Origin of the sequence: Janthinobacterium longum, assembly GCF_051380735.1 — a bacterium.
GTDB lineage: Bacteria > Pseudomonadota > Gammaproteobacteria > Burkholderiales > Burkholderiaceae_D > Janthinobacterium.
In genome coordinates, this window is the sequence record NZ_JBNYXQ010000001.1 from 1,604,116 (window position 1) to 1,804,543 (window position 200,428).

The 200,428-nt window shown below is 60.3% G+C and carries 186 protein-coding genes, 1 tRNA gene and 3 pseudogenes (1 of these 190 cut by a window edge); 75 read left to right on the top strand and 115 right to left on the bottom strand.

Annotated features, from left to right (window positions below):
• The 5 genes from ACQ4WM_RS07285 to ACQ4WM_RS07305 form a co-directional block, all read left to right on the top strand.
• Positions 1 to 763, top strand: partial view of a CerR family C-terminal domain-containing protein gene (locus ACQ4WM_RS07285; RefSeq protein ID WP_436545996.1) — the 3' portion only. It extends 8 nt beyond the left edge of the window; the window shows 763 of its 771 coding nt (coding positions 9–771); its start codon lies beyond the left edge, outside the window; the stop codon is at positions 761 to 763.
• Positions 760 to 2,169, top strand: a complete 1,410-nt coding sequence (locus ACQ4WM_RS07290; protein WP_436545997.1) for an efflux transporter outer membrane subunit — start codon at positions 760 to 762, stop codon at positions 2,167 to 2,169. The genes ACQ4WM_RS07285 and ACQ4WM_RS07290 overlap by 4 nt, the downstream gene beginning before the upstream one ends.
• A 30-nt stretch (positions 2,170 to 2,199) precedes the next feature.
• Entirely contained in the window at positions 2,200 to 3,351 is a 1,152-nt protein-coding gene (locus tag ACQ4WM_RS07295; protein ID WP_436545998.1) for an efflux RND transporter periplasmic adaptor subunit, read from the top strand.
• Between the two features lie 9 nt (positions 3,352 to 3,360).
• The gene (locus ACQ4WM_RS07300; RefSeq protein ID WP_436545999.1) at positions 3,361 to 6,477 is read left to right on the top strand and encodes an efflux RND transporter permease subunit; all 3,117 of its coding nucleotides are present in this window, start codon (positions 3,361 to 3,363) and stop codon (positions 6,475 to 6,477) included.
• Between the two features lie 111 nt (positions 6,478 to 6,588).
• Positions 6,589 to 7,560 carry a hypothetical protein gene (locus tag ACQ4WM_RS07305; RefSeq protein WP_436546000.1) on the top strand — a complete coding sequence of 324 codons (972 nt, stop codon included), beginning with the start codon at positions 6,589 to 6,591 and terminating at the stop codon, positions 7,558 to 7,560.
• Between the two features lies 1 nt (position 7,561).
• Here ACQ4WM_RS07305 and ACQ4WM_RS07310 read toward each other — a convergent pair whose 3' ends face one another.
• The 7 genes from ACQ4WM_RS07310 to ACQ4WM_RS07340 all read right to left on the bottom strand — a co-directional run bounded on the left by ACQ4WM_RS07310 (position 7,562) and on the right by ACQ4WM_RS07340 (position 16,477).
• The gene (locus ACQ4WM_RS07310) at positions 7,562 to 8,302 is read right to left on the bottom strand and encodes a tetratricopeptide repeat protein (RefSeq protein WP_436546001.1); all 741 of its coding nucleotides are present in this window, start codon (positions 8,300 to 8,302) and stop codon (positions 7,562 to 7,564) included.
• A gap of 74 nt (positions 8,303 to 8,376) precedes the next feature.
• The gene (locus tag ACQ4WM_RS07315) at positions 8,377 to 9,771 is read right to left on the bottom strand and encodes an efflux transporter outer membrane subunit (RefSeq protein WP_436546002.1); all 1,395 of its coding nucleotides are present in this window, start codon (positions 9,769 to 9,771) and stop codon (positions 8,377 to 8,379) included.
• Positions 9,768 to 10,946, bottom strand: coding sequence for an HlyD family secretion protein (locus ACQ4WM_RS07320; protein ID WP_436546003.1), 1,179 nt, complete (start codon positions 10,944 to 10,946; stop codon positions 9,768 to 9,770). The genes ACQ4WM_RS07315 and ACQ4WM_RS07320 overlap by 4 nt, the downstream gene beginning before the upstream one ends.
• Positions 10,933 to 12,663: an MFS transporter gene (locus tag ACQ4WM_RS07325; protein WP_436546004.1), complete on the bottom strand. Its 1,731-nt coding sequence runs from the start codon at positions 12,661 to 12,663 to the stop codon at positions 10,933 to 10,935. Before ACQ4WM_RS07325 ends, ACQ4WM_RS07320 begins: the two co-directional genes overlap by 14 nt.
• Before the next feature lie 191 nt (positions 12,664 to 12,854).
• On the bottom strand, positions 12,855 to 15,263 hold the full coding sequence (locus tag ACQ4WM_RS07330; RefSeq protein WP_436546005.1) for a catalase: 2,409 nt from the start codon (positions 15,261 to 15,263) through the stop codon (positions 12,855 to 12,857).
• Positions 15,264 to 15,461: 198 nt separating this feature from the next.
• Complete coding sequence (locus ACQ4WM_RS07335) at positions 15,462 to 15,821, bottom strand: hypothetical protein (RefSeq protein WP_436546006.1); 360 nt, start codon at positions 15,819 to 15,821, stop codon at positions 15,462 to 15,464.
• A 227-nt stretch (positions 15,822 to 16,048) separates the two neighbouring features.
• Complete coding sequence (locus ACQ4WM_RS07340; RefSeq protein WP_436546007.1) at positions 16,049 to 16,477, bottom strand: DoxX family protein; 429 nt, start codon at positions 16,475 to 16,477, stop codon at positions 16,049 to 16,051.
• Positions 16,478 to 16,671: 194 nt separating this feature from the next.
• On the opposite strand from ACQ4WM_RS07340, the gene ACQ4WM_RS07345 reads away from it, so the two are divergent.
• The 3 genes from ACQ4WM_RS07345 to ACQ4WM_RS07355 all read left to right on the top strand — a co-directional run bounded on the left by ACQ4WM_RS07345 (position 16,672) and on the right by ACQ4WM_RS07355 (position 19,347).
• Positions 16,672 to 17,643 (top strand): alpha/beta fold hydrolase, encoded by a 972-nt coding sequence (locus ACQ4WM_RS07345; RefSeq protein ID WP_436546008.1) that lies wholly within the window; start codon positions 16,672 to 16,674, stop codon positions 17,641 to 17,643.
• 227 nt (positions 17,644 to 17,870) lie between these two features.
• The gene (locus ACQ4WM_RS07350; RefSeq protein WP_436546009.1) at positions 17,871 to 18,632 is read left to right on the top strand and encodes a sensor histidine kinase; all 762 of its coding nucleotides are present in this window, start codon (positions 17,871 to 17,873) and stop codon (positions 18,630 to 18,632) included.
• A gap of 58 nt (positions 18,633 to 18,690) precedes the next feature.
• The gene (locus tag ACQ4WM_RS07355; protein WP_436546010.1) at positions 18,691 to 19,347 is read left to right on the top strand and encodes a response regulator; all 657 of its coding nucleotides are present in this window, start codon (positions 18,691 to 18,693) and stop codon (positions 19,345 to 19,347) included.
• Here the strand turns inward: ACQ4WM_RS07355 and ACQ4WM_RS07360 are convergent, their stop codons facing one another.
• Together ACQ4WM_RS07360 and ACQ4WM_RS07365 are read right to left on the bottom strand one after the other, a co-directional pair.
• A complete protein-coding gene (locus ACQ4WM_RS07360) occupies positions 19,348 to 19,626 on the bottom strand; it encodes a XapX domain-containing protein (protein ID WP_436546011.1) in 279 nt (92 codons plus the stop codon).
• A gap of 86 nt (positions 19,627 to 19,712) precedes the next feature.
• Complete coding sequence (locus ACQ4WM_RS07365) at positions 19,713 to 20,402, bottom strand: hydrolase (RefSeq protein WP_436546012.1); 690 nt, start codon at positions 20,400 to 20,402, stop codon at positions 19,713 to 19,715.
• 197 nt (positions 20,403 to 20,599) lie between these two features.
• On the opposite strand from ACQ4WM_RS07365, the gene ACQ4WM_RS07370 reads away from it, so the two are divergent.
• Positions 20,600 to 21,247 (top strand): response regulator transcription factor, encoded by a 648-nt coding sequence (locus ACQ4WM_RS07370; RefSeq protein ID WP_436546013.1) that lies wholly within the window; start codon positions 20,600 to 20,602, stop codon positions 21,245 to 21,247.
• 69 nt (positions 21,248 to 21,316) lie between these two features.
• On the opposite strand, the gene ACQ4WM_RS07375 is transcribed toward ACQ4WM_RS07370, so the two are convergent.
• A complete protein-coding gene (locus ACQ4WM_RS07375; protein WP_436546014.1) occupies positions 21,317 to 22,015 on the bottom strand; it encodes a YoaK family protein in 699 nt (232 codons plus the stop codon).
• Between the two features lie 236 nt (positions 22,016 to 22,251).
• Here ACQ4WM_RS07375 and ACQ4WM_RS07380 point away from each other — a divergent pair, with 236 nt between their 5' ends.
• Positions 22,252 to 24,147 carry an amidohydrolase gene (locus ACQ4WM_RS07380; RefSeq protein WP_436546015.1) on the top strand — a complete coding sequence of 632 codons (1,896 nt, stop codon included), beginning with the start codon at positions 22,252 to 22,254 and terminating at the stop codon, positions 24,145 to 24,147.
• Between the two features lie 20 nt (positions 24,148 to 24,167).
• Here the strand turns inward: ACQ4WM_RS07380 and ACQ4WM_RS07385 are convergent, their stop codons facing one another.
• From ACQ4WM_RS07385 to ACQ4WM_RS07395, 3 genes are all read right to left on the bottom strand, one after another.
• The gene (locus ACQ4WM_RS07385) at positions 24,168 to 24,596 is read right to left on the bottom strand and encodes a YfbO family protein (RefSeq protein ID WP_436546016.1); all 429 of its coding nucleotides are present in this window, start codon (positions 24,594 to 24,596) and stop codon (positions 24,168 to 24,170) included.
• 61 nt (positions 24,597 to 24,657) lie between these two features.
• Positions 24,658 to 25,248: a FecR family protein gene (locus ACQ4WM_RS07390; protein WP_436546017.1), complete on the bottom strand. Its 591-nt coding sequence runs from the start codon at positions 25,246 to 25,248 to the stop codon at positions 24,658 to 24,660.
• Positions 25,249 to 25,307: 59 nt separating this feature from the next.
• Positions 25,308 to 25,880: a type 1 glutamine amidotransferase domain-containing protein gene (locus ACQ4WM_RS07395; protein WP_436546018.1), complete on the bottom strand. Its 573-nt coding sequence runs from the start codon at positions 25,878 to 25,880 to the stop codon at positions 25,308 to 25,310.
• Positions 25,881 to 26,110: 230 nt separating this feature from the next.
• Here ACQ4WM_RS07395 and ACQ4WM_RS07400 point away from each other — a divergent pair, with 230 nt between their 5' ends.
• A complete protein-coding gene (locus ACQ4WM_RS07400) occupies positions 26,111 to 27,268 on the top strand; it encodes a hypothetical protein (protein ID WP_436546019.1) in 1,158 nt (385 codons plus the stop codon).
• Between the two features lie 10 nt (positions 27,269 to 27,278).
• Here ACQ4WM_RS07400 and ACQ4WM_RS07405 read toward each other — a convergent pair whose 3' ends face one another.
• The 4 genes from ACQ4WM_RS07405 to ACQ4WM_RS07420 all read right to left on the bottom strand — a co-directional run bounded on the left by ACQ4WM_RS07405 (position 27,279) and on the right by ACQ4WM_RS07420 (position 29,544).
• Positions 27,279 to 28,244 (bottom strand): diacylglycerol/lipid kinase family protein, encoded by a 966-nt coding sequence (locus tag ACQ4WM_RS07405; protein ID WP_436546020.1) that lies wholly within the window; start codon positions 28,242 to 28,244, stop codon positions 27,279 to 27,281.
• A gap of 498 nt (positions 28,245 to 28,742) precedes the next feature.
• The gene (locus ACQ4WM_RS07410; RefSeq protein WP_436546021.1) at positions 28,743 to 29,006 is read right to left on the bottom strand and encodes a hypothetical protein; all 264 of its coding nucleotides are present in this window, start codon (positions 29,004 to 29,006) and stop codon (positions 28,743 to 28,745) included.
• Positions 28,982 to 29,236 (bottom strand): hypothetical protein, encoded by a 255-nt coding sequence (locus ACQ4WM_RS07415; protein ID WP_436546022.1) that lies wholly within the window; start codon positions 29,234 to 29,236, stop codon positions 28,982 to 28,984. Before ACQ4WM_RS07415 ends, ACQ4WM_RS07410 begins: the two co-directional genes overlap by 25 nt.
• Positions 29,233 to 29,544 carry a hypothetical protein gene (locus ACQ4WM_RS07420; RefSeq protein WP_436546023.1) on the bottom strand — a complete coding sequence of 104 codons (312 nt, stop codon included), beginning with the start codon at positions 29,542 to 29,544 and terminating at the stop codon, positions 29,233 to 29,235. The genes ACQ4WM_RS07415 and ACQ4WM_RS07420 overlap by 4 nt, the downstream gene beginning before the upstream one ends.
• A gap of 623 nt (positions 29,545 to 30,167) precedes the next feature.
• On the opposite strand from ACQ4WM_RS07420, the gene ACQ4WM_RS07425 reads away from it, so the two are divergent.
• Complete coding sequence (locus ACQ4WM_RS07425) at positions 30,168 to 30,932, top strand: toll/interleukin-1 receptor domain-containing protein (RefSeq protein ID WP_436546024.1); 765 nt, start codon at positions 30,168 to 30,170, stop codon at positions 30,930 to 30,932.
• A 10-nt stretch (positions 30,933 to 30,942) separates the two neighbouring features.
• On the opposite strand, the gene ACQ4WM_RS07430 is transcribed toward ACQ4WM_RS07425, so the two are convergent.
• From ACQ4WM_RS07430 to ACQ4WM_RS07565, 28 genes are all read right to left on the bottom strand, one after another.
• A complete protein-coding gene (locus ACQ4WM_RS07430; protein WP_436546025.1) occupies positions 30,943 to 31,233 on the bottom strand; it encodes a hypothetical protein in 291 nt (96 codons plus the stop codon).
• Positions 31,230 to 31,625 (bottom strand): hypothetical protein, encoded by a 396-nt coding sequence (locus tag ACQ4WM_RS07435; RefSeq protein WP_436546026.1) that lies wholly within the window; start codon positions 31,623 to 31,625, stop codon positions 31,230 to 31,232. Before ACQ4WM_RS07435 ends, ACQ4WM_RS07430 begins: the two co-directional genes overlap by 4 nt.
• A complete protein-coding gene (locus ACQ4WM_RS07440; RefSeq protein ID WP_436546027.1) occupies positions 31,622 to 31,957 on the bottom strand; it encodes a ubiquitination-like system serine protease family protein in 336 nt (111 codons plus the stop codon). Before ACQ4WM_RS07440 ends, ACQ4WM_RS07435 begins: the two co-directional genes overlap by 4 nt.
• Positions 31,954 to 32,475, bottom strand: a complete 522-nt coding sequence (locus ACQ4WM_RS07445) for a glycoside hydrolase family 19 protein (RefSeq protein ID WP_436546028.1) — start codon at positions 32,473 to 32,475, stop codon at positions 31,954 to 31,956. Before ACQ4WM_RS07445 ends, ACQ4WM_RS07440 begins: the two co-directional genes overlap by 4 nt.
• Positions 32,466 to 32,726 carry a hypothetical protein gene (locus ACQ4WM_RS07450; protein WP_436546029.1) on the bottom strand — a complete coding sequence of 87 codons (261 nt, stop codon included), beginning with the start codon at positions 32,724 to 32,726 and terminating at the stop codon, positions 32,466 to 32,468. Before ACQ4WM_RS07450 ends, ACQ4WM_RS07445 begins: the two co-directional genes overlap by 10 nt.
• A complete protein-coding gene (locus ACQ4WM_RS07455; protein WP_436546030.1) occupies positions 32,723 to 33,088 on the bottom strand; it encodes a hypothetical protein in 366 nt (121 codons plus the stop codon). Before ACQ4WM_RS07455 ends, ACQ4WM_RS07450 begins: the two co-directional genes overlap by 4 nt.
• A 145-nt stretch (positions 33,089 to 33,233) precedes the next feature.
• Positions 33,234 to 34,439, bottom strand: a complete 1,206-nt coding sequence (locus tag ACQ4WM_RS07460) for a tail fiber domain-containing protein (RefSeq protein ID WP_436546031.1) — start codon at positions 34,437 to 34,439, stop codon at positions 33,234 to 33,236.
• A 2-nt stretch (positions 34,440 to 34,441) separates the two neighbouring features.
• Positions 34,442 to 35,296, bottom strand: a complete 855-nt coding sequence (locus tag ACQ4WM_RS07465) for a hypothetical protein (RefSeq protein WP_436546032.1) — start codon at positions 35,294 to 35,296, stop codon at positions 34,442 to 34,444.
• Between the two features lies 1 nt (position 35,297).
• Entirely contained in the window at positions 35,298 to 37,628 is a 2,331-nt protein-coding gene (locus ACQ4WM_RS07470; RefSeq protein ID WP_436546033.1) for a hypothetical protein, read from the bottom strand.
• Complete coding sequence (locus tag ACQ4WM_RS07475; RefSeq protein WP_436546034.1) at positions 37,625 to 39,094, bottom strand: hypothetical protein; 1,470 nt, start codon at positions 39,092 to 39,094, stop codon at positions 37,625 to 37,627. The genes ACQ4WM_RS07470 and ACQ4WM_RS07475 overlap by 4 nt, the downstream gene beginning before the upstream one ends.
• Positions 39,091 to 44,766 (bottom strand): tape measure protein, encoded by a 5,676-nt coding sequence (locus ACQ4WM_RS07480; protein ID WP_436546035.1) that lies wholly within the window; start codon positions 44,764 to 44,766, stop codon positions 39,091 to 39,093. Before ACQ4WM_RS07480 ends, ACQ4WM_RS07475 begins: the two co-directional genes overlap by 4 nt.
• Entirely contained in the window at positions 44,756 to 45,100 is a 345-nt protein-coding gene (locus ACQ4WM_RS07485) for a DUF1799 domain-containing protein (protein WP_436546036.1), read from the bottom strand. The genes ACQ4WM_RS07480 and ACQ4WM_RS07485 overlap by 11 nt, the downstream gene beginning before the upstream one ends.
• A gap of 17 nt (positions 45,101 to 45,117) precedes the next feature.
• On the bottom strand, positions 45,118 to 45,465 hold the full coding sequence (locus ACQ4WM_RS07490) for a hypothetical protein (protein ID WP_436546037.1): 348 nt from the start codon (positions 45,463 to 45,465) through the stop codon (positions 45,118 to 45,120).
• A gap of 40 nt (positions 45,466 to 45,505) precedes the next feature.
• Entirely contained in the window at positions 45,506 to 46,477 is a 972-nt protein-coding gene (locus ACQ4WM_RS07495) for a phage tail tube protein (protein ID WP_436546038.1), read from the bottom strand.
• 3 nt (positions 46,478 to 46,480) lie between these two features.
• Positions 46,481 to 46,645, bottom strand: coding sequence for a hypothetical protein (locus ACQ4WM_RS07500; RefSeq protein WP_436546039.1), 165 nt, complete (start codon positions 46,643 to 46,645; stop codon positions 46,481 to 46,483).
• Complete coding sequence (locus ACQ4WM_RS07505) at positions 46,642 to 47,085, bottom strand: hypothetical protein (RefSeq protein ID WP_436546040.1); 444 nt, start codon at positions 47,083 to 47,085, stop codon at positions 46,642 to 46,644. The genes ACQ4WM_RS07500 and ACQ4WM_RS07505 overlap by 4 nt, the downstream gene beginning before the upstream one ends.
• On the bottom strand, positions 47,082 to 47,399 hold the full coding sequence (locus tag ACQ4WM_RS07510) for a head-tail joining protein (RefSeq protein ID WP_436546041.1): 318 nt from the start codon (positions 47,397 to 47,399) through the stop codon (positions 47,082 to 47,084). The genes ACQ4WM_RS07505 and ACQ4WM_RS07510 overlap by 4 nt, the downstream gene beginning before the upstream one ends.
• Complete coding sequence (locus ACQ4WM_RS07515; RefSeq protein ID WP_436546042.1) at positions 47,399 to 47,728, bottom strand: DUF2190 family protein; 330 nt, start codon at positions 47,726 to 47,728, stop codon at positions 47,399 to 47,401. The genes ACQ4WM_RS07510 and ACQ4WM_RS07515 overlap by 1 nt, the downstream gene beginning before the upstream one ends.
• A 58-nt stretch (positions 47,729 to 47,786) precedes the next feature.
• The gene (locus tag ACQ4WM_RS07520; protein ID WP_436546043.1) at positions 47,787 to 49,856 is read right to left on the bottom strand and encodes a ClpP-like prohead protease/major capsid protein fusion protein; all 2,070 of its coding nucleotides are present in this window, start codon (positions 49,854 to 49,856) and stop codon (positions 47,787 to 47,789) included.
• Positions 49,857 to 49,935: 79 nt separating this feature from the next.
• Positions 49,936 to 51,468: a phage portal protein gene (locus ACQ4WM_RS07525; protein WP_436546044.1), complete on the bottom strand. Its 1,533-nt coding sequence runs from the start codon at positions 51,466 to 51,468 to the stop codon at positions 49,936 to 49,938.
• The gene (locus ACQ4WM_RS07530) at positions 51,468 to 51,701 is read right to left on the bottom strand and encodes a DUF6148 family protein (RefSeq protein ID WP_436546045.1); all 234 of its coding nucleotides are present in this window, start codon (positions 51,699 to 51,701) and stop codon (positions 51,468 to 51,470) included. The genes ACQ4WM_RS07525 and ACQ4WM_RS07530 overlap by 1 nt, the downstream gene beginning before the upstream one ends.
• Before the next feature lie 86 nt (positions 51,702 to 51,787).
• Positions 51,788 to 52,072, bottom strand: a complete 285-nt coding sequence (locus ACQ4WM_RS07535; protein WP_436546046.1) for a Mor transcription activator family protein — start codon at positions 52,070 to 52,072, stop codon at positions 51,788 to 51,790.
• Positions 52,069 to 54,138, bottom strand: coding sequence for a phage terminase large subunit family protein (locus ACQ4WM_RS07540; protein WP_436546047.1), 2,070 nt, complete (start codon positions 54,136 to 54,138; stop codon positions 52,069 to 52,071). Before ACQ4WM_RS07540 ends, ACQ4WM_RS07535 begins: the two co-directional genes overlap by 4 nt.
• On the bottom strand, positions 54,135 to 54,644 hold the full coding sequence (locus ACQ4WM_RS07545; protein ID WP_436546048.1) for a terminase small subunit: 510 nt from the start codon (positions 54,642 to 54,644) through the stop codon (positions 54,135 to 54,137). Before ACQ4WM_RS07545 ends, ACQ4WM_RS07540 begins: the two co-directional genes overlap by 4 nt.
• A gap of 213 nt (positions 54,645 to 54,857) precedes the next feature.
• A complete protein-coding gene (locus ACQ4WM_RS07550) occupies positions 54,858 to 55,610 on the bottom strand; it encodes a hypothetical protein (RefSeq protein ID WP_436546049.1) in 753 nt (250 codons plus the stop codon).
• Entirely contained in the window at positions 55,607 to 56,335 is a 729-nt protein-coding gene (locus ACQ4WM_RS07555; RefSeq protein WP_436546050.1) for a hypothetical protein, read from the bottom strand. Before ACQ4WM_RS07555 ends, ACQ4WM_RS07550 begins: the two co-directional genes overlap by 4 nt.
• The gene (locus ACQ4WM_RS07560) at positions 56,274 to 57,218 is read right to left on the bottom strand and encodes a YdaU family protein (protein WP_436546051.1); all 945 of its coding nucleotides are present in this window, start codon (positions 57,216 to 57,218) and stop codon (positions 56,274 to 56,276) included. The genes ACQ4WM_RS07555 and ACQ4WM_RS07560 overlap by 62 nt, the downstream gene beginning before the upstream one ends.
• Positions 57,219 to 57,226: 8 nt before the next feature.
• Positions 57,227 to 57,904 (bottom strand): hypothetical protein, encoded by a 678-nt coding sequence (locus ACQ4WM_RS07565; RefSeq protein ID WP_436546052.1) that lies wholly within the window; start codon positions 57,902 to 57,904, stop codon positions 57,227 to 57,229.
• Between the two features lie 34 nt (positions 57,905 to 57,938).
• Here ACQ4WM_RS07565 and ACQ4WM_RS07570 point away from each other — a divergent pair, with 34 nt between their 5' ends.
• The gene (locus tag ACQ4WM_RS07570; protein WP_436546053.1) at positions 57,939 to 58,430 is read left to right on the top strand and encodes a hypothetical protein; all 492 of its coding nucleotides are present in this window, start codon (positions 57,939 to 57,941) and stop codon (positions 58,428 to 58,430) included.
• A 98-nt stretch (positions 58,431 to 58,528) separates the two neighbouring features.
• On the opposite strand, the gene ACQ4WM_RS07575 is transcribed toward ACQ4WM_RS07570, so the two are convergent.
• Positions 58,529 to 59,137, bottom strand: a complete 609-nt coding sequence (locus tag ACQ4WM_RS07575; RefSeq protein WP_436546054.1) for a toxin YdaT family protein — start codon at positions 59,135 to 59,137, stop codon at positions 58,529 to 58,531.
• A gap of 340 nt (positions 59,138 to 59,477) precedes the next feature.
• On the opposite strand from ACQ4WM_RS07575, the gene ACQ4WM_RS07580 reads away from it, so the two are divergent.
• The 12 genes from ACQ4WM_RS07580 to ACQ4WM_RS07635 all read left to right on the top strand — a co-directional run bounded on the left by ACQ4WM_RS07580 (position 59,478) and on the right by ACQ4WM_RS07635 (position 66,913).
• Positions 59,478 to 60,242 carry an XRE family transcriptional regulator gene (locus ACQ4WM_RS07580; protein WP_436546055.1) on the top strand — a complete coding sequence of 255 codons (765 nt, stop codon included), beginning with the start codon at positions 59,478 to 59,480 and terminating at the stop codon, positions 60,240 to 60,242.
• The gene (locus tag ACQ4WM_RS07585) at positions 60,223 to 60,882 is read left to right on the top strand and encodes a hypothetical protein (RefSeq protein ID WP_436546056.1); all 660 of its coding nucleotides are present in this window, start codon (positions 60,223 to 60,225) and stop codon (positions 60,880 to 60,882) included. The genes ACQ4WM_RS07580 and ACQ4WM_RS07585 overlap by 20 nt, the downstream gene beginning before the upstream one ends.
• Positions 60,883 to 61,154: 272 nt before the next feature.
• On the top strand, positions 61,155 to 61,496 hold the full coding sequence (locus ACQ4WM_RS07590; RefSeq protein ID WP_436546057.1) for a hypothetical protein: 342 nt from the start codon (positions 61,155 to 61,157) through the stop codon (positions 61,494 to 61,496).
• Positions 61,493 to 61,843 carry a hypothetical protein gene (locus ACQ4WM_RS07595; RefSeq protein ID WP_436546058.1) on the top strand — a complete coding sequence of 117 codons (351 nt, stop codon included), beginning with the start codon at positions 61,493 to 61,495 and terminating at the stop codon, positions 61,841 to 61,843. The genes ACQ4WM_RS07590 and ACQ4WM_RS07595 overlap by 4 nt, the downstream gene beginning before the upstream one ends.
• A gap of 252 nt (positions 61,844 to 62,095) precedes the next feature.
• On the top strand, positions 62,096 to 62,284 hold the full coding sequence (locus tag ACQ4WM_RS07600) for a hypothetical protein (protein ID WP_436546059.1): 189 nt from the start codon (positions 62,096 to 62,098) through the stop codon (positions 62,282 to 62,284).
• Between the two features lie 43 nt (positions 62,285 to 62,327).
• Positions 62,328 to 62,882, top strand: coding sequence for a PRTRC system protein E (locus ACQ4WM_RS07605; protein WP_436546060.1), 555 nt, complete (start codon positions 62,328 to 62,330; stop codon positions 62,880 to 62,882).
• A gap of 13 nt (positions 62,883 to 62,895) precedes the next feature.
• A complete protein-coding gene (locus tag ACQ4WM_RS07610; protein WP_436546061.1) occupies positions 62,896 to 63,291 on the top strand; it encodes a PRTRC system protein C in 396 nt (131 codons plus the stop codon).
• A 2-nt stretch (positions 63,292 to 63,293) separates the two neighbouring features.
• On the top strand, positions 63,294 to 63,500 hold the full coding sequence (locus ACQ4WM_RS07615; RefSeq protein ID WP_436546062.1) for a hypothetical protein: 207 nt from the start codon (positions 63,294 to 63,296) through the stop codon (positions 63,498 to 63,500).
• A complete protein-coding gene (locus ACQ4WM_RS07620; protein ID WP_436546063.1) occupies positions 63,497 to 64,555 on the top strand; it encodes a PRTRC system protein F in 1,059 nt (352 codons plus the stop codon). The genes ACQ4WM_RS07615 and ACQ4WM_RS07620 overlap by 4 nt, the downstream gene beginning before the upstream one ends.
• Positions 64,552 to 65,301 (top strand): PRTRC system protein B, encoded by a 750-nt coding sequence (locus ACQ4WM_RS07625; RefSeq protein WP_436546064.1) that lies wholly within the window; start codon positions 64,552 to 64,554, stop codon positions 65,299 to 65,301. The genes ACQ4WM_RS07620 and ACQ4WM_RS07625 overlap by 4 nt, the downstream gene beginning before the upstream one ends.
• A gap of 14 nt (positions 65,302 to 65,315) precedes the next feature.
• The gene (locus ACQ4WM_RS07630; protein WP_436546065.1) at positions 65,316 to 66,107 is read left to right on the top strand and encodes a PRTRC system protein A; all 792 of its coding nucleotides are present in this window, start codon (positions 65,316 to 65,318) and stop codon (positions 66,105 to 66,107) included.
• 11 nt (positions 66,108 to 66,118) lie between these two features.
• Positions 66,119 to 66,913 carry a PRTRC system ThiF family protein gene (locus ACQ4WM_RS07635; protein WP_436546066.1) on the top strand — a complete coding sequence of 265 codons (795 nt, stop codon included), beginning with the start codon at positions 66,119 to 66,121 and terminating at the stop codon, positions 66,911 to 66,913.
• A 17-nt stretch (positions 66,914 to 66,930) separates the two neighbouring features.
• On the opposite strand, the gene ACQ4WM_RS07640 is transcribed toward ACQ4WM_RS07635, so the two are convergent.
• A complete protein-coding gene (locus ACQ4WM_RS07640) occupies positions 66,931 to 67,629 on the bottom strand; it encodes a hypothetical protein (protein ID WP_436546067.1) in 699 nt (232 codons plus the stop codon).
• Positions 67,630 to 67,820: 191 nt separating this feature from the next.
• On the opposite strand from ACQ4WM_RS07640, the gene ACQ4WM_RS07645 reads away from it, so the two are divergent.
• Genes ACQ4WM_RS07645 through ACQ4WM_RS07655 form a run of 3 tightly spaced genes read left to right on the top strand, consistent with a single transcriptional unit; the run spans position 67,821 to position 69,513 of the window.
• Entirely contained in the window at positions 67,821 to 69,008 is a 1,188-nt protein-coding gene (locus ACQ4WM_RS07645; protein WP_436546068.1) for a hypothetical protein, read from the top strand.
• On the top strand, positions 69,005 to 69,250 hold the full coding sequence (locus ACQ4WM_RS07650; RefSeq protein WP_436546069.1) for a hypothetical protein: 246 nt from the start codon (positions 69,005 to 69,007) through the stop codon (positions 69,248 to 69,250). Before ACQ4WM_RS07645 ends, ACQ4WM_RS07650 begins: the two co-directional genes overlap by 4 nt.
• A complete protein-coding gene (locus ACQ4WM_RS07655) occupies positions 69,250 to 69,513 on the top strand; it encodes a hypothetical protein (protein WP_436546070.1) in 264 nt (87 codons plus the stop codon). The genes ACQ4WM_RS07650 and ACQ4WM_RS07655 overlap by 1 nt, the downstream gene beginning before the upstream one ends.
• Before the next feature lie 42 nt (positions 69,514 to 69,555).
• Here ACQ4WM_RS07655 and ACQ4WM_RS07660 read toward each other — a convergent pair whose 3' ends face one another.
• The 4 genes from ACQ4WM_RS07660 to pepN all read right to left on the bottom strand — a co-directional run bounded on the left by ACQ4WM_RS07660 (position 69,556) and on the right by pepN (position 74,615).
• Positions 69,556 to 70,518: a tyrosine-type recombinase/integrase gene (locus tag ACQ4WM_RS07660; protein WP_436546071.1), complete on the bottom strand. Its 963-nt coding sequence runs from the start codon at positions 70,516 to 70,518 to the stop codon at positions 69,556 to 69,558.
• Between the two features lie 153 nt (positions 70,519 to 70,671).
• A tRNA-Thr gene (locus tag ACQ4WM_RS07665) sits at positions 70,672 to 70,747 on the bottom strand.
• 83 nt (positions 70,748 to 70,830) lie between these two features.
• Positions 70,831 to 71,832, bottom strand: coding sequence for a class 1 fructose-bisphosphatase (locus ACQ4WM_RS07670; protein WP_436546072.1), 1,002 nt, complete (start codon positions 71,830 to 71,832; stop codon positions 70,831 to 70,833).
• Between the two features lie 128 nt (positions 71,833 to 71,960).
• Positions 71,961 to 74,615 carry an aminopeptidase N gene (gene pepN / locus ACQ4WM_RS07675; protein WP_436546073.1) on the bottom strand — a complete coding sequence of 885 codons (2,655 nt, stop codon included), beginning with the start codon at positions 74,613 to 74,615 and terminating at the stop codon, positions 71,961 to 71,963.
• Between the two features lie 256 nt (positions 74,616 to 74,871).
• Between pepN and ACQ4WM_RS07680 the strand changes: the two genes are divergently transcribed.
• Positions 74,872 to 75,477, top strand: a complete 606-nt coding sequence (locus tag ACQ4WM_RS07680) for a DUF4136 domain-containing protein (RefSeq protein WP_436546074.1) — start codon at positions 74,872 to 74,874, stop codon at positions 75,475 to 75,477.
• A 177-nt stretch (positions 75,478 to 75,654) separates the two neighbouring features.
• Here the strand turns inward: ACQ4WM_RS07680 and ACQ4WM_RS07685 are convergent, their stop codons facing one another.
• From ACQ4WM_RS07685 to ACQ4WM_RS07700, 4 genes are all read right to left on the bottom strand, one after another.
• The gene (locus ACQ4WM_RS07685) at positions 75,655 to 76,644 is read right to left on the bottom strand and encodes a quinone oxidoreductase family protein (RefSeq protein ID WP_436546075.1); all 990 of its coding nucleotides are present in this window, start codon (positions 76,642 to 76,644) and stop codon (positions 75,655 to 75,657) included.
• A 20-nt stretch (positions 76,645 to 76,664) separates the two neighbouring features.
• A complete protein-coding gene (locus tag ACQ4WM_RS07690) occupies positions 76,665 to 77,060 on the bottom strand; it encodes a methylglyoxal synthase (protein ID WP_436546076.1) in 396 nt (131 codons plus the stop codon).
• Between the two features lie 28 nt (positions 77,061 to 77,088).
• A complete protein-coding gene (locus tag ACQ4WM_RS07695) occupies positions 77,089 to 77,997 on the bottom strand; it encodes a DMT family transporter (protein WP_436546077.1) in 909 nt (302 codons plus the stop codon).
• Positions 77,998 to 78,139: 142 nt separating this feature from the next.
• Entirely contained in the window at positions 78,140 to 80,623 is a 2,484-nt protein-coding gene (locus ACQ4WM_RS07700) for an alkaline phosphatase D family protein (protein ID WP_436546078.1), read from the bottom strand.
• Between the two features lie 143 nt (positions 80,624 to 80,766).
• On the opposite strand from ACQ4WM_RS07700, the gene ACQ4WM_RS07705 reads away from it, so the two are divergent.
• From ACQ4WM_RS07705 to ACQ4WM_RS07765, 13 genes are all read left to right on the top strand, one after another.
• A complete protein-coding gene (locus ACQ4WM_RS07705) occupies positions 80,767 to 81,492 on the top strand; it encodes a YebC/PmpR family DNA-binding transcriptional regulator (protein ID WP_426075793.1) in 726 nt (241 codons plus the stop codon).
• Between the two features lie 60 nt (positions 81,493 to 81,552).
• On the top strand, positions 81,553 to 82,821 hold the full coding sequence (gene purD / locus ACQ4WM_RS07710; protein ID WP_436546079.1) for a phosphoribosylamine--glycine ligase: 1,269 nt from the start codon (positions 81,553 to 81,555) through the stop codon (positions 82,819 to 82,821).
• Between the two features lie 26 nt (positions 82,822 to 82,847).
• Positions 82,848 to 83,594: a hypothetical protein gene (locus ACQ4WM_RS07715; RefSeq protein WP_436546080.1), complete on the top strand. Its 747-nt coding sequence runs from the start codon at positions 82,848 to 82,850 to the stop codon at positions 83,592 to 83,594.
• A gap of 58 nt (positions 83,595 to 83,652) precedes the next feature.
• Positions 83,653 to 84,933 carry a hypothetical protein gene (locus ACQ4WM_RS07720; protein ID WP_436546081.1) on the top strand — a complete coding sequence of 427 codons (1,281 nt, stop codon included), beginning with the start codon at positions 83,653 to 83,655 and terminating at the stop codon, positions 84,931 to 84,933.
• 3 nt (positions 84,934 to 84,936) lie between these two features.
• Entirely contained in the window at positions 84,937 to 85,578 is a 642-nt protein-coding gene (locus ACQ4WM_RS07725; protein WP_436546082.1) for a hypothetical protein, read from the top strand.
• Positions 85,578 to 86,366 (top strand): hypothetical protein, encoded by a 789-nt coding sequence (locus ACQ4WM_RS07730; RefSeq protein WP_436546083.1) that lies wholly within the window; start codon positions 85,578 to 85,580, stop codon positions 86,364 to 86,366. The genes ACQ4WM_RS07725 and ACQ4WM_RS07730 overlap by 1 nt, the downstream gene beginning before the upstream one ends.
• A 101-nt stretch (positions 86,367 to 86,467) precedes the next feature.
• On the top strand, positions 86,468 to 87,382 hold the full coding sequence (gene hemF / locus ACQ4WM_RS07735) for an oxygen-dependent coproporphyrinogen oxidase (protein ID WP_436546084.1): 915 nt from the start codon (positions 86,468 to 86,470) through the stop codon (positions 87,380 to 87,382).
• A gap of 20 nt (positions 87,383 to 87,402) precedes the next feature.
• Positions 87,403 to 88,050 carry a nicotinate-nucleotide adenylyltransferase gene (locus ACQ4WM_RS07740; RefSeq protein ID WP_436546085.1) on the top strand — a complete coding sequence of 216 codons (648 nt, stop codon included), beginning with the start codon at positions 87,403 to 87,405 and terminating at the stop codon, positions 88,048 to 88,050.
• Positions 88,051 to 88,740 carry a ribosome silencing factor gene (gene rsfS / locus ACQ4WM_RS07745; protein WP_436546086.1) on the top strand — a complete coding sequence of 230 codons (690 nt, stop codon included), beginning with the start codon at positions 88,051 to 88,053 and terminating at the stop codon, positions 88,738 to 88,740.
• A 6-nt stretch (positions 88,741 to 88,746) separates the two neighbouring features.
• Entirely contained in the window at positions 88,747 to 89,217 is a 471-nt protein-coding gene (rlmH, locus tag ACQ4WM_RS07750) for a 23S rRNA (pseudouridine(1915)-N(3))-methyltransferase RlmH (RefSeq protein ID WP_436546087.1), read from the top strand.
• A gap of 16 nt (positions 89,218 to 89,233) precedes the next feature.
• Entirely contained in the window at positions 89,234 to 89,854 is a 621-nt protein-coding gene (locus ACQ4WM_RS07755; RefSeq protein ID WP_436546088.1) for a Maf family protein, read from the top strand.
• 43 nt (positions 89,855 to 89,897) lie between these two features.
• Complete coding sequence (gene rng / locus ACQ4WM_RS07760) at positions 89,898 to 91,361, top strand: ribonuclease G (protein WP_436546089.1); 1,464 nt, start codon at positions 89,898 to 89,900, stop codon at positions 91,359 to 91,361.
• Positions 91,362 to 91,831: 470 nt separating this feature from the next.
• A complete protein-coding gene (locus tag ACQ4WM_RS07765) occupies positions 91,832 to 91,921 on the top strand; it encodes an IS66 family transposase (RefSeq protein ID WP_436546220.1) in 90 nt (29 codons plus the stop codon).
• 123 nt (positions 91,922 to 92,044) lie between these two features.
• On the opposite strand, the gene ACQ4WM_RS07770 is transcribed toward ACQ4WM_RS07765, so the two are convergent.
• Positions 92,045 to 92,347, bottom strand: a complete 303-nt coding sequence (locus tag ACQ4WM_RS07770; protein ID WP_436546090.1) for a hypothetical protein — start codon at positions 92,345 to 92,347, stop codon at positions 92,045 to 92,047.
• Between the two features lie 202 nt (positions 92,348 to 92,549).
• On the opposite strand from ACQ4WM_RS07770, the gene ACQ4WM_RS07775 reads away from it, so the two are divergent.
• From ACQ4WM_RS07775 to ACQ4WM_RS07790, 4 genes are all read left to right on the top strand, one after another.
• Entirely contained in the window at positions 92,550 to 92,921 is a 372-nt protein-coding gene (locus ACQ4WM_RS07775) for a hypothetical protein (protein ID WP_436546091.1), read from the top strand.
• A 68-nt stretch (positions 92,922 to 92,989) separates the two neighbouring features.
• Positions 92,990 to 93,979, top strand: a complete 990-nt coding sequence (locus ACQ4WM_RS07780; RefSeq protein WP_436546092.1) for a hypothetical protein — start codon at positions 92,990 to 92,992, stop codon at positions 93,977 to 93,979.
• Positions 93,976 to 96,114, top strand: coding sequence for a peptidase domain-containing ABC transporter (locus ACQ4WM_RS07785; RefSeq protein ID WP_436546093.1), 2,139 nt, complete (start codon positions 93,976 to 93,978; stop codon positions 96,112 to 96,114). The genes ACQ4WM_RS07780 and ACQ4WM_RS07785 overlap by 4 nt, the downstream gene beginning before the upstream one ends.
• An 11-nt stretch (positions 96,115 to 96,125) precedes the next feature.
• A complete protein-coding gene (locus ACQ4WM_RS07790) occupies positions 96,126 to 97,418 on the top strand; it encodes an HlyD family secretion protein (RefSeq protein WP_436546094.1) in 1,293 nt (430 codons plus the stop codon).
• A 65-nt stretch (positions 97,419 to 97,483) separates the two neighbouring features.
• Here ACQ4WM_RS07790 and ACQ4WM_RS07795 read toward each other — a convergent pair.
• The 3 genes and pseudogenes from ACQ4WM_RS07795 to ACQ4WM_RS07805 all read right to left on the bottom strand — a co-directional run.
• Positions 97,484 to 97,865: pseudogene (locus ACQ4WM_RS07795) on the bottom strand (IS5/IS1182 family transposase); the annotation flags it as partial.
• A gap of 164 nt (positions 97,866 to 98,029) precedes the next feature.
• Entirely contained in the window at positions 98,030 to 98,566 is a 537-nt protein-coding gene (locus tag ACQ4WM_RS07800) for a hypothetical protein (protein WP_436546095.1), read from the bottom strand.
• A gap of 65 nt (positions 98,567 to 98,631) precedes the next feature.
• A complete protein-coding gene (locus ACQ4WM_RS07805) occupies positions 98,632 to 99,657 on the bottom strand; it encodes a LacI family DNA-binding transcriptional regulator (protein WP_436546096.1) in 1,026 nt (341 codons plus the stop codon).
• Positions 99,658 to 99,862: 205 nt separating this feature from the next.
• On the opposite strand from ACQ4WM_RS07805, the pseudogene ACQ4WM_RS07810 reads away from it, so the two are divergent.
• From ACQ4WM_RS07810 to ACQ4WM_RS07820, 3 genes and pseudogenes are all read left to right on the top strand, one after another.
• Positions 99,863 to 101,101 (top strand): annotated as a pseudogene (locus ACQ4WM_RS07810) (malic enzyme-like NAD(P)-binding protein); the annotation flags it as partial.
• A gap of 258 nt (positions 101,102 to 101,359) precedes the next feature.
• Positions 101,360 to 102,571, top strand: a complete 1,212-nt coding sequence (locus ACQ4WM_RS07815; protein ID WP_436546097.1) for an O-antigen ligase family protein — start codon at positions 101,360 to 101,362, stop codon at positions 102,569 to 102,571.
• Between the two features lie 150 nt (positions 102,572 to 102,721).
• A complete protein-coding gene (locus ACQ4WM_RS07820; RefSeq protein WP_436546098.1) occupies positions 102,722 to 103,822 on the top strand; it encodes a glycosyltransferase family 9 protein in 1,101 nt (366 codons plus the stop codon).
• Positions 103,823 to 103,832: 10 nt separating this feature from the next.
• Here the strand turns inward: ACQ4WM_RS07820 and ACQ4WM_RS07825 are convergent, their stop codons facing one another.
• The 4 genes from ACQ4WM_RS07825 to ACQ4WM_RS07840 form a co-directional block, all read right to left on the bottom strand.
• The gene (locus tag ACQ4WM_RS07825) at positions 103,833 to 104,441 is read right to left on the bottom strand and encodes a response regulator transcription factor (RefSeq protein ID WP_436546099.1); all 609 of its coding nucleotides are present in this window, start codon (positions 104,439 to 104,441) and stop codon (positions 103,833 to 103,835) included.
• Positions 104,438 to 106,027, bottom strand: a complete 1,590-nt coding sequence (locus ACQ4WM_RS07830) for an ATP-binding protein (RefSeq protein WP_436546100.1) — start codon at positions 106,025 to 106,027, stop codon at positions 104,438 to 104,440. Before ACQ4WM_RS07830 ends, ACQ4WM_RS07825 begins: the two co-directional genes overlap by 4 nt.
• A gap of 96 nt (positions 106,028 to 106,123) precedes the next feature.
• The gene (locus tag ACQ4WM_RS07835; RefSeq protein WP_436546101.1) at positions 106,124 to 107,539 is read right to left on the bottom strand and encodes an ATP-binding protein; all 1,416 of its coding nucleotides are present in this window, start codon (positions 107,537 to 107,539) and stop codon (positions 106,124 to 106,126) included.
• Positions 107,536 to 108,201 (bottom strand): response regulator, encoded by a 666-nt coding sequence (locus ACQ4WM_RS07840; RefSeq protein ID WP_436546102.1) that lies wholly within the window; start codon positions 108,199 to 108,201, stop codon positions 107,536 to 107,538. The genes ACQ4WM_RS07835 and ACQ4WM_RS07840 overlap by 4 nt, the downstream gene beginning before the upstream one ends.
• A gap of 167 nt (positions 108,202 to 108,368) precedes the next feature.
• On the opposite strand from ACQ4WM_RS07840, the gene ACQ4WM_RS07845 reads away from it, so the two are divergent.
• The 4 genes from ACQ4WM_RS07845 to ACQ4WM_RS07860 all read left to right on the top strand — a co-directional run bounded on the left by ACQ4WM_RS07845 (position 108,369) and on the right by ACQ4WM_RS07860 (position 111,265).
• Positions 108,369 to 109,187 carry a MipA/OmpV family protein gene (locus tag ACQ4WM_RS07845; RefSeq protein WP_436546103.1) on the top strand — a complete coding sequence of 273 codons (819 nt, stop codon included), beginning with the start codon at positions 108,369 to 108,371 and terminating at the stop codon, positions 109,185 to 109,187.
• A 102-nt stretch (positions 109,188 to 109,289) separates the two neighbouring features.
• Positions 109,290 to 109,823, top strand: coding sequence for a universal stress protein (locus ACQ4WM_RS07850; RefSeq protein WP_436546104.1), 534 nt, complete (start codon positions 109,290 to 109,292; stop codon positions 109,821 to 109,823).
• 45 nt (positions 109,824 to 109,868) lie between these two features.
• A complete protein-coding gene (locus tag ACQ4WM_RS07855) occupies positions 109,869 to 110,855 on the top strand; it encodes a VirK/YbjX family protein (protein WP_436546105.1) in 987 nt (328 codons plus the stop codon).
• Positions 110,856 to 111,034: 179 nt separating this feature from the next.
• A complete protein-coding gene (locus ACQ4WM_RS07860) occupies positions 111,035 to 111,265 on the top strand; it encodes a DUF6139 family protein (protein WP_094441797.1) in 231 nt (76 codons plus the stop codon).
• Between the two features lie 64 nt (positions 111,266 to 111,329).
• Here ACQ4WM_RS07860 and dnaE read toward each other — a convergent pair whose 3' ends face one another.
• Positions 111,330 to 114,878: a DNA polymerase III subunit alpha gene (gene dnaE, locus ACQ4WM_RS07865; RefSeq protein ID WP_436546106.1), complete on the bottom strand. Its 3,549-nt coding sequence runs from the start codon at positions 114,876 to 114,878 to the stop codon at positions 111,330 to 111,332.
• Positions 114,879 to 115,003: 125 nt separating this feature from the next.
• On the opposite strand from dnaE, the gene ACQ4WM_RS07870 reads away from it, so the two are divergent.
• The gene (locus ACQ4WM_RS07870; RefSeq protein ID WP_436546107.1) at positions 115,004 to 115,894 is read left to right on the top strand and encodes a sulfurtransferase; all 891 of its coding nucleotides are present in this window, start codon (positions 115,004 to 115,006) and stop codon (positions 115,892 to 115,894) included.
• Positions 115,895 to 115,945: 51 nt separating this feature from the next.
• On the opposite strand, the gene ACQ4WM_RS07875 is transcribed toward ACQ4WM_RS07870, so the two are convergent.
• The 8 genes and pseudogenes from ACQ4WM_RS07875 to ACQ4WM_RS07910 all read right to left on the bottom strand — a co-directional run bounded on the left by ACQ4WM_RS07875 (position 115,946) and on the right by ACQ4WM_RS07910 (position 125,669).
• Positions 115,946 to 117,826: a glycosyltransferase family 2 protein gene (locus ACQ4WM_RS07875; protein ID WP_436546221.1), complete on the bottom strand. Its 1,881-nt coding sequence runs from the start codon at positions 117,824 to 117,826 to the stop codon at positions 115,946 to 115,948.
• Between the two features lie 663 nt (positions 117,827 to 118,489).
• Positions 118,490 to 118,906, bottom strand: a pseudogene (locus ACQ4WM_RS07880) (class I SAM-dependent methyltransferase); the annotation flags it as partial.
• Positions 118,899 to 120,257 carry an ABC transporter ATP-binding protein gene (locus ACQ4WM_RS07885; RefSeq protein WP_436546108.1) on the bottom strand — a complete coding sequence of 453 codons (1,359 nt, stop codon included), beginning with the start codon at positions 120,255 to 120,257 and terminating at the stop codon, positions 118,899 to 118,901. The gene ACQ4WM_RS07885 and the pseudogene ACQ4WM_RS07880, both read right to left, overlap by 8 nt.
• A complete protein-coding gene (locus tag ACQ4WM_RS07890; protein WP_436546109.1) occupies positions 120,247 to 121,086 on the bottom strand; it encodes an ABC transporter permease in 840 nt (279 codons plus the stop codon). Before ACQ4WM_RS07890 ends, ACQ4WM_RS07885 begins: the two co-directional genes overlap by 11 nt.
• A 127-nt stretch (positions 121,087 to 121,213) precedes the next feature.
• Positions 121,214 to 122,143: a dTDP-4-dehydrorhamnose reductase gene (rfbD, locus tag ACQ4WM_RS07895; protein ID WP_495542699.1), complete on the bottom strand. Its 930-nt coding sequence runs from the start codon at positions 122,141 to 122,143 to the stop codon at positions 121,214 to 121,216.
• A gap of 42 nt (positions 122,144 to 122,185) precedes the next feature.
• Positions 122,186 to 122,968 (bottom strand): glycosyltransferase, encoded by a 783-nt coding sequence (locus ACQ4WM_RS07900; RefSeq protein ID WP_436546111.1) that lies wholly within the window; start codon positions 122,966 to 122,968, stop codon positions 122,186 to 122,188.
• Positions 122,969 to 123,039: 71 nt separating this feature from the next.
• Positions 123,040 to 123,954, bottom strand: a complete 915-nt coding sequence (locus ACQ4WM_RS07905) for a glycosyltransferase family 2 protein (protein WP_436546112.1) — start codon at positions 123,952 to 123,954, stop codon at positions 123,040 to 123,042.
• A gap of 134 nt (positions 123,955 to 124,088) precedes the next feature.
• On the bottom strand, positions 124,089 to 125,669 hold the full coding sequence (locus tag ACQ4WM_RS07910) for a DEAD/DEAH box helicase (protein ID WP_436546113.1): 1,581 nt from the start codon (positions 125,667 to 125,669) through the stop codon (positions 124,089 to 124,091).
• A 348-nt stretch (positions 125,670 to 126,017) separates the two neighbouring features.
• Here ACQ4WM_RS07910 and ACQ4WM_RS07915 point away from each other — a divergent pair, with 348 nt between their 5' ends.
• The 6 genes from ACQ4WM_RS07915 to ACQ4WM_RS07940 all read left to right on the top strand — a co-directional run bounded on the left by ACQ4WM_RS07915 (position 126,018) and on the right by ACQ4WM_RS07940 (position 130,629).
• Entirely contained in the window at positions 126,018 to 126,215 is a 198-nt protein-coding gene (locus ACQ4WM_RS07915) for an oxidoreductase-like domain-containing protein (protein ID WP_436546114.1), read from the top strand.
• A 254-nt stretch (positions 126,216 to 126,469) separates the two neighbouring features.
• Positions 126,470 to 127,285 carry a Crp/Fnr family transcriptional regulator gene (locus ACQ4WM_RS07920; protein WP_436546115.1) on the top strand — a complete coding sequence of 272 codons (816 nt, stop codon included), beginning with the start codon at positions 126,470 to 126,472 and terminating at the stop codon, positions 127,283 to 127,285.
• A gap of 93 nt (positions 127,286 to 127,378) precedes the next feature.
• Positions 127,379 to 127,870, top strand: coding sequence for a DUF4265 domain-containing protein (locus ACQ4WM_RS07925; RefSeq protein WP_436546116.1), 492 nt, complete (start codon positions 127,379 to 127,381; stop codon positions 127,868 to 127,870).
• A gap of 52 nt (positions 127,871 to 127,922) precedes the next feature.
• Positions 127,923 to 128,624: a YjjG family noncanonical pyrimidine nucleotidase gene (locus ACQ4WM_RS07930; RefSeq protein ID WP_436546117.1), complete on the top strand. Its 702-nt coding sequence runs from the start codon at positions 127,923 to 127,925 to the stop codon at positions 128,622 to 128,624.
• Between the two features lie 145 nt (positions 128,625 to 128,769).
• A complete protein-coding gene (locus ACQ4WM_RS07935) occupies positions 128,770 to 130,212 on the top strand; it encodes an ATPase domain-containing protein (RefSeq protein ID WP_436546118.1) in 1,443 nt (480 codons plus the stop codon).
• A 9-nt stretch (positions 130,213 to 130,221) separates the two neighbouring features.
• Complete coding sequence (locus ACQ4WM_RS07940) at positions 130,222 to 130,629, top strand: response regulator (RefSeq protein WP_436546119.1); 408 nt, start codon at positions 130,222 to 130,224, stop codon at positions 130,627 to 130,629.
• 19 nt (positions 130,630 to 130,648) lie between these two features.
• On the opposite strand, the gene ACQ4WM_RS07945 is transcribed toward ACQ4WM_RS07940, so the two are convergent.
• From ACQ4WM_RS07945 to ACQ4WM_RS07970, 6 genes are all read right to left on the bottom strand, one after another.
• Positions 130,649 to 130,984, bottom strand: coding sequence for an FKBP-type peptidyl-prolyl cis-trans isomerase (locus ACQ4WM_RS07945; RefSeq protein ID WP_436546120.1), 336 nt, complete (start codon positions 130,982 to 130,984; stop codon positions 130,649 to 130,651).
• A gap of 176 nt (positions 130,985 to 131,160) precedes the next feature.
• On the bottom strand, positions 131,161 to 132,867 hold the full coding sequence (locus tag ACQ4WM_RS07950; protein ID WP_436546121.1) for a methyl-accepting chemotaxis protein: 1,707 nt from the start codon (positions 132,865 to 132,867) through the stop codon (positions 131,161 to 131,163).
• A gap of 946 nt (positions 132,868 to 133,813) precedes the next feature.
• Complete coding sequence (locus tag ACQ4WM_RS07955) at positions 133,814 to 135,514, bottom strand: hypothetical protein (RefSeq protein WP_436546122.1); 1,701 nt, start codon at positions 135,512 to 135,514, stop codon at positions 133,814 to 133,816.
• A gap of 17 nt (positions 135,515 to 135,531) precedes the next feature.
• Positions 135,532 to 136,998, bottom strand: a complete 1,467-nt coding sequence (locus tag ACQ4WM_RS07960) for a hypothetical protein (RefSeq protein ID WP_436546123.1) — start codon at positions 136,996 to 136,998, stop codon at positions 135,532 to 135,534.
• Positions 136,999 to 137,273: 275 nt separating this feature from the next.
• Complete coding sequence (locus ACQ4WM_RS07965; protein WP_436546124.1) at positions 137,274 to 138,530, bottom strand: reverse transcriptase domain-containing protein; 1,257 nt, start codon at positions 138,528 to 138,530, stop codon at positions 137,274 to 137,276.
• A 602-nt stretch (positions 138,531 to 139,132) separates the two neighbouring features.
• Positions 139,133 to 139,522, bottom strand: coding sequence for a helix-turn-helix domain-containing protein (locus tag ACQ4WM_RS07970; protein ID WP_436546125.1), 390 nt, complete (start codon positions 139,520 to 139,522; stop codon positions 139,133 to 139,135).
• Between the two features lie 414 nt (positions 139,523 to 139,936).
• On the opposite strand from ACQ4WM_RS07970, the gene ACQ4WM_RS07975 reads away from it, so the two are divergent.
• The 5 genes from ACQ4WM_RS07975 (at position 139,937) to ACQ4WM_RS07995 (ending at position 143,527) form a co-directional block, all read left to right on the top strand.
• A complete protein-coding gene (locus ACQ4WM_RS07975; RefSeq protein ID WP_436546126.1) occupies positions 139,937 to 140,107 on the top strand; it encodes a hypothetical protein in 171 nt (56 codons plus the stop codon).
• A 112-nt stretch (positions 140,108 to 140,219) separates the two neighbouring features.
• On the top strand, positions 140,220 to 140,807 hold the full coding sequence (locus ACQ4WM_RS07980) for a hypothetical protein (protein ID WP_436546127.1): 588 nt from the start codon (positions 140,220 to 140,222) through the stop codon (positions 140,805 to 140,807).
• Positions 140,808 to 140,841: 34 nt separating this feature from the next.
• The gene (locus tag ACQ4WM_RS07985; RefSeq protein WP_436546128.1) at positions 140,842 to 142,020 is read left to right on the top strand and encodes a hypothetical protein; all 1,179 of its coding nucleotides are present in this window, start codon (positions 140,842 to 140,844) and stop codon (positions 142,018 to 142,020) included.
• A 13-nt stretch (positions 142,021 to 142,033) separates the two neighbouring features.
• Positions 142,034 to 142,753, top strand: a complete 720-nt coding sequence (locus ACQ4WM_RS07990) for a hypothetical protein (RefSeq protein ID WP_436546129.1) — start codon at positions 142,034 to 142,036, stop codon at positions 142,751 to 142,753.
• Positions 142,754 to 143,239: 486 nt separating this feature from the next.
• Positions 143,240 to 143,527 (top strand): hypothetical protein, encoded by a 288-nt coding sequence (locus ACQ4WM_RS07995; RefSeq protein ID WP_436546130.1) that lies wholly within the window; start codon positions 143,240 to 143,242, stop codon positions 143,525 to 143,527.
• Positions 143,528 to 143,543: 16 nt separating this feature from the next.
• On the opposite strand, the gene ACQ4WM_RS08000 is transcribed toward ACQ4WM_RS07995, so the two are convergent.
• The 6 genes from ACQ4WM_RS08000 to ACQ4WM_RS08025 all read right to left on the bottom strand — a co-directional run bounded on the left by ACQ4WM_RS08000 (position 143,544) and on the right by ACQ4WM_RS08025 (position 150,886).
• Positions 143,544 to 146,513 (bottom strand): hypothetical protein, encoded by a 2,970-nt coding sequence (locus tag ACQ4WM_RS08000; protein ID WP_436546131.1) that lies wholly within the window; start codon positions 146,511 to 146,513, stop codon positions 143,544 to 143,546.
• A 168-nt stretch (positions 146,514 to 146,681) separates the two neighbouring features.
• Positions 146,682 to 146,951: a hypothetical protein gene (locus ACQ4WM_RS08005; RefSeq protein ID WP_436546132.1), complete on the bottom strand. Its 270-nt coding sequence runs from the start codon at positions 146,949 to 146,951 to the stop codon at positions 146,682 to 146,684.
• A gap of 124 nt (positions 146,952 to 147,075) precedes the next feature.
• Positions 147,076 to 148,041: a tyrosine-type recombinase/integrase gene (locus ACQ4WM_RS08010; RefSeq protein WP_436546133.1), complete on the bottom strand. Its 966-nt coding sequence runs from the start codon at positions 148,039 to 148,041 to the stop codon at positions 147,076 to 147,078.
• Between the two features lie 2 nt (positions 148,042 to 148,043).
• Complete coding sequence (locus ACQ4WM_RS08015; RefSeq protein WP_436546134.1) at positions 148,044 to 148,244, bottom strand: hypothetical protein; 201 nt, start codon at positions 148,242 to 148,244, stop codon at positions 148,044 to 148,046.
• Between the two features lie 160 nt (positions 148,245 to 148,404).
• A complete protein-coding gene (locus ACQ4WM_RS08020; protein WP_436546135.1) occupies positions 148,405 to 149,001 on the bottom strand; it encodes a hypothetical protein in 597 nt (198 codons plus the stop codon).
• A 625-nt stretch (positions 149,002 to 149,626) separates the two neighbouring features.
• The gene (locus ACQ4WM_RS08025; protein WP_436546136.1) at positions 149,627 to 150,886 is read right to left on the bottom strand and encodes a tyrosine-type recombinase/integrase; all 1,260 of its coding nucleotides are present in this window, start codon (positions 150,884 to 150,886) and stop codon (positions 149,627 to 149,629) included.
• A gap of 477 nt (positions 150,887 to 151,363) precedes the next feature.
• On the opposite strand from ACQ4WM_RS08025, the gene ACQ4WM_RS08030 reads away from it, so the two are divergent.
• Positions 151,364 to 155,008, top strand: coding sequence for a hypothetical protein (locus tag ACQ4WM_RS08030; RefSeq protein ID WP_436546137.1), 3,645 nt, complete (start codon positions 151,364 to 151,366; stop codon positions 155,006 to 155,008).
• Positions 155,009 to 155,735: 727 nt separating this feature from the next.
• On the opposite strand, the gene rpoD is transcribed toward ACQ4WM_RS08030, so the two are convergent.
• From rpoD to ybiB, 6 genes are all read right to left on the bottom strand, one after another.
• Positions 155,736 to 157,973: an RNA polymerase sigma factor RpoD gene (gene rpoD, locus ACQ4WM_RS08035; RefSeq protein ID WP_436546138.1), complete on the bottom strand. Its 2,238-nt coding sequence runs from the start codon at positions 157,971 to 157,973 to the stop codon at positions 155,736 to 155,738.
• Positions 157,974 to 158,288: 315 nt separating this feature from the next.
• On the bottom strand, positions 158,289 to 160,085 hold the full coding sequence (gene dnaG / locus ACQ4WM_RS08040) for a DNA primase (protein WP_436546139.1): 1,797 nt from the start codon (positions 160,083 to 160,085) through the stop codon (positions 158,289 to 158,291).
• A 126-nt stretch (positions 160,086 to 160,211) separates the two neighbouring features.
• Positions 160,212 to 160,664: a GatB/YqeY domain-containing protein gene (locus tag ACQ4WM_RS08045; protein ID WP_436546140.1), complete on the bottom strand. Its 453-nt coding sequence runs from the start codon at positions 160,662 to 160,664 to the stop codon at positions 160,212 to 160,214.
• 191 nt (positions 160,665 to 160,855) lie between these two features.
• On the bottom strand, positions 160,856 to 161,068 hold the full coding sequence (gene rpsU / locus ACQ4WM_RS08050; RefSeq protein WP_008451879.1) for a 30S ribosomal protein S21: 213 nt from the start codon (positions 161,066 to 161,068) through the stop codon (positions 160,856 to 160,858).
• Positions 161,069 to 161,249: 181 nt separating this feature from the next.
• Positions 161,250 to 162,464 carry a BaiN/RdsA family NAD(P)/FAD-dependent oxidoreductase gene (locus ACQ4WM_RS08055; protein WP_436546141.1) on the bottom strand — a complete coding sequence of 405 codons (1,215 nt, stop codon included), beginning with the start codon at positions 162,462 to 162,464 and terminating at the stop codon, positions 161,250 to 161,252.
• A 53-nt stretch (positions 162,465 to 162,517) separates the two neighbouring features.
• Positions 162,518 to 163,510 (bottom strand): DNA-binding protein YbiB, encoded by a 993-nt coding sequence (gene ybiB / locus ACQ4WM_RS08060; protein ID WP_436546142.1) that lies wholly within the window; start codon positions 163,508 to 163,510, stop codon positions 162,518 to 162,520.
• 149 nt (positions 163,511 to 163,659) lie between these two features.
• Between ybiB and ACQ4WM_RS08065 the strand changes: the two genes are divergently transcribed.
• Positions 163,660 to 164,721, top strand: a complete 1,062-nt coding sequence (locus ACQ4WM_RS08065; RefSeq protein WP_436546143.1) for a 3-deoxy-7-phosphoheptulonate synthase — start codon at positions 163,660 to 163,662, stop codon at positions 164,719 to 164,721.
• Between the two features lie 81 nt (positions 164,722 to 164,802).
• Here ACQ4WM_RS08065 and ACQ4WM_RS08070 read toward each other — a convergent pair whose 3' ends face one another.
• On the bottom strand, positions 164,803 to 165,210 hold the full coding sequence (locus ACQ4WM_RS08070; protein WP_436546144.1) for a nitrite reductase (NAD(P)H) small subunit: 408 nt from the start codon (positions 165,208 to 165,210) through the stop codon (positions 164,803 to 164,805).
• 210 nt (positions 165,211 to 165,420) lie between these two features.
• Between ACQ4WM_RS08070 and tsaD the strand changes: the two genes are divergently transcribed.
• Positions 165,421 to 166,461, top strand: a complete 1,041-nt coding sequence (gene tsaD, locus ACQ4WM_RS08075) for a tRNA (adenosine(37)-N6)-threonylcarbamoyltransferase complex transferase subunit TsaD (RefSeq protein WP_436546145.1) — start codon at positions 165,421 to 165,423, stop codon at positions 166,459 to 166,461.
• Positions 166,462 to 166,546: 85 nt separating this feature from the next.
• On the opposite strand, the gene eutC is transcribed toward tsaD, so the two are convergent.
• The gene (gene eutC, locus ACQ4WM_RS08080) at positions 166,547 to 167,350 is read right to left on the bottom strand and encodes an ethanolamine ammonia-lyase subunit EutC (protein WP_436546146.1); all 804 of its coding nucleotides are present in this window, start codon (positions 167,348 to 167,350) and stop codon (positions 166,547 to 166,549) included.
• Positions 167,351 to 167,413: 63 nt separating this feature from the next.
• On the opposite strand from eutC, the gene ACQ4WM_RS08085 reads away from it, so the two are divergent.
• A complete protein-coding gene (locus ACQ4WM_RS08085; RefSeq protein ID WP_436546147.1) occupies positions 167,414 to 168,346 on the top strand; it encodes a hypothetical protein in 933 nt (310 codons plus the stop codon).
• Here ACQ4WM_RS08085 and ACQ4WM_RS08090 read toward each other — a convergent pair.
• From ACQ4WM_RS08090 to ybaK, 22 genes are all read right to left on the bottom strand, one after another.
• Positions 168,343 to 169,575 (bottom strand): ATP-grasp domain-containing protein, encoded by a 1,233-nt coding sequence (locus ACQ4WM_RS08090; RefSeq protein ID WP_436546148.1) that lies wholly within the window; start codon positions 169,573 to 169,575, stop codon positions 168,343 to 168,345. The genes ACQ4WM_RS08085 and ACQ4WM_RS08090 overlap by 4 nt on opposite strands.
• Before the next feature lie 14 nt (positions 169,576 to 169,589).
• Complete coding sequence (locus ACQ4WM_RS08095) at positions 169,590 to 171,032, bottom strand: pyridoxal phosphate-dependent decarboxylase family protein (RefSeq protein WP_436546149.1); 1,443 nt, start codon at positions 171,030 to 171,032, stop codon at positions 169,590 to 169,592.
• 69 nt (positions 171,033 to 171,101) lie between these two features.
• On the bottom strand, positions 171,102 to 172,490 hold the full coding sequence (locus ACQ4WM_RS08100; RefSeq protein ID WP_436546150.1) for an ethanolamine ammonia-lyase subunit EutB: 1,389 nt from the start codon (positions 172,488 to 172,490) through the stop codon (positions 171,102 to 171,104).
• A 42-nt stretch (positions 172,491 to 172,532) separates the two neighbouring features.
• Positions 172,533 to 173,996, bottom strand: a complete 1,464-nt coding sequence (locus tag ACQ4WM_RS08105; RefSeq protein ID WP_436546151.1) for a TIGR01777 family oxidoreductase — start codon at positions 173,994 to 173,996, stop codon at positions 172,533 to 172,535.
• Positions 173,993 to 174,637, bottom strand: a complete 645-nt coding sequence (locus tag ACQ4WM_RS08110) for a DUF4166 domain-containing protein (protein ID WP_436546152.1) — start codon at positions 174,635 to 174,637, stop codon at positions 173,993 to 173,995. The genes ACQ4WM_RS08105 and ACQ4WM_RS08110 overlap by 4 nt, the downstream gene beginning before the upstream one ends.
• Positions 174,634 to 175,203 carry a GbsR/MarR family transcriptional regulator gene (locus ACQ4WM_RS08115; protein ID WP_436546153.1) on the bottom strand — a complete coding sequence of 190 codons (570 nt, stop codon included), beginning with the start codon at positions 175,201 to 175,203 and terminating at the stop codon, positions 174,634 to 174,636. Before ACQ4WM_RS08115 ends, ACQ4WM_RS08110 begins: the two co-directional genes overlap by 4 nt.
• Positions 175,204 to 175,283: 80 nt before the next feature.
• Entirely contained in the window at positions 175,284 to 176,396 is a 1,113-nt protein-coding gene (locus tag ACQ4WM_RS08120) for a fatty acid desaturase family protein (RefSeq protein WP_436546154.1), read from the bottom strand.
• Positions 176,393 to 177,511, bottom strand: a complete 1,119-nt coding sequence (locus ACQ4WM_RS08125; protein ID WP_436546155.1) for a sterol desaturase family protein — start codon at positions 177,509 to 177,511, stop codon at positions 176,393 to 176,395. The genes ACQ4WM_RS08120 and ACQ4WM_RS08125 overlap by 4 nt, the downstream gene beginning before the upstream one ends.
• Complete coding sequence (locus ACQ4WM_RS08130) at positions 177,508 to 178,131, bottom strand: phosphatase PAP2 family protein (protein WP_436546156.1); 624 nt, start codon at positions 178,129 to 178,131, stop codon at positions 177,508 to 177,510. Before ACQ4WM_RS08130 ends, ACQ4WM_RS08125 begins: the two co-directional genes overlap by 4 nt.
• Positions 178,128 to 179,423: a F390 synthetase-related protein gene (locus tag ACQ4WM_RS08135; protein ID WP_436546157.1), complete on the bottom strand. Its 1,296-nt coding sequence runs from the start codon at positions 179,421 to 179,423 to the stop codon at positions 178,128 to 178,130. Before ACQ4WM_RS08135 ends, ACQ4WM_RS08130 begins: the two co-directional genes overlap by 4 nt.
• On the bottom strand, positions 179,420 to 180,250 hold the full coding sequence (locus ACQ4WM_RS08140) for an MBL fold metallo-hydrolase (protein WP_436546158.1): 831 nt from the start codon (positions 180,248 to 180,250) through the stop codon (positions 179,420 to 179,422). Before ACQ4WM_RS08140 ends, ACQ4WM_RS08135 begins: the two co-directional genes overlap by 4 nt.
• Positions 180,243 to 181,280, bottom strand: a complete 1,038-nt coding sequence (locus ACQ4WM_RS08145; RefSeq protein WP_436546159.1) for an NAD-dependent epimerase/dehydratase family protein — start codon at positions 181,278 to 181,280, stop codon at positions 180,243 to 180,245. Before ACQ4WM_RS08145 ends, ACQ4WM_RS08140 begins: the two co-directional genes overlap by 8 nt.
• 36 nt (positions 181,281 to 181,316) lie before the next feature.
• Entirely contained in the window at positions 181,317 to 182,297 is a 981-nt protein-coding gene (locus ACQ4WM_RS08150; protein WP_436546160.1) for a 3-oxoacyl-[acyl-carrier-protein] synthase III C-terminal domain-containing protein, read from the bottom strand.
• A gap of 40 nt (positions 182,298 to 182,337) precedes the next feature.
• Complete coding sequence (locus tag ACQ4WM_RS08155) at positions 182,338 to 183,219, bottom strand: ion transporter (protein WP_436546161.1); 882 nt, start codon at positions 183,217 to 183,219, stop codon at positions 182,338 to 182,340.
• Positions 183,220 to 183,279: 60 nt separating this feature from the next.
• Entirely contained in the window at positions 183,280 to 185,025 is a 1,746-nt protein-coding gene (locus ACQ4WM_RS08160; RefSeq protein WP_436546162.1) for a cation:proton antiporter domain-containing protein, read from the bottom strand.
• A gap of 3 nt (positions 185,026 to 185,028) precedes the next feature.
• Positions 185,029 to 186,279, bottom strand: a complete 1,251-nt coding sequence (locus ACQ4WM_RS08165) for a metal-dependent hydrolase (protein WP_436546163.1) — start codon at positions 186,277 to 186,279, stop codon at positions 185,029 to 185,031.
• Positions 186,280 to 186,323: 44 nt separating this feature from the next.
• Complete coding sequence (locus ACQ4WM_RS08170; RefSeq protein ID WP_436546164.1) at positions 186,324 to 187,973, bottom strand: GDYXXLXY domain-containing protein; 1,650 nt, start codon at positions 187,971 to 187,973, stop codon at positions 186,324 to 186,326.
• Positions 187,970 to 188,932 (bottom strand): DUF2157 domain-containing protein, encoded by a 963-nt coding sequence (locus ACQ4WM_RS08175; protein ID WP_436546165.1) that lies wholly within the window; start codon positions 188,930 to 188,932, stop codon positions 187,970 to 187,972. Before ACQ4WM_RS08175 ends, ACQ4WM_RS08170 begins: the two co-directional genes overlap by 4 nt.
• A gap of 34 nt (positions 188,933 to 188,966) precedes the next feature.
• Positions 188,967 to 189,257, bottom strand: coding sequence for a DUF427 domain-containing protein (locus ACQ4WM_RS08180; protein WP_436546166.1), 291 nt, complete (start codon positions 189,255 to 189,257; stop codon positions 188,967 to 188,969).
• 77 nt (positions 189,258 to 189,334) lie between these two features.
• Complete coding sequence (locus tag ACQ4WM_RS08185) at positions 189,335 to 189,985, bottom strand: DsbA family oxidoreductase (RefSeq protein ID WP_436546167.1); 651 nt, start codon at positions 189,983 to 189,985, stop codon at positions 189,335 to 189,337.
• Between the two features lie 48 nt (positions 189,986 to 190,033).
• Positions 190,034 to 190,681 carry a glycerol-3-phosphate 1-O-acyltransferase PlsY gene (plsY, locus tag ACQ4WM_RS08190; protein WP_436546168.1) on the bottom strand — a complete coding sequence of 216 codons (648 nt, stop codon included), beginning with the start codon at positions 190,679 to 190,681 and terminating at the stop codon, positions 190,034 to 190,036.
• A 97-nt stretch (positions 190,682 to 190,778) separates the two neighbouring features.
• Positions 190,779 to 191,270, bottom strand: coding sequence for a Cys-tRNA(Pro) deacylase (gene ybaK / locus ACQ4WM_RS08195; protein ID WP_436546169.1), 492 nt, complete (start codon positions 191,268 to 191,270; stop codon positions 190,779 to 190,781).
• Between the two features lie 37 nt (positions 191,271 to 191,307).
• Between ybaK and ACQ4WM_RS08200 the strand changes: the two genes are divergently transcribed.
• Positions 191,308 to 192,300, top strand: coding sequence for an endonuclease/exonuclease/phosphatase family protein (locus tag ACQ4WM_RS08200; protein WP_436546170.1), 993 nt, complete (start codon positions 191,308 to 191,310; stop codon positions 192,298 to 192,300).
• Here ACQ4WM_RS08200 and tssK read toward each other — a convergent pair.
• The gene (gene tssK / locus ACQ4WM_RS08205; RefSeq protein WP_436546171.1) at positions 192,287 to 193,642 is read right to left on the bottom strand and encodes a type VI secretion system baseplate subunit TssK; all 1,356 of its coding nucleotides are present in this window, start codon (positions 193,640 to 193,642) and stop codon (positions 192,287 to 192,289) included. The genes ACQ4WM_RS08200 and tssK overlap by 14 nt on opposite strands.
• A 150-nt stretch (positions 193,643 to 193,792) precedes the next feature.
• On the opposite strand from tssK, the gene tssF reads away from it, so the two are divergent.
• The 5 genes from tssF to ACQ4WM_RS08230 all read left to right on the top strand — a co-directional run.
• Entirely contained in the window at positions 193,793 to 195,619 is a 1,827-nt protein-coding gene (gene tssF / locus ACQ4WM_RS08210) for a type VI secretion system baseplate subunit TssF (protein WP_436546172.1), read from the top strand.
• The gene (gene tssG, locus ACQ4WM_RS08215) at positions 195,583 to 196,644 is read left to right on the top strand and encodes a type VI secretion system baseplate subunit TssG (protein WP_436546173.1); all 1,062 of its coding nucleotides are present in this window, start codon (positions 195,583 to 195,585) and stop codon (positions 196,642 to 196,644) included. The genes tssF and tssG overlap by 37 nt, the downstream gene beginning before the upstream one ends.
• Entirely contained in the window at positions 196,641 to 199,304 is a 2,664-nt protein-coding gene (locus tag ACQ4WM_RS08220) for a type VI secretion system Vgr family protein (protein WP_436546174.1), read from the top strand. The genes tssG and ACQ4WM_RS08220 overlap by 4 nt, the downstream gene beginning before the upstream one ends.
• 1 nt (position 199,305) lies before the next feature.
• Positions 199,306 to 200,223, top strand: coding sequence for a 3D domain-containing protein (locus ACQ4WM_RS08225; RefSeq protein ID WP_436546175.1), 918 nt, complete (start codon positions 199,306 to 199,308; stop codon positions 200,221 to 200,223).
• Positions 200,224 to 200,287: 64 nt separating this feature from the next.
• Positions 200,288 to 200,428 (top strand): IS4/Tn5 family transposase DNA-binding protein (locus ACQ4WM_RS08230; RefSeq protein ID WP_436546222.1); only part of this gene is annotated, 141 nt, incomplete at its 3' end.

The following is a 200,428-nucleotide window of genomic DNA, read 5'->3' on the forward strand; positions in this document are numbered from 1 at the left end:
ACCTTCACCACCGCCAATATCTCCAGCGCCTGCCAGCGACGAGCAGGCATGCGCGCCGGGCTGGCGCAATCTGTTCGGCCACTGCGTGGCGCGCAAGCCGCGCTCCGATGGAGAACAATCGCGCGAACGTCTGCTGCGCAGCGCCATCCGCCTGTTCGCAGAACAGGGTTACGCCCGCACCTCGACGCGTGAACTGGCGCAGGCGGCCGGCACCAATATTGCGGCCATCAGCTATTACTTTGGCGACAAGGCCGGCCTGTACCGCGCCGCCTTTGCCGAGCAGTCAACCGACCCGGCCAGCAATATCGCCATGTTCGACCAGCCCCACTTCACCCTGCGCCAAAGCCTGCAGGGCTTTTACGCGCAGATGCTCGCACCGATGCAGCAGGGCGAACGGGCGCGCGACGCCATGCGTTTGTGGTGCCGCGAAATGCTCGAACCGACGGGCTTGTGGGCGCGCGAGATCGAGCAGAATATCCGTCCCGAACACGAGGCGTTTGCACGCGTGCTGGCGCGCCACCTGGGCGCCGATGCCGACAGCGACGACATGCACCGGCTGGCCTTTTCGATCGCCTCGCTGGCACTGCAGCATATGGTAGGCGCCGACGTCATCAAGGTGCTGCGCCCGCAACTGATGGGCACGCCGCAAGCGGCCGACACCTGGCTGGCGCGCATGGTCGACTACGCGCTGGCCATGGCCGAAGTCGAACGCGCCCGCCTGCACTCCATGACAACCATCGATACCGCAAAAGGACCAGCATGAGGAAGTCTGAATACGTCCTGGCCGCCAGCATGCTGCTGGCGCTGGCAGCTTGCACCGTGCAGGGGCCGCCCGCGTCGGTGGCGGCGAACGCCCCCGCCAACTGGCACGCGCCGCTGCCGCACAACGGCAAGCTGGGCGACCTGGCCAGCTGGTGGCAGCAGCAGGGCGACGCCCTGCTGGTCGAACTGATCACCGACGCCCAGCAGGTCAGCCCGACGATTGCTGCGGCCCGCACCCGCATCGTGCAGTCGCGCGCGGACCGCGTCGCCAGCGGCGCGGCACTCGGCCCGGTGCTGGACGCCACCGGCAGCGTGGTACGCACCAGCCAGCAATCAGCCCAGCCGGGCGGCACCACCTCGCAGGCAGCGCTGCAGGCCTCGTGGGAAATCGACGTGTTCGGCGCCAACCGCGCCACGCGCGACGCCGCCCAAGAGCGCCTGGACAGTGCGCAGGCCGGCTGGCATGACGCGCGCGTGTCGGTGGCAGCCGAAGTGGCGAACCAGTACTACAGCCTGCGCGCCTGTCGCGCACTGCAAAGCGTGGCCGAGCAGGACGCTGCCTCGCGCAGCGATACGGCGCGCCTGACACAACTGAGCAGCGACGCCGGCTTCCAGGCGCCGGCCAACGCCGCGCTGGCGCGCGCCAGCGCGGCCGAGGGCGCCAGCCGTGCCATCGAACAGCGGGCCGTCTGCGACGTGGGCGTGCAGGCGCTGGTGGCCCTGTCGGCCATGCCGGAAGAGATCTTGCGTGCCCGGCTGGCCGCAGCGCCGCTGGTCGCACCGGCACCGGTAGCCATCGCTGCCCTGCCGGCACAGACCCTGGCCCAGCGGCCCGACATTTTCAGCGCCGAGCGTGAAGTGGCGGCTGCCAGCTTTGAAGTCAGCGGCGCCAAAGCCCAGCGCTATCCGCGTCTGAGCCTGGCCGGCTCGATTGGCAAAGGCAATATCCGCGCCGGTGGCGAGAGCATTACCGCCAGCACCTGGAGCATCGGCCCGCTGGCCGTCAGCCTGCCGATCTTCGACGGCGGGCGCCGCCGCGCCGAGGTCGACGCGGCCGTGGCGCGCTACGACGAAGCCGTGATCAAGTACCGCGCCGGCGTGCGCCAGGCCGTGCGCGAAGTGGAAGAAGCGTTGCTGAACCTGCAAAGCACGGACGCGCGCAGCAGCCACGCGCAGACGGCACTCGAAGGCTATCGCGTCTCGTTTGTGGCGACCGAAGACCGCTACAAGAACGGCCTGGCCAGCCTGATCGAACTGGAAGACGCGCGCCGTACGCGCCTGGCCGCCGAAAACACCGTGGTCACTCTGCAGCGCGACCGCAGCAGCGCCTGGGTGGCGCTGTACCGCGCCGCCGGCGGCGGCTGGAACGCCAGCCAGTACGCCACGCAGAACACCACCGCACCCTGATATTGCGCCCTCCATTTGACGGACCAGAACATGAAAACACTGACATTCGCACCGATTACCATGGCCATCGCGGCCTGTTGCGTGCTGGCCGGCGCCGGCGTGGCACTGTACGCGCCCGCCTCCACCGCCGCCGATGAAAAAGATAAAAACGCCGTGCAAAAGCCGGCCCTGACGGTCACCACGGCCAGGCCGCAGACGGCGAAGCTGCCGATCAAATTGACTGCCAATGGCAACGTGGCCGCCTGGCAGGAAGCCATTATCGGCAGCGAATCGAACGGCCTGCGCCTGACCGATGTGCGCGTCAACGTCGGTGACGTGGTGCGCGCCGGCCAGGTGCTGGCCGTGTTCTCCAGCGATACCATCAACGCCGACGTGGCGCAGACCAAAGCGGCGCTACTGGAAGCGGAAGCGAATGCGGCCGAAGCGTCGGCCAACGCCGCGCGCGCCCGCTCGCTGCAAACCACGGGCGCCATCAGCGCGCAGCAGATCAGCCAGTACCTGACGGCCGAACAGACGGCCAACGCGCGCATTGCGTCCGCAAAGGCACAGCTGGCGGCGCAGCAGCTGCGCCTGAAATACACGCAGGTCGTCGCGCCCGACAGCGGCGTGATCTCGTCGCGCTCGGCCACCGTCGGCTCGGTGGTGGGCGCCGGCACGGAACTGTTCCGCATGATCCGCCAGGGCCGCCTGGAATGGCGCGCCGAAGTGACAGCGGCCGAACTGCTGAACCTGAAACCGGGTACGCTGGCCGAAGTGAAGGCCGCCAACGGCAGCGTATTGACCGGCAAGGTGCGCATGATCGCGCCGACGGTCGACCCGCAAACGCGCACGGCGCTGGTGTATGTCGACCTGCCTGCTGGCAGCCAGGGCAATGCCCCGTTCAAGGCCGGCATGTATGCCAGCGGCGCGTTCGAGCTGGGTACCTCGGGCGCCTTGACCGTGCCGCAGCAGGCGATCGCCGTGCGCGACGGCTTCAGCTATGTGTTCCGCCTGAACCGCGATCAGCGCGTCAGCCAGATCAAGATACAGCCCGGCCGCCGCCTGGCAGACAGCATCGAGATCGTCTCGGGCATCACGGCCGATACCACCATCGTCGTCAATGGCGCCGGCTTCCTGAACGATGGCGACCTTGTTCGCAATGTCGCCACCCCGGTCGCCGCCACCACGCCGGTGAAAAAATAAGGAGGGGCCATGAATTTCTCTTCCCTGTCGATCAAGAACCCGATTCCGGCCATCATGCTGTTCGCGCTGCTGACCCTGGCCGGGCTGCTGGCGTACAAGGCCAATCCGGTGCAGGACTTCCCGGACATCGAACTGCCCATCGTGACCGTCAGCGCATCGCTGCCGGGCGCCGCACCGGCCCAGCTGGAAACCGAGGTGGCGCGCAAGATCGAAGACTCGGTCGCCACCTTGCAAGGCGTGAAAAACATCTATACCAAGGTGCTCGACGGCGTGGCCACGGTGACCGTCGAATTCATCCTGGAAAAGCAGATCGCCGAAGCCGTCAACGATGTGCGCGATGCAGTGGCACGCGTCAAGGCCGACATGCCGGCCGAGTTGCGCGACCCTACCGTTACCAAAGCCTCCACGGCTGGCCGGGTGGTGCTGACCTTTATCGCCTCGCCCAAGGCCGGCGTCGACAATCCGCTCGACGCGCCCGACCTGTCCTGGTATGTCGACAACACGGTCGCCAAGCGACTGCTGACGGTGCCCGGCGTGGGCGCCGTCACGCGCCTGGGCGGCGTGTACCGCGAAATCCAGGTGGAACTCGACGACGCCCGCATGGCGGCCTTGAAAGTCTCCGCGCTGGATGTGTCGCGCCAGCTGCGCCTGGTGCAGCGCGAAGCGCCCGGTGGTCGCGGCGACGTCAGCGGCGCCGAGCAGTCGGTGCGCACCATCGCCACCGTGAAAACGGCAGAAGAACTGTCGCGCGTCGATATTCCGCTGACGGACGGACGCCATGTGCGCCTGGACCAGGTGGCCAACGTGCGCGACACGATAGCCGAACCGCGCGCGCTGGCCGAGCAGGATGGCAAACGGGTGGTGGCATTTGAAGTGTTCCGCACCAAGGGCGCCAGCGAAGTGGCTGTCGCCAGGGGCGCGCGCGCGGCCGTGGCCGACCTGCAGAAGGAAAACCCCAGCATCGTGATACAGCAGTCGATCGACAACGCCTTTCCGGTCGAGGAAAACTTCGACGGCTCGATGGAGCTGCTGTACGAAGGCGCGCTGCTGGCGGTGCTGGTGGTGTGGTGGTTTTTGCGCGACTGGCGCGCCACCCTGGTGGCTGCCGCCGCCCTGCCGCTGTCGGTGATGCCAGCCTTCCTTGGCATTTACTGGTTCGGCTATACGCTCAATACGGTAACCCTGCTGTCGCTGGCGCTGGTGGTCGGCGTGCTGGTCGACGACGCCATCGTCGAAATCGAAAATATCTCGCGCCATCTGCGCATGGGGAAATCCCCAATGGAGGCGGCGATGGAAGCGGCCGACGAGATCGGCATGGCGGTGATCGCCACCACCTTTGCGCTGGTGGCCGTGTTCCTGCCGACCGCCTTCATGAGCGGCATTCCCGGCCTGTTCTTCAAGCAGTTCGGCTGGACCGCCGTGCTGGCGGTGCTGGCCTCGCTGGTGGTGGCGCGGCTGCTGACGCCGATGATGGCGGCATATATCCTGAAGCCGCTGGCGCACAAGGAAGAACAGGACGGTTGGCTGATGACGCGCTACCTGGACACCATGCGCTGGTGCCTGAACCATCGCGGCATTACGGCGCTTGCCTCGCTGGTGTTTTTTGCCGGCTCGATCATGCTGGTCAATCTGCTGCCGACCGGCTTCGTGCCGGCCGCCGACCGGGCGCAAACGCAGATCAACCTGGAACTGCCGCCCGGCTCCACCCTGGCCGAAACCCAGGCCGTGGCGGCCCAGGCGCGCAACGCAGCCATGCAGGTGCCCGGCATCAAGGGCGTGTTCAGTTCCATCGGTGGCGGCTCCAGCGGCGACGCGTTTGCACCGGGCGCCGCCGCCGAAGCGCGCCGCGCCGTGCTGACCTTGACCACCGTGCACCGCACCGACCGCAAGGAATCGATGGCCGGGCTGGAGTCGCAGCTGCGCAGCAAGCTCGACAATATCCCCGGCGCGCGCTTTACGGTCGGCCCGCCCGACACCGGCGTCAAAATGCAGCTGGTGCTACGTTCCGAAGACCCGGTAGCCCTGATGGCGGCCGCGCAAAAGGTCGAGCGTGAACTGCGCGGCTTGAAAGGCATCGGCAACGTCAATTCCAGCGCCTCGCTGGTGCGCCCGGAAATCATCGTGCGGCCCGACTTTGCCAAGGCGGCCGACCTGGGCGTGACGGCCGCGTCGATTGGCGAAACCGTGCGCGTGGCCACGGCCGGCGACTACGACACCGACCTGACGAAAATGAACCTGCCCGAACGCCAGGTGCCGATCCGCGTCAAGCTGCCCAACAGCGTCCGGGCTGATTTGGCCGCCATCGAACGCCTGACGGTACCCGGTAAAAACGGCCCGGTACGCCTGGCGAACGTGGCCACCGTGACGATGGAAAGCGGCCCGGCGCAGATCGACCGCCTGAACCGCAGCCGCAACGTGACGCTGGACGTGGAACTCGGTTCGCGCACGCTCGGTGAACTGAACGTGGAAGCGCGCGCACTGCCGTCGATGAAGAACCTGCCCGCGTCGGTGAAAATCGCCGAACTGGGCGACGCGCAGGAAATGGCGTCCTTGTTCGCCAGCTTTGGCCTGGCCATGCTGATCGGCGTGCTGTGCATCTATTGCGTGCTGGTGCTGCTGTTCAAGGACTTCATGCAGCCGGTGACCATCCTGGCGGCGCTGCCGCTGTCGATCGGTGGCGCCTTTGTGGCCCTCTTGATCACCGGCAGCACGCTGTCGATGCCGTCGATGATCGGCCTGATCATGCTGATGGGGATCGTCACCAAGAACTCGATCCTGCTGGTCGACTATGCGATCCTGGCGCGCGAGGCCGGCATGGACCGCTTCGACGCCCTGGTCGACGCCTGCCACAAGCGCAGCCGGCCTATCCTGATGACGACGATCGCCATGGGCGCCGGCATGATGCCGCTAGCGCTGGGCTGGGGCGCCGACCCCAGTTTCCGCTCGCCGATGGCGATCACGGTGATCGGCGGCCTGATCACCTCGACGCTGTTGAGCCTGCTGGTGGTGCCGGCAGTATTCACCTATATCGACGACCTGGAACATCTGCTCAAGCGTACCAGGGACAAGCTGCGCCGCCACCCGGCGCCAGCGCTTGACAGCAAGGTGGCGCTCGACAAGCATTGATCGACACCACGCAAGTCAAGGAAAGCGATGGCCAGGCCCCGAGCCTGCGCCATCGCTTTTGTCTATCTGGCATACTGCGGCCATTGATCATTACGCACATCGGCATCATCCATGAATGTATCTACTCCGCTGTCCCTGCTGCTGGCCTGCTCGCTGCTGGGCGCCTGCTCCGATAAAACCGTCAGCGCGCCAGCGGCGCCGGCTCCGACGCCGATCCAGGCCCCTGTCGCCGCTGCCGCCACTCCGGCCGAAGCACCTGCCGCCGCAAAAAGCGACGAAATGAAAACGCCTGAAGCACGCGCGCGCGACAGCAAGCTGGAGGCGGCCATGATGCAGGCCATCTTCGGCAAGAACTACCGCCCAGACAGTGCCGACGCGCTGGCCGACCTGCCGGATCCGGACAGCAAGAACACCAAGGCGGACAAGCTCAGTTACGTGGTCAGCGCCGTCAGCCACAAGCTGCTGCCCGACGGCCGCGCGATTCTGGTCGCCAATGCGGAAACGGCCAATACGGAGGGCACGGCCGAATCCAGCCATGCCTCACCTGGCCTCCTCAATGTGTTCTACCTGGCGCCCAAGGGCAAGCCCGGTGACGAAACATGGCAGGTAGTGACGCGGCTGGAAAATATCGCTACCCTCGGTTCTTCCGGGCAGCTGGGCGAGGTGCATTGGGTGATGCTGGGCGCAGGCAAGCAGGGCATGGCGATCCGCAACGGCTACACGGGTCAGGGCTATACCATTACCCAGCTGGCGCTGTTCGAGCTTGGCGCCGACAAGGTCACCGAGCTCGATGGCGGCATCGACCTGCACTCCGACAACGAAGGCGCCTGCGGCCCCGAAACCCAGGATTGCTGGCTGGTTGACGGCAACTGGCATTTTGCCGCCGCCCGCGATGGCGGCGCCTATGACGACCTGCTGGTCGACTTCACGGGCGCGTCACGCAAAATCAAGCCCGGCGTACAAGTGAAAGAGGACCAGGAACCGCCGCGCCTGATCACGCAGATCAATGGGCGTGCGCGCTATGCGTTCGATGGCAAGAAGTACAAGCTGGTCGAAGGCAAGAATATCGTTCCCGGCGTATAGATTATTTGCGCGCCGCTGCAAGCCGCACCAGCAGCGGCGCGTACATCTCGCGCGTATGGCTGTTCCAGCGCTGCATGGCGCTGTCAATATCCTGGCACAGGCGTTCCGACAAAATCGTGTCACCCTGGCCCAGCGCCCAGATCGCGTATTCGGCGCGCGACTCAAAACTGCCGTGGCGCGTCAGGGCATCGTCAAATTGCGCTTTCGCTTCGGCCTGGCGTCCGCTTTGCGCCAGCGCGCGCGCCGTCAGCAATGACACGATCTCCGGGCGAAAATGGACATCGCTGCGGCGGATGAATTCCAGGTGCGTCAACGCTTCCGCACCGCGCTCGCACTCCAGGTAGGCGCGCGCGGCGCCCATGCGAATTTCCAGGTCCGACGCAAACGCGCCCTGCAGGCAAGCCTCGTAGGTGCTGGCCGCCGCCTGCGGGTCGCCCGCCTCCAGCTGCGCACTGGCCAGGCGCATCTGGTTTTGCGCGGTCGGCGTGTAGTCATAGGCGGCGCGCGCTTCGCGCAGTTCGCGGTTCGGGTCCAGCACCTGCACCGCCACGGACGCAACCTTGCGCGCCCCTTGCGGCAAGCGTGAATTGGGCAGGAAGATGGCGAAGAAATACACCAGGCTGCCCAGTAGCGGGAAAATAAACAGTATCAGCAGCCAGTACAGCGGCTGCCCGTTGCGCACCGCGTGCACCGCGAAAAACAGTGCGACCAGAATATGCAAGCCTACGCCAAAAATCTCCATGCCCTTGTTTCTCCATTCATGTTCATGATTGCCGATGTTACACCGGCCGGTAGCGTATCACCAGATGCGCAGACTTAAGGCACCGGCCGCCAGCCGCCGCCCATGGCGCGATATAAATCCACCGAGGCGACCAGGATACGCGTCTTCAGTTGCAGCAAGCCCACGTCGGCGCTGTACAAGCTGCGCTGGGCATCGAGTTCTTCCAGGTAAGAAGCATAGCCGTTGCGGTAGCGGTTGTGGGCGATGCGCAGCGTCTCGGCTGAGGTAGCACGGCGTGCGTCGTTTTCCACCGCCTGCTGGCGCAAGCGGTAAATGGCACCCAGGCTGTTTTCGGTTTCGGAAAAAGCATTCCTCACCACGTTTTCATAGGTGTAGACCAACTGGTCGCGCTGGGCGCCGACGATATCGGTCTGCGCCTGCACGCGGCCACCGTCGAACAGCGGGCCGCTGGCAAGCGCCGTCAAGCGCCACAGGGCCACGGGCGCATGCAAAAAATCGGTCAGCGCGGTGGCCTGGCCGCCGCCGGTGGCCGTCAGCTTGAACGAGGGCAGCAACTGGTCGCGCGTGGCGGCCAGGCTGGCGTTGGCGGCCGCCAGGTTATGCTCGGCGCGCGCGATGTCCGGGCGGCGGCGCAGCAGTTCCGACGGCAGGCCGGCCGGCACCGAAGGCGCCGTCAGCGCTTGCAGCGGCAGGCCGCGCGCGATGGGTCCGGGATTGCCGCCCACCAGCAGCGCCAGCGCGTTCTCCTGCTCAAAAATTTGCCGCTGCAACTGCGGCACCAGTTCGGCCGCCGCGTGGTATTCCGACTGCGCCTGCTGCCATTCCAGTTGCGAGCTGTAGCCCACTTCGAACTGCTTGCGGGCCAGCTCGCGCGACTGCACACGCAGCTCCAGGGTCGCTTGCGTCAGCGCCAGCTGGGCGTCCAGGCCCCGCAAATTCAGGTAGGCCGTGGCCACGCTGGCGGCAATCGACAGGGCTGCCGCGTCGAGGCTGGCCTGCTCGGCGCGAAAGCTTTCGCCGGCCGCGTCGCTCAGTTTGCCGAGCCGCCCCCACACATCGATTTCATAGCTGGCCTGCAGCTCGGCCTGGAACGCATTCGTCACGTAGGGGGTGCCGTTCGAGGCCAGCGTGCGGGTGCGCGTGGGCGAGCCATCGAACGACAGCGTGGGTGCATGGTTGGCGCCGGCCTGCGCCAGGCGCGCGCGGTATTCTTCCACGCGGGCGCGCGCCACGCGCAGGTCGCCATTGTGGGCCAGCGCGGTGGCCACCAGATTGCTCAGTACCGGGTCGCCAAACGCCTGCCACCACAACTGCTCGACCTGCACGGTCCCCGCCACCGGCGCACCGGCGGCCTGCGCGCGCCAGCCCGAGGGCAGCTGCAGGTTTGACGCCGGCTGCGGCGGCGCCGTGGCCGCGCAGCCGGCCAGCGCCAGGGCCAGCGCCACCGCAACAACAGACGGGCGCATCATTGTTTGACCTTCTTCGGCGGTGGTGGCGGCGCCGGGTTTTCCGCAGAATCATTTAGCACGGCCGACGTATCGACGCTGACCACCACCGACATGCCCGGCACCAGCCGGCGTGCATTGGCCTGTCCGGCATCGATGCGGATGCGCACGGGGATGCGCTGGGCGATTTTCAGATAATTGCCGGTGGCGTTATCGGCCGGCAGCACGGAAAACTCGGAACCGGTGGCTGGCGAAATGCGTTCGACCTGGCCGGTCAGCACAGCACCGTCCAGGGCGTCGACGTGGAAGGTGGCGCTCTGCCCTTCCTGCACACCGTTCATCTGGGTTTCCTTGAAGTTGGCGATCACCCACAGCTGGCGCGGCACCACGGCCATCAGCTGCGAGCCGGAGTTGACGAAAGCGCCCTGGCGCACCGTCACCTGGCCCAGCTGGCCGTCGGACGGCGCGATGATGCGCGTGTTGTCGAGGTCGATTTTCGCCGCCTTGACGGCCGCTTCGGCATTGGCCACTGCGGCGGCCAGCGCCTGTTTGTTGACCACCACCGACTGCACGCTTTGCTGCGCAATATCGACATTCGCTTTTGCCTGCGCCAGCGCGGCCGCCATCTGCGCCTGGGTGGCGCGCGACTGGTCGAATTCTCGCTGCGACAGCGAGCCGTCTGCCACCAGCTGCTCGACGCGATTGAGGTCGGCCGCCGATTTCCTTGCCTGCGCTTCGGCGTTCGCCAGCGCGGCGCGGCTGACGGCGATACTCGCTTCGGCACTGGCACGCTGCTGTGCCCAGTTCGACAGCGCCGCCTCCTGCGCCGCCAGTTGGGCCAGCGCCTGCTCGTAGCGCTGCTGGTAGATGCGGTCGTCGATGCGCACCAGCAGCTGGCCCGCCTTGACGTCCATGAAATCCTGCACATTCACTTCCACCACATAGCCCGACAACTGCGTGCCGATCACCGTCACCTGGCCGCGCACGGTAGCGTTTTCGGTGGTCACGATGGGGCTGGTAAATGGCGGCAGGCGCCAGGCGTACAGCACGATCAGCACGCCCACTACCGCCACAGCAGCAAAGGCGATGGTCGACAGCCACTGCAAACGGCGCTCCGGCGGCGGTGTCGAAACGGTGGGTGCAGCCGGTGCAGGCGTGGCGGCAGCGGTGGCGGGCGGCGGATTGTTATTTTCTGTCATTGCTCGGTTCCGAATTGGTAATGGGGACGATGGACATGGCGGTCTGCGCGTCGCGCACGGGGCCGACCAGGCGCCGCGCGCCGCTGGTGATGGTAGTCCAGCACTGGCTGATCAACATCCACAGCAAGGTGACGATGGCTACCATGGCGATCATCAAAAAGACATCGTTATAGGCCAGCACATTGGCTTCGCGCGTGGCGGCCGCGCCCAGGCGCGCCACGCCGGCAGCGCTGCGCAGCACCGGGTCGGTCACCACGCTGCCATAGGCGTTGGCGCCCGACTGCACGCGCGCGGCCACGTTAGGGTCGAGCATGGTCAGGTGCTCGACCAGATAGCTGGAATGGTATTTTTCACGCGCCGTCTGGATGGTGCCGACGATGGCTGCCCCCAGCAGGCCGCCCAGGTTCTGCGTCATGGTAAACATCACGGAAAAGCTGACCAGGTTGCGCGGCTCGGCGATCACGGCGCCCATGCCGGCCACCATGGTGGGGCCCAGGAAATACGTGCCGCCAAACGCCAGCAGGAACTGGCTCACATACATATTGGCGGGCCGCGTCTGGCTGGTGGCATGCGCGTCGATCAGGGCGCCGGCCGCAATCAGCAGCAGCGCGAACATCAGCGAGCGGTGGATGGTAGCCGGGTTGATGGTAATCGCGCTGACCAGCAAACCGGCCACGCTGCCCAACAGCACCACCACGAACAGGTTCTGCATCTGGTCGGTATTGAGGCCCAGCGCCTGCAAAAACCCCACCGCACCAGTCGACTCCGACAGCACGATGCGAAACAGCAGCACCGACAGGAACAGCTTGGCGATCTTGCCGGTGGAAAGCCAGCGTGTATTGAGCAGTGGTCGCGTGCGGTTATGCTCGATGGCCAGGGCAGTGACGATCAGCAGTATCGATGCAGCAAGGCACACGCCCACCCATTGCGAATCCATCCACCATGCCGTGCGGCCCTGGGCCAGCACCGCACACAGCAGGGCCACACCGGGCGCAAACAAAATGAAGGTGAGGAAATCGAGCGGCTCGAACGTCTGCATGCGGTCGCCCGGCGGCAGTTTCAGCGCCAGCACGCAGCCCAGCGCCAGCAGACACATGCCCAGTTCGAACAGATACAGGCCATGCCATTCACCCAGTTCCAGCAATCCCGAGGTGAAGATGCGCGCCAGCGGCAGCGCCAGCTGGGCAAAACCGAGACCCAGCACCACGCCTTTCAGGCGGTGCCTGGCGGGGAAAGCCTGCAAGGTGTAATACAGCCCCAGCACGCCCAGCGCGCCACCGACCATGCCATGCGCGGCGCGCACGGCGATCGCCGACGAAAGGGTGTTGGCGTACAGGTGGGCAAAGGTGACCAGCGCGTACAGGATCAGGAACGCTTCCGTAAACAGGCGCAGGCCGAACTGCTGGCGAAACTTCACCAGCAGCAAATTCATGGAAACAATCGTCATCACATAGGCAGCCGGCAGCCACTGCATCTGGTAGGCGTAGGCGCCCAGCGAACCTTGCAGATTGAGGATATTGGCCGTCACCAGGCCATTGCCCAGGCCACCGGTCAGCGCCACGATCAGGCCGACGACAAAATAAGCGACGCGCTTCGGCGTCGAGTGGTCGGGCGTCGATGGCGAACCGGGCAGGTTCGGGCGTTCGCCCGGCTTCCAGGTTCTTGGTGTGTACTTGTCCATGCGGCTGTGGTGATCGGGTTTGCTTGGGCAGTTCATGGCTATTTGCAGGCATGAACTGCTACAGGCAGCAGCATATCACCGCAGAGATGTTTTATTGTTTATGTTGCTAAATGAGGGGATACAACGGGATGCAGACAGGTACAGTCTGACTATGACGCAGCGGAAAACCAGGGTCAGACGGGGACGCCGAGTTACGGCGGGTCTGACCCTGGCTTTACGCTAACTAATTACACGCGCGGCGGATCCGTCTCACGCGCAAACTCACGGTGTGCCGCCAACGCGTTCTTGAACTTCGCCACCGCTTTTGCATCGCCAGCGGCGGCAATGATGATGGCCGGATCAGGGCTACCGTCAGGCAAGGTGGTCGGCACGCCTGCCTTGTCGAGCAGGGTCTTGCCGGCATTGACCACCAGGATAGGCTTGCAGTGACGGAACTGCAGGCGCACGAAGTCCAGCGCGTGGGCGTCCAGGCTCAGTTGCTGGACAGCCGCTTCGCCGTCCGCCACCACCACCGCGTCGAACAGCACCGACGGCGCCGCTTCCAGCGTCACTTCCACGGCCAGCGGCGTGCCGGCGGCAGTATCGACCCGGCCCAGCTGGCTGCCCACCAGGCGCGGTACGGCGCCATCGGCCAGCAGGGACGCGTAGATATTGCGCACCTGCGCCGCATCAGTGCCCGCACCGACCAGTATCGCCACGCGACGTGTGTGGATGCCGGTCTTGCCGGGACGGAAGGTCAGCGACAGCGATGGCGCCGGCGCGTAGTCGGGCACCGGCACGATGGCCATGCGTGGCATGGCTGGCGGCAGGGCCAGGCCCAGGCCATCGGCCAGGCGCTGTGCCAGCGTTTCATCGACATTGCGCAGCATCGAGACGATACGCACGCGAATTGCCACGGTCTGCACCTTGGTCAGCTCGAAGCGGAAAGCATTGACGATATGATCCTGCTCGACCGGCGTCTGGCTGAGGAAGAACTGGCGTGCCTGGCCGAAGTGCTCGGCAAATTTCTCGGCCTTGCCGCGCACCTTGTCGCCTTCGGACGGTTGCGGGAAGCTGTTGAAGCCGCGTTCGCCGGCCTGGAACGGCGCACCGCCGGCCAGCGAGTTCGGCTCGTACGCCACGCGACCACGGTTGATGGCCTGGCGATGGAAGCCGTCGCGCTGGTTGTTGTGCACCGGCGCCACCGACGAGTTGATCGGAATTTCATGGAAATTAGGACCACCCAAACGCGTCAGCTGTGTGTCGACATAAGAGTGAATACGCCCTTGCAGCAGCGGATCGTTGGTGAAGTCGATGCCGGGCACCAGATGGGCGGTACAGAACGCTACCTGTTCGGTTTCGGCAAAGAAGTTGTCCGGATTGCGGTTCAATACCATCTTGCCGACCGGAATCAACGGGATCACTTCTTCCGGGATCAGCTTGGTCGAATCAAGGACATCGAATTCGAACGCTTCGGCCTGCTCTTCGGTGAAGACCTGGAAGCCCAGTTCATACTCGGGATACTCGCCCGCTTCGATTGCTTCCCACAGGTCGCGGCGATGGAAGTCAGGATCGGCGCCGCTGATCTTGACGGCTTCATCCCATACCAGCGAATGGGTGCCGGCCAGCGGCGTCCAGTGGAATTTACAGAAGACGGATTGGCCTGCCGCATTGACCAGGCGGAAGGTATGCACGCCGAAGCCCTGCATGGTGCGATAGCTGCGCGGAATCGCGCGGTCCGACATCACCCACATCAGCATGTGCGTAATTTCCGGCATCAAGGACGCGAAATCCCAGAACGTGTCATGCGCGCTGGCGGCCTGCGGAATACCGTTGTTCGGTTCAGGCTTGACGGCGTGCACCAGGTCAGGGAACTTGATCGCATCCTGGATAAAGAACACGGGGATATTGTTGCCGACCAGGTCCCAGTTGCCTTCGTCCGTATAGAACTTGACGGCAAAGCCGCGCACGTCGCGCGCCGTATCGGTCGAACCGCGTTCGCCGGCCACGGTGGAAAAGCGCACGAACACGGGCGTACGCTTGCCGGCCTTGCCGAACAGCGAGGCGCGCGTCAGATCGCTTTGCTCCTGATAACATTCGAAATAACCGTGGGCAGCCGAGCCGCGCGCATGCACGACGCGCTCCGGAATGCGCTCATGGTCGAAATGCGTGATTTTTTCGCGCAATATAAAGTCTTCCAGCAGCGTGTGGCCGCGCAGGCCCGCTTTCAGCGAATTCTGGTTGTCGCCCACTGGCACGCCATGGTTGGTGGTCAGCACACAGCCGCTGTCGTCGGCACGTACGCGGTCGAGCGGCAGATTGTTGGCATTGGCGCCCAGCTGTGGCTTGCCGGCACCGAGCTTCGGCGATGCCACGGTTTCGCCGGTGGTACTTCCGGTAGCGGCCGGGTCGCTGGCGTCCACATGCACGCCTTCGAGCGGCGTACGGGCCGCATCGCCATACTGGCCAGCGACATTGGGATTGGCGGGCATGGCTTCGGACAAGGCCTGACTGGCGGCAACTTTGCGCAGCAGGGTATCGGCTGCCTCGTTGCTGCTGCCCAGGCTTTGCGGCGGCGTCGTTTCGGACGGGCCTGCCATGCTGCTCAAGACGGAACCTGCGCCATCGGTCGATGGTGCTTTTTTATTGGTAGCCATATATCTCCTGTGGGTGGGGAATGTTCAATTACTGCGTTTCAATGCCAGGCAAAAAAATGATCAAGGCCAACAGTTTCACGTAGATACAAATTGCTGGTGCATGACGCACATGGGCGCCAGACCAGTCAGCCAAAGGCAGACTGGGCCGGCGCCCATGACAGACTGGTGTCGGAACCGCGTCAGCGATAATGCACGCGCTTATTTGCGCGCGCCGAGCAGTTTCGACAGGCCATAACCGGCAGCCAGGGCCACCAGCAGCGACGTGGCAGGGCGTTCGCGCACATAGGTGCGGCCCGTTTCGCTGGCGCGCTGGGCAGCGGCGCTCCACTCCTTGCCGCGCTCCATCAGTTTTTCCGATGCCGAGCTGACGCTGTCGCTGACAGCGCTGATTTTTTCGCCGACCTGGTCCACGCCGTTATGCAGGCTGGTGGCGACCTTGTTGACCACTGGCTGAGCTTTGTCAGCCACTTTGTCGACGGCGTTATGGGCGTCTTTGCGCACGTCTTGTGCGGTGTTGTTGATGTCGTTGGCGGCTTTGTCGATTGCGTTTGCGTTCATGATGGTTTCCTTTTAGTGAACAATAAAATCCAACCATGCTCGATGCCTGACCGAATCATGATTTTCCTCGCCCCAGTCAAAAGAGGCGATTGAACGCTGCCGGGCTGATGCGTATCAACAACATCAGCAGCGAGCTGTTGTTGCTACATTAACGCCGTCCGGCATGACTAACCGTGCGCTGTCTCACCTAGTGGACAACAGGAGAATTCCTGCTGGCAAGTGCCCTGTCAGTCCTTCACGACGCCACGCCAGTGTGCATCGACCGAATACTTGCCTGCGCCGCTGATGGCGATGGTGCCGAACACGATGATCAGCAGCCAGCCGAACTGGCCGTCAGCGATGCTCCAGTCCGGATGCACCAGCAGCATCGACACCAGCAGCAGGAACAAGAAAGGCAAGGCGGCAAGGCGCGTCAGCAGGCCGGCTGCCACCAGCACCGGGCACACCAGCTCGGCGAACAGCGCGCAGTACAGGGTCAGCGCGCGGCCCAGGTGCAGCGGGTCGTCAATGTGCGCGAGTTCAGCGGAAAAGTGCAGCAGCTTGGGCAGGCCATGCACGTGCAGCACCAGCAGCGCGCCCGTCACGCGGGCAAACAGCAAGCCGGCGTCAGGAGTAAAAGGGCCGATCAGTTTTGCCAGCCAGCGGGATTGTTTCATCGTCTTGCTCCAGGAAAGGCGCGACGCGCCATGACCGTCCATCATAGGCAGCGCCAGCGCCTGCAGCCCCTGCCAAAAGGCCAGCGCGCAGCGTGAAAAACGCGTGGCGACTGGTCTTTTGACAGGAGCGCTTTGCCACGTGCATCACTACACTGGTTCATGTCGTCCCCCAACCTCACACTGAAGGAAACATCATGTCCAGGAAAATCGAAACCGAAGAAGTCACCTCGCGCCGCAAACTGCTGGTCGGCGTGGCTGGCGTTGCCGCCGGTGCAGGCCTGCTGGCCACTGCCGGTGCTGCCGCCGCTGCCAAACCGGCTGCCACCGCAGCCACCGGCAAGACCATCAACAGCATCACCGTCAAGGACGGCACCGTGATCCACTTCAAGGACTGGGGCACCGGCACACCTGTCGTGTTCAGCCATGGCTGGCCACTGCAAAGCGATGCCTGGGAAGACCAGATGATGTTCCTGGCCAGCCACGGCTACCGCGTGATTGCCCATGACCGCCGCGGCCACGGCCTGTCGAGCCAGCCTTGGCAGGGCAATAACATGGATACCTACGCCGACGACCTGGCCGCCGTGCTCGACGCGCTCGACATCAAGGGTGCGACCCTGGTCGGTCACTCGACCGGTGGTGGCGAAGTGGCCCACTACATCGGCCGCCATGGCGAAAAACGCGTGGCCAAGGCCGTGCTGGTGGGCGCCGTGCCACCACAAATGGTACAGTCGCCAACCAACCCGGGTGGCCTGCCGATGTCGGTCTTCGACGGCATCCGCGCCGGTGTACTGGCCGACCGTTCGCAGTTTTTCAAGGATCTGTCGGGCCCCTTCTATGGCGCCAACCGCCCCGGCTCGAAAGTCACGCAAGGCCAGCGCGACACCTTCTGGCTGCAGGGCATGCAGTGCGGCATCAAAAACGCTTATGACTGCATCAAGGAGTTCTCGGAAGTCGATTACACGGCCGACCTGAAGAAAATCACCGTGCCGACCCTGGTGGTGCACGGCAGCGACGACCAGATCGTGCCGATCGACGCGTCGGGCAAGGCTTCGGCCAAGATCATCAAGAACGCCAAGCTGATCATCTATGAAGGCGCGCCGCACGGCCTGCCAACCACCCACAAGGATCGCTTGAACGAAGACCTGCTGGCTTTTATCAAGTCCTGATCCCCGTTTGACGGCATCGCTGGCGGCCGCCGGCGATGTTTCCCGGCGGCCGCTGCGCCGCAAAAAAACTCCGCGTTCCCCCATTCGTATAACAGCGATGCCTGCAACAGCAGGCATACTCGGTGTGATCGCGGCATCGGCCGCAACGACCGACAGGACCTTCACGATGAACGCCCATTCAGTCTGCCGCAGCACCGCCACCAGCACTTGCAGCATTGCCTGACACCATGGCCAGCATCCTGTACCAGGCAACGCCCCGCTCCGCCAATGCCAGCGTGCTCCCGGCGCCGGCAGAGCAGTCGCGCACGGAGCGCATCAATGCCATGGGCCAGTTTGCCGCTTCGATCGCGCATGAGGTGAACCAGCCGCTGGCCGCCATCGCACTGAACGCCAGCGCCGCGCTGCGCTGGCTGGAGCAGGACCCGCCACGCCTGGACCATGTACGCGACGCGCTGGCCATCATCGCCAGCGCCGGCAACCATGCCAGCGCAATGATACGCAGCCTGCGCGGCCTGGCTTGCAACAATACCGGCACCCCCGCCACCTTTCCGGCGGACGACCCCGCCAGGGAAGTGCTGCTGTTGCTGCACACCGAGCTGCAACAGCAGGGTATCGCCATCGAAACCCGATTGACCCTGGGCCAGCAAGCCGTGCGCGCCGACCGCGTGCAACTGCAACAGGTGATCATGAACCTGGTGGCGAACGCGGTCGATGCCATGCGCGCGAATGGCGAACGGCCACGCATCCTGGTGCTGTCGTCGCGGCGCGATGGCGCCATGCTGCGCTTCAGCGTGGCCGACAGCGGCACTGGCGTTGCGCCCGAGGCGGCATCGCGCATCTACGAGGCCCTGTATTCAACCCGGCCTGAAGGCATGGGCCTGGGCCTGGCCATCTGCCGCGCCATCGTCGAAGCGCATGGCGGCCGCCTGTGGCACGAAGCGGCCAGAGCGCACGGCGCCATCTTCCACTTTACCGTGCCGTCGCCGTGACCCTCCTATACCGAACTGCACAGCGCCCGCAAGGGTGCCCCTGAAGGAAAGCACGACCATGCAGAACATTCACGACACGCAAGAACCGGCCGATACGCCGATTTCGATCCTGATCGCCGACGACCATCCGCTGATACTGGCGGGCCTGGCCTCGCTGATCAATTCCATGTCCGGCTTTCGCCTGCTGGGCCAGGCCTCCACCGGCCAGCAGGCGCTCGAGCTGTACCAGCACCTGCGCCCGGACGTGGTGCTGATGGACCTGAACATGCCGGAAATGAACGGCGTGCAGGCGATCGAACATATCTGCGCCTTCGACGTCAACGCCCGCATCGTCATTTTGACCACCTACCAGGGAGAAGAAAACGTGCACCGTGGCCTGCGTGCAGGCGCACGCGGCTACCTGCTCAAGGCTTCCGGCTTCAACCAGCTGACCGACTGCATCACCACGGTGGCGGCCGGCAAGCAATACCTGCCGGCCGAACTGGCGGCCCAGCTGGCCGAGCGCATCGACGCCAACCGCCTGTCCAAGCGCGAACTCGACATCCTGCAGCATTTATCGGCCGGCAAGAGCAACAAGATGATCGCGCGCAGCGCCGGCATCGAGGTGGGCACGGTGAAATTCCACGTGAACAATATCCTGTCGAAACTCAACGTTTCAAGCCGCACTGAAGCGGCGACAGTGGCGTCCCAGCGGGGCTTGCTGGGCGCCTTCTGATCACACTGCGGTATCTTTTTGCGGCGCTGGCACTTCCGCCAGCGTCGGTTTCGCCTCCACGCCACTGATCTTCGGCACGCACTCGCTGCGCAGCCATGACACGGTAATCTTCTCCCCATCCATCAACCGCTTGACGCTCGGCACGATCTGTTCGCCGATCAGCATGCCCAGCAAGCCGATCAGGGCGATTGCCGGTGGCGCCGGCGAGCGTACTTGCAACACGGCATAAATAATGCCGACCAGCAGGCCGACGGCCAGCGAAATCACATATAGTTTCATGATTCAATCCTCTTGGTAAAAAAAACCGCCGCGCACGGGATCGGGCGCGGCGGCAAAGACAGCAGGGGTTAGCGCTTGTTGCAGGCTTACTTGTTGGCAGGAACCGGCGCCAGGGTGGTGTGCTCGGTGGTGGTGCGCTGTGCTGCCTTGTGCACCATGGTGTAGGCGTAATCGACGCCCATGCCGTAGGCGCCCGAGTGTTCCTTGACGATCTTCATGACGGCGTCATAGGTTTCCTTGTGCGCCCAGTCGCGCTGCCATTCCAGCAGCACTTGCTGCCAGGTGACCGGCACCACGCCAGCCTGGATCATGCGCTGCATGGCGTAGTCGTGCGCTTCTTTCGAGGTGCCGCCCGAAGCATCGGCCACCATGTAGATTTCATAGTCGCCTTCCAGCATCGCGCACAGGGCGAAGCTGTTGTTGCACACTTCCGTCCACAGACCCGAAACAACGACTTTTTTCCTGCCGTTGGCGGCCAGTGCGTCGCGCACTTTCTGGTCATCCCACGAGTTCATCGAAGAGCGTTCAAGGATATCCTTGCCCGGGAACACGTCCAGCAGTTCCGGGTAGGTGTGGCCCGAGAAGCTTTCGGTTTCGACGGTGGTGATGATGGTCGGAATGTTGAATACCTTGGCGGCCTTGGCCAGGCCCACGGTATTGTTTTTCAGCGCCTGGCGGTCCATCGACTGCACGCCGAAGGCCATTTGCGGCTGCTGGTCGATAAAAATGATCTGGCAGTTGTCAGGGGTAAGGACTTCGAGTTTCGGGTTGGTCATGATGGCATCCATAATAAAAAAGTGGGGGTGGGTTACTGCTGCCCATCGTATGCCTGGCACGCCGTGCGCACCACTATCTAAATATATAGGCGGGCGATTTTCCCGCGCCGGGAACCCGGTGCTGCAGCGCGGCAAACCCTGATGTAAAATGCCTTTCACTCATCATCTATTGACGACTCTTGATCGATTTACCTTCCATGACCGCCAGCACGATGCACAGTGATCGTCCGGCGATACGCGTGTTGATCGCTGACGACCATCAATTGCTGCTCGACGGCATCGCCACCCTGCTGCAGTTATTCCCTGGCGTGCAACTGGTGGGCCAGGCCAGCAATGGCGAGCAGGCGGTGCAACAGTTCCTGGCACTGCAGCCAGACGTGACCCTGATGGACTTGCAGATGCCGGTGATGACTGGCATCGACGCGATCGCCGCCATCCGCGCACAGCATCCCGCAGCACGCATTATCGTGCTGACCACCTACAAGGGCGACACCCTGGTCGGGCGCGCCGTACAGGCCGGTGCCTGCGGTTATCTGCTGAAAAGTTCGCTGCGCCATGAATTGCTGGCGGCGATACAGGCGGTGCATGCGGGCCGGCGCCATATCGCGCCCGAAGCCGCAGCCGAGATGGCGCGCTATGCCTTCGCCGACGTGCTGTCGAACCGCGAACTGGAAGTGCTGCGCCTGGTCGCGCAGGGCAATTCCAACCGCGAAACGGGCGCCCTGCTCTCCATCAAGGAAGAAACCGTCAAGGCCCACATGAGCACCATCCTGTCCAAGTTGGGCGCCAAGGACCGCACGCATGCGGTCACCATCGCGCTACGGCGCGGCATCCTCGATACCTGATCAGCTTCGACGGCGCCAGCGCTGCACCCGGTTGCGCGGCACGCGCAAGCGCCAGTGCGCATGGCGTACTTACGCCGCCGGCAAGGCCGGCCGCACCGTGCGCTGCTGCACCAGGATCACGGCGCCCAGCACGGTCAGGGGCACGGCCAGCGCGATAAAGCCATATGCCAGGTAAGCAAACGCGGCAGCAATCGCGCCCACCGCAAACGCCGCCAGCGGCCACAGGGTCTTCACGCAGCGCGCGCTGGTAGTGGCATCGGCCGCGCCGCGCAGCACGTCGACCGTGTCGAGCACAATCTGCGTGACGTTACCGGTCATCATCGAGGTCGGCGCCAGGTGCGCCAGCAGCAAGCGGCTGGTGGCGCTGTGCACGCCCATCGCGGCCGTGCCCAGCAGGCCGGCGATCATCGCCATATCGCTGACATCCTTGCCGATCGGCTCGGCCAGGCAGCCGAAGGCCATGAAGGCGGCCAGCAGCACCCATTGCAATATCAGCGCCAGGGTCAAGGAAGGGCCGCCGCGGCGATCGATCGCCAGCACCATCAGGCGCGTGACGGCCACGCCGATCACAAAAGCGGGAAAAGCGAGGAATTTCAACAGGATCGACACGCGCGACGGGTCGGCCAGGGCCGCGCCAATCAGCACGAAGTTGCCCGTCACATGGGCAGTAAACAGGCCGAACAGGGCGATAAAGCCCAAGGTATCGACATAGCCGGCCAAAAAGCCCAGGCTGGCGCCGAACAGGCGGCTGTGTGGTGGTTGATCCATGGTGAACTCCTGCATTCCGAAATACTGAGAAAAGCGCCGAAGCGCGACATGCTTGCATGGTAAGGCAGGCAACGCGCCACCGCACCACCCATTAGTCCAGTAAGGAACCGCCCAACTGATCTTTTGGCCCGTGCCAAGCCTGCCCGCCACGACTACACTGAGGAACGAGACTATCGCCCTTGCGCCCGCGCCTCACGCTGGCGCCGGCCCTTCTTCACCTGCCACGGAGCTGCACCATGACCTCACACACCACCTCGTCCTCCACCAGCGCGCCGTCGAAAGAAGCGCCGCTGATCCTGTTCAACGGCTGCTTCCACACGGTCGACAAAAGCTGCCCGCAAGCGAGCGCCGTGGCGATTGCCGACGGCAAGTTCCTGGCCGTCGGCGATGTCGACGAAGTCATGCGCCACCGCAAGCCGGACAGCCGCGTGATCGACCTGAACGGGCGCACCGTGATTCCCGGCCTGAACGACTCGCACCTGCACCTGATACGCGGCGGCCTGAACTACAACCTGGAACTGCGCTGGGAAGGCGTGCCGTCGCTGGCCGACGCCCTGCGCATGCTGAAAGAACAGGCGCTGCGCACGCCGAACCCGCAATGGGTACGCGTAGTGGGGGGCTGGAACGAATTCCAATTCGTCGAAAAACGCATGCCGACGCTGGAAGAAATCAATGCGGCCGCACCGGACACCCCGGTGTTTATCCTGCACCTGTATGACCGCGCCCTGCTCAACCGCGCCGCCTTGCGCGTAGTCGGCTACGACAAGAATACGCCGAACCCGCCCGGTGGCGAAATCGTGCGCGACGCCTCGGGCAACCCGACCGGCATGCTGATCGCCCGCCCGAACGCGATGATTCTGTACGCCACCCTGGCCAAGGGACCGACCCTGCCGCGCGAGCTGCAAGTCAATTCCACGCGCCAGTTCATGCGTGAACTGAACCGCCTGGGCCTGACCAGTGCCATCGACGCCGGCGGCGGTTTCCAGAACTACCCTGAAGATTACGCCGTGGTCGACCAGCTGGCAAAAGATAATCAGTTGACCATCCGCATCGCCTACAACCTGTTCACGCAGAACAAGGGCGCTGAATTGCAGGACTTCCAGAAGTGGACCGAGATGGTCACGCCGGGCCAGGGTGATGACTACTATCGCCATAACGGCGCCGGCGAAATGCTGGTGTTTTCGGCCGCCGACTTCGAAGACTTCCTGGAGCCACGCCCGGACCTGGCGCCTGGCATGGACGACGAGCTGGAAAAGGTAGTGCGCCACCTGGTATCGAAACGCTGGCCGTTCCGCCTGCACGCCACTTATGACGAGTCGATAGAGCGCATGCTGACGGTGTTTGAAAAGGTCAACCGCGAGATTCCGTTCGACGGCCTGACCTGGATGTTCGACCACTGCGAAACCATCACGCCGAAGAATATCGACCGCGTCAAGGCGCTTGGTGGCGGCATCGCCATCCAGCACCGCATGGCCTTCCAGGGGGAGTATTTTGTTGACCGCTACGGCGCGGCAGCGGCCAAACTGACGCCGCCGATTGCCCGCATGCTGGAGTCCGGCGTGCCGGTCGGCGCCGGTACCGACGCCACCCGCGTGGCCAGCTACAACCCGTGGACGGCGCTATACTGGCTGGTCTCTGGCCGCACCGTGGGCGGCTTGCGCCTGTACGACGCGGGTTCGCGTTTGTCGCGCGACACGGCGCTGGAACTGTGGACCACGGGCAGCGCCTGGTTCTCGAACGAAAAGGGTAAAAAAGGTCGCATCCAGCAAGGCATGCTGGCAGACCTGGCCGTGCTGAGCGCGGATTTCTTCAGCATCGACGAAGAAGCGATCAAGTCGATCGAATCAGTGCTGACCATCGTTGGCGGCAAGATCGTCTACGGCCAGTCCGAATTCACGACCCTGGCGCCGCCACCGATTCCCGTGCTGCCGGACTGGTCACCGGTGAAAAACGTGGCTGGCCACTATCGCAACGCGCCGCCGCAAAAAACTGCCGTGATGCAGCAGCACCAGTGCCAGGGCGCTTGCGGCGTACACGCTCACGCGCACGACGTGGCGCGCAAGAGCGCGGTGCCAGTATCGAGCCATTCGGGTTTCTGGGGTGCCCTGGGCTGCAGCTGTTTCGCATTCTGACCACCCTCGACCCCGCGCCCTCAGTCCCAACACACGGAAAACACCGTGTAGCCAGCTGAGGGTTCGGGGGCATTGGCGGGTTTGCCGTAGGGCCAGCCCGCCACCACGCCATCGGCTTCCATACCTGTGATCCAGCCCTCCACTTCTTGCTGGCTGGCAGTGGTCAGAATATGGATGTTTTCGGCCGGCGGAAAAGCGCTGGCGTCGTCATGCTCACACCATTCCTGGTGCAAACCGACCAGCACTTTTTCCACGTCCGGCCTGGCGGCAATGCCACGAAACAGCTCATACAGCTTCGCAATCGGCGGACGGCCATAGCCCCACTGGTTGGGCGCGATCGAATCTTCATCGGTGTTACCGGCAAAGTAGAGATCAAGATCAACTACCGGGGGCGTATCGCCATCGCCGAGCTCGAGCGAGGCCAGGTAGCGGTGCAGTTGTTCGGGCATGGGTGGGGTTCCATTCGGATTGAGTGACAAGGCAATATTGTATCGAATGCATGCCGAGGCATCACAGCCATGGCGAAAGATCGGTGGCGCCCAGCGGCGACACAGCCGTCACGCCATGCACCGTGCCCCATACCTGCTGGCCGGCCGCAAGCTGCAGGGCATGGTCGGCAGACTTAGCCGTGACATTTTCCACCCTCGCCGAACCCCGTTCGACGGCGACGCGCACCTCGCCGTGACCCTCTGCCCCGGGCACATGGCGCACTGCAAAGCGCGCATCCTTCACGGTGGCGCGCAGCGTGCCCGCCTGTACCTGGAAAATACGATCATCGTCAGCCTGGACGTCAAACCGGACCTGCCCTTCGAACAGGGTCACTTCACGGCGACGCGGGTAATAGCGCACCTCAAGACGGGTGGCGCCATCGAGCAGCAGCCGGCTGCCGTCGGACAGTTGCACCTCGGCCTGCTCGCCAGGCGCAGTGCTGCAGGCCTTGACCATCAGCGGCTGCGCCAGCCAGTTGCTCCAGACCCGCGCACCCATCGTGCAGGCCAGCACGACGCCGGCCGCAATGGCCAGCGCCGGCAAAAAGCGGCGTCGGCGCAGGCCGTGAGGTGCTGCGTTGCCTGGGCCGTTCCGGCCGGGAAAAATGTTCATGGAATCGCTTGCATTGATAGAGCCGGAGACTGCTTGCCCATGCCGCGAGTGTTCCTGAACTAGCCAGCCCTGACCTGTGTCAGCACGGCCAGGAAGGCGTCATTGAAAGCAGGGATATCGTCCGGCTTGCGGCTGGTGACCAGATTACCATCGATTACGACTTTCTCGTCGCGCCACACGGCACCGGCGTTGCGCAAGTCAGCCTGCAGACTTGGCCAGCTGGTCATCTGTTTGCCCTGCACGGCCTGCGCGTCGATCAGCGTCCAGGGGCCGTGGCAGATCGCCGCAATCGGCTTGCCCGCATCGGCAAACGCCTTGACGAACGCCACCGACGCCGGGTCGATGCGCAGTTCATCGGGATTGGCTACGCCGCCCGGCAGCAGCAGCGCATCATAGTCGCGTGCCTGCGCTTCGGCCACCGTGACGTCGATATCAAACGAATCGCCCTCATCCTTGTGATGCATGCCCACTACCTGCTTGCCGCCAGTCTTCGGCGAGACAATAGTAATGACCGCGCCATGCTCCTGAAGGAAATCGCGCGGGCCGGTAAATTCCACTTGTTCAAAGCCGTCCGTCATCAGTACCGCAATGCGTTTTGCGTCGAGGGGCGTGCTGGGTTGGTTTGCTGCCATGGTGAGCTCCTTTGCTGGTTGGGCATGCGCGAAGTGGCATGCCGTAAGGGCTTACCTTAACCGGCGATGGCGCATGCGTATGTGAGCGCACGCACCGAGCCTGCGTTTTGGCAGCCAGAACTGTTCACGAAAACGATGATCGAACGCCTTGGGCAATGACTGATACTGAAACGCTTGTGTTAGGGTGGTGCATGGCCGTCGCCGCGCAATCGGGATGAAAGGATCCGGTAGTGAATTTAATATTGCACTCGCTTGTGGCAATGCTTATGCGCCCGGCCTTGCTGTTCTGCGCTGCGGCAGGCTTGAGCGCCTGCACACCGGACACGCGGGGTTCCTATGCCATTTACAACTATTCGGGCAAGCCAGTCATTTCGGCTACCGTGCTGGGCAGCAGCGGCAATCATGCCGTATCCAGAGAGCGCATTGCGGACCAGAAAATCGGCGTCTTCGGCAGCGTTGGATCATTCAAGAAGGAACGCTCCATCACACTCGAATGGATAGCCGGTGAAGGCCGCGCCACATGGTACCGCGTGACCTTGCCGGTGAAAGTGGAACAGGCCGGCGGAAAAATTGTTGAAATTTATTTGCGCCCTGATCACTACATCTGCGCCATCCTGATCGGCGATATACGACCAGGCAAGGACAGTGAGGAGCTGGCCCACGCTCATCAGGACCGCAGCGAGCTGTCTTGCGCACAGCCGGTCGCGCTGCCGCGACTGGCGCCAGGCATGGCGAACAGCCTCAAGCATAATATCGTGACCTACACCCAGAGACGCTACGAACACGACGGTACGGACACGATGACCTATCAAACCCTGCTCCACAAGAACAAGCATGTGGCGTTGCGGTTCGAGAGACGATATCTGAATGGCGACACTCCCCGATATATTGACGAATTCAGTGCGCTCGATTTGCTTGGAAATAAGGCCGGGTGGCTGGTCACTGCGGACCTGAAGGACAACCGTGTTGGCTGGTTTATCGTCAGTGGCGAGCATGCGGCCTGGACATCGCGTTTTGTGGGCGAAGTGCGCGGTGCGCAACAGCGCCTGTCGGATGACAGAATATTCCATGACGCAGATGTTGTCGTCGATACCGGAACAGCCGATGTCTTCATGCTGCCTGAACTGCGCGGCATCGACTACTGGGTCCTGGGACAAAGTCCCGATGGCCGCCATCTTGCCATCTACTGGCGACGCGACAACATGGTGCCGCATGAGCCAGGCTTGCCGGCTTTCAATATAGGGATGGTCGAGCTTGAAACAGGAAAAATGATGGATGCTGACATGGCGAACCTGCCGCCATTGCCTGCGCAGCAATATGAAATGATCTTTTATCGCGAATGGTATAAACAGCACTGCAGTTGGGCGCCGCTGTTGACGTGTCGATAAGCCCGGAGGCTCAAGCAGGCAATGGCTCAGGCGCCGGATCGGGTTTCAACAGCAGCAACTGCTCATCGAGCACGCGAAATTCGAGCGGATTGCTCATATGACTTACCTCGCCATCGGTCGCCACCTTGATCTTGCGACGTCGCGAAAGCGTTCGCACCTTGACTTCCATCCGCTTGAAGCTGAAGGTCGCCAGCTGCTCGGCGTGGTCCAGCCTGCCCATCTGGCCCATCGCGCCATGCAGCATCAGCCACAGCATGCCCAGCTTGCCCCTGGTGCGCGGCGCCATAGCGGCCAGGTGGCCGTCTTCGAGCGCGGCGCTCAGTGGCGCAATGCCAATCTGCTCCATCTGCAGGCGGTTATTGCCGACAAAAAACGTGGCCGTACGCATGCGCTGCAATTTGCCGTCGAGATTGAGTACCAGGCGCAGCCGGCGATGGGGACTGAGCAGGGTTTTCAGGGCCGACAGTGCCGCCACAAAACGGCTGCGGCCAAACTGTTTCTTGTCCACTTCGCGCTCTTCCAGCATCTTCGGATACAGGCCGATGCTGGCATTGACCAGGAACACGCGCTCGTTGACCATGCCCACCTGCACCGGATGCAGCCGCGAGGCCAGCAAGGCATGCACCGCCTCGTTCAAGTCTTCCGGGATGCCGTGCGTACGACCAAAATAATTGAAGGTGCCCTGCGGCAGCACCCCGAACGCACAGCCATGCGCAATCGCCTGCCGCGCCACGGCATTGATGGTGCCATCGCCCCCGGCCGCCACCAGCACCCCGCCCGCATCCACAGCCTGCTGCGCCAGCTTCGCGGCAATCTCGTCGAGCGTATCGGGCTGGTCGATCATCGTCAGGTGAAACTGTCGCCCGGCAGCGTTCAATACCGATTCAATGGTCGAGCGCCGCTCCTCGGTCTCGTCATGGCCGGAGCCGGCATTGAGCGCGATGAAAAACGGGGCGTCGGGTGCAACAGTGGTCATGGGCATGGCAGGATCGCTTGGTCGTCGTCACCGGGGTGGTGGGTGGCTGTATCGTAGCGTGAAGAGGGCCCGGAGCTATGCGCGCTAGCGTACGCAAGCGACAGATGACGGTTGAAAAACGATCATCATCAGGCAGATGGCGAAACGGTCAGAAACTATCGCACAGCGCCCATGCCATGGAAGACGGCCAAGGCAGGCGCTTACTTGCGTCACGTGCGACATGCATAACAAAAAACCCGCTTACCTTTGCAGATAAACGGGCTTTTTGATGAATCTCTGGTGCCGCTTGCCGGAAGCGCAATACCAATTAAATCAATAACCTAAACCCGTAAATGCCAATTTTCTGCCAAAAAATTTCATGCGGGAAAAATCGCGCGGTTCCGCGATCAGGAATCGAATTGTATGCTACCACCCATTCATCGTGCTGGTCGACCAGGCGCAGCGCATGGTCGGCTGGGCTAGCACTGGCCAGGCATGTCCGGTACGATAATCGAGCATCTATTCAGGTGACGACACCATTACGAGGCAGCCCTCGCCGTCTAGCTTCACTCGCAGCTCTGCACGGATCAACCCAGGCATGCCGACGTGCGGCCCCAGGCTTTGATCTAGTTCGTCTGCCGTTGCTGCAATCGAGCGCAAGCGGCGTATTTCCCACAGCAGCGCGAGCACGTCGGCCGAGTCGTTGCGGCCCTGAATTTCTTTCAGCTGCTCGATGCAGAGCGGCGCCCGAATCCTACTCATCGCACACATCGATCGTTCCATGCCAACTCTGCAATGGATGGCTCATCGTCAAGCTCGGCCCGCAAAACATCACGGATCGTCTCTACCACATCGTCAGTCGGCCCCAGGCTGCGCTCCAGCTGGTCCGCCTTTGATACGATTGCGCGCAAGCGCATGATCTCCTGCAGCACGGCGCGCATGTCCGGCGAATCGCTACGGAGCCGGATTTCCACCAGCTCGACTGTCGTCAGGGGCTTTCGAGAATTGCTCATGACCGCATCGGCCGGACGTTCCTGGTATCGATTGCCGGCTCCGGCAAAGCCATATCCAGCGCGCAAAGCCACGACTGGGCGAACTCTACAACCTTACCGTCCGCATTGGTTGCCCGTTCGAACCCGGCGAGCGTGAATTTTCCGTCGTTCGCCCAGACGATGTGAGGGTCGAGCAGTTCCATATAAGGGCCTGGCCTGCCGGGCTGCGTAAGTCGCGCCACCTTGACAGGGCGCCGTAGCCCCTGATCGGTCACGTCCATGATGACCAACAAGCCGTGGTGCTTTACGGTGTACCGGTCGTTCAGCATGCGACGCTCCACGGCCACCCCGGCTGAACGCATCTTAACCACTCTTATCTTCATGGCAAGCACCAAATTACTGTACATAAACACAGTATATCTGTAGTCGTTGAATCCCTGAACACGAGATTTGTAACTAGTAGGACGTGCGAACTTCAGTCGGCGCGCTCGACGCATGTGACTTCGGTGGGGCTACCTCGCTTATGACTCCATGCAAACGGTGTCTCTGCACGTTGTGATGCATCCGATCAACAGTCGTAGGTTTGAGCGTGAGCATCATCTTCTTCAGCTTGAGCCCCTTAAGATGCGAGTCAAGAAGGTTGCAATTCCCGCCTAGAAAGGCGAATATGATATGTTCATTCATAAAGGACGCAAAAATGCCGATCATTGGATCTACCGGAACGACGCTTTCTGTATATCAATTTAAGATTTATAGCATCATCGACGATAAATATATTCTGTCTCGTAGATACGCAGTTCCGTCAACCATAGAGCGCGTCAACGGTGTTCGCTCCGGTTTATCAATCGAAGTGCCGATGATAGACGTAGACTCCGACGGATTTACGGCAATCGATTACGTGCCAACTCTAAAAAGTAATTTGTAAATATATCTACCAATATTGGAGAAAAAATTGAGTAGCATATTTTTAAGTCATTCACACGTCGATAAGCCGTTCGCTAGAAAGCTTGGTAACGATTTAAGGAAGGCGGGCTTCGCAGTTTGGATTGATGAGGCAGAAATTAATATTGGGGATTCCCTTATTGAGAAAATTCGAGAGGGACTTGATGATGTAGATTATGTGGCTGCCATACTCTCAAATGCATCAATTGCAAGTAAATGGGTGACGCGCGAACTCGACATCGCGTCTAACAGGGAAATCGAAGAAAATAGAGTTGTTGTGCTCCCGTTGTTACTTGAAAAAGTCGAACTCCCAGGATTTTTAAAAGGTAAATTTTATGGAAACTTCATCGATTCCGAAAAATATGATGAGGTTTTCAGTCTATTACTAAGGGCATTAGGCGGTGCAAAACCCTTGACTGCAACACACGACGAGCTGGAGATTTTAAGGGCAGAAGTCGCTGCTGCGAAAGAAGTAGCCGCACATTACGCAGCGCAACTAGATGGACATAAAAAACTTGCTTTACGCGGGAAAAGCCCCGAATTAATAAAGCAAATCGAGGAAGCAAACAGGAAATTCCCAAGCCATGCAGTCATAAATACGACTCATGCTTTTCAAGCAGGTGGAGCGCCGGTAACCCTAGATTATTTACTCTGGGCAATCGCCAAATCACATCGAAAAGGTGCGCATCCACTGGAAGCATTGATCAGCATGAATCATAAATGGCCAGAGGTTGAAGCTATGCTAAATGCATTTGATGACTTACTAGGTAACTAACTTCCTATTCCTAGCCGGGGTGTTGCTTATCTACGCACCCCGATATTGTCGCCTGAAGTGTCTGCTCATATGTGCGTGAACGCGCCCAGTCCCGCGCCAGCGCCAGGACGATCTCGCCATCAGTCGCCGTCGATGGCAACTTGTCGAATTCGTAGACGGGCCGCTGCGGCACTTCGCCGATGCACGGCACCAACACCGGCACCTCTACACGAACTGGCGTCTGCGGCGCGCTGGCGCAGCCGGTCAGCAACACGATGGAAATAATTTTTGGAATAATATGTCGCGCCATTTGGGGCTTCATCGCACATCCTCCAGCATGCGCCGCACGGCCGGCATGGCCTCGTCGCAGGTTGTGGCGCGCACGCCGGCCAGCTGCGCTTGCGCAGCACTGTATTTCTTGCCCGCAGCAGCCGCAGCGACCTGCGCTGCCTCGCCACGCTGCTGGGCCAGCAGGGTAGCCCGGGCCATGCCGTCGACGGCCAGGTTCTGCTCGGTGATCGATGCGCGCAGGCCGGTGCTGACGCCCTGCTCTGCCTTCAAGTCCGCCAGCGCCAGATCGCGGTCGCCAGCGGCCAGCCACCAGCCGGTGCCGGTGGCGCCGGTCACCACCAGCAGCACGGCGGCCAGCGCGATGGCGGCCGCCTTCCAGATGCCGCTGACGGCGGCGCAGGCCAGCGCGGTGCCGGCACTCATGATTGCCGCCAATCTGGCATTTCAACAGTTTGTCCAGCCAGCACATGGTCGCAATCGCCGAGGAACTGGATCTGGCCATTGATGACGAATGAATGGCACACCTCCGGCGGATCACCTGCTTCTTTCACAAATGACGAATCGACCGCGCGGCCTGTCGTGACCAGCACGGATGGCGAGAACGTTGGTTTATCGCCATCGCCATTAAACGACCAAGTGGGGCCGGCCCAGCCTTGCCCAGCTTCGTGGACGACGTGCTCATAGCCCCAACCGGGGCAATGAAACATCAGGCCGCCCAGCTGGCTGCGCCACAACTTGCTGCCGAGCGCGCTCACGCCAGCACCTTCTGGGCGATCTTGAAATACGCCAGGCGCTCGGCCAGGCCATTCGTGCCGCCGTTGACGCGCCGCGTCACCGCAACCTGGTCGCCAGCATCAGCCAGTGCATTCAAGCAACGCGATTGCCAGAACCAGCCGGCCGAACGGCAGGCGTTGACGGTCTGTTCGAGCAGCGCCGGCTGCGCCAGCAGGTCCAGGCCCAGGGCTTTGCCGCAGGCGGCGTAGTTGCTGCGGCCGGTCACTTGGATCAGGCCGCGCCCACGGAAACGCGCACCATCGCCGGCCTGCACGTTGCCCAAATCCTTGCGCCCCTCGTAGGCCGCGCCGCTGGCCAACTCGCGTACGTACACGAGTTGCCCGGATTCGTGCGCCAGCTGGGCCAGGAACGATGCCTGGCGCGCCGGCGTGTTGATGCCGAACTCGGCCATGGCCGAATTGAGTGGATCAAGGAATGCCGCCGCGCGGGCTCGGGCGAGCGGCATGATCTTCAACAGTTGGGTGAGGGTCAGTTGCATGACGGCCCTTTCCAGAATGAAGCGCGCCGTTCGACGCAGACCAGCGCAGCGATACCGCAATGGAGCAGCACCTCGGGCCAGGCCGGCGCGACGCCGTACAGCAGCACCGCAGCGGCGCCACACACCAGCACGATCCAGGTGATGCGAATCCGGGTGCTTGTACCCGGGCACATGTCATTGATGGCGCCGAACAGGCCGCGCAGCAGCACGACGGCCGCCGCCGCCATGTCGATCGAATACAAAATATTCATGGCAGGTCCCCTTTCTTGCGCAGCCACGCGAATGCGGCCGGGATGATGACCTGCGCACACAGGCCCAGCCCTGCAGCGGCGGCAATGCGAATACCCGACTCGCCGGCCGCGCTGACGAATGGAAAATAATTACCGGCCGTGACGCTGGCCACCGGTGCGAACCAGCCGGCGATCAGCGAGGAGCCGGCGACACTGCTGGCAATCCGGGACCAGCGCATGGGCGGCAGGTAGGATAGCGACACGAGGCCGCCAGCCAGACCGGCCAGCAGCGCGTCGTACTGCACGCCCAAGATGCTGCCGGTCAGGGTGATGGTGCCGGCGGCGATGGCGATGCCGACGGTGGACGATGCGGGTTCAGCCATTTTCGGCCTTTCAGGTGATGGTGTGGGTGACGTTGCCGACATTACGGCGATGGCTGTCTCATTTCTAGGGAAAAGTGAGACAGTATTTTCAGATGGTGGAAATAAAAAACCCGCCGAAGCGGGTTGGGGTGGTGCGGGGAATTTGTTAAGCGGCCTCAAGCGCCGCCAGGCGCGCCTCTTGGCCGGCTGCAATGAACATGGCCAGCTCGTCGTAGCGGAATGCGTAGCGGTCGCCGGCTTCCAGCACTACCTCGGTGTAGGCGGCGCGCGCCTCGACGGCCGGATAGCCTGGCTGCGCTGGCACTGCCGGTACCAGCACGCTGCCGTCGTCATTAAGCACGGCTGGCACCTCGGCGCTGACTGGTACCGCCGGGCGCGCTTCAATGGCCGGGTGTTCGACGGTTTGCCGCTCCCAGGCGTCGTAGCAGATGAATCCATAATTGAACGGGTCCAGGCCGTGGCGTTGCATGATCTCGATTGCTGCCTGGACGGTCGGGCCGATGTGCTCGCGTGCGCCCTCGCCCTTTTCTTCGACCGCATCACGCCAGCGATAGATGCCGATGGCGCGGGCCAGGTCCCGTGCGGCGGCGATCTCGGCAGCAATCAAATTGCGGAAGCGACATTTGAAACGGACGTCGGAGGTGTTGATGGTGCCCGTGCGGGCGTAGATGGTGCGGTAGGCTACCGATGCCAGACCAATGTCATAGGCGTTATCCAGCGAAGGTCTGACGGCTTGCGTCCAGAGGGTTGCGACAAATGTCGCGTTATTTCGGTCGAGTGCCAGCACAGGCACTTCGTTCAAAAACGTGATGTGTTTCGAGAGCAAAACCTGCCCTGCGGGTGCTACACTGCCATACAACGCAAACGCAGGTGCAAAAGAAAACTGTCCGAATACCTCTGCGTCTCCCGAAAAAAACGCCCCCAAAAGTACGTAGATGTCGCCAGCGCTATCAATAATCGCACCCAATACCGCCGGAAAATCCGAACTTTCACTATAGTAAAATCCGCGCGTAACGCCGTCGTTTTCTTTGCGAAGATGGATTGTTGTTACACCCGCAGTGCTGGCGGCCACCCCAGACGCGCTATATCCATGCAAGCCGTTAATGACAATCCGACCCGCTGCGGAAATTTGCGCACTCAGCCGCCCCAGCTTGTACCAACCACCACTGCTCGACGTACCGGCAAAGGTGCCCTGGAGGGCATACACTGTTAACGATGGCGCCGTCAACGTCCCCGTCAACGCGCCCCCCGTCAACGGCAGCGCGTTATACGGCCCAGCTGCAAATGCCGCCCACATTTCGTTGAGCGCCTCGACCACGTTTTTCATGCCGGCGTAAAATTTTGATGCCATTTTTAAATCCCTTCGATTTGGAGTGGTGCGGAATAGGTTTCGTAGTACGGTGTGCTGACCGCGTCGAGGTTGGCCACGCGGCCGTACAGCATGTGATCCTGCTCCAGTAGCGAGTCCGGGTTTTCCGGGAACAGGCTAAACAGTAGCGGGCGCACCGGGCCGCACTCGCGCAGGATGCGCATCAGGCGCGCGCGATCAGGCGGTGTCAGGTGCTCCAGGTTGATGCTCAGTTTGTCGCTGGTCGTGCCGATGGCGGTCTTCGCGGTACCGGCGCTGGTGCGGTAGACCTCGCTGGTGTCCTGCGGCTGCAGGCTGGCGCCATAGGATGCGTTGCATTCTGGCGACCAGTAATTGCCCGCCACCAGGCGCGAGATTTCCAGGTAGCCGCCCGGTAAATCCGGGCAGGACACATCGATCACCAGGCGGCGCACGAAAACTGGCGGGAACCACGCCACGGCATCGCTGCCGCCGCCGCGCGCCCAGGTGTTCACGCCGCCCCATTTGTACGCATTCCAGCCCAGCGGCATTTCGCCGAACGGATAGCTGCCCAGCGGCGCCTCGGGGCACGGCATGATCGTGCCCGTGTCGAACGCTGGCACGGCATCGCCCGGCTGGCTGTAGCCGCGCACCCGCATGCGAGCGCCGCTGGTCATGTTGGTGAGAATGAGCGCGACGCAGGCGATGCACTCTTGGGTGGGCCAGGTGGCGGTGATGGATTGGGTCAAGCTGGTGGCGCGCAGCACGGCGCCCTTGCTGTCGCGCTGCAGGTTGGCCGGGCAGAGCGTGCCGGCCTGGCTCGATGCCGTTAGCACGGCGCGGTCGGCTGCGTTGTCGTGGATGATGCGGAGGTTTGGCATGTTATTCCGATGTAATGACCGTCAGGCGCTGCGTCGCAGCAGCAGGCTGAAACCCGGTACCGCCAGCACCAGGCTTGATCGCCGTGGATACCGCCTGAGACGTGATCGCTACCACGAGTCGATAGGTGCGCTCCACGGTGCTGGTGACGGGATCTGTAAATGTGAATGAGCCTGACGTGGCCCAGTCCGCCGTCGACGCCTCATCAGATGCATCCTGATTCGATATTCTGAGACTGCCGGGCACAGTGGCGGTATGCACCAAGGTCTCGGCCGATGTGCCGATTTTTCGATACAACTGCATTACGGCCTGCGTGGCGCCGGCGCCGGCGGTGAAATAATGATTCAGCGACGACCTGCGCGACTGCCAGTCGATACTGCCCACTACCGTGATCGTGCCGCCATTGCTGCCGAATGGGCCATCAACCACCTGAGCAGCAGGGTCGACCGTGGGATTGGTCACTGATGTACGCAATACGCCGCCAGTCAGGGCGCCGCCGAAGTAAGCCGAACGATCGCGCTTCAGAAAAAAAATAGCATTGGTGTCATTTTTTTCGCCACTGCCGGCCCACATCGCATATACCGGATCATCCGGTCCCATCTCAACCCGAAACCCGGGAGCCAGCCCTGTTACAACATTTCCGGAAAACGAGCCGGTTGCTCCTATCAATTGGCCATAAAACCGCGCCACGCCCTCAATAACTGTAAATCCAGGTGAATAAATATCTCCATTCGCGACGACTTGGAAATATCGGCCTGTTGGCTGACGGCCGAACAGTAGGCCCTCCGGTCCCAAATAAAACCCCCCACCTGACCCTGGCCACGCGTAGCTCGTGAATTCGCCACCCCGCATGGATGCGCCATGGATATCCCCCGCAGTTACCTGTCCGAGGTTGGACGACACTGCTGATAGCCGGTCAACCGACAGCGCAGCTGCGGCCACAGACCCACGCACCAGCAAACCGCCATCAATGATGGTGCTGACGACCACCCAGCTGCCATTGTCGTAATATTTCGTCATGGTGAATGTCGGCGCGGCGGCACTCGGGCCGAACAGAGTCACCACATCACGGTTGATCGGCGCACCGAAGCCGGCGGCGGCCAGCTCAGCTACTGCCGACGCGTCCGACCAAGTGGAATAGCCAGCAGCAGCGACCGTTTTTGTGCCGCGCTGACCCTGTGGGCCGGTCGTGCCGGGCACGCCCTGGTCGCCCTTGAATTTTGACCAGACATAGTCGGATTTATTAGTGCTCTCTGTCGACGTTGCCTTATTGACCGCCAGGCCGAGGTACAGCGTGTTGGCGGTTGGGATATCGTACAGGCCTGTGCCATCGGCAACGTCCGCGTATTTGATCCAGGTGTAGAGCGTAGCTCCGTCGGCGCCCTTGCCGCCTGGCTGGCCATCCGTGCCTTTGATTAGCGACCATTCATAGTCGCTGGGTGTCGTGCTCTCCGCCGCAGTGGGCTTGTTATATGCCAGGCCGATGTAAGCCTTTCCAGCCGGGCTATCCGACAGGCCGGCGCCGGACGCGCTATCGCCGTACTTCACCCATGTGTAGAGCGTGGGCGCCGCAGTGCCTGGCACGCCCTGGTCGCCCTTGAATTTCGACCAGACATAATCGGTCTTTACCGTGCTTTCAACAGGCGTGTTGCGGTTCGATGACAGGCCGAGATACATTGTGTTGGCGGTCGGCACATCGTACATGCCTGTGCCATCGGAAACATCCGCATATTTAATCCAGGTGTACAGCGTCTGGCCATCGGCGCCCGGCGCACCGGGTACGCCGTCGGTGCCCTTAATGAGCGACCAGGAATAATCAGAAGGATTCTCCCCCTCGACAGGAGTCGCTTTGTTGTAGGCCAATCCAATGAACGTCTTGCCTGCCGGGCTATCCGACAGGCCGGCGCCAGATACGCTATCGCCGTACTTCACCCATGTGTAGTAAGTCTCACCATTGGTACCGGGAGCACCATTTGCTCCATCAAACACCTTGCTCACCACAACCGACCGCAGAAATTCCACGCCGGACTCAGCGTCGAGCACCTTGGCCTGCACGAACGCCACATCGACGCCCATGTCGGCAAACTGCAGTGTGGCCACCTTGCCGCTGACGGACAGTGTCGCGCCTGGCGATACGGTGAATGTCACTTGCCCGGTAATGCTCACCAGCTCCGCAGTGATCGTGATCGCCGCCGGCGTTGCGGCGCCGGCACGACTGACGGCAAACACCGGCGTGCTGGCCTGCAGCAGCATTGCCTTCTCCACCACCGACACAAAATAGCGCGGCACCGTATTCATGATCAGACGGTCGCGCTCGCCCAACAGCGCGCTCAAACCATCACCCCGACAGTCACGCGGCCGGTCAGCCAGTAGCGCGACAGCAGCACCACCACGCCCGGGGCGCCATCCTGCGGGCCGTAGCGCGCATCCGTCAGGGTCACGGCCTGGCCCAGTTCCAGCATCATCATCTCGGGTTCTCCGTCAAATTCGTAGATCGTGCGCGGCACGCTGTTCAATGCCAGGCGGCGTGCCGCCTCGGCGTGCGCGTCGGCGCGGGTTTTCAGGCAGGTATCGATCTGCACCGGGTCGTCGCTCAGGCGGTACCGCGCACGCACCGCATCGTCGACAACCGTTTCGGTCAGCCACTCGGTGGCATACAGGTCGGCATGCTCTGGCGGGATGCTGGTCGTCAGGCTGGCCTGCACGGTGTAGTTCTGGTCGAAGCCAATTTTGACGGCAGCCACCACCGGCAGGCGCTGCACCGGGCGCAGGCTGCGCTCGAGCATGTGGTCAGGTCCGATGGCCACCGGCACGCCCAGGCCCGGCAGCGCGACCTGCACCAGGCGCAGCTGCCCGGTGCGTGACATGATCGCTTGCGCGCCCACGCTGGCCGCCAGCTGCTGGATGGCTTGCGCCTGGTTGGTCCGGTCCGCCACATACAGGCCCACCAGCTGCGGGTGGGCCGCGTCGAAGGCGGCCAGGTTGGCCAGGTCCAGATCGGCGGCCGTGAAACGATCAGCCGCCTTGCCGTAGCCGGTGACAATGCGCTGCACCAGCGGGGCGATGCGTGGCGCGTAGCCGGCCACGTTGTCGCCCTGGACGCTGACCGTGATCACCTGGGCCAGCGGATTGGTGACCGGCTTGAAACGGCCGGTGCCGTTGTCGATCGTGGCCGCCACCGGCTTTCCGTTCGCCCGCACCTCGGCGATCGACTCGACCGCGCCCAGAAAGCCATATTCCAGCGTGGCCGGGTTGGTGGCCAGCGGCGTGACGTTGTGGCATTCGCCGAACGGCACCGGCAGGACCGCGTCCTTGTTCTGCGTGGCCCCGCCCAGCTTGGCCTCGGTGATCGGCGTATTGAGGCGCTGCAGCTTGTCGCGCAGCGCCAGGTTGATCGATTCACGGCCCGACACGCCCACGTCGGCGATGATGCCGTCGAATACCAAGCGGAAATCGGCGCGCGGCCAGGCCGGGTCACCAGACCAGACGCGGACGGCACGATTCGACCACACCTCGGTGAGCCAGCCATCGAGCGCGCCGTCGGCGTTGTCCAGCTCGATATCGCCACCCGACAGCCCAGCCTCACCGGTCAAGCTGACCTGCTCTGTGAACGCGAGGCCGCCGGTGGCCAGCGGCAAGTACTCAACGTTGGCAGGCGTATCGGCCGGGCCGGTGGTGTACAGGCGCGAGGCGATATACCGCGTCACCTCGATGCCCGCCACGTTCACCTGAGCCTCGATCAGCACCATGCGCACGGCGGCGCTATCCTGCAGCCATGCCAAAAACTGTGCATCCGTCATTTTTCATACTCCACTGTTTGTCTCCAGGGCGATGTTTTGGCCGTTTTCTCAACGCCGGCCACCACCGTTTTAGCGGCGTTGGCATTCGATTCGACCGTGGCCTGGACGACGGCACCGGTCTGTTTGTTTTGGTCGGCGCGCAGGCCTTTGATTTGTTCGTTCGCCACATCGAGCTTTGTATTGAGCGAGCGGATCTCGGCCACCAGCGCATCGGAGCCAACATTGGAACCGGCCGAATAGCGCGCAGAATCGAACACCACCGGCACCGGCGTGCTGGTCATAGCGGCCTGCACGGCGACGGCCGGCTGGTTCGTGAATTCCACGCCCAGCCCGTTCGATACGCCCATTGCGACCTGCAGATTTGCGATCGCCTGCGCCACAGTTAGCACGCTGTCGTTAAGGGTGATCTGGCCCGACACTTGTTTCGTCAGCGCGTCCAGGCTGGCCTGCTGCACGTCGACCTGGGTGCTGGCCCAGCGCATGGCCTCATCGTTGGCCGCCATCACGCGGGCGTAATCCGCCACGTATTTGGCATCCGACGCATTGACCACCTGCGAGGCCGTCAGGAATGCCTGCTCAGCCGCCGACAGTCCGGATTGCGCCGTGCTGTCGCCAGCGTTCGCTGCGGCCAGGGTTTTCTCGAACTGCGCCCGGGCCTCGGCGTATTTCTGCTCCGGCGTCAGCGTGGACTGGGCGCCCAGGGCCAGACTGGCGTTCATACCAACCAGTGAGGCGCCAAACGCTTTCCACGTTCCCTGCAGCGTTTTGGCTGCCGCAGCTTCGGTTTCATACGCTTTGGCTACAGCATCCTTGGCCGATACCACTGCCTTGGCGGCCTGCACCTGGTCAAACAGTGCCTTGTTGACGTCGGCGATGCCGGCGCGCTGGATGGCCAGCAGTTCGGTGTCGGATTTCGTCAGCTCGTTGAGTTGCTGCTGCAGGTCGCGGTGCTCGTTAGCGATCTCGCTGGCAGTTTTGGCCACAGCGGCATAGTCGCCGGTGGCCGCCGCAAGTTGAGCCGTGTAGTCGGCCGCTGTTTTGAACGGCTCGGCCAGGCGCAGGAGTGCAGCATAAAGCTCAGCTGCACCCGCTTTTCCGACAGCGGCACCGTCGGCTGCTGACAAGACGGCGGCTTTGAAACCATCCATGGTCGTCACGTCGGCATAGCCCAACTTGCCCATGGCATCGTTCACCGATTTGGTAATCGGCGCCATGCGCTCTGCTTCGGTCAGAAAGTTCTGCACGAAGAAGCCAGTGCCGCTGGTCAGCTTGTCGAGGCCGCCGGCCGCGGCGATCAGGCCTTCGCTGAGCGCGACCGCGCCCAGGCCGGTGGTGTTGAACGATTTGCCCAGCACGGCCAGCACGTCCGACACCTGCATGTAGTCGTTGGTGACGCGCACCAGCGTTTCCAGATAGCCCTCGCCCACCGCCTGGTATTGCGCAAGGCCGGCAACGCCGAACTTGGCCATGTCGTCGCCCATCTTCGAAAATGCTGTTTCCAACGCCTTCTGCTGCTCTTCGCCCTTGAGATCCTTCAGGCTGATCTTGCCCAGGTCGACCACGAAGGTATTCAACTTGGCATTGAAGGCGGCGCCGCCCAAGCCCAGCACATCGGCCGCACTGCGGATGGTGTCACCCATGCTGCTGATGATCATGCTGAACTGGTCGTTCATTTCATCGGACAGCGCGGCGGTCTGCGTGCTGTTTTTGCTGCTGTACGAGATCCCGAGCGCTTTTTTCTTCGTGTTGATATCGGCGTAGGCCTGGGCGGTAAAGCCCAAGGCATCCACATCACCGAGCGACATGGCCGTGCCGGTGATGCCCTGATCTTTGATCGAGGTTGAAGTCTTGAACAATTTAGACACCGCAAAACCAATTGCCGCACCGATCGCCATGCCCAATGGCCCTGCGATCGCCCCCATCGTGGTCAGCGTGCCGCCGATGGTGCCCATTGTCAGTACGCTGCCAACTGCACCGCCCACCATCGCGCCGCCATAGGTAGCCGCACCGGACAGGGCCAGCTGGCCGCCCTTGCCCAGTGTCGACACCGATCCGGTCTGCACGCCAGCTGCCGCGCCACCGCCGGCGGCAGTCACGCCCGAGCGCGCCAGCAGGCTGCCCAGGTTACCGATGCCGGCCACCATCTGCTTGAGCGACGAATCCATCGAAATGGTGTGCGCCAGGCCCAGCCCGCTGTTTTTCTCCATGATGGCCAGCGAGTGCGCGATCGATTCCGATTTCGCCGACGAGTCGCCCAGCACCGAGCCAGTGCCGTTGGCGGCCTGGCGTTGTTCGGACAGGCTGACGCTGCTGCCGCCCATGCCGCCCATCAGTTTTGCGCCAATGGCCACTACGGCCGCCAGCGTCGCGGCGCCGGCCGCCAGGTTGAGCGGGAACGGCAGCGAGGCAAGGGCTTTCACCACGGCCGTGATGCCCCAGGCGCTGGCCTCGGTCGCGGCCAGGCCAGTCGATGCGGCTGTCGTCGCTGCCTCGCCGGTCAGCTTGGTAGCGTTTAGCGTCAGGTTGGCGGCTACCTCAGTTTCTTTGAAGAAGATCTTTTTGACCATCGACTCGACGGCCATGGCCATCTCGTAAGCACGGAAGGCTTTTTCCGTGGTCTGCATTACCTTGTAACCGGTGCTGTTTTCCTTGAAAAAACCTTTCGCCGCGCTGGCCATGTCTCCATACGATTTAACCTGGGCCTGCGCGCCCTGCCGGGCGGCGATCGCCTGAGCTTGGGCGATCTTGGTGGAGTCGCCCTTGGCATCGCCAATAGAGGCGGCCAGCTGCGCCGCAACGGCCTGCTGCTGCACGGCGTAGCCGGACAGCGCGGTGGTCAGGCCGCCAATGGCTTCGCCGACCGAGCCGAACGAGTCGGCCATGCCGCTGGCGGCCGAGCGCGCTGCGGCATCCATCGATTCCAGGATCTTCAGCACCTCGGTGGCGCGCGTCACGTCGATGTCGAGCACGACCTTGATCGACTGGTTCGAGTACCAGGTATTGAATTCGGTTTGCAGCAGCTTTTGCGCTTCCGTGCCGGCGCCGGCCAGGGCGATGCGCTCGCGCCAGATATCGGCGTCGATTTTCAGCAGCGCGTCGGCGCGCGCCTTTGGGTCGGCGATCGATTCGGCGGTGAATTTCGCGTTGTCGACCTTCAGCCCGGCGGCGTAATTCAGTGCGGCCGTCTGTGCCAGCGTGGCCTGCTCGACCAGCACACGGGCATCTTTCTCGGCCGTGAGTGCCTTGATCTGGTCGCCGGTGACGATCCGGCCCTTGATCTTGGCGTCGACCAGATATTTTTCCTGGTCGGCCTGGGCCTTGACCGCGATCATTTCGATGGCGCGGGCGTCGCTGGATTTGCCGTACATGGCATATTCGGCAGCAAGGGCTGCGGTAGAGGCGTACCGCGCTGTGGTGCTTTCGAGTAGCGTGTCCTGTGCGTCTTTCTCCTGCTCGCTTTTCTTTTTTGCTGCTTCGGAGGCTTCCAGTGCCGCCAAAGCATCCTTTGCCAAGGTTTGATGTGCGGCCGACAGCTTCAGCTTGCCAGCGATCATCGTCTCATCGAGCTTGATGCGCATCTTTTGGCTTTCCGACGCGTTCTGATCAGTTTTGGCCTCGAGATTGTTCTCAGCGGTCTTGGTGCGGATCGAGGCAATCAGGCTTTCATACGCGGATTGTTCTTTGTTCAGCGCCGCAGCAATTCCTTTATCTTCATACTTTGCCCGGACGATTTTTTCCATTTCGGGCGTCAACTCACCAAATTTCTTCTTGAGCTCGTCCAGTTCAGCAGCCATCTTTTGTGCTGCCGTACCGTTCTGGCCAAACCAGGTCTTGAGATCGGCGTCACGGGTAAATGCCTTGTTTTGCGCTTGCTCGGCATTCAGTTTTTCCATGCCCTCGTTGACGGTGTTCAGCCGACCGCCCCACACGCCCATCAGCGCCGTTTTGGTAGCAATATCAAGATCCGTGCGTTTACCAATTGAATTGATTTCTGCCAGAATTTTCTCGCGACTTTTTTCCCCTTCTGATACAGGGGCGGGAGCAGCGACCATCTTTTTTCCCACCAGTTCGTTGCGCTCCTTCAATTTATCAATCTGCTTGTTTAAGTTCTCCAAATATTCATCAATTTCTTCCGCCAGAGTGGCGGTCACTTCCTTTTCTGCCTCGCTGCCTTTGCTACCCCACAAAACCCACGCCGCCGCGCCCACACTGAGCAGCGTTGTGATAATGCCGATTGGTCCACCGAGAAAGCCGAGCGCTTTGGATGCAAGGCTGGCGGTGATGGCGGTGCGGCTAATGGCACCATTCAGGCCATTGGTTGCAGCGGTGCGCGCGGCGGTTGCCGCCGTATCTGCTGCGGTCGCAGCGGTGACAGAGGCCGTCGCCACGGCCAACTGGGCAGATATGCGACCCAAGGCAATACTCGATGCGCTCATCTCGGCCAACGCAACCGTCCGCGCCTGCTCGGCAACGGCCAAGTCCAACGTCGAAGTGCGCACAACGCGCAGCGCGAAACTCAACGCGCCGGCAGCCGAGGCGGCCGCAATTGCGGCCTCAGCGGAAGCAATGTTTGCTTTAGCCTGGTTGTACTGGGCAAATACCAACTCGCGCGCGGCCAGCAACGCCGTCTTTTGCGTTACCAGACCGGCAAGCGTGGCCTGGGTTTCGGTTAATTTCGCAGTAGTGGATGCAGCGACAGCAGTGGTGCTCGCCACAAGAGCCTCTGCCTTTGAAATCAACGCCGCTCGCTCAACCACCAGCAGTGCGGCAAGTTCAGCATTGGCGGCGAAATAGGCCTGCACGGACGCCACGCCAGCAAAGAAGTAGCCGGCCAGCTTCAGGGTCATCAAGCCGGCCGTGACCGAAAACAGCACATTAAGGTTATCAGAAAGTAATTTAATACTGCCCGTTAAAAGGCCGACCGTGCCATTTGCCTGTGCTTTGACGGCCGTGAATTCCATGAATTCGTTTTTCAGCACAGTCAGCGCGCCACCGATCGTGGCGATTTTTTTCCCTTCTTCGCGAAGTGAAGCAAGTGCATTCGGAAGCACTTCCGCCATGATCTTTGAGGTAATCAACCCTTCGCCGGCCATGCCTTTCAGGGCGCCAATTGGCAGACCCATGCCGTCGGCTAGGGCTTTCATCAGGCGTGGCGCGGCTTCGTTGACCGCGTTGAATTCTTCGCCTCGTAACGTGCCCGAGGCGAACGCCTGCGACAGCTGCAGCTGCGCCGATGCGGATTCGGTCGCAGTCGCGCCGCTGACCATCAGCGCCAGATTGACGGTTTCCGTGATCTCGGCGACCTGCTTTTGCGTGGTACCCAGCTCGCGCGTGCCGTTGGCAATGCGTGCGTACAGCGTGCCGGTCGCGGCCATAGCCTGCTGTGACGCATTGGCAATGCGCTTCACATCGGCATAGGCTGCGTTGTATTCATTCTGCGACACAGTCGCCAGTTTTAGCTGCGAGGTAAATTTGGCGTATTCGTCGCTCATACTGACAATGCCTGCCAAGCCAGTCGTCAGCCCAATTGCACCGAGGGCCGCGCCGACCTTGTCGCTATACGAAGCGATATCCTTGAGCGATGATGTCGACTGCGTCCGCAGGCGATTAAATTCCCTGATCGCCTGCGCCGAATCGGCGGTGATGATGACGCGTGATTCATTATTTGCCATCGGTTTTCTCCTTCCAAGCGCTCAAGGTCGCCCGCTCCATACATTGAATTTCATGAAAAACACGCTCTTCGTCACGGCGTTTGACGCGCGCCTTGCGCATGACCACTTCCACGCCCGGGTAAGAGAGGCCGGTGGCGCCTGCCATGCCCACCATCCACTGGGTGCTGACGGCCTGGAACAAGTTCCAGCTACGCACGTTGTCGGGCCACAAGTACAAGGGCTCGCAAACAACAGGCGCCCGCCGAAGCCGCAGTCCCATTACTGACGCCGCTTCTTCGGCCGATTCACGCCGTTGTTCTTCGTCTTCGTCCGATTCCACCAGGCCGAGCGCCACCAGGCGCGCGACCTGACTTAGTTTTTTGCCTTGGCGCCGGCTTCCTTCATGTAGGCGGTAAAGCACAGCATGCCCATGCCGTTGATATTGAGCAGGGCTTCCAGCGCGTCGGGGCAGAATTCCGCCGGCTTGTCGTCGTCTTCCAGCACCAGGCGCTGGTCGCGCCAGTCGGTCGCCACGTTCGTGACGAACTCGCTCACGGGCGTTTCTTTATCAGCCAATGCGTCTTTCAGCTCTGCCGCATCCAGGCGTTTGCAGATCAAGGTGAATTTGAAGGGGATCGCCTTGCCGCTCTCGTTGGTATGGGAACCGGCCACCAGCACTGCAACGGTATTGCCAACAACGATTTTGTATTTTTTGGTCATGATGTATTTCCTGATTGCGGGGGCACATTGGCCCCCTGGATTAAAAACTGGTGGTGATGCGGACGTCGTCGTTGCCGACAACAGGATTAATCAGCAGCTTGTAGCCGCACATGCGGGCACCGTTGAGCTCTTCCTTGGTCGGCTCGATGCGCTGCACGCCAGGCATGAACACGCAGACGCGGCTGCCCGCGACGGTGCCGTGGATCAGGCCGAGGCTGGTTTTGGTGGTTGCCAGCACGGCAGCCATGGCAGCCACTTCCTGCTCGGCCGTCAACTTCAGTTGCACGGCGCCGGTGACCTTGCGCTCGGTGATCGGCACCGACTCGCCACCCAGCAGCGACTCAAACGGAGTGGTCGCACCAAGGTCAATGGTCAGCCCCTGGCTGGGATAAAACTCGCCGCCTACCAGCGCCGGCGCGGTGGCCGTTGCATGGGTGGCGCCCCAGATCAGGTTGCCGGAATTGGCATCGATGACGATCTCAGGCACTTGCCACTCTTCCAGATCAACCGTTGGTGCTGCGGCGACAGCCATGCCACCGTGCAGACAGACGAATTTGCACGAAATCACCGGCTTTTCGCCGACAGTCAATTTGAGCGAGGCGGTGCCGCGCGTGCCCAGGCCTTTATGCAGTACGCCATCGTCGTACCAGTAAATGGTGGCCGATTCAAAACCGGTCGATACCGGCACGTAATCGACGCGCACGCCGGCGGTTACCACCTCGGCAAAGCCGCAGGCGCGCAGCAGCGGGCCCCAGGCCGGGGCGGCACCCAGGGTGCCGGCGCCGACCAGCTCGACGTCGAAACCCATTTCAACGTAGCGGCTGCCGACCAGCTGCTCGTCGCCGCCCAGATAGGGGCGAATATTATTGCGCTCGACGTTTTGCGCGTTCAGCGGGTTGATACTCAGATTGCTGACCAGCATGGCGTTGGCCGCGCCGGACGGCATGGCGTCGACGCCGTACACAGGTTCCGTTTTGGCGAGGATCGCCGTATTGCGAATGAGGCGAGACATGGATTACTCCTGGTGGGGTTGCGTGGCCGGCGCGGCGTTCTTGACGAGATCACCGGTTGCGGGGTTGCGGGTGTAGCTGCCGCCGGTTTTCGGCTCGGCCTGGCGGACCGGTGCCGGCGCCGGCGTAACCGGCGCGGCCGCGGCGGGCTTTGGTGTTACAACATTCATGTCAACGTCCTTCCGTTGGTTTGATGCATCACCACGAATTTGGCGGTGATGCAGGCTATTTTTGAATCGAGTTCGTCGACTTCCCATGACAGCGTGTCGCCGGGCAGCGGCTCGAACGACATGGCGGCGCCGTTCAGGGTTGGCGCCAGCGCCACACGGTCGAATACCTCCACCAGCAGCGCGTCGGCGACCGCATCGGGTTCGCTGCCGGTGGCGCGCGCATAGCTTTCGATGTTGACCAGCGTGGCCCAGGTGGTCGGGCCGCCGATGACCTGCGCCAGCGTGGAGGTGCTACGCTCGATGCGCACCACGATGGCGCTGGGTTGGTCGGTACCGATGGCGCGGGTGCGCGAGCGGTAAATACGCCCGCCCGCCAGCGCCGGCTCAACCCGCAGTTGCTCCAGGATGGCGCTGACCACGCCGAACTGCGCGCTGTTCATGGACGCTCCAGGAATACCAGCGTGATGCCAGCCTGCTGCTCACCATCAGGCCGGCGCTCGGCAACGCTCCAGGTCACAGGGGCGCTGGCGCCAATGGTGATCTGGATGGTGCTACCGGAGAAATCAGCCGGCACGTCACTGTTCATGATCTGCATTTGCGGCGCCGAGGCGCCCATGTGCGCGCCGCCGACCGTGGCCGCCGAATACTCGGCATCGAAAACCACCGGCACCGTTTTGGCGCCGATGGTCGCCAAGGCGTTGGCCAGCTTTTTATGCACGGTGCAGTTCATGCGTGCTTCGAGGAGGTCAAACATCAGGCGTTGATTTTGATGTTGACGAAGGCAACGCCGGCGCCAGCTGGCGCGGCTGCGAAGCCGGCCAGGGTATTGCCGTCAGCGGTGGCGGTCAGGCGATTGTTGGCGGCGTCCCAGTACAGCAGGTCGCCCTGGCCGATAACGTCGGTACCCAGCTTGGCGACTGCCCACACGCCGGTAACGGTGATGCTGCCTGCGCCCAGCGCCGGAATATCGGCCAGCGAAATACCGATGCGCTTGCCCATGAGCACGACGGCGCCCGAGACAATGGCGGTGGCGCCTGCGGTATACGGCAGGACATCGCCTTCCTGAATGTAATTCTTGGCCATGATGGCTCCTATGAAATTTGTGATGTGCCGCCGTAGCGGCACGTATCAGGGTGGCGGCTTATTGGCCGGGATTTTTGACCATCGTGCGGTAGTCCAACGCTTTCACGCCGGCGTCGATGCGCACCTTGAATTCGACGCCATCGACATGCCAGCCGTTTTGCTGTTCCAGCGTCGGCGCTTCGTTGCCGTCCAGGTAGCTCACCTCGACGGTGTCATGCAGCGCGGCGTTGGCGGTGCCGTACCATGCGGTGGACGAGTTGGCATCCAGGCGCGCCTCGGAGATGACGTCGAAGGTGTTGCGCACGGAGTTCGGCGTGGTGTTGTTCTTGCTGGCCGCGCCGACTTCATATTCGCTGTCGCGCACCACGCTGGCCGTACCTTCCAGCGCCAGTGGCACCAGCAGATGCGCCATGCGCAGGCCGAGCGTGGATTCACCTTGTTTTTGCAAGCCCATGCCGACTCGCATCGCATCGACACCGGCCGTGCTGATGCCGGCCGCCGCCAGCAGATTTTTATGGTCTGCGTGGAACAGCGGGATGCCGTCGGACATTGGCGGATTGCTGGTCAGGATCGCGTACACCAGGTCGCCGATGGTACGGATGGCGGCGCGGCCCATGCGCTGCGGGATCTTGGAAAACGCGTCGATGTCATCATTGATGATGCCCTGGCGCGTGATGCTGAACATCTTGCCGAAGGTGGCCAGTTGCACCGTTTCACCACGCTCACCGATGGTGGCATAGGTATATTCACCGCCATCCTGTACCTGGGCGAGCGCCGGGAACATGTTCAGGTCGACGCGCTTGCCGGGCTTGAAGTCGGTCAGCGTGCCTTTCGCGGTCCACAACTGGAACGTTTCTTCGGCTTCTTCATAGCCCTTCAGCATCGCCTTATTGGCGACATTGGCCAGCAACAGCGGGAAATCGCTGCCAGTATGGGTAAAGGCTGCAGCGATCAAGCCCATTTTGTCCATGCCGGTGGTTTTGACGCCCGCATGCACCAGGCTTTCACGGGCAATATCGAGCAGCGTGAAGCCGCGATAATTGTTGTTGGTCTCGTCCTTGGCCAGCTTGCCGCGCGCCATGATCGACGCTGCGGCACCGGCGCGGAACTTGTCGCGCGAATCTTCAACGGTGACAATGTGCGTGCCGGCCACAGGACCAGCGCCTTGCGCCAGGTGCGCCAGCAGCTTGATGCCGGCCTGTTCGGGGCTGCAGGCGTGGTCGTCGGCGCAGGCGGCCTGCAGCTCGGTGACACCAGCTACGTGGCCGAATTTCGCAAACGACGCACCAATATCGGTACGCCGCGCTTTGTCAGCCACAAGCGCAGCGGTTGCGATTTGGGCAGGCGTCAATACTGGGCCTGCGGCGATTGTTGCAGCAGCGTTCGGGTCGAGTGGTGGTGGCATGGCGGGTTGCTCCTTGGTGGTAATCGTTTGGGTAGGTGCGGCGGCAGCCGCTTGGGTTTGCGGTAAAACAAAAGAATCGAACCGTGCTTTGACTGACAGTGCCAGGCTGGCCGATGCGGCAATAGGCAACGCCGAAATGGTGGCGTCGACCAAGTTGGCGGCCAGCGCTTGCTCGGCGGTGTACCAGTGGTCTTTGCCGTCCGTCAGCAAGGCAAGGATTTCCGCACGGTCGCCGCCGGTCTTGCTGGCGTAGCTGGTAGCCATGGCCTCGGACCAAGTGTCGAGCATGTCGGCGTACTCACGCATGGCCACGCTGTTGCCTTCGGTCCAGCCCCATGGCGCATGGATCATCATGGCGGCGTTTTCCGCCATCTGCACGGTATCGCCGGCAACCGCAATCAGGCTGGCGATCGAGGCGGCGATGCTGTCAATAATCGTGGTGACATGCGCTTTGTGGCGTTTGATCGCGTTATGGATCGCAATGCCATCGGTGACCGAGCCGCCGTAGCTGTTGATACGCACTGTCAAGTGGTCGACATCAAGCGCGGCCACGTCACGCACAAAATTGGACGCCGTGATGGTGTCGCCATACCAGCTCTCGCCGATATCGCCGTAAATCAGAATTTCAGCCGAGGATGCCGATACCGCTGCACCGGCCCGAGCGCTGGGGCGGATGGTGTACCAGCTTGCGGCTTGGTTCGGTGCCGTGTTTGGAGGTGGCATGCTGTTTTCCTTGTTCAGAGCAGACAGTGTCTTTTTTACGGAGTCTCATTTCTAGGGAAAAATGAGACTGTTTTTGCACTTATTCCAAATTGGCGTCGGCCGGTACCGGCTGCGGGGTTTTCTGTTCATTGGCATAGTCCGACTTGAATACCAGGCCTTTATCCTTGGCGGCCTGGCGGTGTGCCGCGATCTGCTCCTGTACGTCGCGCGGATTGGCGCCGCGTTTGCGGATGACTTCCACTTCGCTGGCAAAGCCGTCCTGCACCAGCGCGTGCCAGGCCAATGCTTCCTTGAGCGGGTCGATCCAGGGCATGGACTGGCCCACGAACAGGGCATCGTCCACGGTGGCCGGGTCGACGTCCTTGGGGATACGCACCACGCCGGACAAGTGGGCCACGGCGACGAAGTCAATCCAAGTCGGCTGCAGGTATTGCCCGACAAATTCGTCTGTCAGCACGGCGTAATTGATCCATTGCTCGACCAGCTCCTGGCGCTGGCCGGAATAGGTGCCGGTGTAATCGCGCGCGACGCTGGAATAACTTGCCTGGATGCCAGCGGCGACGGCGCGCAGCTGGCCCTGGCGGAAGGTGATCAAGTTTGGATTCGGCCGGTTAGAGTCGATCATGCCGATCTCCTCGCCAGGCAGCAGGCTGTCGATGACCATGCCCGGCGCCATGCCAAGCTCGCGCGCCGCGCCTACGGCAGCTGCACTTCCATCATGTGGGTTGCCATATAGGCTGGCGTCGCCTTTTTTGACGTAGGCGGTCAGCGAGGCGGCTACTTTGGCAGCGATTCGTTCGCTTTCTTCGTAATCCTTGATGTCTTCCAAGCGCGTGATGACACTGGCAAAGACGGAGACGCCGCGCATTTGCCCGATGCGGTCGACCATGGCGATATGGTGCATGCGCGAGACGTCGATGCGCTTCATTTCGGTGGCGTGCTTGCTCCAGATGCCGCCGTTCGGAAATTCCTTGTATGTGTAATAGCCGGTGGGTCGGCCCCAGGCATTGCGTTCGATACCCTGCTGGATATTCTTGCCGATATCGTGGTAATCCATGGGGATGAGGTCGGCCTCGATCAGTTCGAGCGAGTACGGCACGCGCGTGCCATGATCCAGGCCGGAAACGGGACCGATCAGGCGCTGAGAAAAGCACTCGCCGTCGCGCAACCAGGTGCTGGCCACCAGCCGCTGTACCTTGCTGAAATGGTGGCGATGCGTGACCTCGGGAATAAGCTGCCAGTCCCGGTACGCTTCGCGCAGCGCCTTGGCATATTCTTCGTGGATAGTGCCATCCATGCGGCGCGGCTGTGGCTCGATGCCGATGCCGTTCGGGCCGATGACGTTGTTGACCAGCACGCCCAGCGCACCGCGCGCCAGGTCGTGGTTTTCGACCAGGTTGCGGGCCAGCGCGCGCAGGGTGGTGGCGCCGTGCTGCACCACCGCATTCGGCGACAGCGCATCCTTGGTCATTTTGCGCAGACGCGAGGGCTTGGCTGCCTCATACTGGCTCAGCACGCGGCGCGCCTGCATGCGGCGCAAGCCCGTCGCCGGTGAAATGTACGCGACGACACGATCGAAAAAATTAAATGGAATTTCTGTACGCGGGGCCATTAGTGTCGCCCCCGAAAGCTCGCAAGCGAATAAGTCAGGCCGCCGATGGTCGGCGCATTGGCTGCTGTCGCGTCTTCCTGCTGAACACGGCGCTCCCAATCCTTGCGGCCTGCCGTGATGCTGGAGAGGTCTTCCATACGAAGTTTGCGATCGCCGAGGGAAACTTCTTTCCCTTCCAGTACTGCCGCTTCAGCGGCAAGGTACTTGGCAAGCATGTCGGTAGCTGTGGTCATTGGGTTCCTTCAAATGAAGGCCCAACGGTAGCGGCGGGGGAGTCTCATTTCTAGGGAAAAATGAGACTGTATTTCACTAGCGCGTATCAACCGCCTTTCAGGATTTTGTAGAAATGGCCGCGGCTCAGGCCATATTCCTCCATCAACTCGCGGCGGTTACACATGTTGTATTGATCGCGGATCGCCTTGGCACGCTCGTCGGCGATATTGCCGGTTTTCTTGACGTACACATCCTGACCACCCCATTCGATGCGCAGCTTTGATTCGAGCGTGCGGTGCACGTCCGTCGTAATGACTGCGGCGCCGAGGACTTCGCGCAGCTCATGCAGCATGTGCGCGACGATATCTTTTCTGTGGTAATACGTTGTCATCTTTTAAATCCCCTATTGGACCAGCTATCTGAAGCAAAGCGGCTAGCGCCTCGCTGTTGTGTGGGCGCCGCCGGTTTCGCCGGCGCCGTAATTTTTTGTGTCTCGACCGCGCGGGTGGGCTCGGCCGGTTCGGTAATGCTCAAAGGCTCGGCGAATAAATCCGCCATCGATGGCTGCACTTCTTCCTCCAATTGGTCCCACCATTTCGCCGTTTTCTTCGCCAGCTCGAAATGCGTTTCCAGCCATACGGCATAGACGGTGCAATCCCAGGCCTCGACGCGTTTGCGGATCGCCGACCAGCGCGATTCCGTTCCACTGGCGGTAATTCGCTCAGCGCGGATCTCACCAGCCATCTGTTTGAAAAATTCATCGGGCAGCTCCTTCGAAAAATGGATATAGCCGGGCCCAGGCCTGGTGATCTGCAGGCGGCCGTAAATTAAATCCTTGGCCAGGTTGGTGCCCACCTGCCACAGCAGGGCACCGTGCTTGCGGATGCGGCCGCGCCAGTCGATGTCGACCTTGGTGGCGCCGTCCTTGATGTGCTTTTCCTTGCCGCTGCGGCCCTTGACGGCAAACACGCGGCGCGCGGCATTTGCGGCGCAAAACGCGTAGACGGCATGCGTGTTGTGGCCGCCGCTGTCGATCGCGGTGCCGTGGATTTTCAGTTCCTGGCCGCTGGCGTGGCGGAACTTGGTCTCGAACAGATATTCGGCGACGTCGGCCCACACTTCATCCTGATCAGGATTGCCGTAACAAATTCGGAAATCAATCAACCATTTCTCGCACCCGCGCCCGTAACCCCACACATAAATTTCGATACGGTTCGGCTGGGTGTCGGCGCCGGCCAGCAGGCGCACGCAGCCGTGTGGCACTGAACCCAGCTTGTAGGGCTCGGCGCGCTGCTTCAGCTGCTCGGAGTCGGTTTTCTCGACGTCGAGTTCCCAAGTGCGGCCCAGGGTGGTGTTGGTGAAGGTTTTCAGCGAGGTGATGTCGCCTTCCTGCGCCTTGTTGTGCGCATTGATAAATTCGCGCACCAGCGTGGCCCAGGTGACCAGCGGGCTGTAGGCGGTCCAGACGTGGAATGCGATATGGCGCAGCGCGCTGATGACGGCGCCACTGGCATTGCGGAACACGCCGGCGTGGTCGATCGTGACGCTGGCGTCTTCATTTTGCCAGCGGCCGGCCGGTGCTGCCGCAAGGTACTGGCCTTGGTCGATCATCGAACCGCAGTGCGGGCACAGGTGGCGCACGCTGTCCGGATCGTTGTCCAGCCATTTGAAACCGTGCGTCTCGTCCTTGCCGCCCCATGTCAGCGCATGAAAATCGCCACAGTCGGGGCACGGGATGGCGAACTGGAAGCGCGCGTCGGCCAGGATGAAGCGCGCCTCGATCAGCGAAAAGCCTTTCAGGCCCGGGGTGGAGCCGGCCACCAGCTTCGGAAACGTGGCGCCTTCGACGCGCTTGGCCGCCAGGGTAATCGGATCGCCTTCCTTTTCGATGTCGCTGTCGAAGGCGTCGAGCTCATCAAGCAGCGCGTTGTCGACCGAGATGCGGCGGTAGCTGCGCGCGGCCTTGCCGCCACGCGTGTGCAGCAGGCAGCCCAGGAATTTCTTTTGCAGCAGGGTGTTGTCCTTGTTGCGGGACATGTGCGACGGGAAGGCCTTGCGCATGACTTTCACGTCGCGCAGCATGGTCTCCAACTCAGTCTTCACGAATTCGTCGCTGTCGCCGTCGGTGGGCTGCCACAGTGCTTGGTTGCGGCGCTTGTGCTCAATGAAATAGGCGATCGCCGCCAGCAGCATCTTGGTGTAGCCGACGCGGGCCGACTTCATGAAATCGACTTCGCGGATATCGTTGTTGCTGATACACGCCATGATGGCGCGCTGGAAGGGCCACGCCTCCCAGGCCTGCTCGACGTAGGACGACTCTTTCGACAGGTAAAAGTGCTTGGCAGCCCATTCGTCCAGCGTCATTGGTTCGGGTACGCCGAACGTGCCCAGACCGCGCGTCAGGCAAGCGGACAGTTCAGGCGAGCGCCAGTTGAGGACTTCGGCCAGATCGCTCATTCGTCCTGGTCCTCGATCACCTGGTGCTCAGCGGCAGCACCGTCTTCCTCTTCGTCGTCGCGCAGGTCGGCCAGCGAGATGTTGGCCACGATGTTGCGCACCTTTGCGATCTCTTTTTCGATATTGCCGATCTCGTCAGACGACAGCGACGGCACGCGCCGCTTGACCGCGCCCGGGATAGCGTCGAACAGGCCGCCGATACGCGCGCCGGCTTTCGACAGCACTTCCTCGATCAGCACCACCGGCGCCAGCTCGCCGCGCGTGACGCCGTTTTGCATCTCGATGCGCTCGCGCTGCACCTTGGCCAGCATGGCGCGCTCGGCGACCAGGTCGAGATCGCCACCGGCCGACCGGCCGGCCGCTGTTTCGCGCAAATGCGAGCAGTAGGCGTGTAGCATCTGCTGGCCGGACATGCTCGAATCGAGAATGCCGCGCCCGACCAGATTGCCGACCGCCTGCTGGCTTACGCCCACCAGCGCGCCGAAGGCGGCTTGTGTCATCGTCATAGACAAATCAGACAACACAACCCCCTTGCAGATACCCCGTGACTAGCGAAAAACGGGGGTTCGAATTACCCTTGCGAGGGGAGGCTGGGGAGTACCTTTGAGAAATATTGCTCGATTGAAACATTTCTTCTATGGAATTATTACCTTCCGACAATACATGCATTAAATGCAATATTTCCACATAGCGATGTTGGTAAGTGATATTGATTCTCATTATCGTGCCGTCCTCATCGCCTCGGCGAAGGCGCGCTTGAACTGGCCGTCAAACTCCTTCTCGACCGTCTTCTCGACCACGTAGGTGAAGTCGAAGTTCTTGTGGTACAGCGCCCAGCGCACGAAGACCATCACGGGCTTCAGCGAACCCGGGCCGCCGCCACGCATGCTCTGGTACACGCCCAGCGGCGCGCGGTCGCCGGGCCGGCCAACGAAGTAGCGAAAGCCCGCGCGCTTCTTGTTGCCCAAAGCCAGCTTGGCACGGCCCTGGGCCGTCATGTTGGCCTTGTAGCCAGCCTCGGGGAACGAGCGGAAATAGGCCAGGATCTGCACGATCTGGCCCCGGTTCATGTTGCCGTAGCTGTCGAGCTTGGCGCCCGCGCCCGGCACGATGCGGTAGCCAGGCGGCAGCGCACCCACCGACTGCATGGCGCGCTCGAAGCGCTTCATCGGCCGCGTGCCGCCCTTGATCTGCGGCGCCAGGTAGGTGGCCGCTGGCGTCGCTTTGGCCGCAAAGTCTTTCAGTTTGACCTCAGCCTCCAGGCGCTTGGCAGTGGCCGGCCGCACGAACAGGCTGGACAGCGTGTACGGCGTTGGGCTGCGGAAGATGTCGCGCATCTCGTGCTTGAGGTTCGCGCTGGCCAGCTGGGCCGTGCGCGTCAGCGCCACGCGCGTGGCGAAGGTGATCTGCTTCTTGCCTGCGGCGGTGAACGCTGTCAGCTGCTGGATGGCCGGGCCCACGTTGACGGTCATGCGCGTACTCCCAGCGTGCGCTCGGCGCATTCGATCACGAAGATGCTGAAAATCGCGCCCGCCTTCTTGCGCTCCATGATGCGCCCTGCCCAGCGCTTGCCGTCGCCGTGGGCGGCGTCGCCCAGGCTCTTGAGCTTGAAGGCACCGATCATTTGCTGTGCCTTGCGGCTCGGCGTCACCGACGTGCCAGGCGCGGGCAATGCAACCGGGTCCTGTGCTGGGATAGGCTCGATCTCGTCTCGCTCCAGCTCGGCCGCAAGCGCTGCCTCCCAGCGTGGCCGCAACACGGCATAGGTGCTGCGTGCGCATTCGTAGGCGCCCAGCTTGCGCCAGGCCCAGAACACGGCCGGCGACGACCACACGTTTGGCTCACCCCTGGTGCGCAGTGCGCCTTGCTCAAGCGCTTCATGGAAGGCCACCGAGGGCTCGATGGGTGGCCTGCACAGCGCCAGGAATTCCGGCAACGTCGGTGGCCAGGCCCGGCTATCGAGCCGCTCGACACCACGCGTCAGCTCGGCTGTGGTCAGCACGAACAGCTTTTGCGCCCAGTGGCGCTTGATGCCTTCCGTATCGATTCCGCGCCACTGGTCGGCGAATTTAACGCCATAGCTGAACTTCATTTTATTGAACAATGCGATGATCCAGCGTTCCGGTATGGCGTTCTCAGGCCACGCCAGCGGCTGTTCGTCCAGGGGTGATGTCGATAATATTGTTTGCTCGTTCATGGGTTCGCTGTCCGATTCCTGTCAATCCATCAAGTGTTTCCTGCCGTGCCTGATCCCGTACTGCTGCTGGCCCGCCTGGTGCTGCCCGTGCTGGCGGCAACGCCCCGGCCACCTGGATGACCTTGGCCTCGCCTGCCCAGCGTTGCAGGATGCCCACCACGTAGCCGAGGCTGACGCCGCCATTCGGTTTCGATTTTTTCCCCTCGGCGCATGCCGCCAGCACCGTCTCGACGCTGACACCTTGCTCGGCCAGCGTCAGCAGCCGGGGGTCGGATGCCTGCGTCTGCACGCCTGCCTTGCGAAACGCGATGCTGAGATCGACCGCCGTTGCCCCGCCCGCGCGCTCTACGCTTAGTGTTGGCGTTGCTGGGGGTTGGTTCTGGTTTTGGTTTTGGTTTTGGTTTTGGTTTTGGTTTTGGTTAGCACCCTCGCGCACAGTGCCCGCGCTGTGCGCGCACTGTGCGGGCACAGCGCGCGCACTTTCGGCGTGCTGCTGTTCCACAAAATCCAATGTGCTTTGCGAGGCCGCCGCGAGTTCAGCGGCCAGCCGCGCCGCCTCTTCGCGCTTTTTCTTGGTCGCCTTCCCGCCGGCGCTGGCCGCCTCCAGGCTGTCGTAATAAGCCTGAATATCGGCGGCGCACGCGGCGTCTTCCCAGCCGGCGTCGGTCAGCACGAAGAAGTCATCCAGCACGGCGTTGGCCGCCTCGATCTCTTCAGGCGTGGTGATGCGCAGCAGGCGGAACAGCCGGCCCTTGTCGGCCAGCAGTGGCGCTTCCTTGTCAAAGTACAAATCGCGCATATCGCGGTAAATGCCGCGCTCCAGGCGCGACAGATGCAACGTGCGGGTGTTGAAGTCGCCGATATGGTGCGGGTAATAATTCATCGAGCGAGTCAGGCCTGTTCGACTGCTTTGGCTTGGTTGGCTTCGTCGGCTGCTTTGCCAATTTCTTCCACCACATCGGCCGTTTCACGCCAATCACGTTCAGCCAGCACCATCCGCAAAAGGTCGGTCTTCCAGCTGCCGCCGTTTCGGATAAACGAATCGACGGCGATACCTGTGGAACCCAGCGGGCGTGAAAAGAAATTGCTGATCATTCCTTCCTGACCTACTGGCTTGTAGCCGGGCGCATAGCTCATGGCGTCCCAGCTGTCGGTACCGAAGCGCAGCACCAGTGTGCAGCCGGCAATCGGATGCGAAGCACCGCTGTATTTGTGCATTTCCGCCTTCGGCAGGTCTTCGCCAGGCCTGATGCGCGGCGCGGAGACAGCAGTTGCGTTACGCTCCCGCAGCTGCGTCGTCAACAGGCCAATATCGGCTACTGGCAGCAATAACTCGGTGTTGGTGATGCAAGAAAACACCGATACCACGCCATCATGCGGGCCAGATATGCCCAGCCGTATCAGGTCGGTGATGGCGTCGTTCGTGACAGGCAATCCTTGGGTGATCGCGGCCTTGGTGCTGCTGACAGCACCACCCCTTACACGGGCCAGCTGGAGTTCACGCAGGCGTATCTCGGCACATCGCAAGTTATCTTTTGCCGCTTGTTCATCTTGTTCTTGCTGGTTCATAATCAAAATTCCTTTAAAAAAGAAAGAAACACACATGGAATTACCTTCGCTGAATGGCGCCATCGCGGCACTCAAGCTCGCGATGGATACCGCCAAGGGCGCGCTGGCGGCGCGTGACGACCGGCTAATTGACAAAGTCATCAGCGACATGAACGACCGCATGATTGACGTTCAAAGCCAGTGTCTCGCGCTCCAGGATCAGCAGTTTTCGTTGTCCCAGAGCGAACGTGATCTCAAAGAACGGCTGCGCGCACTTGAAAAAAAGATGAGCGACTTTGACCAGTACGAACTTCACCAGACGATTCGAGGTGGCATCACCATGCGCAGCAAGGCACCGGTGCAAGCCGGAAAAAATCCGATAGATATTTGCGCTAATTGCGCGGCCGGTGGCGTAAAAACGTTTTTGCAGGCGGATGGGAAAAACCCGTTGTACTGGCATTGCCATGTCCACGGCAGGATTGCGTCCGACACGGTCCGTGAAGCCAATGTTGCGCCCCGTCGCGTTGATATCGTTCCGCGCTGGTAGGCGTGCGAAAGATTCTTGCTCAGTCATAATCAATTTCTCATGAGTAACTATTTAGACGCAAAAATGCCGGCCTCTTGAGCCGGCGGCTGAAACTCGGTTTAGTTCTGGCGCGACGGGTGCAGCACCTTGTCGATCACCGCCCTGGTCCGGCTCAGGCCGCGCTTGGCACCTTCGAGCATGCGCACAATGCGCGCCTTGCGTTCGTGGGCGCGCGCGGTGCGGCTCAGGGCCAGGTCCAGGTTGGCCTGCGTCGGCTGGGCGATCGCGTTGGCGACGGCGGCCAGTGCATCCGCGTCAGCGCTGGCCATTGCGCATATGTCGGCCACGCCGAGGCCGGTTTCTTCGGCAGTTTCGAGGGAGCGCACGCACAGGCCAAACCGGTGCAGCAGCTCGTTCAGGCAATCCATGCGCTCGGCAGGTGGCAGGCCGGCCAGCACCGACAGCACGAAATTGGCCGGCAACAAGTTGTTTTCCTTCGACTCGTCATCGAGCCAGCGCAGCACGCGGTCGCCGTTGTTTTTGGTGCGCTGGTATTCGTCCGGATGCGGCTCGAAGCGGATGCCGGTGGCGGAAGGCCCGCCGACCTCGTCATGTGCCTGGACGATTACGCTGATCGCGCTGTAGCTCGACAGGCCGACGTCTTTGCGCCAGGCGCTTAGGTGCTCGCGTAGGATGCCGATCAGGGTTTTGTGCGAATCGTTCCGCATGACTTTTTCCTTTGGGTAATTTACTGTGGCGGCATGAACAATATTTCAATAAAGCTCAGGCATAACTTAGAAGACTCTGTTGACACTTGGAGCATCGACAGATGTGTAGCTGACAACATCACTAGGCTCATCAGTCGCCACCACACTGGGCTCAGTAGGTACGCCGCATTCCTTAGCTAGCCGCTCAAGCCCAGTAACAATTTTGTATGAGGGCCGCACAGTGCCAGCTTTTCCAGCATGCATGTCACTTACGGTCGGCTGACTGCATGGGATTCTTGCGGCAATCTGAGACTGGGTTAAGCCGATCCCTCGCAACCCGGAAAGAGTAAAAGGTATGTTCATGCCCTCGATTATAGGAACTCCGATTTTTAAAGTCAATCGGAATACCGATGCTAATGCGCGTCAAAATATAGGAATGTCTATAGGAAGCAGAATCCGAGAGGCCCGAAAAAACGCCGGGCTGACTCAAAAACAACTTTGTAGCAAAGTTGGCATGTCTCAAGGCGCCCTCTCAGAACTTGAGACAGGGGCGTCGATAGGCACAACCAACATTGCCACACTGGCGCATGCGTTGGGTGTAAGTGCATTGTGGCTTGAAACGGGGCGGGGTGATTCAAATCTAGCGAATTCACCTGCAGAATTACGCGGCACAATGCCCGTCTTCTTAGTCGAGGACAGACCATCCGATTTTTTCCAGATACCTCATGTGAAACTACGTTTACAGGCTGGAGTAACAGGGTTCCAAACTGAAATCAATTGGTCCGATAGTGGCTCAACTGGCGTCCCCCGAAAATGGATTCAACGCAAGGGGTACGACCCTGAAAAATTGATTTCAATACAAGTTCAGGGGGAAAGCATGGAGCCGACTTTCTACGAGGGTGACACCGTAGTAATTAATTTAGCCGACAAAAAACTAACTGATAATGGAGTCTTCGCAATTAATTACGATGGCGAGGCCGTTGTAAAGCGAGTCTCAAGAGATATCGGAGAGTGGTGGCTAATGTCAGATAATCCAGATCAGCGGAAATATTACAGAAGGATGTGCAAAGGCGCCGAATGCATTGTAGTGGGGCGCATTGTGCGCCGTGAAGGTGACCATTTCTAGTTCTCGCATTGCCCTAGGCGTAGCGCATAAGATTAAAGGCGAAGTAGCGACTTGGCACGCTTGGATGCCACAACAATTGCAATTAATGAAAAAAACACTAATAGCGATTTCGCTTATAGGGATTTCACTCCCTGCTTTCTCACAAAACAATTGCTCAACAATAAAGCAAGATAAACAGCGTCTAACATGTTACGATGCGAAGAATAAAACCGATCTTGTTAAATTAAAATATACTGAGAGCTTACCAGCAACTTCTGATGATAATTTAAATAATGAGATTGAGTTTAAAAAATCAGCTCTTCTTTTTATTCGAGATGCCCAATCAAACTTAGCTATTTCTGCCCTTCAATGGAAAAATTGGCTGGCCAACTCTCAAACCACCGATGTCTCGCAGGTTCTTACTAACAAGAATAAATTTCAAGTTGGCGTAAATGAATCGTTCTCTATCTTAATGTCGAGACCAGGCCACACTGATAAATTATCTGAAAAGATCAAAGATTTTTATTCCGCCTGGAGATTAGCAATGGCCTCGATAGCACCTATGCAATCAGACAGTGCTAGGTCAGCGAACGTTCGCATTGATGAAACCCTGAGAAATATGGATGCGGCAGCTGAGCGCATCAAGATGGACTTGCAATAGCTCAACCCTGGGAAGTGCCGAGCGGCCAGCTCGGCCATCGGCCTTTCCGTCCATCTTAGCGAATTACCCATCTATCTAGCCAATAAGGCTTTCCATATTGCAACTCTTCAGTTTTGACCCACGCCAAAAACTGATGCCTCGCATATTAATTTGACACTACTAGCAACACGAACCTCCGTTCGTTAAAAAATATCGGAATACCGATTGACTCAGTGTATCGGAATGCCTATACTTATTTCCATCGAACAGCAACATCCACCGATGGAGGCCACATGGCACAGCATACCGAAGCCGCACCCACCCCCGACAGCACCCACGTGCACATCCGTTTGTGGAACTGCGCCATTTGCCGCCGTGCGGCTGAGGCCAACGCCGAGCCGCAGCAGCCCGAAGACCAAGCCGCCCTGAAGAAGATCGCCGCCGATCTGTACCACGAACTGCTCGCGGCCCGCGCCGTCATTTCCGAAATGACGAACAACATGACCGCCCCGCAAAAGCGCGTCGCCAGCACCAACCTGTACGAAGCCGGCTTCATGGGCGCCAGTGGCGGCATGACGCGCGCCGCGGAATGCCACCAGGTGCTGCGCGCCGCTGAAGCGCTGGGACTCAAATGAAAACCGCCACCATCACCGCCGGCCGTGCCGCGAAAGCGATTGCCCATGTCGTTTCAACGCCCAGCACCCGCGCGCGCGGCGTGCGCCTGGTGCTGAGCAATTTCGCGCAGCGCCACGCCGTCGGCGACACCTACAGCCTGACCAACGATCAAGGTGAAAAAACCGCAGTGGTCACGATCGCCCAGCAGGGCCTGGGCTCGACGCGCCGCTCAGCGATGCGCATGGCGCTGTCCGGCGACCTGGTGGGCGCGCTGCGCGCAGCCAGCGCCGACTACGAACTGAGCGGCGCCGTGTCGCCCGACACCATGCACCGCATGCGCATGCTGCTCGGCGAGGTGGACGCATGATGCGCGCCTTCACCGTCACCGTGCAGCGTGGCACTAGGCCGCTGGTCACGTATCCAGCCCTTGGCACCGACTGCGCCGCCGTGATCATGGCCGCCATCGACCTCTTCGGCCCGTGTGTCATTACCGCGAAACCTCGCTGAAAGCCCGGCATGCGCACCATTTTCAACCTGTTCAATTTTTACCGCCGCCGCGGCGCCGGCATCTACGTCGCCGCACGCCGTGCCCTGCACGTCTATCGAAACGGATTCTGACATGACCAAGATCGAACCCGACCGCGCCGCGCTGGAAATTGCCTACGCCCGGCTGCGCACCACCAGGCCGCTCGACGAGCTGCTGAAGGTTCCCGGCCTGCGCGCAACGCTGTACGCGGTGGCGCGCCGCCACATGAAGCGCCGCGACCGGTTCGATCCGAAAAAAATGCAAGCGAACGACAACGATTAATTCGAGCAGTACCCACCTCTCCACCAACCACAGAAAGCACGCCATGTTTACAGCATTGCACGCGCTCGCCCAAAGCGCGACCCTGATGATCGTCGTCGCCGCCGAGGGCGACGATCTGCGCGTCAGCATCACCCCGACCCAGGCCGGCGACAAGACCAAGGCCCACAAGCTGCAGCCGCTGTCGCTGATCGCCAGCCCGGCCGAACTGGACGACGGTTTCGCCGCCGCGATCGCCAGTTGGCAGGCGCCGAAACTGACGCTGCAGCAGCAGGTCGAGGCCGCGAACGCCGCCGGCGCTGAAGGCGGCGCGCCCGCCAGCAGCAAAGCCGCGCCGAAGGAACCGCCCGCCAGGCGCGCAGGCCCGGGCCGGCCGAAAAAGAACGAAGGCGCAGCACCAGGTGGCGAAGGCTCGACGGGCGCCACCGACAAGGCCGGCCAGCAAGACAACACGCCGCCGGCCGGCAATGTCGCTGGTGCAGCCGCCGCGCCGCCAGCTGGTGGCGCCGATGCCGAAGAGCCCGAAGAAGTCACGCTGCCGCCTGCCGGCAACGCCGCCATCACCGCCGCCGTCGATACGGTAACCCTCGACCTGTTCTAAGAAAGCTACTGCCATGGCCTTGCAAATCGAAAAACTGATCCGCGAATTCCGCTACAACAGCGTGGTGCTGCCCGACCCGAACAGCACGTTCACCCTGGAGCAGGTGCGCGACTTCTACTCCACCGTGTACCCGGAAATCATCAGCGCCGACATCGAAGGCCCCGAGCAGCTGGGCGCCAAGTCGGTCTACGTCTTCCGCCGCGCTGTCGGCACCAAGGGCTGCGAACTGACCAGCCTGATCCGCGACGTCGGCGCGCTGCTGCACGCCAACTGGCTCGACAGCGAAGACGCCGAATTCATCAAGGAATTGCAGGCCGCCGTGGGCCGCAACGAAGTGACGTTCATCGACCACGATGCGCGCGTGCGCCTGGCCGAACTGCACGGCAAACACTGCAACGTGGCGGCCTGATCATGTTGACGCGCAAAACTGCAATCGAGCGCCTGCGCACGGTAGGCACGCTGCGTGACGGGCATGCGCCCGACAGCACTGTCAGCCTGGCCGACGCGACCGATCCGCTGGCGCGGCGCATTGCCACGGTGGTTATCAAGCGCTATCGCAATCCGGAACGCGTCCAGCGCATGCTGGCGCCGTCCACTGCCCATATGGTGCTGCCATGATTTCGGCCGGAACACTCGCGCTGCCGTCCATGCATGCCGCTATTCCGGCAGCGCTGACGCTGCGCCAGTCCAGCCGTATCGACCAGCCGCTGGCCATCGCACTGATTGAGGCCAACATCATCACCGACGCGATGCTGCAGCCTCGCCCGAATATGCCGCTGGTCGACGTGTTTCGCGGGCCGGACGAGCGGGCCTTGTGCATAGAGGGCCTGAGCACTTGGTGGAATTCGCTGCAATATCAATCAATTTCAAGCATTTTCCACTGGAACCTGCACATACAGGAACTGAATGACTGGGCTGGCACGCACCCGGAACTGGCAGGCCATCTGTGGTTTTGCCTGACGCGCGATCAGAAAACGGAGATCCCGCGTTTTGAGCTGCACCAGCGCATCACGCAACTGGAAAACACCTTGCCCGGCTTTGGCCAGACGGTGATGGCGCTGCTGCGCGATGCCATCTTCCACCTGCCCACAGCGTTCGATCTGTGGTTTACCGAAGATATCGCCCAGAATTGGCTTTGGCAGGATGCGACCTGTGACGAGGAACTACTGGAAAACGCGCGCGTCGAAGGCGGTTTCGAGACTATCCAAGAGGTTCTCGCCAGCGGGCATGTCACTACCATGGCCGAATTTTACCGCGACACCCCAGCTTGGGTGACCACGCCAGCGCGTGTTTTATCGCGCAAGAAAATCCGGCGCGCCGCGAAAAGCGACTTCGAGCTGGCCGTGGTTGCAGCATGCGATGCAATTTCAGCGGTCGCCAGCGCACCCGGCTTCACGGTGAAATCGCATCAGGTTGGCTCCCATCAGGCCGGTTGCGACAGCATCGATAGCTGCGCTGTCCTGCTGTGGCGCCAGGACAGCGAAGCCGTCCACGTTATTGATAATCACCTGGATGACATCGGCAATTCGGGGGAGTACACCGAATTTATCGACGCCGCACCTGTCGAGCCCAGCCACGCGGGCATTTTGGCCTACAAAACACGTACCGAAAACATCATGCGGCTGGCCCAGGCCACCGAACGCCTGCTCAATCTTGTAGGGGAACCATTTTGAAGACCGTTGATATCGTTTCCAGCGCCGATGCAACCCTGCACCTGACGCGCGCAATCCTGCTGTATCAGTCGTCGGGCGGCTACAACCACGTGTATGCCAGCACCCACCCGATCGATATCGACGCCAGCAATCCCACTCGTCGCGTCATTGGAGCCGGGGCACCGATGCAGCGCGCGGACCTGATCGACTTTGCCGCAGCCATCCACACCCAAACGGCGCACGCCGGGTTCGTTCCAGAGAACCTGCTTTATACCTCACCGAATTTAATGGCGTGGTGGGTCCCGGCTGCAATACGCATGACCTGGTTCAAAACGACATTGCCAGAAATCGGCAACGTCCACGGCTCGGCAGCGCACCCGGCCCTGATCTTTGTCGCTGGCCAGGGTGGCTGGCATGTGTTCGCGCTACGAGAATCTGCGCGGCCGACGGCTGATACCCCGCTGTATAACGCGCCTCACTTCAATGTCAACGACAGCGGCCGGATCTGCACGGGCAACGTTCAAATCCCCGACAACCTGGGCGCCGAGGCGATGGCAGGGTATGAAACGGCATTTTTTCGCAGCCACTTTACCCATACCAACCGCCAGAAACCCAGGGCCGTGCGCGGCAAGGGTGGCCTTACCGCACTTTGGGCCAGCCAGCTGGCCAACCCCGATGCCGCCGCCATGCAGCGCGCGCTGGCGCCGGCAAAAGAAACGCTGCGCACGGTAATCAAGCGCATCACCCATTCCCACAACGACGATTAATTAAAAGGAAACATATGAACGGCCAAGAAATCACCATGAAATTCGATGAACTGCTGGACATCACCAAGCAGTCGTTTGCCACCTTCCTCGCGCATACCGAGCAGGCGATCCGGGAAGAGCGCCCGCTGCTGCTGGCCGTGGACGAGGAGGCCGTCGATCCTGACAAGCTGGCACTGGACGTCGCCCTGGTGCGCGCCGCGCCGGTGGCCGTGGTACCGATGCATAGCGAATTTCAGCCGCTGGAGCAAAGTGGCCACCGTTTCCTGATGGCGCGCGACGGCATGTACCTGGAGGTGCGCCGGCCCTGGCTGCACGTGATCCACCAGTTGGCCGCTCAGACGTCGGTGTGCATGCCGTATGGCGCTATCGAGCCCAAGGTGGAATTCGGCTTCGGCAAGATCGGCAGTTCGATCGAGGAGCTGCGCGCCTTCGGCGAGATCGCGCGCCTCAAGTCTCCGATCGAGAGTGCGGCCAGCCTGATCTGGAACGATGAAACGGGCGAATGGGCCATCCGCTACCCGCTGCCAATCGGCGATCCGACCACCGGCCACATCCAGTTTCAGCAGGTGCTACTGGCCGAGCGCGAGCACCTGGCGATTGACCTGCACAGCCATGGCCAGGCGGCGGCATTCTTCAGCGACACCGACAACCAGGATGACGCCGGCGCCGTGAAAATCTCGGGCGTGTTCGGCAACCTGGACCAGCCGGTACCGACGGTGGCGTTCCGGCTGTGCCTGCTGGGCTTGTTTATTCCGATAACAGTTCCGGCCGCCAAGATTTTCGAAGCCGCACCCGCCACCGCTTAGGAGCCATCCACATGCCACATATCACCCCGGCCCGCTTCCTGGACCGAGTTGTCACCATCGCCCTGATCGGCTGTGGTGGCAACGGTTCCCAGATGCTTACAGGCCTGGCCCGCCTCAACCACGCGCTGTGCGCGCTGGGCCACCCCGGCCTGCAAGTGTGCGCCTTCGATCCGGACACCGTCAGCGAGGCCAACATGGGCCGCCAGATGTTCGGCGCCTTCGACGTCGGATCGAGCAAGGCGCACGTGCTGGTCAACCGCATCAATGCCTTCTTCGGCCTGGAATGGCAGGCGCATTTCGGCCGCTGGGATACAGCCAAGGTACAGCCCGATATCCTGATCTGCTGCGTCGACAGCGCCAAGTCGCGCCACGAAATCATGCGCAGCTACGGCGAAACCCGCGCCGCCTACATCATGGACATGGGCAACCGGGCGGCCGATGGCCAGGTGCTGTTCGGCGAGCCTTACGGCTTTGACCTGCGCGTGGTGGTGCCGCCCGGCAGCACGCGCCTGCCAGATCCGTACCGCGTGCTGCCCGAACTGGTCGACCTGACGGCCATCGAGGACGACACCCCCAGCTGCGGCCTGGCCCAGGCGCTGGAACGCCAGGAATTATTCATCAACCAGGCCGTTGTCACGCCGGCGCTGTCGATCCTGTGGGAATTCTTCCGCCACGGCCGCCTGACGTGGCACGGCGCGTTCGTCAACCTGCGCACCGGCAGCATGCGGCCGCTACTGGTGAAGGAGCCGGCGCCGGTACCGGAAGCGGCCGAGGCGGAAGAGCTGCGGGTGCGGGTGATGCCATAAGCGCGGACCACATAAATCTATCGGATTTTCCCTGTAATTATAAAAAGGAGTACCGGATGAATAGCACGCGGTAGCAGCCATAGATTTGCGCGTGCACGTGCATGAATTGCCTTGGTATTCGCTTCTGCAGCTTCCTTAATGAATTTTTCCATTGTAGAGATACGTTCACGAAGTAGCTGCTTTTCCTCATTGGCTAAGGGATCATTTTGTGCAAACGGCAAATTCAACGATGAAGCAGTCTGGTGGATAGCTCCTCGAGCACGAAATAAGCGTGTAATACGATCTTGGTTATTTTCTCGAATTTCAAGAGCATGAATCCGCTGCAGTAAGTCAGCGGTTTCAATATCTCTTCGGACATACTTCCTTGGCATGTCGCCAGTTTGTAAATAACCATTGAGATGGTTTTGAACTTCACTTAAAAGGTAAAAGGAGAGCAGAGCTAAGGAAGCATTGGCGTCCTGCGCATCCCTCCATCTATCTAAATTTTGGCCATGGCGCTGCCAGGCAGGAATAGCAATTGCAAGAAGAATAGCCGCAGTAGCGCCAAAGAACTGCGCCCAACCTGACAAGTTGGGATTGGCATCCATCCATTTTATTGAAGGCTTAATGTCGAAATGAAAATCATATGGCTCTAAAAAATTCAGAAAATAATAGCGTGCAACCAAAATAATAAAAATTACAAATAAAAGTCGAGCCAGTCTAATTAACCAGATCATTATTAAACTCCATGCTTGATTATGATGAAATAAATTGAAAGTAAAAAATACCGCTGCAATACGGCACCGAAAAAGTGCTGGGCTAAGCCTAAATGGTGAAGGCATCTTGAAGGAATTGCAATCTGCCATTGTTCTTTATAACTCATCAACAAGAAAACGACCATACATAACTTGAATTAAAGGATATACCTGTGATTATCTACCACGAATTTTGCCGCCTGCGTGACCTCCATGCTCCAGGCGCGAACGCACCAAAACACACCGAGGCCGCCGCCTTTTTTATGGCCGCCGCCCAGCTGGCCATGCCCAAAGGTTACAAGCTCGTGCCGCTTGAGCCGACACCGGAAATTATCGCAGGTGCCGCAGTGGCAATCTGGCCGACCGCCAGCCCGGCCGATATCGCACTGGCGCGCCTGGCCGCGCCGATCGTCCTGATGCAGATGGATATGGCCGCAGGCACAACAGTCGACGCGCTCGCCGGTATGCTGGCCACGATGGCGCCCGCATATCGGGCCATGCTGGCGGCGGCGCCGATTCTGTCAGCGCAGGCCGAGGCGGCGCCGGCGCCCACCGATTCATTCCAGGTCCGCGTACAACCTTGGTTGCTGGCCACCTTCGGCCCGGAAATTCCGGCTGACCGCGCCGAGCGCAATCACCGCTTCCTCGAAGAATCGCTGGAGCTGGTGCAATCATGCGGCTGCACGGCAAGAGAGGCGCACCAGCTGGTCGACTACGTCTTCGGCCGGCCTGTTGGCGAGCGCACGCAGGAAGTGGGCGGCGTCATGGTCACGCTGGCCGCGCTGTGCTTGGCCCAAGGCCTGGACATGCACGCCGCCGGCGAATTAGAACTGGCCAGGATCTGGACGAAGGTCGAGGCCATCCGCGCCAAGCAGGCGGCAAAGCCGAAGCATTCGCCGCTGCCCCAACTAGTAAAAGATGAGCGCGCGGCCCTGGAAGATGCGCGCAACGCGGCCTATCCCGTTCCCGACAGCCCGCATGCGTCAGTAAATCTACGTGCCATAGCTGAGCGCACTGGCTTTACTCGCGGCTGGAAAACCCACGCCGCCCTCGCAGCCGCCCCGGCGCAGCCCGTGGCCGCTCTGCCGAATGAAGAAAACACTTTGCGCTACCCCGCCACGATGACGACAGCGCTCGCCGACGTGCTGAGCCTGCCGAATTTCCGCACCGGCCCCATTGCCCATGTGTACCGCGCTGCAGGCGCCGAGATCCGCACAAAATGCGAGGACGAACAGGCTTTCGTGCTCGACCGCTTCCTGCGCCTGGCGCTCGAGCACGGTGACGACTGGCGCACGGCCGCCGAAGCCGATCTCAAGGCGGCGCATACGCTGGCCGAGGCGAATAAAGCGGTGCAATCATGAGCCGCTCTCCCGATATCTTCGCCCCCAAGCCCACGCCAAAAGCAATCAGTGCGGCGCGCTGGGTGCCACTGGCAAAAAAACACGGAATGGATATCGACTTTGAAACCAAATGCGTCGGTACGATCGGAATTACCGAATTCTGGGGCGGCCCCTGCTTCGAACCCGATGTCGGCGCTTGCGTGGTCAAGGTCGCGGCAATGATCGACGCCGGCAAAACCGATAGAACGAAAAGGACTGAATAATGAGCGCAGAACAAATACTGGAAAAAATATTGGAACGGCTGGCCACAGTGCCTGTACTGACGCCGACACAGCCGATCTCGATCGCCCTGTGGGACACCAAAGACATCGCGGCCTATCTGCACCGTTCGCAGGATCGCGTCTACAGCGACATCGTATGCCTGCCAACATTCCCAAAACCGATTCGCTTGCCAGTCAAGGGCCGCGCCCAGGCTCTGTACAAGGCGCGCGAGGTCATTGCCTGGACGGAGAAACACCAGTCATGAATACAATGCGAGTCGACCACCCTGTTTGCAAGCAGTGAGCGATTACAGGCGGGCCGCGATGTCGGCGGCCGTCTCATTGTAGTAAGTTTGCAGTTGCCGAATATCCGAATGCCCCACCATCCTGGCCAGGTCCAGCACGTGCAATTTTTTCGCCAGCCGGGTGATCGCCTCGTGCCGGGTATCGTGGAAGGTCATCCCCTCGATGCCGGCTTTCTCCTTCGCTTTTCGGAACATGGCGTCGAGCGTGGCCGACGTCACGCCAAAGCCTTCCGGCACCATCTCCCAAATTTCCAGAGCGCGAGCCGTTAGCGGAACGTCGCGTGGCAATCCATTTTTTGTCATGTGCAGCCTGGCCACCCGGCCAGTGACGTCGGCCGCCTGCAGCGAGCATATCTCGCCGGCACGCATTGCTGTCTCGATCGCGAACAGGAACGCCAAGGCGATCCGCTGCTGCTTCGTGGTGGGGGCTACGCCGACGATGTCGTGCCGCCAGCTAAGGGCTACACAAATTGCCTCAATTTCTTTTTGCGAGATTAGCCGGTTACGCGCCGGCGGCGATTTCGGCCTGGCCACGTCGGTGGTGGGGCTCTCGGTAATCCACTTCCATTCCTTGCGCGCCACGGAGAACACGTGCGAGAGCAGGTTCATCTCACGCGTCACCGACCCTGGCGCCACCTGGCGCAGGCGCTGATCTCGCCAAGCCGCAACGTGGGTGGTACTGACGTCGGCCATCTTCACCTTGCCGAGGTCGGTCTCGGCCATGGCGGCCAGGCGCAGCGCTTCCCACCGGTACCCGCGCTTGGTCTTCGACACCTCCAGCTCGTACTTTTCAAACGCGTCGGCGCAGGTCTTGGTCAGGCCGGCCTTGCCCTTAGGCGTGGTAACACGCTGCTCGGCTTCCCAGGCCAGCGCTGCCGCCTTGGTGTCGAACGTACCTGACACGCGCTTGCCGTCGACCTGAACCCGGTGAATCCACTTCGCGCCTAATTTTCTTGGTGCCGCCATTTATGCCATTTCCTATGCCATTTTCTGCCACATGGTAGCAGGATAATGCAGGAAAACGCCGGTGCTTGCAAAATCGACAGACATAAAAAAACCGCCTTCCCTCTATGAAAACAGGGTAAGGCGGTTTTTGCCGGAACATGCCGGGATGTATCTTGGTGCCGCTTGCCGGAATCGAACTGGCGACCTTTTCATTACGAATGAACTGCTCTACCAACTGAGCTAAAGCGGCGAAGACCCACATTCTACAAACAATGCACAAAATTTGCTAGTGTCAACACGAACTTTTTTGTGCAGTGTGGGGAAAGCGGCTGCTTACTCCTGGTGGTAGGCGGTCACGCGGGCGACTTCGTCTTTCGAGCCCAGGTAGACCGGTACGCGCTGGTGCAGCTTGTGCGGGACGATGTCCATGATGCGCTGCTGGCCGTCGGTGGCGGCGCCGCCGGCCTGTTCGACGATAAAGGCCATCGGGTTCGCTTCGTACATCAGGCGCAGCTTGCCGGGCATGGAGGTGTCGCGCAGGTCGGCCGGGTACATGAAGATGCCGCCGCGGTTCAGGATACGGTGCACGTCGGCGACCATCGAGGCGATCCAGCGCATATTGAAGTTGGTGCCGCGCGGGCCGGTGTCGCCGGCCAGCAGTTCGTTGACGTAGCGCTGCACCGGCGGATGCCAGTGGCGGGCGTTCGACATATTGATGGCGAACTCCTTGGTGGTCGGCGGGATCTGGATATTGCTTTGCGTCAGTACCCACGACCCCATTTCGCGGTCCAGGGTGAAGCAGTTCACGCCATTGCCGAAAGTCAGCACCAGCATGGTTTGCGGGCCGTACACGGCGTAGCCGGCGGCGACCTGTTTGGTGCCGGCCTGCATGAAGTCCTGCTCGGTAGGCTGGCCCATGCCTTCCGGCGCTTTCAGCACCGAGAAAATGGTGCCGATCGAGACGTTGACGTCGATGTTCGACGAGCCGTCCAGCGGGTCGAACAGCAGCATGTATTCGCCCATCGGATAGCGGTTCGGGATCGGGTGGATCGATTCCATTTCTTCCGACGCCATCGCCGCCAGGTGGCCGCCCCATTCGTTCGCTTCGAGCAGGATCTCGTTGGAGATGATGTCGAGTTTTTTCTGTACTTCGCCCTGCACGTTTTCCGTGTCGGCCGTACCCAGCACTTCGCCCAGCGCGCCCTTGCCGACGGCGTGGCTGATGGTCTTGCAGGCGCGCGCGACGACTTCGATCAACAGGCGCAGCTCGGCCGGGATGCTGTTGTTCGAGCGCTGTTCTTCAACCAGGTATTGCGTAAGACTGATGCGTTTCATAACTTCCCTTTTGTTTTGGTGTTTATTTTTTTCTGGCCCAACCCAACAGCAAAAAGCTGGGGTCAGTCGCTTCACGATCGTAATACGCCCCATTGGGACGTATTACCCCGGCGGGTCTGACCCCTGAATTAATTGGCCAATGCCTTGGAAACGACTTCCATCACGTCGTTCGACAGGCTGGCCTGCCCTGCCACCTGCTCCAGCGCGGCGCGCATATGGGTTTGCAGCGCCGGCAGGTAGCGGCGCCAGCGGTCCATCGAACGGGCCAGGCGGGCCGCCACTTGCGGGTTCAGGGCGTCGAGCGCGATCACCTGCTCGGCCCAGTAGGCGTAGCCGCTGCCGTCGGGTGCGTGGAACTGCGACGGGTTGCCGTTGGTGAAATTGAAGATCAGGCTGCGCGCGCGGTTCGGGTTCTTCAGGTTGAAGGCCGGATGCATCATCAACTGGCGCACGGCCGCCAGGTCGGTAGTCGGTGCGGCGGCCTGCATGGCGAACCATTTGTCGACCACCAGCGCCTCGCCCTGGAAGTCGGTGTAGAAACTTGCCAGGGCCGCTTGCGATGCTTGCTGCGTGCCGGAATGGATCAGCGCACCGAGCGCGGCAGCGCGGTCGGTCATGTTGCCGGCGCGGTCGAACTGCTGTTGCGCCAGCGCCAGCTCGTCCGCCTCCGGTGCGATCAAGAGGTAGGCGAGCGCCAGGTTTTTCAGCGCGCGCTTGCCGGCAGACAAAGCGTCGGGGCTGTAGTCGCCCGGCGTCTGGTTCGCATGGTATTGCGCCAGAAGTTCGGGTTTCAGCGCAGCGGCAATCGTGCGGCGCATGAACTGGCGCGCCTTGTGGATCGCTTGCGGATCGACCTGCACCATGCGCTCGGCGATAATGGTTTCCGATGGCAGGATCAGGGCCAGCTCGCGGAAGGCCGGGTCCAGCGTCTCGTCAGCCAGCAAGACGCGCTGCGCTTCGATAAAGGTGTCGTCCAGCGCCAGCTCTTCGCCAGCGGCCACCTGAGCAGTCAGTGTCAACAGGCGCGCCATGGCCAGGCGCTGGCCTGCTTCCCAGCGGTTGACAGGGTCGCTGTCGTGGCGGAACAGGTGCAGCAGTTCGGCGTCGGTGTAGGCGTATTCCAGCACCACCGGCGCGGAAAAGTCGCGCAGCAGCGAGGGCACGGGCAGCTCTTCCACATTGATGAAGCGGAAGGTCTGCCAGCCTTCGGTCAGTTCCAGCACGGCGCTGGTGCCGGTGATCACTTCACCGCCTTGCAGCTGCAAAGGCAGGTCGCGGCCATCGGCGCCCAACAGGCCCACAGTAACGGGAATATGGAACGGCAGTTTTTCGGCCTGGCCGGGCGTGGCCGGGCAGCTTTGGCGCAGGGTCAGCTCGAACGTTTTGCCGGCGGCGTCGTAGCGTGTTTCGGCATGCACGATGGGCGTGCCGGCCTGGCTGTACCAGCGCTCGAACTGGGTAAAGTCGCGGCCATTGGCGTCGGCCATGGCGGCGCGGAAGTCGTCGCACTGCACCGCCTGGCCATCGTGGCGTTCGAAATACAGGTCCATGCCCTTGCGAAAGCCCTCGCGGCCCACCAGGGTCTGGTACATGCGCACCACTTCGGCGCCTTTTTCGTAGATAGTGACGGTGTAGAAGTTATTGATTTCCACAAAAGAGTCGGGACGCACCGGGTGCGCCATCGGGCCCGCGTCTTCGGGGAACTGTGCCTGGCGCAGCGTGCGCACCTGGTCGATGCGGGTGACGGCGCGGCCCGTATCGGTGCCGATCATGTCGGCCGAGAATTCCTGGTCGCGGAACACGGTCAGGCCTTCTTTCAGCGACAGCTGGAACCAGTCGCGGCACGTGACGCGGTTGCCGGTCCAGTTGTGGAAGTATTCGTGGCCTACCACCGCTTCGATGCCGGCGTAATCGACGTCGGTGGCGACGCGCGAGTTGGCCAGCACATACTTGGTGTTGAAAATGTTCAGGCCCTTGTTTTCCATCGCGCCCATATTGAAGTCGCCGACGGCGACGATCATGAAGCGGTCCAGGTCCAGTTCCAGGCCGAAGCGCTCTTCGTCCCAGCGTATCGAGTTTTTCAGCGACTGCATGGCGTAGTCGGTTTTATCGAGATTGCCATCTTCGACCCATACCTGCAGCAGCACTTCGCGACCCGATTTGAGCGTGTAGCGCTCTTCCTGGCACACCAGGCGCGCGGCGACCAGTGCGAACAGGTAGGACGGCTTCTTGAACGGGTCTTCCCACTTGGCATAATGGCGGCCGTCACCCAGGTCGCCCTCTTCGATCAGGTTGCCATTCGACAGCAGCACCGGATACTCTTCCTTGTCGGCGCGCAGCATGACGGTGTATTTCGCCATCACGTCCGGGCGGTCCGGAAAAAAGGTAATGCGGCGGAAACCCTCGGCCTCGCACTGGGTGAAGAAATTATGGTTCGACACATACAGGCCGGACAGCGAGGTATTGTCCTGCGGCGCGAGGATGGTTTCGATATCGAGCTCGACCTCGTCGGGCGCCTTCGGTATCGTCAGCATGCCGGCCGTCAGCTGGTATTGCGACGGCTTGAGCACCTTGCCATTCAGGCGCACTTGTACCAGCTTGATATGCTCGCCGTGCAGTTCAATGCTGCGGCTGCTGCTGTCGGGGTTATGGCGCATGCGGATCCGGCTCGCCACTACGGTGCGGGCGGGATCGAGATCGAAACCCAGTTCCACGGTGTCGACCAGATAGCTGGGCGGCGTGTAGTCCTGGCGGTAAATCGTCTGAGGGCTGTCTGTGCGCATAGGGATGGAGTGGGAGCGGAGGCAAAAACCTATTTTACCAATACCAGCCTGTGGCGTGCCTGATTTGGCCTTGATTTGCACCATTTGCGCAAATGAATATCGGCAACTGCGAGCCAGCGAACACACAGGGTAACAATCTGTAATAATAATCAGCACTGGAATAACGTAGTCTTACACTGGAAAGCGATGCATTACGTCCGCCAGCTGGCGGATTGCATATTGAGGAGATTCGGCAATGAGATACCTGGCCATATTCATGACTGCGCTGACGGTGCTGCTGACCGGCTGCGCCACCACCATCCGCAGCGATGTCACGGTTTTCCACGACTGGCCGGCCCAGCAGAACGACAAATCGTATGTTTTCGTGGCGCCGCCGGCCGAGGAAGATACGCTGGAATACCGCAGCTACCAGAACCTGGTGCGCGCAGAACTGGCCAAGCATGGCTTCGGCGAAGCTTCGGGCCCGGACAGCGCCAAGCTGCGCGTGTCGATGCGCTTTGGCACCATGGACGTGCCCGAGCGCGTGCTGCAGGCAACTGATCCGTTCTGGTACGGCCCCGGCTACTGGCCTGGCCGTTACGGCTACCGCTACGGCGCCTGGCCCGGTTATGGCCGCTTCGGCTACAGCCCGTTCTGGGGTGGCCCGATGGAAGTGGAAGAAACCGTACGCCATAAATTCGAACGCGAACTGCGCGTGACGATCAATGAAAAGACCGGCAAGAAACTGTACGACGTGAGCGTGCATTCGACCAGCGGCAAGCGCGCCACGCCGCAAGTGATGCCGGCCATGGTGGCCAGTGCCTTTGCCGATTTCCCGGGCCGCAGCGGCGTGCCGCGCAAGGTGGAAATCCAGGTTCAATAAGCTCATCGGGCAAAAAAAAACCGGCTGGTGCGCGCAAGCACCAAGCCGGTTTTTTTACGTGCGCAGCTTACATGTAATACGCTTCAGTCGCAAACGTGATCGCCCCCACCAGCGCCACGGCCAGCAGCAGCACGATCAGCAGGCGGCCGAATTTCGGGTTGCCATCGTCGCTGTCGCTCATGGCACGATGATGGTGGAACCGGAGGTCTTGCGCCCTTCCAGGTCTCGGTGGGCCTGGACGATATCGGCCAGCTTGTAACGCTGGCGCACTTCAACCTGCACCTCGCCGCTGCCGACCACGCCGAACAGCGAAGCGGCCATCTCTTCGAGCCTGGTGCGATCCGAAGCATAGCTGAACAGCGACGGGCGCGTAATGAACAGCGAGCCGCGCGAACCAAGTTCGGTCAGCGAAAACGGCGGCACCGGGCCCGAGGCATTGCCGAAACTGACCATCATGCCCAGCGGCGCCAGGCAGTCGAGCGAACCGGTAAAGGTATCCTTGCCGATCGAGTCGTACACCACCGAGACGCCCTTGCCGCCGGTGAGTTCGCGCACGCGTTCGACAAAATTTTCGGTGTTGTAGTTGATGACATGGGCTGCGCCGTTGGCCAGCGCCAGCTGCGCCTTTTCGTCCGAGCCTACCGTGCCGATCAGATTGACACCCATTACTTTCGCCCACTGGCAGGCGATCAGGCCGACGCCGCCAGCGGCTGCGTGGAACAGAATCGTGTCGCCCGCCTTCAGCGCCACCGTGCGGTGCAGCAGGTATTGCACCGTCAGGCCCTGCAGCATCATGGCGGCGGCCGTATCGAAACCGATGCGCTCGGGCAGCGCCAGCAGCAGCGACGCAGGAATATTGCGCTGCTCGGCATAAGCGCCATTGATGCGCGCCGCATACGCGACACGGTCACCCACTTTGACATCGGTCACGCCCTCGCCCACCGCTTCGACCACGCCCGCGCCTTCCACGCCCAGGCCGGCCGGCAGCAGTTGCGGATACAGGCCGGTGCGGAAATACACGTCGATGAAATTGAGGCCGATCGCCTCGTGCCTGACGCGCGCTTCACCGGGGCCGGGCGGCGCCAGCTCCATGTCGACATACTCCATCACTTCGGGGCCGCCCGTGCGCTGCATGCGGATAGCCTTGGTGCTTATCATTTCCGTCATCGTCATCTCCTGAGGGTGATTCAGGCCGCAGCCGTGGCGTTGGCCTGGGTTTGCAGTCGCGACAGCACCAGATGGGCCGTCGACAGATTGGTGGCGCACGCTACATTGTGCACGTCGCAGGCGCGCACGAGGGCATTGATGTCCGGCTCGTGCGGCTGCGGCGTCATCGGGTCGCGCAGGAAGATCACGCAATCGATCAGGCCTTCGACCAGCAGCGCGCCGATCTGCAGGTCGCCGCCGAACGGGCCAGAATGCTTGCGCTCGACCGCCAGGCCCAGCTCGTTGATCAATCGCCCGCCCGTGGTGCCGGTGGCCGTCAGCTCGCAGGTGGCAAGAAAGTCCCGGTATTCGCCTGCCAGGGTGATCATGTCATCTTTTTTCTTGTCGTGCGCAATCAGGGCGATGCGTGTTTTCATGATGGTGCCGTCTCTTTGGTTGGAAGGATTATTTTTTCTTGGAAAGCAGGTAAATGCCGGTCAATACCAGGCCGGTGCCGGCCAGTTGCCAGCCCGTGATCGGCTCGCCCAGGATCATGGCGCCCAAAAACAGCGTCGAGACAGGGCCGATCATGCCGGCCTGCGAGGCGACCGGAGCGCCGATGCGCTCGACCGCAATCATGGTCATGAATACTGGCAGCACCGTGCAAAAAATGCCGTTGACGAGCGACCAGCCATACACAGGCGTGGGCTGTATCAGCATGCCGACCGGGCGCAGGATAAAGAACTGGGCGATGCAGGCAAAGCTAGCCACGCACATGGCATACGACACCAGCCGCATGGCGCCGATACGTTTCACCAGTTCGCCCGAACCCAGCAGATACACGGCATAGGAGCAGGCCGAGCCAAGCACCAGGGTCGAGCCCAGCACGATATTGCTGGCGCCCGATTGCAGGTCATGCACGAACACCAGCACGATGCCGCAGTAGGACGTCAACAACGCCAGCCACTGCAAACGGCTGATCGTGTGCTTGAGATAGACCGTGCTGATCAACAGCACAAAGGTGGGCGTGAGGAACAAAATCAGCCGTTCGAGGCCGACGGAAATATATTGCAGCCCCAGGAAATCGAAATAGCTGGACAAGTAATAGCCGACCAGGCCCAGGCCCACCAGTTGCCAGCGGTCGCGCCACGACAGCGGCGGCTCGGTGCGCATCTGCCAGCAGGCGATGATGGCAAACACGGGGAAGGAAAAGATCATGCGGAAAGCGATCACCGTGACCGCATCGACCGGGTATTGGTACAGCAGCTTGGCAACAATAGCCTTGGTGGAAAACAGCACCGCCCCGCCGACAGCGATGGCCAGGCCACCGAGGTAGGCGGAGCGCGGGAGGGGAGATGCGGGACTGGTGCTCATGACCAGATTGTAATGGCAAAAGCAGACGTTCGCTGCTTAAACCCAGGAGCAAATTCCGGGGTCAGACCCTCAAGGCCGCTAACTCAGAGGCTTGCGCTGTCGTCCGAGGGGGTCTGACCCCAGCCTTCGCTGTTGGTTTGAATTACGCCACTACCACCGCCACTATTCCTGCATTGACCGTCGCCGTCGTCACCCGCGCAATCACATTCGCTGGCGCACTGCTACCGACCAGTTTATTGACCTGCTTGAACTGCGCCACCAGCTTGCCGGGCGTGAGCGTGACCACCGTATACCCTTGTGCGTCGGTGTTCAAGTGCCTGAGCCATGGATTGTTGCCCAGGCTTGATAACTGCTGCGCCAGGCCCAGCAAGGTCACGCTGAAGTCGGTACTGGCCCGCAAGCCCGCCTGCACCGCCGTGACGGTGACGTCGAGCTGCGCTTCCGGTACACCCTTGGCCGCCAGCGCGCCGCGCAGTTGCACGCGCAGTTGCTCCAGCAGGCTGTCGATGGTTGGCGCCGCCTTGCCCATGGTGTAGTCGAGCAGGTTGATGGCCATGTTGACCGTGCCCACGCCTGGCACGGGTATCACCAGCGGATAGCTGACCAGCTTGCCGATGTCGCCCTGCGCAGCCGAATTCATGTAGCTGAAAAAGGAATCGGAACTGACACCGGCCGACACCAGGTCCACCATCACGGGCGTGCCGCCACCTGCCGCATCGAAATCGTCGTTCACCGTGCCGGCAAAAAACGAGTGGATGTCGCCGGTAATCGCCACCACATTGCCGATGGCATTGGTTTTGAGGTGCGACATCAACGCCTTGCGCTCGCTGTTATAGCCGTCCCACTGGTCGCAATTGAGCAGGAAACGGTTGAAGAACGGCGCCAGCGCGGCGGCCTGGCCCGAGCTTTTCACGAATGCCGATTCAGCCTGTTTCGCCTGCACGTCGGGCTTGATCCAGCCAAAGGCAATCACTTGCGCGGCGGCGGCCGGCGAGGCGCTGTTGAAAGCCGCCACCGTGATGCCGGCCTGCGCGGCGGACAGGCCCGCGCCAACGGCCGCCGCGACCTGCGCGGTGGCAGTCGCACCAGCACCAGCGCCGGCTATGGCCATCGCCGCCGCCTGCGCCATCGAACTGGTCGCACCGGCCGTCGATGCGGCCACGATGGCGTTCGCCAGCGGCACGCTGCCGCCGACCAGCGGCAAGGTACTGGCGATCGCCGCACCCACATTGCTCATCGAACCCAGTGCAATCAGCGTGGCGATCGCGTCGACGCCATTCAAGCCCATGCGCAGCAGCGACACTTCATTGCCCCACAGCTTCCAGGTCGAAGTGGCTGATTTCATTTTGCCTTTCCACCATTCGCGCTGGGTGGCGCCCAGCATGCCGACGGCGGCCAGCGGGTCCGCGCCAGCCTTGGTGGCGGCCGCCATTTTTTGTGCTTCCACGCTGTCGAACAGCTGCTGCGGCACCAGGTAGCGGCTGCCGATGCTGCCCAGCGCCTTGCCTGTGGCGGGGTTGATGGTCGCTTCCGGAATTGCGTGGTCGGCGCGGTACAGGCGTTCGTCGGTCATCACCAGCTGCATCAGTTTGCCGAACTGGAAATCGCGGTAGATCTGGATATTCAGGAAGGTGGTGGCGGCGGCATCGAACGTTACATCGGCCGGCATATATTCAAACCAGGCCTGGTTGGCGCTGCGCCGGCGCGTAGGCTGGTGCAAATCGCTGCCGTCCGCCGCCACAATGCCTTCGTAGGTGGACGCATCCTGCCAGGCGTCGTCGGTGAATTCATGGTCGTCCCAGATGGCGATAAAGGCAAAGCGCTCGTGCACGGCCTGCAGGCGCGCATCGGTGCGGTATTTCTTGTACAGGTAGCGGTAGTCGGCAGTGGTGGTGGCGTATTTGGCGCCGCTGCTGCCGTTTTTAAACGTGCCGTCCGGGAGTTTCAGCTGGTCGTGGCGGCTTTCCACCGCGCCGGTCTGGAACGCTTCGCCCACCGTTTCGTAGATGTAGTCGCCCAAGTGGACGATAAAGTCGAGGCTTTCGTTGGCGGCGATATGGCCCAGCGCGCCCCAGTGATTGATGCTCCAGTCCTGGCATGTCAGGTAGGCAAACTGCAGCTGGGCCACGTCGGCGGTGGCGGCCGGCGCGGTCTTGAAGCGGCCCACGTTCGAGCGCACGTCGCCGGCGATAAACTGGTAAAAATAGGTTTGCCCAGGCTGCAGGCCGGTGACCTTGTGGCGCAGGGTATTGTCGAAATCGCTTTTCAATGGCAGCTTGGCATCGACGATGGTGGTGCCTGTCAGGGCCTTGTTGCTGCCCAGCGAAGAGGAATTGTCGGCGGCGCTGACGATCAGGCGCACAGCCACTTCCGTGGCGGCGGCGGGAGCTGGCGCCACGGCGTCCAGGCTGGCCGGTACCACACGGGTCCACAGCATGGCGCTGTCCGGGCGCGGATCGCCGGAGGCCACGCTTTGCGGGAACTTCCAGTCGCTGCCCGAAGCCAGCGGCACGCCGGCGTCGCTGTAGTCACTGCTGCCGCAGGCGGTCAGCCCGGCGGTAGCGACGGAAACGGTAATGAAGCCGCCCAATTTCAGGAATTGACGCCGGTTGATCTGACTTGCCATGATTTTTACCCCAAAGTAACCCGAAAGCGCGTCACTTTAGCAACAGAATATGTCGGCTTCATGACCTGGGCAGGCGGCGGCGGAAGGTGCCACTATGCTAAAATGTCGGCCACAATTGAACACCCGTCTAAGGAAGATTCGACATGGCAGGACATAGCAAATGGGCCAACATCAAGCATAAAAAGGCTGCCACGGATGCCAAGCGCGGCAAAATCTGGACGCGCCTGATCAAGGAAATCACAGTGGCGGCCCGCATGGGCGGCCCCGACGCCATCACCAATCCGCGCTTGCGCCTGGCGGTCGACAAGGCGGCCGACGCCAATATGCCGAAAGATAACGTGCAGCGCGCGATCAACCGCGGCAGCGGCGGCGTCGATGGCGCCAACTACGAAGAAGTGCGCTACGAAGGCTATGGCGTCGGTGGCGCGGCGGTGATCGTCGAATGCATGACCGACAACAAAGTCCGCACGGTGGCCGAAGTACGCAACGCCTTCAACAAGAACGGCGGCAACATGGGCAACGAAGGCTCGGTTGCCTTTATGTTCCAGCACTGTGGCCAATTGCTGTTTGCGCCGGGCACTGACGAAGACAAGCTGATGGAAGCGGCGCTGGAAGCGGGCGCCGACGACGTGATCGCCGACGAAGAAGGCGGCTTCGAAGTAGTGACCCCGGTGCACGATTTCGCCGCCGTCAAGGAAGCGCTGGAAGCGGCTGGCTTCAAGGCCGAAGTGGCAGAAGTGATCATGAAACCGGCAACCGAAACCGTGTATGCGGGCGACGACGCGATCAAGATGCAAAAGCTGATCGACGCGCTGGAGCTGCTGGACGATGTGCAAGAGGTCTTCACCAACGCCCTGATCGAAAACTAAGCACTACACCTCAAGGGCGCCTGCGGCGCCCTGCAACCCCACACTGAACGAACGGTTCCTATGAAAATTCTGGTAGTCGGCTCTGGCGGCCGCGAACACGCCCTGGCCTGGAAACTGGCCCAGTCCGAACGCATACAGATGGTGTATGTCGCTCCGGGCAACGGCGGCACCGCGCGCGATGCGCGCCTGGTCAATCTCGACATCAGCGACCCGCAATTGCTGGCCGATTTCGTTCAGCAGGAACAAATCAGCCTGACCGTGGTCGGCCCGGAAGTGCCACTGGCGGCCGGCATCGTCAACCTGTTCCGCTCGCGCGGCCTGAAGATCTTCGGCCCGACCAGGGAAGCGGCGCAGCTGGAGTCGTCGAAAGACTTCGCCAAGGCTTTCATGCAGCGCCACGGCATTCCGACCGCCGCCTACCAGACGTTTTCGGAAGTGGCGCCGGCCCATGCCTATATCGATGCCATGGGCGCGCCCATCGTTATCAAGGCCGACGGCCTGGCCGCCGGCAAGGGCGTGGTGGTTGCCATGTCGCTCGAAGAAGCGCACCAGGCGGTCGACAATATGCTCGCTGACAACCAGTTCGGCGACGCCGGCGCACGCATCGTCATCGAAGAATTCCTGGCCGGCGAAGAAGCCAGCTTTATCGTCATGTGCGACGGCAGGAACATCCTGCCGCTGGCCACCAGCCAGGACCACAAGCGCCTGAAAGATCACGACCAGGGCCCGAACACGGGCGGCATGGGCGCATATTCGCCGGCGCCTATCGTCACGCCGGCCATGCATGCGCGCGTGATGCGCGAGATCATCGTACCGACAATTCAAGGCATGGCGAAGGACGGCATCACCTTCACCGGCTTTTTGTACGCCGGCCTGATGATCGACGACAAGGGTACGCCCAAGACGCTCGAATTCAACTGCCGCATGGGCGACCCGGAAACCCAGCCCATCATGGCGCGCCTGAAAACTGATCTGGTCACCGTGATGGAACACGCCGTCAACGGTACGCTCGACACGGTGGAACTGGAATGGGACCGCCGCACTGCCGTGGGCGTGGTGATGGCTGCCGCCGGCTACCCGGACGACCCCGTCAAAGGCACGCCTATCGGCGATATCCCGTTGGAGACCCATGACGCCGTCACCTTCCATGCGGGCACCTGCATCGAAGGCGAGCGCCTGGTGACCAACGGCGGCCGCGTGCTGTGCGTGGTAGGCCTGGGCGACAGCGTCAAGCTGGCGCAGAAGCAGGCGTATGAAACCGTGGAAAAAATCCATTTCGATGGTGCGCAATACCGCCGCGATATCGGCTGGCGCGGCTTGAAGCACTGAGCCTGCAATAGCGCTAGCCGCTTTCCATGAAGACACCGACCGGCCTGGCCGCACCCGGCAATGATGCGCCGCTGAGCCCTTTGGCCTGGCTGACGCTCGCTTTGCTGCTGGTGGCGGGCCTGGCCTGGTACTGGTTCAGCAGCTATGCAGTGCCGCGCTGTGACTCGAAACAAACCGTGGACTCGGTCACCGACGGCAAATACAGCCTGGACAACATCAAACAAGCCGGCTACTCCTGGTCGCAAAAAACCCGTGGCTGCCTGGCCACCGTCAGCCAGGACGGCCAGCCGCTGCAATTTGCCTGGACCATCACGCGTGTGGAAGGGCGCCGCAGAAGCCGCCTGGAGTATGACCACGCGCATCCGGGCATGGTGCAGGCGCGGTTTGGCCACCTTGCCTGGCATGGCGGCTTTGCGTCGCAGGGCCAGCCCATCGGGCGCGAGGCCTTGCTGACTGCAATGCTGGCCGGCATGGATGGCCTGCGCGGCAAGCCGCTCTTCCATATCAGGCTGGAGGCGATACTGTCGCCGCAGCATTATCGTGAAATTGGCGATATTGAAGCATTGGAGCCATGCAGGGAAGTCTCGCCCGGCGTGTTTTCCTGCCGCCTGCTGCTCACCCGTAATGACATTGCTTCGCCTGCCGGCAGCACGGTGCTGGCCACGTCGGTGCTGCAACAGGGCGATTTCACGTTCCAGCGCAATGCTGCCGGCAAGGGCTGGTCGGTGACACCCCAGTTCAAGGAAGAGCTGGACCAGGCACGCATTCAATAGTGCGCAGTGGAAATACCGTTTATTGTAAAGTTTGCCATCTTAAATAAAAACAATTCTGATGACAAACGATACCCACGCTTCACTCGCCGCACTGGACCGGCTCAAGCTGCTCACGCGCCGGCAGCGTGAGCAAGCACTTGCGCATCCCGATTTTCCGCAACTGGCATCGAGTTCACCGCTGCCCGACACCCTGATGTGGTTGTACCGACGCCAGATCATGCAGCCCGACGACGTCAACAGCCTGTTACTGAGCGCGGCGCGCAATTACAGCGGCAACGATCTGGCGCTGCGGTTGTCGATACTGGGCCAAGTGATAACGCCACTCAACCGGGAGTCACTCGACTTTCTGCGCGACGAAAACATCCTGACGCCCGAGCTGTACCGGCAGGCGCTGCCACATTTGCCCGATGACGTACTGCTGCCCACGCCTGGCGAGGCGCTGAACTGGATGGTGCACGCAGGGCTGCTGCCGCGCGCCCAGGTAAAGGCCATCACGCAGCAGGTGCAGGCCGGTGGCAGCGATCAGGCGAAACACGCGATCAAACACCTGGAAGCGCGTCAGGGCGAACATAAAAAAGCGGTGCGTGGCGTGATCCTCGATGGCCTGTTCCCGGGCTCGCGCCTGGTCTGGCTGCTCGTCGCGCCGCTGATGCTGGCCGGCGTGGTCTGGTATCTCGTCAGCGGCAATGCCGTACCAGGGTGTGACGGCCCCGATACGCAGTCGGCGGTAACGCGCATGCTCAACACATCGCTGCCGGAAGGTATGGCGAAAATCAGCCTGCACGATGTGAAAGAAGCGGGTTACGCTTCATCTCAAAAAATTCGCGGCTGCCTGGCCACGGTGGAACAGCACGGCGAAAAGATGGATTTCGCCTACACGGTCGCCCGTGACGACAGCGGCAGCAGCAGCCGGATTGTCTATACCGGTGCGCAGCCGCTGCTGGTCAAGACGCGTTTTGGCACGGTCAAGGATGGAGAGTTCGCGCAGCAGGCCGAGCCACTGGGTCGTGAAGCACTTGAAAAAGCGTTCCGTGCCGGCATGACCTCGGCGCGCACCGTGTCGCCGCCACGGCCAGCGTTTTCGCTGACGCAATCCTACGAAAGGCGGCGCGAAATCGCCGAAATCGAACCGCTGGCACCCTGCCGAAAACTGTCGGCCGGCGTGTACTCCTGCCGCCTGCTGATCGAACGCAATGACGTCGTGCTGAGCATGCTGACTGGCGGTTCTTCGGTAATGCAGGAAGGCGATTTCACATTCCAGCGCGATGCTGCCGGCAATGGCTGGTCGGTGACGCCGCAATTTGCCGGCGAACTGCGCCAGGCCAAGTTGAAAGAGTAAGCCATGCATACCGAACCCCCACACCCTTCGCTGAACCAGCTGCACCAGCTTGGCCTGATCACCGCCGAAGAACTGGAGCAGGCCAATGCGGAACGCGATGCCGCCGCACACGAACGCCTGCATCCGCCCGCAGACCCGGTCGATATGCCGCAACTGGCGCAGGACGCCGATCTGGTCGCCACCCTGGGCTGGCTGCTGCTGACCGATTTCCTGCCCAAGAACGATCTGGACAAGCGCATGGCCACGCTGCCGCCCAAACAGCAGGCGCTGGCGGCAGAAGGCGTGCGGCACTACAACCGGCGCGAGATCGACGACTTGTACGAACTCGACTTGCTCAACCAGTTCCAGCGCGACGCCGCCCACGCGGCAGCGCCAAGCGAGCGCATGTTCTATTCCCCATGGATCGCCATGCGCTGGCTGGTGGTCAATGGCGTGCTGTCGACGGCGCAGTTCGAGGCGCTGGAAGTGCGCGTGCGTGCCAACGGCAGCGAGCTGGCGCGCGAGATCATGGAAGCGTCCAGGCTGCGCCACGGCGAGGACCGTATTCCGTACAAACGGCCGCCGGCGTGGAAAGGTGCGCTGATCGTGCTGGGCATGATCATGGTGGGCTCGGTGATTTACGGCGTGATTACAGGGACTCTGTAATGAATGGCGATACACGCCTCAAGCCGATTGCCGAACTCCAGCGCCTGGGCCTGATCACGCTTGACGAACACGACGATGCGCTGGCCGAGCTGGAAATCATTGAACTGCAGCGCGCCGACAATGCCGCCGAAGGCATCGCCGTAGCGGAACTGGCGTTTGACGCCAACTTGCAACAAACCCTGGCCTGGCTGCTCGCCGAAGAACTGGTCGATACGCAGCGCTTCCTCGCCATGCTGCAGGCGCAGGGCGAACACCATCAGCTGGCCAGCGCTGCACTGCGGCAGGTCAACCAGCAAGCGATCAATACGCTGTATGACGAAAACCTGATCAACCAGTGGCAGCGCGACGCCGCCATCGAGCACCTGCCACCTGATCGTCTTGTCGCGTCGCCGGTGGCCGCCTTGCGCCAGATGCTGGCACAGGGCAGCATGTCACAGCAGGACTACCAGGCCTTGAAAACACGCACGCGCACGCAGGGTTCGGAACTGGCGCGCATGATCGTCGACGCCTCTGGCAAGCGCCAGCCGCAGCATGGCTGGCGGGCCTGGCGCCCGTCCACCTGGATGATCGTGGTGATCGTGCTGGTATTCATGGCCCTGGCAGTGCCCGGGTGGTTTAGCAACCCTGCACCAGCTACCGTGACGCCGCCGGTGGAAACGCTTGAACGCAGCGATTTGCAGCAGCGCGCCCAGTCAGCCGTGGACAGCGCGCGCCAGCCCGGCGCCGACGGCGTGCAATATGACGTCCAGGTAGTGCAGGAAAAAGTCAAGGACACGCCGCCCCGCTAAGGCATGGCCGGCAACAGCAGCGCCGGTTTTGCTATCACAAAAATCCGTTACGGGGTACAATCCGTCCTCACTTTTTTATTTCGGCCTCGTCGGCCCACGCGATGTCGTCCACTCCCTCCCCCTCGGCCGTCAAGGCTTATTTGCTTGATTTGCAAGTGCGTATCGTGCAGGCGCTCGAAGCGCAGGACGGCAAGCCCTTCCTGACCGACAGCTGGCAGCGGCCCGAAGGCGGCGGCGGCATTTCGCGCCTGATCGAGGAAGGCAATGTGTTCGAGCGCGGCGGCGTGAATTTTTCGCACGTCACCGGCGCCGCATTGCCACCATCAGCGGCTGCTGCGCGCCCTGAACTCGGTGGCAAGCCATGGGAAGCGATGGGCGTATCGCTGGTGCTCCATCCGCGCAATCCGTATGCGCCGACGGTGCACATGAACGTGCGTTTTTTCAGCACGGTGAACGCCGCCAATGAACCGGTGTGGTGGTTCGGCGGCGGCATGGACCTGACGCCGTATTACGGCAACGTCGACGATGCGAAGCACTTTCACCAGGTTTGCCACGATGCGCTGGCCCCGTTTGGCAGCGAGCTGCATCCGAAGTTCAAGGCCTGGTGCGACGAATATTTTTACCTGAAGCACCGCAAGGAGCCGCGCGGCGTGGGCGGCATCTTTTTCGATGACTTCAACGCGCTTGGTTTTGACGACAGCTTCGCCATGATGCGCAGCACCGGCGACAGCTTCATCAACGCCTATGTGCCGATACTGGCGCGCCGCAAGGACACGCCCTACGGCGAACGCGAACGCGACTTCCAGGCCTACCGGCGCGGCCGCTATGTCGAGTTCAACCTGGTGTTCGACCGCGGCACGCATTTCGGCCTGCAGTCGGGCGGACGCACCGAGGCGATCCTGATGTCGATGCCGCCCATCGTCAAATGGCGCTACGACTGGCATCCGGCGCCGGGCAGCGCTGAAGCGGCGCTGTACCTTGACTTCCTCGTCCATCGCGACTGGCTGCAGGCGTGACGGCAGCAGGCACGGCATGCGTGGCATTGTTGGGCGGCAGTTATGATCCTGTGCATACGGGTCATGTGGCGCTGGGGTCGTACTTCTCGCGCTTGCTGCAGGCCGACACACTACGCGTGATACCGGCCGGCGCACCGTGGCAGAAGGGTCGCCTGGGCGCCACGTGCGAACAGCGCGCCGAGATGGCCCGGCTGGCGTTTTCCAGCCTGCCGCTGCCGGTGACGATCGACCTGCAGGAAATCGAACGCAGCGAGCATGGCCAGCCCAGCTACACCATCGATACCCTGCGCCAGGTGCGCGCCGAACTGGGGCCGCAGGCATCCATCGTCTTCCTGATGGGCGCCGACCAGTTGCAGCGGCTCGATACCTGGCGCGCATGGCAGCAATTATTTGAATACGCCCATATCTGCGTCGCGGCCCGTCCCGGCTTCGCGTTGAATGGCACAGCAATGCCGCAGGCAGTGGCGCAGGAATTCACGCGCCGCCTGGGCACGCTCAGCAGCATCCGCAACACGCCGCACGGTCTGACTTATCTGGCACAGGACTTCGCGGTGGATATCTCCGCCACCGAAATACGTGCGGCATTACAACGGGGGTTTCCGGCAAACGAGCTTGTTTCCCCGCTAGTGCTAGACTATATTGAACAACATAATTTATACAAAAGCTAAATGGATATTAAAAAACTGCAAACCCTCGTCGTTGACGCTCTGGAAGACGTCAAAGGCCAAGACATCGCTGTGTTCGACACGGTTCACCTGACCAGCCTGTTCGACCGCATCGCGATCGTTTCCGGTACCTCGAACCGCCAGACCAAGGCGCTGGCCGCCTCGGTGCGCGACAAGGTCAAGGAAGCCGGCGGCGAAATCGTCGGCATGGAAGGTGAAGACACCGGCGAATGGGTATTGGTCGACCTGGGCGACATGATCGTCCACATCATGCAAGCGCCGATCCGCGCCTACTACCGCCTGGAAGAAATCTGGGGCGACAAGCCGGTCAAGCTGGGCGCCGCCAAGCGCGCACCTAAAAAGGCCACCGGCGACGAGCCGAAAAAGGTCAGCGGCCACCTGGCAGCGAGCAAGGCCAATGTTGAAGCCACGCCAGTGATCGAGAAAAAAGCGCCAGCCAAAAAAGCAGCTGCCACCACCGCTGCCAAGAAAGCGCCGGCCAAGAAAGCCGTCGCCTCGAAAGCCGTCGGCAAGACCGTAAAAGTTGCACCTACCAAGACCGAAGCGGCTGCCGTCAAGGCCCTGAAAGCGTTGCCGGAGAAAAAGGTCCGTGCACCGCGCGCGGCCAAACCGGCAGCTGATGCAGCACCGGCGAAAACCGTCATCAAGCGTATCAAAAAAGTCGAAGAGTAAGCATCGATGCAGCTTATCATCGCTGCGGTTGGCCATAAAATGCCGGCCTGGATCGAGACGGGCTTCGCCGAATACGCGAAGCGCATGCCGCCGGAATTGCGCATCGTGCTGAAGGAAATCAAGCCCGTCGAGCGTTCCGGCAGCAAGACCGCCACCACCGCGATGGCGCTGGAACGCGAACGCATCGAAGCCGCCCTGCCCAAGGGCGTGCGCATTATTGCCCTCGACGAACGCGGCAAGGACCTGACCAGCGTCGGCCTGTCGCAGCAGTTGATGGCGTGGCAGCAGGACGGCCGCGACACGGCTTTCCTGATCGGCGGCGCCGATGGCCTCGACCCTGCCCTGAAAGCGCGTGCCGAAGGCATGCTGCGCATTTCCAGCATGACCCTGCCGCACGGCGTGGTGCGCGTGATCCTCGCCGAACAGCTGTACCGCGCGTGGTCTATCACGCAAAACCATCCCTATCACCGCGTCTGATTTTTTTTCATCTCCCATGAAACTGGCTGACAACAAGATCTACCTGGCGTCCAAAAGCCCGCGCAGGCGCGAACTGCTGCGCCAGATCGGCATCGACTTCGAACTACTGCTGCTGCGCAGCGACGGTCCGCGCGGCGCCGACGTCACCGAAGAAGTGCTGCCCGGTGAATCGGCGCTTGATTACGTGGCGCGTGTCGCCAATGAAAAGGCGGCCTTTGCGCTGAACGTGGTGCGCCAGCGCCACCTGCCGCCGCGTCCGGTGCTGGCGGCCGACACCACCGTCACCATCGACGGCGTGATCCTTGGCAAGCCGGCCGACCGCAAGGAAGCGGTGGCCATGCTGGAACAATTATCGGGCCGCACGCACCAGGTACTGACCTCGATCGCCGTGCATGGCAAGGGCATTGCCGAACAGCGCACGCAGATCTCGCAAGTGCGCTTCGGCGTGTTATCAAGCGCCTCGATCGCCGCCTATTGCGCCACCCCGGAACCGTACGACAAGGCCGGCGGCTACGGCATCCAGGGCAGCGCCGCGCTGTTCGTCGAGCATATCGAAGGCAGCCATTCCGGCATCATGGGCCTGCCCCTGTACGAGACGGCGCAATTGCTGCGGCAAGCGGGTTTGCCCCTGCCCTGATAGGGGGTATGATGTCATTCGTTGCCTCCACTTTTGCGCCTCCATGAACGAAGACATCCTGATCAATATCACGCCGCAAGAAACCCGCGTCGCTCTCATCTTGCAAGGCGCGGTGCAGGAACTGCATATCGAGCGCACGCTCACGCGCGGCCTGGCCGGCAATGTGTATTCCGGCAAGGTGGTGCGGGTATTGCCAGGCATGCAGTCGGCCTTTATCGACATCGGCCTGGAACGCGCCGCCTTTTTGCACGTGGCCGATATCTGGGAAGCGCGCGGCCACGACGGCCAGAACACGACGCCGGCGCCGATAGAAAAAATCCTGTTCGACGGCCAGGTGCTGACGGTGCAGGTGATCAAGGACCCGATCGGCACCAAGGGCGCACGCCTGTCGACGCAGATCTCGATCGCCGGGCGCATGCTGGTCTACCTGCCGCAAGACAAGCATATCGGCATCTCTCAGAAAATTGAAAAAGAGTCCGAGCGCGAACTGCTGCGCACGCGCCTGCAAAGCCTGCTGCCTGCGGACGAAAAAGGCGGCTACATCGTGCGCACCATGGCCGAAGACGCCTCCGACGCCGACCTGAAGGCAGACGTCGATTATTTGGGCAAGACCTGGAGCACCATCGTCCACGGCGCCCGCACGCGCCCCGCCACCAGCCTGCTGCACCAGGATCTGAACCTGGCCCAGCGCGTGCTGCGCGACTTCGTCGGCGACGAAACGGCCACCATCCAGGTCGACTCGCGCGAAAATTACGTCAAGCTGCGCGAGTTCGCCGAAATTTACACCCCGAGCGAATTGACGCGCCTGCAGCACTACACGGGCGAGCGCCCGCTGTTCGATCTATATGGCGTGGAAGAAGAGATTCTGCGCGCCCTGGGACGCCGCGTGGACCTGAAATCGGGTGGCTACCTGATCGTCGACCAGACCGAAGCGATGACCACCATCGACGTCAATACGGGCGGCTTTGTCGGCGGGCGCAACTTTGCCGACACCATCTTCAAGACCAACCTGGAAGCGGCCCACGCCATCGCCCGCCAGCTGCGCCTGCGCAACCTGGGCGGCATTATCATCCTCGACTTTATCGACATGGACAACGCCGAGCACCGCAACGCTGTGCTGGCCGAACTCAAACGCACCCTGTCGCGCGACCGTACCAAAGTCTCGGTCAGCAATTTTTCGCCCTTGGGGCTGGTCGAAATGACACGCAAGCGCACGCGCGAATCGCTGGCCCATATCCTGTGCGAACCGTGCCCGGCCTGCGCCGGCAAAGGCCAGGTAAAAACCTCGCGCACCATCTGCTACGAAATCCTGCGCGAACTGCTGCGCGAAGCCAAACAATTCAACCCGCGCGAATTTCGCATCCTGGCCTCGCAGGAAGTGGTCGACTTATTCCTCGAAGAAGAATCGCAGCACCTGGCGATGCTGGGTGACTTTATCGGCAAAAAGATTTCATTGCAGGTGGAGAGTGCTTATCATCAGGAGCAGTATGACGTGATTCTGATGTAAGAAATTAGACAATTAAATCAATAGGTTATCTTAAATTTCCATAAAAACAGTACGTAGCTACGCAACTGACCACACAAATAGCCGCGACGCGGTTTATTTATTACTCCTCAGCAGATTCGCCGCTATCTTCCTCCATGGTGCCGCTTTTATCTTGAAGATGATCTAGTGGCACCAATTCGAGGCACCTGCCATTCATTAGGGAAGCGCTGATCAGTTCGGTTTTCTGACGAGGTTAGCGCGCCAAATTTTCGACAGGCGAGCCGCTCAAACCCGTTTTTCGTTCATTTGACGCAATGCTTCGCGTCTTTCTGCAATCAAGACGGATTACGGGATTCAGTGATCATAAAACGTCTACCGGCAAGTAACAATTGAACCCTCCCAAGCTCAAGCCAGACGGGAGAGCCGGTCGCTGCAAACAGTCCGACGCTCACAACTTGTCGCGCCGTTTCCGATTGCAAGCCGATGCCATCTTGCGCTTCATCGCCGATTCGATCGTCCCGTTCTCCAACAACATCGCCGAACGGGCTGTACGCATGCCCAAAATGAAACAGAAAATATAGGGCTGCTTCCGAACCACTGCCAGCGCCGACAATTTCTGCACCATCCGATCCTGCCTCGACGCGTTACGAAAACAGGGGGACAGCATGGGGAAGTGCTGCGCCGCGCATTTGCTGGCGATCCGATCAGGCCAGCTGCGTAGCACCCGAACAGTCAACGATCGCACTCATTACCATGACCGAAGCGAAGCGCAAACTTACCCCGCCCAGAAGTTGGAGAAGGCGAAGTTCATGACTATTTTCATCAACGGAAAGCAAAAGTGCATGCAGCGTCCTGTCCTGATCCACGGCCTGACTGCCGATGAATTCTACTTGCAAAATGCCGACCCGATCACGCTGCATCAGCAGTGGCGGTGGGAATGCATGGGGGACACCTAACAAGGTGACTGCGCTGTCACCGCTGAGAATGATGCGAATAGCTTTGGGCATTCAGACTGAACTCTTACCATAACTCTATTTTTATAAATCTATTGAATTGTAACAATTACGATATGGTAATTTTCTCTGATAAAAATTGATTTCTCATAAAAAAAATATCAAACTGGCTGAAGTAAAAATTCATTAATGAGGAAAATTTTAAGGGAATGTCGCCTCCCGACATAAAGTGGCGAATTTAAAAAAAAGGGAAGTAATGCGTACGTTAGAACTCCATGAATTGAAAGCAGTTTCCGGTGGCGAGATGGAATACGATTGCGATTATAGCGGTGAAGGCGGGGGTGAGGGCGGATATGGTGGTGACGGCGGTGAACCGTCACCATCCTATGTTGATGCGAAATCCGCGCAACCCGACAATCCATCGCAGTCGCTGAAACCAACTACCGATAAAAACGGAAATACGACCGATACTAATGCTTGCGTCACCGTCAACGCTGGCGTCGTTTCACAACAAACCTGCTTAAATACTGATAACACCACAACAGTACAAACTTGCGTCAACGCTGGCGTCGGCGTTAGCTTAAATTACTGCAGCACGGTGACATCAAAAACTAAGCAGAATCGTTAATTAATGCGCGGCGCGTACTTAAAAGTGTGTGCCGCTATATTTCGATCAATCCTGCAAGTAAAGAATTTATGTTCGAAAATTTGAAAAAAAAATTGGCTTTGGCTTCCATTTTATTTTGCTCAATATCTCACTCCCAATCTTTTGAACTACCTAAGGAACTGCAACGTCAGACACTCACTTTGTCGCGGCAAGGGGAAAAACCTACGTATGACAGTAAGCTGTGCATGAAAATCGCCCAAGGCACCAAGGAATGGCAGCCTAAAAATCCAGATGAAAAATCGGTCAAAAATATAATTCTTCATAAATCATCTGCGCAACTGAACGGGCTACTTTCATTTATTGGTGAGGATGTTATGTGGTGGGCTAGAATAGACAATGAGGTCAATATTGGCACACTACCCCGCGCCTTCCATGAATCAAACCACGTAATAGATTTGCAACTTACATCATGCAATGACGACAGAGCGACTTATTTTTTTAACGGCCAGGCCTACGTGACGGACCTGTTGCATGGTAGCATCCCGTCTTACACTATTGCCGCCGAAAAGATACCGGAAAAAATCAAGAGACAGCCGCTGGGCCGATATCCAACTTATTTTGAACGCGCCCGCCCCGCGCCGGGAAATGATTTAACTATTCTCGTCGATGAGTTGAACGCATACTTAACCGGTGCACAACTTGAAGTGGCGTTGGCCGATACCTATTTGTATGGCGAAGCTATCAAATCAGGAAAGTATCGAAGCTACGATGGAAATATAGCTGGTACAGCCGATTTCATGTTGTATCTTTTATCTTATCTAAAATCCGTCGAGGAAAAGTCGCCCGATTCATATTTAAAGATCAAAAACAGCCCATTATTCATTGCGCACGTTCAGCGATTGTGGACAGCCGCTGAGAGAGTTTTAATGGATGCGAAGCCCTATGCCACTGAAAACGGTGGAATTTATTATGTTGACCAGAATGTCCTTGATGTTATTTATTCTGGAAGCTATATCTCCGAGCTGGATAAATTGGGCCTGCCTCACGTCTCTGCTATTCAGATGAAGCTGGTCAAATGAAGACCATCCTGCAGTCCGAGGCCAGTGAATGTGCGCTGGTGTCACTGGCGATGATTTGCTCGGCCCACGGTCTACACGCGGATTTACCGGAATTACGCAGGCGTTTCCAAGTGTCCTTGAATGGCGCGACACTTGAACAACTGATCCGCTGGGCGACCAAGCTCGGCTTCTCAACCCGCGCCGTTCGCCTGGAAATAGACGAGCTTCCACACCTGCAGCTTCCGTGTATCTTGCACTGGAACTTGAACCACATGGTAGTGCTCAAGAGTGTGGGGGACGCGAAGGTAACGATCCTCGACCCGGCGATCGGCGAGCGTAAATTGGCGTTAAAGGAGGTTTCCGTTTACTTTACGGGTGTTGCCCTGGAGTTGACGCCGACGTCGGAGTTTGTCGCGAAAGACGAGCGCAAGCAGATTAGCCTGAAGACCATGACTGGCCGGGTCATCGGCCTCAAGCGTTCACTGCTGCAAATATTCGTCGTGTCGGTCGTGCTCCAGCTCTTCGCCGTTGCTGCTCCGTTATTGAACCAAGTGGTGGTTGACGAGGTGTTTGGCGCCAATGACAAAGATTTGCTGCCGGTTCTTATTTTTGGTTCAGTGATCGCGTTGCTGGTCCAGTCCTTTCTCAGTGTGACTCGAGGCTGGATGATCATGGTGTTAAGCCAAACTCTATCGCTTCAGTGGACCGGCAATGTATTTAATCACCTGATGAGATTGCCCATGGTGTATTTCGAACGGCGTCATCTTGGTGATTTGTTGTCCCGTTTTGGATCGATTTCATCAATACAAAATACATTGACGGTTCGAATTGTCACGGCAACTCTGGATTCGGTGATGGTCGTCGTCGCCCTTGGAATGATGTTGTTGTATTCGCCGTTGATGTCAATGGTAGCCATCGCTTCTTCGGTTTTATATGCTGGTATCCGCATACTTTCATACCACCCCTATCGCGACGCGGCAAAAGAAAGACTGATGCTGTCGGCCCGAAACAACAGCCATTTTCTGGAAACTATGCGCGCGATCCTGCCGATCAAGCTGTTTGGACGGGAAGAGAACAGGATCGCTCGTTGGAAAAATATGAGGGTCGACGTGCAAAATCGCGACGTGCGCACCTCGATCATGAATATCTGGTTTTCATCCGCGAATACCATCATTTCTGGTGCCCAGGATCTGGCGATGGTGGGCTTCGGTGCAATGCTGGTGATGAACAGCGGTGTCAATGGGAATCCAATATTTTCTATCGGTATGTTTTTCGCATTTTCCAGCTATAGCGGCCAATTCATTGGCAAGTCACTGTCGCTGATCGACTTTGCCATCGAGCTGAAGATGCTCAATTTACACTCGGAACGGTTGGCGGATATCGTATTGGAAAGCCCAGAACTCGATTCGGCCTCGGACAGCGACCTGAAGCATTTGGACGCGGTAGTGGAACTGAGGAATGTGAGTTTCCGTTATGGTGACGGGGAGCCTTGGGTGTTAAAAGACGTATCGCTAAAAATTATCAGCGGCGAGAACCTTGTTTTTGTGGGCCCCAGCGGCTGTGGAAAATCGACCCTGCTCAAGTTGATACTTGGTTTGCTTGAACCGAATGAGGGCGAAGTGCTATATGGCGGAATTAATATCAGGCAATTGGGATTGCGAAATTATCGTCAATTGATCGGTACGGTGATGCAGGAAGATTCGCTACTTGCAGGGAGTATCGCCGAAAATATCTCATTTTTCGATCCCCACATCAACATGGACAAGGTCGTTGAATGCGCGAGCTTCGCGGCACTGAGCGATGAAGTCAACAGGATGCCTATGGGCTTTCATACCTTGGTTGGTGATCTAGGTTCATCCCTAAGCGGAGGGCAAAAGCAGCGGGTGCTGCTGGCGCGGGCGATGTATAAAAGTCCGAAAATAATGGCACTTGACGAAGCAACCAGTCACATGGACATCAGAAATGAAAAAATCATTTCCCAGAAATTATCTGAGCTTAATGTGATACGCATCGTCGTCGCGCATCGGCCCGAAACCATTGCCTCTGCTAATCGCGTTGTGTGCTTGCAAAACGGCACAATTGTGGAAGAAGGTTCGGATTTTCATGCCCATGCCTTGATTCAGGTAAATGCCGGAACAGAGCTAGCCGTCTGTTGATTGGAATAGAAATGTCACTTTTCCGTGCTGAAGTTTACGAGCGTCGTACCAAGCAGTGGCTAGGCACTATCCAGCTCGCCAGGCCGATTTCTTTTGCCGTGGTCTGTTTTTTTTCGCTGGTCTTGCTTGTTTTAACTGTGATTTTTTTAATTAAGGGGGATTTCACAAGGAAGGCGCGGTTGGCCGGGATCTTGGTCCCGGTTGAAGGGACTGCGACCTTGACCGCGCCGGGCTCCGGTATCATCAAGGAAATACGAGCGCGCGAAGGCGACATCGTCGAGAGTGGCGGCGTGGTACTTGTGATCGATACGGAGCGACAAAGCATCGTTGATCGTCGCATCGGCTCGGATACCGCGCTTGCTGCGGTACAGATCGCGTCAAGGGAAAAGTCAGCCGAAGATGATCGCGCCAACCGAATTGCCATCACCAACCAGCGCGATCTGGCGAGATTGCAGCAAATCCGAAATGGCGAAGCTGAAATCGGCCAAATCGATGAAGAAATTCTGTTACAAGAGCGCCGTGTAAATCTAGTGACGAAAATGTTGGAGCGTTATCGCAAGTTGAAGGACGATGGTTTTTTCACAGAGGTACAGCTGCAGGCCAAGCAAGATGAAGAACTTGATCTGAACGCGCACTTGATTTCACTGGAGCGCAGTCGTATTGGCTTGGTCAAAAATCGCGAGGCAATGCAGGCCGAGCAGAAGACGTCGCAAATTGAGTTGATGTCTGAGCTTTCACAGTCGGATAGAACGTTGAGTAGCCTGCGGCAAGAGCGCATTGAGATGTTGTCGCGCAGGACAGCCGTCATCACTGCACCAGGCAACGGTAGAATTGCCGGACTCAGTGTTCAGGTGGGACAGTCCGTCCGTGAGGGACAATCGCTGGGCACGGTAATTCCGGTAGAGCACGGTATGACCACATTGCAGGCTCAACTGTATGCGCCCAGCAAGACTGTAGGATTTGTGCAGCTTGGTCAGCAAGTTCATCTAAGATACGCGGCGTATCCCTATAAAAAATTCGGTCTTTATCAAGGAACCGTAAAAGGCATTTCCACGACGCCTTTTGCCGTCAACGAATTACCAACCAACTTGTCTCAGCAAGTCGTCGCGCAATCGGGCAATAATGAAGCATTGTACCGGATAGATGTGACGTTAGAAAAACAGGAGATTACGGTATTCGACAGACGTATTGCACTCAAGCCAGGTCTAGCGCTGGAGGGCGATGTGCGGCAAGAGACGCGCAAATTGTGGGAGTTGCTGTTTGAGCCGTTACTGAGCGTAAAGGCCCAAGCTGAGGCGCGATGACACGTTTCACGGTAGATCGGCGGGGCTTTGCTGCATAAATGTCCGAGGCGCGCCTGAATCGCGGTTGCGGTGTGGACGTTATAGCCGACGATGCCTAAGCCCCTGGTCATCATGGAACGGGCATCCGGATCGGTCAGCGATATCTGCGTTTCGCCAGTCGCTTCGATTTCCTTGAGCGCAGCCATCTGCGGCTTCATCCAGGCGATTTTGTCGTTCAGCCGGGCGCTGCGCACCGCTTCGTCGCCGGCTCCCGCCTGTCAGCCGTGTCGAGTTCCGCCAGATAGCGACTGATGTTGCCTCGATCTCCGCCATCCTACGCTTAAGCTTTATCTGCGTGAAGTTACGGTCGCTGCTATTGACTGCCTTGAAATTGCTGCCGTCAATCGCTACCACTGCGTCCAAGAACAGGTCCAGTTGCTGGCACAGCAAGACGAATTGTCGGCACACAAGCAACAGTGCGATGGTAGCATATGGCACGTGGATGGTGTTCGCCGTGCTGGCGTCGGATATGGCAGCAGCGCCACCATGCGTCACCGCTTTGCGCGCGCGCTGCCGCTGCTGGAACGGCTGTCGGGCGTGATGCTGATCGTGCTGGCGGTGCTGCTACTGGTTCAGGCCGCCGGATCGAGGTAAAACACCGCGTACACTTTCAACGGCGATGTTTCGGTGGCTTTTTCGGAACGCACCACCGAGCAGTCGTCGGCGGCCAGGCTGCGCCAGTTCTGGATGCCGGCCTTGGCGAACATGGCATGGGCCGGGGCGTTGGCGGCCAGGTCCAGCACCAGGCAGGCGTTGCGCGGACCGGCGCCGTAGTTGACGGCGCGGATTTCGATGCCGAAGGTGGTCATCCATGGTTCCCACAGGCCTTTTTCCTTGCCGGCCGCGATGCGGTCCAGCATTTCGCCGAAGCTCAAGCCTTTCTTGACGGTATCGCGCAGGGCCTGCAGCGAAGGCGCCAGGCGCGGGTCGGGCTGTTTGTTGCCGGCACGGATTTCAGCGATCGCTTTCAGTTCCTTGATGATGGCTGCGTCGCGCTCGGTGTAGTCGCGCATGCGCGCATAGAAGTCGGCGTCCAGGAAGGGATTGACGGTCAGCTTGGCAACGCCCTCTTCGCGGCGTTTCGGGGAAGGCGTGTTGGTTTTGGTCATGGCGATGAGGGCTAGGAAAACAGGGAGGGCCGCCAGTGTACCACCTTGCGGCCCTGCCAACACCATCAGGAACGCGGTGGCGCGGTAGATTCGCGCACCACCAGCTCGGGTTTGAGGCGCACATCGACGACCGAGGAATCGGGCGCGTCGATGGTTTGCAGGATCAACCGCGCCGCTTCGGCGCCGATGCCGTGGTGGCGGATGCGAATGGTGGTCAAGGGCGGGCGTATCATGTCCATATAGGGCATGTCGTTGTGGCCGACCACGGAAATGTCTTTCGGGCAGTTCAGGCCCAGCTCGCGGATGGCGTCGTAGCAGCCGATGGCGACCAGGTCACTGCCGGTGACCACAGCGGTGGTTTGCGGCGACTGGCGCAGCAGTTCCAGCAAGGCCGCCTTGCCGCATTCGCGCGAATAGCCGCTGCTTTCAAACACAAAGGCCTGCGAAGCATCGAGTTCGCTGGCCTCGATGGCGGCCAGGAAACCCATGCGCCGCACATGGCCGGTGGACAGGTTTTCCGGGCCGGCGATATGCGCGATATGGCGGTGGCCCAGCGCCAGCAAGTGGCCGACGGCCAGGCGCATGCCGACCACGTCGTCGCTGACCACGCACGAGGCCACGCCGTTTTCATCGCTGCGGTTGACGGTAACCACCGGCACGTTCTGCGCCATGCACATCTTGATGACGGGGTCATCGCGCCGCGCAGTGGCCAGTATCAGGCCGTCGACCTGCTGGCCCAGCAGGCGGTTGATGACAAACAGTTGTTCTTCTTCGTCTGCACCAACATTGGCAACGATGGCCAGGTAGCCATGCTTGCGCAGGCCTTCCTCGATGCCCAGCAAAATCGGCGGAAACACGGCGTTGGTAATGTCTGGCAGCACCACACCAATAATGCGTGACTTCCTGGTCACCAGGGTCGAGGCGGCGCGATTCGGGCGGTAGCCCAGGCGGCTCGCTTCGGCCAGCACGCGCCTGGCGACTTCGGCGCTGACCTTTTGCCGCGTTTCCGGGTTCATCACGCGCGACACGGTGGAAAAGTGCACGCCGGTGGCCCGCGCAACGTCGCTTAAGGTGGGATTCTTGTTTGTCATGGGTTTTCCGGATGCAATAGCGTAATTTTATCGCACAAACGGCGTGCACCGTTGAAACCCGAGCAAGCGCTTGCATTAGTGCATGCCCCTTCTTCAAAGCGGTTTTCATGGGATTGTCACAAATAGAGCCTTGACAGCGTGCAAACGCTTGCATAACATGGCCCGGACTTACCACTCGGGCTATCGCGCCCCACCAGGAATTCTTATGTCTACTGCCCAAAGCAAGCACGCCGAGCAAACCGGCGAAGCATTCAACCTGAAAGAAGCCGCCCTCGCCTATCACGCCGAACCACGCGCAGGCAAGATTTCCGTCACGCCGACCAAACCGCTGGGCGACGCCCGCGCCCTGACCCTGGCGTATTCGCCGGGCGTGGCGTTTGCGTGCGAGGCCATCGTGGAAGACCCGCGTTCGGCCGGCATCTATACCTCGCGCAGCAACCTGGTGGCTGTGATCACCAATGGCACCGCCGTGCTGGGCCTGGGCGATATCGGCCCACTGGCCAGCAAACCGGTGATGGAAGGCAAGGCCTGCCTGTTCAAGCAGTTCGCCGACGTCGACGTGTTCGACATCGAACTGGCCGAGAACGACCCGGACCTGTTTATCGACACCGTGGTGCGCATGGAGCCGACTTTTGGCGGCATCAACCTGGAAGACATCAAGGCGCCGGACTGCTTCTATATCGAACAGCAACTGCGCAAGCGCATGAAGATTCCCGTCTTCCATGACGATCAGCACGGCACCGCCATCATCGTCGCGGCCGGCATCCTGAACGGCCTGGAACTGGTCGGCAAGGAGATCGGCAACGTCAAGGTCGCCGTCTCGGGCGCCGGCGCGGCCTCGATCGCCTGCCTGGACCTGCTGGTTTCGCTGGGCCTGAACAAGTCCTTGCTGAAAGTATGCGACAGCCAGGGCGTGATCTACCCAGGCCGCGACGCCAACATGGAAGAGAACAAGGCGCGCTACGCGAATGACACCAGCGACCGCGACCTGGCCGATGCCATGGTTGGCGCCGACATTTTCATCGGTGTCTCGAAAGGCGGCGTGGTCAGCGCGCAGATGGTCGAAGCTATGGCCGCCAAGCCGCTGATCTTCGCCCTGGCCAATCCGCATCCGGAAATCGCGCCGGAAAAAGTGCACGCCGTGCGCGACGACGCCATCGTCGCCACCGGCCGCTCGGATTACCCGAACCAGATCAACAACGTGCTGTGCTTCCCGTACATCTTCCGTGGCGCGCTCGACGTCGGCGCCACCACCATCAATGAAGAGATGAAGCTGGCCTGCGTGCGCGCCATTGCCGCGCTGGCCAAGGAGCCGCTGCCTGGCCACGAAACGAGCGCCTTGACCCCGCTGCAACTGATCCCGTCGCCATTCGACGAGCGCCTGCGCAGCTGGGTGGCGCCAGCCGTGTCGCAAGCAGCGATCGACAGCGGCGTGGCGACGCGCGCACCGGCAAAATAAGATCCTGTGGCATGGCCGGCTGCAAGCCTGCCATGACGGCCTGGCGACAAGTTACTATTGCTTACAAAAAAGAACCATGGTGCAAACCATGGTTTTTTGCGTTTCGCCCTATGGAAACGGCCAAGCTGCAAGGCTTTTGACACGCCTGGCATGCTCTTTTAACGCATGGGTTTCGTCTACAATGGCGCCTGCCGTGATGTTGCTACAGTAACCATTTTTTACCGGATTCTCCAGGAACCTGCAATGCTGCGTTTAACCTCTGTCTGCGTTTTTCTTTTTTCAGCCTTGTCCTTGTGCGTTGGCAGCGGCTATTCGCTGGGCGCCGTGGTGCTGTTACTGAGCAGCACCTGCCTGCTGTGGCAACGTCCCCGGCTGGGCCTGCAGCGCCAGGACTGGCTGTTGATCGCGGCGCTGCTGACGTACTGCCTGGTGTTTGTCGCCAATATGCTGTACCACGGCGATCCGGGGCGCGAATTCGACATGCCGCTGCGCGCCCTGCTGGTGGTGCCGGTGCTGCTGCTGCTGCTGGCCTATCCGCCGCGCCCGGGCGCCTGGTGGAGCGGCGTGGCCGTCGGCGCCATCGCCGGCGCCGCGCTGGCGCTGTGGCAATTCACGATGCAGGACATGCCGCGCCCGCAAGGGTCGACCAGCAATGCCATCCATTACGGCAATGTCAGCATGCTGCTGGGAATGTTGTCGCTGTCCGGTCTGGAGTGGGCCAGGGCGCAACGGCGGGTACTGGCCTGGCGCGTCTTGCTGCTGGCCGGCTGCCTGGCCGGCGTATTCGGTTCGGTGATCAGCGGCAGCCGCGGCGGCTGGGTGGCCTTGCCGGTATGCGTGCTGATCATCGCCATCCAGAATTCCCGTATCCATGGCTTGCGCTACGTCGCCATCACCTTGTCGGCGGTGGCGATGCTGGCAGCCATCGCCTGGTATTTGCCACACTCGCCGATCCGCGCGCGCACTGCCATTGCGGTGACGGAAGTGGAAAAGATGAACGAAGCGAGCAATGCCACCACCTCGATCGGACAGCGCTTCGAAATGTGGCACACGGCGCTGCTGCTGTCGTCCGAGCGGCCTTTGCTGGGCTTCGGGCGCAACGGCTATTTGCAGGAAAAGCAGGAACTGGCCGCCGAGGGCAAGATCGGCATCATGACGCGCGACAACACCAATGCGCACAATGACTATCTCGATGTGCTGGTCAAGCGCGGCGCGGTCGGCCTGCTGGCCCTGTTCGGCCTGTTCCTGCTACCCCTGTGCCTGTTTGCACGCGCCCTGCGCCACGGTGCGGCCAGCGGCCACCCGTTTGCGCTGGGCGGCGTGGTGCTGTGCGCCTGCTACATCATCTTCGGCCTGACCACCAGTTCGCTCACATTGAATATCGGCATCATCATGCTGGTGTTCCCGATGGCCATGCTATGGGCGCTGCTGCGCCATGCCCAGCGCGGCACCTGACTGACAGGGCTCACCGGTGATCCCCCATTGAGTGCGTGCACTGAGTCGTGGTATTGTCCCATCGGCAAATAATGCAAGCGCCAGCCACCGCCATCGCAGGACGCCGGCGGCCTGGCTTGCCCGACTCACTCCACCACACCGTATTGCACCATGACCCCTCTGATCCCCGCCGCACTGCTCGCCCAGTCGGACAAGATCCTCTTTGTCGCCCACCTGGCGCTGGGAGACTACACGTATATGCAAAACGGCTTTCGGGCCTTTGCCGCCGCCTATCCACATCTGAAGATCCACCTGTGGATCGATGAGGTACGGCGCACCGACGACGCGGCGCAATGGGAAAGCCTGCGCACCTATTCGCTGTATGACTGGGTCGAGCAATCGGGACTGTTCGCCAAGGTGTACCGCAAAACCTACAGCCCGGCGCTGTACGAGGAAAGCGTGCGCGAGGCGCAGGCCGAGCATTATCCGGTGGTGGTGTCGCTGGCGCATATCCGCCCTCAGCGCTACGCCCACCTGGCGCGCGCCATCAGCCCGGACGGCCTGGTGATCGGCATGCGCAAGCGCGTGACCATCCTGCGCCCGATGCACTACTTTGCCTACCGCAAGCTCGACGCCCTGCTGACGCCTTATGCGGGGCAGGATGCGGGCGAACACCATATCAGCGCCGTCTACGCCGACTGGTTCCGCCAGCTGACGGGGCTGGACATACCGCTGTCCGAGCGCTACCCCTACGTGCACCTGCCGGAAGAGGCCTTGCAGCAGGCCCGGCAGCAGCTGGCCAGCTGGGGGTTTGACCAGCGCCAGGGGCCGCTGGTGCTGCTCAATCCGTTTGCCAAATCGCACAAGCGCGGCTGGCCATTGGAACGCATCAGCGAACTGATACAACGCATGCAGCAGCAGCCCAAATGGGCCGGCGCCTGCTTCCTGATCAACGCCATGCCGCACGACCTGGCCAAGGTCAACGCCGCCGTGGCCGCTGCCGGCCTGGCGCGCACGCAGGCCTTCAGCGCCGTCGACAACTTCTTCCAGCTGCCGGCCATGCTGGCGCAGTGCGACCTGATCATTTCCGTGGAAACCTCGATCATGCACCTGGCCAATGCCGTGCACGTGCCGGTGGTGGCGCTGATGCGCAAGAAGAATCCGGAATGGGCGCCGTTCGACAGCGCCAACAGCACCGTGCTGACGGTAGCGAAACGCAACGACTGGGTCGATGCGATCAGCGTCGAGCAGGTGCTGCAGGCTATCCAGTAGTATCCGGGGGCTAGTCGGTCCCCAGCATGCTGATGCGCACCAGGTCGGCCACATTGTCGACCCGCAGCTTGTCCATCACGCGCGCCTTGTGTACTTCGACGGTACGCACGGAAATACCCAGCACGGGAGCGATATCGCGGTTATGGCGGCCAGTGACTACCAGCTGCATCACTTCGCGTTCGCGCGGTGTCAGGGTGCACAGCAAGTCCAGCCCTTTCTGCTGGCGCCGCAACTGGCTGCGCGTGGCCGCCTCGCGCGAAAACGCTTCGGCGATGGCCGTCAGCAGCTTGTCATGGTCGAATGGTTTTTCCAGGAAATCGCTGGCCTGGGCCTTGAAGGCCTGGCGCGCCAGGGTCACGTCGCCATGGCCGGTGACGATAATCACCGGCAGCAGGCAACCTAGCTCCAGCAACCGGCGCTGCAGCGACAGCCCATCCATGCCCGACATGCGGATATCGATCAGCACGCAGCCGGCCCATTCGCGCTGCCAGCCCAGCAAAAAATCCTCGGCGCAAGAAAACAGCGCGGTGCGGTAGCCGCGCACGCCCAGCAGCAAGCCCAGCGCATCGCGCACGGCGGGGTCGTCATCGACGATAAACACGGTCAGATTACTGGTCATTGCTGCTCTCCGGGCGATGCCGCAGTGGCGCGCGCCAGCGGCAGGATAAAGCGAAAAATACCGTGGCTGCCGACTTCGGCCCACAGTTGGCCGCCATGCGCCTCGACGATGCTGCGACTGAGCACCAGCCCCAGTCCCAGGCCACTGGCCTTGCTCGATACGAACGGCTCGAACAAGCGCGCCGCCAGGCTGCTGGAAATACCGGGGCCGCTGTCTTCCACCGACAAACGCAGGCGGCCGCCATCGAGCCGCTCGGCGACGAGGGTGATGCGGCGCCGGCTGCGCGGCTGGCCCAGCACCGCGTCCTGGGCATTGGCCAGCAGGTTGCGCAGCACCAGTTCCAGTTGCAACCGGTCGGCATTGATGGCCAGTGGCTGCGGTGGCGCCAACACCAGCTCGATGCCGTGTTCATGAAACTGCGGCATGAACTGGCGCGCGATGCCGGCGATCAGGGCGCTCGCCTCGACCACTTCGAGCTGCATCGCGCCGGTGCGGAAAAAATCGCGCAGGCGGCGTACCACCTCGGCAGCCCGCCCCGATTCGACGATCATGTGGCCGATGGCATTTTGCAGCAAGGCACCATTTTCACCGCGTTCGAGCAGGTACTCGCAGGCCTTGCCGTAGGTTGACAGGGCCGTCAGCGGCTGGTTCAACTCATGCGCCAGGGCGGCCGCCATTTCGCCGGCGGCGGCCAGGCGCATGGTGTGCTTGAGTTCATGCGACACCTGGCGCACTTCGTCAACCACGATGCCGATAAAAAAGCCCACCAGCGCCAGCATGGCGTCGAGCAGCTGCAACTCGTAAAACTGGATATGCACAGCATGCGACCATTTCACCAGCGTGATGATGCACAGTTGCAAGGCGAACACGGCCAGCACGGCGCCATACAGGCCCTGGCGCGAAGCAGCCCAGATCACCGGCAGGAACAGGAAATAGAAATGCTTGTATTCGCAGCGCAAAATGGAGCCGAACACGCTCCACAGCACGAAGCCGCCCAGCGCCATGTAGGCCAGGGTTTCCCAGCGCCAGATGGCGTTGCGCAAGCGTCCACGGCCTTGCTCGCTGACCAGTACCCAGATCAGCGGCATCGACACCAGCATGCCCACCATGTCGCCAACGCCGAAGCGCAGCAGCGCGATGCCCCATTCGCCAGGCGGGATACGCCCCGTCAGCGACAGCAGCGACATGTAACCGACGGCGTTGAACAGGGTGCCGGCCATCACGATGCCGGCCCAGGCCAGCAAACGGCGCCGGTTGTCGAACATATTGCTGCTGCTGAAACGGCGGCGCAGGGCCTCGCCTGTCATGCCGTAGCCCAGCACCAGCCAGGCCGAGCAGAGCACAGTCAACGGCAGGCCGGCCGGCATGCCACGCACCAGCACTTCGGCGCTGAGCAGCGCGACAAACCAGGGCAGCGCGGCCTTGCGGCCATGCATCAGCCAGAACACCAGGCCCAACGCAGGATCCGGATTCCAGGGCGTGATGTTCAGGCCATACATCGGATCGATGTAAGTGGCCCAGTCAAACAGCAGGTACAGGCCAAGAAACGCGGGGTACTGCAGATGGCGGGGCAGGGATGGGCGCATAACGGTGTTTTTTTAACGTCCCGCATTATGCATCGCGGCCGCCTGGAGCGCCATCATATGTTGCATTTCAAGCACAGACAATAATATTCATGCAAGTTATGGCATCACCACGGGCGCCAGCGGCAGGCGCACCTCCACCAGCAGCCCCTGGCCACCATCGGCCTGGTGTAGCGCAATGGCGCCGCCATGCCGCGCCACCACCGAGGCGACGATGGACAAGCCCAGGCCGCTACCGGGCTGGTCTTGCTGGGGCGCGCGAAAAAAACGGTCGAACACGCGCGCATGCAGGGCGGCCGGAATGCCGGGGCCCTGGTCGGCCACGTGCAGTACGGCATGATCACCCTGCGCATGCAGCGACACCGTCACGCTGGCGCCGCGCGGACTGTACTTGATCGCGTTTTCCACCAGATTGTCGATCAGCGACACCAGGCTCTCGCGCTGGCCCGGCACGCACAAGGGCACGGCAGCCTGCAATTCGAGCTCAATCCCGCCGGCCTGCGCCAGCCAGGAAAGGGCCGCCAGCCGGTCCTGCAGCAAGACGTCAAACGCCTGTGGCGCCGCCCGTTCCCCGGCTTCGGACGGCACTTCGCTGCGCGTAAGCCGCAGTAACTGCCCCACCAGCCGCGCCGCACGGCTGTTGCTGTTCAATATGCCATCGAGCAATTCCTGCTGGCGCGGATCGCGCGCCTGCCCCTGCAAGGCCTCGACATTGATGCGCATCGCCGCCAGCGGCGTGCGCAGTTCATGCGTGGCGTCGGCAATGAAACTGCGTTCGCGCGCGGCGCTGGTGTCGACCCGCTGCAGCAAGGCGTTGATGCTGTCGACCAGGGCGGCAAGTTCGCCATGCGACGGCTTGAAGGCCAGCGGACGCAGGTCGCGCGGGCCGCGCGCCGACACTTCCTGCGCTACCTTGTGCCACGGCCGCAAGGCCAGGCGGATCGACAGCCAGGCCGGCAACAGCAGGAATGGCAGGCTGATCAAGAGTGGCAACAGATAATAGCCGCGTGAATTGATGGTGATGAAAAACTGCCACGGCCCACCAGCTTCCAGGATGGTCACGCGGGTGGCGCCCTCGACCACGGTGTGCGTGCGCCACACCTGTCCCTTGATATCGAGCATTTCGGCATCGACCGGGCCGGCGCTGCGGATGCCTGCCGGCGCATCGACCGAGCGGTAAATCAACTGGCCGTTGCGCCACACCAGGGTGCGCGGCGCGAGCTCGGGCATGCCGCCCGAAGCAAAATCTTCGCGCAGCGCCTCGTCCATCGCGCGCAGGCTTTCATGCTGGCGCTGCGGCTGGTCGGCCAGGTTGTCGGCCACGTTGGCAATCGCGCGCAGCACGCCATGGCTGATGCTGCTGTCTTCGTCCGTACCTTCGATCAGCACGAAGGCCACCGCCAGGCTCCACACCACGCTCAACATCAGTACCTGCGCCAGCATCAGGCGGCGCACCAGGGTCGGCCGGCCCACCATCTGCCAGCAGCGCCGCAGCAGACCGCTCAGCGGCGTCATGGCGCCTCGCTGTGCTGGTCGATCACATAACCCACGCCGCGCACGGTGCGGATATAGCCCTCGCCTATCTTGCGGCGCAAATTTCCCATGTGCACATCGAGCGTATTGCTGGCATTGGCCAGGCCACCGGGCAAGATATGTTCTTCCAGCACGCGGCGCGTGATGACGCGGTTGGCGCGCATCAGCAAGGTTTTCAGCAAGGCATATTCGCTGGCCGTCAGTTCCACTGCGCGTCCCTGCACGCTGACCCGGCGCGTCGGCACCTGCAGCATCAGGCCGCGCAGCTCGATGGTATCGCCGTCAAAACCGTAGCTGCGGCGCGCCAGCGCCCGCACGCGCGACAACAGCTCGGCCAGCACGAACGGTTTCACCAGGTAATCGTCGGCGCCGCCGTCGAGGCCACGCAGGCGCTGCTCGACCGTATCACGGGCGCTGAGGATCAGTACCGGCAGGCGCGCCGCGCGCAGCCGCGCCAGCAAATCCAGGCCGTCGCCATCGGGCAGGCCCAGGTCGAGCAGCACCAGTTCGCAACTGTCGTGTTCGATGCTGCGCGCCGCGTCGTCCAGGGTGCGCACCCACACCACCTGCATGCCCTGGTCGCGCAAGGCAATCCGCACGCCGTTGCCCAGGTCCATATCGTCTTCGATCAGCAAGATTTTCATGAACGGTATTAAACCACCGCAAGCTGAAGAACAGGTAAAGAAAGGCGCTTCATGCAATCCTCATGCAATCCTCAGGAAAGGTTTAGCCTTACTTCAAGGCAACGTTGCATACTGCGCACTGTCAATCGAGCCATACGGGACTCGGTTCTCCACCTGAAGGAACCACCATGCAATCATCCACCCTGCTGGCCATGGCCGGCCTGCTGTGCTTTCCCCTGTCCGCGCTGGCGGTCGACGATAGTTCCGGCAACACCAGCGGCAACGTGCTCACTGTCGGCGCCGGCGTGGCAGCCGGCAGCCCCTATGCGGGCGATGACAGAACCCGTGTCATGCCCCTCATCGTGCTCGACTACAGCATGGCCAACGGCTTTTTTGCCAGCACCATGCGCGGCCTCGGCTATGGCAGCCAGGCCGGCGCCTTCAGCTACAGCGCCGCGCTGGGCTACCGCGGCGAGCGGGCCGACCACAAGCGCAGCGGCTTGCGCGGCCTGGCCGGCAGCGACTACCTGAAAGGCATGGGCAAGGTCGAAGGCAATGCCAGCGCCCTGCTGAGCCTGGGTTACTCGCCGCTGCCCGGCGTGCAGCTGAGCGTGGCCGGCGATATTCCACTCAACCACCGCGAAAATGGCGCCACCTTGCAGCTGGGCGCCAGCGGCCAGGTCTACAGCCGCAACGACAGCCGTGGCATGCCGCAAGACACGGTCAGCCTGGGCTTGCAAACGAGCTGGGGCGAAAAGAAATACCTGCAAACCATGTATGGCGTGACAGCAGCGCAAGCGGCCAGGACGGCATTTCGCCAGTACACGCCGAAGGGCGGTTTTTACGAAGCGCAGGCCAGCGTCAGCTGGGGACACCGCATCGATGCACGCTGGCGCGTCAACACCGTGCTGGGCGTGGAAAGGCGCCTGGGCGACGCAGCAAATAGCCCCGTCGTGCAGCGCAAGAGCGCGCCGATGGGCGCCGTGTATGTCACGTATAGCTACTAAAAACCGCTCGCCATAAGGGAAGCCCGTACGCCATTTCGCCAATTTACAGGGGCAATGGCGCTGGCTAAGATGGGGCCGTTTTCCTGACAACGGCACCCTTCCATGCAAGCTGCGCACCCTGTTCTGCCACCCCATGCACATGCCACCGAGCATGCTGCAAGTGCGACCGGCAGCGGTCAGGCAACGCTGCAATTGCTGCTGCCGGTCAAGCACGTCAGCGACATCGTCTACGGCGCGCGCTACGCCAGGCGGCTGCGCGAGTGGGGCATCAATGTCCATGTCAGCCTGCTGCATGTGACGCCGCCGCTGGCGCAACATGCCGACGGCACCGCCATCCACGGCCAGCACCAGGACGGCAGCGGCGCCGCCGCGCAATTGATGCGCGAAGCGGGGCTTTACCTGAGCCGCTCGCATCTTTCCTTCAGCACCCATATTTTTTCCGGCGAACGCCTGTTCACCATCCTCGATACCGCCGAACTGCTCGGCTGCCATGAAATCGTTTTGCCGGCGCTGAAAAGCAGCCCATGGCAGCGCCGCTTTGCCGACACATTGGCGCACAAACTGGCGCGCGCCACACGCAGCGCTACCGTGTTGCTGGCCGACGCCGACGGCTTCGGCGGCCCGCCTGCGGCCTGACTTTCCCTGAACTTCGCCCCTTATTTTCTTTCCCAAGGACTGTCCATGACACCAGCAATTACTTTGCATGCCGGCCTGACCAATATGCCGCCCGGCCTGGCGCGCCTGCGCGAGCTGCTCAAGCTGCAATTGCGCGCCCGTTTGCAGCAGCGCGAGACACGCGTCTGGCTGCAACTGCTCAATTCCCATCCCGTCTTCCACGACTTGCTGCAGGCCTATCCGCGCATGGTGCACAAGGTGTACCGGCATTACCTGAGCAAAAGCCTGTCGTGCCACCAGCGCGTGGCCTTGCTGGTCGACCACTACCGCTTCATCCTGCAACAGGGTTGGGGCAAGCTGATGGTGGATGCGGCCCACCAGCCGGTGCTGCTCGGTTCGGTCGCAGGCAAGTCTGGCGAGCTGTACCACCTGAATTTGACGTCGCTGTCGCGCATGGACCGCGAAGGCGAAATGGTGCTGCAACTGATGCACGGCGGCGAGATGCTGTATGCGGTGGTGTTTACCTTCTTCGGCTGCCGCACGCGCGCGCCGATGGAAGTGGGCGTGCGCGTCGGCTGCATCCAGGGTCCGAAGGGCCAGGACGGCCTGCGCCGTGTGCGCGAGGCAACGCGTGACCTGCACGGCCTGCGTCCCAAATTCCTGATGCTGCGCCTGGTGCGCCAGCTGGCCTGGGAGCATGGTTGCCGCACCATGATTTTGGTCGGCAACGACAATCGCGCAGTGCACCATTCGGCGAGGAAAAATGGCCGCCTGCTGGCCGACTACAATGGCGTATGGCAAGAACTGGGCGCCCAGGCGCGCCGCGATGGCGACTTTGAATTGCCGTGTGAAAACCTGCCGGCGCCGCTGCTCGCAGAAATCGCCTCGAAAAAGCGCTCGGAAGCGCGCAAGCGCCACGAACTGACGCTGGCCATGATAGCGACTTTACGTAGCGGCCTGGAGAACCATAGCGTCGCCGCTGCCCTGCCCGGCATCGCCCCTGCCGCCAACGACGACCGGCATCAGTTTGCACCGGCCGCTGCCGTCGCCTGACCTCCTGCCCCGGCAAGCCCGGCGCCCCGCCCCTGCGCCCAGCCAGCCACACCAGCATCTACCACGGTTTCATCCGCAGCACGCAGACAAAAAGCATGCTCTCCGCATTCCTGTTACGCTAACAAAATCGGTGGGCACGCAGGTGCACCGTTTTTCCCAACGCTTACAAGGAGGCAGTTATGCGCGTCGATATTTACCGTCGAGCCGAACACGATGGCATTTTTTCCTATCTGGCCGTGCCAGAAGGAAAGATCATTCCCGAAGAAGTCACGAGCACCGACTGGCAACTGGAAACCCAGGCCAGCGAAGTAGCCGACGATGCCCAGGCCTTGCCCGACTACCATATCGAACATCCGCTGCAGCAGATCGCGGCAAAAGGCTATGCGATCACCAGCCTCAAGGATATGTAAGGTTGTACTGTAAAAAAAGCCGGACCTTCACGGTCCGGCTTTTTTTCGTTATGGGCTTGACGCCTCAGTATTCCACTTCCACTTCCTTCGCCCCCAGTTGCTGCACCAGCGCCGTCTGCAATTCATCCGATGGCGCCACCTTCCACTCGTCGCCAAACTGCAGCACGCAACTGACGCCCTGCGGGCTGACCTTGGCCGCGATCGGCAAGCCATCCTGGGCACGGTAAGGCATCAATACGTCGCTGATGCGCTTCATGTCGAGCGTGGTCGGCAAGCTCAATCCCAGCTGGCGGCCATACTGCACGCGTGCCGAGATAATGTCGAAAGCACTCTCGGCCATGATGCGCAAGCCGCCCGAAAAACGGTCTTCCGAGACCTTGCCCACCACCGCCAGGAATTCGTCTTCCTTGAAGATCTTCTTGTTCTGCTCGAACAGTTCGCTGTACACCGTCACCTCTACCGTGGCGCTCTTGTCGTCCAGGGTGACGATGACGATCTTGCCGCGCTGCGTCATCTGCGTGCGCAGGCCCGTAATCACGCCGGCCATCATGCGCGGCTCGCGCGACGGCGACAGGTCCGACAGCTTGGTGCGGGCAAAGCGGCGCGCTTCGGGCGCGTACGAATCGAACAGGTGGCCGGACAAATAAAAGCCCAGCGCGATCTTTTCTTCCGTCAGGCGCTGCTTGTCGGTCCACGGCAGCGCCTTGACGTACTCGGGCGGCGCCACCATGTCGCTGTCGTCGCCACCGAACAGGCTGACCTGGTTGGCCGCCTTGGCGGCCTGGTCGGCGCACTCCATGGCAAACGCGACGGAAGCGAGCAAAATCGCGCGGTCGACCTTCAGGCAGTCGAAGGCGCCGCTGCGTATCAGGGACTCGATGGTGCGGCGGTTGATCTGTTTCTTGTCGACCCGCTTGCAGAAATCGAACAGGCTGGTAAACGGCCCGCCGGCTGTGCGCGCGGCGATAATGGCCTCGATCGCGTTCTGGCCGGATCCTTTCACGGCGCCCAGGCCATAGCGGATCTGCGTGACTTTCTTGCCGCTGACGGACGGCGCTTCGCCGCTCGGCGTAAAGCGGTAATCGGATTCGTTGATATCCGGCGGCAACAAGGTCAGCTTGCAGATTTCCAGCGCGTCTTCCACCAGGATCTTGATCTTGTCGGTGTCGTCCATCGCCAGCGACAAGTTGGCTGCCATGAAGGCGGCCGTGTGGTGCGCTTTCAGATAGGCCGTGTGGTACGACAGCAAGGCGTAGGCGGCGGCGTGCGATTTGTTGAAACCGTAGCCGGCGAACTTTTCCATCAAGTCGAAGATCTCGTCGGCTTTTTCAGCCGTCAGGCCGTCTTTGGCCGCACCGGCGCGGAAGATCTCGCGGTGCTCGGCCATCTCTTCGGCCTTCTTTTTACCCATCGCGCGGCGCAGCATGTCAGCGCCACCCAGCGAGTAGCCGCCGACGATCTGCGCCATCTGCATCACCTGCTCCTGGTACACCATGATGCCGTAGGTTTCGGACAGAATCGATTCGGTGCGCGGATCGGGGTAGTCAAAGCGCTCGCCGTGCTTGCGTTTGCAGAAGTCGGGGATCAGGTCCATCGGGCCCGGACGGTACAAGGCAACGAGCGCGATAATGTCTTCGAAGCGGTCGGGGCGCGCGTCTTTCAGCATGCCCTGCATACCGCGTGACTCAAGCTGGAACACGGCCACGGTCTTGGCCTTGGTCAGCAGCTCGTAGGACGCCTTGTCGTTCAGCGGCAAGGTTGCCAGGTCGAAATTGGCCTGGGCCGGGTCGAGCTGCTTGATATAGCGCACCGCGCGGTCAAGAATGGTCAGCGTGGTCAGCCCCAGAAAGTCGAACTTCACCAGGCCAACGGCTTCGACGTCATCCTTGTCATACTGCGACACCACGCCCGAATCGCCGCCCTGCGTGTAGAGCGGGCAAAAGTCCGTCAGTTTTCCTGGAGCAATCAGCACGCCCCCGGCGTGCATGCCGATATTGCGGGTGATGCCCTCGACCTGCTGCGCCAGGTCCAGCAGCTGCCTGACCTCTTCCTCGTTTTCCTGGCGCTCCTTGAGCAGCGGCTCTTCCTCGATGGCGTCGGCAATGCTGACCGGCTTGCCCGGCTTGAACGGAATCAGCTTGGAGATGCCATCGCAGAAGTTATAGCCGAAATCCATCACGCGGCCGACGTCGCGGATCGCGCCCTTGGCCGCCATGGTACCGAAGGTGGCGATCTGCGAGACCGCCTCCTTGCCGTACAAATCCTTGACGTGCTGGATGACGCGGTCGCGCCCTTCCTGGCAAAAGTCGATATCGAAGTCGGGCATCGAAACGCGTTCAGGGTTCAGGAAGCGCTCGAACAGCAGATTGTATTGCAGCGGGTCGAGGTCAGTAATGAGCAGCGAATACGCGACCAGCGAACCGGCGCCAGAACCCCGGCCCGGGCCCACCGGCACGCCGTTTTCCTTGGCCCATTGAATGAACTCGGCCACGATCAGGAAGTAGCCGGGGAACTTCATGTTGCAGATGGTATCGGTCTCGAATTTCAGCCGCGCCTCGTAGCGCGGGCGTTCCTTCTCGCGTTTTTCCGGATCAGGGTAGAGCTGCAGCAGCCGCTTTTCCAGGCCGGCCTGCGATTCGGCAACCAGGAATTCGTCGATTGTCATGCCCGGTGGCGTCGGGAAATTCGGCAGTTGCGGCTTGCCCAGGGTCAGGGTCAGGTTGCAGCGCTTGGCGATCTCGACCGAATTGGCCAGCGCCGCCGGCAGGTCGGCAAACAGTTCGGCCATTTCAGCCTGCGACATGAAGCGCTGGCTGTCGTTGAAACGTTTCACACGCTTGGCATTGGCCAGCATCTCGCCCTCGGCAATACAGGTACGCGCTTCGTGGGCAATAAATTCTTCGGGCGAAATGAACTGCACCGGATGCGTGGCCACCACCGGCAAGCCCAGCTTGGACGCCAGCGCCACCGCATGGCGCACCTGCGCCTCCTGGTTGGCCTGGCCGCCACGCTGGATTTCAATGTAAAAATGCCCGGGGAAAATCGAGGCCCAGCGCTGGGCGTTGCGTTCTGCCAGCGCCAGGTTGCCGTTTTCTATCGCGGTGCCGACGTCGCCAAAATGCGCGCCCGACAACACGATCAGGCCATTGGCCGCACTTTCACCGGGGTACAAATCATAGGTATTGGTGGCCAGCGCCTGCAGCCATTCGATGCGCACTTCGGCGCGGCCCTTGTACTGATTCGTCAGCCAGGCGGTCGACAGCAGTTCGCACAGCTGCAGATAGCCCATGCGGTTTTTTGCCAGCAGCAGCAGGCGCGACGGTTTTTCGCGGTTCTCATCGTTGGTGATCCAGACATCGACGCCGACCACGGGCTTGATGCCCTTGCCGCGCGCGGCCTTGTAGAACTTCACCATGCCGAACAGGTTCGACAGGTCGGTGACGGCCAGCGCCGCCTGTTTGTCTTTGGCAGCGGCGCCCACGATGTCGTCGATACGCACCAGGCCGTCGACGATCGAATACTCCGAGTGCACGCGCAAGTGGACAAATCCAGGGCCTTGCGTGGCGGACCGAAGCGTTGCCGGAGCGCCGGCTTGCTGCATTACCATTTCCATCTTTGTGTACCCATCGTGCAAAATTCAATGGGGTCTATTCTACCGCGTCGCGGCCATCGGCCGGGTATCGTGGCTGGCCCGGCGGGCTTATAATACCGGCTGTTCAGTCTAACCCGATCGCCATCATGCAAGCCACACCTTCCGCTACCGCCGCTGCCAGCACGCTGGCCGCCACACCACCTGTTACTTTTGTCAATATTGCAGCGTATAAATTCATCACGCTGGACAATACCGAAGCCATGCGCCCGCTGTACCAGGAGCAATGCCTGGCGTTGGCGCTGAAGGGCACCATCCTGCTGACACCGGAAGGCATCAATATGTTTTTGTCGGGCACGCGCGAGCATATCGACGCGTTTCTCGGCTGGGTGCGCAGCGACGAACGGCTGGCAGACCTGGAGTGGAAGGAAAGTTTGTCCAATGAGCAATCGCACAAGCGCATGCTGGTGAAACTGAAAAAAGAAATCATCACCATGCGCATGCCCTTGATCAAGCCGGAACTGGGCCGTGCGCCGTCAGTCGATGCGCACACGCTCAAGCGCTGGCTCGATGCCGGCGTCGACGACGCGGGCAAGCCGGTGGTCATGATGGAAACGCGCAACGCGTTTGAAGTCGATGTCGGCACTTTCAATAACACGCTCGACTACCGCATCGACAAATTCACCGAGTTCCCGGCTGTTGCCGCCGCGCACAAGGATGAACTGGCCGGCAAAACCGTGGTGACCTTCTGCACCGGCGGCATCCGCTGCGAAAAAGCCGCCATCCACATGAAGGAAATCGGCTACGACAGCGTGTACCAGCTAGATGGCGGCATTTTGAAGTATTTTGAAGAGGTCGGTGGCGACCATTACACCGGCGACTGCTTCGTGTTCGACTACCGCACCGCGCTGAACCCGAAGCTGGAACCGACCGAAACGGTGCAGTGCTTCGTGTGCCGCGCGGTGGTCACGCCGCGCCAGCAACTGGCGCCCGAGTATGTGTACGAGGTGTCTTGCCCGCATTGCTACGGCAAGAAGTAGTCAGCCTGAGGACGCCGCTCCTGCCGCTTTGGTGCAGGAGCGCAGCGCACTCTAATCCGGGCGGCGTGGTGGCCACGCCAGGCTGAAATCACCATGCTGCAGTGACAGGTTCGGGCTGTAGGCCGGATCGTGCTGCAACAAGGGCGCCCAACGCTGCATCATGTAGCGCACTTCGCGGCCAAAACGCGCACTCTTCTCGGCTGTATCGTCCAGCCCGCGTGTGGCCGACTCGTAGTGATACAGCTCGGCATACGGCGTCAGCACATTGGTATAGCCGAGCTCACGCACGCGCAGGCAGAAATCAACGTCGTTGAAAGCGACTTCCAGCTCGACTTCATTGAGCCCACCCACTTCCTCGTAAATGCTTTTGCGGATTACCAGGCAAGCCGCAGTGACCGCCGAAAAAGCACTGAGCAAGCAGGCACGGCCGAAATAACCGTAATGATGGCGCAGCATGCGGATGTGCGCATGACCGGCCACGCCACCCAAGCCGACGATAACACCGGCGTGCTGCAGCGTATTATCGGGATACCACAGCCGCGCGCCCACCGCGCCGATACCGGGCTGCAGTGCATGGCTGACCATCTCGTCGAGCCAATCGGGCGTAATCACTTCCAGGTCGTTGTTGAGCAGGCCCAGCACTTCGCCCCTGGCGTGGCGCACCGCGCCGTTATTGAGCGCCGAATAGTTGAACGGACGGTCATCGCGCAGCACGCGCACACGCTGGTCATGCTGCACGCCAGCCAACCATTCCAGCGTGGCCGGGTCGTCGGAACCATTGTCGACGATCAGTATCTCGTAATGCGGATATGTGGTGCGTGCAAGTATGCTCTGCACGCAGGTACGCAGCAGATCGAGGCCGTTGCGTGTCGGGATGATCAGGCTGACCAGCGGCAACTGGGCCGGCAGCGCATAGCGCACCCGGTAGCCACCTTGCACCAACTGCACACTGGCGTCCACGCCACGGCGCGAAAAATGGGCATTCAAGGCCCGCTCGCCGGCCAGTTGTGCGTAGGGCTTGGCGTCGCCCGACATGGCCGTGCTGTCACCATGGACACGCCAGTGATACAGCACGCGCGCAATGTGATGTATCTGATGGTCTTCGATCCGCTCTATGCAGCGCAGTGCCAGGTCATAATCCTGCGAGCCTTCCATCCCCAGCTGGAAACCGCCAACCTCGCGCACCAGGGCGGTGTGATACGCGCCCAGATGGGAAATCATATTCTGCGAATAAAACAGTGGGCGGTTCCAGTCAGGCTTGAAATAGGCGCCGAAACGCTGGCCATCGGCATCGATCTTGTCTTCGTCGGAATAGATCACGCGCACATCGGCCACTTCGTTGATCGCCTCGGCCACCCGGAACAGGGCCTGTTCACTGAGCACATCGTCGTGATCGAGCAGCGCGATCCAGTCGCCGGTGGCAAGGGCGAGGGCACTGTTCGACGCGGCCGAGATATGGCCGTTCTGCTCGCGGAACGCGACCTTGATACGGCTGTCCTCACGCTGGTAACGTTCAAGGATGGGGCGGATTGCCGCATCGGTGGAACAGTCGTCGGCAATGCACAATTCCCAATGCGGGTAAATCTGCTGGCGCACCGATTCGATCACCTCGACCAGCCAGGCCGGGTTGGGGTTGTACGTGGGCATCACCACACTGATCAGCGGCTGCGCCGCAAACAATTCCTGGCGCGCACGCAGCTGCGCGCGCTGCTCGTCATTCAGCAGATCGTAGCGGCGCACCCATTCGGCGTAATCATGGCGCTCGGCGGCGCCACCGGCTGCCGGCACGCCATTCGGGTTACCCGTCTGCGCCGCCCGGACCAGCGCCACGCCACGCTGCAACCCGGCAATGCCATTGCGGCGATAAGCGACAACGGCCTTGGCCAGCGTCGACTGCAAGCCGCCACCGAGGCGCACCGCCGAACGCACCAGCCGCCATGCGCGCCTGGCGCGCTTGACCTGGGTACCCGCATAACGCAAGCCGGCCGTGCTGCGCCAGCTGGTGGAAGCACGCAGCGCGGCAATCTCGGTATCGCGCTCAGTGAGCACCTGCTGCACATGCGCAACACGCTGATCACGCTGCGCCAGCTCGTGTTGCACTTGAGCAATAAGTTCCTCGCGCTGCGCCAGTTCGCTGGCGTGCAGCTGCTGCAATGCCGTCAACTGGGCTTCGACGCCCTGCAAGGCTTCGTCAGGCGCCTGTTGCCGCACGCTCCATGGATTGGCACGCTGGTCAAATGCAACGCCATGAACATATTCAGTATTGTGCAGCTGCAAAATGCCCGGCACGACCCGTTCCTCGCTGCCGGCAACGATGCGCCGTCCCAGCACGTTGTCCGCCGCCGCTGCCTTGCGCACAACGCACAGCGAATTGATAAACTCGACCGAATGGACGGTCGCGAGCACAGCTTCATCGATATCACAGCCGTAGTGCCCGAAAAAGCCTTGCAAAATCGCCTTGCGTTCACGCTCGATACCCCAGTGCTGATGGCTGATCACGTCGGACAGCCGCTTGAAAAACGACAGCGACGAATACGGGTCGTACAGCCCGCCCTGATACTGCTGCCAATAGCTGCAGTGCAGATCTTCGGCGACAAACACGCCGCCTTCGGCCAGATGCTGGAAATACAGCGTAAAAGTCTTGACGATATCGGCTGACGTGTGCGAACCGTCATCAATAATCAGGTCGAGCATGGGCGCGCGCTGCAGTATCTGCCGCACCACGGCTGGCTCATTGGCATCGCCGACAATAAAACTGATGGCCGGATTGTCATACACCAGGGCGGCGCAGTCAGGGTTGATATCGCAACCGATCAGCGTGCTGCCGGGCGCAAAGTATTCGGCCCAGACATCGAGCGAACCGCCATTCTGGATACCGATTTCCAGCAGGCGCACCGGTGCCGTCCGGTAGGCAGTAAACAGGCGGTCATATTCTCGCAAATACAGCTGCCACTTGTCGGACACTTTGCCCTGGTGACTGGTAAATACTTCAAACAAAGTGGGCTTACTCATGAATGACCTCAAGCTCCGCACGGGTGAACGGTAAACCGACCAGCCCGTAACGAATTTTACTGGATGAAATATTAATAATCAGCGCATCGTGCAACCAGTGATGCTGTACGTGGTTTTGCAGGTCACCGTCGGCGACCGACGCCATCACGGCGTATTGTCCATTGGGCAGCATCGGCAGGCGGAATTCAAACACACCCTCGAACAGGGCGCCGGCGTCAACCGAAGTCGGCCGCAATCCGGTGAAATGCAGGGTGTTTTCGCCGAACAAATCCTGCCCGAGCCGGTCGCGCACCAGAAAGCCGAGGATGGGCCGCTCAAGCGCCTGATGGGCGCGAGCCCTGACCGTCATGCGCACAGGCTCGTCGCCCTCGAACACCACGTCAGTCGCGCCCGAGAGCCGGGTCAGCTTGACTGAGACAATCTCGGCATGGCCAGTTTTCCAGCCATTGGCGTCGCTCAGATTGTCTTGCACCGCCGCCTGCGCGCCATAGCTGCTGGCCGTTTCCGGCGGCGCAATCGCGCCGTCCACCGCATCGGCCGTATCGGCACTGGCGCCGATCGAGGTCAGCTTCGATTCGGCGCCGTAAATTTCCTGCAGCGTATATTGCAGATAGGCTTCGGAAACGGCCTTGGCTGTGCCCTGCTGCTCCACCCGACCATGCTTGAGCCAGATACCCGAGCGGCACAAATTCTGCACGGACGCCGTGTCGTGGCTGACAAAAATCAGCGTCCCCCGTTCCTGGAACTTGCGGATGAAACGCATGCATTTCTGTGTAAACACGGCGTCGCCTACTGCCAGCGCTTCGTCGACGACGAGAATATCGGCGTCGACATGGGCGATGACGGCAAACGCCAGGCGCAGATACATGCCGCTGGAATAGGTTTTGACCGGCTGTTCGACAAACTGGCCGATATCGGCAAACGCGACGATGTCGTCGTACCTGGCGTCGATTTCTTCGATCGTCAGGCCCAGCACGGACGCATTCATATAAATGTTTTCACGGCCCGTGAACTCCGGATTGAAACCCGAGCCCAGTTCCAGCAGCGCCGCAATACGGCCACTGGTTTCAATGCTGCCCGAGGTGGGCGTCAGTGTGCCGCAGATCATTTGCAGCAAGGTCGACTTACCGCTGCCATTGCGGCCGATGACACCCACGGTTTCTCCGCGCCGTATCTCGAACGACACATCGTTCAAGGCCCAGAATTCGCGGAAATATTCGCGTGGTGCACGACCGGCAAAACGCTGTGCACGCGGCAGGATGAACTGTTTCAGGCGATCACGCGGGGCATCATAAATTTCATAACGCTTGCTCAGCTTGCTGACCCGGATGGCGATTTCATCAGAGGACATCAGCAAATCCTTTCCGGGTTTTCTGGAACCATGCGAAGCCGGCCCAGGCAAACAGCAGCGCCAGCAGCGTGTACAGGCCCAGGCCGGACCAGTCCGGCAAATGTCCCCACAGCAGTACGGCGCGCGACTGTTCGATGATGAAGGTCAGCGGGTTGGCCATGATAAATACCCGCGCCGCCGCCGGCACGGCGGAAACGGGATAGAAAATCGGCGACAGGAACGTCAGCACAGTAGTCAGGATAGTGACAAATTGCCCTACATCGCGCAGGAACACGCCGAATGAGGCGAGTATCCACGCCAGGCCCATGGTCAGTATCATCAAGGGCAGCAATACCAGCGGCAACAGCAAGGCGGTCCAGTGCAGATAGCCATTCAACAGCAGAAATGCACTGAGCAGTACGCCAAGGCTGATCAGCGCGTGAAACAGCGCCGCACCCATCACGATCAGCGGCAGTATCTCCAGTGGAAACACCACTTTCTTGACATAGTTGACATTCGCCTGCACCAGGCCGGGGGCGCGGTTGACGACTTCACTGAACAGGCCGAGCACGATCATGCCGACAAACAGCACGATCGCAAATTGGGTTTTGCTTTCCTCAAGGCCCACGCCACCCCAGCGCGATTTGAAGATCTCGGAAAACACAAAGGTGTACACCACCAGCATGAACACGGGATTGAAAAAAGACCAGGCCAGCCCCAGTGCAGAGCCCTTGTAACGGCCTACCACCTCGCGCTTGCTCATCTGCGCAATCAGGCTGCGGTGATGCCACAGGCTGCGTCCCAGCGCCAGCAGCGAAGTGGGCTGCGCTGCATGCGGATTGATTGCCATCACCTGCCGCCTCATGCAAATTTCTCCGCACCGGCCGGCAGCAGCTGCCCGCAAACGGTCTTGGCGACCGGATACCAAGGTTTACCGGACCCGCTGGAGAGAATGATGCTTGGACGTTGTGGCATGATTATTTTTCAAGAATTTCGCTGAGCATGCGTGCGACGCCCTGTTGCCAGGCAGGCAGGGTGAGCGCGAATGCAGATTGGAGTTTTGTTGTGTCCAGCCGAGAATTTTGCGGTCGCGTGGCAGGCGTCGGAAACGCCGCGCTAGCCACTGCAGCAATGGCCTCGTTGGCAACTTTGATCTGCACGCCAGCCTGGCGTGCAAGCCCGATGACATGGCTGGCATAGCCATGCCATGAGGTCGCGCCAGTTGCCGCCAGGTGATAGATACCGCACAACCCGGGCTGCGCACGCGCAGAACGGATGGCGTGCGCGGTGACATCGGCAATCAGGTCGGCGCCAGTCGGCGCACCGATCTGATCGGCGACTACCGACAAACGGTCACGCTCGCCGGCCAGGCGCAGCATGGTCCTGGCAAAATTGCCGCCGCGTGCTGCGTACACCCAACTGGTGCGAAAAATCAGATGGCGGCAGCCGCTATGCACTATCGCCTGCTCGCCTTCCAGCTTGGTGCTGCCATACACGTTCAATGGCCCGGTCGGCGCCGATTCATCACGCGGCGCTTCGCCACTGCCATCAAACACATAGTCGGTCGAATAATGGACCAGCAAGGCACCGGTTTCGGCTGCCACTGCGGCCAGCACGCCGGGCGCCAGGGCATTGACCGTGCGGCAGGCATCCACATCGGTCTCGGCCTTGTCGACCGCCGTGTAGGCGGCCGCATTGACGATCACATCGGGCGCAATGGCCCGCACCGTGGCTTCGATACCAGCCAGGTCGTGGAAATTGCCACACCACTGCACGCTGTCGCTACCCAGCGCAACCACCTCGCCCAAAGGCGCCAGGCTGCGCTGCAGCTCCCAGCCAACCTGGCCATTCTTACCCAACAATAAAATCTTCATTCCTTGCGCTCGCCATAGTTTTTTACCACCCAGTGCTGGTGCTCCAGGTACCCTTACCCGCTCCTTGCACGACGCTCATCGCTTCCCGAAGAAACGGCCAAACTGAATTTTCAAGTAGACGCTGGAAACGAAAAATTTCATGGCGCTGCCCAGGTGCCACATCAGGAACCGCAGCTTGCGGTGGCTGTCGCGCTGGGCCTCGTGTATCACCCGTATCTCCGTATGGACCAGAACATGAAAGCCGGCCAGGCGGGCACGGGCACAAAAATCGACATCCTCGAAATACAAAAAATAGCGTTCGCTGAATCCATGCAGTGCTGTATAAATATGCCGTGGCACCACTAAAAACATGCCTGCCGCCCAATCAGGAGCCAGCATGGCGCCCTGTTGCGGCACGATTTCCCGCGGCAGGCGCAAATTGAACAGGCGCCCGACCAGCTTGCGCACGAGAAGATACGGCGATGGGAAATTACGTGCGCTATCTTCGACCTCACCGGTGCCGCTGACGATCAATGGGGCGCAAATGCAATCGGGCGACTGTTCCACCATGGCCAGCAAAGCCGGGAAAGGATCCTCAAGCAGCCGTATGTCAGGATTCAGGACGACAAAATGATCACTATTAGACAACATGAAGGCAGCATTATGGTTGGCGGCAAAACCCTTCGGTGACGGATTTACAATCAGATACACTTTGAACGGCAGTGACTCGAGGTCGATCGCCAGGGCTTCGGCGATGTTGAGCGTCAGGATTACATCGAAGGCAACGCCCTCTATCGACGCCAGTTGCCGCAGCAAAGGCACGATGTAAGCCTGGTGGCCATGACTGACGATCGACAGCGAAAATTTCTGACTACGCATAGAGCAAAATCCATAGATGAAATCGGTGCAAAAAGTGCCCTGCCGCGCAAAGACCGGGCGATGCGCGCCGGTCAGGCAGCGCCGATACCGCGCAAGCCGTCGCGCACGCCGCGCAGGAAATGCTTCAGTTGCAGCTTCCTGTTTTTCTGCGTCAGCAGCAGTACGCCCTGATGCACGATGTTAATCAGCACTTCCCGCATCGCTAGCAGCATCGGCACATGCGGCATGCGCAGCAACCAGAAGCCATTTCTGATGCGATAGTAACGCCGCCATTCCGAATGAATCACCAGGCGCCACTTCAGGAACGGTATCGAACTGTCGCCGATCGAGTGGAGCATGCAGACGGCGGGAATGGCAAATAATGCATAGCCGGCATTCACCGCCCGCAAGCACCATTCGATATCCACGTAATCGATGAACAATTCGTTGCGCATGCCGCCGACCTGGTCCATTACCGCCATGCTGGTAAAAGTGCCCGATGAAATGGCGATGGAAACCGGGATCGGCGCTGTCTCGTCGCCAACAGGGATGATTTTTCGCCGCGTGCCATACCGGTTCAAGCAGATCAAGGGATAAAAAAAGCCATTTTTTTCATCCTTGAAAATGGGCGCGACCAAGGCCACTTTATGCGTTGCCGACAGGGAGACAAATGCCGCTTGCAATGGTTTTACAAACTCGTCGGTAATCACGCTGTCCTGGTCAAAATAGATCAGATAGCGCGCGCCTGCCTTGCGTGCATGCTCGATGCCAGCATTTTGCGCAAAGGCAATCCCCCTATTGCGCGCCAGTGCAATCAGCACGATACGCGGATCGTGTTCGACCAGCAGTCGCAGAGCGGCAAGATTGGCGCTGCCATTATCGACCACGATGATGGTATCGACCTGGCCAGCCAGGGACGAGGTCAGGCGCAGCAGATGGGCGGGCGTGGCGTGGTAGGTAACGATAATGGCAAACACACCCGTTTCACCAGAGACAAGCTGACTCATGAAGTAATCTCAAGCTGTATAGGCATCGGCAGCCAAGCGCAAGCTTCGCGCATGAGCGCCCGACGATGGCAGGACGGTTGCGGCAGGCAAGGCTGCCGCAGGGAGAAACCCGGCAACGGATGGCCGGGCAGATACTATTTGCTCAAACCGCCCAACAACGCGGCCAGCTTTTGTTTCGGCTTGCTGGCCGGGGTATTGACTGCCGCCACCGGCGCCGCTTTCGCTGGCTCGTACGGCTTGAGGAACCACGGATCGACCTTCTCGCGGCGCGCACCGGGGCCAAACGCCGGACGGCTGGAGCGTTCAGGCGGACGGCTCGACGAAGAACGTATCTCGCTCTCGCCGGTGGACGCGCGTGGCGGACGGGCATCGCCTTCGGTGCGGCGCGGTGGGCGGCGCTCGCGGTCGCTGTCGGCGGAACGTGACGGCGCTGGCGAGAAGCCGGCCAGGTCGCCACGCTTGACGGTTTGCTTGATCAGCCTTTCGATATCGGCCAGCAGGCGCTCGTCCTTGTCGGAATAGATCGAAATTGCGTCGCCCGAAGCGCCGGCGCGACCGGTGCGGCCGATGCGGTGCACATAGTCTTCCGCGTTATACGGCAAGTCGAAATTGATCACGCACGGCAAGTCGGAAATGTCGAGTCCGCGCGCGGCAACATCGGTAGCCACCAGCACGTCGATCTCGCCCTTCTTGAACGCTTCCAGTGCGGCCATGCGTTCCTGCTGGCTCTTGTCACCGTGAATCGCGGTGGCGCTCATGCCTTCCTGTTCCAGCACGCGCGCCAGGCGCGAGGCGCCGATTTTGGTGTTCGAAAACACGATCACCTGTTTCAAGTCGCGCTGGCGCAGCAAATATGCCACCAGGGCGTGCTTCTGGTCTTCCGGCACTTTATAGACCACTTGCGTGACCCTGTCGGCGGTCTGGTTGCTGCGTGCCACTTCGATCGTCAGCGGATCGTTGAGGAAGGTCGCGGCCAGTTTCTTGATTTCCGGCGAGAAGGTGGCCGAGAACATCAGGTTCTGGCGCTCCTTCGGCAGCAAGTTGATGATGCGCTGCAAGTCCGGCAGGAAGCCCATGTCGAGCATGCGGTCGGCTTCGTCCATCACCAGCATCTGCACCTGGCCCAGACTGATGTTTTTCTGCTCGATATGGTCGAGCAAGCGGCCCGGCGTGGCGATCACGATTTCCACGCCGCCACGCAATATCACCGTTTGCGGCTTCATGTCCATGCCGCCAAATACCACGGTCGAGCGCAGCGGCGTGTGCTTGGCGTAGGCCTTGACGTTTTCCGCCACCTGCACCGCCAGCTCGCGCGTGGGGGTCAGGATCAGCGCGCGCACCGGATGGCGGGCCGGCGACATGCTGCTGCTGGCGTTGGCCAACAACAACTGGATGATCGGCAGCGAGAAGCCAGCCGTCTTGCCGGTACCGGTCTGTGCGGCGCCCATCACGTCGCGCCCTTGCAGCACCACCGGAATGGCCTGTTCCTGGATCGGCGTCGGCTGGGTATAACCTTGCTCGGTCAGCGCGCGCAGGATCTCTGGCGCCAGGCCGAAATCGGTAAAGCTGAAGGCAGCAGCGGCGGGAGCAGGAGTGACGGCGGGGGTGACAAAGGAGGTGGCAGCGGTAACGGCAGGAGTTTCGATGACGGCCACAGGCGCCGCAGCTGGGGCAATCGCCGGATCGGGCGTAGGAGTCGTTTCGGTTTCAGACATAGTTTTCTGGTGTGCTTCCGCACTGCGGAAGCCATGCTTTCTCAATAAACAACATTTCAGGGCGCAGCAGCTACGTTTTGCAAGCCCGATGATTGTTCTTGCGGCACCTCTGTGCTCCGAGGCAGGCTGTGCGGCGAGTGCGGTAGCGTCAGGGAGGTGTGCGGGCAATGGCGGCGAAGATCGCGCCGGCGGGACATCGCGCGCAGAAGATACAATATCAGTGCTGTAAACGATACCCTAATTCAGTACAACTGTACACGGAAACCGTGATTTCCCGGGAAAAACCATTCCACCAAGCGTGCCTCGCCGTACAGTATGATGACAGCCATTACGTCTACGCTCACTATCATGTCCAGCCCTCCCATCGCGCACGATCCTGAACCAACAGCCCCAATCAGGCCCGGCGATGACGAGTGCTGCAGCAGCGGCTGCACGTATTGCGTCCTCGATATGTACCAGGAACAGCGCATCGCCTACGAAGAAAAGCTGCGCGCCTGGCAAGAGCGCCAGCCCACTCCGGCTGGGCAACAACAGCACCGCGCTTAACCATCCATTCCACATATAAGCCAGAGTTGCTCGCCATTACGGCATGCGGCGGCCTTGCCATGCCTGCAATTTGACGACGTAGGAATGGGATGACACGGGGCAATGTTCCTAACCTACATAAGCGCGTCGGATGATCCGATGCCGCCGGCGGCACTGCGGTCCTATAGTGGAGTCATTGCAGAACACAACGCAGCACCGAGTACAAAACAACAGCATCAACGCCATTCAACAAGATCAGAAGACGAGGCCATATCATGTACAAAGCTTATAGCAACCTGTCCCCAGCCGTGACCAGCACCACCGCCAACCGCGACTGGAGCGCAGCCCCCGCCAAAGCAGCTGCCTCGCCGATGATCAGCATTACTGGCGCCCAGCAGAACGAACTGCTGCGGGCCCTGTCGCGCACCGATCTGGAACGCCTGTTCTGCCAGTTGGAACTGGTGGCATTGCCAGCCGGCAAGCACCTGTTCGACTTCGGCGACAAGATCGAATTTACCTATTTCCCGACCAATGCCATCGTTTCCCTGTTGTATGTCATGGAAGACGGTGCCACCACCGAGATCGCCGTGGTCGGTCGTGAAGGCGTCGCTGGCGTAACGCTGTACGAAGCCGAACGCGCCACCTGCACGGCAGTCGTGCAAAGCGCCGGCTACGGCTACCGCCTGAAAACCGCTTTCCTGCGTGAAGTCTTCAACGAAGGCGGTGCCCTGGCTCAGTTGCTGATGCGCTACACCAGCGCCATGTTTGCCCAGATGGCCCAGAACGTTGTTGGTGGCCGCCATTGCAGCATCGAACAGAAACTGTGCCGCTGGTTGCTCGACCGCCTGGACCGTTCGCTGTCGAACGAATTGAAAGTTACGCAAGACACCATGGCCAACATGCTGGGCGTGCGTCGCGAAAGCATTACCGTCACCGCCCGCAAGCTGCAGGACGAAGGCTTGATCCAGTATCGCCGCGGCACCGTTGAAGTGCTGGACCGCGCCGGCCTGGAAGTGGCCGCCGGCAATTGCTACAAAGCTGCCCGCGCCGGTTTCGAACAATTTCGCAGCAGCATCAGTGCCTACAACTGATCATTGATCGCGGTTCAACGTACTCCTTTCAATGCACGCTGCGGCGTGCTTTTTTTCGCCTGTACAATCGTGGCCTTATTTACGAAAGGCACCATGGACGAATTCAACTGCGAGGACCTGCCGCATATCCGCGTTCTGGCCGGCGAGAACGAAAACGGCCCCGTCTACGAATCGCTGCCGGCGCGCCAGATCGACGACGACGTCTACGAATTGCTGGCCTCGCCTGGCCTGACCCTGAACCTGGCGCGCGGCGACGTCATCAGCATCAAGGACCCTTCCGCGCCGGCCGAAGTGCTGACACGCGGCGGCAATTTCTGCATCCAGATCTATGCCGACCAGGTGCCCGACGAAGCGGTGGCCAAGCTCGAACGCGAGGTGCAGCAACAGCTGGGCGGCACGCTCGATGGCCAGTTCGAGGGCAACCTGACTTTCAGCGTGCCGGGCCGCCACGGCATCTACAACGTCAACGGCCCGTTTGATGCCTTCCGCGAAGCAACTGGCGTGGAATGGTATTTCGCCAATATCTACGCCAACCTGAACGACGACGATGACGAGACCTTGCTGGACTGGTGGTTGACAGCCTGAACAGTAAAGCCGTCCATGCTAGGATGCGCGATTGATCTGGCCATGCACAACCATGAAACATACACTTTTCCTGTTCGACCTCGACGATACCCTGCTCGACTTCAAGGCATCCGAAAACCTGTCGTTTGTACGCACCATGCAAGCTTTGGGCGTGGCCGACGCCACCGAAGCGCTGTTTGGCCACTACCAACCGATCAATGTGGCGTTGTGGCGCGCGTTTGAGCAGGGCACCGTCACCCAGCACTTCCTCAAAGTCGAGCGTTTCCGCCAGACTTTTCTGGCCGCCGGCCTGGTGCTGGACCCTGAACTGGCCAGCCGGCTCTACCTCGAATCGCTGTCGGACACGGTGGTGCTGATCGATGGCGCAATCGAACTGTGCGCCAGCCTGGCGGCGATCGGCGAAGTGGGCATCATCACCAACGGTGTCGAAACCATCCAGAACCGCCGTATCGCCAGCTCGGGCTTGCAGCAACATATCTCGTTTGTGGCAACCTCGGAAGCGTACGGCCATGCCAAGCCCGATGTACGCTTTTTCGACTATGCCATGCGGATGGCGCGGCCCGTCAGCAAAGACCAGGCCATCATGATCGGCGACCGGCTCGACGCCGATATCCTGGGCGCCAACCGCTACGGCATCGACAGTTGCTGGTTCAATCCGCAACAAATGGCCAATACCTCGCTGGCGGTACCCACTTTTGAAGTTGCCAGCCTGCACCAGATTGCCACAACGTTAAAAAACCTGGCAATGGCCTGAGTCCGGCAAGGAAAACGGCGATGGTGCGGCACACGCCTTGCTATAATCGCGACGCCAGTTAACCCGCATTTTTAACGCTCTACCAGTTGACACTCGCTGCGAGCGAGACCGCTACAACCGGTCCGAAGTCCATGATGAGATTGACATGACTACCAGAACCAACCCGGCAATGCGCATACCCTTGTTGAATACCGGCGTGGCCGGCATGGACCACATCCTGGGCGGCGGCTTCCCGTCGCACAGCCTGTATCTGATCCAGGGCCTGGCCGGCAGCGGCAAGACCACCCTGGCCTGCCAGATCGGCTTTCACCACGCGCACCAGGGCAAAAAGGTGCTGATCCTGACCCTGATCGCCGAAACCCATGACAAGATGCTCAACCACCTGAGCAGCTTTTCTTTCTTCGATGAAACGCTAGTGGGCGAACGCATCCTGTTTATCGGCGCCTATCCCGACCTGCTCAAGGGCGGCCTGCGCGAGTTGCTCAAGTCGATCGCCGCAACCCTCGCCGAGCAGCGGCCCGACATCATGATCATCGACGGTTTTCGCACCGTACGCAGCGCCAGGCCGTCGGACGTTGCGCTGTCCGAATTCATGCTCTCTCTCAATTCCCTCGTCTCGACCATGCAGTGCACCACCTTCCTGCTGTCGCCGACCGAAGGCAATGTGGCCGACTCGGAAAACACCCTGGTTGACGGCTTGATCGAACTGAGCCAGTTCGAGCATGGCTTGCAATTGATCCGTGAGGTCAAGGTCTTCAAGCTGCGCGGCAGCAAGCACTTGCTTGGCCGCCATGTATTCGAAGTGGACGAAGACGGCCTGGTCATGTATCCGCGCCTCGAAGCCATCAGCTCGACCTCGGGCGCGGCACCCGGCATCTCGCGCCAGCGCCTGGGCTTCGGCATCGATGGCATCGATGAACTGACAATGGGTGGTATTGCCAAAGGCTCGACCACGGCACTGCTGGGCAATCCCGGCGTGGGCAAGACGCTGATGGGCCTGCACTTTATCCACGAGGGCTTGCGGCGCGGCGAACACTGCCTGATCGCCGGCTTTTATGAGTCGCCATCAAGGCTGATCGAAAAAGCCGCCAGCGTCGGCATCGACTTGCAGCCCTACCATGACAGCGGCACCTTGCAGGTTATCTGGCACCCGCCACTGGAAGTGCTGGTCGACCGCCTGGCCCAGCAAGTGCTGCGCAATATCAAGGAGCGTGCCGTCACTCGACTGGTCGTCGACGGAATCGACGGCCTGCGCGACATCATTGTCCACGACGGCCGCTCGCGCTCCTTCCTGGCCGCTTTTGTCAACGAACTGCGCTGCAGCAACGTCACCACTTTCTTTACGCAGGAACTGCCCTACTTCGGCCAGGATCAATTGCATGGCGACATGTCGGCCTCGATGCTGTTCGAAAATATCATTTTGCTGCGCTTTGTTGACGTCAACGGCCTCAACCGGCGCCAGATCGGGGTGCTCAAGCTGCGCGAAAACAGCTACGACGCGGCCAACCATATCCTGTCCATCAGCGACACCGGCATGACGGTGAGGGCGCCCGTGTCCGGTTCGGTCGTGCCGGACATGGCGCTATAGCGCGCGGCCATGAGCGATCACAGCGCGATGGTGGAAGCCCACCCGGAAGGCAAGCTGATCCTGCTCGTCGACGACGAGTTCGATATTCTGTCGACCTATACCATGCTGTTCGAATACAGCGGTTTTCGCGTGCGCGCCGCCGCCAACGGCCGCGAGGCGCTGGCCGCTGCGGCACTCGAGCAGCCGGCGATTGTCGTCTCCGATTTCATGATGCCGGTGATGGACGGCGCCGAATTGTGCCGCGCCTGGCGCGCCGATGCCCGCCTGCGCGCCATTCCCTTCATCCTGTGCAGCGCCGGCATCGTGCGCGACCATGACGAGATTGCTTATGACAGTTTTTTCAGGAAACCGGTGCCGATCGACAAGCTGATCAAGGAAGTCAAACGGCTGCTGGACAAGGGCCGCGCGCAGGAATGATGCGCCCGTTTATTAGAAACTAGTCGCGCGTCAACACTTCCAGCAATTCAATCTCGAACGTCAGATTCGCATGCGGTGGTATCAGTCCCACCTGCCGCTCGCCATACGCCAGATGCGCCGGCACCCACAACTTGCGCGTGCCGCCAACCTGCATGCCTTTCAGGCCCAGTATCCAGCCCTGTATCACCTTGTTATTGCTCAGCACACATTTGAATGCTGCACCGCGTTTGTGCGAGGAATCGAACTCGGTGCCGTCTTCGAGCCAGCCGGTGTAATGCGCCGTAATCAGCGCGCCGCGTTCGGCGGCTTTGCCGGTGCCGATGATGAGGTCGTCAATTTTCAGTTCGGTTGTCATATCGTGTTTTGTGTAGTCCTGCCTGCATGAACGACCGGCGATGCAGCACGCCGTAACGGCGTGCCAGATCGGCCAGGCGCTTGTCCACTTTAGTCCACAAGGTTGCTCCTGGCGTTATCAAGGCCGGCAGAAACTATCCTGGCTGTGATCGAATTTCGCTTCTATGCCGAAACCTCCTAGAACGTTTCCCATTCGCCGGAATCGCCGTCGCTGTCCTTCTTCGCAGGTTTGACCGGCGCTGACAGTTTGGTGGTGGCGAGTGCTTTCCGGAGCGGGGCGATCTTGCTGGCCGGTGTCGCGGCGACGCGCGGTTTGGCCAGGCCGGAAGCGGCTGTGTAGCTGCCCGGCGCCAGCTTGAAGAAAGCCACGGCTTGGACCATGTCTTCGGCCTGGCTCTTGAGGCTGTTGGCAGCCGAAGCCATTTCCTCCACCAGCGCGGCGTTCTGCTGGGTGGCATGGTCCATCTGCGTGACGGCTTCACCGACCTGTGCCACACCCGAGCTCTGCTCGCTGCTGGCAGAGCTGATTTCACCCATGATATCGGTCACACGCCGGATAGAGTCCACCACTTCCGCCATGGTGGCACCAGCCTTGCCGACCAGCACAGAGCCCTGTTCGACGCGTTCCACGCTGGCGGAAATCAGCGACTTGATTTCCTTGGCGGCATCCGCCGAACGTCCGGCCAGGCTGCGCACCTCGCTCGCCACCACGGCAAAGCCGCGGCCCTGTTCGCCGGCGCGAGCGGCTTCCACCGCCGCGTTCAACGCCAGGATGTTGGTCTGGAACGCAATGCCGTCGATGACGGCGATGATATCGGAGATCTTCCTCGAGCTCTCGTTGATGCCCTTCATGGTTTCAACCACCAGGCCGACGACTTCGCCGCCCTGGATCGCGACCGTGCTCGCACCTTGAGCCAGCTGGTTCGCTTGCCGCGCGTTGTCGGCGTTGTTTTTGACGGCGGAGCCGAGTTGCTCCATTGACGCGGCGGTTTCTTCCAGCGCCGAGGCCTGAGACTCGGTGCGGCCGGACAGGTCCTGGTTACCCTGCGCGATCTGCAAGCTGGCGGTGGACACGCCTTCGGCGTTGCTGCGCACGTTGGCGACGGTCTTGATGAGGCTCTGCTGCATGTTCTGCAGCGAGGTCAGCAACTGGCCGACTTCGTCGCTGGAGTCGACCACGATCGGCACGCTCAGCTCACCCTCGGCGACTCGGTCCGCCGCATCGACGGCCTGGCGCAGGGGCTTGGTGATGGAGCGAGTGATCAGGTAGCCACCAACCATGCTGGCGATGATCGCCAGAACCGCAAAAGCCAGTACGGTCATCACGCCATTCTGGTAGAAGGCCGTGGCCTGCGCACTCCCCTGCTTGATGCTTTCTTCCTGAAAGGTTGTCATGTTCTTCAACGCGGCGAGGTAGGCGGCCTGCGTGGCGTACTCGGGGCCGTACAAGAAAGTCCTCGCCTCGTCGTCCTTGTTGGCCATACCGAGCGCGACAACCTTGTCGGTGAAAGCCATGTAGGCCACCCCTGTTTCCTTGACGGCCTTTTGCAGCTCCCGCTCTTTGTCGGAATCGACCATTTTTCCGAGCAATTCGGTCAAGTTATTGATGACCTCCCGGTCCTTCTCCAGTGCTGCCCTGTTGCTGGCAACCTGCTTGTCGTCGTTGAGCAGGATCACATTACGCGTGATACGGGCGATATCCATCACCGTGTACGACAGGGTTGACGCCGCCTGCACATTGGGATAGAGGTTGTCGGTGATGTTGTGCGCACCGTCGTTCAGGTTCGACAGGCGCGTCAGGCTGAGCAGCGTGGTGACCAGAATGATGGCGATCAGAATGCCGAAGCCAAGAGCCAAGCGCACGCCGAGTTTGAGGTTTTTCATAAGCGAACACGCTTCCTTGAATTTGAGTTACGAAAGTGACCTCTTTTCCATGCAAATATGGGCATAGCTGTCAAAAACAGATGCTTCCGCACGGAACTGAGCGTTACTTGGAAAAGTACTTTGGCGTATGCGGTCGAGCCCATTTCAGGTGTGCCGCTGACATTCAAGTACCCGAGCCAGCGGAAAAAGCCACCGTCGGCAGAGCCCTGGCCGAGAGCCTCTTGCGAGTCGTCCAAGACGCTAACGCGCATGCGACTGCCCCCTTTTATGCCACCAGGCCGCATGGTAACGTGCAACACAACTTGCATAGATGCATCATGCATTGGCACTAAGCAATTTTACATCAAGTCAACAATAAATATGCACACGTCTTACTTGAAGTACTGAGTGCGTGTGGCTAACTGCTCAGGGACCGACTGAGACTGGATGGTGGAAATTCCCTGCCGTCGCTATTTAAAAAAAAAGCCAACCCAAAAGGGTTGGCTTTTTCATTGTCTGGTGGGCCTCCCGTGAGTCGAACACGGCACCAACGGATTATGAGTCCCTTAAACGACGGTACGGGCTGAGGACTAAGCTATTGATTTTACAAGGTTCGAGCCGAATTCCTCATGCAAAAATATTACTTTTTCAGGACCAGAAACGGACCAGATGAAAACAATTAGACCGGACACGGAACGGATAACATTCACAATAGGGCGGCTTTCACCGACGGGTGTGCAAGCCTATGCAACTAGAGGCTAGCGGACAAAGTCCATCACTCCATCGGTAACGAGAGCGTATGCGTGGGTAGTACAAGAGTACGACATCGCCCTCGGGTCTCAAGTGATTGCGTTTGGGGCGATGTGCCGGTTGTGTCTACGGATCCCGTCGTCCCAAATTGCGGACTGGGAGAGGCTATGCGGGATCATAAACACGCTCCATATATAGGATTAAAAATCAAATAGACTTAATCACCAGTCACAAAGTAGCCGTCCAACTTAGGAGTCGATTTTACGTCGCCAGCAGTAACAGCAGCTAATCCACCATGTTCAATGATTTTCTTTCTTGCACCGCCAAGCGAAACGGCGATTCGCGGATACATATCCTCTAATTCGGGATACTGTTCAGAAAGCCAACTTGGAAATCCCTTTGCTGCCACCTTGTTCAAAGTGATATTCTTGATTTCAATTTCGCCTTCACTTAACGAGCGCACCATCGGCAAGTCGGCACCTCCACCGGTGAATACGAGCGCTAGAGTATTATTTGGCGCTCCTTCAATGAAACTAAAATTCACTTTCTCCAAAATTTCGCGCATTGTGCCAGCAAGTGATTTTCCGAAATCTTCCACTTGCTTCAGTTTCAGAAATGCATCTAAATGTATCTCGACGACACGGCCATCAAAGAGCGAAACCGAAAGGCTTTGGTCACGAAACAATGACTCTTTTAGATCACGGAGATTGAGTTCTAAAGCGCCGTGAATGTTCAACCAATGACTGTGGGTCGAATTCACACCAGCCTCCCGCAAAATCAGCCCCTTCAACAGTTTGTCTAAGTAATTTCCTGCCTCAGTAATACAACGCGAAGAGCCAGCAACTTCTAACGCAATGCTCTTGTTTGACTCCGGGTTGAACGCTAGTCTGAACAAGCTGAAGTCGCTTGTTCCTGCTCCAACGTCAATCACCATAGCTAGCGTGTTCACGGGCATCTTCCAAGAAATTAGGCTTCCCGCAACACCGAGCGGCTCCGTGATTGATTCCGCGACGAGACTTGTCTTGTGTTTTTCGGCACGAACAGCTTTGACGCCCTGCATAAATAATTCCAGATTCAATCCAGAATTTATTTCCGCCGTAAAGGTGTCAGCTAGCAGCTGCGACTGTTCTAGCATGTCATGCATTTGCTCAACGATCTCGCGTGCTTTGCTACCTGTAAAACAAGGCATTGCAAATCGGCGACCAAGGTTTCGTGGAAAACCAAGTTCTTCGACGCATATCGTCACCGCCCAGGTTAGATACATGAGATACGCGAGGATCATGTCAGCATAGGTAATGTCGATGCCAGTAGGATTGAACTGCTGGCCCACACGGCTCGTAAGTCCCTCCTCGGATAGGTATCGCTTGATGTTATCGAGCCGCTGCCGCCCGCCATCCCCACCTTCAATTTGCGACTTTGCAACAGCCATTTGGCCAAACCACAGTAGTCCGGCATTGTCAATATAGACAGAAGACACGAGCATGAATTCATCGATTTCTTCTTGATCACCCGGCACGCCGAGCTTTAGGACATCAATTTCTTCAAATTCTCTCTCCGAGCTCTCGTCATGTACAAGGGTGACCTTTGACATAGCAGTGCCGAAGTCAAAGCAAAGCCGCACATCTGCTTTTGCGGCTGGAAGTAGGAGAACCGTGGTATCCAAGACGAATTCATCATCAAGTTCCACGCTATTTGGAACGACCACTGAAGAAATGACCTCAGGAATCAGCTGCGGCGTTCCAGACTGCACGTATATGTCTACTGCGGGTGTGCTCGGATCAAGAGCAGCAAGTGCAAATCTCAATGCTTCTAATTCATCCTCAGTGATGGTGCCCAGAATTTGTAGTCTACCGTCACCGGTGGGCTGGACGCGCTTTAGAAAATTCTTTAAGAGGATTCGAGCTTCGATTGATTCCATACTGTCTCCCATATCTTCTATTTATCTGAGGGCTCAACCCAAGGCTTGACCAAAGTCTTTATTCGTCCCGCAAAATCCTTTTGAATCCCTTCTCTCACAACCTTGATCTTCCGGACTCCAGATTGGTGCCCTCCTAGCATTTCGTGTTGAAGCGGATTGTATTCACTGATTAGTCCAAGTAAATCGGTTTGACTAAGCTTGCGCATCCGGGCAAGCTGGCGAGCAATCCGCGATATGTCCGAATAACTTGCCGCAGCTTTTGTAACCGTTGCTGCCAGCACGGGATCAGATATTTCGAGAAATGGAATTACCGCGCGTGCAAGTTTCTCCATCGTTAATTTGCTGGACTCAACCTCAATCAATAGTGCACCGATCTGTTGATCCTCTGAATTCCCTATCTGATGTTGTGTATCACGGTGGCTTTGGCTTACGTGCCCGGCTGTCTGCCACCATTCGCGAATCTCGGGATCCAATTCCGTAGCATTTTCAAAATGTCGCTTCAGCGCGACCGACATTTGGGCTTTTCCTCCGTAAATCGCACAAAGCACATCTACGAGTTCTTTGTCGGTCCTGTTTTGTCTCGCCAGAACCAAGGCAGCTTCGCGCATGCATGTTTGAACTGCAGAAACGACTCGGGATTCTCGGATATATTCGCCCCACACGTTGCGTCCCATCCTTGTGCGCACTCGATCGAGGACAACGTACGTTTCCGCTACCAATGCATGAGAAAAGCGCAACTCGATAATTCTCAATAGCATTTCTAGGGCATCGTCAGCTATTCCTTTTCGAACCTCCTCATCATTTCCTTGAATGTCTCCTTTCAATAAAATACCCACCCAATCCGCCAACGCCAACCCAGGATTGTTGCCCACTTCGCCAGACCACTCTTTGACAACTTCCAGCCAAGCGATCGATACGCGACGCTTGCGTGCGAAGCCTACAGTTGAGTTTTCTTTTTTTTCCTGCACGAACTGTCCGAGCAGTCTCCATCCGTCTACAAGGCTTTTCTGAGCACCCATCGCGGATTGCAGAAGTGTCTTTCGCGCGTCCTTGGCTTCACCTAACGATAGAGCTTCTTGAACGCAGTACGCCACAACCCACTGTTTTTTGGATTCGTGGATGATTATGGCCGCGTAGTTTTTTTCAGCGGGATCGTCCAAGCAATCTAAACTTGGCGGAGGCTCATCCAAAAATATTCGCGGAGCGGCGGAGAAAACGATGAGTTCACGACCACGGGCAACAGCTGCTAGCCGGCCTAATACGGCAGCTGCCATCACTCGATGTTCGTTGGTGGCCGTTCGAGTTAAACGCACAACTGCGTCCACGATAATCGAAAGATTTACGTCCTTGATTAGTGCGTGGATTTTTAGCTGTGCCATAGTTCTGGTCAGCATTTCATTCAGTTCACGCAAATCATCCGTTTGACGGAAAAAATCCAATTGAGCATCGAGATCAGCTGATGCTTGAATTTCAGTTTTACTCATAAAAGTCTCAAAAATGGCTATGGCGATGAATTAACACTTACGGATTAAAAATTTTCTTATTTATAATACTACATCACCGCTGAAATAGGTCAAGCTTATAAACTCGAAACTATTTTTCGATTGATCTGTTATTGTAACTTCAGATACGTCTGAATTTTTTTTTGGGGGGGGGGCTACGCGAGCTATTTTTGGTAGGTAGGCGCAGCTACCCCTGAAAAGCCACCGGACATATTACTGAGCCCTCCACACAAACTATGCACGAGTCGTTATAGCGGCTAGGGCTTACGAGATAAGCCTAGAAATGCTCGCGCATCCGCGCCGATTTCCGATAGCTTAATCCCCAACCCTGCGCCATAGATGGCGCGCAACGCCTTGTGTTCTGTCTTTCGTAGCTCTAACTGCAGATCCTCAATGTTCGCGCACATGTCATAAGCGCCAAGGTAGCCGTCCCGCTTGGCTGCGATAGTCTGCCCTAGTGTGCGAAGCGTGATGTTCCTACTGAGCAGCTGCTTGATGTTGCTAAAGCCAAGCAGCTCCTGCTTCAAGCGCAGTAACTGGGTATCTGCCAACCTCAACTCATAGCCAGCCACCGCTGGCGCTAGCTCTAGTCCAAGGAACTCAGCTGCATGATGAGGAGCATAAATCACCGATTTGGACCCTGGGGCGAGAGCAGGAACGTCTAAGCCGATTTTGTTGAACTCATTTTTGCAAAAAGCTGCGACCTGATGGCATTCGCTTTCGTCCCGACAAAGGAAGATCAAATCGTCTGCATACCGAACAGCAGTAGCGCCTGATTGCTCAACTTTTTGGTCAAAATCGACCAAGAGCAGATTCGAGAAGAATGGAGACAGGGGCATGCCTTGCCGTACCCCCAGTCCACGCTTAATTCCGAGTTTGGCGATCTCGGCAGCGACAGATCGACTGGGAGAATCAACTTCACATTCTAACGCGGCAAAGAGCAAGGGGTGCAACGACCGCTCCTTAATCAACTTCTTGATGGCATTTTGAAGATCAGCACGTGGGATTGAATCGAAGAATGCGGTAATGTCGGTTTTGTATACCCAAGATCTCTCACGGCGCAATGCGCAAGCGATGTCTGCCGCCATATGAACACTACGCCCTTTGATAAACCCGAAGCTGATGTTATTCGCCAGCTTCAAGGCATACTTGTCTCCAAGGTACCCGGCCAACGCACCTTGAACGATCCGATCCCGTACTGTCGGAACACAAATCAAGCGTTTTTTACCACTCGGTTTAGGGACTAAATAAGGCTTTAGAGGCGAAAATGAAAACTTGCGTTCACGAATGTCGCGAGCAAGACGAACGAGATTACCCTTGGCATCAAGATGGAAGTCATTGATCGACTGACCATCGATACCGGTGGTGTTACGGGAAAGGAGTTTTGTTTTCTTGTAGAGATGCTTCCACACAGCACTGAGCGTCGCGTGCGAAAGTACTTGGTCGTATGCGGTCGAGCCCATTTCAGGTGTGCCGCTGGCATTGAAGCCCCCCGAGCCAGCGGAAAAAGCCACCGTCGGCAGAGTCTTGGCTGAGAGCCTCTTGCGAGTCGTCCAAGCCGCTGACACCGCCGCTAACGCTCACGCGATTGCTCGCCTTGGCGCCATTTTGCCGCATGGTAACGTGCAGCGCAACCTGCATAGATGCATGAGGCACACCGTCCACCCAACCACCAGCCGCCGAAATACGAATCATACTCGTTTGCATTCTTATCACCCCCAGTTCGCTACAAAAATTGAACAAAAAGCACGCGGCAGATGCGATTAAAAGGCATCGTTTCCACCGAGACGGGGCAGAATACAAAACGCTCTCGCGTTTCGACGTTCGTGGCGCGCCCGCGCCTGTGCTCCTTGACTGCCCCACACGTTTCTTATTCGCCTTCCCAATTAAATCGGGAGTAGAAGACGAAACACCAGGACAGCCACCGTCGGCAGAGTCTTGGCTGAGAGCCTCTTGCGAGTCGTCCAAGCCGCTGACACCGCCGCTAACGCTCACGCGATTGCTCGCCTTGGCGCCATTAGGCCGCATGGTAACGTGCAGCGCAACCTGCATAGATGCATGAGGGCGCTACCACTCGTGAATTTTACATCAAGTCAACCATCACATGCGCGCCTTACTAGCGTTCAATGGTACGTACTGCAAGATAGTCACAGCATTGCTTCAGGAGCGCTTGAGCAAAAGCTTGGTCGTCAGGTCCAAGTGCTGCCATCCAAGAGGTAATAACCAGCGATTGATCGTCCGACTGGTTTGGCTTTTCAGCCAACAACTCGCCCACAGACGTTGCCAAAACAGCAGCCATCCGCTCAAGCGTAAGCAATGACGGCACGTGTTTGCCACGCTCGAAGCGAGATACGGTCTCAGTGTCCACTCCCAGCCTTTCAGCAACCTGCGCCTGAGTAAGACTGATTACTCGACGCCGTGCTGCAAGGTTCCGAGATAAACGTGTAGCCAGGTCGCCAGCCTGGGAAAGTGAATCGACTGGATCTGAAATTTTCTTAGCAACCATAATTGTTGGGTATTAAATCAACATTTATTGTTGATCCAAGGCAGTATTTATGACAGAATCCAATTCACCGAATCTCAAGCCAACGAATTACACCGATAACGAACCGATGTCCCCTCTCAGTTCCATATCATTATCATGAAGTACATAGCAGGTACCTTCACAAGGCGTTAGATGCGTTTTGTGATGGCGCCGTGAAATCGACTACGCACCCCGAGAAAAAGGAATAACCCGTGCAAATCCTCGTTGGACTGGTTCTCATCTTCGGCATGTTTTGGCCAGCCATTAAGTACATTTACAGTCTCGACTATGGATTTTTCATACTCATTATCGCAATTTTTGTTTGGCGGTCATGCCTGAAATAGTCCGTAAAAAATACTAGTACAGGTCACTCATCACTTCTGAAAAGCAATCAATATGAGCAACGACGACAAAGAAAAAACCAACCCCATTGCTGGAATATACGGCCTTGGTGTGATCGGCTTTACCGCCCTGCTGTACGCGCAAGAAGGGTTCTGGATGGCACTTGCCCAATCACTGATCTGGCCTTTTTACGCCGGGTTTTGGATTTGGGAAAAATTCAGGTAGACAGCGCCTACGCCCTCAAGCTCAACTAGCTTTTAACCTCAACAGCGATTTGCCCCCATGACAGAAATGTCATGGGGGCTTTTTATTTGATGATACCAATCAGGAATCCAACATGACCAAGCAATCCACCCCTGGCAAGACCACCGGCACACCCGACAATGCCACCACTCCCGACACACCCTCTGTTCAGACAACCACACCAGTCAACGCTCCACCCGCGATGTGGCGTTTAAAAACAGGCAAGGCGAGCAAGGTAAGCAAGTACGCCGAAGGCAGCGTCGAATATCAAATCACCGCCGACGTTGACCGAACCACGCTGTTTATCGCCATCACAGGAAACGAAGGCGGCGGTTACTTCAGCCGAGAGCGTGTGCCCTTTCCGAAAATCGAAGCATGTGCCAGCAAATGTGACGCCAGCACCCCCTTCCCGTCCAGGTCGTTCAGGGACGCCTTCATCGGCCGCAGCAGCAACAATGCCGGCTTCATTGTGGCGGCCCTGCGCGCGGAAGGTTTGCTGGCGCCTGCGGCGGACGCGGAAACGCAACACGTCATCACCGGCGACTGGTCGGTATGGAAGCAATCCATGCTCGCGGTGGCAGGCACGCTTATCGAAGCGGCGGACAGTGTCGCCAATACGGAGCCTTCGCCCGAAGCAGAACACAGGAAAGCACCAAAGCAGACCGCCACGAAGAAGCCCTAGCCCACCGCTTTAACCAAACATAAAGGATGGAAACATGAAACCTTCATATCAAAATTTCACGATCATCGTAAACTGGAAATCCAAGGGATTCGGCTGTGCCAAGACCTGCACCTACTGCAACTGGCGGGACTCGTCATTGCTTCCTCACGGCAGCCAAAGTACCGAGGCAATTTCTGCATTCATCAGCCAGTGTCGAAAATCGTTTATCACAATTAGCGGCGGCGCGGACCCGCTGTACAAATTCGAGGAGCATAGCGGCGAATTGCTGGCGATGATCCGCGTCATCCAAGCCCATGGCTTCAAGGTTCGGATCATCACGCGCGAAGTCCAACACGTGGCCAAGCTCAAGGATATTGCAGACTTCATCTCGATCTCGCTGGATGCGGACGTGCTGAATGAGATCAAGCGCCATCGGCACGATTGGGACGGCATGCAGATTGAATACTCGCTTGTGCTACCGCCCGTACCCACCAGCGACATCGCCGCCACCAAGGCCCAGTACGCGGCCTTGCGTAGCACCTTGGGCCAGCGGTTAGTTCTGCGTGAAAACTTGAACTCAGTCTTTCCGCTGGACCTGGAAGCGATGTCGTTCGGGCACAGCGGCATTGTTCTCGTGCCGAAGTCGTTGTGCTTGAACGCTCGCTACCTGTCCACCATCGACTGCACTGGCCACGAAATCGTGCAGGACAACGCAGCGCTGGCCAATCATCTGATGAGCAAGCAGGACGTCGTACTCTTTGGCGGCTTTGTGAAGCATCTCATCAGCCCTGTCCAGCACATGGACTACAGCGACATCGACGTCATCGCGTTATCCAGCAACGTGATCGATACGCTGGCAGCACGCTTCGCCTTTACATTTGAAGCCGTATCTCCTGCGGATAGTTACCCACGCTACTTCATCGGCAAGTCGGCGCGCGCCGGCAAGACCGTGCAAGTGGTGCTAATGCATTCGATGGAGGAGGCGAAGCGGTTTATTTTCAACGCGCAGTATGACGTTGATCGCGTCGGTTATAGCAACCACGCCTTCATCTTTGATCTCGGCATTGGAGAAACCACCATCCGCCATGCCATCGAAGCCAAACGGGCCAGCACTATCCAAAGCAGCCGCAGCCTGGCGCTTTTCAGTACCCACCGCCCACACATCGAGAAACGCCACAAGTTGAAGCTCGTTCGCAAGGGCTTTTCCATCATCGAACCCATACACGCCAACTGAAGGAATTCAGCCAATGCAAGCCACCATTTACATCTCAAGAGAGGCAATGGCGACCGCTATTGCCATCAAAGATTTGGATTACCACACGCGCGTTTCGCTTGCAGACGACGCAAGTACAGACCTGTCCAACCAGCCGGGGTATTACCTCAAGAACGCCGACAAGATCAAACTAGCTGAGCTGCCAACAACAGCGCATGTGGCACGGCGTCTGCATATTGCCGACCAGCTTCAGGCTACGTTTGAAATCAGCATGCCGACCAACCTGCGCGGCTGCATCTTTGAACGCGCGCCGAACCTGCCAGACCGCTATGCCGACATCATCACCTATTGGTCGGGCCAGCCATTGAACGCAGACGACTACCGTGCCGTTTTCTTCCAGAACCCGCAAAACGAATACCTCGTTGAATTGCGCGGCAAGATCGATGGCGAAGGTTATATCAGTGGTGATCGCCTACTGTCGGAAGGCATTGTCGCCAGTATCAAAGGTATAGCGGTCATGATTGAATCCCTCGGAGCGGAAGATTTCATTGAAGTTGAAATTCCAATCGATACTAGCGTGGTCAGACTTGAAAATGATGGTTTCCGCTCTTCCTCTCCATACGCCCCCAGCGAAACCGGCAGGTACCAGCACATATATCTCAAGGTTTCCGACATCCAACGATCACCCGATCCAGACCGCATCATGATCGACCTATTGCGGTATGAACTGCTGGACTACGGGTATTGGTACTGACACTGCCCGACCACCACGGCAGGAGCCTACGGATATCAACCGGAAGGCACAAGCCCATATTATTTTCCTGGTCAACGACCTCATTTACCTACCAAGCAAAAGCCTTGGTAGGTTCCTTCACATCAATCCTGAAAGGGCTTCAAAATGTTCCCCCTTATTCTCAATGCATTTCGCATCGCACTGCCAGCTGTTACCGGCCCTGTTGGCATCATCGTTCCAACGCTGTTGTACGTCATCGCGTGTCGGAAGGTCACACTCTCGATCCAATGAGCTGCGCAAAATCGGCATAAGAACTTCCGCAAACCATGAGTCGCCACTGACAACGGCGACACCATAACAAAAGACGCCAAGGGTAGAAATCCTTGGCGTCTTTATTTTTTGGACAGACGTGCGCCACTTGTATCGGCTGCGCACAACACCACCATCACCCCACGACGCCCTTGGTTTGAAAGCCAACGGTATCGCTTCTTTTCCGGAGAGCCTCTCATGAAAAATTCAACGCCAGTGCAGCGCTTCCCACTGGGTAGCATCGTTTCAACACCAGGTGCGTTGCACCTTTTAACCTCGCACAAAGTGTCCGCCTTCGCACTATTGGCATTGCACCAAAGCGGAGAATGGGGCGATGTACCACCCGACGACGCGCGCGCCAACGATCATGCCTTGTCTGTTGGCGCGCGCGTGTTGTCGGTACATATCGTCGGCGGAAATCGACTGTGGATCATCACCGAGGCCGACCGTTCTTCAACGACGCTGCTGCTGCCCGAGGAGTATTGACGCCGAAGAGCAACGTCTATTCGGCAGCGATGAGGAAGCGCTCAATCTCAAGGCCAGCGAAGCGCTCCTTCAGCATGTTCAAGAACACCATCACTTCAAGCGCACCCGGTACGACACGCTCCTCCGGCTGCTCGCCCGTACCATTCTTGACAGCCGACAGAGAAGTCTTGTAGCCGCACTCGGTGAGCCAGTCTGCCAGTGCTCGCTGGCTCATGTCAGCACCTTCCAGACCCCACAGGCGCTTCTGGTAGGCTGCAAGGAAGGTGCGCTTTGCGACGCCGACATAACCGTCCTTCATCAAGTTCTTGCGGCCGGTAGCGCTGCGTGTACCGGACGACGCAATATCGACGCCAGCATCGCCAGCCATTCGGCGCTTCCGTCCCTCCAAGTGGAATGCGCGAAAAGCCTCCCAGTTCCGGAAATCCTCGATGGTCTTGAAACAGTTGGTCTTACGCCAGTTATCGAAGATTAAACGGTCCAGCACAGCATCTTGAGCGAGCAGGTAGGGCTCTGTATCAAATGCCAGATGGCTTACACCTGCGCCATCAATCTCGACCATCCGTACACTCTCGGCGATGGGCCGGCGTTTGAAGTCGTACTCCAGATTCAGCGTCGTTTCTCGCCGCTCGGTTTGCAGGTCATAGCCCAGCGTGAGCTGATCGCGCATCGAAATGAAAGACTCATAGGCTTGCTTCTGTCCCGGCTCTCGATTGAGAATCAGATCCAACATATACGCATTTTCATCCTTGACCTCAGGCCCAGGCTTGACGCCTCCCTTGGCAGTCACTGAGGGGTGTTCGCCATCGACCTTGGTCGTGAACTGCAAGCGCGTCCGACCGGCAAAAAGCTGCATCACTTGATGCTTGTTTTCGAGCATGTGAGAACCTGGTGAAACGCGATCGACCAGGCTTTGGAAGCGCTGGCACATCGTGCCACTCAAATCCAGCTGTTCGATAGGACAGTCCACCAAGAAGCCGTCGGTGGTCGCAGAGACGGCAGTAACATCAGCAGGCAGCTTCCACAGGATTTCGCCGATCACGGCACGAATCAAGCCGCATACAAGGCTGGCCACGGCGGCTTCCGACACGCGGGATGGACCAACGACGACGCTATCCATCTCCTTGGGTCCAAAAGTGCGCTTCTGCTTGAATCCTTGACCTGTCTTTCCGTACAGACTGTTGCCAAGCAACTTGATAAACTCGAAAGGCAAAGTCTTCCGCGTAAAGAGTTGTCGCCGCTCGCGAATAAACGCTGCGAAGCTCTCGAACAGACGGTAGCCCTCCTCCTCATTCATACTCTTAGAAGAACCACCACCCTTAAAATTCGCATCGTCGAACTCTGTGGCATCGTCATCCGGCGACTGGCCCATAGAGCCACCGGCCTTCATTTTTTTCTTGGTACGTTTGCCAGCAGCCAAAGCACTTCGAGAAAACACATCCTCGCGTGCCATCCACGGAATGACCACGCCGTACTTGATAACGATCTCAGCGCCCATGTTCTGCGCAAGTTCGATTTCTGGAGCGGTACACAGGGATTCACCGGTCAAAGGAAACAACAGGCCGCGCTCTTCGACCGCCACCGGCAAGCATGGGAAGCGAGTGCCGGTCGGGAATTTGAATGAAACAAGCGCATATCCAGCCACAGGGCCGATGAAGTCTTTGACTTCCTTCGTCATGAAAGCTTCGTCGTAATCCAACACCAAGAGATAGGCCAACGCCGTCAGGTACGCACCAGATAGATCGGGGTCAAAGAAACGCTTGATAACCGTAGGGCCAAACATGTAGCATTCATTGCGCCCGCCGACGTAGGCGTCGGCCAAGAAAGCCTCAAGCCATCCACGGATACGTTTCGGCACACGCTTCTTCTGCACTCGCGCCCTGTGGGTCTTATTGTCCCAGCGAGTCACTTGCTTTTCCTCGAAGTTCAAAGCAACGTTGAGCTCCACGCCATCGCTTCGAATGCATGCTTCGGCGACGCGAACAGCAAGGCCACTAGCGGTGGCAGGAAGACGATCCATGTTCAGGCCGAGATAGCGTGTTGAAAACCATACCACCCATAGCACATACGTCACGGCGATCTCAGCATCACGAAGTCCATAGGCCTCGAATTTCTTTTTTTCCTCGCGCTGGAAGGAAGCCATGTCACTTTTGTCGAAACCCGCAGGCAGATCGATCTTCGGCAGCCCGAGCACATTGCCGAGATAAGCCAGTGACTTACCAGGCGGTGCCAAGCGGCTGGAATCAACCAAGCGGATGCTCAACAGTTTCGGATCAATCATCGAATCGACGACATACTGGTAATGGCTCTTGAGCTGCTGCTGTCGCTTCTCCGACATGGGAAGTTCAATAGCAACAGCGCCACCCACGGTGACAAGGGTGCCACCCACACCACTGAGTTCATGACGGAACTTCTTGAAATCGGAAAAGACAGTGATGTCGGCCCGAGTAAAGAAACCGCAGAGCACAACTTCGATAGGCCAGTCATCAATGATGCCATCGTCCACGGCTTCATCCAGCAGCTCATAGATGGCTTGTGAGAGGCTGGGCCGCTCCGTGTCATGGTTATCCAGATGAATAACCTTGTACATGATCTCGCCGCTGGGTCCGATCAGGCAAAACTGGACGCTCAAAATTCGATTACGCCCTTTTCGCAAGAACTGCCACTCGGCATCAAAGCCGATGAAGACACGAGGCCCCACACCCAAAGCAAGCCTCGTTTTTTCACACTTGCCTTGCTGAATACGAGGACTTGGCACACATCCAGCACGATCACGAACTTGACGGTAACGAGCGAGCGCCTGCTCTTCCTCACTGAATGTTGAAGCGGGTGCGGCATCGACCGGTGGATTAACAAGTGACGAATGCATTAGCTTACCAAAACGCCTGTCGCAGAAGGCCATCAAAGCCTCGTCGCCAGTCGTGGACTTAGCGACTATAGGCAGTACCGAAGGCAATATTGGTGCAACCTTATCGGTTTCATTTTTCATGCTATATAACCCCCATACTAGAATTGAAACCAGCACCGCCGAAAAAAAAAGCCGCCTGTTGGCGGCTTTACAGCACTGGGGTGGATCGAGCCAAGAAGCCCATAGACGTCGGCAGCGCGCTTTTTCAACAAATCCGTCGAAGCGCGCTGCCGATCGTCAAAGCGACACTTAGGACGCCTCTGCTTGCAAGAAGGTCCAATCAGGTTGCGTAGCATTGCGGGGCGTATTGATCAGCATGCTGAAGATTTCCAACACCTTTTGAAACTTGACCTCGCGGCTCGCATCGTCGGAATCGGAAATTGCAACCCAACCAATCATGCGATTGCGCTCATTCAAGATGCCGACACCATCTGTATATGGAACAGCTTGGGCAATCAGCGTAATGAGGACGGACCCACCGTCGGGGAGCATTACTGCGCGAATACTTTTTGTAGCCATGTCGCTCTTTCTTAAAAAATAAGGGGGTCGCTGCCAGGAGAGACAAGCACCCCTGCTGGCAGCCCAATGTGAAGCACCATCAGGACAAGGGGGCGCACGAGCTCTGTTCATCAGCTACTCCCTTTCACAATGTTTTTCCAGAAATCAAGGGCGCAAGCTGTCGGCCGATGGAATCAGCTGCGTCATGGAGGCGCAGATCAGTCGCCACCAAGTAACGCTCGGTCACAGCAGTACTCGAATGCCCGAGAATCGCACTCACAGCATGCGTAGGCAGAATCTCGGCAATACGGGTGGCATAATGTCTCCGCAGATCGTGAGGCCAGAAGCCCTCCATACCGGCAGCAGCGAGCATGGCCTTGATCTGACGGCTTGGACGGGACATCGGACCGTCACCTCGTCCAGGAAACAGGAATACGTTGGTACGCATGGCACGAAGCTGCTCACAGATTGAGCATGCTTCTGCCGAAAGTGGGACCACTCGGGGCCGTCCACTCTTGGTATCCGGCAACCGGATTGTGCGATTGGCGAGATCGACATAGTCCCATCGCGTAGAGAGGGCTTCGCCGATTCGCATGCCGGTCAGGAGCAGCAACGAGATCAACAAACGCGTTTTAATAGGTGCATCCCCCAACGCGGTAAAGAAGCGCGCCTGCTCTTCATCGCGCAGGATGCGTGTGCGCTGATTACGCTCCGGGATTTTTTGCAGGTCCTTGGCAATGTTTTCTTCAATAAGCCCCAACTCGTACAGCTTTCTGAAGATGAACTTCAATTCATCGACCACACGATTGCGTGTGCTGGGCTTCAAATTGACGATCGCACGGCGACACTTACGTGACGGGCACAGTTGGTCGATCAGTGCAATCAATACAGCACGTGAGATTTGGGATAGTGGGCGATTACCAATGGCTGAACGGATATGCGCATCAAAACGGCTTGCGTGAGTCTTGCTGCTACTGGCGCGCTGAACAGAGGGCAGGACAATGCCGTCATATGCCTGGGCGAGCGACATGGTCAGGTGCTCGGGGCGCAGGCCCTTGTCCAACCGCTCTTGTAACCGGCAAACCATCTTGATAGCGTCGATCGACTTCACGACTAGTCCGCCATACCGAGGGTGAGGCAGGTCTTGCGACCGGTGACGGGATCACGGAAGCGGTAGATGTAGGTGCGGCGACCGGACGGGTAGATAGCTAGGCGCAGGCCGGGAACGCCTGGGACTGCGCGCTCGATTTGGCGGCGGCTGGCGCTTTCAGCAATTTCTGCAGAGGCCGCATTGGGGACTAGATTTTGTGACATTCTTGGCTCCGTTTGTTGCGTAAGTAACGGAGCCATCCTAGATCCTGAAAATCAGAGATCGGACAGATATTTCTGGGTATTTACCTTGTGTAGGCCATTAAGGGCATAGACTTAGGAGTGACGAATATCGGACATATTTTTCTCACGTAATGGCTCACTACTACACATTTCTCAAGCCATCCTTAGCAGTAAACTGCTTACGGCTTCGCCAAAAGAATTCGATCATTTCGCATGTGCGCCACTCTCGATGCCTAGCTATCTTCCGTGCGTCCTTGAGAGCTCCTGTAATGAATTTCCGTAGCTTGCGATCGCGGTCGATGGCAAGGCCATCAGCATCTAACAGCCATGACGTTAATCCGTATGCGTCAGTCGTGGTAGCCTTCATACTAAGCAAAGCCTTTAGCAGTGAGGGATTAACCCATCCATACAGTTCAAACACAAGCAGGCAAACTGCATAGGAGAACTGACGGACAATAATAGTATTGCCGCCGTCATGGAACGGATTTTCTACGTCGCGGCGTTCAAAGGGTAAACTGGCAAGCTGAATTTGCAATTGATTTGCATTTTCAGAAAGCTGCCGTATTGCGGAAACTACCTCTTCCCGGTACATCAACTCCGCAGTAATGTGAAAAAGCAATGAGTCGGCTTGTTCAACAAATCCTGCCGCTGCTTGACGTAGAGCTTCACGATTCAGGCTTTCACTTTTAGTATCAAGAAAGTAAGGTCCATCACGGAAATAGTTAAAAATTCTCCCCATCCCGCCTAGAAATTTGAAATGTCTCTCTTCCTCACACTCGGCAGCCCACCGGAAGGCTTCACTTCGGCATTCGGATTGCGGTCCCCCCCCGCATCTTGTCAACAACCTTGTTAAGGCCATCTTCAAGATCAAGAGTGATGAGAGTTAAATCTTGGTCTTTTACCAACTTATGGCCAAACTCGGTCTCACTCAAGCGTTCGATAGCCACGGCACATATAGAGTTGACTATCTGATTCCTTTTTCGAGGTATCAGGGCCTGTTTTTCGATATCGGCAATTTCCCGCAACCAGTGGTTGAACTCAATCTTAAACTTGCTGTATAACTTTTCTCTATGTTCCATCGTCAATATCAGACACTATGCGGTCGTTGAGAACCCTCGGACGCGCGCAGAGAGCAGGGGGGATTCGGAATACCAGCAAGTATAACGGCAATGGGCAACGCCCCCATCATCCAGTAGGCGACGACAAAAAGTCGGTTTCAAATTGGCGGCTATATACCCCCATGAACGGAATGAAACCGGAAGGAAAATGACGCATCATTACCCCCCAAGTCAAAAAAACATACAAGAACGCCAACGGCAAAAGCCGTTGGCGCGCTAGTATCCAAGATCATCATCCTGCTATCGTTAAGTCCCAGCCTTGGTGACATCGATCACCGCAGGGGTAGCAAGATCGGTATCTGACACAACTTCATCGCCCGCAGTATCGCCCCCAATCGCGATCCTGACGACGTTGCCGACGACATTGGTAGCATCTCGAAGAGCGGTATCGCACAGGTGTGCGTAACGCATGGTCATCATTGGCGAGCTATGCCCCAGTGCCGACTGAATCACAAACAGCGACACGCCATTCTGCGCCATGACGGACGCGTAGGTATGTCGCAAGTCGTGCACGCGCATACGGTCGATTCCAGCCTTTTCCAGCAATCGCTGCAAGCACTTGTCAATGTTGTACACGGGTCGGTCATCAGCAAGGTTCTTCCCTGGAAAAATCCACTGACTGTGCCCGTGACTCGGCAGCCCCTCCAAAAGCATGCGGGCCTGGGCACTGAGCACAATGTGGCGGGATTTCCCCGACTTGGTTTGCGGCAGATGCATCAACCCACGCCCCAGATCGACCTGCTCCCACTTTGCGCGTAAAGCCTCATTACGGCGCAAGCCAGTCAGCAGCAAGAACTTGATCCCAGCGATACCATAGATGTGACTGTCTCCCTCCATCGCCTGAAACAACCGCGAGATTTCATCGCTCGTCAGAAACCGTTCGCGTGCCCGTTGCTCCCGAAATTTGGCGATACCATAACAAGGGTTCTTTTCGATGATGCCCCAGATGGTGGCCAGCTTGAGCATGCGCGCGATCAGCGACAGGATGCGGTTGGCTGTGGCCGGCGTACGTGAATTTGCAATCTCGCCGATAAAGGCTTGGATTTCACGTGTCGAAATTTCCGACAATTTCTTATGGCCGAAGCGGGGGAGCAAATGGTTTTTCAAGCGGTGTGCATCGTCCTTGTGCGAGCGCTTGGTCTGCATCGCCATCGGCATATATTCGCGTTCAGCGAACTCGGCAAAGCTCGGCATGGCCTTGAGCTCGTCCTTCTCCTCCTGGGCGTCTTTACCCATGTCGAGCATTGAACGCATTTCACCTGCCCGTTTGCGCGCGGCGGCAAGATCGGTGGCCGGATACTCGCCGATTCGGGCGGCACGCTTGCGCCCGTCGAACGTGTACCGCCAGAACCAGAATTTCCTGCCACCCTTGGTAACAGATAAGCGCAGTCCGGTCACTTCGGTATCGCTGACCTCGTATGCCTTGGACACTGCATCCTGCGGACAAGGGGGCAAGCGATCCAGATCGCGCTGGGTGAAACGAAATTTTCGAGCAAGTGTAGCCATTGTAGGCCTCCATATTGATGACAAAAGAAAGCCCGCATTCGGCATAACCGAATGCGGGCAAGAAGTTGATAAGCTGAGGTGGTGGGTGCGCGTTTTCAGAGTCCGTAATCATTGCTCCAACGTACCCTATCACCAGCGTTACAAACCTTAAGCGCTAAGCGGGAATACAAGGAATGTGACAAGGGCCAGCAGGTGCAGTAGAACCATCCGGTTCATTTCCGTCTTTTCGAACAGAACACATACAGCGAAGGGTAACGAACGCTAAGTCCTAGCATTGGAAGACCTGCTCATTCAGAGATCGACCAAATTAACAAGTACCTTTAGAATCATATCGATGTGAAGTACCCCCCTAGTCAAACCAGCCCAGGTATTTATCCAAATCCATTTTCAATTCATACTAGATCTGCTGTTGACCAATCGCAGAGACAGCAGAAGAGAATATTTTTAACAATCAGCATTCCAAATGTGTTGGGCACAATGATTACAGATACCGATACTGTACGACTACTTGCAGAAATGAACGACGTAGCAGCTTTCGAACGAGTTGCAACGGCTGTGCTGCGCGCGGAGAATGCTCAGCTCTACGCGAACCTGTCTCATCCAGGTGTACAACCGGGAGGCAAAACTGTAAGAGCACCTTTTGATAACGTTGGGTGGGTGCAGTCGGCCGATGGAGCGCGATTTGTATGTGCGGCGCATACAACGGAGCAAAAAGACCTAAGGGGAAAATGGCTACACGATCCAGCAACAGTCAAACCCAGGAAGCCCGGTGGGAAGCCAACAAAACCTGCAGGTGACCTCATCAAGGGCATAGCGGAAATCCAGAAGCTGCGCGAAACCCATCCACAACTGGCAGTGAGCTTAGCTCTGACGACCAATCGCGAGACATCACTAGAACTTCGAGTTGCGGTGGAAGCAATGGCACACTCCGCTGGAATCGACCTCCACATTTGGCCCGTTTCCAGGATTGCTCATTTTCTTGATACCGATCCAACAGGCCAGATCATCAGGAAAAACACTTTAGGTATAGCTGTGAGGCTCATGTCACGAGATCTTCTGCTTGAGCTAGGCAGGCGTAGCATCCAAGATCATCTGCAACTTGCAGCTACCAAGGACAATATCCTCCGTGACGGTTTTACCTTAGACCGTAGTGACACGTTAGTCATAGGGGCTTCAGGAATGGGCAAAACGACGGCCTGCGCGATAGAACTCAATAGTTTTATTAAGAAGGGACAACCGGCGATCATCCTCAAAACGGAGTATCTGACTACCGCGACAACTATGGAGGCAGCTATAGAAAGTGAGCTGCGACGCACGGAACCCGATCTTGAATCGGGAGCCGGCAAAAAGGCACTTTTGCTTTGTATCGGCGAAGATCCACTAATGGTACTGGTAGAAGATATAAACCGTGCTGTTAACCCCGGACCGTTGCTAAACAAAGTCCTTTCGTGGATACGTACTTCTGCGAAGGCCAATGACGACGAACGACTGTGGCGCGTTGTCTGTCCTATCTGGCCACAGTACCTCGACTCGATAGAAGATCAAAAGCGCGTGCTAGCAGCGATGACGTTGCTTCGTGTCGACAGATATACCTCAGCGGAAGCGATCCGCGCTGTACATAAGCGAGCGGGAATTCTAGGAATCCAGATGGATGAGGACCGTGCTGTACTCATTTCTGTTCAACTAGGAAGGGATCCCTTACTAATTGGTCTCCACGACCTTAACTCAGAAGAGACTGCCTCCGGTGTCATTCAAACCTACGTAGAAGAACGTCTTAACATTGTTGCAACCCACATACATAGCCTTAAGTCTGAAGTAATCCAGGCTATGTCGGAACTACTACGCAAGATGTTGCAGCACCGCAACTTGCGCCCCCAATGGACTGAGGTCAAGTCATGGATTGCGGACCAAGATATGATCGAACTACTGAGACATATTGCACGCGAAGGAAATGTGATGCGGATACCAAGCGCTAGAGTAGAAGAAACGCTTGAATTCAGACATGACCGAGTATTACATCACCTGCTTAGTGGCGCGCTTGCGGAAGTATTCAAGTTAGATATGCTGCCCGATTATGCCACTGACCCGTTCTATGCGGAGGTGGCAGCACGTGCAGCAGTATGGACTGAACTCCCGCTGCAGCAACTAGAGAGGTGGATGGATGAGAGTCCAGAGACAGCGGCCTATGCCTTACAGATATCCTCTGAGTTTGGTAGCAGTTATACAACCATCGCGGCACAGGCACTGAGTCAATGGCTGCAACGGGAGGATGTGAAGGGAGATTCTTGGGTCAGTCAGCGGTATGCTGTCGCGCAAGTCCTCGCTGAAACGACCGCCCCAGACATACGGTACCTCATCACACAATTCCCTAGCAGCGATTATCCATGGCATCCGCTTTTCTCCGCTGCTTTTAGAAATGGAGACCTTATTGCAGGACTACGACTCTTGTCGCTGCGTGAGATCGGAGTGACAGTCGCTGGAAAGCAAAACCTTCTCGCATTCGTCAAGCGATTGTATAGCAACAAACTTAGCGCTGCCGTGGATGCAACCCTACAGCGCACAGATCTAAATCACCTCCTAAACTCTGGCATGAGGGCGGGGGCCTTGCGATTAGCTGGATATATAGGCGACAGTTCGTTAGCGCAAGCAGTTCGAATATGTTGGAATCAAGACGACGATAGAGGCAGTAGACTACGATCGTACCTATTCGCGGCGGCGCGATGCTGCGGTAGCACTCCCGATGCGATTCTAGGTCCTGTATGCGATGCATGGGAGGCTCTACCGGAAGATTCTGACTCCGATGTAGGTCAACCTGCCGAGCGCTTAGCTGCGGAGTATGTGGCATGGGAGTTCAGATCTTACCCAATAGGGAACGCAGTAGGCTATTTTGTCGAGCGGGCAAACACTTCCAAAAAGCTGGAATGGCCGATCACATATATGCTTCGTACCGTGGATCACCCCGACGCATTGGAGCAAGTTGCACGCTACGCAGCGAAGGCTGGCTTCATGTCGGCAAGTTCGTTGAAGTCCGATTGGGAGCCGCATTCGCGGAATTCTGGTAGACGCATGTCATTGGATTCAAAGAATCGACTCTTGAGAATTTTTAGCGATGAAACAGAGTCAGACAATGTACGAAAACAAATGTTCGATTTTTGGGCTTTAGCTGCCGATGTTGCTGACCTCGATATTTTGCGCCAGATCCCTGAAGGAAGCCTTTTGCATGAGCGTTCTTTATGGGCGCGCGCACGCCGAAAAGACAGGTCTGTTATTCCACAGGTGCTCCGGAAATTCCCTGAGAATCCTGAACACTGGCTGCATATCGCAAGCTATCAGTGGTCAAATACTTTGACTGAGGCACTAGATCCGATACTTGATCAGGTCGCAGAGGAACAGGAAGAATATTCTAATCTAGAGTATGCCGTTGCCAAAGCGCTGGAACATGTTAAACCAAAGCAAGTAGTTAGCATGCTGCGGCAACGTTGGGCGAGATTGATGACAAAGCCCTTGATGGTTCAGACGGCTCTCCTCTCCACAGAACATGATGCTACTATTTTAGTGCATGAAGCCTTTACATCATCTCAGAACCCACGTGCTCTGTTAAAACACTTTGTAAGCCATGCAACTATCAGTTCGAATGGAAATTTCGGGTTGGTCGCTCCTACACAATTACATAATCTAATTCCTTACTTGGATCTCTTTCCAGAGGATGAGATTGAGTTGCTATGGGAAACCTGCACAAACAAAGGTTGGCTCGATTTTCGTATTAAGCATCTCGAATCACGAATGCGAAACATATCGAATCGCCACATGAGTCTGCCAAGCGATCCCGTAAATACTGAGGACTTGGATCTAGCATTAAGTGGTACGATTGTTTATCTATCCATTTGGTTTGATCAACAAGTACAACGCGGTTTAGGACGTCAAAAGGTTTTCGCTGCGATATTAGACTGGCTTAGCCATCATGATGAACAAAAGGCAATAAAAATTGTTGGTGAAATTGTGAGCCAAGTGGCTACTCGCAGAGAATTTCAAATGTTCGAGACAACACTCGGACAGCGTTGCAGCACTGTACCAAATATGCGGGCCATACGTTTTAACGTCCATAGAAGAAGCTTGGTTTGACCTAGCTTCGATAGTTCACTCGATTTCTATAGGGAAGGATATAGCTGCTAAATTTTTTCGCCGAGTCAAATGAAAAAAAGCCAACCCCACAGGGTTGGCTTTTTCATTATGTGGTGGGCCTCCCGTGAGTCGAACACGGCACCAACGGATTCTGGTTTGTGTGACTTTCGCCACTCCCTGGACTATGCCTTCACCATAGCTTGCGCCGTAGGTGGGTGCCGTCTAGTCTCTACACCTTCAACAGCACTTTCGCACTGAAGCTTGGCTCGGCATTGCCTTACGCATCGCTGCGCTTAGGTTTCACCGAATTTGACACCATCCCTTACGCGGTTTCCCATCGCAAGGCACATTTACATATGAGTCCGCTGCTCTAACCAAGCATGAGCTAGAGGCCCGAAACCTGTACTACCTTTACCACCTCACCGACAAGTCGAGGCCCTGGAACCCTGCAGTCCGGTGCGCGCTGGACCAGAAATGGACCAGACAGTGTTTTGCACAACTCAAAACCAGCAAGAAACCAACCGTAAGTCTTTGAATCTAAAAAACTTCCCTTTATGTACCTTTTTGATACACAAGGTTTATGAGTCCGCTGCTCTAACCAAGCATGAGCTAGAGGCCCTGGGTAATGCCGACGTGGCGGGCGTGGTGCCCTGCCTCGCGTGGCCGTTGTGAAACGGACACGGGAGCATAGGGGCAACCGCCGCCTACGTCAAGCCCTGACGGGCCTTTAATTGCCTTCCAAGAAGCTTTTCAGCTTGTCGGAGCGCGATGGGTGGCGCAGCTTGCGCAGCGCCTTGGCTTCAATTTGACGGATGCGCTCGCGCGTGACGTCGAATTGCTTGCCGACTTCTTCCAGCGTGTGGTCGGTGGACATTTCGATGCCGAAACGCATGCGCAGCACTTTTGCTTCGCGCGGCGTCAGGGAATCGAGCACGTCCTTGACCACGCCGCGCATCGAGGCGTGCAGCGCTGCGTCGGCGGGGGCCAGGGTGTTGTTGTCCTCGATAAAGTCGCCCAGGTGGGAATCGTCGTCGTCGCCGATCGGCGTTTCCATCGAGATCGGTTCCTTGGCGATCTTCATGATCTTGCGGATCTTGTCCTCGGGCATTTCCATCTTGATCGCCAGGGTAGCCGGATCGGGTTCGGCACCTGTTTCCTGCAGGATCTGGCGCGAGATGCGGTTCATCTTGTTGATCGTCTCGATCATGTGCACGGGAATACGAATCGTGCGTGCCTGGTCGGCGATCGAGCGGGTAATCGCCTGGCGTATCCACCAGGTGGCGTAGGTCGAGAACTTGTAGCCGCGACGGTATTCGAACTTGTCGACGGCCTTCATCAGGCCGATATTGCCTTCCTGGATCAAGTCGAGGAATTGCAGGCCGCGATTCGTGTATTTCTTGGCGATCGAAATAACCAGGCGCAAGTTGGCCTCCGTCATTTCACGCTTGGCCTTGCGCGCCTTCATTTCACCGGCCGCCATCTGGCGGTTGATATTGCGCAGGTCCGGCAATGGCAGCACGACGCGCGCCTGCAGGTCGATCAGGCGCTGCTGCAGTTCCTTGACGGTCGGAATGTTGCGACCCAGGATGGCGCTGTAGGCGTGGCCCGCGTTGACTTCGCCGTCGACCCAGTCGAGATTGGTTTCATTGCCCGGAAACACCTTGATAAAGTGAGCGCGCGGCATGCCGCAGCGGTTCACGGCCACGTCGAGGATCTGCTTCTCGATATGGCGCACTTCATCTACCTGGCCACGCAGGGTGTCGCACAGTTTTTCCACCACCTTGGCGGTGAAGCGAATGCCCAGCAACTCGTGCGAAATCGCTTCCTGCGCCTTGGCGTAAGGCTTGGAGTTGTAGCCTTCTTTTTCAAAGGCGCGGCGCATCTTGTCGAATTGCTGGGAAATCACGGCGAATTTTTCCAGCGCCGTGCGTTTCAGGGTTTCCAGCTGCTCGGCCGAGAAACCGGCGGCTCCGGATGCGCTCGCTTCCTCTTCTTCGCCCTCTTCCTCTTCTTCCTCTTCGCCCTCTTCCTCGTCTTCTTCGACGGGTGCGACGACCACCGGCGCGACCACCGGCTCGTTGTCATCGACCAGGCCGTCGACGATTTCATCGATCTTGGTCTCGTCGTTGGCGATGCGGTCGGCGGCGGCGATAATCTCGGCGATCGTCACGGGACAGGCGGAAATCGCCTGTATCATGTCTTTCAGGCCGTCTTCGATGCGCTTGGCGATCTCGATCTCGCCTTCGCGCGTCAAGAGTTCGACCGAACCCATTTCGCGCATATACATGCGCACGGGGTCGGTGGTGCGGCCAAAATCGGAGTCGACCGTCGACAGTGCAGCCTCGGCTGCCGCTTCGGCTTCGTCGTCGCTGGTGACAACGGCAACGTTATCGGTCAGCAACAGGCTTTCCGCATCGGGCGCGTGCTCGTAGACGGCGATGCCCATGTCATTGAAGGTGCCGATAATGCCTTCGATGGCTTCCGGATCGACAATGTTTTCGGGCAGGTGATCGTTGATCTCGGCGTAGGTCAGGAAACCGCGTTCCTTGCCGAACTTGATCAAGGTCTTGAGTTTCTGGCGCCGGCGCTCGAGTTCTTCCTCGGACGCTTCGGTGTCGGACGAGAACGCGTCTTTCAGCAGCGCACGCTCTTTCGCCTTGCGATCCTTGGCCTTGGCCTTGTCGACAGCCTTCAGTTCGGCCCGTTCGACGGCATTGAGCGCGGCGACCTCGTCATTTTCTGGCTGGAATTCTTTTGGCTTGCGGCCCCGGCGGCCTGGCACTTTTACCGAGGGCAAGACATAGCCCGAGGTATCGATGGCTGCCAGGGTAGCCGCATCGGTGGTCTGGCTCACCACGGGTGCGCTGATGACCCGGGTTTCGGGCCGGTCCAGCGCCTTTTCGGCTTTCGTGGTAACTTTAGTGGGCTTAACAGCCGCTTTGGATTCGGGTTTCTTGATTGGCACAGGCGCTTTCGATTACACAACGACTTGCTTTACGGTGGATTAGGATAAAGTTTGCTGCCAGCTCCCGCGTCTCGACGGAAGCCACCATCTTCGAACCTGGCGACAACCCAGGCCCGACACTGTTACGTTACTTACACCTCATCGGCCACGATCCGCGGGAAATGCAAAACTTCCTGCGCCGATCAAGAGCCTAACTTACTGAAAACAAACACTATTTACGATCAGAATTAGCTTGCCAAAGCACACAATACTTAGCATTTGATTATAGCACGCGAAAAATGTTTTTCCAGTCCACACAATATCCAGAGAGCAACATTACCGATTGAGCAATTCCGCATCGCGCTGGCGCTCCAGCTCACCCTGCTCCTGCGTGATTTCGCGGTAGCGTACACCAATTTTCTCCGATGGCAAACCCGACGCAAACAATTGCTGCAATTCCGCCTTCAGGGCGTTCAGCTTGATTTCACGGATGGTACTGACCAGCCACGCTTGCTCGCTGTCGTAATCGGATTCGCTGCCGGCGGCGATCTCGCCGATGATCTCGTCGTACTCGCTGCCCAGCTCCTTCAATTGCTGGGCCAGCGCGGCAAAACTTCCGTGCTCGCCCAGCGCCTGGCCGACAGCCACCAGCTGCCCCAGGCTGTGCGCCGCATCGGGCCCCAGGTGCTGGAAAGCGGTCAGCGCCGCTTCGTCGATCTGCAAGGTCAATGGCGGATGGGCCACCAGCATGCGCATGATCTTCAGTTCCAGCCCCACCGGCACCGGGCGGCCCGATTTCGGCGGCGCGCGGCGCGCAACGGCAACCGGCTTGGCCAGCTCGAACAGCGCTTCGATCTCGGCCGGCGTCGACTGCGTCAGTTGCGCCAGGCCACGCACGATCTGCAGGCGCAAGGACGACGGCGCCATCAGTTGCAACAGCGGCTTGGCGTCGAACTGGACACGCGCGCGCCCTTCCGGCTCCGACAGATCATGCTCGCCCGAGACTTCCTTGAGCAAAAACTGTGACAGCGGCATCGCTTCATGCACCTGCTGCTCGAAGCCCTCGGCGCCAAATTCACGGATATAGCTGTCCGGATCGTGTTCGGCTGGCAGGAACAGAAACTTGATGGTCTTGTTGTCCGACACATGCGGCAAGCTCGCTTCGAGCGCGCGGCGTGCGGCGCGGCGACCGGCCTTGTCGCCGTCGAAGCTGAAAATCACGTTATCGGTCTGGCGCAGCAATTTTTGCACATGGGTCGGCGTGCACGCCGTGCCCAGCGTGGCCACCGCTTGCGGAAAGCCCATCTGCGCCAGCGCGACCACGTCCATATAGCCTTCCGTCACCAGCACATAGCCGGCGTCGCGGATCGCCTGGCGCGCCTCGAACAGCCCATATAGTTCGAATCCCTTGGAAAACAAGGGAGTCTCGGGGGAATTAAGGTATTTCGGTTCGCCATGGTCCAGCACCCGGCCGCCAAAGGCGATTACCTGGCCCTTCGTATTGCGAATCGGGAACATGATGCGCTCGCGGAAACGGTCATAGCGCTTGCGGTTATTGCCCTCTTCGTCGACCTTGTCGATCACCAGGCCCGCTTCGACCAGCGCCGTCACTTCATAGTCGGCAAACACGGAACGCAGGTTATCCCAGCCGCCCGGCGCGTACCCCATGCCGAAGCGAGCGGCTACTTCGCCGGTCAGGCCACGATTCTTGAGGTAGGCAATGGCGTCCGGTGCATGGCGCAACTGGCCGCGGTAGTAGTCGCAGGCTTGCGTCATGGCGTCGGACAGGGCCAGGCTTTGCGCCTGTATCTGCGCACGCTGGGCCGGGGGAATTTTATCGTCCGCCTCCGGCACCACCATGCCGACGTTTTGCGCCAGGTCCTTGACGGCGTCGACAAAGCCCATGCCCGAATACTCGATCAGAAAGCCGATCGAGGTGCCATGCGCGCCGCAGCCGAAGCAGTGATAGAACTGCTTGGTGGGACTGACGGTAAAGCTCGGCGATTTTTCACTGTGGAACGGGCACAAGCCCATGAAATTGGCGCCACCTTTTTTCAGCTGCACGTAGCGCCCGACGACATCGACGATATCGACGCGGTTGAGCAAATCGGAAATGAAAGATTGTGGTATCACTGGCGAGGGCGGTCTTGTTGTAGGTCAGACTATACTACCGCACGGCCCTGATGTTGATCCAGGTCAACGTGTGGCGCTGCGGCTGCCAGCGCAATCGCCGGCAGCCGTTGATACTGAAGATAGTGCTTACGCGGCTGGCGACAAGGCCTTCTTGACCATCGCCGACACCACGGTCATGTCGGCACGGCCGGCCAGCTTCGGCTTGACGATGGCCATTACCTTGCCCATGTCCTGTGGACCAGCGGCGCCCGAGGCGGCCACGGCGGCGGCAACTTCAGCGGCCACTTCTTCTTCCGACAAGCCGGCAGGCATGTAAGCGACCAAATGCACCAGTTCGGCTTTTTCAATGTCGGCCAGGTCGGCGCGGCCACCGGCTTCGAATTGGGTGATCGAATCCTTGCGCTGCTTGATCATCTTTTCAACGATGGCCGTCACGTGAGCGTCCGTCAGTTCGATGCGCTCGTCGACTTCCTTGCGCTTGATTTCAGCGAGCAGCAGACGTATCGTGCCCAGCTTGCCAGTTTCCTTGGCGCGCATGGCATTTTTCATGTCTTCGGTAATTTGTTCTTTCAAGCTCATGGCTATCCTCGTGATTGATGTTATTGGCAACGCGTGTTGCTGGCAAAGCGGCCGGCCACAAAAGCGAAAACCCGCTGCGGCGAACCGGAGCGGGTATGCGACTCATCTGAAGCAGCGCCCCAGGCGAATCAAAACAAAACCCGTGGCGAACAATGCGCCGTGCTACCCGGGTTGGTTCTGACTGAACAGTCTTAGAATAATTTTTTCGGCAGTTGTTGGCTGCGGATGCGTTTGTAATGACGCTTGACAGCAGCTGCCAGCTTGCGCTTGCGCTCAGCTGTTGGCTTTTCATAGAATTCGCGGGCGCGCAATTCGGTCAGCAGACCCGTTTTTTCGATGGTGCGTTTGAAGCGACGCATTGCGACTTCGAACGGCTCGTTTTCTTTAAGGCGAATAGTGGTCATGTAAAATTCAAACCGTTGAGGTGATGTATAGGAAGAGGTAGATAGTAGCAGCTTTTATCGGAAAAAGAAAGCCCTTCCCTGCTTGCGCCTGGATTGCAGCCTGACAAGACCGTGCGGCTGTGGCGTAAACCACGCAATCACGGGACGCCCTGTGGCGTCCGCCCATTTTACCGCAAGTGCTTTACTGCAGCGCGACGCCGGCCGCCACGCCCGAAGCCCAGGCCCACTGAAAGTTGTAGCCGCCCAGCCAGCCCGTCACATCGACCGATTCGCCAATGAAATACAGGCCCGGCACCTTGTTGGCCATCATGGTCTGCTGCGCCAGTTCTCGCGTGTCGATGCCGCCGCGCGTCACTTCGGCCTTGCGATAGCCTTCCGAACCGTTCGGCACGATGGACCAGGCATTGATGGCCTGGCCCAGCTTGCGCAGTTGCGCGTCCGGCATGTCGGCAATGCGCGCATCCTGCGCCAGGCCATTGACGGCCAGCAGGCAGTCGGCCAGGCGCTGCGGCAACCATTGCGCGACGATATTGCCCAGCTGCTTTTTCAAGCTGCCCTTGCCTTCGATCAGGGTTTGCGCCACGTCCACTTCCGGCAGCAGGTTGATAACGATGGGCGTGCCCGGTTGCCAGAAACTGGAAATTTGCAAAATGGCTGGGCCGGACAGGCCGCGATGGGTGAACAGCAAGTCTTCACGGAAACGCGCGCCGGTCGGCGTGCGCCCTTTCAGGCTGCCCGTTTCCACATCCACCTCCAACGCAATGCCCGACAATTCGGCAAACGGCGCCCAGCTGGCAGGATCAAAAGTCAGTGGCACCAGCGCCGGGCGCGGCTCGACCATCTTCAGATCAAACTGGCTGGCGATGCGGTAGGCGAAGTCGGTCGCGCCGATTTTCGGGATCGACAGGCCGCCCGTGGCGATCACCAGATTGGCCGCCTCGATCTCGCCACTGTCGGTCTGCAGCAGAAAACTGCCGTCGTCCTGGCGCGCAACGCTGTCGATCTTGCACGGCATGCGCCAGTGCACGTCGCCAGCAGCGCACTCGTCCTTGAGCATTTCGATGATCTGCTCGGCCGATTCATTGCAGAACTGCTGGCCCTTGTGCTTCTCGTGGTAGCCGATACGGTGTTTTTTCACCAGCGCCAGGAAGTCTTGTGGCGTGTAGCGCGACAGCGCGCTCTTGCAGAAATGCGGGTTGTCCGACAAAAAGTGCTGCGGACCGGCGTGGATATTGGTGAAATTGCAGCGCCCCCCGCCCGAGATGCGGATTTTTTCGGCCAGCCTGGCCGCGTGATCGATCAATACCACGCGCTTGCCCTGCTGGGCGGCCACGGCCGCACACATCATGCCGGCCGCGCCTGCGCCGATCACTGCCACATCAAATTGTTTTGCCATAAAATTCCGCTCACCGCTGATTACAAAAGCGCCATTGTAAACGGCGCAGGCCATCAGGCGGCGGCGCCTGCGATCCTGGCAGACGCCATCAGGCATTGCTCCACCTGCTGCGCGATCGATGGCGGCACGGGAATGGCGCCGGCCAGTACCTGTTTGATCCAGGCGGCGGTGGTGGCCGCGTCGCGTTCCACCGGCAAATGCGGCAGTTGCTCGACGAGCAACTGTTTCTCCACCAGCACGGTACGCTCGACGCCGTGGAACCAGTCGATCTGCTGGGCCTTGTTGGCGTTGGCCACCGTTTCGCCTTCCGTGCCGCGCATCAGAAAGGCGTCGCCGCGCCCGACCGGTGCGGCAGTGATGAAATATTCACCGAGCATTTCCAGGTATTCCGGGTGCGTGTACGACACCAGGCGCAGCGCCGGCCCCGCAAACGGCTGCATGATTTTCACCAGGGTGTGGGTGGAATTGCGCACGCCCAGCACGCGGCGCAAGGACAGCAGCCAGGCCAGCTTCGGCGCCAGCGTGGCAATCGGCATGAACGCGACCTCGCCGCGCGCCATCACGTCTTGCGCTTGTTGATGGCTGTCGCAGGCGTGCACGTCCAGCGCGGCCAGTACTTCGGCGGTACTCACGCGGCCCACGTCCAGCGTGACGCCATGCACCAGCACCGGTGCGCCGGCGCGCGCCAGCAGCAGCGCCAGCAAGGCCGTCAGGTTGGCCATCTTGCGCGCGCCGTTGTAGCTGGGTATGACGACAGGCGCGTACGGTCCGGCTGGCGCCTGCAGCGGTGCAAACGACGCTTCGGCCGCGTCGAGGAAACCGGCGATCTCGTCCACCGATTCACCCTTGATGCGCATCGACAGCAAAATGCCGCCCAGCTCCAACTCGGACACGCGGCCATCGAGCATGGCGCGATACAGGGCGCAGGCGTCATCACGCGTCATGCTGCGCGCGCCGTTCTTGCCGCGGCCGATTTCCTTGATAAAGCGGGCGGCGGGAAATGGCTCTCCGGCCACGTCGGTATGGGGAATGGATACGGTAGTCATGGCGCCAGCTTACACGGATTTGGCATCTGTATGGCTACATGAAGAAATCATGTAGCCTGGCGTTTTTAACCAACAATCTTCCGCCAGGGCGCATTTCCGCTACACTATTGCCTCTTAAAGCATGCAATAGCGAAAGCCCAGCCAGACTCATGAATACGCCAGACATCGAAAATATCAACGTCATTTCCTTCGCGCCTATGCCCACGCCGGCCGAACTGCACGCCAGACTGCCGCTGTCGGCCAGCGCCTTTGACACCGTCAACCGCGGCCGCGAAGCGCTGCGCGACATCATCGACCGCAAGGACCAGCGCCTGTTCGTGGTGGTCGGCCCGTGCTCGATCCATGATCCGGTGGCCGGCCTCGATTACGCGCGCCGACTGAAAGCGCTGCAAGACGAAGTCAAGGACACGATGCTGCTGGTGATGCGGGTGTATTTCGAAAAACCGCGCACCACCACCGGCTGGAAAGGCTATATCAACGACCCGTACATGGACGATACGTTCAAGGTCAACGAAGGCATGGAAAAGGCGCGCCGGTTCCTGCTCGACGTGTGCGAACTGGGCCTGCCCACCGCCACCGAAGCGCTGGACCCGATCTCGCCGCAATACCTGGGTGACCTGATCGCCTGGACGGCGATTGGCGCGCGCACCACCGAATCGCAGACCCACCGCGAAATGTCGTCGGGCCTGTCGACGCCGGTCGGTTTCAAGAACGGCACCGATGGCGACATCAGCATCGCCGTCAACGCCATCCTGTCGTCGGCGCACCCGCACTCCTTCCTGGGCATCAACGGCGAAGGCAATGTGTCCATCGTACGCACGCGCGGCAACGCCTATGGCCACGTGGTGCTGCGCGGCGGCGACGGCCGCCCGAACTATGATTCGGTGTCGATCGCGATCGCCGAACAGGCGCTGGCCAAGGCCAAGCTGCCGGCCAACCTGGTGGTCGACTGCTCGCATGCAAACAGCTACAAGAAGCCGGAACTGCAGCCGCTGGTGATGGCCGACGTGATCCACCAGATCGTGCAGGGCAACCGCTCGCTGGTGGGCGTGATGATTGAATCGAATATTGTCAAGGGCAACCAGAAAATTCCGCAAGACCTGTCGCAGCTGACCTATGGCTGCTCGGTGACCGACGGCTGCATAGACTGGGATACTACCGCCACCATGCTGCGCGAAGCGCATGCGCATTTGCTCAAGCGGCCACGGTAAGCAGCAAACTGCGGGGGTCAGACCCTCAATGCCGCAAACTCGGAGGCCTGCGCTAACGGTGGCGGGGGTCTGACCCCAGAATCACGCCATTTGTACATGCGGCAGCAGCGCAAACGAGCCGGCCAGCGCCTGCTCGGCCTTGCTGGCCGGGACGTTGAGTTCTTTCAGGTCCAGGTAGATGCGCCCGTCCAGGATACGCACCGCATACATGCGCGCCACACCCTGCACGGGCGCGACCAGCCGGCCCGAATCGAGTTCGATGATCCAGCTATTCTTCGGCCCGATCAGGTTTTTCTCCATCAGCACGCCATGCGCCAGCGGGCCACCCAGGCAAGGCACGCTGTCGAGCAGTGCGTAGACCGTGTCGTCGGCCGCGCGAAACAGCGCCACGCCAGGCAAATCCTGCCAGGCCAGCCCGCGCTGCACCATGCGCGCGCCCGCCAAAGGCATGTCCTTCAGGCGGCATATCATTTTCCATTGTTCCGGCATCACAAGCTCCCGTGAGAAAAGCACAGCTGTTCCATAAGCAAGAGCGGTGCCAGTGCTGAAACACCGCCGACAAGGGGACACCAAGCGCCAGAGTGCGCGCCAGCGCACTGCGCAAGTGCACACTGCCGCCGAAATGGTGCGCCGGCGGCCAGGCTGGCGTGGCCGCTTTCCTTTACAATGACGGATTACTCCCCCTACTTTGCACCCTTCATGATTGTTCTTGGCGTCGAATCCTCCTGTGACGAAACCGGCCTGGCCCTGTACGACACCGACCGCGGCCTGCTGTCGCATGCCCTTTATTCGCAAGTCGCCATGCACGAACAGTATGGCGGCGTGGTGCCGGAACTGGCCTCGCGCGACCATATCCGCCGCGCCATCCCGCTGCTGACCGAAGCGCTGGACAAGGCCGGCATCACACTGCCGCAGATCGACGCCATCGCCTATACGCAAGGCCCGGGCCTGGCCGGCGCGCTGCTGGTCGGCTCGTCGGTGGCCTGCAGCCTGGGCCTGGCAATCGACAAGCCGGTGCTGGGCATCCACCACCTGGAAGGCCATCTGCTGTCGCCGCTGCTTGCTTCAGAGCCGCCCGAGTTCCCGTTTATCGCCCTCTTGGTATCGGGCGGCCACACGCAGCTGATGCGCGTGGACGGTGTGGGCCAGTACACCCTGCTCGGTGAAACGCTGGACGACGCGGCCGGCGAAGCGTTCGACAAATCGGCCAAGCTGCTGGGCCTGGGCTACCCGGGCGGCCCGGCGATTTCGCGCCTGGCCGAATTCGGCGACCCGCTGGCCTACAAGCTGCCGCGCCCGATGATGCATTCAAAAGACTTCAATTTCAGCTTTTCGGGCCTGAAAACGGCGGTGCTGACGGTGGTGAAAAACCACGAAGAAAAAGTGATCGCCAATATCTGCGAGCAGGACAAGGCGAATATCGCGCGCGGCTTTGTCGACGCCATCGTCGAGGTGCTGACAGCCAAATGCGTGTCGGCCCTCAAGCACACGGGCTTGAAACGGCTGGTGATCGCTGGCGGCGTGGGCGCCAACGCCCAGCTGCGCGCCTCGCTCAACGCGGCGGCGGCAAAAAAACGCTTCAAGGTGTATTACCCCGAGCTGGAGTTCTGTACCGATAACGGCGCCATGATCGCCTTTGCCGGCGCCATGCGCTTGCAGATCAACCCTGCTGCGGCCAAGCGCGATTATGCGTTCAATGTGCGGCCGCGCTGGCCGCTCGATGAAATCCGCGAAGTTTGATCGAAGCCGGGGTCGGACCCGTCGGGTCTGACCCCAGCCTTCCGCCGCGCCGCCAGCGACGTTTAAATATCGATCCGTCGAATCATCAGGAATCTGGGATCAGACCCAGCGGGTCTGACCCCAATAAAAAATTCCGCCCTAGTCCCAAGCCTTCCTCCGCCACCGTCTCATCCTTCAGCCCCACCCCCGACAACTGTCGCGCAAACGCCTGCGACAACAGGTAATGCAGCCGGTACGCAGCCTGTCCATACGCCATGCCTTCCGGGCGCACGTTGGAGATGCAGTTGCGGCTGTCGTCCCGCAGGCCCACCTTCGGCGCCCACGTCAGATACAAGCCCATGCTGTCCGGGGAAGAGAGGCCTGGCCGCTCGCCGATCAGCACCAGCACGGCGCGCGCCTGCAGCAATTCGCCCACTTCGTCACCGGCCGCCACCCGCCCCTGTTGCACGATGATTAACGGCGACACCGTCCATGACTCCAGCGCCAGCCTTGCACGCAGGGCCGCCAGGAACGGCGCCGCATGGCGTTCGATCGCCAGCGCGGACAAACCATCGCAAGCCACCAGCGCCAGATCCACTCCCCGGGAACAGGCCGCTAGGTGCTGGCGCGAAGCGTCGTCGAGACGCCGCCCCAGGTCGGGCCGCTGCAGATAGATGGCACGCGTGGCGGCCGCGCTGTGCAAGGCGATGCTGCCCGGCTCGCGTGCCGCCAGCGCTTGCGTATCGAGTTCCAGGTGCACCGCATCGCGCGCCTGCGCATGGGCCAGCTGGAAAGCCAGTTGTTTTGATGTCGGCAGGCTGACGCCGCTGCGGCCCAGCGCGATGCGCGCACGGGTATGGCGGCGCAAGGCTTGCCAGGGATTGTCGGTCACTACGGTGTCGCTGGCCATGGCATGCTCCCGGGGTGGTGGAATCTTGCTACACTGCGCACCAGCATATCACCAGGGAGCACCATGATCGTCGCCGCCGATGCCGTGCTGTGGGACCAGCTATACGATGCTGCGCTGCTCGAGCGCCTCGGTCCCGCGCAGCCGGAAATCATAGACCATGTCACGCAGGTCAATCTCGCCATGGACGTGGCCGAGCAGCCGTCGTCAACGCAAGTGGACGCTGCCTTCGAGGCCGACGTGCGCGCGGCGATCGCCGGCATGCCGGCGTCCGTGCAGGCGCTGCTCGACGGCGTGCTGCTGGGCGTGCGCTATGCGCGCCAGCTGGGCTCGTCCGCCATCAGCGATATCGTCGTCAGCAGCGAAGGCGTGATCCTCGGCGTGGTGGTGGCGCTCGACGTCGACGCGTTCGAATCGCGCACAGCCAATGCCTGGGCCACCTGGAAGGAAAATACACCGTTCTCGACTGAAGACGGCTATCGCCTGAGCGCGCAGATTGCACTGCCCGAGGACGACAACCGCCAGGGCGCGCTGCAATACCTGCTGCTGCATGAATTCGGCCATGTGCTGTCGGCTGGCCGCAATCTGCTGCACGACTGGTGGCTGGACGCGCAGTCGCTGCGCGGCGCGCACCAGTATCACTATCTGCCGCTGGCCTGGCAGATCGACGCACGCAGCCAGGTGGTTCCACTGCCGGAGAACGACTTTGCGCTGCGTAGCGACATTGTCTACTACCACGGCGCGCGCATGCAGGGCTGCCAGATGGTGGATGCTTACCGCCAGCTGCAGGGTGCGAACTTTGCCACCCTGTATGCGGCCACCAGCGTGCATGAAGACTTTGCAGAATCGTTCGCCAGCTATGTGCACACCGTCATGCTGGGCAAGCCACAGCTTGTCCGCATCGAACACGATGGCGCGCTGCTGCTGCAGTTCGACGGCTACTGGGATGCACCGCGCAGCGCGGCCAAGCGCGCGCTGCTGGCGCAGTTGCTGGGCTAGGCCGTGCTTGCCGCGCGCGCCAGCATGGCGCGAAACGCCGCAAACACCTTCTGCATGGCCGGCCGTTTATACGGGTACATTTCCTCGGCATCCATCGCGTGCACGATCATGGCGTTGTCGGCCTCGAACACCAGCAGTTCACCGTCGCGCGTCTCGGCGCAGTCGATGCCAAGATAGGGCATGCCCATGCGCGCATTGATCGCTTTGAAAGCGCCAGCATGGCGGCGCGCAAACTGCTCGTCGAAGTGCGCCATGATCTGCGCCTCTTCCTCGCGTTTGAGCGCGCTTTCATCCATGCCCGCGTTCAGGTAATGGATCATCCAGTGCGACGACACGGCAAAGTGGCAGATATACGGCAGGCCGTCGATCAGCGCGATGCGGTATTTGCGGAACTGGCCATCAATGTTGCTGTAGTCGACAAAGCGGGCAATGTAAAAGCGTTCGGCGTCGACTTTTTGCAGATAGCCCTGCAGGTCGGCGGCGCTGGCGATCCTTTCCAGGTCGTGGCCCGCGTGCGAGCCGAGCGGGCGCACGATCAGCGGAAAATCGTCGCCTGGCAGCAGCGCATCGACTTGCAGCGCGCCACTGGCCAGTGCTTCGGCCTGCACCCGCACCAGGCGCACCGTGCGCGGCATGGCCACGCCTGGCACGCCGTGCAAGCGGGCGCACAGGCCATCGCGCGAGGTATGGGCTATATGCTGCGGCAGGTTGACCACCGGGCGCGGCCAGTCGGAAACAAATGCGGCGAGACGTTCCAGCAAGGGTTGATTCGCATCCGATTCAGCCACCGCCACCAGCAGCACATCGTGCTCGGGCACTTCTTCGGGAAACACGCTGTCAGTCGTCAGGTACAGCAAATCCATCGCCACGTCGGACTGCTCGAGCAAAAATTCAATCGGCGTATTCGACATCAAATCGCCCGGGCCCATCACCACCAGCAGCTTGAGCCCGGGGCCGGACTGCGGCGCCTGTGCGGGCAGGCTGTACCACTGCTGCAGTTCGATCGCCTGCGCCTGCACCGCCAGCGCCAGCTCGCGCTGGCCTTTCAGTTGCAGCACGGTGGAAAAATCGAGGCAGGCGTGGGCGTCGTCCGGGTGGGCCTGGGCGCGCGCCAGCAGCGCTTCGCCCAGCGGCGCCAGGTCCTGCTGTAAAAAGGCCAGGCGCATCAGGGGCGCCAGGCCAATCAGCGGCGCATACGCGGTGGCGGCCTGCCGCATCAAATCAGTCATGGTGTTCCCAAAAATCAAGAGAGGCGAGCGGCGCCGAAGCGCAGCACGGCATCGACCAGCGCGTCGATATCCTGCGCGCGCGTACGGTGGTTGACGATGGCGGCGCGGATCGCCAGCTGGCCGCCGATGGTGGTGGTCGACGGTGCGGCGATGCCCGATTCATGCAAGTCAGCCACCAGTGCGCCATTGAAGGAATCGCTGTCTGCGCCCACCACGCCACGATGGCGAAAGCAGACGATATTGAGCGTGACGGGCGCCAGCAATTCCAGCTCCGGCGTTGCCTGCACGCGCTGGGCCAGGTAGCGTGCCAGCGCGCAGGTGTGGGCGATTGCCGCACCCATGCGCGCGGCGCCATGCACCTTGAATGTGAACCAGGTTTTCAGGGCGCGAAAGCCGCGCGACAGGTCTGGGCCGAAGTCGCACGGCCACGGCGAGCCGCCGGCCAGGCCGCGCGCTTCACGGCGCAGATAGGCGGCCGGCGCTGCAAACGCCGCCATATGGCGGGCGCCGTCGCGCACCAGCAGAAAGCCCGCGTCATATGGCACCTGGCCCCATTTGTGAAAATCGAAGGCCAGCGAATCGGCCAGCTCGATGCCGGCCAATAGCGGCGCCACCTCGGGCGACAGCATGCCCAGCGCACCATACGCGCCGTCGACGTGGAACCACAATTTTTCGCGTGCCGCCAGCGCCGCCAGGGCGGACAGATCATCAATGGCACCCGTGTCCACCGTGCCAGCCGTGCCAACGATAAAGAACGGTTGCAGGCCAGCCGCACGGTCTTGCGCGATCGCCTGCGCCAGCGCGGTGACGTCAAACTGCTGCCGCTGATTGACGGCGATGCGGCGCAAGGAGCTTGTGCCCAGGCCCGACAGATCCATCGCCTGGGCGATGCAGCCATGGGCGGCGGCCGAGGTGTAGGCCACCAGCGGCGCGGCCCTGATGCCATCCTGGCGCGCCGCCACGCCCAGCGCTTCGGTACGCGCCACCAGCAAACCCATCAGATTGGCCATCGAGGTGCCGGTAACGAATACGCCGCTGGCCGTATCAGGAAAGCCGAACAGTTCGCGCATCCAGCGGCCGATCTGGCGCTCCACTTCCACCGGCATCTGGCTGCGTCCGCCCACATTCGCGTTCAGGCCGGCCGCCAGCATCTCGGCCAGCATGCCGACAGGCGTGCCGCCGCCATGCACCCAGCCCATGAAGCCTGGGTGAGCATTACCCACCGCATAGGGCAGCACGTCGTGCATGAAGGTGGCGTGGGCATCGGCCAGCTCGCCAGGCGCCTGCGGCAGCGGCTCGGCAAAGCTGGCGCGCGCCGTGGCGGGCGCGGGCTGCCAGACGGGGCGCTGGCGTATCTGCTGCGCATAGTCGAGCATGTCGTCGAGCATGCGGTGGCTTTGTGCGCGGAAGGCGTCCCAGTCTTCGGGGTCCAGTGATTCAGGGTCGGGTGGCAGCATGATGGCGTCGCGTTGATGGATGGTTGATTATCGCACCGGCATGGCTGGCCAGGGTGCCATTTACATGTGTTACCTGGCCAGCCGCCCCAACGCGGCCTGGAATGCCGGCGCCAGTTGCGTCGAGAGTTGACCGTCGCCCCAGGTAATGCGCATGCGCGCCAGCCAGGCCTCGAACTCGGGCGCCGCGCCCAGGCCCAGCACACGGCGCGCATACAGGGCGTCGTGGAAAGACGTGCTCTGATAGCCCAGCATGATGTCGTCGGAGCCCGGCACGCCCATGAAAAAATTGCAGCCGGCCGCGCCCAGCATGGTCAAGAGCACGTCCATGTCGTCCTGGTCCGCTTCGGCATGGTTGGTGTAGCAGACATCGCAGCCCATGGGCAGGCCCAGCAGCTTGGCGCAGAAATGGTCTTCCAGCCCCGCGCGGATGATCTGCTTGCCGTCGTACAGGTATTCGGGGCCGATAAAACCGACCACCGAATTGACCAGCAGCGGCTCGAACGCGCGTGCCACCGCATAGGCGCGCGCCTCGCAGGTCTGCTGGTCCATGCCGTGATGCGCACCGGCCGACAGCGCGCTGCCCTGCCCCGTTTCGAAATACATGACGTGCTTGCCGACAGTCCCGCGCCCCAGCGACAGCGCCGCCGCCCGGCCTTCGGCCAGCAGCGCCAGGTCGATACCGAAACTGCGGTTGGCCGCCTCGGTGCCGGCCACCGACTGGAACACCAGGTCGACCGGGGCGCCGCGCCGTATCGCCTCGATGGTATTGGTCACATGCGTGAGCACGCAGGACTGGGTGGGAATCTGGTACTGGCCAATCACGCCATCAAGCAGTTGCAGCAGGGCTACTACCTGCGCCACATTGTCGGTGGCCGGATTGATGCCGATCACGGCGTCGCCGCTGCCATACATCAGGCCATCGACGATGGAGGCCGCGATACCGGTAGCGTCGTCGGTCGGGTGATTCGGCTGCAAGCGCGTCGCCAGCCGGCGCTCCAGGCCCAGGGTATTGCGAAAGGCAGTCACCACGCGGCATTTGCGCGCTACCAGCACCAGGTCTTGCAGCCGCATCAGTTTCGACACGGCCGCCGCCATTTCGGGCGTGATGCCGCGCGCTACCGCCGCCAGCGCGGCGCTGTCGGCCGCATCGCACAGCAGCCAGTCGCGCAGCTCGCCCACGCACAGGTGCGCGATCGGCGCAAACGCGGCGCGGTCGTGCGTGTCGATGATCAGCCGCGTGACTTCATCGCTTTCGTACGGCACCAGAGATTCGTTCAGAAATACGCTCAAAGACAGGTCGGCCAGCGCCAGTTGCGCGGCCACTCTCTCTTGCGCGCTGCCAGCGGCCACGCCGGCCAGCACATCGCCCGAGCGCAGCGGAGTTGCCTTGGCCAGCAGGTCTTTCAGGTCGCGGAAGCGGTAGACCATGCTTCCCAGCGTATGCGTATATTCCGTCATCAGGCTATCCTCCCGTGGCAACCATTCTACGCCTGCACGAAGTTATTCCAGGCTGCGCAGCGCCTCTTCCACCGCCGGGTGGCGAAACACGAAGCCGTCGGCCAGCAAACGGCGCGGCGCCACGCGCTGGCCTTCGACCAGCAGGTCGGCCTGCTCGCCGAGCAGTGTGCGCATGGCAAAAGCGGGCGTGGGCATGAACGATGGGCGGTGCAGCACTTTTCCGGCAACCCGCGCAAATTCACCCTGGCGCAGAGCCTGCGGTGCGCAAAAATTCCAGGCACCATCCACGCCACCGTTTTCGCTGCGGCGTGCCAGGTGGGCAATGCCACGGATGACATCGTCCACATGTACCCACGACAGCCACTGGCGGCCGCTGCCCAGCGGGCCACCGGCGCCCAGGCGTATCGGCAGCAGCATCGGCGGCAAGGAGCCCTGGTGGCCGAACACCAGGCCAAAGCGCATGCAGCCCACTTGCACGCCATATTGTTCGGCGCCGCGCGCAGCCGCCTCCCATTCGCTGCACAGCTGCGACATGAAGATAGGCTGCGGCGCGCTATCCTCGCCAAGCTCGGTGTCGTCACCCTGCGGCTGCACGCCGTAGTAGCCGATGGCCGACGCCGACAGCAGCACGCGCGGCTTGTGGCTGGCGCGCGCGATCCAGGCAATCACCTCCTGCGTCAAGCCGATGCGGCTGCGGCGCAAGGCAGCCTTGCGGGCATCGGTCCAGCGCGCGCCGACGATGCGCGCGCCGGCCAGGTTGACCACCATGTCGATATGGGCAGTGTCGGCCAGATCGTTCATGCTGGTGACACAGCGCACCTTGCCGTCAAACGTCCACGCTGCCTGTTTGGCCTGGCGCGTCAGCACCGTCACGGCATGGCCATCGGCCAGCAAGGCGGCAACCAGCTGCTGGCCGATAAAGCCGGTGGCGCCGGTGACCAGCACTTGCTGCGGCGCGCTGGCGAAGGACGGTTGTTCTGTCTCCCTTTCCTCCTTTTCTACCCGTTTTCCCAGCTGCCATGCCGCATAGCCGTCGCGCAGGCCCGACAAGCCCACGCCCACGCCGCACAGGGCCAGGAACACGCTGAGCCAGCCATAAGGCTGCCAGGCCAGCGCGGTTGGCAAGCCGACCCAGTCGACACTGTTCAGGGCCAGCAGCGCAATAAATGCGCCGGCATTGATCGCCAGCACCGTATGGGTGACCCGCTCGGTGGCCGGCAGCAGGCGGGTGCGGTCTTCGACCACGAAGTCCCACAGCGTCAGCACGATCTCCACGCTGAAGACGATTACCAGCACCCAGGCCCAGGCGCCATGCCATTCCCAGGACGACAGGCCCGCAAACAGCAGGCTGTAGATCAGCGCGCGGATCGAGTGGATGGTCAATTCGAGGCGCGCCGACTTTTTTTTCGGCAGCGCTTCGGTGATTTCATGGTGGTAGATGGTGTCAAAGGCGCCCAGGCAGCCCTGGAAAGCCATCAGTTGCAGGGCCAGCAGATGCGTATTCATGGTGAGTCCTTGTGAGTGTCGGGGGCAGCCGCTTCGCGAAATACGCCAACCTGGGTAAAAGTGGTGCCGAACAGGGCGTGGCGGATCTCGATGCGGATATTGAATTGCTGCGGGTTGTCGTTGCGGTGGCACAGATAGGTCTTGCCGGGCGTGAGCAGGCCGGGCAGCGGCATGCGCCAGCCGAACAGGTCGAGGAAATAGCCGTCGCTGGTAAAGTACAGATTGCCTTCGCGAATATCGAGCACCAGCTTCATGCCCAGGCCCATGCCCACATATTCCAGCACCTCGCCTTTTTCGCTCTCCGCCATGTAGGATGTAAAACGGATCGGCTTGCGGCCATGCAGGCGATAAGTGCGCTGCTTGAAAATGTGCGGGCAGCCGGGCCGCGAATAGACCTCGATATCGACCGGGAAATGGTAGTCGTCATGCGGTATCAGCGCGCCGTTGATGAACGGCCGCGTGATCCAGCCCAGCAGCTTGCCCAGCCGCGAGCTGCTCAATTCACTGAGTTCGCCGCGGTAATACAAGGGCTGGCCCGGTGCGGGATTTTTTTCAAAGCGGCGGCGAATATCGGGGTGCAGGTTCAGCCAGGCGTCGCCCATCACCTTTTTGAACAACTCTCCTTCGGACGGTCCGTTCATGGTTTGGCTTTCTTCGCTTTGGCGGATTTTTCAGGTTTGTCTTCGGGGCTGAGGAACTTGGCCACCTTGCCGCCCATCGCCAGCATGCGCTGCAAGGTGGCTGGCGGCAGGTTCTTGTAGTCGCTGTAGGTGGCGGTCAGCATCTCAAGAAAGGCCAGCACTTCGCCCATGCGCGCCAGCGTGGCCGGTGGAATCGCCGCATCGTGCTCGCCTTCGATTGCACACTCGCGCAAGACGGTGAGGGTCGGGTCGATCTCGCGCCGCTTGCGCTCTTCCATGATGACGCGGAAGATCTCCCACACATCCTGCAGCGCCACGAAATGGTCGCGCCGGTCCTTCAGCATGTGGGTCACGCGCACCAGGCCCCAGCTTTGCAATTCCTTCAGGCTGTTGCTGACATTCGAACGCGCCACGTTCAGGCTGGCGGCAATCTCTTCCGCCGTCAGCGGCTCATTGGCCAGGAACAGCAGCGCGTGAATCTGTGCCACGGTGCGGTTGACGCCCCAGCGGGTGCCCATTTCGCCCCAGTGCAAAATGTACTTTTGTGTGGTTGGACTCAGCTCCATGATCTCGGCTCCATCTTTTCTCTTATTTCTGTCGTTGCAGAAATGTAATGCGATAAAGAAACTGAGTCAAGCACGATTCCTTACAAGGCAGGCGGCTGGCCCATGGCTTTGAGGAACTGCTGCTGCGAGGCGTGCAGCTGCAGGTAGCCGATCTCGCGGTAGGTCAAGCCATGGCGTGGCGCCAGTTCGGCGATGATGCGCGCCAGCGCCGGGTAGTGGCGATGGTTCCAGGTCGGGAACAGATGGTGGGTCAGGTGCAGGTTCAGGCCGCCGAGCCAGTAGCCCAGCCAGCGCAAGGCGCGCGGCTTCGGTGTCCAGTCACAGGTGGTGTAGAACGTGTGCTGGTACCAGTCATGCGGCAAGGTGCCGTCTTCGCCGGGCTGGAAGAAATCGACTTCGGCCCAATGGGTGCCGAGGATCAGCGCCACCAGCACGCACGAGGCGATCATCTGCCCCAGCAGATAGGCGCCCAGCACCGTGGCCCAGCCGATGCCGTGGCCTTGCACCACCCAGATCGGCAGCGCCAGCACCAGCGCCACATGGCCCAGCTTCCAGCCCAGGAACATCGCCCAGCCACGCCAGCCCTGCAGCTGGCTGTGGGCCGCCACCGGCGTCTTGCCGAAGCGGTCCAGCCAGTCGCCATACCAGTTCAGGTAGGGCAGCGACAGCGCAGCGATCATGGGCCAGTACAGGTATTGATAGCGGTACTGCGGCGACCAGCGCTGGTATGGCGTCTGGCGCAAGAACGGGTTCGGCTCCGTATCGAGGTCATAGCCTTCGACATTGGCATAGGTGTGGTGGAACTGCACATGGCGGATGGTCCAGAAATCCATGTCCACGCCCACCGGCAAGCTGACCAGGCGCGTCAGGAGGCGATTCAGCGGTCCGCGCCGGAACATGGCGCTGTGCGCGCCGTCGTGCAGGCTGTTCATGGCCAGCACCATCGCCGTCACCACGCAGGCCACATAGCTGGCGACAAAGCCGAAAGTGGTCCCGGCGCGCAGCGCCAGCACATACAGCACGACCGCCAGGCCCGTCAGGGCAACCGCCTTGAGATGGATGCGCCAGTCGGCAAAGCGGTGCGTGGATGCCGCCGCCAGGTAGGCGTCGGCCCGCTCGCGCAGCTCGCGCCGGAAGGCCGAATCGCGCGCCGGCCGAAAACGTAGCGGCGGCAGCTGGGAAGACGCCGTCATGCGCGCGTGCCCTCTTGCGCCGGCCACCATAACCGGCGCGCGCCATCGAGGCCATGCACCAGCAGCAGCCCCATGAAGATCACGCCCCAGGCATCGCGTGCACCTTGCCAGAACAGGAACAGCAGCGGCAGCACCAGACAGATGGATATCCACGCCAGCGCCCCCCAGCGGCGCGCATCCGACAGGCCGCCCAGCGCCAGGGTGCCGGCAAAGATCAGGGCAAACAGCGCCCCCTGCTGCGCGGCGGTCCATGCCGCCTCGTGGTTGACGTAATAGATCACCAGGCCAAACAGGATCACGCCGCCGACGCCGATATACAGTTCGGGCACGTGGAACACGCCGCGCGACTGCCAGTCGGGAAAGCGCGCGCGCAGCCATTTGAACAGTTTGCCGTTGCTGGCCAATAGCGGATTGTGGGTAGGCGTCGTGCCCTTCACGCCATAGCGCATTTCCACGCCATCGAGCTCCGGCTGGAAGCTGCCGAACAATTTATCCCACAACAGCAGGGTGCCGCCGAAATTGCGGTTGATATAGCGCTTGTCGGTGCCGTGGTGTACCCGGTGGTGCGACGGCGTGACCATGATTTTATCGAGGATGCCGGACTTGTTGACCAGCGCATTGTGGTTGTAGAACTGCACCGAGTAATGCAGCGACGAGATGACGACAAAGATTTCCAGCGGCAGCCCCAGCACGGCCAGGATGGCGATAAACGGAAAATTGGTCAGCGACGAATACCAGGAATTGCGCACGCCCAGCGACAGGTTGAAATGTTCGCCCTGGTGGTGCACCACGTGCACCGCCCACAGCAGCGGAATTTTATGGTGCAGGCGGTGCATCCAGTAAAAGCACAGATCCCAGGCCACAAACGCGAACAGCCATTGGGCCGCCAGCGGCCACTGGTCGACAATATGCAGGTTGGCATGGCGCAGCAGCAGCGCAAATGCGGCCACTTCCACACCGCGAAACACCCACATCAGGATATGGCCGGAATTGAGATTGAAGATTACGTCTTTCCATGGCACCGGCGTCTTGCGTACCCATTTGAGTATCAGGAGTTCGGCCAGCACGAAGGCCAGCATGATCACGAAAGTGAGGGCAAAGGGATTGAGGTTCATGGTGCAATTTCCGCAGAAATGTTGCGACGATCTGCCGAGGATACGCGCATTTTCGCCAGCGCGCCGCCCGCCAGGCCCACCAGCAGGCCGGCGCCCAGGTCGATGCTGACATGCCGGCGCAGCGCTATGATGGCGTAGCAGATGCCCAGCGTCAGCAGCACCGCCAGTACCGAGCGCAGCGGACGCCCGCGTTCCAGCAGCGCCCAGGCGCACAGCAGGGTCAAGGCGCCGTGCAGCGAAGGCAGGCAGTTCTGCGTGGAATCCATCGTCTGCAGCATGCGCAATACCTGCGTGCTCCAGCCGGTGCCATCACCTACCGGCGGATACGCCAGGGTGGTCGGATACAGCAGGAACACCACGCCGCAGATTAGCGCCGACACCGCCATGGCGCGCGCCAGCCAGCGCACGCGGACAGGGCTGACCACCAGGTAGGTGTGAGGGATCAGGATAAAAAAGGACAGGTACAGCCAGATCGCCGCGTCGCTATACGCAATCGCCCGGTCGATAAAGGTCTCGGGCAGTATCATTCCCTGCCCTTGCAGCAAATCACTGGAAAAATACACCAGGCCCACGCTGCCCCAGCCGGCCAGCAGATACAGCAAACGTCGGGAAAAATTCATGGCAAGGCTAGGCGTCGGATACGGCGCCGTTTCATGGTGGGATCAAAGGCCGGCAAATCACGGCTGACGGTCCAGTCCAGCCGTTCGACCGCCACGCCCAGCCCTTGCAGCACGCCTTCCAGGTGGGCTTGCAACGCGGCCAGGCCCGCATCATCCTGCTCCGCATGCAGCTGCAAGGTGCTCGCTCCCTGCTGCACCAGGCGATAGTCGCAATCGGCAGGCAAGGCCTGCGCAAACGCGCGCGTCAGCACATCGGCAAAGACAGCCACAGTCTGGCCGTCGAAGGGCGCAGGCAGCACCAGCATATCGTCGCAGCGCCCTTCGATGCCTTCAATGGCACGCGTGGCGCGCCCGCAGGGGCAAGGCGTGGCGCGCGCCAGCAAGATATCGTCGAGCCGGTAGCGCACGATGGGTTGCGTAATGCGCGTAAAGTCGGTAATCACGGGCACGAAGCGCCGCTGTTGTGGGTCCAGCCACTGCGGCTCGACATGCACGTATTCCTCGTTCAGGTGCAGCACACCGTGTTCGCAGGTGCTGGCCAGAAAACCTTCGGTGGCCTGGTAGATTTCATGCACGGCGCCAAACGCCTGCACGATCAGCGCGCGGTCCTGCGCTTCGAGCACTTCGGCCACCGAGATAACTTTTTTCGGCGCCAGGGTCAGGCGCCCCGCAATCACGCCCAGCGCAAGCTGGCGCAGCACCTGGGCCGGCGCCACGATCACGGACGGCCGGTACGCCACCAGTTCGGCGCACAGCGCGTCGAACGGCTGGAACAGGTCGTAAAAGGCAAAGGTCAGCCACGGCGAGCGCACGGCCGTGTACAGATTGCTGTTCGCGCGCAGGAACAAGGCCACTCTTTCGCCGGAAAACAGGCCGTCGGGCAGCGCCTTGGCCAGCATCACGCCGGCCCACTGGGCTTTTTCACGCGGGCTGACGGTAAATACGGCGCGCTGCGACGAGGTGCCCGACGACAGGCCCACCGTGATCTCGCCCACCGCAGGCGTGAAGTCGCGGCTGCGCTCGGCCGCCATGGCCGCCGCCATCGCAGGCGCCAGCTTGACGCCTGCCGTGTTCATGGCGTCGAAATGCTCGATCATCAGCGCCTTGTTCATGCTGGGCCACCGGGCCAGAGGCAGCTCGCGGAACGGCGCGAAGTACCTGCTGCGCGCGCATAGCTTGTCCATAAAGCTTGCCAGCTGGCGCTCTTGATACGCATCGAGCTGCGCGCGGCCGGCAAAGCGCAGGCGCCGCGTGCGCCAGTAGGCCAGCAGCAGCCAGAAAATGCGCTTCAAGGTCGGCCCGCCACAGGCAAGTAATCATCGGTGTCTTCATGCGTGATGCGGATCCGTGCATTGCCGCCCTGGTGCAGCTGGTGCAGGCGGTGCAGGGTCTCGTAATAAGGCGCGCGCTTGTGCTGGATAATGAACGACAGCTCGGACGGGCCGCGCAGTTGCTGGAAGCTTTCCGGCACCCAGGCTGCATCCGACGCCAGCAAGGTCCAGCCGCTGTCTTGCAGCACGAACGCACCGAGGTGGCCGATGGCGTGGCCGGGCAGCTCGACGATATAGATCTCGCCGGTGCCGCTGACATCGCGCCCCGTCTTGAACGGGTGCAGCTCGGCCGGCAAAGCGGTTTCGGGCACGCTTTCCACAAACGCCAGGCGATCCGCTATATCAGCGGGCAGCAGCTCGGGCACAAAGGCCTTGCGCACGGCAGGGATACCGGTCAGGCCACGTACGGCGTCCCAGCCGGTCTTCGACGCCATCAGCCGCGCCTGCGGAAAGTCGCGCATGCCCGCAATATGGTCGGCATGGAAATGCGACAGCAGCAGGGTGTGGATATCGCCGGGCGATATGCCATGCGCGCGCAACTGGCCCTGCAGCGACTCGTTTTCGTCAAAAAAGATCGGCGTAACCCAAGCGTACATGCGGTACACGCCCCTGGACGTGGCAGTGCGGAAGTGTTCGGCGTAGCCGGTGTCCCACAGGTACAGGCCCGCGCGGGTCTCGATCAGGTAGGCGCGCGAAGGAAAGCAGCGGCTGGCCAGGCCACTGCCTTTGAGCACCATGCAGGACGGATGGGTGCAGTGACCGACGCGAAAAGCGGTAATGCTAGCCATTGCGCTCCTTTGCCACCTGGTGCGCGGCCGCCTCCTGGCGCATCCACTGCGCCGTGCGGGCGATGCCGTCCTGCAGGCTGACGACGGGACGGTAGCCCAGCACCTTGCGCGCCTTGGCGTTGTCGAGCGTCATGTCGAAACTGAGCGCGCCGATGCTGTAAGGCGTCAGCGACGGCTCGCGGCGCGTGAAACGGGCGCCGAACTGCATCAGCCGGGCGACGGTTGCCAGTACCCGGTAAGGCATGCTGACGATCTCGAACGGCTGGCGCAGATGGTCGCCAAACAGGCTGCGCAAGATGTCGCACAGGCGCGCCGGTTCGCAGTTGGTGATATTGAAGGCGCTGCCCGACGCCAGCGTCTTGTGCAGGGTGGCCAGCCACATGGCGTGTACCACATTGTCAACATAGGTGATGTCGATGGTGGCTGCGCCGCCATTGGGCAGCGGCAGCTTGCCGCCGCGTTCCTGCAGCACGCGCGCCAGGCGCGGTATCAGCACCTGGTCGTGCGGGCCGAAGATGGCGCGCGGGCGCAAGATCACGCACAACATCTGGCGGTGCTTGTCGGCCGCTTCCTGCACCAGTTTTTCCGCCATCGCCTTGGTGCGCGCGTAGGCGTTCACATAGACGTCGGGGCGGAAGGTTTCCGGCACTTCGTGGCGGTTGCGGTAGTCGAAATACAGGGCCGGCGTGGAGATGTGCACAAAGCGCGCCACATGCGAGGCCCCGGCCGCGCGCAGCAGCTGGCCAGTGGCGGTGACATTGGCGGCAATGAAATCGCGTTCCAGCCCCCACGGCGAGGACAGCGCGGCGCAGTGCCAGACAGCGTCCATGCCGCGTACCAGCTGATCGACCTGCTGCGGTGCGGCTTGCGCCAGGTCGAGCGGCACGAACTGGGCGCCCAGGCGTTCGAGCTCGCGGCCCACGGCCAGGTTGCGGCCGCTGGCGCGCACGTCCACGCCCTGCGACAGCAGGAAGTGCACGGCATTGCGCCCCAGGCCGCCAGTCGCCCCCGTGACCAGTATCCGCTTCATTACCTCATCCTCATATCGCGCATCATGGATCAAGCATCACAGATCGATTATCATGCCGCCGATGGTCAGCCCGGCGGCCGTGCCCATCATCAGCAGGCGCTGGCCCGGCACTGCCCGGCCCGTCATCACGGCCTCGTGCAACGCGGTGGGCAGCGAGGCCGCCACCTGGTTGCCATGGGTCTCGAAGATCTTGATGATTTTAGCATCGGGCACATCGAGGATGCGCGCAGCATGCGCCAGGCCCAGCGGACTGGCCTGGTGCGGCACCACCACGTCGATGCGATCGAGGCCGGCACCGGATTCGGCCACCAGCTGGTCGAGAAAAGCCGGCATGACCTTGACGGCCAGGCGGAACACGGCCTTGCCGTCCATGCGAAACAGGTAGTCTCCCGGTTCGCTGCCATTGCGCGGATTGCGCTCGGTGCCGCCACCGCGAATTTCGCAGTAGCGCCGCCCTTCCGGATACGTCGCCATCTTGTACGCGACAATGCCGGCCGTGCCGTCGCCGCGCTCGACGATGACGGCGGCGGCGCCGTCGCCGAAGATCATCGATGCTTCCGGTTCGCTCCAGTCGACCCCACGCGAGGCGAGATCGGACGAGACAATCGCAATGTGCTTGTAGCCACCGTCGGCCAGCATCGAGGCGGCCACGCGCAAGGCCGCCATGAAACTGAGGCAACTGGCGTTGATGTCGAAGGCGGGCGTGCCGGCTGGCAGGCCCGCGTGCAGGGCGATAAAACAGGCCGTGTTCGGCAAGGCTTGTTCGGGCACGCCGCAGGCGCCAATCAACAGATCAACGTCACCCGGCTGCAGGCCGGCGTTCTTCAGCGCGTCAAGCAGGGCGGCCGCGCCCAGCTGGCTTTGCGATTCGTCGGGTGCGGCCACGAAGCGCGACAACACGCCGCTTTTTTGCAAGGTGTAGCCGGGCGGATGGCCAAGTTTTCGGTCCAGGCTGTCGGACGTCACGCTATGCGACGGCACGGCCTTGCCTGTCGCGATCAGGCGTACTGGAATCATGGGAGCCTTCCTTATTGTTATGTTGGTGAGGCGTCGTGCTTCATGGTATGGGCAGGGAATCGCCGCAGTGCTTGCAGAAATTGGCGTCGTCATCGATATCGCGCTCGCCACAGCCCGGACAGCGGCGGCCAGCCTGCTGGCGGCCGCCGCGCTGCACCGTCATTTCCGCGCTGATGATGCCGGTCGGCACGGCCAGTATGCCCCAGCCGAGCAGCATCATCATCGAGGCGATGGTGCGCCCGATATCGGTCTTCGGCGTGATATCGCCAAAGCCCACCGTGGTCATGGTGCTGATGGCCCAGTAGATCGAGGTGGGGATGCTGCTGAAACCGTTGTGCGGCCCTTCCACCACATACATCACGGTGCCCAGCAAAAACACCACCATCATCACGACCGACAGAAAAATCAGGATCTTGCGCCGGCTGGCCAGCAAGGCCCGGCCCAGCATCGTGTATTCATGCACATACGACGTCAGCTTGAGGATGCGGAACATGCGCAGCAGGCGCAGGATGCGCACATCGATCAGCACATGGGCGCCCGGCAGCAGCAGGCCGATATAGGTCGGCACGATGGCCAGCAAATCGATGATGCCGAAAAAACTGCGCGCGTAGCGCACCGGATGCTGCAGGCACGACAGGCGCGCCAGGTATTCAATCGTGAACAGAAAGGTGAAAAACCATTCCAGCCCCACCAGCCACTGGCCGTAGCGGGCCGCCACCGAGGCGACACTGCTCAGCACCACCACCGTCACGCTGATCAGAATAGCAACGATCAGCACCAGGTCGAAGGCGCGCCCGGCCTGCGTTTCTGCCTCGAAAATAACGCCATACATGCGCGCGCGCCAGCCCGCCTCGGGCTTGCCGTATCGTTTCTGCGCTTCCTGCGCGGAGCGCTGCTGCGGTGTCAGGGGTGCCGCCTTCATGCTGGTATTGTGCTCATATGCTAATGATTGTATAGATTATCGCGCCAAAATGGCGACACGCTATGGCTGCTGGTCCAGCAGCACGGCGTTGCGGCGATCCCTTTCCGCCTGCACGATGTCAAACGCGCGCGCCTCGCTCACGCCGATGGTCTGCAGCACGGTGGCCGTCAGTTGCAGCGCAGCTTCCAGCGCCTCGGGTACGACCAGGGTGGCGCCGGCCTGCACCAGCGCCAGCGCGTGCGCTTCGTCGCGGGCGCGCGCATACACGGGCAGTTGCGGGTAGGCGCGCCGTATCGAGCGCACCGCGTGCAGCACCGAGGCCGGATGGTCCATCGTCAGCACCACCGCGCCGGCACGGTCGGCATGGACTTTCTGCAGCAGCTCGGCGCGCGAGGCGTCGCCAAAATAGACGGCAAAGCCGCGCGGATGCAGGCTAGTGACCAGGCGCGCATCGTTCTCGATCGCCACGTAGCTGATGTCCTGCTCGGTCAGCACCCTGGCCAGCAACTGGCCCACCCTGCCGAAGCCGGCGATAATGACACTGCCCGCCGGCGGCGCGGCGCCGGCATCGAGGTCGGCCAGCTGGTGATGGTGGCGCTTGTCCCACCAGTCGCCCAGGCCGCGCGCCGCTTTCGCCAGCGCCGGCGTGGCGAACAGGCTCAGGCCCACCACCAGCATCACGAACTGCGCCGCTTCGGGCGCGACCAGCCGCTTGCCCAACGCATAGGCGACAACGATAAAGGCGAACTCACCGCCCTGCCCCAGCAGCACGCCCGAGGCCACCGCACGGCCCCAGGGAAAGCGGCCGAGGCGGAAGATCACGGCGATCACCAGGGTCTTGACGGCAAACAGGCACAGCACGGCCAGCGGTATCCAGATGGGCGAGCGGATGATTTCGCGCACATCGATCTGCATGCCGACCGACATGAAAAACAGCCCCATCAGCAGGCCCTTGAACGGCTCGATAATCACCTCCACTTCATGGCGAAACTCAGTCTCTGCCAGCAGCAGGCCAGCCAGCAAGGCGCCGAGCGCCATCGACAAACCGGCCAGGTAGGTCAGCCCGGCAATGCCGAGGGTGCTGAGCAAGGTCAGTGCCATGAACACGTCGGGCTGGCGCTTGCCGACAAAAAACTGGAACAACGGGCGGATCACGCGCCGCCCCAGCAGATAGATCAGCAAAATGGCGCCGATCGACTTCAGGGCAGCGAAGCCGAGCAGAGCAGCCAGGTCGTCGCTGCGCCCGCTGGCGAATACATCGATCAGGATAAACAGCGGCACCACCATCAGGTCCTGGAACATCAGGATGGAAAAGCCGGCCTGGCCGCTTGGAGTCTGCAGCGCACGCTGCTCGGTCAGCAACTGCATCACGACGGCGGTCGACGACAGCGACAGCACCAGTCCCAGCACGATGGCCGCTTCCAGCGACAGGCCAAAATAATACGCCACCGCGCCGATCAGGCAGGCGCTCACGGCCACCTGCCCCACGCCGGCGCCAAACACCCAGCGCCGCAGCGCCCACAGCCGTTCGGTGGACAGTTCCAGGCCGATCATGAACATCAGAAACATCACGCCCAGCTCGGCCAGGCCGCTGACCTGCTCGGCACGCACAAAGGAAAAATATTTGAGCCAGGTGAAGTCAGCGGCCCACAAACCGAAGCCGAACGGCCCGAACAGCGCGCCAACGGCGAGAAATCCCAGTACCTGATTGACTTTCAGGCGCTGCAATAGCGGAATGAAGATGCCGGCCAGGGCGAGAAACAGCAGCGTTTCGCGCAAATACGGCAGGGCGTGCTGTTCTTCCACGAGTTATTTTCCTTCTGGCAAACCCAGCATGTCGGCGCGCGGCCGCTCCCAGCCCGGCACATGGCCTGGACAAGGCTGGCCGCTGAATTGTTCCAGCTGCACCGTGGTGAAATTGTCCTGCATGTCCGGGTTGAAGCGCACATCGGTGAGGCTGCTCCCGCTCAGTTTGGGCATGCGGCCAAAGCGCAGCCAGGCGTCGGCGTGGCAATTGGTCGATTGCAGCGCGCGCAGGGCCGCCAGGCTACCGGTGGCTTGCGCCGAGACGGCAATGCCTGGCGCCAGCTTACCACCGCCATCACCGGGTTCGGCCAGGCCGGCCGGACAGGCTGCCGGCGCCAGGCTGACCGGCAGCAGGCTCATGGTGCCGCGCCGTAGCGTATAGGCGTCCGCCTTGGCATCGGTCTTGCTGTCGAGCGAAACATAGGTCCAGCACAGCGGGTGGCTGGGGAAAGCCGTCATGGCCACGTCCCACACGCGGGTGCCCGGATCGATGTGCTGCAAGGCGGCCTCGACCCTGGCGCGGCCCAGCGCGGAGGCCGTGCCCTGCATGCCGATAAAGGTGGCAGACAGCGCAAAGCCCAGCAGCAAAGCACCTTTTCCCCGCACGCCGGCGCGCCCTTGCACGACTGCCATCATCGCGCCCAGCGCCAGCAGCACGCCCAGCGCCAGCGGCGCCAGGTAATTTTTATAGGCAAAGAAACACAGGGCCGCCGCCAGGCCAGCCAGCAGCAAGCCTTTCAGCGCTCTGCTGCGCAGGGACATCATCACGGGCACGCCCAGCAGCACCCAGAACATCGGCTCGACGATAAATACCATGTCGCCATACAGCCAGCGGTTGTCGAACGGGTAAAACGGATGCAGGCCGTAAGAATTCAGGAAATCCATGCCCATGTGCAAGCCCAAGCCCAGCAGCAAGCACAGCGCCAGGCCGATGCGTGCCGGCTGGCTGGTTTTCAGCAGCCGGCGCGCAGCGGGCCATAGCAGCCACAGCAGGGCCAGCACCAGCAAGGCTTGCGGTATCGCCAGCAGCAGGGTATGGGTATGGCCACGGTGCTGCAGCATGTAGCCGAAGGGGCGGGGCATCAGCCGGGTCAGGAACAGGTCCAGGTCTGGTGCATTGCTGGCGAACCAAGCGGCAAACAGAAACAGGGCGCGCCGCGTGCGCTGGGGGGCTTCCTGCGGCTCGGGCGGCAAGCTGCGGTGCAGCAGCTCACCGACGCCCAGGCCGATCACCGAATGTGTAATATTATCCATCGGGCAATTTTACAGTACGGCCGAGCCTGCCTCCATGCTTTTCGCTACAGCGGCGCGAGGTTTTCGTCGCGCATGCCGACCAGCAAGGCGCGCCCGTCCGGCATCACGCGGAACTCGCCGTAGCGTGCCTTGCCGAAATGTTCGCCCTCGCCTTCCTTGAAAAACCAGGCGTCGCTCACCAGGGTCCAGCGGCCAGCCTTGCGCGTCAGTTGCATCCGGTATTCACCGGGCGCCAGCGGCGTGCCGTCATCGACGCGCTTGACGCTGGCCACGCCGCGCTCATCGCGCGTCAGCACCACATGGGGACGTTTGCCGGACTCGTCGAAGCCTGACAGCTCATTAAGGGCACTGATGCTCAGGAAATTGAGAGTCATGTAGTCGCCCTGCATCAGCGACCGGGGGTCTACCGGTTCCAGCGCAACCAGTACCGGCGCGCCGTTGGCGATCAGCTGCTCTTTTTGCCAGATGGCGCCATTGCCTACCACCAGCACCAGCAGCAGCCCCGCCAGCATGCCGAGCTGCGCCTTGCGGCCAGGCTTGCTTGGCTGCGTGCCGAGATCACCAGTGGCGGGCAAGATGGCGCCGCGCGCTGCCAGCACCGACATCAGGCCCAGCACCAGGCCCGCGGCTGCCAGCACCAGCGCCTTGCTGGCCAGTGGCCAGGCCAGCAGATAATAGAAACTGCCGATAATCCAGGCCGCTGCCACGCCGGCGGCGACGGCCACGCGCAGGCGGGCGCTGCTGACGCAAAACGCCAGTATCAGCATTACCGGACCCAGCCCTGGCAGGAACCATGCCAATCCCGTCAGCACCAGTGCCACGCCGGCCGCCGGCAACTGGCGCAGCGACGGCCAGCAACGCAGCATCCAGGCGGCCGCCGCCACGGCAAGCAGCACCGACAGGAAAGGCAGCCATTGCGCATACCAGCTGCTGCCATGGCGGTTCAGCGCATTGGCCATGTCGTCGCCCAGGCCGTCGCCCACGCTGGCGCTGAGCAGGAAAGTTTTGCCCGACCAGCTGGCCAGGCCCAGCAGGATGGCCAGCACCCATCCGGTAGAGACCGATTCGATGTAGCCGGCAACTGCGGCGCCCTTGCCGTCATCAAAGGTGCTTTTCTGCAACCAGTGCGCGCCCAGCCACACACCGAGCGCCAGCAGCCACGCCAGGTAGAGGGTGGCCGCATCGCTGTCGTAGGACCACAGGTACTGGCTGCCGACGCTGCCCACCGCCAGCAAGCCGCAGGCGACCAGGCCCAGCAGTACACGCAGCCAGTCGCGCGGCAAGATGGCGGCAAACGCCAGGCAGACAGCGCCCAGCGCCACCGCAGCGAGCTGATTGTCCATGTCGCGGAACAGGGCATAGCCCAGCAGGCCCCCGCCGACCAGCAGGCAGGGCACGCCGATTTGCTCGACAAACAGCGACACGCCGCGTGGACGGATCAGCATGACGGCCAGGCCCAGCGCCAGAAGCGCCACGACATAAGTACCACCGCCTTTTTCCAGGAAACTGCCCAGCATGAAACCGAGCGCCAGTACCAGCGGCAAGGCCGCCAGCCAGGCGCCCAGCGCCGTCATCAGCACCACCGGCCAGGGCCGCACATCCTGTACAGGCAGCGCAACATTGGCAGGCAGTACGCCCGCCTGGACGGCGTCGCGGACCAGGTCGCCCAGTGGCGTGACTTTCACGGTGCTCATGGCGCCTCCCGGCGCGAACGCCACAAAATACCCTGCACCGTCAGGGCCAGCAGCGCGGCCGCCACCAGGCCTATCATCAGCAGGATGCCGATCTCGTTGCCCTTCATGTCGTCGACCATGCGCGACACCATGCCGGAAATAAGCAGGGTATTGATGCCCAGCGCCACGGCACTGAGGCCAAACACATCAAAAAACTGCGGCAGCAGCAACAGCGCTGCCGCCACCAGCAGCAGGGCCAGGCCGGCCCAGTAAGGCGAGGCTATGGTGCTGTTGAACAACGCCGCCATGCCCGAACCGGTGACCATGATCACGGTCAGCAGCAGGCCCAGGCGCAGCGGCCACGCTTTTGCACCCGTCCAGCGCGCCAGCAGCGGCGAGACGAAGGCACAGGCCAGCAGCAGCGCCAGCCAGCCGGTGAAATAAATGCCCAGGTCTCCGGGTTCAATGCGCCAGCTGCGCTGCGCATGGGCCTGTATCCACAAGGTGACGCCGGTGGCCAGCACCAGCATCCACGGCGTCCACAGCACATCGCTGCGCGCCACCAGGCACAGCGGCAGCGCCAGCGCGGCCCAGACGGCAAACAACTGCCACGGGTCCGCGCCGGTCTGGTAGGTCTGGCCAAAATAGGCGAACAGGCCGCCGATGGCCAGCATGGCAATCAGCAGCAGCGGCGCGCGTGCGGCCGGCGCCACAAAAGCACCCAGGCAGGAGGCAATGAAAATCCCCTGGATCAGGGCGAAGCGGCCAGTGCGGCCAAAATCTGCCCAGTTGGCGGCGATCCAGAAGATCAGTCCCAGGCCCAGCAAGGCAGCGCCCAGTACGGCCACGCCACGCGGCAGCCACCAGGACAGTCCTTTGGGCTCGTGCCCGAAGCCGGCCAGTTCCTGCAGTTGCCGGGTTTGCGCGGCATCGAGCTGATTGGCCGAGGCGAGTTGATACACGGCGAGGCGTAGATCCATCGTCTGCTTTCGAAGTAAAAAGAAGGATTGCTGGTCAGCGCTCGACTACCACGCCGCGCCAGAAGGCGACATGGCCGGCGATCTGCCGGGCTTCCGCCTTGGGTTCGGGGTAATACCAGGCCGCGTTCTCGTTCACCTTGCCATCGACGACCAGGTCGTAATAGCTGGCGATGCCCTTCCAGGGGCAAGTCGTCTGGTGGCCGCTGGCACGCAGGTAATCCTGGCTGACGGCAGACAGAGGGAAATACACATTGTTTTCAACGATCTGTACCTGATCGCTGCTCGCTTGCGCAATAACGGCGCCATTCCAGCTTGCTGTAGGCATTCGGCTATCCTCCGGTGAAATGGAAGTGTAGCCTGAATATCAAGGAACGGCGCGCGCCATTGGTGCACTGGTGCAACTTACTCTTGCGTGATGATCTGGCGCAAGGCCTGTTCGAACACTTCCGGTGGCTGGCCACCGGAGATCAGGTGGCGTTCGTTGATGATAATGGCAGGCACCGAGCTGATGCCGTTTTGCTGGTAGAACTTTTCACGCGCACGCACCTCGTCGGCATACTTGCCGGTCGTCAGTATCTCCAGTGCCGTGTCCGGATCGAGGCCTGCATCGTCGGCGGCCTTGACCAGCACCTCGTGCGAGGATGGGTCCTGGCCCTGCGTGAAATAGGCGTCGAACAGGGCCATTTTCAATTCGCGCTGGCGCCCGGCCAGTTCGGCCCAGTGCAGCAGACGGTGCGCGTCAAAGGTGTTGTAGATGCGGCCGCGCTTGTCCATCGAAAAGGTAAAGCCGAGCGACTCGCCACGCGCGCGTATCGCTTCGCGCGATTGCGCCATCTGTTCCGGCGTGGAACCATATTTTTCGGCGATATGTTCGCCGATGTCCTGGCCTTCGGGGCCCATGTTGACGTTCAGTTCGAACGGCTGAAAATGGATTTCGGCAGCCACCGTGTCTTGCAGGGTGGACAGCGCCTGCTCCAGGGATTTGAGGCCGATCACGCACCAGGGGCAGGAGACATCGGAGACGAAGTCGATACGGATGGGGGTAACGGACATGGTGAACCCTTTGCAAGTGAGTGGTAAGTCAGTGGAAGTCCCCTGATTTTACTTTTTCTTGCTGCCCGCCGCTTTTGCCGCGTCTTTTTTCGCGCCTATCCGGCTTTCCTTGCCCGCAAGCAAGTTGGCGATGTTCTGGCTGTGGCGGTAGGCCAACAACACGCTCATGATCACCACCGAGAGCAAAATCGCATCGACGCCAAACAGCAGGCCGTAGTAGAACGGCGCGAACAGGGCCGCCACCAGCGCCGCCAGCGAGGAGTAGCGAAAGGCAAAGGCGATAATCAGCCAGGTGGCCAATGTCGCCAGGCCCAGCCAGGGATTAATGCCCAGCAGCACGCCCAGCGCCGTGGCGACGCCCTTGCCGCCGATAAAGCGGAAGAATACAGGCCACAGATGGCCTAAAAATACCGCGATGGCGACCAGCGCCACGGCGGTGTCGCCCACGCCCAGGTCAGCCGCAAACCGGTCGGCCAGGAACACCGCCAGCCAGCCCTTGGCGCCGTCACCCAGCAAGGTCATGATGGCGGCGCCCTTGTTGCCACTGCGCAGCACGTTGGTGGCGCCCGGATTCTTCGAGCCATAGGTACGCGGATCGGCAATGCCATACACCTTGCTCATCACCACGGCGAACGAGATCGAGCCGAGCAAGTAAGCGGCCACTGTCATCGCCAAGGTTGTGATTACTGGATTCATTTCTTCCCTTTGTTATGTGATTGCTACCGGCCTCCAGGCTGGCGCAGCAGAATATACACGAGCGCCTGGAGCATGCACAGGGCGCTCGTGGATTTCCTTAATCGTGCAAGGCGCAATGCACCGCCTTGGCCTTGAGTACGTCGAGCAGCACCTGTGGCGCCAGCGCGACGAGAAAACCGCGCCGCCCGCCATTGATATAGATGCGCGGCAAGGCCAGGATGCTTTCTTCCACGTAGACGGGCATGGCTTTTTTGGTGCCGAACGGCGAAGTGCCGCCTATCATGTAGCCGGAATGGCGCTGCGCCACTTCGGGCTTGCAAGGCTCTACCGACTTGCAGCCGATGGCGCGCGCCAGGTTCTTGGTCGATACCTTGCAGTCGCCATGCATCAGCACGATCAGCGGCTTGGCCGCCTCGTCCTGCATCACCAGGGTCTTGATCACCTCGTGTTCTGGCACGCCAAGTTCGCGCGCCGAGACGCTGGTGCCGCCGTGTTCTTCATACGGATACGGACATTCGTCAAAGGCGACCTGGTGCTTGCGCAGCAGCTGCGTCGCCTGGGTTTCTGAAATATGCTCTTTTTTAGCCATGCGTGATACGCTGATCATTCAGTGAGGAGTGCTAATTATGCAGCAAGAAATACGCTTTGCCACCTTCAATGTCTGCAATCTTGCTCCGCCGGGCGCCAGGCTGTATGACAACCTGGCCCCGTTAAGCCTTGAAGAATACGACGCCAAGGCGGAATGGACGGCGCGCCAGATCGATCTGCTGGACGCCGACGTGATCGGTTTCCAGGAAGTGTTCTCGCAGGCCGCCCTGCGCGACGTGCTCTCGCGCACGCGCCACTACCGCGACGCCGTGCAAGCCGGCTACGACTCGCCGGACGGCCCGCAACGCCTGCTGCCGACCGTGGCGCTGGTATCGCGCCTGCCGCTGGCCGGCCCCAGCGTGGCGTATGCCGACTTTCCCGCCGGCGTGGCGATGCCGGCCGAAGGCCACCCGGAAGACGCCACCCTGTCGCGCTTTGCCCGCCCGCCGCTGCATGCGCAGGTGATCTTGCCATGCGGGCAGATCACCGACGTGCTGGTGGTGCATCTGAAGTCGCGCCGGCCCGACTACCGCCATGGCGAGGGCGCCGATGCGCGCAGCTATGCGCTGGCCAATTTGCGCTCGCTGCAGCGGCGCGGCGCCGAAGCGGTGGCGCTGCGCGTGCTGGTCAGCGACCTGGGCACCAGCGGCCGGCCCTGTATCGTGCTGGGCGACTTCAACGATATCGCCAGCGCCGTCACCACCTCCATCGTGATGGGCGCCGGCGCACCGTGCGAGCCGGGCGCCGACCTGCCGGAAATGCGCGAGCGCCTGTACGACTGCAACGCCATCCAGCTGCGCCAGGACTATCTGCGCCATGTGGGCTATACCAATGTACATGACAGCATGTACATGACGATCGACCATATCCTCGTCTCCGAACACTTCCACCCCGCCTCGCCACGCGCCATCGGCGCCGTGCAGGACGTGCTGTATGTGAACGACCACTTGCTGCAGGCGCTGCCGCAGGCGTCGGACCATGGGCAGGTGGTGGCGCGCATCAAGCTGCTGAACATCGTCAATGATGCATGATGGCGAATAGTTCAAGGCGCAGGTCGGTGAAGGTGCTGGGCGCATAGATGGCGATCGCCTGCGACTTCATCATGGCTTCGTACAGTTCGCCACGGCTGTCAATCGAGAAATAATAGGCGTTCGGACGAACCGGCACCTCCATCGGTACCTGCGCCATGTGCACCAGTTGCAATCCGGGCAAGGCGCTGCGGATCAAGGCCTCGATATCATGCGGCGAGGCGATCTTCAACTGGCGCGGCACTTCCGCGACCAGGTTGAGCGCGGGCATATGGGCGGAAACGGCCAGGTAAAGGCCCGCCTTGCGTTCCGTCAGCGTGGCGGCGATTTTGCCCTGGTAGTACGGACCACGTTCCTTGTCGAAGTCCAGGGGAATGACGACGTAGCGTGACGACACCACTGTATCGAGCAACTCACCGATAATGGTGTTCAAGGCGTCGAAGCCGGGCGCCGGATGCTCATGGTGGTAGACAGGCAGCTGCGCTACCGCATATTGCCGTGAAAAAGCCATCAGCTCGCCAGCGAGCGCCGTCATTTTCTCGAACAGCTGCTGCGGATGGCAGTGGCCTGACCTGGCGCAGTGCGCCAGCGAGGCATGCGCGGCGCTGACGGTGCCGAGCATCCAGAACGAGGTCACGTCGCCGCTGTGCGCCTCGATGGCGTTTCCCCGTGGCTGGCGTTGCAAACGATACAGCGCCTCGGCTTTCGCGCTCAGCTTGCCGAGCAGGCTGCGCAACATGTCGCGCATGGCAGGATCAACCTCGACCGACAGGCTGGGCGCCATGAAGGTCGGGTCGATTTCAAACCGGCCGTCGTCCTTGCGGCGCAGCTTGACGACCGGGATGCAGTCATGGGCATCGCGCACATCGAGATGCGACAGCAGCCGCAGTTTTTTCCGCAGGTAGGAAACGTTGCTGCTCAGCGCATCGGTGTAGAGGTCCTGCGTTTGCGCGTCGAAGGGCACGTAGCGGCTGGTATCACAGCTCACTGCATCAGTGGCCAGATTGCCACCGTGTGCCTTGAACGCGGGCAGCGCCGCATAAAACACAAAGCTGTGCTCGTCCGCAGGCAACTGGCCCAGGTCGACCGCCAGCGGCAGTTCATCGGCCAGCGGCGCCTGACAGACTTCCCCGTCCCTGAAAATCAGCGTCAGCGCCTGCGCCTGCAAGGTGTTGCTGGTCACGCAATCGAGATCCCAGCGGGCGAACTGCACGCCCCAGGCGCAGGGATTGATGGCGGCGGCGATATGGCGCAAATGCGCCTCGTGATACAGGTCCAGTTGCTGGAAATGCTGTGCATCGAGCGTCAGACCTTCAGCCCACAAGACTTTCAAGGCAATGCTCATGTTTTCTCCATAAAAATACATTGATGGTCGAGGGAGTGTGACGCTGCGCCCGGCCACTAATGTTGCGTAATCGCAATATATTTGCCATTGCAAGGCCGATACTGGCTCATCTGCGCACGGCGGTTGTCCGTGGCGCGCAAGGAGAGGCCGATGGACGATCTGCTGCCGTATTTCGAGCGTGAACTGGTGGCCTTGCGCCGTCTCGGCCGCGAATTTCATGAGCGCTATCCCAGGGTCGGCGGCGCCTTGCAGCTCGGTGACGATACCTGCCCGGACCCGCATGTCGAACAACTGATACAGTCGGTCGCGTTGCTGTCGGCGCGCGTGGCCAAGCGGCTTGACGACAGCTACCCGGAACTGACCGAAGCGCTGCTGGAAACCCTGTTTCCGCACTACTTGCGGCCCTTCCCTTCCTGTTCCATCGCTCGCGCCACTTACCCTGCCGTCAGGTCGGCGGGCGAGGCGCCGCTGCTGACCATCGCGCGCGGCACCGAGATGGATAGTGGCACTGTCAACGGCGTACGCTGCTGTTTCAGGACCGCCTACGACATTACGCTCGCGCCGGTCAGCTTGTCCGCCGCCCGTTTTGATGCTGTGCTGCGCGCTCCCTCCGGCGTCGCCCTGCCTCCTTCCGCCAGCGCTGGCGTGAGCATCGTTATCGACGGCGCCATGCCGGCCAGCCTGCCTAGCCTGCGCGTGTTCATCGATGGCGAACCCTCGTTTTGCGCGGCCCTGCGCGACGTCCTGTTCATGCGCGCCGTGTGCGCCCATGTGGAAGCCGAGCCGGGACGCTGGGTGGCGTTGCCAGGCTTGCCATTGCTGCCGGTTGGTTTTGCCGAAGACGAAGCCTTGATTCCGTTTGACGCGCGTTCGCCTGTGGCTTACCGGGTGCTCAGCGAGTATTTCGTTTTCCCCGAAAAATTCAATTTTTTCGATATCGACCTGGCGCCCGTGCGTGCGCTGCTGCCGCCAGGATGCCGCCGCTTCACGCTGCATGTGGCCCTGGACGGAATGCGGCCCGACTCGTCCCGCGCGCGCATGCTGGCCAGCCTGTCGGTGGCCAATTTGCTGCTCGGTTGCAGCCCGGTGGTCAACCTGTGCCAAAGGCCGGGCCAGCCCATCTCTGTCACGCAGTTCGCCGCCGACTATGCGGTGGTGGCCGATGCCGCGCACGCCTCCTCGTTCGAGATCTACTCGATCGACTCGGTCAGGATGGTGCGCCGGCGCGGACAGAACGAAGTGGTGACCGAATTGCGGCCGTTTTATTCGCTGCGCCATGGCGAGGCGACCGGCGAGAAAAAGGGGCAATACTGGGTGCTGCGCGATGACGCCTGCCTGGCCGCCCTCAGCCCCGGCCATGAAAAACGCATCACCGTGATCGATGGCGATTTCAATCCCATGGTGGTGGAAAAAACCAGCCTGTCGATTGCCCTGACCTGCACCAACCGCGACTTGCCGCATGCGCTGAAATACGGCCAGGCTGGCGGCGACCTTACGCCGCTGCGCGACGCCGACAGCTATTTGGTGCACCTGCTGCGCCGGCCGAGCCGCAGTTGCCGTTTTACCAAAGGCAGCGGGCAATGGCGTTTGATTTCCCACCTGACGGTGAATCACTGCGCACTGTCGCAAGGCGGACTGCCGGCCTTGCGTGAAATGCTGGCTCTGCACGACCTGCAGCAGTCACCGATTTCGCGGCGCCAGATCGACGGTATCACCGGCTTGCAGCCGGCGGACACGGTGGCCTGGATGCGGCACCGGCATGGCACCGCGCTGGTGCACGGCACCGAAATGCGCATCACGCTCGACGAAGACGCTTTTGTGGGCAGCGGCTTGCTGCTGTTCGTGCAGGTCATCGACCAGTTCCTGGGCCTGTACGTACAGGTCAACAGCTTTATCGAACTGGTCGTGCTGTCCCGACAATCCGGCAAGGAGCTTATCCGATGCAAACCCAGAAGCGGCTACCAGACGTTAGCGTGATCCAGGGCCTGCTGGACGCGCCGCAGCGCTACCAGTTCGTGCAGGCCGTGCGCATCCTGGTGCGCTGGCTGCGCACGGCCGGTCTTGCGCCGGATGACAAACATGCGCTGTTCCAGATGCTGCGCTTCCGGAACAGCCTGTCGCTGGGTTTTTCGGCCAGCCAGATCGAGGCGCTGTCGGCCTGCCCTGCCGATAACGCCATGCGCGACGCGCCGGACGCGGCACTATCCATCACGCCAGCGTTTTTGGGCCTGTCGGGCGTGTACGGTGGCCTCCCTTTGCATCGCACGGAACGGATCGCCGACGCGCAGCGCCGCGATGGTGACGACAGCGCGCGCGCATTTATCGACCTGCTGTCGCAGCGCCTGGTGGCCATGTTTTTCCAGGCCTGGGGGAAATACCGTTTGGAGCACGGCATCGACATGGGTGGCGACGACCGGCAGTTGCCTCTGCTGATGGCGCTGGCAGGGCTGAGCCGCGACACGCTGCCCGGCGGCGCGAGCGACTCCGCCTGCAATATGGCGGGCTTCCACGCCGCCACCTTGCGTAGCCGGCCGGTGGCGGGAAGTTCGGTGTCACGCGTGCTGACACATCACTTCGGCGTGCCGGTCGCGCTCGAACCGTTCGTCGAAGCCTGGGATCCCATTCCGGCAAGCCAGCGCAGCAAGCTCGGTGGCGCCGTTGCCCGGCTCGGTGCCGGCGCGTCGCTGGGCGGCAGGCTGCGGCGCAGGGACCTGCGCGTGCGGCTCAATATCGGCCCGCTCGACCAGCTTGATGCCGAACGCTTTATGCCTCGCGCAAGTACCGCCACCGCGCTGGCGCACAGGGTGGCGATGTTCGGCCTGCGGCATCTGCAATTCGAGGTGCGCGTCCTGTTCCGGCCTTCGTGCGTGCGGCGCCTGGTATTGACCAGCAAACCCGGCGCGGCGCGGCGCCTGAACTGGGACGCCTTTATGCCGCGTCGCGATGGCACAGTCGCCAGGGACTCGGCCGGCTATTTATTAAAGTTGAAGGAGGCCGCATGACCAGCAATATTATCGACGCCGCCAAGGCCGCGCTGTCCGCCTTCAGCCAGCAATCACAGGCCAGGCGGCTGATGCGCATGGACTTTCCGCAGCAGGACGGCCCGGCCAATACCGTCATGCTGGTCAACAGAATCACGATGCGCGAAGAGCTGTCGCGCGACTTTCGCATCGAGGCCGAAGTGCTGTCGGACGATGCCCGCATCCCCCTCAAAAGCATGATGGGCAAAATGGTCACGATTGCGCTGGTGCGCGAAAACGGCACCCTGCGCCACATGAACGGCTATGTCGGCAGCTTCCGTTTTGTCCGTACCGATGGCGGCTTCGCATACTATCGAATGGTGCTGTCGCCGTGGCTGGCCTTTGCCAGGCTGCGCCAGGACAACGCCTCGTTCCACCATCGCAGCGTGATCGAACTGACCGAGACCACCTTCGCCCACTACCGCCAGCGCGACTGGCAGACCCGCCTGAGTCCCGCTTGCGACGACAAAAAAATTACTTGCGCCAACCAGTATAACGAGAGCGACTACAACCATCTGCACCGGCGCTGGGAAGACGCCAGCCTGTACTACCATTACGAGCATCGCTTTGATGGTCATACCCTGATACTCGCCGACGACTCCACCCTGGCCGAACCGATTGACGACGCCCATGCCAGCGCGCCGGGGGACGTGATGCCCTTTCGGGCCCAGGCCGGCTCGCAAGAAGCCGATGGCCTGCATGCGTGGCAGGCGGTGCGCCAACTCGGTTCCGGCAAGCTCACACTGGCCAGTTTCAACTATAAAAGCCCGCGTCCGCAGCTGGTCAGCGGCAGTTCGCTGAACCGGCAGGGCGAGGTAGACGCGCATGAACTTTATGAAAACACGGGCGCCTACGGCTACCCGGATCTGCGCGCCGGCGAGCTGCTGGCGCAGCGCCGCATGGAAGAACGCGACCGGCACACCCAGTATTTCGAGGCCAGCGGCAACGACCGCGCCGCGCAGCCGGGCCGCAGTTTCAAACTGGGCGGCCACTTCAGCGGCGACGCCAAAGCGCCGGCGCGCGGCCAGGACATCAAGCCGGCCATCGCCGGGCGCGATTATCTGATCGTCTCAGTCGAGCATGCCGCCAGCAACAACTACCCGGCCGGCCCGCACGCCAAATCCGAATACAGCAATAGCATGGTGTGCGTCCGCCGCGATCTGCGCTGGCGACCGGGGCGCCACCACAACAGCGCGCCATGCCCCCATCCCGGCGTACAGACGGCGCTCGTGGTCGGCCCACCCGGCGAGGATATTTATACCGACGAACTGGCGCGTATCAAACTGCAATTTCACTGGGATCGGCTCGGTACCTTCGACCAGGCCAGTTCGCCCTGGATAAGGGTCATGATGCCGATGGCCGGCCAGTACTTCGGTCAAATGTGTTTGCTGCGGGTGGGCCAGGAGGTGGTGGTGCAGTTCCTCGACGGCAACATCGACCGGCCCATCGTCGTGGGCGTCGTCTACAACCGCGAGCAGATGCCACCCTGGCATTTGCCGGCGCAGCGCGCGCTGGCGGGCATGCGCAGCCGCGAACTGGGCGCCGGCGGCGACGGCGGCAGCAACCACCTGGTGCTCGACGACACCAAAGGCGCGCTGCAGGCCCAGCTCAAAAGCGACCATCAACACAGCCAGCTCTCTCTGGGCAGCATCACCCGCATTGAAACGTCAGAAGGGCGCATGGACGCGCGCGGCGAAGGCTGGGAGCTGGCGACCAACGCCTGGGGCGTGGCGCGCGCCAACAAAGGCATGCTGATCACTACCGAAGCGCGGCCCAACGGTGCCTCGCACAGCAAGGACATGGGCGAGACCCAGCTGCGCCTGAACACCGCCCATGCGCAGCAGGATGCGCTGGCGCAACTGGCCAAGCAAGCCGGCACGCAGGACGGCGAAGATCAGGCCAACGTGCTCACCGCCATCAAGGCGCAGAATGACAGCATCAAGGGTGGCGCTGGCGGCAAAGGCGGCTTTCCTCAACTGGCCGCGCCGCACCTGGTGCTGGCCAGTCCGGCCGGCATCGCCGCCACCACGCGCGGCAGCACCCATCTGGCCAGCGAACAGCATGCGGCCATTACCACCGGCCAGGACCTGTCGATTGCCAGCGGCGCCAGTCTGTTTGCCAGCGTGCGCCAGGCATTGCGCCTTTTCGTGCAGCAGGCCGGCATGCGCCTGGTGGCGGCCGCCGGCGATATCGACGTACGCGCCCTGACGGACAGCGTCAACATCCTTGCCAAGCTCAACATCACACAAACGGCCAACCGCATCACCATCAGCGCCAAAGAGGAAGTGGTGATCAACGGCGGCGGCAGCTATGCCCGGTTTGGCGCCAAGGGCATCGAACTGGGCACGACCGGCACTTTCGTTGCACATGCAATAAGCCACAGCTTGCCGGGTCCCGATAGCATGGATGCGCCATCACTGGACCCTCATTTAAGGAATTCAACTTCCTTGGGATCATTTGATGAGCAATTTCGTCTGGTGGCAAAAGATTGCAAGACTCCGATTGCCAACAAGCGATATCGCATTACCGCTGCTGACGGAACCTGCTGGGAAGGCATAAGCGATGAAGAAGGGATGACCGAAAGGGTTTATACGTCTTCGCCGACCGAGCTTTCCTTGACATTACTGGCTGATGAGGTGTGACATGAGTGAGACAATTATCGCCACCGCCAAGACCAACTCAGTAACGGGCTCAGAAGTCAAAGTCACCGTGGATGACATAGTTTGCTCTATTTCAATTAAAAAAAACAAATTCTCAGATTTCTTGCCAATTATTCCTTCAAATGCAAGAGTCAGAGACGGAAAAATATTATATCGCCTGAAATTCAAAGCTTGCCTGACCATGCATTCCAACGGAGCCAAAGTAAGCAATCATTCCCTCAGTGTGAAAACCAATAGGCCAGCAGATAGCGTTATTATCCATGAAAAATCAGACTCCGGTGGAGAATTGATTTTTACACTTGAAACTCGCGACTCTGGGACCATCGAACTGAATGTGACCACCTCAGGTGTAACATCTCCCACTTTCAATATCACGCTTAAAGATGCGTGGTATGAAGATTTATTTTTAATTACTGGCTACAACGTTTGTGACGAAAACGATTTTTCTGGACCTCTGGTTACAGCCAATGGATTAAAAGAAAAACACAAAGAAGATTTTTTGTACAGCGCCAGAGGGGTGCCAATGCAAGGTACCGGGAAAGATACTGACGGACGTTATATTGCGTTGACCCAGTTAATTGGTGGATGGCATCGGAATGCAAGAGGTGCTCCTGACCGCGTCGCATCGCAAACCGGCACCTCATTCAGATATGTTCAAAGCGTTGAAGGAAAGTACGGAACAGTGAGGGAAAATCATTCCATGGCAGTTGATATCAGTGTCATTCCGGCGCACGCAAAAGTCGATATCGACGGTGTGGGAACTCGCTACGCAGATGACAAAGGTAGTGCGATCCGCGCCTACCATATTGACAACTTTCTTGGCGCAGGTGCCGCTGTGGTAAAAGCCACCTCGTTATACACAAGTCCAGACCGCCGCCTAGCCGGTGCGAAAATGCGTTGACATTCAATGACTTAACGCGCCCCTTGTAAACTCGCCGCGATTCAGGTTTACTCTCGCCTTTTGCGTGGACGAATTGGCGACAGCACCGGCACCTTGGACCGAGACGGAATTTGGCCAACTTGACCTGGGCGACGCGCGCCTGAACAAACGAGCGAGGATCTTGATGGAACGATTTGCGGCTGACCCTACGGCGAGCGTGCCGAAG

Coding starts and splice junctions, on each gene's coding strand:
- ACQ4WM_RS07290 (WP_436545997.1), top strand. CDS start 760: ATGAGGAAGTCTGAATACGTCCTGGCCGCCAGCATGCTGCTGGCGCTG.
- ACQ4WM_RS07295 (WP_436545998.1), top strand. CDS start 2,200: ATGAAAACACTGACATTCGCACCGATTACCATGGCCATCGCGGCCTGT.
- ACQ4WM_RS07300 (WP_436545999.1), top strand. CDS start 3,361: ATGAATTTCTCTTCCCTGTCGATCAAGAACCCGATTCCGGCCATCATG.
- ACQ4WM_RS07305 (WP_436546000.1), top strand. CDS start 6,589: ATGAATGTATCTACTCCGCTGTCCCTGCTGCTGGCCTGCTCGCTGCTG.
- ACQ4WM_RS07310 (WP_436546001.1), bottom strand. CDS start 8,302: ATGGAGATTTTTGGCGTAGGCTTGCATATTCTGGTCGCACTGTTTTTC.
- ACQ4WM_RS07315 (WP_436546002.1), bottom strand. CDS start 9,771: ATGATGCGCCCGTCTGTTGTTGCGGTGGCGCTGGCCCTGGCGCTGGCC.
- ACQ4WM_RS07320 (WP_436546003.1), bottom strand. CDS start 10,946: ATGACAGAAAATAACAATCCGCCGCCCGCCACCGCTGCCGCCACGCCT.
- ACQ4WM_RS07325 (WP_436546004.1), bottom strand. CDS start 12,663: ATGAACTGCCCAAGCAAACCCGATCACCACAGCCGCATGGACAAGTAC.
- ACQ4WM_RS07330 (WP_436546005.1), bottom strand. CDS start 15,263: ATGGCTACCAATAAAAAAGCACCATCGACCGATGGCGCAGGTTCCGTC.
- ACQ4WM_RS07335 (WP_436546006.1), bottom strand. CDS start 15,821: ATGAACGCAAACGCAATCGACAAAGCCGCCAACGACATCAACAACACC.
- ACQ4WM_RS07340 (WP_436546007.1), bottom strand. CDS start 16,477: ATGAAACAATCCCGCTGGCTGGCAAAACTGATCGGCCCTTTTACTCCT.
- ACQ4WM_RS07345 (WP_436546008.1), top strand. CDS start 16,672: ATGTCCAGGAAAATCGAAACCGAAGAAGTCACCTCGCGCCGCAAACTG.
- ACQ4WM_RS07350 (WP_436546009.1), top strand. CDS start 17,871: ATGGCCAGCATCCTGTACCAGGCAACGCCCCGCTCCGCCAATGCCAGC.
- ACQ4WM_RS07355 (WP_436546010.1), top strand. CDS start 18,691: ATGCAGAACATTCACGACACGCAAGAACCGGCCGATACGCCGATTTCG.
- ACQ4WM_RS07360 (WP_436546011.1), bottom strand. CDS start 19,626: ATGAAACTATATGTGATTTCGCTGGCCGTCGGCCTGCTGGTCGGCATT.
- ACQ4WM_RS07365 (WP_436546012.1), bottom strand. CDS start 20,402: ATGACCAACCCGAAACTCGAAGTCCTTACCCCTGACAACTGCCAGATC.
- ACQ4WM_RS07370 (WP_436546013.1), top strand. CDS start 20,600: ATGACCGCCAGCACGATGCACAGTGATCGTCCGGCGATACGCGTGTTG.
- ACQ4WM_RS07375 (WP_436546014.1), bottom strand. CDS start 22,015: ATGGATCAACCACCACACAGCCGCCTGTTCGGCGCCAGCCTGGGCTTT.
- ACQ4WM_RS07380 (WP_436546015.1), top strand. CDS start 22,252: ATGACCTCACACACCACCTCGTCCTCCACCAGCGCGCCGTCGAAAGAA.
- ACQ4WM_RS07385 (WP_436546016.1), bottom strand. CDS start 24,596: ATGCCCGAACAACTGCACCGCTACCTGGCCTCGCTCGAGCTCGGCGAT.
- ACQ4WM_RS07390 (WP_436546017.1), bottom strand. CDS start 25,248: ATGAACATTTTTCCCGGCCGGAACGGCCCAGGCAACGCAGCACCTCAC.
- ACQ4WM_RS07395 (WP_436546018.1), bottom strand. CDS start 25,880: ATGGCAGCAAACCAACCCAGCACGCCCCTCGACGCAAAACGCATTGCG.
- ACQ4WM_RS07405 (WP_436546020.1), bottom strand. CDS start 28,244: ATGACCACTGTTGCACCCGACGCCCCGTTTTTCATCGCGCTCAATGCC.
- ACQ4WM_RS07410 (WP_436546021.1), bottom strand. CDS start 29,006: ATGGAACGATCGATGTGTGCGATGAGTAGGATTCGGGCGCCGCTCTGC.
- ACQ4WM_RS07415 (WP_436546022.1), bottom strand. CDS start 29,236: ATGAGCAATTCTCGAAAGCCCCTGACGACAGTCGAGCTGGTGGAAATC.
- ACQ4WM_RS07420 (WP_436546023.1), bottom strand. CDS start 29,544: ATGCTGAACGACCGGTACACCGTAAAGCACCACGGCTTGTTGGTCATC.
- ACQ4WM_RS07430 (WP_436546025.1), bottom strand. CDS start 31,233: ATGAAGCCCCAAATGGCGCGACATATTATTCCAAAAATTATTTCCATC.
- ACQ4WM_RS07435 (WP_436546026.1), bottom strand. CDS start 31,625: ATGAGTGCCGGCACCGCGCTGGCCTGCGCCGCCGTCAGCGGCATCTGG.
- ACQ4WM_RS07445 (WP_436546028.1), bottom strand. CDS start 32,475: ATGCAACTGACCCTCACCCAACTGTTGAAGATCATGCCGCTCGCCCGA.
- ACQ4WM_RS07450 (WP_436546029.1), bottom strand. CDS start 32,726: ATGAATATTTTGTATTCGATCGACATGGCGGCGGCGGCCGTCGTGCTG.
- ACQ4WM_RS07455 (WP_436546030.1), bottom strand. CDS start 33,088: ATGGCTGAACCCGCATCGTCCACCGTCGGCATCGCCATCGCCGCCGGC.
- ACQ4WM_RS07460 (WP_436546031.1), bottom strand. CDS start 34,439: ATGGCATCAAAATTTTACGCCGGCATGAAAAACGTGGTCGAGGCGCTC.
- ACQ4WM_RS07465 (WP_436546032.1), bottom strand. CDS start 35,296: ATGCCAAACCTCCGCATCATCCACGACAACGCAGCCGACCGCGCCGTG.
- ACQ4WM_RS07475 (WP_436546034.1), bottom strand. CDS start 39,094: ATGACGGATGCACAGTTTTTGGCATGGCTGCAGGATAGCGCCGCCGTG.
- ACQ4WM_RS07480 (WP_436546035.1), bottom strand. CDS start 44,766: ATGGCAAATAATGAATCACGCGTCATCATCACCGCCGATTCGGCGCAG.
- ACQ4WM_RS07490 (WP_436546037.1), bottom strand. CDS start 45,465: ATGACCAAAAAATACAAAATCGTTGTTGGCAATACCGTTGCAGTGCTG.
- ACQ4WM_RS07495 (WP_436546038.1), bottom strand. CDS start 46,477: ATGTCTCGCCTCATTCGCAATACGGCGATCCTCGCCAAAACGGAACCT.
- ACQ4WM_RS07500 (WP_436546039.1), bottom strand. CDS start 46,645: ATGAATGTTGTAACACCAAAGCCCGCCGCGGCCGCGCCGGTTACGCCG.
- ACQ4WM_RS07505 (WP_436546040.1), bottom strand. CDS start 47,085: ATGAACAGCGCGCAGTTCGGCGTGGTCAGCGCCATCCTGGAGCAACTG.
- ACQ4WM_RS07510 (WP_436546041.1), bottom strand. CDS start 47,399: ATGTTTGACCTCCTCGAAGCACGCATGAACTGCACCGTGCATAAAAAG.
- ACQ4WM_RS07515 (WP_436546042.1), bottom strand. CDS start 47,728: ATGGCCAAGAATTACATTCAGGAAGGCGATGTCCTGCCGTATACCGCA.
- ACQ4WM_RS07520 (WP_436546043.1), bottom strand. CDS start 49,856: ATGCCACCTCCAAACACGGCACCGAACCAAGCCGCAAGCTGGTACACC.
- ACQ4WM_RS07525 (WP_436546044.1), bottom strand. CDS start 51,468: ATGGCCCCGCGTACAGAAATTCCATTTAATTTTTTCGATCGTGTCGTC.
- ACQ4WM_RS07530 (WP_436546045.1), bottom strand. CDS start 51,701: ATGACCACAGCTACCGACATGCTTGCCAAGTACCTTGCCGCTGAAGCG.
- ACQ4WM_RS07535 (WP_436546046.1), bottom strand. CDS start 52,072: ATGACAACGTATTACCACAGAAAAGATATCGTCGCGCACATGCTGCAT.
- ACQ4WM_RS07540 (WP_436546047.1), bottom strand. CDS start 54,138: ATGAGCGATCTGGCCGAAGTCCTCAACTGGCGCTCGCCTGAACTGTCC.
- ACQ4WM_RS07545 (WP_436546048.1), bottom strand. CDS start 54,644: ATGACGATGACACAAGCCGCCTTCGGCGCGCTGGTGGGCGTAAGCCAG.
- ACQ4WM_RS07550 (WP_436546049.1), bottom strand. CDS start 55,610: ATGACCGTCAACGTGGGCCCGGCCATCCAGCAGCTGACAGCGTTCACC.
- ACQ4WM_RS07555 (WP_436546050.1), bottom strand. CDS start 56,335: ATGAACGAGCAAACAATATTATCGACATCACCCCTGGACGAACAGCCG.
- ACQ4WM_RS07560 (WP_436546051.1), bottom strand. CDS start 57,218: ATGAATTATTACCCGCACCATATCGGCGACTTCAACACCCGCACGTTG.
- ACQ4WM_RS07565 (WP_436546052.1), bottom strand. CDS start 57,904: ATGAACCAGCAAGAACAAGATGAACAAGCGGCAAAAGATAACTTGCGA.
- ACQ4WM_RS07570 (WP_436546053.1), top strand. CDS start 57,939: ATGGAATTACCTTCGCTGAATGGCGCCATCGCGGCACTCAAGCTCGCG.
- ACQ4WM_RS07575 (WP_436546054.1), bottom strand. CDS start 59,137: ATGCGGAACGATTCGCACAAAACCCTGATCGGCATCCTACGCGAGCAC.
- ACQ4WM_RS07580 (WP_436546055.1), top strand. CDS start 59,478: ATGCCCTCGATTATAGGAACTCCGATTTTTAAAGTCAATCGGAATACC.
- ACQ4WM_RS07590 (WP_436546057.1), top strand. CDS start 61,155: ATGGCACAGCATACCGAAGCCGCACCCACCCCCGACAGCACCCACGTG.
- ACQ4WM_RS07595 (WP_436546058.1), top strand. CDS start 61,493: ATGAAAACCGCCACCATCACCGCCGGCCGTGCCGCGAAAGCGATTGCC.
- ACQ4WM_RS07600 (WP_436546059.1), top strand. CDS start 62,096: ATGACCAAGATCGAACCCGACCGCGCCGCGCTGGAAATTGCCTACGCC.
- ACQ4WM_RS07605 (WP_436546060.1), top strand. CDS start 62,328: ATGTTTACAGCATTGCACGCGCTCGCCCAAAGCGCGACCCTGATGATC.
- ACQ4WM_RS07610 (WP_436546061.1), top strand. CDS start 62,896: ATGGCCTTGCAAATCGAAAAACTGATCCGCGAATTCCGCTACAACAGC.
- ACQ4WM_RS07615 (WP_436546062.1), top strand. CDS start 63,294: ATGTTGACGCGCAAAACTGCAATCGAGCGCCTGCGCACGGTAGGCACG.
- ACQ4WM_RS07620 (WP_436546063.1), top strand. CDS start 63,497: ATGATTTCGGCCGGAACACTCGCGCTGCCGTCCATGCATGCCGCTATT.
- ACQ4WM_RS07630 (WP_436546065.1), top strand. CDS start 65,316: ATGAACGGCCAAGAAATCACCATGAAATTCGATGAACTGCTGGACATC.
- ACQ4WM_RS07635 (WP_436546066.1), top strand. CDS start 66,119: ATGCCACATATCACCCCGGCCCGCTTCCTGGACCGAGTTGTCACCATC.
- ACQ4WM_RS07640 (WP_436546067.1), bottom strand. CDS start 67,629: ATGATCTGGTTAATTAGACTGGCTCGACTTTTATTTGTAATTTTTATT.
- ACQ4WM_RS07650 (WP_436546069.1), top strand. CDS start 69,005: ATGAGCCGCTCTCCCGATATCTTCGCCCCCAAGCCCACGCCAAAAGCA.
- ACQ4WM_RS07655 (WP_436546070.1), top strand. CDS start 69,250: ATGAGCGCAGAACAAATACTGGAAAAAATATTGGAACGGCTGGCCACA.
- ACQ4WM_RS07660 (WP_436546071.1), bottom strand. CDS start 70,518: ATGGCGGCACCAAGAAAATTAGGCGCGAAGTGGATTCACCGGGTTCAG.
- ACQ4WM_RS07670 (WP_436546072.1), bottom strand. CDS start 71,832: ATGAAACGCATCAGTCTTACGCAATACCTGGTTGAAGAACAGCGCTCG.
- pepN (WP_436546073.1), bottom strand. CDS start 74,615: ATGCGCACAGACAGCCCTCAGACGATTTACCGCCAGGACTACACGCCG.
- ACQ4WM_RS07680 (WP_436546074.1), top strand. CDS start 74,872: ATGACTGCGCTGACGGTGCTGCTGACCGGCTGCGCCACCACCATCCGC.
- ACQ4WM_RS07685 (WP_436546075.1), bottom strand. CDS start 76,644: ATGACGGAAATGATAAGCACCAAGGCTATCCGCATGCAGCGCACGGGC.
- ACQ4WM_RS07690 (WP_436546076.1), bottom strand. CDS start 77,060: ATGAAAACACGCATCGCCCTGATTGCGCACGACAAGAAAAAAGATGAC.
- ACQ4WM_RS07695 (WP_436546077.1), bottom strand. CDS start 77,997: ATGAGCACCAGTCCCGCATCTCCCCTCCCGCGCTCCGCCTACCTCGGT.
- ACQ4WM_RS07700 (WP_436546078.1), bottom strand. CDS start 80,623: ATGGCAAGTCAGATCAACCGGCGTCAATTCCTGAAATTGGGCGGCTTC.
- ACQ4WM_RS07705 (WP_426075793.1), top strand. CDS start 80,767: ATGGCAGGACATAGCAAATGGGCCAACATCAAGCATAAAAAGGCTGCC.
- purD (WP_436546079.1), top strand. CDS start 81,553: ATGAAAATTCTGGTAGTCGGCTCTGGCGGCCGCGAACACGCCCTGGCC.
- ACQ4WM_RS07715 (WP_436546080.1), top strand. CDS start 82,848: ATGAAGACACCGACCGGCCTGGCCGCACCCGGCAATGATGCGCCGCTG.
- ACQ4WM_RS07720 (WP_436546081.1), top strand. CDS start 83,653: ATGACAAACGATACCCACGCTTCACTCGCCGCACTGGACCGGCTCAAG.
- ACQ4WM_RS07725 (WP_436546082.1), top strand. CDS start 84,937: ATGCATACCGAACCCCCACACCCTTCGCTGAACCAGCTGCACCAGCTT.
- ACQ4WM_RS07730 (WP_436546083.1), top strand. CDS start 85,578: ATGAATGGCGATACACGCCTCAAGCCGATTGCCGAACTCCAGCGCCTG.
- hemF (WP_436546084.1), top strand. CDS start 86,468: ATGTCGTCCACTCCCTCCCCCTCGGCCGTCAAGGCTTATTTGCTTGAT.
- rsfS (WP_436546086.1), top strand. CDS start 88,051: ATGGATATTAAAAAACTGCAAACCCTCGTCGTTGACGCTCTGGAAGAC.
- rlmH (WP_436546087.1), top strand. CDS start 88,747: ATGCAGCTTATCATCGCTGCGGTTGGCCATAAAATGCCGGCCTGGATC.
- ACQ4WM_RS07755 (WP_436546088.1), top strand. CDS start 89,234: ATGAAACTGGCTGACAACAAGATCTACCTGGCGTCCAAAAGCCCGCGC.
- rng (WP_436546089.1), top strand. CDS start 89,898: ATGAACGAAGACATCCTGATCAATATCACGCCGCAAGAAACCCGCGTC.
- ACQ4WM_RS07770 (WP_436546090.1), bottom strand. CDS start 92,347: ATGCCCAAAGCTATTCGCATCATTCTCAGCGGTGACAGCGCAGTCACC.
- ACQ4WM_RS07775 (WP_436546091.1), top strand. CDS start 92,550: ATGCGTACGTTAGAACTCCATGAATTGAAAGCAGTTTCCGGTGGCGAG.
- ACQ4WM_RS07780 (WP_436546092.1), top strand. CDS start 92,990: ATGTTCGAAAATTTGAAAAAAAAATTGGCTTTGGCTTCCATTTTATTT.
- ACQ4WM_RS07785 (WP_436546093.1), top strand. CDS start 93,976: ATGAAGACCATCCTGCAGTCCGAGGCCAGTGAATGTGCGCTGGTGTCA.
- ACQ4WM_RS07790 (WP_436546094.1), top strand. CDS start 96,126: ATGTCACTTTTCCGTGCTGAAGTTTACGAGCGTCGTACCAAGCAGTGG.
- ACQ4WM_RS07800 (WP_436546095.1), bottom strand. CDS start 98,566: ATGACCAAAACCAACACGCCTTCCCCGAAACGCCGCGAAGAGGGCGTT.
- ACQ4WM_RS07805 (WP_436546096.1), bottom strand. CDS start 99,657: ATGACAAACAAGAATCCCACCTTAAGCGACGTTGCGCGGGCCACCGGC.
- ACQ4WM_RS07815 (WP_436546097.1), top strand. CDS start 101,360: ATGCTGCGTTTAACCTCTGTCTGCGTTTTTCTTTTTTCAGCCTTGTCC.
- ACQ4WM_RS07820 (WP_436546098.1), top strand. CDS start 102,722: ATGACCCCTCTGATCCCCGCCGCACTGCTCGCCCAGTCGGACAAGATC.
- ACQ4WM_RS07825 (WP_436546099.1), bottom strand. CDS start 104,441: ATGACCAGTAATCTGACCGTGTTTATCGTCGATGACGACCCCGCCGTG.
- ACQ4WM_RS07830 (WP_436546100.1), bottom strand. CDS start 106,027: ATGCGCCCATCCCTGCCCCGCCATCTGCAGTACCCCGCGTTTCTTGGC.
- ACQ4WM_RS07835 (WP_436546101.1), bottom strand. CDS start 107,539: ATGACGCCGCTGAGCGGTCTGCTGCGGCGCTGCTGGCAGATGGTGGGC.
- ACQ4WM_RS07840 (WP_436546102.1), bottom strand. CDS start 108,201: ATGAAAATCTTGCTGATCGAAGACGATATGGACCTGGGCAACGGCGTG.
- ACQ4WM_RS07845 (WP_436546103.1), top strand. CDS start 108,369: ATGCAATCATCCACCCTGCTGGCCATGGCCGGCCTGCTGTGCTTTCCC.
- ACQ4WM_RS07850 (WP_436546104.1), top strand. CDS start 109,290: ATGCAAGCTGCGCACCCTGTTCTGCCACCCCATGCACATGCCACCGAG.
- ACQ4WM_RS07855 (WP_436546105.1), top strand. CDS start 109,869: ATGACACCAGCAATTACTTTGCATGCCGGCCTGACCAATATGCCGCCC.
- ACQ4WM_RS07860 (WP_094441797.1), top strand. CDS start 111,035: ATGCGCGTCGATATTTACCGTCGAGCCGAACACGATGGCATTTTTTCC.
- dnaE (WP_436546106.1), bottom strand. CDS start 114,878: ATGGAAATGGTAATGCAGCAAGCCGGCGCTCCGGCAACGCTTCGGTCC.
- ACQ4WM_RS07870 (WP_436546107.1), top strand. CDS start 115,004: ATGCAAGCCACACCTTCCGCTACCGCCGCTGCCAGCACGCTGGCCGCC.
- ACQ4WM_RS07885 (WP_436546108.1), bottom strand. CDS start 120,257: ATGTCCTCTGATGAAATCGCCATCCGGGTCAGCAAGCTGAGCAAGCGT.
- ACQ4WM_RS07890 (WP_436546109.1), bottom strand. CDS start 121,086: ATGGCAATCAATCCGCATGCAGCGCAGCCCACTTCGCTGCTGGCGCTG.
- ACQ4WM_RS07900 (WP_436546111.1), bottom strand. CDS start 122,968: ATGCGTAGTCAGAAATTTTCGCTGTCGATCGTCAGTCATGGCCACCAG.
- ACQ4WM_RS07905 (WP_436546112.1), bottom strand. CDS start 123,954: ATGAGTCAGCTTGTCTCTGGTGAAACGGGTGTGTTTGCCATTATCGTT.
- ACQ4WM_RS07910 (WP_436546113.1), bottom strand. CDS start 125,669: ATGTCTGAAACCGAAACGACTCCTACGCCCGATCCGGCGATTGCCCCA.
- ACQ4WM_RS07915 (WP_436546114.1), top strand. CDS start 126,018: ATGTCCAGCCCTCCCATCGCGCACGATCCTGAACCAACAGCCCCAATC.
- ACQ4WM_RS07920 (WP_436546115.1), top strand. CDS start 126,470: ATGTACAAAGCTTATAGCAACCTGTCCCCAGCCGTGACCAGCACCACC.
- ACQ4WM_RS07925 (WP_436546116.1), top strand. CDS start 127,379: ATGGACGAATTCAACTGCGAGGACCTGCCGCATATCCGCGTTCTGGCC.
- ACQ4WM_RS07930 (WP_436546117.1), top strand. CDS start 127,923: ATGAAACATACACTTTTCCTGTTCGACCTCGACGATACCCTGCTCGAC.
- ACQ4WM_RS07935 (WP_436546118.1), top strand. CDS start 128,770: ATGACTACCAGAACCAACCCGGCAATGCGCATACCCTTGTTGAATACC.
- ACQ4WM_RS07940 (WP_436546119.1), top strand. CDS start 130,222: ATGAGCGATCACAGCGCGATGGTGGAAGCCCACCCGGAAGGCAAGCTG.
- ACQ4WM_RS07945 (WP_436546120.1), bottom strand. CDS start 130,984: ATGACAACCGAACTGAAAATTGACGACCTCATCATCGGCACCGGCAAA.
- ACQ4WM_RS07950 (WP_436546121.1), bottom strand. CDS start 132,867: ATGAAAAACCTCAAACTCGGCGTGCGCTTGGCTCTTGGCTTCGGCATT.
- ACQ4WM_RS07955 (WP_436546122.1), bottom strand. CDS start 135,514: ATGGAATCAATCGAAGCTCGAATCCTCTTAAAGAATTTTCTAAAGCGC.
- ACQ4WM_RS07960 (WP_436546123.1), bottom strand. CDS start 136,998: ATGAGTAAAACTGAAATTCAAGCATCAGCTGATCTCGATGCTCAATTG.
- ACQ4WM_RS07970 (WP_436546125.1), bottom strand. CDS start 139,522: ATGGTTGCTAAGAAAATTTCAGATCCAGTCGATTCACTTTCCCAGGCT.
- ACQ4WM_RS07975 (WP_436546126.1), top strand. CDS start 139,937: ATGAGCAACGACGACAAAGAAAAAACCAACCCCATTGCTGGAATATAC.
- ACQ4WM_RS07980 (WP_436546127.1), top strand. CDS start 140,220: ATGACCAAGCAATCCACCCCTGGCAAGACCACCGGCACACCCGACAAT.
- ACQ4WM_RS07985 (WP_436546128.1), top strand. CDS start 140,842: ATGAAACCTTCATATCAAAATTTCACGATCATCGTAAACTGGAAATCC.
- ACQ4WM_RS07990 (WP_436546129.1), top strand. CDS start 142,034: ATGCAAGCCACCATTTACATCTCAAGAGAGGCAATGGCGACCGCTATT.
- ACQ4WM_RS07995 (WP_436546130.1), top strand. CDS start 143,240: ATGAAAAATTCAACGCCAGTGCAGCGCTTCCCACTGGGTAGCATCGTT.
- ACQ4WM_RS08000 (WP_436546131.1), bottom strand. CDS start 146,513: ATGAAAAATGAAACCGATAAGGTTGCACCAATATTGCCTTCGGTACTG.
- ACQ4WM_RS08005 (WP_436546132.1), bottom strand. CDS start 146,951: ATGGCTACAAAAAGTATTCGCGCAGTAATGCTCCCCGACGGTGGGTCC.
- ACQ4WM_RS08015 (WP_436546134.1), bottom strand. CDS start 148,244: ATGTCACAAAATCTAGTCCCCAATGCGGCCTCTGCAGAAATTGCTGAA.
- ACQ4WM_RS08020 (WP_436546135.1), bottom strand. CDS start 149,001: ATGGGGAGAATTTTTAACTATTTCCGTGATGGACCTTACTTTCTTGAT.
- ACQ4WM_RS08025 (WP_436546136.1), bottom strand. CDS start 150,886: ATGGCTACACTTGCTCGAAAATTTCGTTTCACCCAGCGCGATCTGGAT.
- ACQ4WM_RS08030 (WP_436546137.1), top strand. CDS start 151,364: ATGATTACAGATACCGATACTGTACGACTACTTGCAGAAATGAACGAC.
- ACQ4WM_RS08045 (WP_436546140.1), bottom strand. CDS start 160,664: ATGAGCTTGAAAGAACAAATTACCGAAGACATGAAAAATGCCATGCGC.
- rpsU (WP_008451879.1), bottom strand. CDS start 161,068: ATGACCACTATTCGCCTTAAAGAAAACGAGCCGTTCGAAGTCGCAATG.
- ACQ4WM_RS08055 (WP_436546141.1), bottom strand. CDS start 162,464: ATGGCAAAACAATTTGATGTGGCAGTGATCGGCGCAGGCGCGGCCGGC.
- ybiB (WP_436546142.1), bottom strand. CDS start 163,510: ATGACTACCGTATCCATTCCCCATACCGACGTGGCCGGAGAGCCATTT.
- ACQ4WM_RS08065 (WP_436546143.1), top strand. CDS start 163,660: ATGAATACGCCAGACATCGAAAATATCAACGTCATTTCCTTCGCGCCT.
- ACQ4WM_RS08070 (WP_436546144.1), bottom strand. CDS start 165,210: ATGCCGGAACAATGGAAAATGATATGCCGCCTGAAGGACATGCCTTTG.
- tsaD (WP_436546145.1), top strand. CDS start 165,421: ATGATTGTTCTTGGCGTCGAATCCTCCTGTGACGAAACCGGCCTGGCC.
- eutC (WP_436546146.1), bottom strand. CDS start 167,350: ATGGCCAGCGACACCGTAGTGACCGACAATCCCTGGCAAGCCTTGCGC.
- ACQ4WM_RS08085 (WP_436546147.1), top strand. CDS start 167,414: ATGATCGTCGCCGCCGATGCCGTGCTGTGGGACCAGCTATACGATGCT.
- ACQ4WM_RS08090 (WP_436546148.1), bottom strand. CDS start 169,575: ATGACTGATTTGATGCGGCAGGCCGCCACCGCGTATGCGCCGCTGATT.
- ACQ4WM_RS08095 (WP_436546149.1), bottom strand. CDS start 171,032: ATGCTGCCACCCGACCCTGAATCACTGGACCCCGAAGACTGGGACGCC.
- ACQ4WM_RS08100 (WP_436546150.1), bottom strand. CDS start 172,490: ATGACGGAATATACGCATACGCTGGGAAGCATGGTCTACCGCTTCCGC.
- ACQ4WM_RS08105 (WP_436546151.1), bottom strand. CDS start 173,996: ATGAATACGCATCTGCTGGCCCTGCAACTGATGGCTTTCCAGGGCTGC.
- ACQ4WM_RS08110 (WP_436546152.1), bottom strand. CDS start 174,637: ATGAACGGACCGTCCGAAGGAGAGTTGTTCAAAAAGGTGATGGGCGAC.
- ACQ4WM_RS08115 (WP_436546153.1), bottom strand. CDS start 175,203: ATGGAGCTGAGTCCAACCACACAAAAGTACATTTTGCACTGGGGCGAA.
- ACQ4WM_RS08120 (WP_436546154.1), bottom strand. CDS start 176,396: ATGACGGCGTCTTCCCAGCTGCCGCCGCTACGTTTTCGGCCGGCGCGC.
- ACQ4WM_RS08125 (WP_436546155.1), bottom strand. CDS start 177,511: ATGAACCTCAATCCCTTTGCCCTCACTTTCGTGATCATGCTGGCCTTC.
- ACQ4WM_RS08130 (WP_436546156.1), bottom strand. CDS start 178,131: ATGAATTTTTCCCGACGTTTGCTGTATCTGCTGGCCGGCTGGGGCAGC.
- ACQ4WM_RS08140 (WP_436546158.1), bottom strand. CDS start 180,250: ATGGCTAGCATTACCGCTTTTCGCGTCGGTCACTGCACCCATCCGTCC.
- ACQ4WM_RS08145 (WP_436546159.1), bottom strand. CDS start 181,280: ATGAAGCGGATACTGGTCACGGGGGCGACTGGCGGCCTGGGGCGCAAT.
- ACQ4WM_RS08150 (WP_436546160.1), bottom strand. CDS start 182,297: ATGATTCCAGTACGCCTGATCGCGACAGGCAAGGCCGTGCCGTCGCAT.
- ACQ4WM_RS08155 (WP_436546161.1), bottom strand. CDS start 183,219: ATGAAGGCGGCACCCCTGACACCGCAGCAGCGCTCCGCGCAGGAAGCG.
- ACQ4WM_RS08165 (WP_436546163.1), bottom strand. CDS start 186,279: ATGGATAATATTACACATTCGGTGATCGGCCTGGGCGTCGGTGAGCTG.
- ACQ4WM_RS08170 (WP_436546164.1), bottom strand. CDS start 187,973: ATGAGCACCGTGAAAGTCACGCCACTGGGCGACCTGGTCCGCGACGCC.
- ACQ4WM_RS08175 (WP_436546165.1), bottom strand. CDS start 188,932: ATGGATCTACGCCTCGCCGTGTATCAACTCGCCTCGGCCAATCAGCTC.
- ACQ4WM_RS08180 (WP_436546166.1), bottom strand. CDS start 189,257: ATGCCTACAGCAAGCTGGAATGGCGCCGTTATTGCGCAAGCGAGCAGC.
- ACQ4WM_RS08185 (WP_436546167.1), bottom strand. CDS start 189,985: ATGTCCGTTACCCCCATCCGTATCGACTTCGTCTCCGATGTCTCCTGC.
- plsY (WP_436546168.1), bottom strand. CDS start 190,681: ATGAATCCAGTAATCACAACCTTGGCGATGACAGTGGCCGCTTACTTG.
- ybaK (WP_436546169.1), bottom strand. CDS start 191,270: ATGGCTAAAAAAGAGCATATTTCAGAAACCCAGGCGACGCAGCTGCTG.
- ACQ4WM_RS08200 (WP_436546170.1), top strand. CDS start 191,308: ATGCAGCAAGAAATACGCTTTGCCACCTTCAATGTCTGCAATCTTGCT.
- tssK (WP_436546171.1), bottom strand. CDS start 193,642: ATGAGCATTGCCTTGAAAGTCTTGTGGGCTGAAGGTCTGACGCTCGAT.
- tssF (WP_436546172.1), top strand. CDS start 193,793: ATGGACGATCTGCTGCCGTATTTCGAGCGTGAACTGGTGGCCTTGCGC.
- tssG (WP_436546173.1), top strand. CDS start 195,583: ATGCAAACCCAGAAGCGGCTACCAGACGTTAGCGTGATCCAGGGCCTG.
- ACQ4WM_RS08220 (WP_436546174.1), top strand. CDS start 196,641: ATGACCAGCAATATTATCGACGCCGCCAAGGCCGCGCTGTCCGCCTTC.
- ACQ4WM_RS08225 (WP_436546175.1), top strand. CDS start 199,306: ATGAGTGAGACAATTATCGCCACCGCCAAGACCAACTCAGTAACGGGC.